Below are 230,686 nucleotides of genomic sequence, written 5' to 3'. Positions count from 1 at the left end.
CTACTTATCAAAAACGGTACTATTTATGACGGTAACGGTGGTGAAGCCTATAAAGCAGATATTGCCGTTAAAGACGGTATTATTGCCGAAATTGGTGATGTTTCCGGGAATGCAGCGAAAGAGATTGATGCTTCTGGCCATATTGTAACACCTGGGTTCATTGATATTCACACCCACTATGATGGGCAGGTTTCCTGGGACGCGAACTTTGAGCCCAGCGTGAACCACGGTGTGACGACTGCAGTGATGGGGAGTTGCGGCGTTGGTTTCGCCCCAGTTCTGGAAACGGATCATGAAAAGCTGGTACGTTTGATGGAGGGGGTGGAAGATATTCCTGGTACAGCGCTTTTTGAAGGGCTCACTTGGGAATGGGAGAGCTTCCCTGAATATATGAATGCGATTGATTTCCCGCATACCATCGATTTTGCTGCCCAAGTGGTGCATGACCCGCTCCGTGTTTACGTAATGGGCGACCGCGCTGTGTTTGATCAAAACGCAACAGATGAAGATATCTCTCGGATGCGTGATTTAACTCGTGAAGCGCTTGAAGCAGGCGCAGTTGGTTTTTCAACAGGGCGTTCAGATGTACACCGCAGTGCAGATGGGCAGTGGACACCAGCATCAGAGGCCAGTGCAAAAGAGCTTATGGGTATTGCTTCAGCCTTTGATGGCCTTGATCACGGTGTGCTACAGGCGGTGAATGACTTTGATCTGGAACGTGAAGATGCGGGCGCGTTTGACCGGGAATTCGATTTGTTGGAAGAATTCGTAGACGCCTCTGGTGGCCGGCCATTTTCAATTTCATTAATGCAGCGGGATTTCGCACCACAACAGTGGCACCAAATCATCGACCGCGTGGAAAAAGCCAATGATAAAGGCATGAATATGCGCATGCAGGTGGCACCGCGCGGTATTGGCGTAATCCTTGGTTTGCAGTGTACTTTCCACCCTTTTATTGGGTTTCCAAGCTACAAGAAAATCAGTCATCTCTCCCTAGAGGAACGTGTGACGATTATGCGCGACCCCGAGTTTAAAGCGCAACTCCTTACCGAAAAATCAGAAAAGATGGCAGGTGACGGCACTCCAATTCCGCCACTTACTGATACACTCCTCGCGCAGATTGAACTCATTGCCTGTAAGATGTTTCTTCTTGGTGAAAACCCCGATTATGAGCAGTCTATTGAAAATTCTATCTACAAGATGGCTCATAATGATGGCGTGCCAGTTCTCAGCAAAATCTATGACTTGCTGCTGCAGAATGACGGCAGGGAATTCATCTATTTCCCTATCTATAACTATACGGATTTGAACTATAAGGCGGTTCACCAGATGATGAGCCACCCAAAGGCATTGCTTGGCCTTACTGATGGTGGAGCACATGTGGGTACCGTATGTGATGCGAGCTTCCCAACTTATCTCCTGTGTCACTGGACGCGTGACCGCCAGCAAGGGCCTCAGATCGAGCTGCCACGTGCCATACAAATGCTTACAGCAGATGTGGCGGACTACGCAGGGTTTAATGACAGGGGCCGTTTAGAGGTAGGCAGGAAAGCAAATATCAATGTGATTGATCATGCAAATATTCGTCTATATCCGCCCAAAATGGTGCAGGACCTTCCTGCTGGCGGTCAACGCCTTTTGCAAGATGCGGAGGGTTATAAAGCTACCATTGTTGCAGGTGAAGTTGTGGTAGAGAATGACCAATTGACAGGAGCGTTGCCGGGGCGTTTAGTACGGCTTGGTAATAAAGGAAAACAGGCTGCATAATTTTATGCTTGATGTATTTTCAGAGCTTGGCTGGCTTCAGATTTTAGGGATGGCAGGCGCAATATTTGCGGCTGCCGTTTTGCGTGCGTTCACAGGGTTCGGATTTGCACTCGCGGCTCTTCCTGTGCTCAGTTTATTTTTAGCGCCGGGAACAGCTGCTAGCATCGTTGTGCTGTTAACACTGGGCGTTTCGCTTCAGACTTTTCGGTCTTACGCCAAGGATGTTGAAGTAAAGCCAATGGCTTTGGTTGTTATGCTTTCTGCAATTGGGACCATACTCGGGACACAGATACTGCTATTCATTGATCCTGAAATGTTCACCATCACTATCGGTGTGACAGTAATGGTTGCGTGCTTCTTGCTAACGCGCTTTAAACCTGAGCATACAGAAATAGGTGGTGTGAAAGCCTGGGTTGCTGGGGTGACTTCGGGGCTGATGAATGGTGCCGTAGCAATCCCTGGGCCGCCGATTATCGTTTATGCAATGGCAGTATTTGCGGAAGCGAAAGATAGCAGGGCATTCTTGATGATGTTTTTCCTGTTTTCGGCTGTTTTTGCAGCAATTACATATAGCTTGAATGGTATTATGACCCTGAAGGAGCTTGTTTTGTTTGCTACTGCATACCCCGCAATGATGATTGGTGACAGAGTGGGGTTTTGGTTATTTGAAAATTACGGCACGGCGGCATACCGTAATATCGCAATTGGGGCGCTTTTTGTTGTGGGGGCAGGAATAACTTTAGATGCTATTCTTTAAACGGCTCTGCGTTTGATACCCAACCGAGAATTTGTCCTTCGCTGATAAGGCCAACACGGGCTGAATCTAAACTCCCGGGATGGCCCAGAACTAGATACCCTTTTAGCGGGCCTTCAGTTTCCATTTTTTTTAAGCGAGTTTTGTAGGCGCCAAGAAGCTTGTATGTGCGTTTGAAGGGGGTAACAGCTTTTTCGCCGTTCACGGAAAAACTGCCATCTTTATGCACAGTTACTTTGTCGCCAGGGAAACCCCATAATTGTTTAATGATGGCGTTTGGGGTTTCTTCATGCGTAAAAACCAGGTGGTCATAGCGCTTAAAGCCTTCACAACCCATACTTCTGATGCTGATGGCTTGCTTATCCCATAGGATGCCCTGCATGGAATTTCCGGTAACGGATGACGTTGTGATTTCACAAGACGTGTCGCTTAGAAGGAGTGCGGCAGAAAAGAGAACAGCAATCATGTAATACCTGATCTTTATACGTCGTTAGTTTTCAAAATTGAACTCTGCGGAGTTTATGGTAAAAAATACACCATTCAAGCATTGATTAGGATGGGGAAACTTTATGCGGTTTTTAGTAGTAGGGCTACTGTTGGGGATGTCGGTAGCGGCGAGTGCGCAAGATAGAGCAGCACCAAGCCCTTTTGATGATAGGGGCGGGTTGCCTGTGCCTGAAACGGTGGAGGATTTGAAAAATCTTACTCTGGATTTTTGGCTGAAGTTTAGAAGAACCAATCAGGCGGCTTATAATTATATTAATGAAGCTGCGGACTTTCGGGCATATCAATATGTGTGCAAACGTCATCAGTTGAATATTGATATTGAGCCTTTAACCCTGCTTTCTAAACAATATGTAAAACAGGTTATTCCTGCACATTTTACTGAACCTGAAATTGATATCGTTAACAGCCTGCAAGGTGATGCTCAGGCGGCATTTCTAGAGGATATGGCAGGTGATATTATGTCTTTTGAATACGGTAACCGTATCGCTCAGCAAGATACAAAAATCCGTGATAGTGGTGAGAGTAAGATGACATTCTGCCAAGATGTTGAGACAACTTATAAAGAAAAATATGTCGCACTTCTTGCAACGGCGCAGCGCAGGTTAAAGTAATTATTAGGAAATAGCCTCCATATTGCCGTAGTTTTTGTGCAAAGCTGCGGCAATGTTATTTTGGGTATATATTGAAGGCTGATTTTCTTATGCGTAAGTTTGTTTTTATAGCGTTACTGTTTTTTGTTTCCTTCCAGCAAGCTTACGCCGCAGGTACTGTTCAGTGGCCTCATACAACCAGTAACCTGAAACCAGATCCGAAAATCAAATACGGTCAACTTGCAAACGGCATGCGTTATGCCGTGATGGCAAATGAAGGTCCAGCTGAACAGGCGGCTATCAGATTTTTGATAGGTGTTGGTTCGCGCTATGAATATGATAATGAACGCGGTATCGCACATTTTGTTGAACACATGGCTTTCAATGGTTCAAAGAATGTTCCTGAAGGTGAAATGGTAAAAATCCTTCAGCGTCACGGTCTGGCGTTTGGTGCTGATGTGAATGCATCTACTTCTTACGATCAAACGATTTACCAGCTTGATCTGCCCAATGTAAAACAGGAGACGCTGGATGCATCTTTTATGCTCATGCGTGAGGTGGCAGGAAATATAACCTTTGATGCTGATGCAATTGAACGTGAACGTGGTGTTGTGCTTGCCGAGAAGCGCGGTATTAACCCACATGCTCTTGCAACATATGAAGCGCGTATTGATTTCCTTTTAGCTGACTCTCGTCTTATGAAGCGCCGCCCGATTGGTACTGAAGAGGTAATCTCAACTGTGCCAAGAGAAACTATGGTGGATTTCTATAATGCTTTTTACCGCCCGGATAACGCGTTTTTCGTGATCGTTGGCGATATTGATGAAGCGGCTATAGAGGAAAAAATCAATGCAGTGTTCGGTGATTGGCAGCCAGTAGGTGATGCGCGCAATCTCGAGTATGCAAAGGATACTGCGAACCTAAAGAATGATGCCCCAAAGGCTAAATTTCATTACGGTGAAAAAGATACGCCAAGTATCAGTATGTCTCTTTATTCCCCTTATGAAAAAACGGAAGATACTGTCGAAACTCGGGTCGAGAACCTCGTGAAGCGCGCAGCACACTCGATTGTTGCAAACCGGATGACAGATTTAGTGCGAGAAGGAAAGGCTACCTTCCTGGGGGCTGGTGCAAACTTTGGCAGTGTTTATGAAGTTGCACAGAGCGCTACATTGTCGGCCTCTTCTGAACCTGAAAAATGGGAACAATCTTTTGTTGAAGCCATCGTGGAGCTTCGCCGTGCACTGGAATTTGGTTTTACGCAGGCTGAAATTAAAGAGCTGCATGCCAACTGGCGTACAAGTTATGAATACGGTGTAAATGCAGCAGACAAGCGCCCTAATGGTGGTTTGGCGAATTACATTCTCGGTAGTTTTCACAGTAATAGCGTTGCCACTGCGCCGGATACAAACATGGAAGTGTTCGAACGGTATCTGCAACAGGTTACGGCAGATGCAATGCTGAATGCGATGCGTGAGATTTGGTCAAAAGCCCATCCAAAATTCTTCTTTGTAAGCAATGAACAGGTGGAAAACGCAGAAGCCAGAATAATGGCTGCGGTAGCAGCGGCCGGGCAGGTTGCAGTGACACCGCATGAGGATGGTGAGGTTAAAGCTTTCGCTTATACGGAGTTTGGCCCAGCAGGAAAAATTGTTTCTCGTACGCCTATTGCAGGTACTGACGGTGAAGCAGTTCTTTTTGAAAATAATGTCATGCTGAATATTATGAAAACCGATTATCAGGATGATACGGTTCAAATGCGAGCAAGGTTTGGTGGAGGTGTTATTGCCACACCGCAAGATAAGCCAGGCATTAATATCCTGATGGGAACAGTATTCACGGGTGGTGGCCTTGGCGCACATAGTGCGACAGATCTGAGAAAGGTCCTGGCAGGCAGAACGGCTTCCGCGAATATTGCGGCCGGGCTTGATAACTACAGCTTCCGTTCGGCAGTTACACCAAAAGACGTGCTTCTACAGTTGCAGCTTTGGGGCGCATACTTGCTTGATCCTGCCTACCGTAAAGAACCCTTAGTGCAGTTCCGGAAGTCTGTAGAAACAATATATCAATCCCTTGATAGCTCGCCGGGAGCTGTAGCGGGTAATCAGGTCGGCCGTTTGATTTATAGTGGCGACAACCGCTTCTTCCTGCCTGAGAAAAATGAACTGCTGGCGATTGATGAACAAAATGTTCGCACCCTTTTGAAGGAACCTCTTACTGCCAGTGCTTTGGAGGTAACAATCGTGGGTGATATTGATGTGGAAGAAACTATAGACGCTTTCGCACAAACACTTGGTGCTTTACCGCTCCGTGAAGCGATGCCTCGCCCCTATGACACGGGACGCGAAGTTCATTTCCCATCGGCAGGCACGGAAGTACTTACTCACCAAGGTGGTAAAGAGCAGGCCATTCTTCAGATGTACTGGCCAACTGTAGATTATTCCGACATTACGCGCAGTGCGAAACTGGATATTCTGACGTCCGCTTTAAACCAGAAGGTGCGTGACGCGGTACGTGAACGTGTTGGTGCTGCTTATGCACCGAGCGTGAGTAACCTTGAATCAAATGTATTCCCTGATTTCGGCTATATTGCTGTTGGAGCAGATCTTGATCCAAAAGATATCAGCCAGATTATTGATGTGGTGAATGCTGAAATTTCTGAGGCGGTAGCAAATGGCTTCACGGACGATGAGATTGAGCGTGCACGCAAGCCGCTTCTGGAAGGTGTTCAAGCCAGTATGAAATCTAACAATCATTGGCTTAGCCGCATCAGTCGGGCGCAAAGCGAACCTGAGAGCGTTCAGCGTATCAAGATTGTGGAAGCGGGTTGGAAGGAAACTACCAGCGAGGATATGCAGGAATTGGCCGCTAAATATCTTCAACCAGAGAAAGCCTTTATCATTAAGATTGTGCCAACGGAATAGGGTAGGGCTTGTTTGCCATAATTTAATCCTTATTTCATGGCTGATAGAGGCACAGAGGTTTAGTGCGTCAATTTTGACCACGGTCAAACCCAAAGCTTTTGATGTAAGCTAGTGAAAACTATGATATCAGAGCGCCCAACCTCGATGGTGAGGTGCACATTAGTTGAGTTCGGAGAAAGAAATGTCTACGGATGTAACTCAGATGGAATTTCCTCTGAGAGAAGCACGAAAAATTGTTAAAGAGCTGCAAACGCCTAATCCTACAATCTACTGGGTAGATTTTATGGTGAGCAATATTATTGGCTGGGCGGCCATCTGGATGGCCACGATCAGTCCATTTATGTCAGGTATGCAGGTTGCCGGCGTACTTGTTGCTGCTGTTGCGCTTTACCGTGCCGTTATTTTCATTCACGAGCTTTCTCACCTGAAACGCAATACCTTTAAGCTTTTCCGTTTTGTGTGGAATGCTACATGTGGCGTGCCGCTTATGGTGCCTTCTTTCACCTATGCTGGTGTGCACATTGATCATCATAAGCCGCAGATTTACGGCACCAAAGAAGATGGTGAATATCTGCCAATTGGTATTGAGACGCCTTGGAAACTGCCGCTTTATATTATTGTGGCGGGTGTGGTACCTATTGTATTTGCGTTCCGCTTTATCGTACTTACGCCGATTTCATATTTGCATCCGAAATTCCGTGAACTTCTATGGCGTCATGTATCTTCGCTTACCGTTGATCTGATGTACGAGCGTCCTGAAAGCACTAAGCAGAATGACCGTACATGGGCACTACAGGAATGGGGTGCGTGTTTGTTCGGGCTTGCAGCAATCGCTGGATTTTATACAGGTGTATTACCACTTGAACTTTTAGGTGTTTGGTATGCGGTGGAAGTGGTGATTTTCATCCTGAATACTGTTCGCACGTTTGTTGCTCACGCATATAAAAACCCAGGTGATGAACGTATGTCTCGTACAGAAGAGTTTTACGATTCTATCGATGTGCCTGGTAACCCGCTTATTACCCCGCTTTGGGCGCCTGTTGGGCTGCGGTTCCACGCTACACACCATTTGTTCCCAAGTATGCCTTACCACCATCTTGGTGAAGCACGTAGGCGTTTGATTGCGGAACTTGAGGATAATCGTCCGTATCTGTATGCGACCCGTAAGAACCTGTTCGTTGCTCTTGCCCGATTATGGAAAGAAGCTAAAGAAGCGCAGCGTGAAGTGAAGGTAAAGCCTGCGGAATAGGCTATCTTATATAAAGTTTTGAGGCTCGCATTATTGCGGGCCTTTTTTATGCCTCACAGGAAGGTGTTTGCTCCTCTTGTTGACTGAGTTGAATATTTTTGTTCAGCTTTGCTCGGAAAAGGGGAGAGTTTCATGAAAAAATTGATACTTGCTTGCGCGCTTGCCACCAGCATGCTTACAGGCGATTTGTTAGCTGGCGATAAAAAAGCGCTGGTTGGCGGGCGGCTTATTGATGGTTTTGGTCACAGACCAATCGCCAATAGTGTTATTTTAATTGATGGCGACCGTATCGAGAAGGTCGGTACAGTTAAGACACTCCAGGTGCCTGATGGTTATGAAGTGATTTCAACGGAAGGCATGGATGTGTTGCCGGGGCTTTGGGAAAGCCATGCCCATCTTATGCTCAGCGGGCACAGTGATTATCCTTATTGGGATAAAGCATATATCCATAAATTATCTAGTGAGATTATGCCGGCTACCGCTCAGCATCTGTTGCTTGCGGGTGTTACCTCTACGCGCGATCTTGGTGCACCGCTTGAAGATACAGTATCTCTGAAAAAGCGACTGGATGATGGCACAATTTCGGGGCCGCGTGTTTTTGCGTCTGGCCCTTTCCTTCAATATGAGGTACCCGCTGGCACCGAGGCTTTCCGTTGGTCTGTTAAAACAGTGAAGGAAGCAAAATCTCGCGTTAATCAGCTGGCTGATAGCGGGATGGAGATCATCAAGCTGATTGATCAGGATAAGATGGACCTGAAGGTAGCGCAGACCATTGTTGATGAAGCGCATAAGCGCGGTATGAAGGTTGTTGCTCATTCCCACAGACCAGATGAAATCAGACGCGGTTTGGAGATCGGTGTAGATAATTTTGAACACACAGGGTTAACCACAGCGCCTGAGTATCCCGCCGATATTATGGAAAAGCTCAAGGAACGCACCGCAAAAGGCCGAGTTGCTGGTGGCCCGCTTTACTGGACACCAACCGTTGAGGGACTTTTTAACTATGACCTGACAGTTGATAACCCAGAGAAACTGGATAGTACATGTTGGCACCGTGGGTTAGAGCCAGAAACGATTGCAGATATCAAAGCATCAATTTCAAACCCGGGGCAGCTTGGGTATTCCGCTCTAACGCCGCTTAGAAAACCAACGCTGAAGAAAAAAATAAGCCAACTAAGAGAAGCAGGCCTTGTGTTTCTTGTGGGAACAGACAGCGGTATTCCAATGAAATTCCACTGCCAAAGCACATGGAATGAAATGGCGGCATGGGTTTATGAATTTGATATCCCGGTGATGGATACCATCCGTTCCGCTACATATTGGCCGGCGGTGATGATGGGTGTTGATAAAGACCTTGGTACTATATCAGCTGGTAAGTACGCTGATATTATCGCTGTTGAAGGTGATGTGCTCCGTTATATCAACCTGCTTTCAAAGGTGGATTTTGTTATGAAGGGCGGTACCGTTTATAAGACGAACGGCCAGCCTGTTGAAGATAACCTGAAGTAAGAAAAAAGCCCCGTGATAAGCGGGGCTTTTCATTTAAGGGCTATGCAACACCGTCGAGCTTAGGCCCCAAGGCTTGTGCAAGTGCCATCAGGCCGTTCATTGGGCGGATGAGAACTTCAATCTCAGCGAGCTGACCATCATCATTGAGCGTAATACGGTCGATACCCTTTAAGTTTTTACCCTCAACTTCAGTATTGAATTCAAGGATAACTTCGTTCCCGCTGATCCATTCTTTTGTATAGGTCAGTCCCTCAAAGGTTTCGGTTACCGCTTTGAGTACAGCGACCACCTTTGCTTTACCTTCTCTGGGCCGCCAGAAGGCTGGAGATAGTAGGGAGGCATCATCTGCGATGATAGAGGATAGTAACTCAAGGTCTTGATCATGAACGGCCTTGTGCCATTTTTCTAAAAATACAGCTGTGTCTGCCATAAAAAAACTCCCTCAATAATCATCTTGAAGATGATGTAGGCCGAGCTGCTTTATTGGCAATCATTCTGGCACGATGGCGGCGAAAGTACCTGTGTAATCCAGCGCTAGTTCATCATCCTGATAGATGTGGGCTGTAAGCTGAATACGGGCCTTACCTCGGCGTTCAAATGTGCGAATAAACTGCTGCCAGCGGCGCTCGTCTGGCAAACTGGCATAGGCTGTGAAATCTGCGGTTACGGGTTTAATGTAATCAATATTACTGTTGGTGATAACGATCTCACCAGTATTGGTCATCCCTCGCAGGTTTATGTGCAGTAAGCTCCAGCATGATAGGGTGGCGATGGCTTGCAGGCTGCCGCCAAAGGCCGTGCTTTTGTGATTGATGTTAATGTTAAGGGGGGCTTTTACAGCTACCGTTTCATTTGATGCCTCTATAACTTCAGCGCCCATTGCTTTTGAAATTGGGATATGGCTGAAAAGATAATCCTGAAGTTCTTTTTGCATAATGAAATCCGCTTAATCAGTAATTAGTCAGGGAAGCGAAATTATTAGCAGTTTCCGTAGCGTCATCAATGGTAAATATGAAAAAGGCAGAGACAAAGCTCTGCCTTTTGTTTTGGCTTGTACGCTTAACTAGTTAGCTCCTCGGAAGGCAACAATCACTGGCAAGCGAGCAGCTCTCGCAGCTGGGAAAATGCCGCCAATGAGACCAATACCTAAAGCAAGGAAAGCACCGTTGATAAATAGGTCTGTAGTTAGTTCAAACTTAAACACCACTTGCGTAAAGCTTGCGCCAAGAGTGGACGCAGATAAACCGTCCATAAACAGGTAGGATGCCATTGCGCCAACAAAGCCGCCTATTACCGACAGCACTATAGATTCTGCCAGCGTGCCAAAGAAAGCAGAGGTGTTACTAAAACCAATGGCTCTTAGTGTGGCAATCTCTCCTGCACGGTTGGCAACGGATGTGTACATGGTATTAAGAGCGCCGGCGAGAGCGCCAACAGACATGAAAATACTAATTATCCAACCAAAGATAACAATGCCGTTCAGTGCCTCTCCTTGCTGCGCAAAATAATCGGCCTCTGTTACTACATCAAGGAAGAGGCGAGGGTCATTTTCAACCATCTCAGCCATGCCGGAGACGTCGTCTGGTGTCTCAAGTAGTACCCGTATGGTTTGGAAGGAACTGCCTCTTTGGAATTGGCTTTGAAGTGTTGGTGCATCAGCCCAAAGTTCACTTTCGAACGCGTTACCTCCTGTTGAGAAGGTTCCAACTACTTCCCATTCGGTTTTACCAAAACGTACAGTGGTGCCAAGTTCAAATCCGGCGAACTCACGGAGTACACCTTCACCAACAATAATCTCATTTTTACCGGTTTCAAACATGCGACCAGAGGTAATAGAAACCTGATCCCTTAATTCAAAACCAACTGATGAAATACCGCGCATTGGCAGGTTAACTTCAGTACCGCTTGTTTTTTTGATCCCGTCCACGATTACATAAAGTTCCGGAGAATATATCGGGTCACCGTTTGCATCTTTTGCAATGCCGGGAGCGGTTGTTACGATATTGATCGTTTCGCGGCTTAATACGCTGTTTAGCTCAGACTGAGAACCACTGCGGGTTACAATAGCCACAGTGTTTGAGCCTGAACCTTCAAGTGTTTTTGAAAAGCCTTCTGTCATCGCAAGGAAGGACAGTAGTACAGCAACCACAACAGCTACAGCAAAGATAGCTGCGAGTGACATCCAGATACGCTGGCCGATACTGGTGATATTCATCACGATAACGACCCAGATTTGTGAAAGGATTTTCGTCATGTCTCGTTCCTTTCTAGTTACGGCTGAGCGCAGTGATAATGTTGAGACGGAGGGCATTCACCGCGGGAATAATGCCTGTGATGAAGCCGAGTAGCGCCATGTAAGTAAATGCTTCAATAGCCAGGTCAGGTGTCATGATAAGCGTTGGTAGTTGGATTGGTGCATTGTTTACCACGCCTATCATTCCCATGGCTGCAAGCATACCCAGGCTGCCACTCATGATAGACAGCAGGAAGCTTTCTCCTAGAACCATTCGGAAGATCCGGGGGGATGTAAAGCCCAGTGTTTTAAGCACGCCGATCTCGCTGGTGCGTTCTCGTACAGCCAGTACCATTGAGTTCCCAACGATAACTAGAATGATGAAGAATGCCGCCAAGACAACTGAAGAAAGGATCAGACGGATATTGCCAATTTGCTCAATGAAACCTTTATTGAATACCTTTTCAGGTACCGTTTCAGTTTCAAATGGTGAATTGGCGAACAAGTCATCCACCTGTTTGATAACGGCTTCATTTAGATCTGGGTCTTCGGTTTTAATCGCCATGAAGCCAATGAAATTACCGCCAAACGACTGTGTTTCATTAAAATACTTATAGTGGAAGTATATTGAATTTGTATCAATCTGGGGATCAGACCCGGTATAAATACCGACGATGTCAAAGTCCCAGTCAGAAGAACCATCCTGCTGTGAGAATATGTTTGAATTTAAAGGAATACGCTGTCCTACTTCCCAGCCGTTTAGGCGAGCTATAGATTCTCCAACGATTAGTCCTTGGCGATTGCCAAGCCATGCGGCTTTTGCTTCCTCACTCATGACAAGGTCTTCACCGTAGACATCGAAAAAGCTGCCTTCATCAACAGCAAATGTAACGATGACATTCTGCGGGTCTTGATAGTAACCGCCAAACCAATTGAGATGGGTAACGCTGGCTACACCTTCCATTGGGCGTACGCGGTTTACGTAGCTGATTGGTAGAGGCTGCGTGAAGTTGATCTTGTTCACGGACACCAGACGATCATCAGCAGATAGTTCAACACCAGCATCAAATGCGTTCTGGAAGGCTGTAAGCGTACCGTAAATGGTAAAGGCTACAAAAATAGCCAGCATAGTAAGGGATAACCTTAGCGGTTTTCTTGTCAGGTTTTTATAGACGACATAAAAGCCTGTAGACATTGCAATGGCTTCAATAACAGCATTTAAACCTGTTACTTCCCCAAGTTTCCAAAGTATCCAAAAAGGTACCCAGACGGGTGCCGTTATTATCCTGAATACCCATTTTAGTAATGTAAGGACGCCGTTCATGCCACCAAGTCCTTCTCGACGAATTCACCTTTATCCAGGTGAAGGGTACGTTTGGCATATTTGGCGGCGGCTGGATCGTGCGTTACCATAACAATGGTTTTGCCAAACTCCCGGTTCAGAAGTTGAAGCATTTCAAGAATTTCATCTGCGGTTGCGCGGTCCAGATCACCTGTTGGTTCGTCACAGAGAAGTAGTTTCGGATCAGAAACAATAGCCCGGGCAATAGCGACACGTTGTTGCTGCCCCCCAGACATTTCATTGGTCATATGTTTAGCGCGGTCAGACAGGCCAACAAGTTCCAAAGCAGCTTCAACGCTTTTTTTGCGCTGTTTACTATTTAGGTTTGTAAGTAAGAGAGGGAGTTCAACATTCTTGGCTGCATTAAGCATTGGCATCAAGTTATAGAACTGGAAAATGAAACCGATATTATTAGCGCGCCATTTGGCAAGATTGCCCTCAGAAAGTTTATCAACGCGGCTACCATCAAACCAAACTTCACCACCTGTTGGCTGATCAACGCCTCCAAGCATATTGAGAAGTGTGGTTTTACCAGAGCCTGAAGGGCCCATGATAGCAAGAAAATCGCCTTTTTCTATGCTCATATCCAGGCCATCAAAGATGGTGATTTTTTCTTTACCTTTAACAAAGCCCTTTGACACTTTTTGAAGGCTGTAAAGTGTTTCGTCTGTCATGTTGGTCCCCTCTGATCAACGTCAGTTATGCTTTTAGAAAGGCTACTTTCACGCCCATATCTGGCAGGATGCGCGGATCACTTGATTCTAGCCTTATGCGTACGCGTACTGTGGCTTTTGCCCTGTCAGCTGTTGGAATAATGGCAATTACGGAAGCTGGAATTGTCCAATCAGGATAGGCATCAAGTTTTGCTTCTACTCGTTGGTTTGGCTTTACCCGACCAATGAAAGATTCTTGCACATCTACTTCAATTTCAAGCGAAGCCATATCAACGATGGTGCAGATACCTGTTCGAGTGAAACCTCCGCCAGCAGAACTCGGTGCAACGATCTCGCCGGTTTGTGCGTTCTTCACAGTTACTACACCAGCAAATGGCGCGCGGATTGTGTGATCATCAAGCAGTTCTTGTTGGCGCTGTGCTTCAACACGTGAAACTTCAATATCAGCTATGGCGGTGGCAAGATTTGCTTCCAGGCTGGCAACGCTCGCTTGCGCGCTGGTTACTTGAGCGACACTGGAGAATTCATTTTTTACCAGGTCTTCTCTACGTGCGAGAACACGTTTTGCTTCCTCAAGGTTAGCTCGAATACTGGCGACGCGTGTTTCTGAAGCCCTGACTTGCGCTTGAGCAAACCTGAGGTTGGCTTGCGGGATCGCACTATCCAGTTCTGCCAGAACTTGACCCTTTTCTACCATCATACCTTCTTCAACATATACTTCGGTGATAAGGCCAAGTGTTTGGGCAGAAACAGTTGCAATACGGCGGGCTGTAATATAGCCAGCGGCATCCAATACTTTATTATTTCTTGCTGTTACAGAAGGTGCTGGCTTGTTTGGAGCAGCTTCAGTAATCTTACCACTGTCTTCGGTTGTTTGTGCTTCAGTATGTAATAAAGTTTGTGGTGGGGCTGCTGCTTCTGTGTTGATTGTTTGATTGCCCAATAGAGCATAGGCACCAAGCCCACCTCCGCCGAGCGATAGAAGCGCAACGATAATAACGGTTACAATTGATACGCCGCCGGAGGGTGTTTCCTCTTCCCGTTCAATCTTGAGCTGGTTTAACAGCTCGCTTTTGTCTGACATTGTTAACTCCCCAAACAAAGTGCCTCACTGCTGGCCCATGTGAATATGGTATCATATTAGATCAGCAGAGGATAACTATATAAATATGTATATAGTAACTCAAAACTCAGGTGCAACATCCATACTGTTTCAGATGTCTTTTTAAGAGTCACTCTTAATTTTAAAAAAAGTGGTCATGAGTTTTACGGGAGTTAGTTTTATTGGATCGGTATGTCAGTAAATGGCAGTAGGGGTAGGATTTTCACCCACCCCTTTAGGATTGGCGTGTTATGTGAGCGTGTGTTTACCAGCTTTTGAAACTAGCTTTTTGCCGGTTTCAACAGAGCATTCTTTTTCGAGAACCGAGGAAACATAGAACCACTCAGCAGAGATTTCCTCTGGCCTAATAGTAAGTTCTAGCCAGCCACGGTCTTTACCGTTCATGTGCACCAGTTCCGGGCTGGCATCCATGAGTGCCTTTTCAACAATATTGGTTGGGGCAGGGAGATAAGATTCTAAGCCGGGTGAGCTGACACTTGGTGTGCCGAGCTCAACTGCAACATTATCTCCCGCTTGATCCGTGAGGTTGAAGGCCCAAGCATTGTGAGTATCGCCCGCGAGGAATACAGCATTGTTCGCATGTTCTTTAATGGCTTTAAAGGCGCGTTCTCTGGCAGCTGGATAACCGTCCCATGCATCAAGATTGAGGGGCATACCCATTTGGCCCAACATACGCATAAACGCGATGACCTCTTTGGAAACATATTTGGATTTACCAATATCAATATGCTCATCGGCGATAGATGGCATCCCCAGCTTACCAGCGAGAACCTGTTGTCCAAGGATTTGCCATGGTTTGCCAGCAGCTTTTGATTTTTGAAGCTCTTCCGATAACCAATTTTCTTGAGTGCTGCCTAAAAGTGTGCGTTCTTCGTAGCGCAGCATTTCTTTGTTGAATTTTTCCACATCTGGCAGGTAACTGAAACCCTTTGGAAGTTTCTTAGGGTCCAGCTTTTGAATTTCCGCAAGGTTTGTCATTGGAACAGGTTGTTTTCCGCGAAGATCAAAAGGTACTGGAATAAATTTAATCGCAGCTGCAGGAATATTCTTCAGTGCTGCAGGGTCTAGTACCGCTACTGGGTTTGCCTGATCTGAGAAATTAAACGGAATAGAGCGGTAAGGTAGGTCTTTCTGATAGTCGTAACCCCGGTCACGCCCGATATTTCTTGTATCCAGCATGATGAGTGATGCGAGATCACCGAATTCAAAAGTACGGTATATGGCATCACCGTTCATTGCGGTTGTTTCGCGAATTGGCATCCATTCATAGTAGGCTTTCATGGCGGCTTTTCGGCGTGCGGCAAACGGGCCTTCCCCTTCATTGTGGTTTTGTGCACCATCTTTCCAGGTATCATTTGCTACTTCATGATCATCCCAAACACAGATGAAAGGATGAGCAGCATGAACTGCCTGCAGATCATCATCGCTGCGGTAAAGGGCGTAACGTGTACGGTAATCATCCAGCGAGATGATTTCAGTTTTAGGCTTTACTGTGCGCCCTTTTTCCTTAGCTTCCGGGTTATCATATGTGCCGTCACCATATTCGTAGATGTAGTCGCCGAGGTGAAGTACAGCATCAAAAGGTCGGGCAGCTACCTTACGGTAAACATTGAAATACCCTTGTGGGTAATTAGAGCATGATACCACTGCCAATTTTGCTTCCTTTGCGTCGGCCGGCAATGTTTTGGTAGAACCTGTTGGGCTAACAGCATTCCCAACTGAGAAGCGGTAATAATATTGGGTACCAGATTTTAGGCCTTTAACATCTACCTTGACGGTGAAATCTCTGGATGGTCCCGTTTTGAAACTACCTTCTTTAATTACACTCTCAAACGAAGGGGTTTCAGATATTTGCCATGTGCCAGAAATATTTTTGTTAGCAATATCTTCGCTGTAATAGCGGGTCCAGATGATAACAGCATCCTGAAGAGGGTCGCCGCTCGCAACCCCATGATGAAAGCCCGCTTTTGTAGCAGCTCTTGCTGCGGTGCCTGCTGTTGCCAACAGAGCTGTGGTTGCACCGATACCTGTAAGAATATGCCGCCTGTTCGGCCCTGAAACTGGCTTGTTAAACATAAATATATCTCTCTTAATGACAGTGATTAGAGGAGACAATGGCGTGCCCAAAACTGGAAATCAACACTTATGATTTTACATTTTGGTTAACGTTACACACTAGAGTTTAGTTATTCGTGCTCTCGTTTTGACTGTTTGGTTAGGAAGTTTACCTTTTCCTAACTGAATCTGTGCCAAATAGGTTTAGGAGACATGATGAATATGGGCATTAGAGTTCATTTGTTTTTTTGTGGGGGTATTCTTTTCGGTGGCTAATATTGCAGGCAAAGTCCCAGGAAGGTTTTTGGGCTACGCGTTTTGCGTAGGCGATTTGCTGTTGGAACTGGATAAAGATTATAAGGTTCTGAATGCAGATGGGGCTGTGAAAAGCACATTGGGTATCACGCCCGACCAGTCTTTTTGTTTTCTTGATCTACTTACGGAAAAAGGCGCGGGGATTATTACCTCTGCCGCTAAAACCTTAACGGGTGCCAACCGGCTTGGTCCTTTTATGGTTTCAGTTGGCGGTGAAGGAACGGTTCGAGAACGCTATTCCATTTTCATGTCTAAACTGCCACATACGCCGGATGAACTCTATATTGTATTATCCAAGCCTTATCGCTTGGGCCAAAAAGAAAGTAGCAATGTTTCATCCACGGTTTCTCCAGCTCAACTAGAAGAGAATAAAGCTGAGTTCTTTGAACGACTGGAAGATTTGTTTGAAGGCAATCCCGAAGCTGAAGACAATATGCAGGTAACTGTTATTGAAGCTGGGGATGGCGAAAGGCTGGATACTGGCCAGCAGCGTGACCTGGAAAATTATCTGAAAAGCTTTTCTGTGGGCGGCAGCCATGCAGCCATGCTGGCTAACGACAAGTTTGCTTTTGTTCATGAACGTAAAGAGGGCAGTGAAAAGGTTGATTATGTTGAGACCATCAAGAAAGCAACGGGTGTTGCTCTTGAAGCTGCAACAATTAACGCTGCTGATGCGAACTTAAGCGAAAAAGATAGCATGCGGGCGCTTGCTTTCAGTTTGCAGCAGTTTGCAGATGGTTCGGATGGTTTTGATGTTTCGGAAATTGCGGCGAAAAGCGATGAATTAATTGGTGGCACTGCTGAACGTGTGAAGGCTTTTCGTAAGGTTCTTGATGAAGGTGCTTTTTCGCTTGTATATCAGCCAATTGTGAATTTGAAATCTAACGATGTTCATCACTATGAAGCGCTCGCTCGTTTTGACTTGCCAGAGATGATCGGTAGTCAATGGGAAATGATCCGCTTCGCTGAAGACGTTGGATTGATCCTCGAGTTTGATAAAGCAGTTCTTTACCGTACCATCCGGAAAATTAGAGAGCTTGGTAATGTTGGTGAAACGCCTTCAATCGCCGTCAATATCTCTGGACGGTCTTTATCTGATACAGAATTTAAGCTGGATTTAGTCGCTACTCTTAAAGGTAATAAAGACCTGAAGCGTTATCTATCAATTGAGATCACAGAGTCTGCAAAAATTTCAGATTTGGATTCTCTTGGTGAGGTTCTAAGTGAAATTCGCAATGAAGGCTTCCGGGTATACTTGGATGATTTTGGCGCAGGAGCTTCAGGTTTTCAGTATCTCAAGAAACTACAGATTGATGCGCTGAAAATTGATGGAGATTATGTGCGAAATGCCACGGAAAGTAAGGAAGACAGAGCTTTCTTAAGATCAATGGTTACTTTATGCCGAGATTTAGGAATTGTAACTGTAGGTGAGTGGGTTGAGACAAAAGAGCATGCTGAGTTGTTGCGCAGCATGGGTGTGGATTTTGGCCAAGGATACTATTTTGGTAAACCTAATGCCGGGCTGGTAATGCCAAAGGCAAAAGCAAGTTAAAGAAAAAGGGGCTTGTAGCCCCTTATTTTATAAATCCTTTATAGAGCAACCTTTTAAGTCTTTTAACAGTTCCACTCCAAAAGCTCTGGATGGTGTTTGAAAGCCCGGTTTTTCGTTGGTTGCGAGTATCTTTTCTGCACAAGTTACGGCTGAGTCTGCGGTGAGTGAATATCCGTTAGGGCAGCTAAGCATGGAACGGTAAATGGTGCCATCTTTATCAGTTACTTCCGCTAGAATTTGTGTACCAGCTTGGGCGCGCTGCTCCGCTGTTGGGCCAGCTGGCATTTCATCAATTTTCTTTTTGAGGAAGTTTTGCACAAACTTGCGCCGCATTAACCAACCGAAGTTCTTACTCATCTTTGCCATGCTCTTAATAGGGCCGGCATTTGGGAAATATACGTCGATATTATCAATACCTGTGCTGTGGTATGCCGTTGATACATCCCCCCATGATACGCCGATGAATTCATGGTTCTCGCCGTCAAATTCAAAACTACGGAACATTGGTTTTGATGTTTTACTGATTTGGCCGCCTCGGCGAATACTTGTGCCAGTGCCAAGCGATTCCACACCCGTTTTTGCGGTGCCGCGAGAAGCGCCACCCAGACCAAAGATCGCAAGAGTAAGGTCTGTAGGGTTAGCGGCTCTCTTTGCTGTATGAGCTGCAATACAGTCACTGGGAACCACATCAAAACCTACACCAGGAAGAAGGGTGACACCTGCTTTCTCTGCTTTGTCAGACTTACTTGCAGCAAGTTCAAAAACAGCGATTTCTCCAGTTACATCAAGGTAATGCGTGCCTGTTGCAATGCAGGCATCTGTCATCTGATCTGCTGTTGCAGAGAAGGGGCCTGCCACGGAAAGCACCAGTGCTTTATCCTGTAACGCGGCCTCAACTGCATGCTTGTCGCCCACAGAGAAAGCTGCCCACGGTAGACCAAATTCTTCAGCAATAGCTTTCACCTTCTCAGCATTTCTACCGGCCAATGTGGGTTTTAAGCCTCTGGCTTTGGCTTCTTCTGCGATAAGACGGCCTGTGTAGCCTGTAGCTCCATAGATCATCCAGTTATCTGACATGGGTAGTTCCTCTTCAGTGGACTTTAACGATATTGCCTAGAGACCTTCGGCAGGATCTAGTTCAATCTTCTTCATTTCTGCAAAGTATGTGGCAGCCCGCATGTGAAGCCCTGCAAAGCTTTCTTTCTGGCCAACACGGCGCATGAAGGCAGCAAGGTTAGGCCAGCGTTCAGCGGATGGTGCGTATCCAGTGAATGCAAGGTTGCCGTACTGAACAGCAACTGAAATATCAGCGATGGAGAACATGTCTCCAGCTAACCACTCTTTGCCTTCAAGTTCGCCCTCAATATAATCATGGATGGTGGGTAGAGTGTTACGGATTACTTCGATAGCGCCTTCAAGGTCAGGTGCTTGTTTAGCCATTTGAGGAAAAACAACTTTGCGGAATACACCAAGGCCTATTTTACTGGCCATTTCGCTATCAGCATATTCTTCGAACCACATGGCACGGCCGTATTCAACTGGATCAGATGGCATCAAAGAGTTTTTAGAGTATTTGCGTTCGATGTAATGAACGATAGCGCTGGAATCAGGCAGTACAAAATCATCGCCGACATCAGAATCCTTCAAAACCGGAATTCTGCGGGCAGGGTTCATTTTTGTGAATTCATCCCCAGCACCAAACGGGCTTAGATTTTCAATATCGTAAGCAACGCCTTTTTCATTAAGTACCGTGCAGACTTTTCTAAAGAATGGTGATCCTGCCAGACCACATACTGTCAACCCCATGTGAACTCCCCTTGAGCTGAATTTTGATAGTAGTTTCAAAGTAAGCTAGCGCGAAAAGTCTACCTGACTAATCACGCTTCTGTAATTTCGTGGGAGGCTTCTATCAGCCTTCAACCACAGCAATGGTACTGTTGATGACAAACTCAATCATATCTTCAAGTGACCGTTTGTTTTCATCGTCTGAAAGGCACCAGCGGGTGAGGGACAATATTGTAAGGTCATAACCTACAGCTTGGCGTAGCTTGCGTTCCTCATTGCTTAGGTGTGCGAGTTTTTTATCATAAAACTGATACGCTAGATCGAGGCCCTTAATATCATATTCTTTGATGATGGCACGCAAGTCCCAGCTTGGTTGAGTGATAGCTTGCGCGAGAAAGATAAGATAGTTCTTACCGGCTGCATCATTTTCAATAAGCTCACAAAGCGGCAGAACCATTACTTCCAGGATTTCACGCATGCTGGGGTCATCGCTCAGTTTTTCAATCATTTCCTGACGGCGTTTATCCATCTGGCCAGTACGTTCATTGATGGTAGCGCTGATCAATCCTTCCTTTGAACCAAAATGATATTGAAGAGCGGATTGATTTCTTTGCCCTGCTTCTTGTAGGATTTCGCGCGTTGAAACATCAGCGAGACCATTTTGAGCAATCAATCTTTCTGCGGCTTCAATAAGAGCGGTTCGTGTAGCGTCTGCGCGTCTGGTCTTGCCATCAGATTGATTGGTCACGTGTGTCCCCTTATGGATTGTTTTTGTGCGTGGCTGACTATTTTAATGGTGACCATTAATGAACGCAAGCGTGTATTTAAAAAGGTGATAACAGAATGAAAAACAAAGAAGTTTTACTGTTTTTGGGGGCAGTGGCTGGTATTGCCTTGGCCGCAGTAGGGTCCGTTAATAGCGAAAATGATGTGTTCCCGCAAGATACGCTTGCTGTTGTGAATGGTGTTGGGATTTCTGAAAATCAATTGAAGGCTAAGATTGATCAAATCGAAAAAGCGCGTGAAGCGGCGCTAAGTGAAAACGAAAAATCTGCACTTCTTACTAGTTTAGTGAATGAGCAATTGCTTTTGGAGCGTGCGGCAGAACTTGGTTTAGCTGAAAGCGACGCTACGGTGAAGGCCACCATCATTGATGCCTTTAAAGAATTTATTATCAGTGAAAAAGAAGGCGCAGAAGTTGGAGAAGGTGAATTACGCGCTTTCTATGATGAGAATATCGGGCGGTATACACCTTCGCCCAAATATCTGATTTCGGCCTATCTGGCGAAGGCTGACTTTGGGGGTGACGTTACTGTTGATACTTTAAAAGCGAATGCTGAGGCGATTGAAATGCCTGACCGCCCTTTGCCTGCTGGTTTACTGAGGCGCTATCTGGGGAAAGATGCTTCTGCTCAAATAACACAAGTACAGGTTGGTGAGGTATCGGGCCCGTATAAGCGGTTAGGTGATTATCTTTATATGATTGTTGATGAGATTGAACAGCAATCGCCACGTAGTTTTGATGATGTGAAAGCGCTGGTTCAGGCGGATTATACTCGCATTGAAGGTGAAAAACTGTTCGCAGAGTATGTCGAGAAGCTCAGAGCGGAAGCTGATATCCAATTGAATGAGGCGCTGAGATAATGCGTCATATATTTTTATTATGTTTGATGCTGTTTGCCAGCGTTGCGGTAAAGGCTCATTCAATTGGTCGGTCCTCATCTTATTGGCATGTATCTGATGGCGGTGTGAAGGTTGATTGGAACTTGTCTGGAGCTGAGGCGGAAGCCTTAGTTGCGGATAAACTTGCAGATGGCATGAGCTTAAATGCTGCACTTTCTCAGTATGCCTCCAAGGTGATGAATATCACCGGTGAGAGGCAGTGTTCGGTGGAAGTGGAACAAGTGCGCGTAAAAGCTAATGGCGATTATGTTGTTTCACTGGTTGCTCATAACTGTACTGCTAGTTCTGCTTCACTTTCGCATTTGTTTGAAAGTGCGCCAAGCCACGTGCATTTGGCTCATATGGAAAATGGTGAGAACTTACTTTCTGTTGGAAAGCCAGTTCTTGAATTCGGTGAAGGTACTATAAGCGCCTCTCCTGTTGAATATGGAGGTTTAGGTGTTTTCCATATCCTTGAAGGTTTTGATCACTTAGCATTTCTTTTGGCGCTTCTTATTGCCGTTCGTACGGTGAAGGCACTGTTTTGGTGTGTGACAGGTTTTACACTTGGGCACAGCCTTACTCTTATCCTTGGGTCCCTGGGGGTACTTGACCCGATCCCTGAAGTGGTGGAACCGCTTATTGCCTTCACCATTGCTTTCACAGTGATTGAGCGAGCACTTCATGTAGCGGAGAAGCCGGGTAAAGTGTTTGTTGGGGCGCTTATGTTTGTTGGCGCTCTTGCTGTCGCTGATTATCTGCTCCTTCAAACTTTGCCGTTGCTCGTATGGGCTGGGATTGGGCTTTTGTCATACTGTGTTTGGGGTGCCGCAATGGAAGCCGAAGAAAAACAGCCGCGCTATATGCTTCCTATCGTAACCCTCGGTTTTGGCCTGCTGCATGGTTTTGGTTTCTATGGAGTGCTTTCTGAAATTGGTTTGCCGCAAACAGATACCATTTGGGCGCTTCTAGGGTTTAATGTGGGTGTTGAAATCGGGCAGCTGATCTTCCTTAGTGCTGCGCTCACGGTGGTGTGGATGCTGGACAAACTGGTTAAAGAAGCAAGACCTGTTTTGGAATTAGCGACAAGCGTGGGCCTTGTGATGGTTGGAATGTTCTGGTTCGCAGAACGTGTTTATCTGGGATGATGCCGCGTTGAAACTCATTACTCCAAGGCACGGAATGGCGCAGATGATTTCTGATTATTATCAGAATAACGAAGCACATCTTGCGCCTTGGGAACCGCTTAGGCCTGAAGGCTTTCATTCCGTGGATGCATGGGAAATACGTATTCAGAATAAGCTTGATGATATCGCTGAAGGTAAAGGTGTTTTCTTCTGCGTCATGGATGATGCGGAAGAAGAAATGCTTGGTATGTGTGAGCTTTCGAACATTGTGTTGGGGCCTTTCAATGCGTGTAATCTTGGCTTTTCCATCGCTCAGGCACATGAAGGTAATGGCATTATGTTCAATGCGGTGAGTGAAGTCGTAACGTTCGCCTTTGAAAAGCTTCATTTGCACCGGGTAATGGCAAACCATATGCCCGCAAACAGGCGCTCGGCAGCACTGCTCGAAAAGCTTGGGTTTGAAGAAGAAGGTCTAGCGAAAGCCTATCTGAAAATTGCGGGTAAGTGGGAAGATCATGTCCTGAGGGCAAAGATCAACCCGAGCACTTCAGAATAAGAAAGATGTATTAAGTTATGAATAGTGAAATCAGATATCAGACGTTTACGGAACTGACGAACGAGGAGCTTTACCGTATACTCCAGCTAAGGTCTGAAGTCTTTGTGGTTGAGCAGGACTGCGCTTATCAGGATATTGATGGCCTTGATCAAATATCAGTTCACTGTTCGATTGTTGAAGGTGAGGATTTAGCCGCTTATCTCCGGTATTTTATGAGCCCTGATGATAGTTCTGTAATGAAGCTTGGTCGTGTGATTGTGGCTGAGCAATATCGCGGTAAGAAACTGGGCGCCGTTTTAATCGCTGATGCAATTGATGTGATCAGGCAAACTGATGCCTCAGAGATATTCATCGCTGCACAAGCACACCTTCAGAAGTTTTACGGTGATCTTGGTTTTGTAACTTGTTCAGAGGTTTATGATCTCGATAACATTGACCATGTGGACATGGTGTTGAAGTTCTAAAAAAAGGGCGCTGTGGGCGCCCTTTTAGTTTTATTGGGTTTTGCCCCAAACCTCTTTGAAGGTATCGCGCTCAATTCTGCGTTTCGTTTTTAGATCAAGTATTTCCTCAAGACCAGTTTCTGATAGGTAGGAGCGAACTTCTTCAGCATCAGTGCTCGAAAGCGTAGCAAATGCATCTTGCACACGTTGTAGCATCCAAATGCTGTAATGGCGCGCCACAAGACTGAATTCCGTATCTCTGATGGTTGCTTTAAAGAAACCAAGCGAACGAGCATTGGCATCTTTGATAATAGCATCGCCTTCGTCAATTTCTGGATTATCAATAAGGTGCTGGTTGATAAAACCAACAAGCCCCTTCAGTTCAGGCAGATAATCCTTCGCGATTACTTTCAGGATAGGGGCAATTGTCTCCGGGATTTGATCATCATCATAGAATGCTGGTGCGAGATTAGGGAATTCGGGCATATCGGCATCAGATGCTGTCATGCGTTCCACCCAGCGCCAAACTCTGTTGGCTTTTTTCTTCATGATCATGCTAGGGGCAGGGTCTCTGCCCAGGTGCGCATAAAGTGGTGCATAAAGACCAAAGTCACCGATGGATGGAGTGCCGCCAAACAGATAAGGGTGTTTCAAGAAATGGGCGTTCAGTGCGTCGAGTAGATCATGATAACTGGCTTCAATAGCCCCTTTGGTTTCGTCAGTAATGCCAAGGGCCGGTAACAGGCCGCTCATTTTGGCTTTTGGCATGGCGGCTAACTGCTTTGCATCACCGTCTTCCGCCACCGGGTTCATGAAACGCCCGAACTCTAGCGAAATGAAATCATCATTGTCGTCATCAAAGTTCCAGCGGTAATGCATGGCAGGTTTGAGAAGGCCTTCATCACCGAATAGTTCAAAAATAAGGGACAGGATTTTCTGTCTGGGACCAGTGGGATAGGCGCTACCGCTATCGTGCTTGCTTTCAAGATAATCAATGATTTCTGTGGTGTCCTGAACCGTATCCCCGTTTTCTGCTTCAATAACCGGGATAACAATGCGGCCAACCTTCGGAACGATTTTTCCAAAATAGTCAGGATGGCTCTGGAGCCGTTCTGTATAGGATATGCCTTTCTTGCGCATATAGCTGCGGGCTTTGCCGGTATAAAGCGAAACAGGGCAGCCATACATAATGTAGGCAGATGAATTGGTCATATGTAGCTCCGGTCATTGACTATGTAATGATTGTCATTAATATGGCTCGCTGTGAAGGTGTCAAGGCACCTGAAGAAGTTGTGATTTGGAAGGGGAGCCATATGTCACTTCGTGCATGGTTAGTAAGACGCCAGATTAGGAAGGCTTTCAGGCCGAAGGAGCATAAAGATGCTTCACCTGAGATGCTTGGTAATCATTTTATTGAAGTTCTTGGCGGGATGGAAAAGCTCCTGCCACCGCCGCCTAAAGATGTTAAAATCGAAAAGGTGGATGAAAATGGTGTTAAAGGTGAATGGCTAAGCGCACCCGGTGCTCGAGAGGATCGCATCTTCTTTTATAATCATGGTGGTGGTTATGCGTGGGGTAGCCCCAAGGCATACCGTGAGTTGGCTTACCGTTTTTCGGCTGCTTCTAAATCAGTCGTATTCCTTCTTGATTATGGCCTTTCGCCTGAAGCGAAGTGCCCACAACAGTTAGAAGAAGGCCTTGCGGCATATGATTATGTTGTAGCGAAAAAGCCTGAGGCTTCTATCACCATGGGCGGCGATTCTGCGGGAGGCGGATTAACGCTTTCCATGGCGCACGCCATTAGGGATAGCGAACGCAAGCAGCTTGTAGCTCTTGCAATGATTGCACCTTGGACAGACCTGACAGGTTCCGGGAAAAGCACAACAGAGAATGCTGAAAAAGACAGCATGCTTGATCCGCGTGGGATCAGTTTTGCGGCAGACCAGTTCCGTGGCGACTGTGCCGTCGATGACCCGCGCTGTTCGCCGCATTTTGGTAGTCAGGCTGGGTTGCCGCCTATGATCCTTCAGGTGGGGCAAGATGAAATCCTCAGGGATGATGCCGTGCGGCTTGCTGAAATGGTGGAAAAGGAAGGTGGCACGGTACAACTGGACGTGTGGCCGAAGGTGCATCATGTCTGGCATTTCAGCGCGAGGATTATTCCGGAAGGCAAGCGCGCTATTAAAGATATTGGCAATTTTTTTGAACCATATTGGGGTTAATTAAGGGGGATTTATGAAAAACGCTTTCATTACAGGCGCAGGTTCAGGGATTGGGCGTGCACTCGCACATGCTTTGGCGGATCGGGGTTACGGTGTTTTCATCACTGATATCAATGAAGATAACCTCAAGAAGGTTGAGGAAGAGCTGAAACAGAAACAAGTGAACGTGCAGGCTCGCAAGCTTGATGTGGCCGATAAAGATGCTGTTTTTGCCGCGGCTGATGAAGCCGAGAAAACCCTAGGCCCTATTGATGCTACTTTCAATAATGCAGGTGTTTCGCTCTCAGATACAGTTGAGAAAATGAGCTATGATGATTTTGAATGGCTGATGGATATTGTGTTCTGGGGCGTTGTGCACGGAACCAAGGCTTTTTTGCCGAAAATGCTGGAGCGTAATAGCGGGCATATTGTGAACGTATCCAGTATCTTCGGGCATGTCGGTATCCCAAGCCAGTCTGCATATTGTGCGGCAAAGCACGCGGTGAAGGGTTTTAACGAGTCCCTCATGTACGAGCTGAAGGATACAAATGTGCAGGTACATTCTGTGCACCCGGGTGGTGTTGATACGGGGATCGTCTCCGGCGGCAGGCACCGCCACAATGTAGACGGTGAAGTGGATGCGGATGCTCTTCAAAAGAATTTTAAAACACTGGCGATTACCACACCTGATCAAGCCGCGGAGATTATCCTGAAAGGTATGGACCGAGGTGATTACCGTATTCTGGTGGGTAAAGATGCGCGCTTTATTGACCGTTTCCAGCGCTGGTTCCCGAACTTGTGGATTAACCGTTTCAAAAAGGAAATGGATAAAAAGAGCACAGCTTTTTAAAGCCCTTGCCTCTGGGGCGTGTTTGCCCCACTTAAAGGAAAAGGTTTTGTTTCAAGGAGAGAGCAATGCGGCAGCTGCATAAGCATTATATCGGTGGTGAATGGGTATCAGTTGATGGCGCGAATATGCGTGATATCATTAACCCGGCGACCGAAAAAAAATCAGGCGAGATGATTTTGGGTACCTCCGTTGAGGTAGATATGGCAGTGGCTGCTGCCCAAAAAGCTTTTGAAACATTTGCTTTCTCTACCCGCGAAGAACGCCTCGAGTTGCTTGGTAATATCATTGCTGAGTATAAAAAGCGCCTACCGGAAATGGCAGCTGTTATTACTGAGGAAATGGGTGCGCCTGTGAAGCTTGCAAACACAGCGCAGGCACCGTCCGGCCTTGGGCATTTGATGACGGCTGTTGAAGTGCTGAAAAACTTTTCTTTCCATGAAGATCGCGGCCCAACACGTATTCTTAAGGAACCAATCGGTGTGGTGGGAATGATTACACCGTGGAACTGGCCGATTAATCAAATCACCTGTAAAGTTGCGCCAGCGATTGCGACAGGCTGCACGATGGTATTGAAGCCTAGTGAAGTAGCGCCATACAGCTGCGAACTGTTCAATGAAATTATGCATGCGGCTGGTGTGCCAGCTGGTGTTTATAATGTGGTGTACGGTGAAGGCCCAACCGTAGGTGAAGCTATCTCGGGTCATCCTGATATTGATATGGTTTCGGTGACTGGTTCAACCCGTATGGGCGCGGCCGTACAGGCAAATGCAGCAAAAACTATTAAGCGTGTAACGCAGGAATTGGGCGGTAAATCAGCTAACATTCTGCTTGATGACGCAGATTTTGAAGCTGCCATTACTCGTGAAACCTTGGCCGCAATGCGTAACACGGGGCAAACCTGTACGCTTTTGAGCCGTATGCTTGTGCCTGCTGACCGCATGGATGAAGCAGCAGAAATCGCAAAGAAAGCAGCTGAAACAGTGACAGTTGGTGATCCGAACGATGAGGGTACCTATATGGGCCCGATCGCTCACGGCGATCAATTCCGCAAGGTTGGTGAACTGATGGATGTGGCGGCTAAAGAAGGTGCGCGTGTTGTAACAGGTGGTAGCGGCCGCCCGGAAGGTTTGTCTGAAGGGTACTTCGTGAAACCGACAGTATTTGCGGATGTAACACCGGATATGACAATCGCCCGTGAAGAAGTGTTTGGCCCGGTTCTGTCTATCATTGGGTATGATAGTGAAGAAGAAGCCATTCGTATCGCGAACGATAGCCCATACGGCCTGTCAGGTGCTGTGCAGTCCGCTGATGCTGACCGTGCCCGCCGTGTTGCCAGTAAATTGCGCACGGGTATGGTTTATATCAATGGTGCGCCGGGGGATATCTCAGCGCCGTTTGGTGGGTATAAACAATCAGGCAATGGCCGTGAATGGGGAGATCATGCATTCCATGATTTCCTGGAGGTGAAATCAGTGCTTGGCTATAATGCCTAACCAAATTTAACAGATTGAGCGAAACCCGTTTCTAGATTAGAAGCGGGTTTTCTTATGGGGACAGTGCAAAGGGTATATTATGGCCAGTAGCAAACATGTTTTAATCAGTAAAATCCACAAATGGGTTGGCCTGCTTATTGTGATACAGATGTTGTTCTGGACAGTTGGTGGTGTGGTAATGAGCTGGATTCCCATCGAAACTGTGCGCGGCGAACATAATCGCTGGTCCCATTCTTCCCAGTATTTAATTACAGAAAAAGCTGTTGAATTACTTAATAGGTATCCTGGCTTGGAACTCGCATCGCTTAGAACCCGTACCGTTGCTGATAAACCCGTTGTGGACGTGAAATTTAAAGGGAAACCCACCGAGGTTTTATGGTTGAGTGATTTCTCGTCGGTCTCTGTGGATGAGAAGATGGCGGTGGAAATTGCTAAGGCAGATTTTACTGCTGAAACAGGTAATATAGTCGCCGCTTTGCTAACAGTAGAGCCGGGAGATTACCGCAGAGGGCTTCCGGTTTGGCAAGTCATGATGGATGATGCGGACGATACCCGTATCTATGTTAATCCAAAAAGTGGGCGTGTAATGTCACACAGGAACGCTTATTGGCGTTTCTATGATTTCTTCTGGATGTTGCATATTATGGATTATGATGAGCGGGACGATTTTAATAACCCACTTTTGATGGTTTTTGCGTTAACTGCTGCGCTTTTCAGTGTGACCGGTTTGTTTATGATCTATTACCGTTTTCACAGGCGTGATTTTGGCCTGAAACGCAAGAAAGTAAACTAGGTGAAAGCGGGGTATTAAACCCCGCTTGCTTTCAGCTTTTCATTGAAGTGTTTGCGACACAAAGCGATGTAACGGTCATTTCCGCCAATTTCGATAGAGTCGCCTTCATTCACCGCGTTGCCTTTGGCATCAATCCGAAGGTTCATAGTAGCTTTAGCGCCGCAAGTGCAGATGGTTTTTAACTCATTAAGTTCATCAGCAAGTGCGAGAAGCCATTTACTGCCCTCGAATAAATTGGCCTGAAAGTCTGTTCTTAGGCCATAACAAAGCACAGGAATTTTTAAGGAATCTGCCACAGCGCCCAATTGCTCTACATGTTCTCTGGTAAGGAACTGTGCCTCATCAATCAGAATACAGTGAACAGGCCTGTTCTTCAGTTCGTCAGCAATCTTGACAAATAGGTCAAGATCAGCGTCAAATATGTGCGCATCAGCTTTCAAGCCAATTCTGGATGAAATTACTGCCTTCTCATAGCGGTCATCAATTGCAGCAGTGAACAACATTGTGTTCATCCCGCGTTCTTGATAGTTGAAACTTGATTGAAGAAGGGTTGTGGTTTTACCCGCGTTCATCGCGGAATAATAAAAGTAAAGTTTAGCCATATACCCCAAGCCTTATACTTGTCGCTGATTATCAGCCTGTTATTGTGGTGTGGGCAGAGATTAGGCGCTTGTCGCTGTTGGGGCAAGCTTTGGAGGAAGAAAACATGCGTAATCTAAAATCGCTTACACTGGCAGCCTTTATGTTGGCGCCGTTTAGCGCCGCTGAAGCGCAGGATAATAACCTGAAAGCGCGGATGGCAGGGGAGGCTCTCGCATGGTCTGACAGCCACGGTAGGTTACGTCAGTTTATGGAGGCTTTTCCAAAGGGCGCTGATCTTCATAGCCATCTTCGCGGCGCGGTTTATGCCGAATCGTGGATTGATTGGGCAGCGGAAGATGGGCTTTGTGCCGATATGAGTGACGAATTTTATGGTCCATCACTAAAGTTTAAAGAAAAAGAAACATGTGAAGCCAGTGGTTGGATTACCGCTGAAGCAGCACGCGGTAATGAAAAAAGCCGCCGTGAACTTATTAATGCTATGAGCACGCGCAGCTATGTGCCGACGCATAATTGGTCTGGCCATAATGATTTCTTCCAAACTTTCGCCAATATAGCCGCAGCACCGCACAGGCTTGGCGACCAAATCGCTGAAGTGGCCGAACGGGCGGGCAGCCAGAATATTCTCTATCTGGAGCTTATGGAAACAATCGTATTTCCTGAATTGTTCCCACTCGTTGCCGGGCTTGAGCTTTCTGGTGATGTTGAACAGGATTATAAAACCTTGATGGACAGCCCGTTTGGGGCAAAAATTCCTGAGCTGGTTCAATCTGTTCAAACTCAGCTTGATGAGGCTTATGCTAGGAAAGACAAATTGCTTGGTTGCGGTGAAAACCCTGAGAGCGTTGGCTGTGATGTTGAGGTCCAGTTTATTCACCAGGTAATCCGCGAGTTTGAGCCCAGCATGGTGTTCGCGCAGATTATTCTGGGTTGGGAAGTCATGAAGGCTGTTCCTCAGGTTGTGGGTATCAATCTTGTTGCACCGGAAGATGGTTATCTGGCCCTTCGCGACTATAGCTATCATATGAAAATGATTGATCACCAATACCGTACTAAAGGCGCGCAGAATGTAACACTGCATGCAGGGGAGCTCACGCTCGGGCTTGTACGTCCACATCAGCTTAAATTCCATATTCGTGAGGCAATCGAAATTGGCCATGCCAAGCGAATTGGCCACGGTATTGATATTGCGTTTGAAGATGGCAGCGATGAACTGCTTAAACGCATGAAAGATGAAGGCATCATGGTTGAGATTAACCTCACCAGTAATGATGTAATCCTTGGTGTAAAAGGAAATGACCATCCGATTGTGCTGTACCGCGACCTTGAAGTACCATATGCGCTAAGTACCGATGATGAAGGCGTATCCCGTATCGATCTGACACACGAGTATATGCGCTATTTCAGGGATTATGATGTGCCGTATTTTGAACTGCGTCATGCATCCAGAAATTCACTAACATACAGCTTCCTGCCTGGCGAAAGCTTGTGGGAAAATGAGGCGTGTCGTGAAAATGTGCTTTCAGGAAGTGCCCTCAATGATGTATGTGCAGCATTCATAGAAAAAAATAAGAAAGCAAAACTGCAGTGGGAGCTGGAGATGCGGTTTAGAGAGTATGAAAAAACTCTTCGCATTCCAAAACGCAGAAAAACGAGCTTTCAATAAAAATTATAATATCCCCCGAATGGGTGAGACATAGGATTTAGTATGGCTGAAGAAAATACGAATGTGCTCGGGGGAAGTGCAGCATCTACCTCGCAGTTTGCATGTGATATGAATGCCGGTGTTGCATTCTTTCTAGATGTATCTGTGAATATTTTTGTGCTCGCGGGTGTGTTGATGGGGGTCTTTGGTTTTCCTGCTGAACATATGTTTGGTAAAATTATCCCGGGCACGATCACAGGTATTTTGCTTGGTAATCTGGCGTTTATCTGGCTTGCAAAGAAAACAACCAAAGAAACCGGCAATGAAAAGCTGACCAGTATTCCGCTTGGTATGGATCTGCCGACCGTATTTGGTATGTGCTTCTTCATTGTAGGGCCAACATATGCTGGAAGCGTAGAAGCGCTTGGTGTGGATGCGGCAGCCGATAAAGCCTGGGTCGTTGGTATGGCCAGCACAATCTGGATGGCTGTTATCAAGTTTGTCCTTTCTTTCTTCAGTCGTGCAATGCAAACGCAGATGCCGCAAATGGCGCTTATTGGTGCGATGGCTGGTATTGCAACAGTGTGGCTAGGTGCAGAAGCTATCTACGGTATCTTCGAGTTGCCGGAAGTTGGCATTGTTGCCTTTTCCATCATGATTTTCTCACTTATCGCGGGGCACCGTATGCCGTTCGGTATGCCGGGGGCTATTCTGGCGATTGTTGCTGGTACCTTCCTTTATTATGTTCTGGCGGTTGTGGGTGCTGGGGACGATTACGTTATCAAGCAAGCACCTGATCTCGCTGTAACGCTGCCTTCAATTACATTCGCAGGTTTTGGCGGTGTGTTTGGTGATGTTACCAATTATATTGGTATCATCTTCCCGTTTGCTCTTTTGATCGCAGCGAGCTCTGTGAATGTTGTAACAGGTGCGAAGGTGGTCGGCGATGATTATGATCCGGCTAAAGTTATCCGTATGGATAGTGCCGCGACAGCGATTTCTGCGTTGTTTGGAGGCATAGTGCAAACAACACCGTATTTCGGGCACACTACATACAAACGTATGGGCGCACGCACCAATTATGCGCTGGGTGCTTCAATTGCTCTTACTGTTATCGGCTTTGTTGGCTTGATTGCACTGGCTTCACAGATGATCCCATCTGCGGTTTTGAAGCCAATTCTTGTAGTTGTTGCCAGTGATATTTTGCGCCTTGCCTTCGCAGGTGGTTCAGTAGCTCATGCGCCGGGGCTATTGTTTGCGATTGTTCCGGCAATCCTGAACTATGCGCATACGAAGGTTAATGATTTATACGGACGTATTGGGGAAGCAGCCCAACAAGCTTTGATGACCGATTGGTATCCTGGCTTTGTGCTGCTTGGCGTGATGGCACGTGGGTATATTCTCACGAGCTTGATTTGGGGGGCATTACTGGTTTGGGTCGTTGACCGTAAACTGGTACGTGCTGCAGGTGCTGCATTTGCTGCGGCTCTGTTTACTGAATTTGGAATCATCCACTCGGTTTTACCATCCGCGGGCATGTATTTGCCTTGGGCTATCCCAGAAATGGGTGGTTTTGAGGTTTTGCCGCATAGGCTAGCGACAGGGTATCTTATTGCTGGTATTATGCTTTTACTGTTTAGCCGAGTGAAAAGTAACGACGATAAAGCAAACATTTCTTGACCAACGGGTCAAGATTTGGCTTTTTACGCGCAATCCGTTTTGCGCGGATGTATAAATTTGGCCACCAAACATGGGACGTAACATGTCATCTGAGAGCCTTGTAAATAGAGGAACAGCCTTCCACGCTGAGTGGCTGGAAGGTATCCGTGTGAACAAAAGCGCTGTTGAGCGCCGCACGAGCACAATCGGTACCCGCCGGTCTGTGAAGAAAGATTCTCAAATTGCATATATGCTGAAAGCAATCAGCTGTATTGATTTGACCACACTAGCCGGTGATGACACACCGGGCCGTGTGAAACGTTTGGCACAAAAGGCAGCAAGCCCAGTGCGCCATGATATTATGGAAGCACTTGGTGTTGGCGATATGCGTATCACAACTGGCGCTGTGTGTGTGTACCATGAAATGGTGCCAGAAGCCGTTGCAGGCCTTAAAGGTTCCGGTGTTCCGGTGGCTGCTGTATCTACAGGCTTTCCGGCTGGTCTTGCGCCAATGGAAACAAGGCTAGAGGAAATCCGCCGTTCTGTTGAAGCAGGTGCTGGCGAGATTGATATCGTAGTAACACGTGCACACGTTCTTACAGGGAACTGGCAGGCTCTTTATGATGAAGTGAAAGCGTTTAAAGAAGCATGTGGCCCGGCGCTGATGAAAACTATTCTGGCGACAGGCGAGCACGGCAACCTTACACAGGTTGGTAAAGCTTCTATGGTTGCGATGATGGCTGGTTCTGATTTCATCAAAACATCCACTGGTATGGAAGGTGTGAATGCAACGCTTCCGGTATCCCTCGTGATGATCCGCCAGATCCGTGATTTTTATGAGCGTACAGGCCAGAAAGTTGGCTACAAGCCAGCGGGTGGTATCAAAACAGCGAAAGATGCTGTGACATACCTTACACTGATTAAAGAAGAACTTGGCCGTGACTGGCTGGAGCCAGAATTGTTCCGCTTTGGTGCATCAAGCCTTCTTGGTGATCTTGAACGTCAATTAGAGTATCATGCAACAGGTGGTTACTCTGCTTCTTATCGTCACCCAATGGGTTAAGGGAAAGTCATCATGAACGTTAAAGAAAAGTTTGAAAGCATGGATTACGCTCCAGCACTTGAAAGCCGTTCTGCCGCGGATAGCTGGCTTGCGGAAAATGAGAAATCCTTTGGCATGTTTATTGGTGGCGAATGGGTGAAGCCTGAGGGCGCTAAAACATTTGCGACATACGCACCATCCACTGGTGAAAAGCTTGCTGATATTACAGCGGCTCGCCAGGAAGATGTTGATGCAGCGGTTCTTGCAGCCCGTACAGCACAAGGCAAGTGGGCAGCACTTGGGGGCCACGGCCGTGCGCGCTATATGTATGCCCTTGCACGCCTTGTTCAGAAACACTCCCGTGTTTTAGCGGTCCTTGAGAGCCTTGATAACGGTAAGCCAATCCGTGAAAGCCGTGACATTGATGTGCCGCTTGTTGCGCGCCATTTCTATCACCATGCTGGCTGGGCTCAGCTTATGGATGAAGAGTTTCCAGAATATGAAGCTGTTGGTGTTGCAGGGCAGGTTATTCCGTGGAACTTCCCGTTCCTGATGCTGGCATGGAAGGTAGCTCCAGCGCTTGCAGCTGGTAACACAGTTGTTCTGAAGCCTGCTGAGTTTACATCTCTTACGGCACTTAAGTTTGCTGAACTTTGTGAAGAAGCTGGTCTTCCAAAAGGTGTTGTAAACATCGTAACCGGTGAAGGTGATGTTGGCGCTATGATTGTGGACGCTGACGTTGACAAAGTGGCGTTCACTGGTTCGACAGATGTTGGTAAGATTATTCGCCGTGCAATTGCTGGGACTGGCAAGAAACTAACACTTGAGCTTGGTGGTAAATCCCCATTCATCGTGTTTGAAGATGCTGATATCGACGGCGCTGTCGAAGGTGTTGTTGATGCCATCTGGTTCAATCAGGGGCAGGTATGTTGTGCTGGTTCTCGCCTTCTTGTGCAAGAAGGTATTGCAGACCGATTCTTTGCAAAGCTGAAAACACGTATGGGCAACCTTCGTGTTGGTAACAGCCTTGATAAATGTATCGATATGGGTGCTGTTGTTGATAGCGTTCAGAAAGACCGTATCGAAGCGCTCATTAAAAAAGGTGAAGAAGAAGGTGCAGAAGTTTATCAGGCACCGTGTGTTATGCCAACTGAAGGTGTGTTCTTCCCACCAACACTCGTAACAGGCGTTGGTACAGATAACACGCTTTACCGCGAAGAAGTATTTGGACCGGTTCTAACAGCCGTGACTTTCCGTACGCAATCAGAAGCTGTTGGCCTTGCTAACAACTCACGATACGGGCTTGCAGCGACAGTTTGGTCTGAAAGCATTAGCCGTGCTCTTGAGGTGGCTCCAGTGCTGAAATCAGGTATCGTATGGATTAACGGCACGAACATGATGGACGCAGCTGTTGGCTTTGGTGGTTACCGCGAAAGTGGCTTCGGACGTGAAGGTGGCCGCGAAGGTATGCTCGCATATATGAAGCACCGCTTTGAGAAAAACCTCAAAGAGTGGAAGCCGATTGCGAAGCCAGAAACTGTTGCGAAGCCGAAAGCTGGTTCTGGGCTGAGCGGTATCGACCAAACAGCGAAAATGTATATTGGCGGTAAACAAGCGCGTCCTGATGGCGGTGACAGTGTTGCTGTTGCGACGTCCAAAGGTGCTTATGCTGGCCTTGTAAGTGCGGGTAACTACAAAGATATCCGTAATGCTGTTGAAGCGGCAACTAAAGCTTCCGGTTGGGCTGGTAAGACAAGCCACCTGCGTGCGCAGATACTTTTCTATATCGCTGAGAACCTAAGCTCTCGTGCCACTGAGTTTGAAGAGCGCCTCGTGTCTCTAACAGGTGTTACACAGAAAGCTGCTGAGAAAGAGGTTGAGCTATCAATCCAGCGTCTTTTCACTGCTGCTGCTTATGCTGATAAGCACGAAGGTCGTGTACATGAGCCTCCAATGCGCGGTGTTGCACTAGCAATGAACGAAGCAGTTGGTACACTTGGTATTGTATGCCCAGACGAAAGTCCGCTTCTAGCATTTGTAACGCTGATGGCATTTGCAATGGCAACAGGCAATACAAGCGTGATTATTCCGTCTGAGCGCTATCCGCTCCTTGCGACTGATTTCTACCAAATTCTGGAAACATCAGATGTTCCAGCTGGCGTTGTGAACATTGTAACAGGCCCGCGTGATGCGATGGCTGCGCCGCTTGCCAAGCACTTTGGTATCGACGGTATTTGGTACTTTGGTAGCCGTGAAGGTTGTGCAGATGTTGAGGCGCTTGCAGCCGACAACATGAAGCGCACATGGCTTAATTACGGTAAAGCGTATGACTGGACAAACACCGATCATATGAACCCGAAAGCGTTGATGGAACGTGGTACTGAAGTGAAGAATATTTGGGTGCCTTACGGTGATGCTAACGAAGGCGGTAAATCTTACTAAGATTTATCTGAATTAATTTTAGGAAGGGCTGAGTTTTCTCAGCCTTTTTTTTGGAAAATTGCCTCAGGTAGACAGATCTGTTTCACATGTGCGTGAACGTGTACCGATCAGTAAGGTTTTTACTTTGAAATCCTGAAATCTCGCTTATATGGTAGGTGTCTAACCAAGGAACATTCCCGCTTCTGATCTCTTGGTTAGACAGCCGTGTGTGCCTCTTCAATCGCACTCTACCCGTAAGAGGTGCACACGGTAGCTCTACTATCTCTATAAACCTCTATAAAGCCAAGGCTTCAGTAGTTTGCTCAGATAGGGCATCACTGGCCATGTTAAAATGCTCGAGAGGATAATAACTCCGATAAGCATAGCAATTGGCTTTGGTAGGCTGGTGATTTCCGGTGGTAGCAGTGTTTGAATAAGGTAGAGTAGCGGGAAAACTGCGGATACACTGAGTATTAGACGTTTCCAGTACGGAGGAACACGGTTGCCAACAGTATTGGCACTATCAAACCATTGCTCAAGGCCTATTGCTTCTTTTCTAAGTGATTTGCGAATAACAAGCGGTTTAAGTACTTCCAATTGCTGCTCAAGCGCTGGTGAGGTATTCCAGGCTTCCAGAGCTTCAGCTGTACGGAATTTTATCAGTGATATATATTCGGGCTTTTCCTGCTGTAGGTGCCTGATGATATCGACGGATATAAAATCAGGTTGACCGCGCATCAATTGATGTAACTCTTTAAGCCATTGCTCAAAGGCTGGAATTTTATCCGGCTGTACGAGATTGCTTACCATAAGTGTCGCAGGTTCTGTGGTCATCTAACCCTCCATCGACTGATTTATTTTAGTATACAGAGTGATAGATTTTTTTAAATAAAGAAAAAACTTGAAAAAATAACAATCAAAGAACACATTGTGAGAAAGATAGTTTGGTAGTGGGGAAGAGCCATGGATAGGCGTAGTAGAATAGTAGTGTTTTTTGTGTATTTCCTCGCATTCTTGGGAATTGCACTGCCGTATCCTGTTTTTACTCCTTTATTTTTGGATGGTCATATTGAAAGTGGGCTTTCTCCTGAGGTTGCACTCGGAATTGCTCTTGCCGTATACCCATTGGGGCTTTTCTTTGGTGGCGGTACACTCGGTTCACTCTCGGATAAATATGGTCGGCGTCCGGTTTTACTTGGGTCACTCTTTTTAACCACGCTTGGAACTGTTTGGTCCGGCTTCGCTATTATTCAGGAAGATTTCTGGCAGTTAGTGATAAGCCGCATGGTAACAGGATACTTTGAAGCCAACAGTAGTATTGCTCGTGCCATGCTTATTGATCGAGAAAAAGATGGTGCTAAAGCCTCATCTTTCGCCTTTTTGAGTATCGGTGGCTATGGCGGTTATTTGTTTGGTCCCGTGCTAGGCGGATTGCTTGCTACATACTCAAACGATATGCCATTTCTTGTGGCTGGTATCGCCAGTGGTATTGCCTTTGTTATGGCTGTTCTGTGGTTGCCTGAAACTAATGAGCAGGTATTGCAGTTTGGCGTAAATAAAACAGCTAAACGCCCCGGTGTGATCAAAATGCTGGCCTCTCATGCAATGTTCAGGCAGTTACTGTTTGCACAGTTCATGCTTACTATGTGTATCAATACTTTTTACCAGTTCTATCCACTGCTTCTGAACACCCGCTGGGGTGCAGGGCCTGAAGAAATTGCGTTTATCAATGCCTTCTTCACTGGAACGATGATTTTATTTGCGTTCGTGGGCGTGCCGAAGATTGAGAAAATGATGACCCTTGGTCATAACCTCATCATTGCTGGCACTGTATTGGCGATCTTTATGATGGTGATCTTGTTGTCGGAGAACTATGTGATGGCAATTGTAATCGCCACGGTAATTGGTGTGGCTGTAAGCATCTTGAATGCAGCTATTCCTGCTTTTATGAGCCGGGAGACGCAAGACCTGGAGCAGGGGGCTGTGATGGGTAGCCTGACATCCAGTTTCTGTATGTCTCAGGCTGTAATCAGTGTACTGGGTGGGTATGTCGCAACATATAGCCTGAGTATCACATACGGCTTGGGCGCAATTGCTGCCATCATAGGTGTTGTGCAAGTACAGCGGATTAGAAGAATAGGGCGCAAGGTAGCTGTTTAACTATTTCTCGGCTCTGGCTTTTAGTCTCTCTAGAGATGTTTCGCACCATTCAATGTACGCTTTGTTTACCCTTAGTCCAGCATCGAGGGTGAGCTGGGTGAAGAAGTCATCATCATTTAGTTGATTGGGATAACCACCGTCCTCGTCTTTCCATCCATCTTCAATAGCTTGAAGTGTTTGGCAGGTTCCTTTAATGCGAGTAAGCAAATCTTCCATGAACTTGATAGCTTGTTCATGGCTTTGATGTTCATTCAGAAAAAAGACCTGAGCAAGATATGGGTGGCGTAGAGGAGCTGTACCAGGGCCAGTTGATAACCACTTCAAAAGCTCTTCCCGGCCTGCTGCGGTTCGGAGATAAAGCTTTTTGTCCGGCCCTTTCTCAGAAGGCATTGTTTCTACTTCCGCCAAGCCTTCTTTTACGAGTTTTTTTAGCGCAGGATATAGTTGCGAAAGCTCCGCAAACCAGAAGTGCCTAAGGGTGGTGTCGAATTTTTGTTTTAGTTCGTAGCCACTGGTTGGTGTTGCGGTTAGTCCAAGTAAAATATGCGGCAGGCTCATAAAGTTGCTTCAGTTTTAGGCTTCCTTGGGGGAAGTGGGTCGTTAAATTTCTTTCGGTAGTGTCGCTCCCAGATAGCGATCGCTGGAACGCCGATGAAGGTTGGAGCAAGCCAAGGCACAATAGCAAGCATGCCAGATAAACCCAAATCAATAAATCGAGCTGACCCGAAAACCAGAAAGGCTGTATGGAAAGCAATGCCTGCGATAAGCATGGCTGATAGATGTTCATACCACCACTGTTGTTTGGACCTTTTTTTTCCTGAGATATAAGCGTTGATTTGCAGATAGGTTGCAATGCCAACTGGTGACATTGCATAAAGTAGAATGGAGCTATCAGGTTGGGCAGCTAACCCAAACAGTACCAACACTGCGCTTGCTATCAGACAACCATAGCTGAATATATAATTGAGAAGAGTACCGTGTATCGTTTGTTCTTTTTTATGTGATAGCACAAGCATGCCGTGCCTGAGGATGGCTGCGGTGGTTAGGCATAGATAGCCAAGAAACATAACAAGGGCGATTGAGTTTTTGTTTTCCTGAAAACTGTTGCCGTTTCCGTAAAGTGCGGTGAGTTTAAGAAGCAGAACCAGCGATCCCGCGATCACCACCACATATCCTGCATTTACGAATATCTTACCTATCTTTTTATGGTTGATAGAACCCTTCTTTAGGAAGACTGGTATCCAGAATGCGATAAGCCCGACACCACCAGCAAGGATATGTATCCACCTTAAGCTTTCAATCATTAGTGGTGTCATTTTTTTGCTCCCATTAAATATCTATATAAATATTTATATAGTAAAAAATATAGAAATTCAATGGCGATGAATTTCATTGAAGTTTTAGGTGGTTTAATCGGCAGAACGCCATGGTTTTACCAATGAAAACAAATGGTTGATATCTTCATTGGATAAGGCGGAAGCATGAAAGTGTTCAATATATATGTGATGTGGCTAATCACAACTTAAAGAAATCAAGGTTTTCTTCTTGAAATATGGCGAAATGATCGCTTAGTCTCCGCGGTGAAAAATATAGTAATGCACAGTATAAATGTGACAAAAATGGTAATAAATAAAATAAAAACCCGCTCGAATAGTGAATATTTCAGGTTTTAGATAAATTCTATATATAAGGTTTAAGTAAAACCCTGAACTTACACCATAATGATACCTGTCATCATTTGTATGCATTACTCTCTTTATGGGGATAATGGGGCAAAGAGATGCGTTTTGAAACCAAGCGGGATGGAGACGTCGTGAATATGATCGTTTCCGGTTCACTTTCCTTTGAAGATTGCAGGGAGTGGCGCAAGTTAGTGGAAGCAGTACTCAAGATTGATGTCGCGGGGTATGTTTTAGACCTTACGGCTCTGGAATCTATAGATTCTGCAGGTCTTGGCATGATGTTGAATATGCGGGACTGGGCAGAGGGGAAGCAGAAAACAGTAGGTATTAAACTGGCGGATGAAAGTGTGTCTGGGAATATGATACGCTTGGCAAAGTTTGAAGATTGGATCATTGCGTAGCCGTTATGAAGTGGTATTTTTATATCTTAGATGGCCTTTCTGTCAGTAAAAAGAGTTCGTAAATTATATATCTTTAACATTTCGAAACCATTTTAGATTTTAATCGTATCTAGACCGAGACTTGGTGATTTTCTTTCGCTATTAGGTGGGTGCATTTTGAAATCTATACTAGATATTTCTCTATATGTAGGATTCGTTTTTCTTACTTTGATCGCCATTCTAATGGTGCCAGGGTCATCTGATAAATTGATGATTATTACGCCGTCAAAATCCACAGGCACAAATATTTATGGGATTTTAGATGGCACAGATGCCCGCCTTATCTCCAAGGTCTCTGATCATAGATATATTATCGAAAATACAGGCAACAGATTGGTTAGCAAGCTATACCAGAATGGCGCGTTTCTGGTGTTAAATGCTGCTCCCATTTATGGGTGCGGAGCAAAGGAGCAACCACGTTCCAAAGCTGATATGGCATTTGCGGCAACGCTTTCCAAAAAATAGGGGAAATTCATGAACCATCTCGAAAATATTCAGCTATCTGTTACCAGATATCTCTCTATGGCTTTGTGGGTGCATATCCCTGTAGTGCTGATTGCAGTACTGATGATTGGGCAGGAAAGCCTTGTTACCACAACTATCTTAACTGTGGTTGTTGCAGCCGTTCCTACGGTAGCAATGCGCATGGGAGTGGCGGTAGAAATGCAACGATCGCTTGTTGCTGTCTCTCTTGTTTTGATGGCGGCTATTCTCGTCTTTGTCTTCAGGGGGCACCCTTGGCAAATTGATATTCACATGTACTTTTTTGCAGTACTAGCGATGTTGGCTGCGCTTTGTGATGCAAGGGCTATCCTCGTTTCGGCCGCTGTCATTGCGGTACATCATTTGCTCTTTAACACGGTTATCCCAAGCTGGGTTTTCCCAGAAGGTGGTGATTTCGGGCGAGTAGTTCTCCATGCTGTTATTGTGGTCTTTGAAACTGCTGTTTTAACATGGCTTGCAGTTCAGATCGCTGCAGCTTTCGAGGGGGCTGAACAAGCTGAAAAAAGAGCTTCTGAGGAAGCGGAGGTTGCGAAAGAAAAGGCTGTAGCAGCTGAGGAAGCAACTGAAACAGCTGAGGCGAATATGGCTGTCGCGAAAGAAGCGCAGGCAGAGATTGAAAAGATGGCAGAAGAAAATGCTCATCAACGTGAGCAAATGGAAAGGCAGGCTGCCGAAGCGCGAATACAACTGGCGGAAGAATTTGATCAAAGCCTTTCTGGTATGCTGCAAGAATTGTCTGTGGTTATGACCCAACTTGAAAGTGAGGCTGAAAGCCTTAACCAAATATCATCTGAAACAGGCGAGTCGATGAGTGCAGCATCGCGTGCCACAGAAAATGTTTCAGGTAATGTGAACTCAGTAGCATCCAGTTCGGAAGAAATGTCAGCATCTGTGAATGAAATTGCCCGTCAGGTTAGTGGTAGTTCAACAGTGGCTGATCAGGCCCTTACCTACGCTAACCAGAGTGAGAAAACCATCTCTACACTTTCTGAGCGAGCAAACCGTATCAACGAAGCATTGAAGATGATCGGCGATATCGCGGAGCAAACCAACTTGCTGGCTCTGAACGCTACGATTGAGGCGGCGCGTGCTGGTGATGCGGGTAAGGGTTTTGCTGTTGTGGCAAGTGAAGTGAAATCACTTGCAAATCAATCAGCTAATGCCACAGAGGAAATTGGAAATCTACTTGCTGGTATTCGTGATGCCACTGAGGAAGCGGTATCGGTAAATCAGAAAATCGTATCTGTTGTTGGTGAGATAAGCGAAAACTCTGCAGGTATCGCAGCTGCTGTCGAAGAACAATCAGCCGCGACGGAAGAAATCGCTCGTGCAGCTCAAGCGGCGGCAGGTGAAACAAGTGAGGCTAACCATAGCGTGAAACGCCTTAGTGAGGTTGGTGGACGGATTTCTGTGGTAGCTGAAACCACGGTGAATGCTGTTCATACTCTTTCTGAAAAAACCGAACAATTATCGCAAAAAGCGGATGAATTTATCGCCACCATTCGTGCGTAGAATTTGTCCTTAGAGTATTCGAAAGAAGGAGATGCCTTGTGGTATCTCCTTCTTTTTTTGATTCGATTGACCTTCACCAAACTCGAAGTTTACCTGGCCGTCGAATAATGCAGTGTTATGCGAGTATATATAATACCCGCGTGAGCGCGCGCATGCCTGCATGTGCACCCGTTCAATATTATGCTTGAAATAAAAGTTTTCTTTGTAACTAAAAAACTTTATGAAAGTTTCATGAAGGGTGTTGACAGCTGGATCAGCTTCAGCCTATACAGCAATCATTCGGCAAAGGAACTCGCATGGTGCGGGCTAAAGATGCCGTAAACGGATTTGAATTAATGACCCATACTTGGACATATAAACCACAACTGACAAAGTGCGCGCAGGCCTTTATGCGCTCAGCACTAGTCATTACGTGTGTCCGAGGAGGGAACAGCTAAAACTTGGTGAAAAGTTAAAATAGCTGAAATGAATTGAAACCCTCTCGGACCAGATAAGTCCCAGAGGGTTTTTTGTTACCTGAGCCCAGAAATTAACCTCTAACGCAACCAGAATTAATGACCGCAGGAATAGGAACCCTGCAAAAGAAGCGAGAAGCAAAATGAACGCGCAAGTTTTTGAAAATCAGTTTTCCCCTAGGCACCCATTTTTTGGCGAGAATGGTGTGCGCTCCCCCAAGCTGGCTGCAGATTTTGGCGGTATGGTCGCTGATATCTCAGCCCGCTACCGGGCGGCCATGGGAACTGGTGGCCTGATGGCCGGGCTTGCGGCGCTCTCTGAAAAACAGCAGCCCGAGTATACAAGAGGATAGGCGGAGCTACAGGCTCCAGTGTGGTGAGCAGAATGATATTGACGTCGGAATCATGCTCAATCTGCTCACCACTTTAACCGCCCTAAAAGGGGCACATACTGAACAAAATTTTACCATGCCTACGGGCGATATAAAATGTGAATACAAAATTATGTTCACGATCATTGCAAAGCAGAGTTTCTCATTTGCCGAAGGAATAGGAGGAAAAAATGGCAATCTTTTTCAATACGCGTTTAGACAGTTACGAAGGTTTTAGAACAACTTCAGAGCATGCTGTTGAATTGGATGGTACACATTGGCGCAGCGTTGAACATTATGTTCAGGCACAGCGATTTAAATGTGAAACAACGCGTGAAAAAATCAGAACAGCTGACTATGCGTTCGAAGCAAAATCCCTAGCGCGTACACGCCCTGACGCCTTAAGGCATGATTGGGAAGATGTGCGCGATGAGATCATGGAGATCGCAAATCGTGCAAAGTTTTCAAAGCACAAGCAGTTGGCTGAAAAGCTGAAAGAAACCGAAGATGAGGAACTGATCGAAGCCTCCCCTATGAGCCGTTATTGGGGTGCTGGTGCCGATGGTTTGGGCCGTAATAGGCTTGGTGAAATATTGATGAAAATCCGTGATGAGCTTAGGGAACCGTTACCCTCGCTCGGTGGATAGTCGAAGAGATTTAGTGTAGGATATAGCCATGAGTGCGATCCATTACTTACCTACTCCAGCCCGAGCGCTGGACCGTTATGAGGCCTTTAAAGCTGTACTGCCGCAAAAGGTAGCACAAGCTCGCAGAGGCGTTGGTGGTTTTATTACTCTTGATCTTGGAAACGTTCGAGGTAAGGACGCGATTACTGAGCAAGCCCAATTCGATTGGCACTTCTGGATATATATGTGTGATTGGGACTTGCACAAAAATGGATCACGTATTCTGTGGCGCCGGGAAAGTGATAACGCATTGGCCGGCGCAGTTCTCAGCCAGCTTGAAGGTGAGTATTTAACGGCCTTTGAGTATGATGAACACGATGACTGTTTTGAACTGCACTTCACAAGTGGTTTTCACCTAAATATTGATCCAGATTTCTATGGTTTTGAACCGACTGATGATCTGTTCATGCTGTTTGAGTTTGGTAAAAATGACTGCTTGTCCTATAGCCCTGAAAGGCGATTTTATCAGGCGGCTTGATAATAAGCGGCTTTGGCCGCTTATTCCTTCCCGAGTTTAAACACCATTAAATCTTCCCCCCATGTCAGGTCACCACCATAGGTTTGCCGTATCTGATTTATCACAGCATCTTTGCTGCCACTCCAAACCAACTGGTGATGAAGCACTAAATGCTTAACGTTGGCGTTGCTCGCGAGTTTTCCCACGTCTGGGCCAGAGGTATGAGCGGCTTTGTGGTATGCTTGCCAATCCTCGGTGCGTTTGGCGAGCGCCTCAGCATCATATACTTCATGAATCAACAGGTCTGCATCTTTTGCTGCTTCTTCAAGAGCAGGGCAATAAGTAGTGTCGCCAGAAATAACGACTGATTTTCCTTCATGAGTAAATTTGAAGCCGTACGCTTCCTTCCAATCACCGTGGCAAACAGGGATAGCCTCTATCGTAAGAGCATCGTCTTTATATATAATACCAAGTGTGGCATCTGAAGCATCTACTTGCCACCCAGTCGTGTTTGCTGGTTCAGTTCCCTCAATACGAATGTTAACATCTTCACTGTATGCCTTTTGGATAAAATCTACCATTTGGACTGTGCCCTTGGGGCCATAAATTTTAAGCGGTTCTGTACGCTCTAACGTCCATGGTGAATAGATAAGATCGGGCAAACCGAGTGTATGATCAGAGTGCAAGTGAGTGAGCAGGGCTCGGGATAAATTCGGCTGCGCCAGCGCTTTTATACCGTTTCGCTCTGCGGCGGATATGCGCCTTACAACACCAGGCCCTGCATCAATGATCCAGGGTTTTCCGCCAACAATCACAGCGGTTGCAGCACCAGCGCGTTCAGGAACAGGGTTTGGGGTGCCAGTGCCTAGTAAAACAACTGTCATATCTGCATGTGCCGATGCAGATAGCGCAGTACTCAATAAAAACATTGAGCTAATTGCGATTGATTTCATAAAGCCCTCCCAAACCAGTCTGAGGCATAGTTATGGAACAAGGCATAAAAAAAGGGAAGCCCGATTGAGCTTCCCTTCTAAAACAGTTTGAATACGATGTTACGCTACTTTTTCAGCAAATGCCTTCAGTAGTTTGCCTAAGTTTACAGCAGCAATTGCGCCGAATTCCATTGTTTCATCGTGTGTCAGTTCATTACCTGTCATGCCAGCAGCATAGTTGGTGATAGAGCTTACACCGCACACACGCATACCACAGTGGCGTGCAACGAGACATTCAGGAACAGTAGACATGCCAACAGCATTTGCACCCCAAACACGGAAGGCCTTGATTTCTGCCGGTGTTTCAAAGTTAGGGCCTTTTGCCATCAGGTATGTACCTTCATGAAGCTTTATGCTCAGTTGTTCTGCACATTTGCGCAGATCATCTGTAAGTTCCTTGTCCCATGCAGCAGTCATGTCGCTGAAACGAGGGCCGAAGCGTTCATCATTGATACCAACAAGTGGGTTAACGCCTGAGAAGTTGATGTGATCAGTAATCGCCATCAAGCTACCTGGGCCTGCTTCTTCATCTAGGCTACCAGCAGCGTTTGTAAGAACAAGGATTTCCACTCCAAGCGCCCATAGAACACGCGTTGAAAACGCAAGCTTATAATTATCGTGGCCTTCGTAGGCATGAGCACGCCCCTGCATGCAGATCACACCTTTTCCGCCTAGCTTGCCAATAAGCATGCGACCAGCGTGGCCTTCCACTGTTGGCTTCGGGAAACCGGGAAGGTCTGCATACGAAAGGATAGTTGGGTTTTCGATGCTGTCTGCCAGATCATTTAGGCCGCTACCTAGAACCATGGCAACTGTTGGCACAGCGCCATCCAGTTTTTCACGGATAAAGGAAGCACAGGTTTGTACGTCTTCGTAGCTCATGGGGGATTCTCGCTATATCTCAGACACAAATGGTCAATGGGTTAAACGTCAATCTCAGGAAGATCGATGCCTTTATGTTCACGGATTTCGTCTTTTGACATGTCAGACAGTTCGTGTGGGAACACGAGCCAATCATCTGTTTCATGGCAGTAGAAATCAGGTGTCAGCTCAGTCACATTACGTGCTGGCTTATAGAACACAGTGGCAATCTTGATTGTCTCTGGTGTGTTGCGGCGACATTTTTCGTGCAGGTGCTTGATAATAGCATCAATAGAGCGACCACTATCAAATACATCGTCAACGATTAGAAGGCTGTCATCATGATTGATGTTGGCAATGATATATTCAAGGCCGTGTACCTTTACTTCTTTTTGTTGCTGCATGCCAATGTAGCTGGAAGTACGGATGGCGATATGATCTGTATCCACACCGTAGTAATCTAGGATCTCTTGAACAGCGATCCCTGTTGGGGTTCCGCCACGCCAAACACCAACGATAAATTTTGGACGGAAATCACTCTTCAGAATTTGCAGACCTAGCTGGAACGAATCGTCCAACAGTTCCTGCGCAGTTACATATTTTTTTACAACACTCATTTGGCTTAGGCCCCTTTAGTTCCAAATAGTCTGTCGCCAGCGTCGCCAAGACCCGGCACAATGTACGCATTTTCGTCCAGACGCTCATCAATGCTTGCAGTAATTACAGGCACGTCAGGATGCGCTTCAACAAAAGTTTTAATGCCTTCTGGAGCAGCCAGCAAGCAAACAAAACGAATGTCTTTCGCGCCAATGTCTTTCATCTCTTGCACGGCACGCACTGCTGAGTGGCCAGTCGCAAGCATTGGATCAAGCACCACATTTACGCGAGAGCTTGTGTCCTTTGGGACTTTGAAGAAATATTTGGTTGGCTGAAGAGTTTCTTCATCACGGGCCAAGCCAATTTGGCCAACACGCGCAGAAGGAACTAGGTCCAGCATAGGGCCAAGCAGGCCATCACCGGCGCGAAGCACAGAGATGAAGGTAAGTTTCTTACCTGCAAGAACTGGTGCTTCTGTTGGGCAAACTGGCGTTTCAATCTGGATTTTACCAAGTGGCAGGTCGCGCAGGGCTTCATAGCCAAGGAACAGGCCAATCTCACGCAGGAGTTTGCGGAATTCGGATGTGCTGGCCTCTTTACGGCGCAACAATGTTAGCTTGTGCTGAACAAGCGGATGGTCAACTACTGTTACTTGTTCGGTCATAGTGTGAACCTCGTTGGAACTGAAATTGCACCGTTCATAAGACTTTCGCCTCCAATTGTCGACTGAATCTTGACAGTTGTGTCAAAAATGGTTGACCAAGCGGTCTTGCTCTGGTTCCCTTGCGCCTTCGATCGATTTCGGGGCATATATAACCATATACAATATTGTGCCTCCGCGGAGTTAAAAGTCATGAAAAAAATTTTGAAGCAGATGGGTGTTGCCCTCGCCCTTACTGTAACAGCGACGGCTGTAGCTGCAGCACAGGATTTTAAGCCAGTTCTTCTTTACGATATTGGCGGTAAATTCGATAAGTCATTCAATGAAGCTGCGCATAACGGCGCTGAGCAATTCAAAAACGAATTTGGCGATGCGTACCGCGACTTTGAGCCAAATAGCGAAACCCAGTATGAGCAAGCGTTGAAGCGTTTTGCGCGCCGTAAAGCGGACGTAATCGTAGCGGTAGGCGTTGGCTATTCTGTAGCTGTGAAAAATGTAGCTAAAAGATATCCGAATGTGAAGTTCACGGTGATTGATGCCATCATTGATTTGCCGAATGTTCAGTCGATTACATTCAAGGAAAACGAAGGTTCGTTTCTGGTAGGCATGATTGCCGCAATGAAGACCGAATCAAAGAATATTGGTTTCATTGGCGGTATGGATATTCCACTGATTCGTCGTTTCGAACAGGGATATGTAGAAGGCGCGAAATATATTCGCGATGATTTGAACTTCGTTGAAAACTATGTGGGTACAACACCAGCTGCATGGAATGACCCAATTAAAGCCTCTGAAATGGCGCGCTCGCAATATTCACGTGGTGTAGATGTTATCTTCTCAGCTGCTGGCCCATCAGGCCTTGGTGTTATTCAGGCCGCGAAAGATAACGGTAAGCTGGCGATTGGTGTGGACAGTAATCAGAACCATGTTGCTCCGGGCAGTGTACTTACAAGCATGATGAAACGCGTTGATTTAGCCGTTTATCAAGCGATGAAAGAAGCAAAAGAAGGTAACTGGAAATCTGGGCACCGTGTAATGGGGCTTAAAGAAGGCGGCGTTGATTTTGCTCTTGATGAGCATAATGACGGCCTTATTACGGCTGACATGAAAACGAAGCTTGAAGACGCTAAAAGCAAAATCATCAGCGGTGAAATCGTTGTAGGTGATGTTGCTGGCAGCAACTCTGGTCACTAAGAAGAAGTGAAAGCGGGATACTGAAAACAGTATGTCTGAAGTTTTAGCAATTGAAACGCGCGAGCTTTCCAAGCGTTTTGGAGCAGTTCGCGCGAATGATGGTATTAGCTTGCAGGTTGGTAAAGGCACTGTCCACGGTATTGTGGGGGAAAACGGCGCTGGTAAATCGACACTGCTTAAAATGCTGTTTGGATTTTACACACCAGACTCTGGTGATGTTTTGGTGCAAGGGGAGCACGTAAGTTTCGTAAACCCGGCTGATGCCATGGCACGGGGCGTAGGTATGGTACATCAGCATTTTATGTTGGTTGAACCATTTACGGTGCTAGAGAATATTATTCTGGGTGCTGAGACTTCCAGCAAGCTTGATGAAGCGAAGGAAGATGCCCGTAAAGCTCTTATAGAACTGGAAGAAAAATTCGGCTTTGACCTGCCGCTGGATGAACCTGTTGAGAATTTGGCTGTGGGTGTGCGCCAGCGCGCTGAGATTTTGAAGGCTCTTTATAAAGGCGCGGAAATCCTCATTCTAGATGAGCCAACAGCAGTACTTACTCCTCAAGAATGTGAGCAATTGTTTGAGCTTGTGAAACTTCTCAGAGAGCAGGGTAAAACCGTTCTTTTCGTAACTCATAAGCTACACGAAATTATGGCAACAACTGATGATGTAACCGTTATTCGGGCCGGTAAGGTTGTCGCGCGTCGTAAAACATCAGAAACATCCTGTGAAGAACTGGCGGAATTGATGGTTGGCGCGAAAGTGGTGCGGGAAGTGGCTCGAGAAAGCCACGGCGCAACTGCTGCTCGCCTTTCGCTCCATCAGGTTAATGCTTGTAATGACCAAGGGCATGCCGCGCTAAAGAATGTTTCTCTTGATGTACATGATGGTGAAGTACTGGGAATTGCTGGTGTAGCAGGAAACGGCCAGACTGAGCTTCTTGAAGTGGTAACCGGGCTTCGCGGTATCGCCTCAGGTAGCATTAGTTTTTCCGGTGATGTTGTAGCGACGGACAGTATCACTACTGATCCAATCACACTGCGCCGCATGGGTATGGCACATGTAGCTGAAGACCGCCTGAAAACAGGTGTAGTTGAAAGCATGTCAGCCAAGGAAAACATTATCCTTGGTTATCAGCGTGAACCTGATTTTGTTTCTCGTGGTGTTTTAAAGCTAAAGCATATTGCACAAAAAGCAGCTGACTATTTTGAAAGTCAGGATGTGCGCCCGCGTAATCCTAACTTGGAAATTGGTTCCTTCTCTGGTGGTAACCAGCAGAAAGTCGTGATCGCGCGTGAAATTGCACGTGATCCGCAGTTGATGGTTATTGGCCAGCCTACACGTGGTGTTGATATCGGTGCCGTAACGAAGATTCATGATCAGATCACCGAGCTTAGAAATGCTGGAAAAGCGATGCTTGTAGTGTCTGCTGATCTCGATGAACTTCTAGCGATTTCTGACCGTATTGCAGTGATGTGCGAAGGTGAAATTACGGGTGTGCTTCCGGTGGAAGACGCTGACGAGAAAACTCTCGGCCTCCTGATGGCGGGTGGTTCTCTGGATAATGTGACTGCAAAGGAAGAAGAATAATGGCTGCAGGCGCAAAGAAATTACCATTTTGGGCAGATGCTATTTTGCTTCCGGCACTGAATCTGCTGGCGGCGTTTTTGGTTTCTGGAATTGTTATTTGGGCGCTGGGTGAAGATCCCTTCCTTGCGCTATCGCTGTTGATTGATGGTGCTTTTGGCTTTGAAGAAGCCATTAGTTATACCTTCTATTATGCAACCAACTTTATCTTCACGGGTCTTGCCGTATCGATTGCGTTCCACGCTGGCCATTTTAATATTGGCGGTGAAGGGCAGGCAATGCTTGGCGGGCTTGGGCTTACGCTTGCGGTGTTCCTGTTCTCTGGTTTGTCACCGTTCCTTGCTGTGATTATGGCAATTATAGGTGCAGCACTGTTTGGTGCCGCATGGGCTTATGTCCCTGCTTATCTTCAAGCGAAGCGTGGTAGCCACATTGTGATTACGACGATCATGTTCAATTTTATCGCATCTTCGCTGCTAGCATATCTGCTTGTTGGGCCGCTTCAGCGCCCAGGTGGCCAGATGCCAGAAAGTGCGGATTTTCCTGAAGGTGCGAGCTTAATGCCGCTTCACGAAATCTTCGGCATGTTTGGTAAGACATTTGAAGATGGACCAATGAACGTATCGCTTATCATCGCACTTCTATGTGCTGTTGGAGTTTGGTTCCTTCTGTGGCGTACGCGCTTTGGCTATGAACTTCGAGTGGTTGGCCAAAACCCAAACGCGGCAGCGTTTGCGGGTGTTTCAGTGTCGAAGATGACAATCATTGCCATGATGATTTCAGGCGCGCTTGCTGGCATGATGGGGCTTAATGAACTTCTAGGTCAGCAGCACCGTCTTCTTGGTGGCTTCACGCTTGGGTACGGCTTTGTTGGTATTGCCGTCGCCTTTATGGGGCGGAACCATCCTGTAGGTATTATCCTTGCGGCGCTTCTATTTGGTGCTCTTTATCAAGGTGGTGCAGAACTGGCGTTTGAGATGCCAACGATTACACGTGACCTTATCATCATGATCCAGGGCTTGGTAATTTTGTTCGCTGGCGCGCTCGAGCATCTGTTCCGTGATCCGGTGACCAAGATTTTCACTAAAATTCAAACTACAAAAGAGGGAGCAGCCTAATGGAATTTTTCGCTGATTTAGTGCTGCTCACGGATTCTACGTTCCGTATTGCAACCCCTCTTGTTTTGACAGCTCTTGCTGGCCTTGTTTGTGAACGCGGTGGTGTGGTTGATATTGGTCTTGAAGGCAAGATGCTTGCATCTGCATTCGCGGCGGCAGCTTCCGCGGCAGTAACTGGGTCACCTTGGGCTGGTATGGCTGCGGGCATTGGTGCTTCCATTCTTCTCGCACTGCTCCACGGTTATGTTTCCATCAGCCAGCGCGGTAATCAGATTGTATCTGGTATGGCGATAAATATTGCTGTGGCTGGTCTTGCGCCAACTCTTGCAAATTTCTGGTTTCAAAAAGGTGGGCAGACGCCACTTTTAGGAGATGAAGCGCGTTTCAGTACTATTACTTTCCCATTTGCTGAAAGTTTGGCTGATGTGCCTGTAATTGGTGCGCTCTATAGCGAGATTCTCTCTGGTCACAATATCATTACATATATGACGATAGTGATCGTGCCGCTCGTGGCGTGGATGCTTTATAAAACGCGCTTTGGCCTTCGTCTTCGTGCGGTGGGTGAAAACCCAGAGGCAGTTGATACGGCTGGTATATCAGTAACTCTTCTTCGCTATCAGGCGATGGTGATTGCTGGTGTATTATGTGGCCTTGCTGGTACGGTGCTTTCAACGGGACTTGGTGCTGGTTTTATTCGTGATATGTCAGCGGGTAAGGGCTATTTAGCACTCGCGGCAATGATCTTCGGAAAATGGAAACCTGTTCCAACACTTCTTGCCTGCTTACTCTTTGGTTTTGTTGATGCCCTTCAGGGCCGCCTACAGGGTGTTGCTTTACCGCTCATTGGTGAGATCCCTGTTCAATTTACAATTATGCTACCTTATGTGCTGACTGTTATTATCCTTGCGGGTTTTGTAGGGAAAATTCAGGCGCCAAGAGCAAGCGGTATTCCTTATGAGAAGGATCACTAGGATGTCTGACGTAAAAGCAGACCTTATTGAAGCAGCCGTTGGTGCGCTTCAAAAAGCTTATGCTCCATATTCAAACCATCCGGTAGGAGCTGCGCTTCTAACTGGTGATGGTAAAATTTATGCGGGCTGTAATGTTGAAAATGCAGCATACCCATTAGGACAATGTGCTGAAGCAACAGCAATTGGCAACATGGTACTTGGGGGTGGTAGCAATACCATCAAACATGTTGTGGTGGTTGGCCCGGGCGTGCACGAGTGCACGCCGTGTGGTGGGTGCCGCCAGAAAATTCGTGAGTTTGCAGGCCAAACGGGGGCGCCTGTAACCATATGCGATAATCGGGGGAACATCTTGTTGGAAACACACAGTGCGGATTTGTTGCCGCATTCGTTTGGTCCAGAAAATATTGATAAAGTAAAAGGCTAACAGATGACTGAAAGCGTGTTCCTGCCCCAGGAAGCAATCCGCGTTAAGCGTGATGGTGGTGAAATTTCTGAAAATGATATCAAAGCATTTGTAGCTGGTATTACAAGTGGTGCTGTAACAGAGGGCCAGATCGCAGCACTTGGCATGGCTGTTTTCTTTAACGGTATGACACCAAAAGAAGGTGCAGCTCTTACTCTTGCTATGCGTGATAGCGGTGATGTGATTGATTGGCAGAAGTTCGGTTTTGATGCGGATGCTCCAATCACTGATAAGCACTCTACGGGCGGTGTTGGCGATAAGGTAAGTTTGATGCTTGCGCCAATAGTGGCTGCGTGTGGTGGTTTGGTGCCGATGATTTCCGGCCGTGGTCTTGGCCACACCGGCGGTACGCTTGATAAGTTTGAAGCTATCCCGGGTTATGATCCGTACCCAAGTATTGACCGTTTTGCTGAGATTGTGAAAACAGTTGGTTGTTCCATCATTGGTCAAACGGGTGATTTAGCGCCTGCTGATAAACGTTTTTACGGTATCCGGGATGTAACATCGACTGTTGAATCTGTACCGCTCATCACCGCGTCTATTTTATCGAAGAAATTATCAGCTGGCCTTGGTTCGCTCGTGATGGATGTGAAGTTTGGTTCTGGCGCTTTCATGGATAGCTTTGATAAAGCGAAAGTTCTGGCTGAGAACATCGTGCGCGTAGCGGGAGCGGCTGATACACCAACAACAGCGCTGCTTACAGATATGAACCAGGTTCTTGGCCGCACAGCTGGTAATGCAGTTGAGGTGTTGGAAACAATCGAGTTTTTGACAGATCCTGCGAATGCAGACCAGCGCCTTCTTGATGTGACACTTGATTTGGCAGCTCATATGCTTGCGATTTCAGGTGCGCAACCAGATGTAGCGACAGCACGTACGAAATCTGAAGAAGCGCTGAATAACGGCAAAGCAGCTGAGATATTTGGTAAAATGGCAGCTGCACATGGCGGCCCGGCTGATATCGTGGAAAACCACGGAAAATATCTTTCATATGCACCAGTTGTAAAACCTGTGCCGACAACAGCATCTGGTTTTGTATCTAAAATGGATGCTCGTGAAGTTGGTATGGCTGTTGTTGCCCTTGGTGGGGGACGTACAGACCCTGCCGCAAAGGTAGATCATTCAGTCGGCCTCACTGAAATTTGTCAACTTGGCGACCGTATTGAGAAAGACCAACCGCTTGCGATGGTGTATGCTCAAACAGAAGCAGCGGCAGATGCTGCAATTGCACAGGTTCAGGCTTCTATTGAAATTGCAGATAATGCGCCTGCAATCACACCTGTGACAGCTGAAATCATTCAGGGGTAGAGACATGGCACGTGCGTTTATTCTTGTTCTAGATAGTTTTGGTATTGGCGCTGCACCAGATGCTGATAAATTTGGGGATGTAGGCTCAGACACTCTGGGCCATATCGCTGATTGGTGTGCGGCTGGTAATACATCTGATGACCGCCCGGCTGCGGGTAAACTGAATCTTCCAAATATGGCGCAGCTTGGCCTTGGCAAAGCTGCGGAATTGGCTACAGGTAAAGAACCAGCCGGGCTAGAATTTAGCGGTGATATCACTGGCATGTATGCCGCGTGTGAAGAACTTTCATTTGGTAAAGATACGCCGTCGGGCCACTGGGAAATGGCTGGTGTACCGGTGATGTTTGATTGGGGGTATTTTCCACAAGAATTCCCAAGCTTCCCGGAAGAGCTAATTAATGAGCTTTGTGAGCGCTGTAATCTTCCAGGTGTGCTGGGTAATAAAGCGGCATCTGGCACTGTAGTGCTTGATGAACTTGGGAAAGAGCACATGCAGAGCGGTAAGCCGATTGTTTACACATCAGCTGACAGCGTGTTCCAGGTGGCTGCTCATGAAGAGACTTTCGGTCTCGAGCGTCTTTACGAGGTGTGTGAAGTGGCCCGTGAGCTTGTGGATAAATATGAAATTGGCCGGGTAATTGCGCGTCCATTTCTTGGTGATGAGGGTAGCTTTGAGCGTACAGGGAACCGACGCGATTATGCAACGCCACCACACAAGCCTACACTTCTTGAAAAACTGGAAGCAGAAGGCCGCGAAGTGATTAGTGTTGGCAAAATCGCTGATATCTTTGCTCATAAAGGATTGACTAAAAAGGTGAAAGCAAACGGCCTTGAAGGCTTGTTTGACCTTTCCATGAAGATGCAAGATGAAGCCGAAGACGGTTCGCTCACATTTGTGAACTTTGTGGACTTTGACCAGACATACGGGCACCGCCGTAATGTGGGTGGTTATGCGGCCGCGCTTGAGTATTTCGACCAACGCTTGCCAGAGTTCACTGGCCGCATGCAAGAGGATGATATTGTTATCCTGACAGCGGACCACGGCTGTGACCCAACATGGCCGGGGACAGATCATACACGTGAGCATGTGCCGTTTGTCGCTTATGGGCCGAAGTTAAAAGCTGGTAGTGCAGGAGTGCGCCGTTCATTTGCCGATATCGGGCAAACGATTGCAACACACCTTGGCATAGCGGCACTTGAGGATGGTGAAAGCGCGATTTAGTTCGCGCTTTTTTACTAAGGTAATCAGAGAGGGGATTATGCGTCTATTTACCGGAATTTTCGCAGCGCTAATGTTGATAACATCTGCGGCGACTGCCTATGGCCCAACAGGGCACAGAGTGATTGCTGAACTTGCATTTCGCCATTTGTCACCTGAAGCAAGAGCTGCAGTTGAAGCTATTCTTGGTGATGAATTGATGGCAGAGGCGTCAACATGGCCAGATGAAATGCGTTCAAGCCCGGAGGAGTTTTTCCGCCGTACCGCAAATGTATATCACTATATCAATTTGCCTGATGGCGTGACTTACGAAGAAAGCGAAAAGAATCCAGGCGGTGATGCCCTTACAGCTCTTGAAAATTTTACCAAGGTAGTGAAAGACGAGAATGCTTCGAAGGAAGATAAAGCGCTCGCTCTTAGGTTCATTATCCACATCGTTGGTGATCTACATCAGCCGCTGCATGCTGGACGTTCAGAAGACCGTGGCGGAAACCGTATTGATGTAGCTTGGTTTGGTGAGATGTCTAATCTTCACAAAGTATGGGATGAGGATTTGATCGATCACAAAGATTTATCGTTCACTGAATGGACGAATTTCCTGGATCCTAAAATTAAAGCTAACCACATCGCAGAATGGCAACAGTCTCAACCGATTGACTGGGTGCGTGAGCTGATCTCTTATCGTAGCGATATTTATAAAAGTGCCGAAAATGGTATTCTTTCTTGGGACTATGTTTACAAATATACACCGCTTGTAAAAAGCCAACTTTCCAAGGGGGGGATTCGTTTGGCTGGTTATTTGAACGAAATGTTCAAAAAATAGTCGTTAAGACAGCTTTTAGAGGAGGGATTCGTTCGAAAGAGCGAATCCCTTTTTTCTTATTTCCTAACTGTGTGTTTTTTGTAACACGGCAGTTTTCAGCCCTTTGTGAAGAGGGCGTGTTGCTCTTTTTGAGAGCTGTAAGGCTTGTAAATCAACGGCTTTAGGCTGTTTTCAGGACTTGTGTTGTAAAAGAGGCACTATCGGAAAAATAAGTTATCCACTGATATTTTATCTTCTAATCATGATTGTTGACACTTTCGTCAAAAAACTGAAAGAAACGGCGCATAAAAGAGCCTCACGCATGAGGTAGGTGTTTCTTTTACCAATTTGACTAAATGGTCAATTTTTGGTTTTCTTACGCCTAGTTTTGTGTGGGAAACTTTTTGTACGAATGGACGGAAGTCCAAGAGGACACCCTTGGGTATTGTAAAATGGGTGTTCGTACTTAATGGAGCTTAGGGAATGAATCGCCTATTTAAGACTGCTCTTTGTAGCAGCGTTGCACTTGCCGCATTGGCCGCAAGTGTTCCTGCGGTATCGCAGGAAATTACTGCGGGTATCCGCGGTACTGTTTACTCACCAGCTGGTGACACACTATCTGGTATTACTGTTACCATTACTGACACACGTACGGGCAATGTAAGCACGACTACTACCAATGCAAGCGGTGCGTTCAACGTTCGCTCACTGCAAATTGGTGGACCTTACACCATTCGTGTTTCAGGTGGTCAGTATCAAGATGCGGTTATCACAGATGTGATCACGAAGCTTGGTACTTCATCTAACTTCCCCATCCAGCTTCAAGAAGACCAAGCTGGTGTTGAAGAAATCGTAATTACAGCTTCAGCAATTGTAAGCTCTGCAGTAGCAGTTGGCCCAAGCTCTTCTTTCACACTGACTGATATTGAAACAGCACCTTCAATCAGCCGTCAGGTTCGTGACATCATCCGTGTTGACCCACGTGTAAACATTGGTCGTTCAAACAACGGTGGTGGTTTTGGTATTTCTTGTAACGGTGGTTCTCCACGTGTGAACTCCTTTACAATTGACGGTGTACGCGCAGCTGATGCATTTGGCCTGAACTCTTCAGGTAACCTTGCTCGTAGCACGTTCCCAATTCCATTCGATACAATTGCAGCTGCTTCTGTAGAATTCTCTCCGGTAGACGTTGAATATGGTCAGTTCACTGGCTGTAACATTAACGTTGTTACAAAATCTGGTTCTAACGAATTCCACGGCTCTGCATTCTTCCTATATAACGGTGATTCAATCACTGGTTCAAACATCGACGGCGAAAACGCCGACGGTAATGCTCAGTTTGACCGTTACAACTGGGGTGCTGAACTAGGTGGCCCAATCATCGAAGATAAGCTTTTCTTCTACGGCTCTTATGAAGAAACAGACGAAGGCGATATCCCTAACTACGGTGGTGTTAGCGGTCAGTTCATCGACGGCGACACAATCAACGATCTGAACACAGCAAGCATTGACCGTGTTCGTGGTATCCTTGAAGGTCAGTACGGCCGCACACTAGGTGACGTTGTTTCAACACTACCAAATACAAGCCGTCGTTTCTTCGGTCGTATTGACTGGAACATCAATGATGATCACCGTCTAGAAGCTACATACGGTCGTCTGGAAGAAAACCGTCTTTCTGGTGATGACTTCGGTTCAGGCCGTGGTGAGTTCACTTTCCAGGATAACTTCCATAACCGTGGTTCCAAGTCTGATACATACGCTCTACGCGTATTCTCTGACTGGTCCGATAACCTATCTACTGAATTCCGTATGTCTCGTAACGAGATCAACGATATTCAGGATCCAGTATTCGGTGGTGAAGCACAAGCTGAAAATACTCCACGTATTGCAATTGGTGGCTTCGGTAACGAATTCTTCGGTCAAGACTTTGCTTCTGGCCCTGGCGTATTCCGTTCAGCTAACCAGCTTGACGTACGTATTGATCAGATCAAATTTAAAGCTGACTATGTAGCTGGTGATCACCTGATTACCGCTGGGTACGAGCTTGATAATCTAGACATTTTTAACCTCTTCATTATCAATGCGACTGGTACAGTATTCTTTGAAGATATCGATGCGCTAGAAGCTGGTCAGGCTCGCCTGATCCGTTCGGCTTCTTCATTCACTGGTAACCCAACAGATGCGGCCGCTGAATTTACACGTAATATTCACACTTTCTATCTTCAAGATAAGTGGCAGGTAAACAGCAACTTTGAACTTGTAGCGGGTCTACGTTACGACTTCTACAAATCAGATGACGCGCCTAACCTGAACCCTGAATTCCAAGACCGTTTCGGTTTTGCAAATACCCAGGCGTTTGGTGGTCTTGATGTACTACAGCCACGTATTGGCTTCACATGGACACCTGAGGGCTTTGGCAACACAACAATTACTGGTGGCTTTGCTAAATTCTCTGGTGGTGATCCAACCGTATGGTTTGCTAACTCATTCCAGAACTTTGGTGGTGCAATCGGTATTGGTGAAGCAGAGCTTGATGATCTAGGAAGCTGTACAGCTGCTGATCTGAACGTTCTTTCTGGTGGTTCTTTCTCAGGTATTCCACAGTGTGTGCTTAATGATGCGCAGGCTCAAGCACAGCAGAACCTAGGTGCTGTTGCAGCAGTGGACCCAGACTTCAAACTACCTACTCAGAACCGTTTTAGTGTTGGTGTTACTCACGTTACAGAAAACACTGGTTCAGATTTCTTTGATGACTGGACAATCCAACTTGATGCGATCTACAGCGATATCGTAAACGGTGTTGACTTCGTTGACCTATCTCTTGTGGAAACAGGTACAGCTCCAGACGGTCGTCCGATCTTCTCTCAGCTTGATCTAAGCGGCGCTGGTCTACCTGATGGCTGTAACGCGACATTCGCTGGTATCCGCGAAGGTTTCACAAACACTAGCGATGCATGTTTCGTTGGTCGTCCTTCAAGTGACTTCCAGAACATTCTTCTGACAAATGCAGTGAACGGTGGCGGTCATAGCTTCTCTATCTCTGCTCAGTTCGGTAAGACATTCGACCTTACAGACCGTTCTACTCTAGATTTCCGCTTTGGTTACGCATACAACGACTCTGTTGTTGGTAACGCTGGTGGTTCATCTACTGCAGGTTCAAACTTTGAGGAAGTTGCTACTTCTAACTTCAACAACGTTGGCCTGGGTACATCTGTGAACAACAACAAGCATAACTTCGTGATCCGCGCGACATACGCAAACGAGTTCTTCGAAGATCTGCAGACTAAAGTTGGCGCATTCTTCCGCGTACGTTCTGGTCGTCCACTATCTTACGTGTTCGATGCAAATACTTCTCGCGGTACATTCGGTGACTCTGATGCTGAAGCACGTAGCCTGCTTTACATCCCAACTGGCGCTGATGATCCACTAGTAACATTCGCTGATACAGCTACACAAACTGCATTCTTGAACTTCATCGAAGCTGAAGGTCTTACAGAGTTTGGTGGTTCAATCATCGATCGTAGTGCGTTCTCACAGCCGTGGGCTGCAGACCTTGATCTACGTATCTCTCAGGAACTTCCAGGTTTCTTCGGTTCAGACAAGTTTGAACTGTTTGCTAACTTCGAAAACTTCCTGAACTTCATTGGTAGCGGTACTGGCGTTCAGCGCTTCGTACGCACAGGTGACGTTGGTGAGGCAACACCACTTGTTGCTGCTGAAATCAATGATCAGGGCCAGTATGTATACAGTGACTTCACAGCTCCAGGCGAGTTTGCTGATGTGAACGATACACTATGGCGCATCCAGCTAGGCATTAAATACAAGTTCTAAGTTGAACTTGTAGCCAGTAAAAAAAACGTGCGCCCGAGATTACGGTCTCGGGCGCGCTTGTTTTGGGGAAACATCAGTTACCGAATGCCGAAGGGATACGGCGAGAGGACGATATGAGTGTTAAAAAAGGCCAAGGGACAGGCCATAAAGCGAATATTCGCAGAGAAAACGAAGCAAAAATTTTAGCCGCTGCAGAAACGGTGTTTGCTGAAAAGGGATTTAAGGGTGCAAGTGTTGGCTTGATTGCGGAGCGGGCCGGGGTACCAAAACCAAACATCTACTACTATTTTGGCGCAAAAGAAGATCTTTACCGGCGGGTTATTGAAGAAGTGTGCTCTATATGGCTTCATGCTGCTGATTTATTTGATGAAGAAGTAGAACCTTTGGTAGCTTTTGAAAAATATATTTCATCTAAAATGGATCTGGCCAGAAAACGACCTCATGGGTCTCGGTTGTTTGCTATTGAAATGGCAAGTGGAGCGCCTTTCTTGCAGGATTATTTGACCAATACGGTGAAACCTTGGTTGGATAGCCGGGAAAGCATTATCCAAAACTGGATAGCAGAAGGTAAAATGGCGTCCATTAATGCAAGATATTTATTCTTTATGATTTGGGGAAGTACCCAGCATTATGCAGATTTCGAAGCGCAAATTAATGCAATGAATGATGGAGAGCCTCTTGCAGATGATATGTTCGAAGACGCTAAAAAAACAGTTATCTCTATTGTGGCCAACAGCTTAAAAGTTGTTAGCTAGCTTTTTGAGTTTTTAATTATTCCAAGCAACAGATTGGCATCTTCAATCTGTTGCTTTTTTGTTGTTTCAGTGTTTCTTTCCTGCATCGGGCTAAGGTACCCGTGGTCATACAGGAAATCATTGCGGCTATTTTTACGTAATACCGCGAAAGCGCTTGGGAAATCATAATCACAGTTGGTGAGTATGATTGGGCTGTTGTTCACTGTGGCGCCTCTACCTTCCATGAAAGCTAAAATAATAGAGGGAAGGTCAATGTGACTCCTGATATTTTGAAAGTAGATTTGAGGTAAGCCAAAGAGCCAAAATGGTACATAAACCTGTTCGTCCGACAGACGTCCGGAATGCCCCATAATACCACCTTCCTGTAACTCTTCCCCATGGTCAGAAGTAACAATAACTATAGTGTCATCTGCGAGCCCGCTGGTGTTTATATATGAGAGTATCTCAGCTATCTGAGTATCAAATGTCCGGATGCTGGCGAGGTAACGTTCCTTGAGCGTTAAATCTGTAGTGTCTGTTTCACTAAGATAAGGAAAATGATTGCCGTAGTAATAGGCGAGATGAAAGAAGGGTGTATTGTCTTTCGCATATTCCTTCAGCGTTTTTATCGTGTTCTTGGTAACCTGAGTGTCGTTACGTAGATGATCAGTATCTTCACCCCAAGTTACCCTGCTGGTATTCTTCGCGAATATAATGGAAGAAACATCATACCAATCAAGCGAAGTGGCTTCACTAGATGAGGTTTTATAACCGTTGTTTGCGAAAGTTTTGATGAGGCTGTTTGATCCACCACTCCGTCTGGCGTTGCCAAAGCTGGTAGCAAGTTTCCCAGATAGCATACTGTAGAAACTGAAATGGGTGCAGTTTGCAGTTGCTAGATGGTCATAGGAAGTGAAGCCATTTTCAAAGAAGTGGTTAAGGTTTGGTGTTAGGGTCGGGTCTTGCTTAATGTCTTTAGCACGAAGGCTATCAGTCACTATTAAGAGGATGTTCTTATGGCGTTTGAATGTGACTGATGTGTTAGTCGAATTATCTTGTCTCGCGAAATTCTGCGGCTTGTAACCGAACGGGGTTTCGGGTGTTTGTGCCCAAAACAAACTAAAGAATTTCTTAGTGTAATAAGAAGGGCTGACCGCGAAAAAAGGGAGTTCCCGTTTAACCTCCATAGCGTCGGATTGTCCATGGAAAAACAAAATGCCAAAAGTAAACTGAGCGGACGTCAGAGAAATTACAGCAGATATTGCTAGTAATCGGCCTTTCAGAATAAATGCTGGTGTAAGTAGTTTTCGACTGAGCCAAAGGCATATCAGGAAAACGACGGAAATTCCTAAAAAGAGTAAGTTTCCTGAAATGCCGGTTTGATTGCTGGCATCGGGTTGAAACAAGAGTGACAGAACAAACCTGTTTAGATGCAAACCTGTGAACTGATAGATTGATATCTCAGTGATGAGAAGCAATACAGAGACAGCAAAAATACTTGAGCCTATAACGGGATGAAGACGGCCTAATACAAGCCGCACGAGCAGGTAGCTTGATAATAAAAACACGGCGTGGAGAATAGGTATTATTCCCGCAAGTGACCATTCAAAGGCTTGCATTGAGGCAATGAAAATCAACAAGCTAATGATGATAAATTCAAAGTAGCTGTGTTGTCTTTTCTCACGCGGCATAATAATCCTAAACCAGAGGCTAACTGCTAATTTATTGTTCTATAAAAGCTTTGCCCCTAGTTGAAGAATACGTCAACCTGTATTTCCGAAGCTATCTTTAAGTTCCACCTTCTATGCGTTGTAGGTCATGTTTGAGATTTCTGCCGGCAATCCAGAATAATAATCCTTTGATGAGAGCGATGCAGGCACCGATGGTCATTGCCCAGTGAAGGCTTTCATAACCGTTAATCTTCGTAAGAAAATCAGACATCATACCGATGAACAGCGGCCCAAGGCCTAAGCCGATAAGATTTAGAATGAAGAAGAGTATAGCAGAACTTAGGGCGCGCATTCTTGGTGTAACCAACCGGTGGGTAACAGCAATAGCAGGTGGTAGGTAGAGAGTACCCAGAACGTTTACAATGAAGATTAGGATTAGAACGAGTTCTACACTGCTTGTGTGAAATGCATAGATGGCAAATGGGATAGCGCATACAGCCGTTAATCCTGGAAGCCACATATACCAGCGTGCATCATTTTGCCCGATTTTATCGGTGAGGTATCCACCAAGGAAAGTACCAATAATGCCAGCGCCACCACCCACGAGGCCAAGGGTAATACCTATCATGGAATAGGCTACCTCGTACTCTGAGCTACCACTGAAACCAAGGGAAGAACCCATAGCAGCTAGGTCGGATAGGTGGTAACGGAATAAAAAGCTTGGCATAAAGTTGCTTACACCGTAGCTGACAAAAGCAGATAGCGCGCTTCCTACTGCTAAATATGGAAAAGCTTTTAGTTTCAATACAAAACGGAGAGTATTGATAAAGGAAGGCGGGGCTTCTGCGCCTATTTTGTCATATTGTCCTCTAGGAGGTTCTTTAACTGTTATCCAAAGAATAAGTGCCAAGAGAATACCAGGCAGGCCAACAATCATGAAAGTTGTGCGCCAGCCGTACGTTACACCTAAAACACCTCCGAACGAGTAACCAATTACTACGCCGAGGTAGAGCCCCGCAGAATATATTGCGAGCGCTGTTGCGCGCTTCTTGGGGCTGAACATATCGCTGATCATGGAATGTGCTGGTGGGCTGCCACCTGCTTCACCAATACCAACGCCAAGGCGCGCTAGCAGAAGCTGCATATAATTCTGTGCAAGACCCGAAATAGCGGTCATCCCGCTCCAGATAGTTAAGGAAATCGCGATGATATTTCGGCGGTTTTTCTTGTCGGCCAGTCGAGCAATAGGGATGCCCATAAATGTGTAAAAAGCGGCAAATGCGATGCCTGAAAGAAGACCAAGTTGTGTATCGGACAGATCAAGATCTGCTTTAATAAGAGGTTGTAAGATGACGAGAATTTGTCGGTCAATAAAGTTGAAAGCATAGACAATCGTAAGAATGGCCAGTGTATAATATTTCATCCGGCTCGACAGCATCTTCGGCTGTGAGCTTGCAGTCGTGTCCGACATAAATCCTCCCATCATAGCTGCACAAATGCAGTTCTATGCCTCCCCAGGCTTTAAGTGACGATAGGGCCTTTCTTCATGCAGGCAAGAAATAAGCAGCCGTAGCGGCAATAAAAAAGGCGCCAGCATGAGCGGACGCCTTTGTTGTTACCTTGATTGATACCTATTTGGCATCCAGTTGCTTCAACATAACTTCTACAGCTTTTTCAATCTGCAGGTCTTTACCGTTTGCTGAAGAAACGGGGTCATTCTTCACTTTATGATCAGGCTCAAGCTGCTGGTTCTCAAGGTAATTACCGTTGAGGTCAAGCTGACCAACCTGAGGGATACCAAAGGTGATATCGCCAGAATGCAGTGTTTCCCACCATACCGCTGTCATGGTGCCTGGTACTGGCATACCAACAGTTTCACCAATATCCAGAGCTTTGTATGTATATGGGAATGCGTGAGCATCAGAATAGTTACCTTCGCCCATAACAACAATGGATGGCTTGAACCACTGATCAAGTGGGTCACCTTCCCAAACTTTGTTGCCGCGTGGTTTCATCTTCAGATACTGCTTGCCAGACAGGAATTTAGCCAGATCATTATGGAGCCAGCCGCCACCATTCCAGCGGGTATCAACGATGATTGCTTCTTTGTCGAAATTTTTGCCAAGTACATTGGAATATACTTCACGGAAGCTAGGATCATTCATGCCACGGACATGCACGTAGCCAAGACGGCCGCCGGATAATTCTTCAACAAGAGCAGCGCGCTTTTTAGTCCAGCGTTGATACATCAGTTCGTTTTCTTGCCAGCGTTGAATTGGTTTAACGACCTCATCAAAGCTTGAACCGTCAGCCTTGGTAAATGTTAGGCGTACGCGCTCACCAGATTTATGGTTGAGTAGTTCATGAAGGTTTTCACCATTACCTAGGGCTACACCATTAATCGCAGAAAGGCTCATGCCTGTTTCTACATCGCTCGATGCTTTTGCAAATGGACCTTTTTCAAGCACTTCAGTGATCTTCAATGCACCAGATGTATCTGTCATATCAAAGAGTAGACCGAGTGTAGCTGAATTATCTGCATTGTCGGTACGACCACGATAATAAGCACCTGTGTGAGAAGCGTTTAGCTCACCGAGCAATTCTTCCATCATGCGAGCGAAGTCTTTGTTGTTGCCAATGCTCGATAGCTTGGCAGCATACTCTTCCTTCATTGTATCCCAATCAACGCCGTGCATGTTCGGGTTATAGAATTTACCCTTAACCTGACGCCAGATATGCTCGAAGAAATATTCGCGCTCTTTATCGCCTTTCAGTTCCATGGTTGCGTTCAGGCTGATGCCTTTGCGTTTTGTGCCGCCACCATTCAGGCTGAACTTAGCGAGGCTACCATTTGCTAGAACGAAGAGAGATTTTTCATCTTTCGATAGCTCAATAGAAGCGTTCCCCGCACCAAGTTTGGTTATTAGCTTTGTTGAACGTTCACGGAAATCATGAAGCCAAAGATCAAAGCCTTTTTCAAAGCGAGAGAGATAATAAAGCTTGCTGCCGTCTTTTGTAAGAACAGCATCTGCCAGATCGCTTGAATGTACTGTCAGGCGTAGTGTGCGATCTTCGATGCCATCCCAATCGATTTCAATTGGTTTAACATCGTCTTTTTTATCTTTTTTCTTCTCGTCTTTTTTATCTGCAGCTTTGGCTTTATCGCCATCTTTCGCTTCAGATTTAGCTTTTTCTTTTTCCTCTTTCTTCTTTTTATCTTCTTTTTTCTTCTTATCCTTATCGAGCTCTTTCATTAGCTCATATTCTTCTTTGGACATGGTGAATTTGTCGTAAGCATCCTGGTTCAGGAAAGCTGCCATAATGTCAAATTCACGGCCCCAGCTACCATGGTCGCGCTGACCGTAGCGTGCTGAATACCAAAGAACAGCATTACCGCCTGAGTGCCAGCTAGGGCTGCCGTCTTGATAACCTGAAAGACTGATATCACGCGGTGCTGCAGAGCCATCGGCTGGAACCACGGCGATGTTGGTTACGAAGATGCGGTTGCGGGCTGCGAAATCAACTGTTAGCCATTTACTGTCTGGTGACCATGCGAATGTGATATCACCGTCAGCGTAGCTATAGTTATGCTCTGCGCTAAGCACAGTAACAGCTTCACCAGATTCTATATCCAGCACTTTCACAGCATCACGGTCTGAAATGAAAGCAACCTTTTTACCATCAGGTGAATACTGCGGTTGGAAGGCTTCATTATCGCTATCGAATAATACTTTTTCGTCAATAGTTGTGCTGGCGAAGAAGTATTTCTCATCTTCAGAAGCAATTGAAGCTTCAACAAGTTTCCACTTGCCGTCACGCTCAGCCGCATACACAAGCTTCTTGCCATCCGGGTGGAAATCAACCGAACGTTCTTGCGCCGGTGTGTTGGTAATGCGTTTGGTGGTGCGGAAGTCTGTCGATGTTACAAAGACTTCGCCGCGAGCAACAAACGCTACTTCTTTACTGTTCGGTGATGGAGAAAAGCCGTTGATACGATTTGAAACTGTGATTGTTTCTGTATCTCGGCCATGGCCATCAGTTGCGATATTAATTTTTACTCGCTTAGGGCTTTTGCCATCTTTTACTGTGTACACAGAACCATGGTGCACAAAGGCCATTGTACCATCTTTAGCGATGCTTAGGCTGCGAACGGGGTGCTGTTTGAAATTTGTAACAGCTTTTTTGTTAGAGCCATCTTCATTCATGCTCCAGATATTGAAAGTGCTGTCATTAGCTTCAGAGGTGAAATAAACCTTACCACCTTTACCCCAAACTGGGTTGTGATCACCGCCAACGAAATCAGTCAGCTGCGTATGCGCGCCAGATTTGGCGTCGTACACCCAAATATCACGTGCGAATGCAGATACATCATGTTTACGAAGATCGCTCTCAAGTGATTTTTCTTCACGGTACAAGAGTTTAGAACCGTCTTTGTTCCACTGCGCTTCAGAAGCAGGAGTTGTCAGTACCATCTCAGGTGTGCCACCATTTACTGAAACAGTATAAACTTCACTGAGTGAACCGCGCGGGAACAAGCTGCTGCTTGCAGCATCTGTACGTGTTGAGCGGAATGTGATGGATTCATCATCAGGTGCAAAATCCATTGGTACATCACCTGAACTATGGAACGTCAGGCGCTTTGCTGTACCGCCAGAAGCTGGCATTGTATAAATATCATAGCCGCCATTGCGGGTAGAAGCGAAAGCAATTGTTTTGCCGTCGTTTGACCAGATTGGATAGCCTTCCCAAGCTTCGTTCACCGTAAGAGGAACGGCAGTGCCGCCTTTTACCGATGTTTTGTAGATATCCCCCTGATACGTAAACAGAATGGTTTTTCCGTCTGGCGAAATTGACGCTTGCGGAAACCAATCGTTATTTGGTGCCGCTGTCGCGCTGAGGCTTGTACATCCAAGAAGCCCGGCAACTAGCAGTGCCTTTGAAATATGCGTTTTCATAGCATCCCCTTACCTTATTTTAGGGGAGTACCTTATCAATTCTATGGTGAGATGCTAGATACTATGTACCTAAACTATGGCTTAGTAATTTAGAAGCTGCCAGGCGCTACTTGAAAGCAAGGTAGGCCTTCCTCGCGCCACATACTTACCACTTTATTGCGATCGTCAAAAATAGCGGCTGGCTTTTCATGTTCTGCTAAAAGCCAGTTTCGCTTGAGAATATCATCTGGGGTGTAATCTTTATCCTCGCGCATGTGTTTGAGGAAGGACGCTTTGATGCCGTGTTTCTCCAACCATGCTTCAGTTTCGGTGCGGACTATATCCGATCTACCGGACCATATTTCTACGCGGTGGCCAGCAGTAACCAAGGCTTTAAAGGTAGCAATAACCGGATCGTTGGGCGCATCGTGGATGCAGGCGCGAAAGAAGGCGGGCCAGTTTTTCTTTTTACCTTCTACATAATGCCTGCGGTGTTCAATAAGGGCGAGGGTGCCATCTAAGTCAAAGATAAAAAACAATTACTCGCCCTTACTTAATATGTTTTAGTTAGCTGCAGCGTATGCTTCTACAGTGCGCCAAACACGAAGAAGGTTACCAGACAGGATTTTCTTGATGTTTTCTTCTGTGTAGCCGCGCTTTAGTAGGCCTTCGACCAAGTTTGGATAGGTAGAAACATCTTTGAGACCTTCTGGCAGGCTATCACCTACACCGTCATAATCAGAGCCAATACCTACATAATCAATGCCTGCGATTTCAACTACATGATCGATATGATCAAGTACATCATCAAGTGTGGCGAACGGATACGGATTGTCCTCGGCATACTTTTTATTGAATTCGGCCTGAAGGTCAGATGAAGCAGTCATACCGTTCTCTGATAGATATTTTGTGTATGCCTCAGTGCGCTTAGGGCCGTATTGATTGGCTTCCTCGGTGATGAAGGCGGATCCATAATTGATCATGATAACACTGCCGTTTGTAGTTAGCGCTTTGATCATCTCATCGTTCATGTTGCGCTCGAAGCCAGGCGTGAATTTCCGTGCTGAAGAATGTGAAGCAATTACAGGAGTTTTCGTAATCTCCATTACATCCCAAAATGCTTTGTCAGATACATGACTTATATCCACCATAATACCTAATTCATTCATGCGGTTTACTGCATCTTTACCAAAATCTGAAAGACCATCGTTTGGGCGGTTTACGTCATAAGAGCTATCCGAGATATGATTAGCTTTCGAATGAGCCAGTGTGATGTAACGAATGCCAAGTTCATAGAAATAATCTAGGTTATTCAGGTCTCCTGACACTGGAGAGCCGTTTTCCATACCGAGTGGCAGAGCAATTTTACCATCTTTGAAGGCCTGCTCTACATCGGCAACGGTTTTGGCAACAATATATTTTTCAGGGGCTTCTGACACCATGCGGTTCACGATTGCGATCATCTCAAGAGCATGTTCTTTGGCTTTTGGAGTACCGTCATGGGCTGCGGGTGTATAGATTGACATGAAAGGTGCGTTTAAGCCGCCTTCTACCGCCCGATTGTAGTCGAAATCTCCACCATGGGTGCTATAGGATACGTCTTCCCATTTTCTATCAAGGCGATAGGGCACATCAATATGTGTATCAATAACGATAGTTTCCAATGCGATCCGTTTGGCTTCTGTTTTTTGATTTTGTCCTGATGTCTCGCTTCCGCCACATGCGGCAAGTGCAAGCATTGAAACGCCTGCTACTAAGGCTTTCATAGTAAGCTCCCCCTAGAACTGAATTTGATTGCCTTTATCGCTACCTGATAAATGTGGCGCTCGCAAGACTTAGCAAAGAAAAAGCCGCCTTGGGGAGAGGCGGCTTAGGGCTAGGGAGTTAGGGAGGGGAATTAGTTTAGGCGACCATTGCGTTCAGCATCCACTGAGCTTTTTCATGTACTGTCAGGCGGTCTGTTAAGAGGCCAGCAGATACTTCATCACCAGCTTCAGCAGCTTGACCAATGATTGGGCGAATACGTTCTGCAAGTTGGTGGTGCGCCGCTGAAAGTGTTTTTACCATTGCTTCCGCTGCGGCATTTTCGTCGCCATCCGCGATATCACCAAGGCTTTGGAAAGCAGCAAGGCCCGCTGGTGCTTTTGAGCCAAGAGTTCTGATACGTTCTGCGATTTCATCAATGGCTGGCGCTAACTCAAGATACTGTTCTTCTGTTAGGGCATGAACCGGTTGGAATAGTGGGCCTACAACGTTCCAGTGCACATTCTGGGTTAAAACATAAAGCTGTACAGATTCTGCGAGAACTGGCTTTAGTGCATCTGCGATAATGTTGGTAGCGTTTGTCATATCAATTTCCTCGGCGTTGTTTCCTTGAAAATAAATATAGCCACTACCAACATATCTGTAAAATTACATATTTTTGTGAAATTAATCGTCTTACTCGATTAATTCATTTTGCTCTTGTTTCCAGATGTACCAGCTATAACCAAGTGGGAAGAAGGCCGCTGGCATGAGTACGGCGATAAGTACATAACTTAGATCCTTGGCAGATACTAAGAAGGATAGAGCGATAATGATAAGCCCGATAACTACATAGAGCTTACCTGCAAGGCGGTGGGTTTTCTTCCACACCGTTTCACTGGACAGGGTCCAAGGTGTTCTGATCCCGACAAAGAAGGTTGATTTCAATTTGCCCAGATAATTGCCCATTACAGCAAACATCAGGCCGATACCGCCTACCAGTGTATTGATGGTGATCGTCGCGTATCCAAAGGCTGCACTGATAATCATACCTTGAGCAATAAGAATAACGATTGAAACGCCAATAGTAATGGCCTGAAAGGCTTTGCCAGATTGTTCCAGATGCTCTCTTCTGGGCTCAAGCTGTTTCAGGAAGGAAAGAATTAGCAAAACAATGATGAAGGTGCCCGGTACACCGAGAAGAGCGCCAAGGGGGCTTGCTGTACGGTCAACTTCTCCATTGATGTTCCAGTGGACCGGAATTTCAATTGATGGATCTAGTTGGAAATAGCTATAGAGGCCTACAGCCAGTGTGATGATAGCAATTGCCCATGGCCATTTAAGTAATTTAAGCATTTTCTTTCCCCTCTTTGTTCTTTGAAAGCAGGCCAACGATAGATGTGAGTAAATCCTCCACCACGCTTGTGTTGAGGCTGTAGGTGATGGTGGTCCCGCTACGAGATGTGGAAACCAAGTCTGCGGCTTTCAGCACATTGAAATGGCCGGATAAGGTTGATTTTCCAACATCCAATTGGTCTGCAATTTCGCCCGCTGTCATGTCTTGGGCCTTTAGCATTTCCAGTATTTCCCTGCGAACAGGAGAGGAAAGTGCATTGAATACGTCTGACATATTGTATGCCTATAATTTGTTATTTCGCTAATAAACGAAATAATGAGCGTGGATCAAAATGTCAAGGATACGCTATTAATTAATTTTCAGAATGATGGCACCAAAGGCAATAATTATTGCAGCGAGGGTACGTCTTTTTGAAAAGGATTCTTTAAGGACAATCAATCCGATCAGGGTCGCAAATATGATGCTTGTTTCTCTAAGGGCGGCAACTTCGGCAATAGAGCCATGTCTATATGCAAGAAGGGCTAGTGCATAACCTGTATAAGCGATAATCATGACAGGCACCCCTATATGCCAGTTGGTAAGTGTGTCTTGGAATATTCTTATGCCTCTCGATTTAAGACCTGCGGCAATGAAGACAGGGGCAAAAATAACATTCGACCAAATAATGAAACTAAATGGGTTGTCGGCAGTTTTAACACCTATTGCATCAATTACTGAATAGCCTGCGATAAAAATTCCGGTGATTAGTGCAAGCATGGTGGCTTTGCGAGTTTCCGGGGTAAAGCGAAAACTGCCGGTTAGAAATATTCCTCCAACAATGATGGTGATGGCTAAATATTCTGGCAGCGTCAGTTTTTCGGCAAGCAGGAAGAAACTTATAAAAGCTACAAAAAGTGGTCCCGTACCGCGGGCAATTGGGTAAACATGCGTTAGGTCCCCTGCCTCAAGCGTTTTAAGGAGTGCTGCTTGATATCCTCCATGAAGGATGAGCGAGATGATTAACCAAAACCACAGTTCAGAAGTTGGGAAAGGTACAAAAAACGTTAGTGGGAGGCAGAGAATACCGCCTCCGGCGCACATCATAAAGGTGATGGAGAATTTGTCGGGTGTTGATTTAACCGCAGCACTCCACCCTGCATGAAACAGGGCAGAGATCAGGATTAATATAGTTGAAAAATGATCAGCCCAGAAATCTGAAGCCGCCATTTAATTTGAGACCGAACAGGTTGTTTGTACAAGAGTATCGGGAATGTTCTCCCAATTTTCTATCTGTTTAGCCTCTTCATGATATTTACTTAAAAAATCACAAGGGCCGGAAGTTATTAGTGAGCGTAGAACCTCTACGCCCAGTTTCTGTTTTAGGCGGTAGGTAATTACGGCGCCGGTAACTGCTCCCCATTTATCCCAAAAACGCCCTCCGGCTGTAGATGTCCACAGAAGCTCATCTTTCGTTTCTGTATCTTCGGCGTTTACCAGTTGATCGAATTTGTCGTGAAACTTAGTGAATAAAGCTTTTGTGCGTTCAGGCCAGTTATCATAAACGATTTTGGGCTCCAACCTGCGGCGTAGGGAGTAATAATGCCCAACCCCCTCATTAAGCATAATATAGCTTAGGTTTTTAAGGGAACTGGACGAACCTTCATAAACTTTTGCTGTTTCTTCATTTTGATTACGGTATCCCACATGCCAGAGTTCGTGGCGTAATAGATGCGGAAAGAAGTCAGCGGAAATCACGGGAAGGTTCATAAACAAATATTGTTTACCGTCGCTCGCAAAGCCAAACCCATCATAACGTGCGCCGCATACAATGCGGATGCTGAAATTTTCTGGTATGGCGTTAGGGCCTAGAAATTCAGTTGCTTCGGCAGATAGTGTTGCCAACTGCTTTTTCAGAGCGGGCAGTATATCAGAATAGTTCTGCAAGCGTTCGCGCTGTTGGCTGATTTGTTCATATGATATTTGGAAACGATCAGGCAGGCCTTCTTTCATCAGCACGTTGTTTGGATGTACCTCAAACTTTTCTCGAAGTTCTGCATTCGTTGGGTCATTTGCGAGCGCCAGACACTGCGAAAGCATTGAGGCGTCAAAATCGACGCCTCTTGCATTACCGGTTACTGCGATAATTGAGAACAATACCCCCAAAATATGTCTCATTATTTTTCCTTTAATTTAACTTTGAACAGGCAGTTTGAATTCGTGTGCATGCCTCAATAAGGGCTTCATTGGATGTTGCGTATGAAACTCGGAAGTGTGGGCTCAGGCCGAAGGCTTCACCGTGTACGGCAGCTACGCCGTAATCTTCGAGAATATAGGTTACGAAATCTTCGTCGGTTTCAATGGTCTTGCCGGATGGAGTTTTTTTGCCAATACAGCCAGCGATGGATGGATATACGTAGAAGGCACCTTCTGGTGTTGGGCATTCAATACCTTCCGCCTCATTGAGCATTTTAACAACCAGATCTCGACGTTCCTGGAAAACAGCAGCTCTATCTTTCAGGTAATCTTGTGGGCCCATAAGGGCTTCAACTGTTGCAGCCTGGCTGATTGAGCATGGGTTTGAAGTACTTTGTGATTGAACTTTTGCCATAGCCTTGATGAGAGCAGGGTCGCCAGCTGCGTATCCGATACGCCAGCCTGTCATCGCATATGCTTTTGCAACACCGTTCATTGTTAGTGTGCGGTGGGCCACTTCTGGTACAGCTGCAGCAAAGGTTGTGAACTCAAAGCCTTCATAAACAATATGTTCGTAGATATCATCGGCGAATACCCAAACATGTTCGTGGCGTTTAATAACTTCCCCAAGGGCTTTAATCTCTTCGGCTGTGTAAGCAGCGCCAGATGGGTTGGATGGTGAGTTAAAGATTAACCATTTGGTTTTTGGTGTAATGGCAGCTTCAAGGGCTTCTGGCGTCATCTTGAAGTTTGTATCAATCGATGTTTCCACAAACACCGGAGTGCCGCCTGCAAGAAGCGTCATGTCCGGGTAGCTTACCCAGTATGGTGTTGGAATAACAACTTCATCACCTGGGTTCAATGTTGCCATAAGGGTATTGTAAATTGTGTGTTTACCGCCGCTATTTACAGTGATCTGATTTGGTTCGAATGAAAGGCCATTTTCGCGCTTGAACTTCTCAATAATCGCAGCCTTAACAGCTGGTGTGCCGTCTACCTTCGTGTATTTCGTATCACCGGCCTTGATCGCCTCGATTGCAGCATCTTTGATGTTGTCTGGCGTATCGAAATCAGGTTCACCAGCGCCAAGGCCAATAACATCCTTGCCTGCAGCACGAAGTTCTGCAGCTTTCGCTGTTACAGCCATGGTTGGTGAAGGTTTAATGCGGTCTAGAGATTTAGACAAAAAAGACATTTTCAAGCGTCCCAAAAAAAGAATGGATATTGTGCCGCCACCATAGGCCCGTTGGTTCCTTCAGGCAATGCTTAGTTGGTAAGAAAAATGTATTTTATCTTGTGGGTTTGAAATATTATTTCGTTCGTTTAGGTGGGATTGGCACTCCGGTTGCTGTGGCCAGTGCAACCGGAATACCTGGAAGGAAGGTGGATAGGCTTCGGGAGGGTGAAGTCTACCCTTTGTATATCAGCAAAACCGGGGAGGGTTGGTTGCTGATATGATATTACCCAGGAAGGTAAAACCTGAATTTATCAGGTAGCCACTAAGAGTTTATGTGCCCATATATTCTCCTTAAAATGATGCTGACAGGCTCGCGATCACTCCCGCATCGCCCAAGTTCGAGCCCGAATTTGCTGTGTCGATATAACTTACGGATAGTGAGTATTTGCTGAAACTGTAAGAAAGGCCTAAAGACCAATCCCATTTTTCGTTACCAAATGCCCCATCTTCAAAGCCAAGGCTGGCTGAAGCGGAGAGTGAATTGGTGAGCGGGTAACTGGCATTGCCGTATATGTAGATATTATCGGTGCCGCCAATATTATCCTGATCAAACGCGTAAGCGGTCCCTAATGTCCAGCTGAGCTTGTCAGCGGACCCGCTTATGGAAGCGTATGTTTCGTAGTAATCAGTACCACCGGACGAGCCGGGATAGAGATAGGCGATGAAGCCAACGTTGTAGGATAAATTGCTGTTAATGTTACCCGCATACCCGCCATACAGGTCTAGCTCAAGTTCAGAACCATTGAAGCTTTCAATTGAGGAACCCCATGTACTCAAATAAAAGCCGCTTTCGTGGTTGAGGTTAAAGCCACCTTGAATGGCGAAATCTTTGTCGGAAAGGGAAAGGCCTCGGAAACGGTAATCACTTGTCAAAGTAGCGCTGCCTGAAAAGCTAAAAGGGGAAGAGGTATCTTGTGCGCCGGCTTCTACTGAGAATAGTGCGGTAGTAATAAATAAACTGGCGCTAAAAAAAGCGGCGCCTTTAAGTGAACGTTTCCTGATGGACATTTAGTTTCTCCGTTATTATTGCCTCTTTCTTTGCATGGGGTGTGCCAGTTTTTTTAAACAAATAAGCAATTGATATTAAAAGATAATTTTTAAATAGAGTAATTTCAGTGATTTAAAAGTGCATAAATAATAATCATTGATTAAATTACGAGCATTTAAGGTAATAAAGTTTTAAATGACACTTTCTGTCAGTAAGTGTGTCTGATATGCAGGCGCCTTTCTTGAAAACAAAAAGCGAACAAGGCACATTGTGGAAACGATTCTCTCTGTACCTGTTTGGAAAGCTTTATGTCGCAGCCTGTGAACCAGAATATTTTTGTTCCGCACCGTCCTGAACGCCCCGAAAAAACCGAAGGTGGCAGGCGGTTTGAGGTGGTTTCTGAGTTCACGCCTGCGGGTGATCAGCCCACAGCAATCGGTGAATTGGTAGATGGTATTAAAGAAGGGGAGCAGGATCAGGTGCTGCTTGGTGTAACTGGGTCAGGTAAAACCTTTACAGTTGCAAAGATTATTGAAGAAACTCAGCGCCCAGCACTTATTTTGGCCCCCAATAAAACACTGGCTGCACAGCTTTATGGGGAGTTTAAAAGCTTCTTCCCAAACAATGCTGTGGAATATTTCGTTTCTTACTATGATTATTATCAGCCAGAGGCCTATGTGCCGCGCACCGATACATTCGTAGAAAAAGAAGCTACGATTAATGAGCAGATTGACCGGATGCGCCACTCAGCGACGCGGGCAATCCTCGAGCGAGATGACGTGATCATCGTGGCATCAGTTTCCTGCATTTACGGTATTGGTTCGGTTGAAACCTATACCGCGATGACCTTTGGTATCAAAGCTGGTGATGAGATTGATAACCGTGATTTGCTGCGCCGTCTTGTAGCCATGCAGTATACCCGCAATGATGCGGCGTTCCAGCGGGGTACGTTCCGTGTACGTGGCGACACTATAGATATCTTCCCAAGTCACTATGAAGACAGAGCATGGCGCCTCATGATGTTTGGAGATGAGGTGGAGGAGATTGTTGAGTTTGACCCGCTCACTGGCGAGAAGATGCAGTCGCTAGAAGCAATTAAGATATACGCGAACAGCCACTATGTAACCCCGCGCCCAACCCTTGATCAGGCTATTAAGGGAATTAAGTCAGAGCTTAAAGAGCGATTGAAATATTATCAGGACCACGACCGTTTCCTTGAGGCCCAGCGGATTGATCAGCGAACCACCTTTGATCTGGAGATGATGGAAGCAACAGGCGCCTGTGCGGGTATTGAGAACTATAGCCGTTATTTAACAGGTCGTAATCCAGGTGATCCGCCACCAACGCTGTTTGAATATATCCCTGAAAATGCACTGCTGTTTGTGGATGAAAGCCATGTAGCTGTAGGACAGATCAATGGTATGAGCCGCGGAGATGCTAAACGAAAAGGCACACTTGCAGAATTTGGTTTCCGCTTACCGAGCTGTGTGGATAACCGACCGCTTAAGTTTGATGAGTGGGACGCGATGCGCCCGCAAACGGTTTATGTATCTGCGACACCGGGTGATTGGGAGCTTGAACGCACAGATGGCGTGTTCGCGGAGCAAGTTATTCGGCCTACTGGTCTGACCGACCCTGAAATTGACGTGCGTCCGGTGGAAAGTCAGGTGGATGACCTGATGCATGAAGCCCGCAAGATGGCGGAGAAAGGCCTGCGGGTACTGGCAACGACACTAACCAAACGCATGGCGGAAGATCTTACGGAATATCTCCATGAAAACGGTATCAAGGTGCGTTATATGCACTCTGATATTGATACGCTTGAGCGGATTGAAATTATTCGTGATCTTCGCCTTGGTGCTTTTGATGTACTCGTGGGGATTAATCTTCTGCGTGAGGGGCTGGATATTCCAGAATGTGGGCTTGTGGCTATCTTAGATGCAGACAAAGAAGGGTTCCTCCGTTCTGAACGATCGCTTGTTCAAACCATTGGTCGCGCGGCGCGGAACGCAGAGGGCCGTGTTATTCTGTATGCTGATAAGATCACAGGCTCGCTTGAAAAGGCGATTGCAGAGACCGAACGCAGGCGTAAGAAACAAACTGAATATAATATTGAGCACGGCATTACACCAACCACGGTGAAGAAGAATGTAGGCGATATTCTCGAACATGTTTCATCGGGCGATTACGTGACCGTGGATATTGGCGATGATGCCGAGCATTTGGTTGGCTCTAACCTTAAGAAGCATATCGAAACGCTTATGGCGAAAATGAAAGAGGCTGCTGAGAACCTTGAGTTTGAAGAAGCTGCACGTCTGCGGGATGAAGTGAAAAAACTTGAGGCTGGCGAGCTGGGCATTGGAACGTCTCACGGTAAGCCAAAAGGGCGCTCCTTGGGCGGCAAACCGGGAACACGTACCAAGAAAGCTAAAAGCCACCGGAAAATGTATTAGGGGGAATGCATGACACGCGATGAATTCGATGTTTTTTGCGCATCACTGAAAGCAACCACTAATGTAATCCAGTGGGGCGATAGTTCTGTCTGGAAAGTGGGCGGCAAGATATTTGCCATTGCTGGTATTTGGGGCGAGGGTGCGCATACCAAGGTAAGCTTCAAATGTAGTGAGCTCAGTTACCAGATACTCTGTGAATTGGAGGGCGTTGTACCAGCGCCGTATCTGGCCCGCGCTAAATGGGTGCAGGTGCAAGAAGAGGGCGCTCTGTCTGATGATGATATAAAAAGTTACATCGAAGATGCCCATGAGATTATTGCGGGTAAGCTTACTAAAAAGTTGCGGACAGAATTAGGGTTTTAGACATCCCTTTTGTTTCGGGTATCTGTGCGCCTTAAGAAGCGTCTTAAAAAAGCGGGAAGATGAGGTTCTGCTTTACGTAGTTTTTCATTGGTTTCGGGAAAGTTTTTACGTTTGCGTTTTACCCAGCGCAAAACAAGCGGATTTATACAGGCGATCGCAATGCCTACCACCATTAAGATCAGCCCCGTTGGTAGTGGTAGTGGGAATGTAATTGCGCCGACGATAAAAACCAAGCCACCCACGGGCAACGCAGCCCACCGAAGTAATTTCTTTATTGGTTGCCGTGTCACAAAAAGATCTTAGCCTTATATTCTTGAGTTAAGCACATACATATAAAAACCAATTGCCACAATTTTGTGAAACTATTGGGGCATTCTTATGCTTATATGGTTAGTATAGCCTGAGACTTCTTATCAATTTGCTGTTAATGAAAGTGAACGTTTAGATGGCCGATTTTTTTGATCATATTCTCGATAAACATGCGGATTTCATCGCACAGCAACCGATGTTTTTTACTGCTACTGCCTGTTCAGAGGGGCGCATTAATCTGAGCCCTAAGGGTATGGATAGTTTCCGTGTACTTACCCCTAATCTGGTGGGGTATCTGGATGTAACTGGTAGCGGTAATGAAACCAGTACCCATCTAAAACATGATGGGCGTATCACAATTATGTTCAATAGCTTTACTCGTAATCCCTTGATCTACCGCATATATGGGCGAGGTCGGGTCGCGCGGGTTGGTAGTGCTGAATATCAGACATACGCTTCCGAATTCCCGGAAATCCCTGGTGTACGGCAGATTGTTTTAATTGAAGTAGAAAGCGTTCAAACCAGTTGCGGTTACGGTGTGCCTGAAATGGAAGTGAAGGCTGAACGTCCGACAATGGTTCGGTGGGCTGAAAGCAAGGGTGAAGAAGGTGTCCTCGCCTATCAGCAGGAAAAGAATGTTGTATCCATAGATGGTTTGGATACTGGACTGAATGATTAGAATGAAGGTTTATTGTGCAGCAGCAGAGCAACATTGACCAGTTGGTAATGCTTAGATCAGGCCTTGATCCTAGTGATGCAGATTTACTGAAATCTGTGTTGGAAGGTGAGAGTATCCAGGCTTTTGTATCAGATAATGGTATGCGTGCAGCGGGGTACCGCTCGGTCGTAGATGTGATGGTTAAATCGACTGATCATGCTGAAGCTTCTAAGCTTCTTGAAAAGATCGTCACTATGCCCCGTTGTGCTATTCCTATAAGGCGTGATGATGACGGCGAAGAATATGCATGTAAACACTGTGGTTCTGTGCGCGTTCACCCTTTTGAAGGGGAAGTGCCAACCTTTATTCCCGGAATTAGGATAGCAGCAAAAAAAACGGACAAATGGTTTCACTGCTTACAGTGTGATAGCCATTACAGGGAAGAGCGTTCTCGTTTTTCTGGTATGCCGATTGCGTTTGCATGGGGTGGTGCACTCGGTGGCTTTTCCATTGCGCTCTATATGGTTATTGATTGGCTACGGTGGCTTTAGCTTATTCTTTAAGTAGCTTTACAAACACCTGTAGGTCATCCGGGATGTTGGTGATGTGTAATTCGCTTCCAACCTTGCGGGCTTGATCTTGCGCAAGTTTGAGCATGCCGACACCTGTTGAGTCCATCGACTGTAAATCTTTCAGAGAGATTGTGGTGTGGGGTGTATTGGGAGTAATGGCTTCCAGAACTTTTCGAAAACCAAGATGGTAATCGAATGTAAGGTCCCCCTCCAGATGGATGTGGGTTTCCTTGTCGATAGTCTCGACTTTAAAATCCATGATATTCCCCCGCTTCATGCTCAAATAGCGCTACTATTTGCGCGAAGAGTTGAACAGAAGCGGGGATAAGAATCAATCTTTAGGTTTGTAAATAATCGTAAAAGATTAATAACTCAATTCTGTGAAGAGCTTAGCCGTGTTGCCCTGCCAATCACCTTCCAACATATCTTTGATGTTGTCGGCAGGTGTTTTGCCAGAATCGGCGCTATCCCAGAGTGATTTGAGGAAACCTTGCTCGGTTTCACCGCTGGTGGAGAAGCGAGCACGGTTCTTAAGACCAAGGTCTGAAATTTTCAAAACTTCCTTAGCTAGATCTTGGAACGTGCGTCCATTTACTTCAGTTTGCAGGCCATGCTGTGGTGCATTATCGCGCATAGCCGCCATTTCTTCGATAGACCAATTTTTAACAAGATCCCATGCAGCCGATTGTGCTTCTCTATCATACAGAAGGCCAACCCAGAATGCAGGGAGAGCACACAGGCGAGACCATGGACCGCCATCAGCGCCGCGCATCTCAAGGAATGTCTTAAGGCGTACTTCTGGGAACAGGGTAGTCATGTGATCTTCAAAATCTTCCATAGTTGGAAGCTCACCGGGCAGAGCAGGAAGCTCACCTTTCATGAAATCACGGAAAGATTGGCCTGCTGCATTAATATATTTATCGCCGCGGCGTACGAAATACATAGGCGTATCAAGTAGGTGATCTGCCCAGCGCTCAAAGCCCATGCCGTCTTCAAAAACAAATGGCAGCATGCCGCAGCGGTCAGGGTCGGTGTCTGTCCACACGTGGCTGCGAAGGCTCTTGAAGCCGTTCAGTTTGCCTTCTTTCATAGGGGAGTTGGCAAACAGCGCTGTTGCAAGCGGCTGTAAAGCCAGGCTGATACGGAACTTTTCGATCATGTCTGCTTCGCTAGCGAAATCAAGGTTCACCTGTACCGTGCATGTGCGTAGCATCATATCCAAGCCCATGGTACCAACCGTTGGCATATAAGCACGCATAATGTCATACCGTGCTTTTGGCATTACCGGGATTTCTTCACGCTTCAGGGTGGGGTGAAAACCCAGTCCGAGGAAGCCAATGTTTAGTTTTTCGCCAATCTCTTGTGTGCACTTCAAATGAGAAGATGTTTCGTTGCAGGTTTGGTGAATAGTTTCAAGCGGAGCGCCTGACAGCTCAAATTGTCCGCCGGGTTCCAATGTGATTGATGCGCCATCTTTCTTGGCAGCAATTAGGTAACCATTTTCTTCGTAGGGTGCCCAGCCATGGTCAATAAAGGCCTGAATAACATCTTTGATGCCCGGTTTATCGCCTTGTGCTTCATAAGCAAGGGGGCTGTTATCCGGGCGATAAAAGATAAACTTCTCATGTTCTGAACCAATCCGCCATGTGGACCGATCAGGCTTTGAACCTGTTTCCAGATACTCAACAAGATCAGCTTTCGCCGTGATAACTTTCTGTGAAGAAGACATAAATAAATGGTTCCCTAAAACCTTAAGCAAGTCCAGAATTTAGGTGCTGGATAGCGTTGTTTCAAGAAAAGTAAATTAGCTTCACGCGTAAGTGAGCATTTTTCCTACTAAAGTTGGCAGAATTACCAAACCTTAACTGTGGTTTTATGGGTATGGGAAATCACACCATATACAAAATACAATTTGTGAAAAACTATGAATTTAGATAGTACTACTTATGGTAAATATGCTCCAATGATTGGGCGGCAAGTGATCAGCATGTTAGGAATTAATCATGATGGAATATCTCGAAAGCGTCGATGTTAATGCTCTGATAAGTAGCAGCATAGCGTGGGGGACAAATATTTTACTCGCCATCCTTATATTGATCATTGGATATTGGTTTGCAGGTAGAATATCTTCTTTCATTGGTGGGCTTGGTGAGAAGCATGAAAAATTAGATATCTCACTATTTCGATTTTTTGGAAGCATAGCAAAGTATGTAATACTTGCGATGGTTTTTATTGCAGTATTGAACCAATTCGGCATTGAAACTGCCTCTGTTGTTGCCTTGTTAGGTGCGGCTGGATTGGCTGTTGGTTTAGCGCTTCAGGGGGCTTTGTCTAATCTTTCGGCAGGCGTTTTGTTGATGATTTTCCGCCCATACAAGGTCGGGGACTTTATCGATGCAGCGGGGAAGTTTGGTAACGTAACTGAGATTGATCTATTCACAACCATCCTGCAAACCTTTGATAATCAACAGATTATTATCCCAAATAGTCAGATTTGGGGGCAGCAGATCATTAATCATAGCCACTATGAGGTGCGTGGTGTGGATATGAATTTTGGTATTGCTTATGATGAGGATATCGACAAAGCGCGCGGTGTTATTGAAAAAGTGCTTGAGGAGCACCCGCACGTGTTGAAAGACCCTGCATGGTTTCTTGAGGTGGAGACGCTTAATGATTCCTCAGTCGATTTTATTGTGAGGCCGTTTTGTAAAGGTGAGCATTATTTTGATGTGCGCTATTCCGTGCCTGAACAAGTAAAAAAGGCCCTTGATGCAGCTGAAATTGAGATTCCGTTCCCGCACCGTAAAGTGATATTATTTAAAGGCGACGAATAGAATATCGGGCCCCATACACAAAGATGTTTGGGGCTCTACCTTGCCTACCAATCGCCAAGTGCAGATTGCCAAAGTGTCAGGGCAGCCATTGCAGCTGTATCTGCTCTAAGCACTCGGGGGCCGAGAGAGACGACTGTTGTTTGGGGCATTGATTTGATGCGGTTACGCTCGTTTTCATCGAAGCCACCTTCTGGCCCAATAATAATTGCCCATGGTTCATTTGTAGTATTGCTTTGTGCTGCGAGAGCTTGGTGTGCTGATCTGCCGCTCAAGTCTTCATCACAGAACATGATGCGGCGGTCTTCCGGCCAATTATCGAGTAGTTTGTCCAGTTTTTCCGGTTCAGCAACCGTTGGTACAGTTAGGCGTTCACACTGTTCTGCTGCTTCCACGGCATTAGCGTGCAGGCGTTCAGTTTTTACACGGTCTACAATCGTGCGGCGTGTATAGACTGGATGTAGATGTCCTGCACCTAGTTCGGTTGCTTTTTGGGCGATAAAATCGATACGCGCTTTTTTAATAGGTGCGAATACCAGCCATACATCAGGCTCTTCTATTTGTTCTTTCACCCTCTCAGTAATGCGGACAGTAACGGCACGTTTTTTAACGTCGGATATTTCTGCAGCCCATTCACCGTCTTTCCCGTTGAATAGCGCGAGACCCGCACCTGCCTTTAAGCGCATAACATTAGCAAGATAATGGCTTTGATCTTGCTCAAGCGTGATAAAACCATCACCAGGAAGGCTTGTTTCAATAAACAATCTGATATCAATTTTGTTGCGCATTCTGCATCTCCGATTGTGGTGAAAATCGCGACAAGTAGAACTTCTGTCAAGCATTCCTTGACACTATGGCAGGACCATCGTAGCGACAGGACATGACACAGAAACCAAATACACCAGATGTTGTTGTAACCGCAGATGCCATAGAAGGTAGTTGGGTTTACAGAAACGCACCAAATTGGATGCGGCCATACCTTAAGCTTGCTCGTATGGATCGGCCTGTTGGTACATGGCTTCTATTATGGCCTTGCTGGTGGTCAGTGGCTTTAGCACTTGGTGGTGAACTGCGTGTAAAACCTTTTTATTATATGGTGCTTTTTGCTATCGGTGCGCTCGCTATGCGTGGGGCTGGGTGTACATATAATGATATGGTGGATCGTGATTTTGATGCTCAGGTCGACCGAACTAAAAGCCGTCCAATTCCAGCGGGTGAAGTAAGTATGAAGCAGGCGGCGGCCTTTCTGGGGTTCCAGTGCGTACTTGGTTTGCTTGTACTGCTGCAGTTAAACAGCTTCGCAATTGTTGTTGGTGTTTCATCTCTTCTTCTTGTGGCAGGGTATCCATTCATGAAACGGATTACCTATTGGCCGCAAGCTTGGCTCGGGCTCACTTTTAATTGGGGAGCGCTTGTTGGTTGGGCCGCTATGCAGGGAAACCTGACCGCCGCACCAATAGTTATGTATGCAGGTACCATTTTCTGGACACTGGGTTACGATACCATTTATGCGCATCAGGACAGGGAGGATGATGCTCTTGTAGGTGTGAAATCTACAGCTCTGGCGCTTGGCGAGAAAACTGGCTCTGCCCTTAAGGTTTTTTACAGTATTTTTATTTTTGCGTTAATAGCTGCGGGATACCTTGCAAACCTTGGAGAATTCTATTACATCGGCATCACCTTTGCTGCTGTGCAGCTTTGGAGGCAGATTGTTCGCGTGGATATAAATGCCCCGGATGTTTGTCTTGAAGTTTTTCGTTCGAATATTTCTTTTGGCTGGATCGTGTTTGTCAGCCTGCTTGCGGGACAGTTTCTACCGCGCTTTCAGGAAATTCTCGGGTGATTGGTGTAATTAATTTTTCTTAGGATTTTCCTTATGGATATCAGCAAGATTTCTATTGGCGAAAACGCTCCGTGGGACGTTAACGTAATTATCGAAGTACCTGCTGGCACAGAGCCAGTGAAATATGAGCTGGATAAAGATTCCGGTGCGCTGTTTGTAGACCGTATTATGCACACATCCATGCGTTACCCGTGTAACTATGGCTTTATTCCTCACACACTTGCTGATGATGGTGACCCTGCAGATGTAATCCTTGCGAACCACACACCAATTATGCCTGGCGCTGTTGTACGTTGTCGCCCACTTGGCGTGCTGATTATGGAAGATGAAGCTGGTATGGATGAAAAGCTTCTTATGGTTCCTGTTGATAAGCTGCACCCATTCCACAGCGATGTTCAAAGCTATGAAGAACTTCCAAAGATCTTCCTGGACCAGATTGGCCACTTCTTTGAGCACTATAAAGACCTTGAAAAAGGCAAATGGGTAAAGATTGTTGGTTGGGATGGCCCGGAAAAAGCGGCTGAGCTAATCACAAAATCTATTGAAGCTGCGAAGAAGTAAGTTTCTTTCGCCATTAAGAATACGGAAAGGGCCTCAGATCGAGGCCCTTTTTTGTTTAGTGGTATTTGCCGGGGTACCAGTGCTCGTTGCACCGCTTTACATATTCCAGAAGTGATGGATATTCCTTGATCGTATCGGCTAACTTGGCTGGCAGTGCTGTGGTTTGAGCTAAATTTACCAGTACACCATAGGCAGAAGCGTCAGCTGTTGAAGGTTTATCCCCAAACAAGAAAGGTTTGTCACCAAGCTGTGCTGCTATCGCATCAAGATCGGATTTTGCGAGTGCATGAATTTCGTCATGGGTATGGCGGCCAATCCCATGGCCGTTTAAGTTCTGCTTTACGGATTTAAGGGCAACGCCTGGTACAATATGTTTAAGTGGGAACGGCATGCTTCCGAACCAGAATTCTTTGGTGTGGGGCCAATTATTTTCATCGATCCAGCGATCATATACCAGCGCCCAGTAAAGTCGTTCATCAATTAGCTTGGTGAAGGCATGGCACTGAGCCTTTTCTTCGGCGCTTAGGTGCGCGTCAAAAGTAAAGCCTTTAGCTGTTTCTATATGACCTTTAATGAATTCGGAATCAGCAATCAGTTCGTTTCCATCTCGTACCACAGGAGCTTTGCCTTTTGGCATGCCGCGCGGATCATCAATATCTTCAATATTGTATGATATTCCTGCCATTTTTAGCAGTACTTCCGCTTTTACGCAGAATGGACTGAAGTTTGGTACCTCTTCGGTGGTTCGAAATTGCAGTAATGTTAGTTTGTCAGTCATTGTCGTCTCCTCGCCTTGATGCACTATGTCATAAAACGTGAAGATGACAAAAAATGTCAGTATAGGCATGGTTTATGCCCTTAAACGATAGGTATATATTGCGGTGAAACGTGCGTTTATTCATTTTGCCGCAGATTAATTGCGGTACTCAGGAGGATATCATAGGTTCCTTCCCATTCTTTAGGGGGAGAAACCGATGAAATTCTGTCTTAAAAGCGCAGTGTGTGCGGTGGCGTTCATGACGTGTGGAGCACAAGCGCAGGAGACTGCTGGTGTAACAGCACAGGATATTGTGATTGGGCAGCAATATATGTTTCAGTCACCGCATCTTGAAAAAGAGCAGGCTTTGCAAATTGCCCTACCAGCTAGTTATAAGCAGGAAGAAGAAAGAAGCTATCCTGTACTCTATGTGCTTGATGGGCAGTGGCAGTTCCAGCACGCCGTAAGTTTTGTAAACAGGCTTTCTTCAAAGGGGTTTATTCCTGAGCTTATTATTGTAGGTGTGCCGCATTCAGATCAGCAAAACAGCCGTTATTATGCAGGCTCAGAAACTTCAGAAAACGTTCTGGCTTTTTTGAAAGAAACGGCGGTTCCCTATGTGGAAAGTAATTACCGAACACGAGGCGGTAACACGCTCGCAGGATGGGCTTATACAGGTGGCTTTGCCATTCATGCCCTCCTTAAGGCACCTGATACCTTTGAGGCAGCGATTACCTCAAGCCCGTTCCCTGTGGCAAATTACGAATCTTATACAGGTAAAACTTCGGCTCAATTACTTGCTGAACTTGAAGCATTTGAGCAAAAGAAATTCCTTTCGTTTGGTGCGGATACGACTGAAAGCCCTGTGATTGAAGGCACTCAAGCTCTTGCTGGAGTTTTGGAAGAGAGTGCACCTTCAAATCTTGAATGGCACTTTACCGAAACGACAGGAGAAGAGCACATCACAACGCCGCATGTGCTTTTATATTCTGGCCTTAGAAAGCGCTTTGCTGATTATGGCGACCCTATTTTTAAAACCATGGAAGAGTTTAAGGCATTCGGTGGCCTTGAGGGAGTGAAACGTTTCTACCGAGCTCGTGGCGACAAATACGGCGTTTCAAAAGACGTGTCAGAGGATGGAATTTTCTGGATGGCACGTATTGCTATGCAGAATGATGATGTAGCTTTGATGGACCGCCTGCGTGCGAACTTTGATCGGTATTTTGCGCGCCAACGAGCGTATTGGATCAATGCCTATGCACAATTTTATCTGAAACACGGCAAAGCTAGAGCTGCTGTGAAAATGTATGAAAGGCTTGTTGCACGCTTCCCATCTTCAGTTGGCGCTTATGCTGGTTTAGGGGAGGCCTATGCCGCAGCTGAGCGCACAGGACAGGCAAAGAAAATGTATGAGCGTGCAGTTGATCTGGCTAAAGATAAAAAAGACGAACGTTTAAACGAACTGCAAGAAAAGCTGGCAGCTCTTAAGTAAATTCTGGTAGTCCGGAATTGGGCTACCAATCGTAGCTATTGATTTCTGTTTGGCGAAGAACCCGGCGATACGGCATAGGCGCTCGATTAGTGATCGCAGTCATCGCGCGGTCAAAGATGCCCACTTTTGTGCGTGCCCAGCGAACACCGCGTGCAGCAGAGGGGGTGCTCGGGATCAGGAACATCAGACCGATAACAAATAAAATCAAACCAAACGGGATTGGTGTTAACATACCAATCACACCGAAAAAGCAGAGCGCTCCACCGATTATTCGGCATATAATGCGCATCATGAGGTTTCTCCTGTCGCAGTCATTTTATTATAGATATCTTCTATATATAGTATGCACATATTGTGGCTTCAACAGGGCAACATAAAAGGTAATCTATATCGAACACAGAAATATTAGTTGCATATGTAACTATTAATCGATATTTCAACCTTCAGCGCGTGTGAGCGTGTGTTTTCGGCTCATTTGATTGGGAGACACCAATGCGGAAGATTTACGATAGTGCAGAAAGTGCACTTGAAGGTCTGCTTTTTGATGACATGACTATAATGGCAGGTGGTTTTGGCCTGTGCGGTATTCCGGAAAACCTGATAACGGCAATTCATAATGATGGTGCCAAAGATCTTACAGTTATTTCAAACAACTGTGGTGTGGATGGTTTTGGTCTTGGCGTGTTGCTTGATGCCAAGCAGATCAAAAAAATGATCAGTTCGTATGTGGGCGAAAACAAAGAGTTTGAACGCCAGTATCTGGAAGGTGAACTTGAGCTTGAGTTTAACCCGCAAGGTACGCTTGCAGAACGTATTCGTGCTGGCGGTGCAGGCATCCCTGGTTTTTATACAAAAACGGGTGTCGGTACTGTGATTGCTGAAGGCAAAGATCACCGGGATTTTGATGGCGAAACATTCATCATGGAAACAGGCCTTGTTGCCGATGTTTCTATTGTGAAGGCCTGGAAAGCAGATACTGAAGGTAACCTTGTTTACCGTAAAACGGCGCGTAACTTTAACCCGATGATGGCAACAGCTGGTAAAATCACGGTGGTGGAAGTGGAAGAGATTGTGGAAGCTGGTGAACTTGACCCGGATCATATCCACACGCCGGGTATTTACGTGCAGCGTCTTATCAAGGGGAACCACGAAAAGCGTATTGAACAGCGTACCGTTCGCGAGAGGGAGACAGCATAATGGCTTGGGATCGTAACCAAATGGCTGCTCGGGCTGCACTGGAACTGCAGGACGGCTATTATGTGAACCTCGGTATTGGTATTCCAACGCTCGTAGCGAACTATATTCCCGAAGGTGTGAATGTAACGCTTCAGTCGGAAAACGGTATGCTGGGTATGGGGCCATTCCCATATGAAGATGAAGTGGATGCCGACCTGATTAACGCAGGGAAGCAAACAATTACCGAGCTTGATACGTCCAGTTATTTTTCATCTGCGGATAGTTTTGCAATGATCCGCGGTGGCCATATCGACCTTTCTATCCTTGGTGCGATGGAAGTTGCTGAAAATGGCGATCTCGCAAATTGGATGATCCCTGGCAAAATGGTGAAGGGCATGGGTGGTGCCATGGATCTTGTTGCCGGTGTGAAGCGTGTTGTTGTGATTATGGATCACACCAACAAAAAAGGTGAAACCAAACTGCTGAAGGCATGTTCACTGCCGCTCACAGGTACAGGTGTTGTAGACCGTATTATTACAAACTTTGGTGTCTTTGATGTGGTTGAAGGTGGCCTTAAAGTTGTTGAGCTTGCTCCAGAAGTAACGCTGGATGAAGTTAAAGCCGCGACCGAAGCGACTATCATTTAACTTTGTAATATGTTTCTGAATGAAGAAAGCAGCCTTCGGGCTGCTTTTTTATTAACAAAGTTTGCAAAATTCCTTTGATGCCTTACTTAGCTTTTTGTACGGTTTAAGACGTTGCGTCAGGGGGAGTGCAGGCAATGGGGTTTCAGGCAGACCTACCAGCATTTGCAGATAGAGATGAAATCAGAGAATTGCTCGCTATTTGGTATAAGTGGGCAGACGGAAAAACTGTTCCCAACCGGGAGCAGATGAACCTCAGGGATATTAGTAAGTATCTTGATTGTGTCATGTTGTTTGACGTGATTTCCCATGCCGAGATTAATATTCGGTATTTTGCCAGCTTATATATGGATTATTTCGGTGCCGATTATACGGGCAGAAATTATCTGGAAGTAACCGAACCAGCTCTAAGGGAAATGCGTGCAGCGCGTATGATGAATGTTGTGTCACACCCATGTGCTGCTGTGTGGACTACTCTTGGTAAGCACGAAGGAAAGATGCAGGAATATACGGTAGGCCTATCGGTTCCAATCATTGCTTGTGAAAAGGGATTGAAGCCTATGCAAATGTTGCAGGTTTGCTTTCCTCTTGCTGGTCGTGAACGACCATCTTTTTCTGATCAGCCGATTGCAAATGTTACGGTAGCAAATAATCATATGTATGTAGATATTGGCGCTGGTGTGCCCCAGACAGTATCTTGAGTGATGAAAGATAAGGCACGCTTAAAAGAGATTTGATTTTTACACTTTAAAGACAAAAGCGGTGAGCGTATTGCAATGGAACTTCAGATAGGATTACCTGCGTTCGCAGAAAGTACAGAACTTCGCTATATCTTGTCTACTTGGAGAAAGTGGGCAGGTAATGAGTTGCTGCCGCTGAGAAAAAACGTGAACTTAAGAGATATCAGCCGGTATCTTGATTGTCTTCTATTGCTTGATGTTATTTCTTATGAAGAAGTTCGTATTAGATATTTCCCCAGTTTATACATGGATTTTCTTGGCGCTGATTATACAGGGCAAAATTACCTTGATGTAACAGAAGGCAAGCTAAGAGAATTGCGTGCTAAACGTTTCATGAATATCGCTAATAAGCCTTGTGCTGCAGTTTGGACTACTCAAGATGTGCAGCTGTGGACTAACCGCAAGCAAAATACAGTTCAGGACTATGCTATTGGTATCTCACTTCCCATCATGGCAAGTGAAGACGGATCGAAGCCAATGCAGGTGATGACAATATGCGTTACCCCCGCTATGGGGCAGAGGCCTGCCTTTTTCGAACAGCCCAAGCACACCGTTGCGCTTGCGAACTTACATGAATATGTGGATATCGGTGCAGGGGTGCCGCAACCGGATTGAAATAGTTGGCGGGAGGGGCCTGATGTACGGGAGAAGCACATCAGGCTTAGTTTTTGTTAACCTGCAGTGCCGCCTACAGTCAGGCCGTCAATTTTCAGTGTAGGTTGCCCCACACCAGCCGGAACTGTTTGTCCGCCCTTGCCGCAAGTACCAACGCCATTATCCAGTTTCAGGTCATTACCGATCATGGAAACATGTTTTAGTACCTCAGGGCCACTGCCAATAAGCGTGGCACCTTTTACAGGTTCGGCAATTTTGCCGCCGCGTACGCGGTATGCTTCTGTACAACTGAATACAAACTTACCTGATGTGATATCAACTTGGCCGCCACCAAAATTCACGGCGTAAAGACCGTCATCCACACTAGCCAAAATTTCAGCTGGGTCTTTATCGCCTGCCATCATGAAGGTGTTCGTCATACGAGGCATTGGCGCATGGGCGAAACTCTGCCTGCGACCATTACCAGTTGGCGTCATACCCATAAGGCGTGCATTCAGGCGGTCTTGCATGTAGCCTTTTAGAATGCCGTCTTCGATTAGAACAGTACGTTCCGTTGGTGTGCCTTCATCGTCAACTGACAGTGAACCTCTGCGGCTATCAATAGTACCGTCATCCACAACTGTGATGCCGGGGGCTGCAACACGTTCACCCATAAGCCCAGCGAATGCGGATGTCTTCTTTCTATTGAAATCACCTTCAAGACCGTGGCCTACAGCTTCATGAAGAAGCACGCCGGGCCAACCTGGGCCAAGAACAACGGTCATTTCGCCCGCAGGTGCATCAACGCTTTCAAGGTTTACATTAGCTTGGCGAATAGCTTCATTCACTTGTGCCTGCCAGTGTGCTTCATCAAAAAGGAAATCGTAGGATTGCCTGCCGCCAGCACCTTCATTGCCCGCTTCTTGCCTATCGCCTTCACCAAGCACTACAGAAACGTTCAGCCGTACCAGTGGACGGATGTCTCTGACGCGATGACCATCAGCGCGGATGATTTCTACAGCTTGCCAGCTACCAAGAATAGAGGCGCTTACTTGTCTGATCCGGTCATCTTGCGCGCGAGCATATTCATCAATTTCTTCAAGAAGTTTTACTTTACGGTCAAACGAAATGCCGCCAAGCGGGTTTTCGTCCGTGTAAAGTTGTTTGTTGGTTCGTGCTGGCGCGAGGCTCATGCTACCGTCATGGCCACTTTTTACTGCACGAACAGTATCTGCCGCACGTTTGATGGCAGCTTCAGAAAGTTCATTTGAATGCGCATAGCCAGTTGATTCGTCTGCTACAGCCCTAAGCCCAAATCCTTGACTCGAATCAAAAGAAGCTGCCTTCAGGCGCCCATCATCGTATGAAAATGATTCTGATTGAGTGGATTCGAGATAAATTTCCCCGTCATCCATACCGGATAAAGCTTCAGAAACCAGAGATTCTGTACGTTTTTCATCAAGTTCTGATTGCTCAAAAAAGAAATTAAGCGATGCAGGGGCATCGGTCATGGCTGTACTCCGTGATCTTTTTACAAGCCTTTGTGCGACAAAAAGACGCAAACCAAGCTGTTATCTATACGTAAGCATGGTACTCTTGCGCATACAAAACAAGCGTTTGAATAGAAATTTTAACATTTTTGGCAGAAAAATGTCCGTAACAGTGCTCTCAGGCTTGAGCCTGCGACAACGTGTCGTTATAACGACGGTTCATTATGCCAGCTGTTAGGACCTTTAGGGGTTTTGTCAGAGCGGCTGGTCCCCGGTAGACTTCAGGGTAGGTTGTCTGCAGGGTGCCCGTGTTAGGGGTAGGAAATAAAAGGAAAGCAGAACTATGAGCGTTAAAAGGCTTACCGCCGGTTTGATGGCTGCATTCACAGCTATGATCGGTTTTACGGTTAGCGCCTTGGCTGAGGGGCCACTTGGTCAACCTCACGAGAAGGGGCTGTGGCTTCAGGAAGCTGCAAACGAGCAGGCCGCTAAGGTTGGTGCGTTTAACATGGAACTTCTTTGGATCATCACTGTAATCACAATCTTTGTGTTTGCGCTGATGTTCTATGTAATGTTCCGTTACCGCGCGAAAGCGAACCCAAATCCATCTAAAGTAAGTCACAACACAGTGATTGAAATTATTTGGACTGGTGTTCCAATCATTATCCTTGCGGTGATCGGTGCAACTTCACTACCGCTTCTTTATTATCAGGACGTTGTTCCTGAGACAGAGTTTGCGATCAAGGTGACAGGTAACCAGTGGAACTGGACTTATTCTTACCCGGATCATGGCGATATTGAGTTCACATCTCTGCTTGTGCCTGACAGTGCATTTAAAAATGCTGATGAGCGCGCAACATACGAAAGAGATCTTTCTGCATTCCTAGGTCGTCCAGCAAAACTGAACGCGCGTCTTCTTGATACAGATAACCGTTTGGTTGTTCCTGTTAATACGAAGATCAAAGTTCAGCTTACTGGTTCTGATGTGATCCACGCTTGGACTGTTCCAGCGTTTGGTGTGAAGCTTGATGCTGTACCAGGCCGTTTGAATGAAACTTGGTTCGAAGTAGACCATGTTGGTACATACTACGGTCAGTGTTCAGAGCTATGTGGTAAAGACCACGCTTATATGCCGATCGCAGTAGAAGTTGTTTCAAAAGAAGATTTTGCCAAGTGGGTAGAGCTAGCGAAGCTAAATTATGCTGACGCTGCTACTACACAGCTTGGTCGCTAAGGAGAGAAAGTAATGGCACACGCAGACCCAACTGGGTGGAAGCGGTGGGTACTTTCCACCAACCACAAAGACATCGGTGTGATGTATCTATGGTTCGCATTTTTTGCGGGCGTGATCGGCTTTGCTATGTCCGGTCTGATGCGTATGGAGCTTATGGAGCCGGGCGTTCAATTCCTTCCTAGCGTTCTAGGCATCTCCGAAGAAGAAGCGCGTCACATGTTTAACGTGCTGACAACTGGTCACGGCCTTATCATGGTGTTCTTCATGGTTATGCCTGCTCTGATCGGTGGCTTTGGTAACTACTTCGTACCGCTAATGATTGGTGCGCCAGATATGGCGTTCCCTCGCATGAATAACATTTCTTTCTGGCTAATGCCTCCAGCGTTTATTCTGCTGCTTCTTTCTACTGTTGTAGAAGGTGCGCCGGGTGCTGCTGGTTTCGGTGGCGGCTGGACAGCATATGCACCACTATCAACAACTGGTCACCCTGGTCCTTCAATGGACCTGGCGATCTTCTCGCTTCACGTGGCTGGTGCTTCTTCGATTATGGGTGCGATTAACTACATCACAACTATTTTCAACATGCGTGCTCCGGGCATGACAATTCACAAGATGCCACTGTTTGCTTGGTCAGTACTGATCACTGCATTCCTGCTTCTTCTGTCTCTGCCTGTACTAGCTGGCGCGATCACAATGCTGCTGACTGACCGTAACTTCGGCACAACATTCTTTGATCCTGCTGGTGGTGGTGATCCAATTCTGTTCCAGCACCTGTTCTGGTTCTTTGGTCACCCTGAAGTATACATCATGATCCTGCCTGCATTTGGTATCGTAAGCCACATCATCTCTACATTCTCTCGCAAGCCGATTTTCGGTTACCTAGGAATGGCGTATGCGATGGCAGCGATCGGTTTCATCGGCTTCGTAGTGTGGGCGCACCACATGTACACAGTTGGCCTTGATGTAGATACAAAAGCTTACTTCGTAGCTGCGACAATGGTTATTGCGGTTCCAACAGGTGTGAAAATCTTCTCTTGGATTGCAACAATGTGGGGTGGCTCTATCACCTTTGAAGTACCAATGATGTACGCTATCGCCTTCATCCTTCTGTTTACAGTTGGTGGTGTAACAGGCGTTGTACTTTCAAACGCTGGTGCTGATATTGTTCTTCACGATACTTACTATGTGGTTGCTCACTTCCACTATGTACTATCACTTGGAGCAGTGTTTGCGATCTTCGCTGGCCTCTATTACTGGGTTGGTAAAATGTCCGGTCGTGAATACCCGAACTTCCTTGCGAAGCTTCAGTTCTGGGTAACATTCGTGGGTGTGAACCTGATCTTCTTCCCGCAGCACTTCCTAGGCTTGCAGGGTATGCCACGCCGTTATGTTGATTACCCAGATGCGTATGCATACTGGAACGCATGGTCGTCATGGGGTTACCTGGTAACGCTTGTTGGCGTTGTATTGTTCATGGTTGTTATGGGTATCACACTGTCTCGTAAGAAGACTGTGGCGGATAACCAGTGGGGCGAAGGTGCTACTACTCTTGAGTGGACACTATCTTCACCTCCTCCATTCCACCAGTTCAACGAACTACCAAAAATCAAGTAAGTTGAGTAGGAATTGGAACGTTGGCTGATAGTCTGACATCCACGATTAAAAGTGATCTTCCTGCCTCAGGGCAGGAAGCGGAAGCAGGGGACTTCATCGCACTGTTGAAGCCTCGTGTTATGTCACTTGTGATCTTCACTGCATTTGTAGGATTGATTGCGGCTCCAGGTTCTATGAACCCGGTTATCGCAATCGCTGCTATTGTGCTGATTGCCATTGGTGCGGGAGCCTCTGGCGCCCTTAATATGTGGTATGATGCCGATATCGATGCGGTAATGGATAGGACAGCTAAGCGTCCGATCCCTGCTGGAAGAGTAACCCCAGGCGATGCCCTTGGGTTTGGTCTTACGCTTTCGGTGGCTTCAGTAATTCTTCTGGGGCTGCTTGTTAATGTAACATCTGCTATTCTTCTTGCTCTTACGATTTTCTTTTATGCTGTTATTTACACAATGTGGCTGAAGCGCCGTACCCCACAGAATATTGTGATTGGTGGTGCTGCAGGTGCATTCCCTCCGATGATTGGTTGGGCTGCTGTAACTGATAGTGTAACAATCGAAAGTATTGTGCTTTTCGGTATTATTTTCCTCTGGACACCGCCTCACTTCTGGGCGCTCTCTCTCTTTATCCATAAGGATTATGAGAAGGTGGGTGTACCTATGTTGCCGGTTGTGGCTGGAGAAAAGGAAACCAGAAAGCAAATTCTTCTATACAGTCTTTTGATGGTGCCTTGTGCTATCGCGCCTTACTTTATGGGCTTTGCTGGCCCTGTATACGGTGTGGTTACATCGGCACTTAGCGCTTGGTTCCTTGTGCTCGCCTTCTATGTATGGCGCGGCAATGAAAAAGCGTACAAAAAGCTGTTCCTGTTTTCGATTTTATATTTGTTTACTGCTTTTGCAGTACTTGCTGCAGAACGTGTTGTTATGGGGCTGATCTAATGTCAGGCGATGATAAATATTCAGAACTTCACACCAAGATGAAAAAGCGTAACCGCGTTCTCGGTGCAAGCCTGTTTATCTTTGTTATCTCTTTGGCTGTGATCAGCTATTTCCGTATTAAGGGCCTGACACCATAATGAGCGCTGAGAGCAAAAATAAAAAAGTAGCTCTGATGGCTGGTGGTGTTGTGGTTGCAATGCTGGGTATGGCTTATGCCGCTGTGCCGCTTTATGATCTGTTCTGTAAAGTAACAGGTTATGGCGGTACGACGCAAAGGTCTGAAGAACTGGCATCTGTAAATACCATTAATCGGGATATGCGTGTTCGTTTTATCGCAAACACTCACAGAGATATGCCTTGGGATTTTGCCCCAATGCAGATTTCGCAAACACTGAAGGTAGGCGAGCAGGGGCTTGCTTATTATGAAGCTTATAACCCAACTGATAAAACACTAGTTGGGCGTGCTACATATAATGTGGCACCACATAAAGCTGGCAGTTATTTTGCGAAAGTAGATTGTTTCTGCTTTACCGAGCAGATTTTGAAACCAGGCGAACGGGTACAGATGCCTGTAGTCTATTATATTGATCCTTCGATTGATGAGGATCTGAATTTGGATGAAGTTACCGAAGTAACACTTTCATATACATTCTTCGTACTGGATGACGAAGAAATGGCGGAAGTGCTTGCTGGTCGCTGATTGATTTAGGGAACTAGGAATGCCGGATTTTCCGGTATTTTGTCAGGAGAAATTTTATGGCGGGCGAAGTTAAACACGACTACCATCTGGTAAACCCAAGCCCATGGCCTGCATTTGTATCATTCTTTGTATTGATCATGATGGTGGGTGCTGTGTTCGCAATGAAGCCAGAAGCTGAGCTTTTTGGTGCAAGCGGTTGGGGTAGTTATGCTCTAATTATCGGCTTTCTAGGTACGGTTTACGGTTCTATCGCTTGGTGGAAAGACGTAATTCACGAAGGTGAAACAGGTGATCATACACCTGTAGTTCAAATTGGTCTGCGCTACGGCATGATCCTCTTCATTGCTTCTGAGGTAATGTTCTTCGTTGCATGGTTTTGGGCGTTCTTTAATGCGTCTCTATACCCGGCACTGCCTGTTGATCCGGCTGATCTATTCTCATCCCTTGGTCAGGAAGCTGTATGGCCTCCAAAAGGTATTGAGACATTTGATCCATTCCACCTGCCTTTGATCAACACACTCATTCTTCTATTATCTGGTACAACAGTAACATGGGCGCACCATGCTATTGTTGAAGGTAACCGTGAAGCGGCGAAACAAGCGCTTTGGCTGACAGTTGCTCTTGGCCTGATCTTCTCTGTAGTTCAGGGTTATGAATATAGCCACGCTGCGTTTGGTTTCTCTGGCAACATTTACGGCGCTACATTCTATATGGCGACAGGTTTCCACGGCTTCCACGTATTCGTTGGTACAATCTTCCTAGCAGTATGCTTGGGCCGTCTATACAAAGGTCACTTCAAGACTGATCACCACTTCGGTTTTGAAGCAGCTGCTTGGTACTGGCACTTTGTAGACGTTGTATGGCTGTTCCTGTTCATCTGCGTATACATCTGGGGCGGCCAATAATCCGTGGCTGACCAACAATCAGATCAAGTTGAAGAAACCGATCGAGAGCAATCTCGGTCGGTTTCTCCGTATAAGGCCGGACTTTCCTGCAAATGCCCGAACTGTGGTGACGCACCTATCTATAACGGCCTGTTGGAACTTCGAGGTGTCTGCGAGAATTGCGGATTTGATCTAAGTAAAGCAGATGCGGGTGATGGGGCCCAGATATTCGTGATCATGATCCTTGGGGCGCTCTGTGCTATTATCGGTGCATATCTCTATGCAGCAATCGGGTTACCCATGTGGGCTATTATGATCTTTCTGATTGCTATGATCATTGGTGGTACCATCTGGCTTCTTCGAGTTATCAAAGCAACTTTAGTAGCGCTGCAATTCCATCATGATGCTCATGAAGGCCAGTTAACAGACGAAGGTTAAGAGTTATGGCAGAGAAGAAACGTTTTCAGCCGGGTACAGGTCTTACTATTGCAACCGTTATCTCGCTTGTTATCCTAAGCAGTCTTGGTACATGGCAGGCGCGTAAAGTTGGCCCGAAAACAGCTATGCTTGCACAGATTGAAGAAGGGTTAACTGCTGAACCAATCAAGCTGCCCGTGCATGTGGATGACCCAGCCCAACTAAATTACCGCAAAGTTTACTTCTCTGGTACACATGGTACCTCAGAACCGCTTAAGCTATTCGGCACCAATGTTGATGGAAAGCCGGGTTACTACCTATATAGCCCGGTCAAAACTACGTTCGGAATGGCAGTGCTGGTTAACTGGGGGTGGATACCCATGACCGAAGATACGCTACCAGAGTTGCCTGCAGGAGATGTGAGTATCACAGGTGTGCTGCGGACAAGTGCCGAAGCTTCAAGTTTTACTCCTGCAAATGATCCAACTGGTAATACATGGTATGTAGCCAACGTACACGAAATGGCAGAGGCTTTTGGTTTGCGTACCAAAGAGTATTATCACTTCCGGGTGTTTTCAGATCAGGTAGGTGGTAAGGGAAGCCTGCCTCTTGGCGGACAGGTGCGTGTAGATATCCCTAACAATCATCTTCAATATACGATCACCTGGTTTGGTCTAGCTGCTACACTTCTTGCTATTTACATACTTTTTGGCCTGAAAAGAGGTCGCGAGAATAGTTGAGGCTTGCGCTTTGACGCATCACAAATTATGACTAGCTCTGCGCAATAATTGTAAAGCTGAGAGTATTGATCGTGAAATATATTTCCACGCGTGGCAAGGCCGATGTTTTAGATTTTGAAGGTGTAACACTCACAGGTCTTGCCCGTGATGGCGGTCTCTATGTGCCTGAGGAAATTCCCAGCTTTACCGCAGAAGATATTCGATCGATGCGAGGCCTTTCTTATGCTGATGTCGCTTTCAAGGTAATTCAGCCGTTTGTTGCGGGTTCCGTTTCTGATGTTGACCTGAAAAAAATGCTTGATGCAACATACGGCGATGCATTTCAGCATAATGCTGTTGCCCCGATGGTGCAGCTTTCCCCCAATGATTGGCTTTTAGAGCTGTTCCATGGGCCGACGTTGGCGTTCAAGGATTTCGCGCTACAGCTTCTAGGGCGTTTTTTCGACCACTTTACGGAAAAGCGTAAAGAGAAGCTCACAATTCTCGGTGCAACATCTGGGGATACGGGCTCTGCAGCGATTGAAGGCTGTCGTGGGCGTGACAACGTGCGCATATATATGCTTCATCCCAAAGATCGCGTTTCTGATGTGCAGCGCAAGCAAATGACAACAGTGCTTGAACCGAATGTGGTGAATATTGCTGTTGAGGGTACCTTTGATGACTGTCAGGCACTTGTGAAAGCGTGTTTTAATGATCTTGCATTCCGTGATAAGGTTGGCCTGACGGCAGTGAATTCGATTAACTGGGCCCGGGTGATGGCCCAGATCGTATATTATTTTACATCCGCTGTGGCGTTAGGTGCGCCAGATAGAAAAGTTTCTTACAGTGTTCCTACCGGGAACTTTGGGGATATTTTCGCGGGTTACATAGCAAAGAGCATGGGCCTGCCGATTGAAACATTGGCGATTGCTACAAACAGCAATGATATTCTCGCTCGTACGCTTAATACCGGTACATATGCTTCTGGTGAAACGCACGCTACGCTTTCTCCGAGCATGGATATTCAGGTTTCAAGCAACTTTGAACGCCTGATTTTTGATCTTACCGGACGTGATGGCGATATGGTGCAGAGTTATATGGATAGCTTTGCGACGGATAAATTCTTCAGTTTGTCACCTGACCATCATGCGATTCTTAAAGATAACTTTGTTGCAGACCGGGTAGACGACGCTACGACAAAAGCGGTTATGAAGCGTATTTTTGAAGAAAATGGTTATATTTCAGACCCTCACACCGCTGTAGGCATTGAAGTGGCGCGTACAAGCCTTGATTCTTCTGCAGTTCCGAATATAACACTCTCCACTGCGCACCCTGTTAAGTTCGGTGCTGCGGTAGAGGAGGCGTGTGGAGTAATTCCAAATCTTCCTCAGCATATGGCCGATCTTTATGAGCGTGAAGAACGCTTCGAAGTGCTGCCAAATGATAAAAAGATGTTGCAGCGAAGAATCTTGGAAGGAAACGGCTCTTGACCGTTCAGGTTACCACCTTATCAAACGGCCTTCGGGTTATTACAGAACACCGTGCAAGTTTGGAAACCGTATCTATTGGTATCTGGACAGATGTTGGAGCAAGGCATGAGCCTGAGGCTCTGAATGGTATTACGCATTGTCTCGAACATATGCTGTTTAAAGGCACGAAGACCCGGTCTGCTAAAGATATTGTATTGGGGATCGAAAGTTTGGGTGGTCATATTAATGCATATACCACTCGCGATAATACCACCTACTACGCCCGTGTTTTGAAAGACGACCTTTCTATGGCACTTGATGTGCTATCCGACATTGTTATGAACAGTGTGTGTGACCAGAAAGAGCTGGATAGAGAAAAAGAAGTAATCTTGCAGGAAGTAGGGCAATCCCTTGATACTCCAGATGATGTAATCTTTGATCATCTCCAAGGTATTTCATACGGTAATCAGGCAATCGGGCGTCCGATACTGGGCACAGAACAAACAATTCGCTCTTTCACGCAAAATGATTTGTTAAGCTATCTTTCAACAAATTATGTTGGCGCCAACACTGTTGTTTCAGCTGTTGGATATTTGGACCATGATGCGGTTGTTAAAGCAGTTGAAGAGAAAATGGGCCGTATGCCATCTGGCGTAAAGCAACGCGCAGAGCAGGCGGTTTATACTGGTGGTCGGAAAATAGAAAAACGTGACCTTGAACAAGTTCACATTGCTGCCGCTTGGCCTGGTACCTCGTTCCATGACGAAAATTATTATGCTGCACAGGTTTATTCCACAATCCTAGGTGGGGGCATGTCCTCTCGTTTGTTCCAGGAAGTGCGAGAGCGAAGAGGCCTGGCCTATTCAGTTTACAGTTTTACAAGCAGTCATCAGGATACAGGGTTGTTTGGCCTTTATGCAGGTACAGGCCCTGATATGGTTGATGAAATGATCCCTGTAATTCAGGCTGAAATGGCGGCGCTAGCTGATGGGCCTGAAGAGCAGGAATTTAATGTCGCAATCGCGCAATTGAAGGCAAGTTTGATGATGGCGCTCGAATCGACAACATCAAGAATGGAACAACTTGGGCGGCAATTACTTGTTTTTGATCGCGTAATCCCTGTTGAAGAAATGATTGCAAACGTAGAATCTGTGTCTGTAGAGCAAGTAAGAAATATTGGCACAACAATCATTGATCAGAACCAAACTTCTATTGCAGTGGTAGGTAACGGAAACTTTGATACAATTAGTTTTTAATTGTTTCTTTTACATTTGCTTTTTCTGAACATTTAATCAGTTGAATTAATAACTGTACGAGGTTTCCCTGATTGCTCAGGGTTGGCGCAAGTGGTAGTATCCCCACAACGTTTGGGGAGAAAATTAATTGTTGTGTCCTGAGATATGCCTGTTTTTAGGCTATTGGTATTCCTTGTGTAAAGGTAACAGCGTTCCGCAAAGAGGACAATTAGACCTGCGGGAACTTACAAGTATCTTACCTTGGATGTTTATTTTAGAAATGGCACCAGATGGTGCACTTAGATACCGCCTTGCAGGTTCGGCTCTGGAAAGTGCTATGGGGCGCGGTATGGCGGGTAGAACCTACAGTAGTGTTTTCTCTGAAACAGAACAGGGTTCTGTTATGGAAGAGATGTACGCAACAGCGCTTGTCCAAGGGTGCGGTATTCTCAGAACTGGTACCTTCCAAATTGAAGCTGACTCCAATTTTGATTTGGAAGTTCTATCACTCCCTTTTATTGAAGAACGAGCGATGGGCGGTGTTATTATGGTTGGTGTAGTTCGCCCATTTGAGGTGAATAATCAGGGCTTTATTGATAAATGGGGCGGGTTCGAACAGAGCTTGCAACAGCTACTTGTGGTGCCGTCACCTAGAGCGCTTATGGAAGAGCATTTATCTAAACGTGTAAAAGATTTGCTGGATAGCCTGAAGGTAACTTTAAGGGCAATAGATTTGCCTAAAGTGATTGAGATTGACCGTAAAGGCCAGCATCAGCTTTACACTGCAATCCCATCACTAAGTTTAGCTAATATTGATACAAGTTTTCAGCATCATTAATCAGGCATGTCCTGCATCTGTGGAAAGCATAGATATATTCACGCCTAATTTTGCCATGGCCCGAGGCCATTTTTGTTCAAAGTCGGTATTGAAAATAATCTCTTCATCAGCTTCTGCCGTAAGCCAGCTGTTAGCAATGATTTCGTCTTCCAACTGGCCGGGTCCCCAACCTGCATAGCCAAGAGCTAACAGATTATGTATTGGTCCCTTGCCTTCGGCCATAGCACTCAAGATATCGACGGTTGCAGTAAGCGCCAATGTTTCACTAACAACAAGCGTGCTGTCCTGTACGAAATCTGCGGAATGTAGAACAAACCCTCTACCTGGTTCCACAGGGCCCCCACGATGAACTGGAATGTCCGGTGTATTAGGGTGGGTTTCAATGTTTAACTGTGTGAGTAGTTCTTCGAAGTTAAGGTTTTCTGCCTGCTGGTTAATAACCAGTCCCATAGCGCCAGATTCGTCATGAGTGCATAAATAAATGACTGTTCTGTCGAACCTTTCATCGGTCATGCTTGGCATTGCAAGAAGAAGTTTACTGTCTAAAAAATTCGCTGACGTCAAGGTCGTGTCCTTTTGTTATTTATGTATAGTTTACTCTCTCAAGGTAGGTGAAGCAATGAAGCAAATGAGGTGTTTATTCTGTTTAGTTCCTGCAATCTGACGAGTTTGTGATAAAAGGCGATTGGAGAATGTAAGGGTGCTCGCTTATATAAAAGGAAAATTTGCCGGAGAATAAATGTGCGATTGTTTGTAGTATTATTGGTAAGTGCAATTCTATCAGTGAAGAGTTATGCCTCGGAAACCAAATGGCATGATCATGACGGAATGCTTCAAACACGCGTCGTGGTGACAAGTATGTCTGATGATGCGGGTAAGAAGTTGCTGGCATGGGAAGCGAAGTTAGCCCCGGGCTGGAAAACTTATTGGCGTTCTCCGGGTGAAGCAGGCTTACCTGTGAAGATATCTTCGGGTGGTGAACAGATTGAAGTATTATATCCATTCCCAGAACGCTTCGAACTTTTTGGACTTGAGACATATGGATACGGCAAACAAGTTATTATGCCGTTCTATGTTGATGCACAATCTGCTGAGGTACCTGTGAAGGTAGACTTTATGGTCTGCAAGGATATCTGTGTGCCGTTTAATATAGACTATATGGTTGATACATCCGGTGCGGACGACTCTATTCATGATATTCGTGTATCCAGTTGGATGGATAAAGTACCAGCGCGCGCAGGTGATGATGGTGCAGGCCTAGAAGTTTTATCTGCTAAATTGGTCGGTAAAATGGGGCATCAAAAAGTTATCGTCGATGCGACAGGTTCCGGTAACCTAACAAACGCAGATGTGCTTGCGGAAATAGGCACAGTTGCTCACTTTGGGAAGCCGAAGAAACGTATGCTGCCTGATGGAAAGACGGTTCGTTTTGTTCTCTCAGCTCAAACGGGAAATAAGAAGATTGATCTCAAAGGTAAGCAAGTTCGTTTGAGTTTTACTAACGGTCGTGGTGCATCCATCGAACGGTTTATTGATCTGTAACATCTTAATTATGTTCATCAGGGGAATAATCTTTTACTCTGTCCCCTGAAATTTTAATCCTGAAACGGTAAGGGGTGATTATGACTATTCAAGTTGGCGATAAAATTCCTGCAGCAATGCTAACAACAATGACAGCAGATGGACCAGCGCCAATCGCGACAGAAGAATATTTTGCAGGCAAGAAGGTTGTGATCTTTTCTGTGCCGGGCGCGTTTACACCAACATGTTCTGCTAAGCACCTACCCGGTTTTATTGAACAAGCAGATGCGATCAAGGCAAAAGGTGTTGATGAAATTGCCTGTTATGCTGTGAATGACGTATTTGTAATGCATGCATGGGGCGAAAACACAGGCGCTGGTGATAAAGTGACAATGCTCGCAGACGGGAATGGCGATTTTACTAAAGCTATCGGTCTTGAGATGGATGCTTCTGGTTTCGGTATGGGACTTCGGTCGGTTCGTTTCTCCATGATTGTTGAAAACGGTACCGTGACGGAGTTGAATGTGGAAGAACCTGGCGCATTCCAAGTATCTAGTGCGGAGCATGCGCTTGGGCAGCTGTAAGTTGTTATAAAATAATTGTTTTTTAAGGGGTGGCTTTGGCTGCCCCTTTTTATTTGCCTTGAAAATACATATATAGGTTTTAGGGATAACCTTCCAATTAGGGGGAATTATATGTTTGAGATGTCGGAAATCGTTGTCGGGCTAGTAGGTTTGCTGGCGGTTATTTTTGTCTTTTCCGCGGTTGTGACAGTGGGGCAGGGCTTTGAATATACTGTTGAAAGACTAGGGAAATACACCAAAACCTTAAGGCCGGGCCTTCATATCATTGTACCGTTTATTGAACGTATCGGTAGCAAGATGAATATGATGGAACAGGTGCTTGATATTCCTACACAGGAAGTGATTACCAAAGATAATGCGATGGTAGCTGCTGATGGCGTAGTGTTCTTTCAAGTTCTGGACGCTGCACGCTCAAGCTATGAAGTAAACAATCTGACACTAGCCATTTTGAACCTTACGATGACCAATCTTCGTACAGTGATGGGGTCGATGGATCTTGATGAATTGCTTTCCAAGCGTGATGATATTAATGCACGCCTGATGAATGTGGTGGATGAAGCAACGCAGCCTTGGGGCGTGAAAATCACACGTATCGAAATCAAGGATATCGCACCACCAAGAGATATTGTTGATGCGATGGCGCGCCAGATGAAGGCAGAGCGTGATAAACGTGCGTCTATTCTTGAAGCTCAGGGCTTAAGAGAGGCAGAAATCCTTCGCGCAGAAGGTGAAAAGAAAGCTGCCGTGCTAGAGGCAGAAGGGCGTAAAGAAGCAGCCTTTAGAGACGCTGAAGCCCGTGAGCGTGAAGCGGAAGCTGAGGCGAAAGCTACGGAAATGGTATCTAATGCGATTGCGGCTGGTGATAAACAGGCGATCAACTATTTTGTGGCGCAAAAATATGTTGAAGCGCTTGGTAGTTTTGCAAATTCACCAAATGAAAAGCTAGTCTTTATGCCAATGGAAGCTTCAAGTGTGATTGGCTCAATCGGTGGTATTTCTGAACTTTTCAGTGAAGTGAAGAAAACCAAACCAACGAGCGCGAGCGGTATCCCTAACGTGGAGTAAGCTATGTTTGATTTTGCATGGATGAATGAAAATGCCTATTGGCTGTGGTTATCTGCGGGGGTACTACTGCTGGTAGGCGAGATGTTAATCCCAGGTGTTTATTTGCTCTGGATAGGTCTTGCAGGATTGGCTACTGGCATGGTTGCATGGCTGATGCCTGATTTAGGTTTTGAAGGACATGGACTGTTCTTTGCAGCTGTTGGTGCCATTTCTATATATGTTGGGAATAAGTATTTTTATTCCGCAGGTGAACAGCAGCCTGATCAGGAAGTAAATACGGCAGGTAAAGACCATGTTGGTAATATTTACACTGTCGCTAAGGCGATTGAGAACGGCCGTGGCCAGGTTTCTGTTCGGGATAGCTTATGGCTTGCGGAAGGATCAGATGCGGCAATTGGTGATAAAGTTCGTGTAATTTCTGTGGAAGGAACGGTTTTAATGGTTGAACCTGCTGCCGAATAGCAGCAAAGATAGCCATATGAACTTTAAAGCGATATTGAGATCACGTGTTGCTGCGTGGTTAACAAGTGAAGCCAGATTAAATGGAAAAAGACGTCGTGCAGAGTTTGCGCGGCGTTTGGTTCGACGACCTCATGAAATTCTATACTTCCACCGGGCAGATGATCCATATTGTCAGTTGATGGTTCAGGTTTTGCCTGAAATTGCATATCGGTTTGATGTGCAAATCACACCGCTCGTTGTGGAAAAGCTTCCAGCTAATATGTACCCAGATCCAGCACGCTTTGAAGGGTATAGCATTATTGATGCTGCTCGTCTCGCCAAGCTATACGGGTTGGGGTTTCCAGCATCCGCTAGTGTGCCGGATCGCCTTAGCGTGGGGATGGCTAACCGTTATCTTGCCAGCATACAGGATGACCCAAAGTTTTTCTCAATCGCACAGGAAGTTGGCGCTGCTTTATGGCGGGAAGATCTCCTAACAGTCAGGAAGCTCTGTGTCGTTGCTGACATTGATGAGCAGATGCTGGCCAATAATGAAACGCGGCTACGTGAACTCGGTCAATATTCCAGTGCATCCCTATATTATGAGGGGGAGTTTTATGTGGGTGTGGACCGTATAGATCACCTTGAACGTCGCTTGAACAGGCTGGGGTTAGGTGATGGTGAATGCCATTTCGATCTGACGCGTATCTGGCGGCACAGATTGGAAACGTTGGACAAGTCCGTTGCAGGAAGAACAGTAGAGTTTTTCTTTTCTGTTCGAAGCCCATACAGCCATTTGTCTTTGCAACAAGTTGGTGAATTTGCCGAGCTTTCGGGTGTTAAGCTGAAACTCAAGCCTGTCATGCCTATGTTGATGCGCGGAATGAAGGTACCTCCCATCAAGGGGCGTTACATTCTTGCTGATGCTGCAAGAGAAGCTCGGCTTGAAGATATTCCGTTTGGTAAGATTGTTGACCCACTTGGTCTTGCAGTGAAGCGAGCAATGGCTATTGGCTTTTCATTGCCTGATGACGAAAGCATGTTGAGATTTTTCAGCGCTTTCACCCGTGGTGTATGGGCAGAAGGTATTGATGGGGCTACAGACGAAGGCCTGTTGAAAATCATTGCAAACGCGGGGCTACCTGCCGATACATTAGGGCAAGCCTTGCCCGAAGAAGAATGGTTTGAAAAGGCAGAAAAAAATATGAACGAGATGTTGGTTTATGGCAGTTGGGGTGTGCCAACATTCAGGGTGGCAAATGAAACCCTGTGGGGACAAGATCGTTTGTGGGCTATCGCAGAAATCCTAAAAAATGAATGATAGTTTGGCGGTCTTAAGCTTTTGAACTGATCTATATCTTTGGTTTATCTTAGCTTTACGAAAGATGTAAAGTTGGCTAGATCACTGAGTGTGCACTGTAACAAAGATAAACATAACCTGAGGACATCATGGGGAAAACATCTGTAATTTCTACCAAGTTTATGAAGCTTGGTATTTCAGCTGCAGCGATGCTGGCTGTTTCTGCATGTGCGACCGTTTCAACAAACGACCGTGCTGGTTCAACAAATAAGGCTCCTGAATTTAGTGCTGAGCGCATCAAGGCGGATATTGCTTTTCTGTCGGATGACCTTTTAAAGGGTCGCGATACAGGTAGTGAAGGGCACCGTGTCGCTGCGAAATATGTAGCTGCGGAGTTTGCTCGCCTGGGTGTGAAACCAATGGGGGATAACGGAACTTACTTCCAGGAAGTTCCTTTCCAGAACGCTCGCATCAATAAAGATGTGTCAAAGGTTGCTGTTACAGTTAATGGCGAAACCAAAGAATTGGCGTTCGGTGATGAATATTTGATGTCTGGTAGTGTGCGTGACAGTAAAGGCAATGCTGCTGGCGATCTTGTTTTTGTGGGTTATGGTATCCACGCCCCAGAAGCTGGTCATGACGACTATGCTGGTCTTGATGTGAAGGGTAAAGTCGTTGTTCTTGTAAGCGGTGCTCCTTCAGATATGAATACAGAAGTGCGAGCGCATTACCGTTCAACTGCAACTAAATCACGTGCCGCCGCGGAGCTTGGTGCTACTGGTGTGATTAGCGTATTTGCAAGTGAAGAACAGCGTCCATTTACTTTCTATAAGCGCTTTATTGACCGTGATCGTATGGATTGGCAAACCCCCGACGGTAAAGAAGTGGGCGGTAAAACCGTAGGAGCGAGTGCTGCTGTCAGTCACGCTGTTGCTAAGGAACTTTTTGCAGGCGCGGCTACTTCTTTTGAAGATGCTCTAAAAGCAACACTTGAAGGTAATGCAAAGCCTGTGGAGTTGAAAGCTTCTGCATCTCTTGTGAAAGATAGTGTTCTTTCCGGCGAATTCACAAGCCCTAACGTTGTTGGTGTTATCGAAGGGTCTGACCCGAAACTAAAGAACGAATATGTAGTGATTTCTGCACACCTTGATCATATTGGGGTTTCTGAAAATGCTGAAGGCGAAGATAAGATCAATAACGGTGCGCTAGATAATGCTGCAGGTGTTTCCACTATGCTTGAAGTAGCTCGTGCCTATGCGAATGGTGAAAAGCCACGTCGTTCTATTCTGTTCACAGCTGTAACGGCGGAAGAAAAAGGCCTACTTGGAGCGGGCTATTTTGCAAACTTTCCAACAGTGGATAAGCCAACAATGGTTGCGAATGTAAACCTTGATATGCCGCTTATTCTTTATGATTTTCAAGATGTGATTGCGTTTGGTGCAGAACGTTCAACACTTGGTCCAATTACTGAAAAAGCTGTAGCTGAAATTGGCCTGAAATTAAGTCCTGACCCGATGCCTGAACAAGGTCTGTTTACGCGTAGTGACCACTACCGTTTTGTTCAGCAAGGTATTCCTTCTGTATTTCTTGTGACAGGTTTTGAAACGGATCCATCTGGTAAAGTTGGTGGTGAGATCTTCAGGAATTTCTTAGGTCATGAGTATCATTCTCCAGCAGATCAGATCACGCTTGATATCGATTATGATGCAGGTGCTAAGTTTGCACATGTAAATTATCTAATCATTAAAGCGATTGCGAATGAAAATGAGCGCCCTAAATGGAATGAAGGCGACTTCTTCGGTGAAACATTCGGTAAGTAATATCTAGACTATAAAGTAATAAAGGGATGCAGTTTTGCATCCCTTTTTTTATGTTCAAAGATATCTGAAATATAAAATCAAAGATTGCTTTGATAAGTAATTGTTTTAATATAATCCACGTTCCTTTTGTGTGGTTGAAGAGTACATGATTTTGAAATTTAAACATTCTGTTTGTTTCTTTTTGTTGTGTGTTCTTTTTTTGTCGAACGCTATCAGCGGATTGGAAACAGAAAAGAGTCTCACGGTCTCTTACGCAACCAACAAACCTCTTATTTATCCAGAAAACCAGCGAGCCCAAGGGGTTTATGCAGAGGTTTTGCGTGCAGTGTTTGAGGACGAGCTGGGAATACAGCTTAAGTTTGAAAACCGCCCGTGGAAGCGAGCCCAAATCGATGTAAAAATGGGTAGGGCCGATATCATTGTGACTGTACCAACAACTGAACGGCTACGTTATGTCGTGCCTAGTGTTTTGCCAGTTTATCAGTTACAACGACGTCTATATACTTATCCTGGTCATCCTCGCCTTGATGAAATACTCACAATGAGAAGTGTTCAGGATGTTATAGATGCGCGCCTGAAAATGGCAGCAGTCATTGGTGATGGATGGTTCAAAGAGAAACTACTCTCTAGAGGGGTCGACGCAAATCTGGTACCTGATCCTCGGAATTCTTTCAGGTTATTATCAGACCGCAGGACCGACTTGGTGATTACTGCACCGTCAGTTTATAAAAATGTTATGGATACGGAAGCTATTGAAAAAGATATTTTCGATACGGGCGTCAACCTCGAAAGTATTAGCGCCCATATTTTAATGGGAAAAAGGTCTCCATATATTTCCTTAATGCCCGAAGTTGATCGCATTATCTCTGAAATGAGAAGAAGTGGTCAACTAGAGGCTATTTATAAGAAATATAATTAATCACCTTTATAAAGAGCCATTCCTTGATTAGCTAAGGCATCTGCCCGTTCGTTTTCTGGATGACCTGCATGACCTTTAACCCATTTCCAAACAATATCATGCTGATTACTGGTTTCATCCAAGGCACGCCATAGGTCTTCATTCTTTACAGGTTTTTTTGCAGCCGTTTTCCAACCCTTGGCCTTCCAGCCGTCAATCCATTTGGTAATGCCGTCGCGCACGTAAGTACTATCAGTGTAGAGTTCTACCTTGCAGCGACGTTTCAGTAACCTCAGGGCCTCAATCGCGGCCGTTAGCTCCATGCGGTTGTTAGTTGTATTGAATTCACCACCGGTGATTTCTTTTTCATTTTCGCCGTAGATTAACAGTGCGCCCCAACCACCTGGACCAGGATTCCCTGAACAAGCACCATCAGTATAAATTAAAACAATTTGATCGTTAGACGACATAGGAAGCGGTATCTTTCACTGAACGATGGAATTCGATGCGTTTTTTATAATCGAGCGGGTTTTTGGGATTCACAACAGCCCCTTCAACCGGGTTTAGCCAGTCATAGAGGCGCGTGAGTAGAAACCTTAGTGCGGCGCCTCGGCATAGAATTGGGAATACTTCAAGCTCAGTTGGGCTGAGACTACGGTGTGTATCGTACATCTCTATAAGACGCTTCGCTCGGCTTGGCACAAATTCATGGTTTCCATCAAAACACCAAGCGTTGATGCATATAGCCAGATCGTATGCGAGTGCATCAGTGCAGCCAAAATAAAAGTCAATAATCCCGGTTACTTTGTGTCCGGTAAAAAGAACATTGTCCGGGAACAGGTCGGCATGAATAGTGCCGCTTGGTAGATTTGTTGGCCAATGGGCTTTGAGAAATTCAAACTCTTCTGTGATGAAAGAAGATAATCCGCTGCTTATGCTATCTGCGTTATCTGCGTTATCTGCTGTATCAGCGATTAGTTTTTCCCAGCCATCAAGAGACAAGTCGTTAGGCCGATTTTCTTTGAAGTCTGCCAAAGCATTATGCATCAACGCAAGAGCTTCTCCAACAGCAGCACAGTGAGCATCACTTGTTTCATCAACGCTTACCCCTGAAAGGAAGCTGATAAGGCAGGCTGGCTTTCCTGAAAGGGTTTGAAGCGCCTTACCTTCATTATCCCTGATTGGCCTAGGGGAAGGAAGGCCGTTATCAGCAATATGTTCCATCATATTCAGGAAGTACGGCAGGTCTTCCGGGTTTGCGCGTTTTTCATAAAGTGTAAGAATATATTGGGCTTTGGTTGTCGAAAGCAGGTAGTTGGAATTTTCCACACCTTCAGCAATGCCTTTGAAACTTGTCGCTTTCCCGGCATCATACCTATCCAGAAACTGATTTAGTGTCTGGTCATCAACCTTAGTGTAGACAGCCATTAAGCAATATCTTTCAGGATAGGAGGAACTTTGAAGGTTACATCTTCTTCTGCCGTGGTGAAAATTTCGAGATAACCTTCATACCGTGCAAAGATAGCGCTGATAACCTCTTCCACCAAAATTTCTGGAGCACTGGCGCCTGCTGAAATACCAATGGTTTTTGCGCCTTTCAGCCATTCAAAATCTAGATCAGTGGCCCGCTGTACCAGAACGGCCGGGCAACCAGATTTTTCGCTTACTTCAACAAGTCTTCGGCTATTGGAAGAATTGGGGGCGCCAATCACAACAACGCGGTCACTTTCCTTTGCAATTGCTTTAACAGCAATTTGTCTGTTGGTCGTCGCGTAGCAGATATCTTCTTTCTTTGGGCTTTTAAGTTCTGGGAAGCGCTCTTCCAGACGTTCCACAATGTCTGAGGTGTCATCTACTGAAAGAGTGGTTTGTGTAACGTAGGAAAGCTTAGCCGGATTTTCAGGGGATAGATTATCCACGTCCTCAACAGTTTCGATCAACGTCATGGAGCCTTCATTGACTTGGCCCATCGTGCCAATCACCTCGGGGTGGCCTTCATGTCCAATCATAAGAATGTGATTGCCGCGATCCTTATGGCGTTCCACCTGCCGGTGAACTTTGGATACAAGTGGACATGTAGCATCTACATAGATCATTTCCCGGCGTTCCGCCTCAGCAGGTACGGATTTAGGTACACCGTGTGCAGAAAATACGACAGGCACGCCTTCAGGAACTTCATCAAGTTCGTCTACAAATACAGCGCCTTTGGCTTCCAGTCCTTCAACAACATAGCGGTTGTGAACGATCTCATGGCGTACATATACTGGCGCGCCAAATTTTTTGATCGCAAGTTCAACAATCTTGATAGCTCTATCAACGCCTGCGCAGAAACCTCGAGGGTTCGCGAGTAAGATACGTAATTGAGGTGTATCAGAAGATGCCATGGGGGTGCCTCCAAAGAATATATAAGCCCTTTGCTACCCCTAGACTGGCGGCGGGTCAAGGCGAACAAGAAAGGTGCCATACTTTTGTCATGGTCCACTAATAAAGCCTAATGAAAATATTGCTGCAACTTGGGTTGCGCTTTTATGGTGTTCTTTTTATGATCGCCGCCAAATCAGCGTTGCTGATATGTTGAATGGTGAAAGGGTACTTATGTCCGTCCGTCTTGTGTTAGCTTCGGCTTTGATGCTTTTTGTAGCAGCCTGTAATAGAAACCCGCTTGAGGTAACTATTTCCCGCTGTTTGGCTGTTGCTGTAGTTGGCGATGTTGGAACGCTGACAAAGTTTAGCGGTTCTGGGCGCACAACAGATGATGTGGAATTTACCGCTTCTATCCGCGACGTTCAGTCTAGCTGTGAAGAAGGGAACAGCGTAGAATCAGAAGTGACGTTCACTATTGGTGCTCAAGGCGGGCCGGCGTTGGCTGATTCTGTTGTTACAGTACCGTACTTTGCAGCCGTGCTGAAAGATAACAGTCAGATTGTAACTAAGCGAATTTATGACGTAACTCTTCGTTTCGATTCTGAAGGGAATGCAGTATCGAATGAAGTTCTTACTCAGCTTGTTCCTACAATTGAGCAGGCGCGCCGTTATAACTATGAACTTCTGCTTGGCTTCCAGCTAGACCCAAAAGACGCTGTATTCAATATAGTGCGTTAAACGTTGCGCTAACTTAGGTACCATTTTGAGTGTATTTAAATCGCTCTTTCCTGTTCAGGGAAGGGCGATTTTTGATTCTCGACTTGCAAAGGTTTCATATAACGCATATCTATTATTTTGGTATTTTCCGAAATAACGAAATAATAGATATGGATAGTGATGATGCGACTGAATACTTTTTTTAAAGTGGGGATGTTGGGAATAGGCCTGATGCTGACAAATGGTTTAATAGCTGCAGATGATAAAGTGTTTGTATCCCAAGAGGTTGAATTCGATAGTGTAAGCCCGGGAGTGAAGCTTGCAGCTACACTGCTGAAGCCGGTGAATGTTACTAAGCCACCACTCTATGTACTGGTTACAGGTTCTGGGCCACAAGATCGGGATGAGCAGCTTCTCGGTAAAAAACCCTTCAAAGCCTTAGCGGAATATCTGGGAAGGCGCGGCATTGCCACACTGAGGTATGATGATCGTGGTGTCGCTTCCTCTACAGGTGATTTTTCTGCTGCCTCCACATTTGATTTCTCCAAGGATGCATTGGGAGCTGTGAAATATGCACGTACGCTAAACGGGTTTTCGTCTGTTGGAATGATTGGCCATAGTGAAGGCGGGATTGTAACGTCTATTGTCGCTAATGAGTGTCAATGTATTGATCACGCTATTCTGCTGGGTAGCCCGGCGATAAGGTATGGTGAGCTGGTTCTGGACCAAATTACTTCCATCATGCAGGCACAAGGAGCTGCGCCTGCACAAATTGAAACTGCTCTTACCATCCAAAAACAGCTTGTTGCCAAAGCGGTAGAGCACGATGACCCTTTAGTAGCTCAAAAGGAGGCAGCTAAAATCCTGGAAGGTGTGGGAATACCAGCATCAGCGGCGATGGCAAAGGCGGGAGAGTTGACATCAAATTGGATGCATACTTTTCTTCGAATTGATCCTGCTGAATATCTGAAGAATATAAACATCCCTTTTTTGATGCTTTATGGAGAGTTAGATATGCAGGTTTCCGATGAGCTAAACTTCGATGTGGCTCAGAAAGTTACAGATGCTGTAAATAATGATCAAGTTGCCGTTAGGGTGTTACCTAAAATGAATCATCTATTTCAGACAGCTGTTACTGGCCAAATATCCGAATATGCTACGTTGCCTGAGGATATGTCTGAGGATGCAATGGCCGTGATGGCTGAATGGATAATAAAGCAAAAACAATAAAATACGTGTAATAATCTTGTTTTTGAAATTTACTGGGCGGGCTATGAATATCTCGCCCATACAAGTTCTCAGAAAATAAGCAAAAATTCGATATATTTTGCGCAATAATATTACCTGCTTGGAAACGTGTTTCTTTAATTGACTCTTAGGCGTTTCTGCCTATGATCCTGCCCACGATCACGTCAGGTAAAAGGTAACTTTTACAATGTTCGTGCGGGAGAGCTCAGCCAACATGCTGACGCCGAAGGAGCAACCGCCTCGGAAACTCTCAGGCAAAAGGACCGCGCGAATAGTGACACTCTGGAAAGCAGGAGCATTTGTTCCTCACCGACGGGGTAAGCCTTGATATCGAGGTCAAATCTCTCAGGTTCCGTGACAGAGGAGGCATTCATCCGGTTATACCGGGAAATTGCTTTGCGCGCGGAGAGTGTCAGATGGCCGACGAAAATCTTCTAAAAACCCCTTTGTATGACTTGCACGTTGAAGCGGGCGGTAAAATGGTACCGTTTGCTGGGTATTCCATGCCTGTTCAGTATCCACTGGGTATTATGAAGGAACACCTTCATACTCGTGATAAAGCTGGTCTGTTTGATGTGTCGCACATGGGGCAGGCTTATGTGCGTTCTGTGGATGGTAGTGACCCAGCGAAAGTACTTGAAGAAATTATGCCTTCTGCACTGGCTGTGTTGAAGCCGGGCAAGATGCGTTACACACTTCTTCTAAATGATAACGGCGGTATTGAAGATGACCTTATGGTTACTCGCACGTTTGACCCGGAAGGATCACTTTACATTGTTGTAAACGCTGCATGTAAAGAAAAAGACTACGGCATTTTGGAAGAACGCTTCGCAGGTCGCCTAGCGCTAGAGCCGCTTGAAGATCACGCACTACTTGCCCTTCAAGGACCAAAGGCTGAAGATGTTCTTGCGGAACTTGATCCTAGAGTACGCGATATGGTGTTCATGGAAGGCACAATGGTAACGCTTGAAGGCGTTGTGTGCTGGGTAGCCCGCTGTGGCTACACAGGTGAAGATGGTTTTGAAATTTCTGTTCCGAAAGAGGAAGCGCCAGCGTTGGCAGCACGCCTGTTGAAGAGCGATGATGTGGAATGGATTGGCCTTGGTGCACGTGATAGCCTGCGTCTTGAAAGTGGTCTCTGCCTTTCAGGTCATGATTTTAATGATGAAACTAGCCCGGTTGAAGCGAGCCTTAATTTCGCACTGGGTAAAAAACGCCGTGAAGAAGGTGATTTCATTGGCGGCGAACGCATTCTTAAAGAACTTGCTGAAGGTACGTCGAAGCGCTTGGTAGGTATTTTGCCATCAGGCCGTGCACCAGCGCGTGAGGGCGTGGAAATCGCTGATATGGACGGTAACGTAATTGGTCAAGTTACCTCTGGCGGTTTTGGCCCAACAGTGGGTGGCCCGGTTGCGATGGGCTACGTTCCTGCTGAACTTGCCGAGGCAGGTACAGATATTCAGTTAATCGTTCGCGGCAAGATGCTTGCGGCGAAAGTTGCACAAACACCATTTATCGAACAGCGCTATAAGCGCAAAAAAGTTTCCTAAGTCAGGTAGGGGAGAAATCAGATGCTTAAATTTACTGAAGACCACGAATGGATGCTCGTTGAGGGCGATACAGTAACTGTTGGTATTACAGACCACGCTCAGGAAGCGCTTGGCGATATCGTATTTGTTGAGCTGCCAGAAGTAGGCGCAACCTTTGAAAAAGGCGATGATGCGGCTGTTGTTGAATCTGTGAAAGCAGCGAGTGAAGTATATGCGCCAATCGCTGGCGAGATCGTTGCAGTGAACGAAGATCTAGAAGGCGAGCCGGGCACAGTGAACAGCGCACCAATGGATGGTGGCTGGTTCTTCAAAATGAAACCTGCTGATATGTCTGAAGTTGAAGCTGCAATGGATGAAGCGGCTTACAAAGAATTTCTTGCTGGCCTAGAATAAAACGATTGAGCGCTGGCCTTTGGCTGGCGCTTTTCATTTAGGCCTGAGTTTTAAGCTTTTGCTTTTTGTTGAGGAGTAAGCGCATGCGCTACTTGCCATTAACCAGTGATGATCGCCAAGCAATGCTTGGGAAAATTGGTGTTCGTCATGTTGATGATCTTTTCAAAGATATTCCTGGTGAATTTCTAAACCCTGAAATCGACCTGCCGCGCCATAAAACAGAGCTTGAGGTGGAACGCCATCTCTCTCGTATGGCATCAAAAAACACGGCTGCCGGTAGTGTTCCATTTTTCGTTGGCGCAGGTGCTTATAAACACCATGTACCAGCTACAGTGGATCATATTATCCAGCGCGGTGAATTCTTAACGGCTTATACACCGTATCAGCCGGAAATCGCGCAAGGCACGCTTCAGTATATCTTTGAGTTTCAGACACAGATTGCCCAGTTGACTGGCATGGATGTGGCAAACGCCAGCATGTATGATGGTTCAACGGCAACAGCGGAAGCTGTGATGATGGCACGCCGTGTAACACGTAAGAAACGCGCTGTTATCGCTGGCTGTGTGCACCCACATTATCGTGCGGTGGTAGAAACAACCACACAGTATACGGATGATGAGGTTGTGGCTCTGGATGCTCAACCAGCTGATGCACAGGCAGAACTGCAGGCAGCTATTGATGCGATTGACGAAACAACAAGTTGTGTTGTTTTCCAAAACCCAGGTGTTTGCGGCAACGTGCTTGACTTGACGCCGCTTGCTGAAAAGGCACATGCGAATAAAGCGCTTCTCATTGTTGTTGTAACTGAGGTTATGTCACTTGGTCTTATCACAAGTCCTGGTGAAATGGGCGCTGATATCGTTGTTGGTGAAGCGCAGTCTATTGGTAATGGTCTGAATTTTGGTGGCCCATACCTTGGTATGTTTGCAACCAATCAGAAGTATGTTCGCCAGATGCCGGGCCGTTTGTGTGGGGAAACGGTTGATAGTGATGGTACTCGTGGTTTTGTGCTTACGCTTTCTACACGTGAACAGCATATCCGCCGCGAAAAAGCGACATCGAACATTTGTACCAACTCTGGCCTTTGCTCACTTGCGTTTACAATTCACATGTCATTGCTTGGTGAAAAAGGCCTTCGTAAGCTTTCGAAGCTTAATCACAAGAAAGCAGTGGATGTGAAAAATGCAGTTGCTGCGGTTGATGGCGTGGAAGTGCTTAGCTCGTCTTTCTTTAACGAGTTTGCCGTGAAGCTTCCGAAGAATGCTGCCGACGTTGTTGAAAAGCTTGCGTCTGATGGTGTTCTAGCAGGCGTTCCTTTCAGTCGTCTTGATCCAAATGCTGGGCATGATGATGTGCTGCTTATTGCAGCCACTGAAACAGTGACTGATGGTGATATCGAAGAACTGGTTTCTGCACTTAAAGGAGCAGTAGCATGAGCATGAATAACCAAGGACGTCCAACTGCTGCAACTGACGTGAAAACGCCAGTAGAAATGTTTGAAAGCTTCTCAGGCCATAAGGGTCTTCGTCTTGCTGAGCCTTTGATTTATGAGTTAGGCAATACTCAGACGACAGGAGTTGATATTGAAGATTTCGATGATTTCGATATGGAAATCGCAGGGCTTGAACGCACTGCGGAAATCGGTTGTGCAGGTCTGGCAGAGCCAGATGTTGTTCGTCACTATACACGCCTTAGCCGCTTGAATTACGGTATCGATATGGGTGTGTTCCCGCTTGGTTCATGCACAATGAAGCATAACCCGCGTCTGAATGAAAAAATGGCACGTTTGCCGGGTATTGGTGATATTCATCCACTTCAGCCTCAATCCACAGTGCAAGGTGCGTTAGAGTTGATGGAAGAGCTATCACATTGGCTTATGACTATCACAAACATGCCTGCGGTGGCGCTTTCTCCGAAGGCTGGTGCGCATGGTGAGCTTTGTGGTGTGATGGCTATTCGCGCGGCACTTGAAGCACGCGGCGATGCACGTGAGGTCATTCTGTGCCCTGAAAGTGCGCACGGTACAAACCCTGCAACCGCTGCTTTCTGTGGTTACAAAGTGAAATCCATCCCGGGTAAAAATAATGGCCGAGTTGATGTTGAGGCGCTTAAGGAAGCGCTAGACGATACAGTTGCTGCTGTAATGATCACAAACCCGAACACATGTGGTCTGTTCGAGCAGGAAGTGCGTGAAATTGCTGATGCCGTTCATGCAGCTGGTGCTTTCTTCTACTGTGATGGTGCGAACTTCAACGCCATTATGGGTAAAGCGTGTCCTGGTGATCTTGGTGTAGATGCTATGCACTTTAACCTGCATAAAACATTCTCCACGCCACACGGCGGTGGTGGCCCAGGTTCTGGCCCTGTTGTTCTTTCCGATGCACTTAAAGATTTCGCCCCACTTCCATATGTCGTGAAAGAAGCTGATGGCAACTTGAAACTGCACGAATGGAAAGATGGTGAAGGTGATAAGTCTCTTGGTCGTCTAACTGCTTTCCATGGTCAGATGGGCATGTATGTACGGGCGCTATCTTATATGCTCAGCCACGGCGGTGATGGTCTTAAACAGGCGTCAGAAGATGCAGTGCTGAATGCGAACTATATTCTGGCATCGCTTGAGGATGTAATGAGTGCTTCTTATGAAGGACCATGCATGCATGAAGCGCTGTTTGATGACCGTTTCCTTAAGGATACAGGTGTAACCACCCTTGATTTTGCAAAAGCAATGATCGATGAGGGCTATCATCCAATGACGATGTATTTCCCGCTGGTAGTGCACGGCGCGATGCTTGTTGAACCAACAGAAACTGAATCCAAGTTCAATCTTGATCAGTTCATTCGCTCTATGCGCGGCCTTGCAGAAGCAGCGAAAGCAGGTGAAACGAAACGCTTTGAAGGTGCACCTTATTATGCACCACGTAAACGCTTGGATGAAACGCAGGCAGCGCGTAAGCCTGTACTTCGTTACACCCCACCTTCCGCTTAAGGAAGTAACAAAAATTATACAGGCGTAAAGAGGACTTTAACCTTTACGCCTGTAGTGCTAGTTTGGCCAGACCAAGCTAGAGGAGGGGTTGTGAGCAAACGTATATTGGTCGTTGATGATTCTGCTACAATGCGGGACATGCTTTCCCAATATTTGCAGGCGGGTGACTATCTGGTCGCCTGTGCAACAAGCGGCGCACAAGCTCTTGATATCCTTAAAACTGAACGATTTGATGTGATCGTAACCGATCTTGAAATGCCGGAACTTGATGGTTTTGCACTTATTCGCTCAATTTCGGAACTAGATTGGGACCCTGCGGTTATTCTCTTTACACAGCATGATCAGCGAACGCTTCATAGTGCGCGTGAACTTGCAATGGCTTATAGCGTGAACCTTCTGGGTACGCTCACGAAACCAATTGATAAAGAGCAGCTCCTTCTTACCTTAAATGATGTAGCAAAGACTCGTTCCTCCGCGCGGCAGGGAACAGAGACAGTACTTGCTGAAACAGAGTTTATGCGCGGTTTGATGACTGATGGTCTTGCACCTGTTTTCCAGCCGAAAGTTAATCTTGCCACTGGTGAGGTTGAAGGTGCTGAAGTGTTTGCTCGCTGGCGTGCCCCAGGCGGAGGTCTGTTAGGAGCGAATGCTGTTGTACGTGTTGCTCGTGAAAAGGGGTATATGGATGTGCTTACATACCGTATGCTAGAGCTTGCAATGGAGCAGCAAGGCAAGTGGGCCAGAGAGGGGCAGGACATCCAATTGTCCATCAATGTTTCCAGTGAAAACCTCCGTAAAGAGGATTTTGCTGATGTAGTTTCAGGCCTTGCGGACCAGTTTGGCGTTGATCCTAAGAAGGTACGCCTTGAACTTGCTGAGTCAGAGTTTCAGGTAGATGAACGTGTGCCGCTTGAAGTGCTTTCTCGGCTTCACCTTAGAGGTTTTGGCCTAACACTTGATGATTTCGGTACAGGCTTTGCCTCTCTTATCAGGCTACACTCAATCCCCTTTGATGAACTTGTTGTGGACCGGGAGTTCATTGGCCGTGCCGCTGAAGATAAAATCGCTCGCACCATTCTCGAATCTGCGATTGACCTCTCTCATAAGCTGGAACTTCGTTGTTCTTGCGAAGGTATTGAAGACTTGGCCCAGCTTGAGATGGTGAAAAGTCTTAAGGCTGATGTGGGGCAGGGATACCATATTGCCAAGCCGATGGCTCCAGATGAATTCCTTATCTGGATTGAAGATTATAAAGATGGTGTCGAGAAGATTGAAGGCCTGAATTAAGGAGCTAGTCGGCTCCAGACCGCTTTTGCAATTGCGATATCCTGGGCAGCGATTCCTGTTAAATCCGCAATAGTTATGTCACTTTTTTTCCTGGTGAAAATATCCGGTTCTTTGAAAACTGTTCCTAGTTCGGCAGAGTTTCGTTTCTTAAACTCTACCGGGCTGTGAGATGCTTCTCCATGATGTAAGCATTGTTCTTTTGAATCAAAAGCAACAAAGGTAGCCTTCTGAAACAAATTAGCTTCCAGTTCTTGTTTACCCGGAGCATCTGCCCCCACAGCTGTGATATGTGTGCCTGCCTTAATCCACTCAGCTTTGATGATAGGTGAGGTGCTGGGAGTTGTTGAAATGATGATGTTTGCACTTCGACATAAATCTTCCGGTGAAGACATTATTTCAACATACAATCCGGCTTTTGCCATATCAGCGATATAAGTAGCTGTTTTATCTTTATCTCTGCCCCAAACACTGTAAGTGGCTTCGGGCAGCAGTTTGGAAAGATACTGAACTTGCAGGCGCGCCTGAATACCTGTGCCGATGACACCAACTCTTGGGGAGGAGTTAGGTTTTAGTAAATCTGAGGCAAGGGCACCAGCGACCGCAGTACGAATATCTGTAAGCATGCCGCCGTCTTCTAAGAGCGCGAGTGGTTCTCCTGTGATTGCCGATAGGATCATCATCAAACCGTTACTGCTAGGTAGACCTTTCGAGAGGTTGTCGTAGAAACCTGTGGACAGTTTTATAACAAATACTTCGTCCCCTTTGGTATGACCGAACTTGATGTGCAAATCGCCATTTGCTTCCGGGAAGGATAGGTACCCTACAGGTGGTGTAGTAACGTCTCCGACTGAAAACTGAATGAAGGCGTTTTTGATTGCACTAAACACATCTGCTGATTTCAGGGCTTCTTCGATTTCGGCTTTTTTAACAATACGCATTACTCACCACGTTGTTGTTTGAGGTAGTTATAAAGAGTAGCGCGGGCAACACCTAGAATGCGGCATACATAGGCCGCCGCCTGCTTGCCTTCAAAGCCGCCGCTTTCTGCTAGGTCGAAGATTAGTGCTTTTTTTTGCTTCTGGGAAAGTTGAGCAACTGGGGTGCCGTGCTTGTTGGTCCAGTCAGTCACAAACTGATTGATCTTCTCGTGCCAATCCTCTTTGAACAGTGCCTCAGGCTTTTCCGTTTCTTGCGGTATAGAGAGCAGGGCGGATAAAGCCTGTTGCGCCATATGGAAGTGGGACATGTCGGCGTTAATACACAGAATTCCAATGGCTTTTTCACTATCATCGCGGATCACGCTGCTGATGGATTTTATGCGCTTACCATCCCAGTTTGTTTTTTCGTAGGGGCCGATGAGGCGGTCACTGGGTTTGAAATCAATCTCATGCAAAAGCGAAGGCTCGCCTATTTCTCGTTGTGAGAAGTTATTAGCAATGTAGGCAACCTGCTCCGTTGCCAGATCATGGATAACAACTTCTACATACGGATGAAACAGGAGGGCGATACCATCTGCAATGTCATGATATTTGTTCAGCATAAACTCGTTACCTAGAAATTGGTTCGTGCGTAATCAGCCAGGTGTTTGAGGCCTTCTTCTATATGGTGTTTTGGTGCTCCAATCCCTAAGCGGATATATTGGTCCATGCCGTACACATCGCCAGGTAGAAGCATAATGCTGCGTTCTTCTCGGAGCTTATGAACAAGTTTAGTGGAGTTTATATCCATATTATAGCGCACAAATGCCATGCCGCCTGCTTGCGGTAGAATACTTGAGAAAATATTGGCATTGTTATCAAGCCAGCCTGAGAGAAGCGCTACGTTTTCACGGAGAATGCGGCGACTTCGTTCAAGGATTTCAGCGCGCTTGGTTGGCTGAACCACGATGTCGGCGACATATTCGCTCACAGCACTTGTGGTGATGGATGTATAATCTTTGCGCTGCCAAGCTTTGTAAATATCTGCTTCCGGTCCAATGAGCCAACCGATACGGAGGCCTGGAAGCGCCATTGCTTTCGAGAGACCAGATGTGATGATTGCCTTTTCGTATAGATCGGCGAAGCTTGGGCTTTCTTCGCCGTTAAGCTCTGATCCTTTGTAAACCTCATCAGCATGCAGATATAAGCCGCGTTCACGTGCGAATTCTACAAGCTGGTTCATACTATCGAGCGGAAGTGTGCTGCCTGTCGGGTTATTCGGGTGGCAGATAGTGATCATCTTGGTCTTGTCAGATACTAGTGATTTAAGATCATCCAGATCAGGCTGCCAGCCTAACTCTTCCTTAAGAGCGACTTCTTTTACCTTGATGCCAAGTGCGCGTGCCCATCCCCAGATTTGCAGATAGTTGGGTACAAAGACAATCAGCTCATCACCGGGATTAAGCAATGACATCACCATCAGGAAATTTGCTTCCGCTGAGCCATTAGTGATGATCACTTCGTCCGGTGTACGGTTTTTGTAAAGGTTTGCTACAGATTGCCTGAGTTCGGTAGCGCCGTTAGTCCAGCCGTAGCCGATTTCCAGTTCAAGTAGCTTGGCGTTTTGCTCAGGTGTAAGGAGTTCTTTTAGGGTGTATGGATGTACACCACTGTCAGACAGATTAAAGTCTACTGTGTTTTCATAAAGAGACTGAATACGTTCCAGTGTGAATTCTTCGATTTGCATCTGCCTACTCCTTATACAAAGAATCTATATGTGGATTATTAGTCTAATTTTGGAATTTTGTCTAATATTTCTTTTGTTCACTATTTGTTCTATTTTTGTTATGATAGATCTATGAATGAGCATGGAGTGAAATCAGCGACCTTGAAAGGTGCATTAAATGTCCGCGGTCGCGCGGCTACTTCAAACGGTTCGGGCCGCTTTGAACAGTATGGCTATGAACGCCATGATGACGGCTGGGATATTGCTGAGGATGAAACACCACTGAAAACAGAGGTGTTTGAGGAAAATGCCCGTCATATCATCACGAAAAATACTTCGCCCGATGTACCTTTCGACCGGTCAATTAATGCTTACAGGGGGTGCGAGCACGGCTGCATTTACTGTTTTGCGCGGCCAACTCATACTTATATGGGGTTATCAGCCGGGTTAGATTTTGAAAGTAAGCTATTTGCGAAACCAAATGCTGCCGAATTATTGGAAAAAGAGATTGCTCGGGAAGGTTATGAACCGAAACCCATAGCCATGGGCACGAATACTGATCCGTACCAACCAATTGAGCGCGAGAGAGAAATTACCCGAAGCATTCTTGAGGTGCTCAACAAATATAACCATCCATGTACCATCCTTACTAAATCGAGACTTATTGTGAGGGATTTGGATATTCTCGCTCCTATGGCAGAAAAAGGCCTTGTGAAGGCTGGCTTATCGGTCACCACGCTCGACCGGAAACTCTCTCGCACAATGGAACCACGTGCTTCGATGCCGCAGCGCCGGCTTGATGCGATAAGGCTACTTTCAGATGCGGGTGTGCCAACTATTGCTATGTTTGCGCCTGTTATCCCGGCCCTTAATGATCATGAGATGGAACAAGTGATTGCGGCTGTCGCGCATGCAGGAACTAAGGATGTGGGTTATATATTAATGCGGCTACCACTTGAATTAACTAGCTTGTTTGAAGAATGGCTGGACGCCAATTTTCCGAACAGGAAAGAACGGGTAATGAACCGTTTGAAAGCAATGCGGGGTGGTAAAACCAATGATCCACGTTTTAAACACCGTATGACGGGGAAGGGAGCGGAAGCTGATCTGATGCGTGTGAGATTTGCGGCTCTTTGCAGAAAGCATAAACTCAATAAGCGAGAAGATACTTTCAGGTTGGTAACAGAAGCTTTCCAGCGGCCTATTCTCAAAGGAAGCCAGTATAGCTTACTGGATGCGCTCAAATAAAAATGGCGACCGTATGGGCCGCCATTTCTTTGTCTTGTAAACCACCTGTTAGCTGCGGTCGTTGTTCATCACTTTCACCCATGCTTTGATGAAATCGTTGACAAACTTTTCTTTGTTTTCATCAAACGCATATACTTCAGCGATAGCACGTAGTTCAGAATTGGAACCGAAGATCAGGTCAACTGGTGTAGCTGTCCATTTCATCTGGCCGCTGGCACGGTCATAACCATTGAAAATGCCGTCTTTGCCTTTGGCTTTTTTCCACTCTGTATCCATGCTGAGAAGATTTACGAAGAAATCATTATTCAGCGTACCTGGCTGATCTGTAAACACACCGTGCTTAGCACCGTTTGTGTTTGCATCAAGAGCACGCATACCGCCCACAAGAACTGTCATCTCTGGAACAGAGAGGTTCAGTACCGCTGATTTTTCTACAAGCATTTCTGCAGGTGAACGTTTGTTGCCTTCTGCGAAGTAGTTGCGGAAACCGTCTGCTTTAGGCTTAAGGAAACTGAAAGAGTGAACATCAGTTTTTGCCTGTGTTGCATCAGCACGGCCCGGTGTGAACGGTACAGAAACTTCAACACCAGCATCTGCCGCAGCTTTCTCTAGCGCCGCCGCACCGCCAAGTACCACAAGGTCAGCAAGAGAAACTTGCTTTTTGCGGTTCTTGGAGTTGAATGATGTTTGAATGGCTTCAAGCTTGGTGATCACCTTATCAAGTTCAACAGGTGTGTTTGCTGCCCAGTCTTTTTGCGGGGCAAGACGAATACGTGCACCATTTGCACCACCACGCATATCCGTGTTGCGGAATGATGAAGCTGATGACCATGCAGTACGCACAAGTTCGGAAACAGAAAGACCAGAATCTAGAATCTGCTTCTTCAGTTTCGCGGCGTCTCTTGCACTGATCATATCGTAATCAACCGCAGGAATTGGGTCCTGCCAGATCATTTCATCTTTCGGGGCAAAGGCGCCAAGGTAACGAGAACGCGGACCAAGATCGCGGTGAGTTAGCTTAAACCAGGCGCGAGCGAATGCTTGCTCGAACTCTTCTGGATTTTCAAGCCAGCGTGTTGTGATCTTTTGGTATTCAGGGTCAAAACGAAGTGCCAAATCAGTTGTGAACATGATTGGTGCGTGGAATTTTCCTTCGATGTGAGCATCAGGAACTGTTTCAGAAGCGCTTTCGTCTGTTGGTGTCCACTGTGTGGCACCTGCAGGACTTTTAGTTTTTTTCCAATCATACTGATACAGGTTTTGAAGGAAAAGGGTTGTCCACTGGGTTGGAGCGGCGGTCCAGGCGCCTTCAAGGCCACTTGTGATCGTATCCGCGCCTTTACCTGTACCGCATTTGTTTTTCCAGCCAAGGCCTTGGTTTTCAATTGGGGCGGCTTCAGCGTCCGGGCCTACGCATTTTTCAGGACTGCGAGCACCGTGTGCTTTACCAAATGTGTGACCACCAGCAATAAGAGCTGCTGTTTCTTCATCATTCATTGCCATGCGTGCAAAAGTTTCACGGATTTCTTTTGCGGCAAGAAGTGGCTCCGGAACACCGTTCGGACCTTCAGGGTTTACGTAGATAAGTCCCATACGAACCGCTGCAAGTGGGTTTTCAAGACCATTTGGTGTGTCGCGGTCACGACCAAGCCATTCACCTTCAGAGCCCCAGTAAACTTCTTCTGGTTGCCAACCATCGATACGACCACCGGCAAAACCAAGAGTTTTAAAGCCCATGTCTTCCATGGCGATTGTACCAGCGAATACCATGAGATCGCCCCATGAGATTTTTTTACCGTACTTTTGTTTGATTGGCCAAAGAAGACGGCGTGCTTTATCGAGGTTTACGTTATCAGGCCAGCTGTTTAGTGGTGCGAAACGCTGCATGCCGCCATCAGAACCACCGCGGCCATCCGTTGTGCGGTATGTACCAGCGCTGTGCCATGCCATACGGATGAAAAATGGACCATAGTGCCCGTAATCTGCTGGCCACCAGTCTTGGGACGTTGTCATGGCTTCAACAACATCTTTTCTAAGTTCTTCAAGGTCCAGTTTGGCGAATTCGGCAGCATAGTTGAAACCCGCGTCCATTGGGTCTGATTTAGCTGCGTTAAGGCGGAGGGCAGATAGATCAAGGCGGTTTGGCCACCAATAATCATTGTTGATCTCTACCTTTTGCTCTTTGTTATATTTTGCGTGTGGTTTGCCGTGGCCCTCTGCAAATGCAGTGGTATTTGGGACAAGGCTTAAAACAGCGGCGAGGGCTACTGCAGAAACTGTATTACGAAACATACCCTATTCTCCTAAGTGTTGATCAGACAGCAATCAAAACGTTACTGAGAAAATGATATGGCAGAGTTGTAATCGATCTAAATTGATAATAGCTTATTTAGTAATCGATTTAATAGATTATTATTCAGGTACGTATAAAAAAGGCCGGGAATAAATCCCAGCCTTCTGAGTTTCTATCGGATAAGTTTCTAAGCGCCTTCATCCATGCTGAAAAGCTCAGCATTACCGCCGACAGCAGCGGTATTAATTGTAAGCGTACGCTCAGCTGCAAAACGGATCAGATAGTTCGGGCCGCCTGCTTTAGGGCCGGTACCTGATAGACCTTCGCCACCAAATGGCTGCACGCCAACAACAGCACCAGTCATGTTGCGGTTGATGTAGGTGTTGCCAACACGAGTTTTGGCGAACAGTTCCTGCCAGCGGCCTTCAAGGCGTGAATGTACACCGAATGTAAGGCCATATCCTGTATCAAGAATTTGTTTCAGCACATCCTCCATCTCTGATGACTTGAAACGAATGATATGCAGAACTGGGCCAAACACTTCACGCTCCAGCTGGTCAAGGCCAGAAAGCTCGAAGATATGCGGCGCGAAGAATGTGCCACCCTTAGTGCCATCTGCCATCTCTGCTTTCGCAACAAGTGTGGCTTCTTTTTCCATCTTGGCGCAATGTTTAGCGAGATTAGCTCGGGCTTCTTCATCAATGATTGGGCCGATATCAGTATCCAGATTAGCAGGATTACCAATCACGCGCTCTTTGAGCGCGCCTTTGATCATATCAATCACCTTGTCCGCGACACTATCCTGAACAAAGAGAACACGAAGAGCTGAGCAGCGCTGGCCTGCAGAACCAAATGCGGAGAGGATTACATCATCCGCAACCTGTTCAGGCAGGGCTGTCGAATCAACAATCATTGCGTTCTGGCCGCCAGTTTCTGCGATCAGCGGTACAATGGCGCCGTCACGGTCAGCTAGTGTGCGGTTGATGATTTTCGCAGTTTCAGTGGAGCCCGTGAAGGCAACACCAGCGATGCGTTCATCAGCAACAAGTTTCGCACCAACGGTTGCGCCATCACCCAGAAGAAGGTGCAGCACATCAGCAGGCACACCAGCTTTGTGCATCAGTTTCACAGCATGCCACGCAATAATTGGTGTTTGCTCAGCTGGTTTAGCGATAACAGAGTTACCAGCCGCAAGAGCAGCTGCAATCTGGCCAACGAAAATTGCAAGTGGGAAGTTCCACGGAGCAATACACAGGAATGTACCGCGGCCACCCATGTGAAGTTCATTTTGCTCACCGGTTGGACCAGGTAGTCGAATAGGTTCACCAAACTGTTTTTCGGCTTGCACAGCATAATAGCGGAAGAAATCAACAGCTTCACGCACTTCAGCGATGATATCCCCCAGTGTTTTGCCAGCTTCACGGACAAGCATATCTGCAACGATATCACGATCTTCTTCAAGAAGATCAGCAGCTTTGCGGAGGATATCTGCGCGAGCCTTGCCGCCAAGTGCGTCCCAATCATGCTGAGCTTCTGCTGCGCGGTGAGCAGCTGTTTCGATATCTTCAATACGTGCTTCTGCGAACGTTCCAACAATTTCATTAGTGTTTACAGGGCTTCGTACGTCAGTTGTTTTGCCGCCAACTTCCATACCGCCAACGATATTCATCGCGGCGTATGTGTGGCTTTTGCGCTCATCCAGTGCTTTGAGAAGCGGTTCAAAATGATTGCGGTCCATAAGGTTACATCCTTTGGAATTTAAACGCTCTTCGCCGTAAATGCCGAGCGGTGTAGGAATAAGTGTATGGCGAAGTGCAGGTGCTTCCTTCAGTGATTCAATTGGGTCACCAGCAACTTCTTCAACTGGTACTTCAGCATCCATGAAACGATTTACGAAGCTTGAGTTGGCGCCATTTTCAAGAAGGCGACGTACCAGATAGGGCAACAGGTCTTCATGAAGGCCTACTGGCGCGTATGTGCGTGTACGGATGGTGCGGCCAACTACCTTGCCTGCTGCTGTATAGAGGAGTTCACCCATGCCGTGGAGGCGCTGGAACTCATAATATTTGCTTTCAGCCATCGCTGCAATCGCTGCAATAGTGTGCGCGTTATGCGTTGCAAACTGCGGATAAATAGCATCCTGCGCATCAAGCATACGTGCAGCTGTATAGAGATAGCAGCAATCTGTTGAAGGCTTACGCGTGAATACAGGATAATCATCAAGCCCAAGTTCCTGCGCGTGTTTGATTTCCGTATCCCAGTATGCGCCCTTAACAAGGCGTACGGCAAACTTACGGCCATTCTCGCGGGCAAGGTGGATTAACCAGTCAATCACATATGGCGCGCGCTTCTGGTAAGCTTGAACGGCAAGACCAAGGCCTTCCCAACCGGCGAGGTCAGGGTCTTGGGCAAGTTTTTCGAACAGGCGCAAGGAGATATCCAGACGATCTGCTTCTTCGGCATCAATTGTCATCTGAATGTCGTAGGATTTTGCTTTTACTGCCAGGTCTTTCACCATTGGCAGCATTTCAGCCATTACACGACCTTCGTTAGCTTCGTTATAACAAGGATGAAGTGCTGAAAGCTTGATGGAAACGCTAGAGCGGTCATGCGGATTGTTGCCATCAGCTTTTGTTGCTGAACCAACAGCATCAATTGATGCTTTATATAGTTCATAATAACGTTGGGCTGTTTCCATGGTACGGGCACCTTCACCCAGCATGTCAAAGCTCATCATTTTATGTTCGGGCGCTTGTTTGCCCTGACGTGTCAGGCCTTCGCCGATGGTGCGGCCAAACACAAACTGTTTGCCCATGATTTTCATGGCTTGGTTAACAGCGGCGCGGATTACCGGCTCACCTGTACGGCCGATAAGGGATTTTACCCATGAACCCGGGTTCTTCGTGATGGATTTATCAAGATCAATCACACCGCCTGTCAGCATAAGCGCCCAGGTGGAGGCATTCACAAAGGTGCTGTCAGATTGCCCTTTGTGGGAAGACCAGTCACCAGATTGGATCTTTTCCGCAATCAATTTATCTTGTGTTGCAGTGTCTGGCACACGGAGGAGGGCCTCCGCCAAACACATCAGCGCTACACCTTCCTGATTTGAAAGGCCGAATTCAGCAAGGAAAGCATCTAAGCTGCCTTGTTGTTCTTTCATAGCGCGTGACTGTGCGACAATTGCAGCAGCACTTACGGCAATATCTTTACGGCTTGAATCATCAAGCGGGAAATTTTCCAAAATGCGCTGAACGGCTTTTGTTTCGTCCAACTCATATGCTTCGCGCATGGCAGCTAAAGCCGAGGCTTTATTCGGGGCAGCTGCTGGCGAAATCCGAAGGTTTGTCATTATTGTCCCTTCCCCTTCAGGTTACCCATTTCCCTGCGTTATTTTATGCAGAGTTAAATCCCCCTTAAACTTAATTATAGCGGCTGAAAAGACAGATTCGTATTTCGGATGAATAAGTTTGGCTTACTTTGAAATTAAAAGCTTTTTTACAGCAGTTTTTCACAAGATTATGCCAAATACCGTTAGGGGAACGGTAGATTTGAGGTGGGATTTTTTGTGAGTCGGGAACTAGAGAGAATGGGGTGACATAACGCCACCCCTTTTGAAATTGCTTATGCCAGTTTCATCAGCATCTCTTTTGTGTATGGGGACAAATCCCCCATAGCGTCACTGCGTACTTTTTCCACCCAATCTGGATTGGCGATAAGAGCCCGGCCAACTGCCGCCAGATCAAACTCATCGCGTTCCATACGTTCAGTGAGTTTATCAAGGTTTACAATGTTACCTTCTGAGAATGTTTTCTGACCTTCTTCGGTGAAGGCGCTATCAAGGCCAACGCTGCCAACGGTGATTGTTGGCTTGCCCGTGATTTTACGAGTCCAACCAGCTAGATTGAGGTCACTTCCTTCAAACTCTGGTTCCCAGAAACGACGGGTAGAACAGTGGAAGATATCCACACCAGCATCAGTAAGTGGCGCGAGGAACTGCTCCATCTCAGACGAGTTATCTACCAATTTTACGCTGTAATCTTGCTGCTTCCACTGTGACCAGCGAAGGATCACTGGGTAATCTGGGCCAACTTCAGCGCGGATAGCTTTGATAATCTCGGCAGCAAAACGTGTGCGTTTTACAAGATCACCGCCCCACTGGTCATCACGAACATTTACGCCGCCCCAGAAGAATTGGTCAACGAGATAACCATGAGCACCGTGGACTTCTACGCCATCGAAGCCGATTGCTTTTGCATCTGCTGCTGCTTTAGCAAAGGCAGTGATCACATCTGCGATGTCTTCTTCTGTCATTACATGGCATTTTTGTTTGCCTGGCATCACCATGCCTGAAGGGCCGTAGCCTGGCACAGTTTCATCTGGCTCCGTGCCCGGACGGCGTACAGAGCCAACATGCCAAAGCTGAGGCATGATTTTGCCGCCTTCAGCGTGCACCGCATCAACCACTTTTTTCCAGCCTGCAAGCGCTTCGTCGCCGTGAATGAAAGGAATGTTCGGATAGCCGTTCGCGGCTTTATGTCCAACACATGTACCTTCTGTGATAATCAAGCCAACACCGCCCGCTGCGCGTTTGCGGTAATATTCCACGTTCAGATCATTTGGCACATTGCCCGGGGAGAAGGACCGTGTCATAGGCGCCATTACGATACGGTTATCGAGAGAAAGATTTTCACTTTCAAAAGGTTTGAACAAAATGCTGTTGCTCATCATGTATCCTTACTTTTGCGCCGAAACTGCGCCTTTTATCATCCAAATGATTGGTTAGTGAGTAGAAGTAGTGCAGGCGTAACGGAAATCAAGCTGCTTGGTAATTATCAAGTTTTTGTAAGGCGGGTTGCTAGACCGATAAGGCGAGCGTAGTTTGTGATCACTGAATTAAGGAGCTTGGGCATGTTTCAGAAATTTTTTGCAGTAGCATTGTTGTTTATCTCTGCTGGTGCGTTTGCGGGTGAAAAAGAATCCCTGCATGATTTTACAGTGAAATCTATCGATTATACGGAAATGCCGCTTAGCCAATATAAAGGTAAGGCGGTTCTTCTGGTAAACACAGCATCTTTCTGCGGCTACACACCACAATATGAAGGCCTGCAGAAGTTGTGGTCAGACTATAAAGATAAAGGCCTTGTTGTTCTTGGTGTTCCGGCCAATGATTTTGGTGATCAGGAGCCTGGCGACGAAGGCAATATTAAGAAATTCTGTCAGGTGAATTTCCAGGTTGATTTCCCGATGACCAAAAAAATGGTTGTTAAAGGTGGGGAAAAGAATTCTGAACTATACAACTGGCTTGCGGCAAAAATGGGTGATGAAAGCCGCCCGAAATGGAATTTCCATAAGTATTTGATTTCACCAGAAGGTCAGCCGGTTGCTTACTTTAAAAGTGACGTAACACCAGACTCTGACACGCTTATCGATGCGGTTGAGAAAACACTGTCTGAGTAAATCTAAGATAGTTTACAGGAAAAGGCGGTGCCATTTGCGCCGCCTTTTTTATTCATATGTTACGCGAGCAGTTCTGCGGCGATCTCTTTAAAAGGTTTGCTGTCATCTTCCAGCACTGCACGGTCTACTGAGATGCCAGCAGGTATCAGTTTTTTTGATTGCATGAACTCAGCGATACGCCCAACACAATCTACCGCGATGATTTTACCTTCTTTCATGTAGAAGAAAGCCGCTGAGCGCTCGGAAGGGGCACCGCGAACTACAAGTTTATCATACCCTTCAGAGAGCCCTGCGATCTGTAGTTTTAGGCCATATTGATCCGACCAGAACCAAGGTAGTTCCGCATATGGTTTTTCTTCGCCGAGGATATGAAGGATAGCAGTTTTCGCCTGATCAACTGCGTTTTGAACTGATTCAATCCTCATATTACGCTGATATAAGGAGTGTTCAAACCAGGCTACATCGCCGACCGCATAAATATCCTCATCAGATGTTTGGCAGAATTCATTAATGCAGATGCCTGCTGGATGTGTTTCAAGTCCTGCCTCCTCCGCAATTTCGGAATTTGCGATGAGGCCGATGCCCGCGATAATCAGGTCACACTCAAAACGGCTACCATCTTTTGTATGGACCGCAGAAACGCGATCTGTACCTTCAATAGAAGTAACCATTTGGTTAGTTAGAATTTGCGCGCCTTCTTCTGTGTGTATCTGGGTATAGAAAGCTGAAACTTCAGGAGCAACCACGCGCTGAAGAATACGGTCTTCAGCTTCCAGCACTGTTACTGTCTTGCCAAATTTACGGGCAACTGCAGCTGCTTCAAGGCCGATATATCCGCCCCCGATCACTAGTATGTTCTGGGCTGCTTCAAATTCAGGTTTGAGTTTATCTGTATCCGCAATGGTGCGTACATAATGAATGCCGGCTAGATCAGAGCCCTCGCATGTCAGCTTTCGTGCACGCCCGCCAGTTGCCAAAACCAATTTGTCATAAGGCACTGTTTCCCCGTTATTGAGGGAAACAGTTTTAGCTTTTTTGTCCACTTGTGTTGCTCTTGTATTGAGCTTCACATCAACACCCATGCCTTCATATGCGCTATCCCGGAGAATAGGCAGGCGGTCAGCTGTTATCTCACCAGATAGATACATTTTTGAGAGCGGTGGGCGCTGATAAGGGATCATACCCTCATCCGTTATCAAGGTGACCTCGCCGTCAAACTTCTTCTGCCTAAGCGAGGTAACGGCTTGTGCAGCCGCATGGCCGCCACCAATGATAACGATACGGGTCATATTAAAATCCTTTAAGTGGTAGGTGGTCTGGACGTCTGAGCCAGTTATCCGCCGGATAGTGTGCAGCACCGTCAATTACATGTAGTGTGAAGGCGTGTCGGGATTTGTTCGAACGGTTGGCGCATGACATATGCGGGAACAAACCACCGAACACCAACACAGTGCCTTTAGGTGCTGCAAGCGGTACCTTTTTCTCTTCTTCGAATGGTGTGTCATCGAGTGTCTCTGTTACCGTGCCGTCACCATCAAGGTCGCGGCGCATCACCATTTTTAGACCACTTGTTTTATGACCGCCTGGAATGCCGAACAGACAGCCATTTTCTTCTGTTGCATCTTCAAGCGCAACCCAAATGCCCATACAGGTTTCTGGTTCGGTGCGCAGGTATGTTGCATCCTGGTGGCAGATAACTTCGCCACCAATATGGGGTTGCTTGAAGATATACATAGTCTGCAGGAGGAGTGGGTTTTTATGCCCTAGACCTTTGGTGATTTGCTCAAAAGCTTTTCTTCTGGAGAACGTATCAAACGTATCATCCAGATCATGCATTGCATGCCCAACCTTATTAATAGCGAGAGGTAATGGTTTTGTTAGCTTACCACCTTCACTGAATGCTTCTTCTTCAAAAAAGAAACGCGTTTCATGGCCAGATTCGATAAAATAATCATCTTGGTCATGGGTTTTATTTTTAGAAGAAAAAACAGATGTATGGGCTTCAACATCGAAGCCATCGATCATTTCTTCCATACGCTTTTTAAGAAGGTCGCAGTCTTCACTGCTGATAAGGTTATCAAGTACCAGAACGCCGTCGCGTTCATAAGCTTCCTGCATTTGTGGTGTAATACCGGAAAACTCACGTGCCTCAAAGCGAGGTATCATTTTAAGCTCCTATGTGGCTTTGGCCCGCCGATTAGACACCTGTCTCACGGAGGTTAATTTAGGCCATCACCGCAGGCGAGAGACAATCATATGCAACTATATGCCGTCAAGCCTTGCGTGGGTGTTTTTCCTCCTGTAGGGCTAATGGTGAACTTGCTCTCGGAGGAAAAGCCTGTGGACCTTATTGGTTTGATTGCCCTTGGCGGCATAGCACTTCTTATTTTGCTGGTCATATTTCTTTTCAAACAGATTGGTGATTTGAAAAGCCAAGTAGCCGCTGATGATGAACAAGCGCTACTGCACCAGATTGGCGCGCGGGTGACAGATGTGGCCCAGCAGGCGTTGCAGCGCGAGACTGCAATGCGGGATGAGTTCAGAGCAAACCGGGAAGAAACAGCAAAATCTGTGGGTGCACTAGGGGAAACAGTGCGTAAGATTGGAGTTGATCAAACCGCCGAGCAGAACAAGTTTAGAGATGAAATTGGTGAAGCGCTCAAATACCTGAATGAAACAGTACGCAAGCTTGGAGCCGACCAATCTAATCAACAGCAGCAGTTCCGCGATAAGCTTGATGAAAAAATGAAAGAGCTTCGGGACGAAAACAGCCAAAAACTGGACGAAATGCGGAAGACCGTGGATGAAAAACTACAGTCCACATTGGAAAAGCGTTTGTCTGAAAGTTTTAAAACTGTGTCTGAGCGTTTGGAGGCTGTGCAAAAGGGCCTTGGTGAAATGCAAAACCTTGCATCTGGAGTAGGGGACCTGAAGCGGGTTCTTACTAACGTGAAATCTCGCGGTACCTTTGGTGAAGTGCAGCTTGAGCTGTTGATCGATGATTTTCTTACAGCTGATCAGTATATAGCAAACTATGATTGTGGGCATAAGGCAGGCACGAAACGTGTGGAGTTTGGTATCCGTATGCCGGGTGGTGAAGAACGCTATTTGCCAGTTGATGCAAAGTTCCCGACAGAAGATTATGAACGCCTTCTGCTTGCGGTAGAGGCTGGCGATAAAGAAGCGATGAGTACAGCGAGCGATGCACTTGTGCGCCGGATCAAAAGTTTTGCCAAAGATATCTCACAGAAATATATCAATCCGCCTCATACAACATCAGAGGCGCTTCTTTTTGTGCCAACAGAGGGGCTTTATGCCGAGGTGCTACGTACGCCAGGGCTGATTGAAAGTTTGCAGCGCGATTTTTCAGTTACAGTAACTGGGCCTACGAATTTTCAAGTTCTCCTGAGTACTTTCCGTATGGGATACCAGCAGGCGGTAATGCAAGAGCAGGCCGCGGAGGTTTGGAAAGTGCTTGGTGCAGTGAAGAAAGAATTTACCCGTTATGGTGAACAGATCACTGCAATGAGCAAGAATGTTGGCGCTATGGAAAAGCATATCGAAAAGCTTGAGACACGTAAGAACATGATGATGCGTGCACTTAAAACTGTGGAAGAGATTGATGAAGAAGCAGCGGATAAATTGATAGAAGGCTAGGGGTAAGCCCCTAAAGTAGTTTGATCAATGTCAATGCGGGCATTCTTCAGGAGGGTATGTTTATAGATGCACGAATTGGAGGTAGTTATGAGTCATATACCATCGGATCTTGTAGAAGAGTGTTTTGGAGCACAGCATAAGCTGGAGGAGCTTGCTTCTACGAACCATGAAATTACACGTTTGCTTAAAGCATATGAAACTATCGGCGAAACGCTGGAGCATCCTGAATGTTTGTTTTCTAGTATCGATCTGAAACGGGAACGCGTTTGGTTACGTAATCGAATTTGTCAGATAGTAGAAGTTGCATAGTAGTGAGGGAAGTTTAGGCTTCCCTTTTTTGTATAGAACATACAATTTTTTGATGATTATCAATTGCTGCCTCTGTTTGCTGTGAAAAGCTGATTTCAGCAAGCAAGGAGAGCAGTATATGAGCCATACACCACACGAGTTGAGAGAAGAGTTCCCGGAGTTTGTTGATCGTATTCATGAGCTGAAAGTGTCGGATGCACATTTTCACCGTATCTCAGAGGAATATCACACCATTAACCGCCAAATCCACCGAGCCGAGATTGGGGAGGACCATCTTTCAAGCCTTGATGAGGAGGATTTAAGAAAACGCAGGATGTTGCTCAAGGATGAGATATACGGTCTGCTTAAAGACGATTGAAGATTGGGGCTCACAGCGATGTGGGTCCTTTCTTTTTCAGAATTATTTCATCGTTTGCGGTAAAGCGTGCAGAAAATGAGATGGGTGCTATTGAACCTTTTGACAAACTTACCTAAATTAAGGGTGTAGCGAGAACGATAGTTCACTGAAAAAAATAGAACTACGCAAGCTACATGACAGCAAAGCAATAAAGTTAAGAATGCCCATAAGGGCGCTAACGAGGATAGAAAAATGTTTACAAGCATCTTGCAAAAAACTGGCCAGCGCCAGGCTCCCCTAAATAGCGATGTTTTCAGGCCAATTGCATCTACACGTGTAGGCCGCCGTATGCGTCGCGCTCAGCGTGCTAACGGGGGTAATCTCCTGGCGGCATAAAGAATTTGGCCGTTGGATTACTTGCTCCTTTGTTCCCTGAAAGAACTTAATCCTTCGGCAAGGCCGGCCCGGTGATGTTTAAATAATACCCCTGAACATTAGCCCTAAGACAGCACGCGGTCCGGCCAAATACTCTTTTAGTATAGAGTTGTAGAGCTTTTCCCAGAAGCTCTGTTTTTCCCAAACTAACTACCCTAACCCTGGCGTCTCGTTCTCCCAAGCGAGGCGCTTTTTTATTGCGCTGACCGCTCTTCCAGCTAAGAAGGATGGGGTAAAAAGAGGTTGGTATGGATATTTTTAAGGTGGCAGGCGTTGATTTGAAAAAAGGCCCTGATTGGTCTTCGGAAGAAACCATGCTGAAAGAACATTCCGGGTATGTGTGCGGTGTTGACGAGGTAGGGCGAGGCCCACTCGCGGGCCCGGTTGTTGCTGCGGCGGTGATACTGGATGCCGAAAATATCCCTGAGGGTTTGAATGATAGTAAAAAACTTTCAGAGAAAAAAAGAGAAGCGCTGTTTGATTCGATCTACGAGCGGGCTATCGCCGTGTCTGTTGCGGAAGCCACAGTAGAAGAAGTAGACGAGATTAACATCCTTCAGGCCAGCCTTCTTGCGATGCGTAGAGCGGTAGAAGGGCTTGAAGTTAGTGCAGGGTCAGCTCTGGTCGACGGCAATAAAGATCCGGGGCTTCACATGCCGACCAATACACTCGTTAAAGGAGATGGTCGCTCACTGTCGATTGCAGCAGCTAGTATTATCGCGAAAGTTTTTCGTGATCGTATGATGAAAAAACTGGCGGAAAAATATCCTGACTATGGTTGGGAGCAAAACGCAGGATATGGTGTGCCCAAACATATGGCGGCACTAAAGCTTGTGGGTGTTACACCATTTCACCGTAAATCTTTTGCACCGATTCGAGCGATCCTGGAACAAAAAAACTCTCCAAATCATTGAATCCATTAAAAGAATCGCTTGACCTTGAGTCGTTTTCGACTCATGATTACCGTCACATTTGTCGGAATTTTCGGATAATTGACCCAAAAAATTGGGCGCCATTTCCGACGGAATGGGACGGAGAAAAAGAAATGGTTAAAGAAAAGAACGCCACACGTGTGTGTGGTGGCCTTGATACCTTGCCGCTTAACAAAATCGTGCAAGGTGATTGTATCGACGCAATGAATGCGTTGCCTGAAAAATCTGTAGACGTAATTTTTGCAGATCCCCCATACAATATGCAGCTTAAAGACACGCTATCTCGCCCTGATAACAGCAAGGTAGATGGTGTTCATGATGCTTGGGATAAGTTCTCAAGTTTTCAGGCATATGATGATTTTACAAATCGCTGGATGAAAGCGGCGCGCCGTGTGCTTAAAGATACGGGTACGATCTGGGTGATCGGCAGTTATCATAATATCTTCCGCGTAGGTAGCGCACTCCAGAATCTTGATTTCTGGGTACTTAACGATGTGATTTGGCGTAAATCTAACCCTATGCCAAACTTCCGTGGTACACGCTTCACTAATGCGCATGAAACGCTTATCTGGGCTGCAAAGTCAGCGGATAAAGGTGGTTATACATTTAACTATAACGCCATGAAAGCTATGAACGACGATACGCAAATGCGGTCTGATTGGACTATTCCGATTTGTTCAGGCAAAGAGCGTTTGAAATCAGGCGACAAGAAAGCTCATGCGACCCAGAAGCCGGAAGCACTGCTTTACCGTGTTCTTATGTCATCTACCAAGAAAGGCGACGTGGTTCTTGATCCATTCTTTGGTACAGGAACAACGGGCGCTGTAGCGAAAAAGCTTGGCCGTAACTTTATTGGTATCGAGCGCGAAACTGATTATATCAAAGTTGCTCAGAAGCGTATCAATGCTGTGGCAGAACTTGATGATGAAAGCCTTGGTTACACTGAAAGCAAGCGCGCCGCGCCGCGCGTTGCATTTGGCTCTATTGTTGAACGCGGCCTTATTGAACCAGGTACTGTTCTTTATGATAGTAAGCGTAAATTCAAAGCAAAGGTGCGTACAGACGGCACGTTGGTTTCTGATGCGGACAAGGGATCTATCCATCAGATTGGCGCTCGAGTGCAAGGCGCACCAGCTTGTAACGGCTGGACATTCTGGCATGTGGAAAATAAGGGGGAGCTAACATCCATTGATGTGTTCCGCCAGCAGGTTCGTGCTGAAATGCATTAGAATTTCAATACATTGAATACCTTAAGCGCTCCTTGTAGGGGCGCTTTTTTTATGCCTGAGATATACCCGTGATGGGCATCACAAATAAACTATAGGAATAGTGATATATTACCTATGCGATAATATTGTCGTATTAGGAAAAGGGGTTGATATCATGGCGAAATTTCTGTCGAGCGTTCTGAGCGCAGGCGCCATAAGCGCGCTGTTGATAGCGTGTGTGCCAACGGATGATGGTGTGCAAGCTGTTGAAGGGGAAACATATTTCCCACAAAATGTGGATAAATCACAATGTTCTGTAGATCAGCAGACATTTAATGGTTGGTTTGGCGGGAAACAGCCTACAACGCCTGGTGCGCCTGCGAACGCGGCGGATAGCGTGGATTTTCCGATAGATAATAGTATCTGTGATTTTTATAAATGGTCTGCACAGATGTTCCTTTGGCTCACCTCCCCAGAGGGAGAAAACTATGTTTTCGATTCTATTGAGTTCTTTGATGTGTCGCCCGAGATGCAACAGGGTGGTCAAACCGTTCGTAAACTTATTCCAAATACGCCAGGTACTGAAGGTGGCGCCTATGCCGTTCGTTCTACAAAAATGGATGAAGTGATTGGCGAAACTGGCCAAGCTGGTGGCGGCGGTGTGCTAATTTCGCAGAACGGGTCCATCGTATATTATGGTATTCATGTGAATGATGTTTATGCCTATTATTTAACGGGCGTTAAATCGGGCAGTATTACATTCCATGATTTCCCGAATACGCCTGATCAGCTGAAAGCGGTGGTAGATTTTGCGAAAAGTCAGGGTACAACTCTTTCTGATGCTGATGCGCTTACGATGGAATTGAAAACATCGTGGGTTGACGTCACTACCGTCTCTAATCCTAAGGATTATCTTGTAATCAATGCTGAGGTACCAAGATATGAGCGCCGAGGTAATAAGGTTTGGCCTGTGACGGGAACAGAGCCAAAGCAGCTTGCCCTTGTCGGCATGCATATTGTTGGTACGGTACAAGATCACCCTGAAATGGTTTGGGCTACTTACGAACATATCAGCAATGCCCCTGATGCGGCGTTTTCCTATAACAATAACACTGGGGGAACGACTAATCTGCCGACACAGAACTCTACTGGTTGGGAATTTTCTGGCAAAACAGATAGAGGCATTCAGTGGAATGCTGAAACTGCGAGAGTGTATTCAGGACCAAGTGATAAATTACCAGTATGTAAACAGCAAACTTGTAATCCAGGTGATATAGTTGCCTACATGGATGGTGTTATTTCCCCGAGCCTTACGGTGCGTATGAACCCTTGGGGAAGTGCAACAAGTGATGCTGGTAAAAAGTATATTCAGGATCCAGACAATAATGCACAGATCATTTCGGTAAATAACGATGTGATGAGCATGTTGCCTTCAGGTGATACCCGGAAAAATTATTTCCTCGTTGGCGCCGTTTGGACACAGCACGGTAATATTCCTACATACGATTCTGGGGATAATGGTAAATTTACACAGAAGGGTTCGCTCGGTTTGGCGAATGCGACAATGGAAACTTATCATCAGGTATTTGCATCAAGCCCACAACAGGCCGATGCGGGATGTTTTATGTGTCATAGTATCAGTGTGAAACAGGCTGCTGCAAAGCAGGGAGTTGAGGTTAGTCATATCTTTGATGATATATTGCCTCTGCCAGTTAAGTAGCTGCTAAGTCTGCTATTTTTTTAAAAACGGTTGGCAGGCCTATGTCTGCCAACTGGTCTATCGGATGCCAAAATCCATCTTCCATGTTATATTTTTCATGGGCTTTGGCCTTTAGCAGCTTTGTTTCCAAGTGGAAGTGCGTAAACGTGTGTTTGGCAATCTCTTCAAAGGGCTTCCAGTAATCTTCGGACGGCCTGTGCTGTAGCCATTCTTCTTTCCTTGGGAAGTCTGAGCGTTCTTCCCATGTTGTAGAATAAAAACCAGGCATGCCGCCTAAAAGGCCACTGTCCGGCCTGCGCTGCAATAGTACGTGGCCATCATGCTCCAGCCAAAAAGAATAGGCTCGTCTCGTTGGTTTTACCTTCTTTGGTGCCTTGCGTGGATACGTTTCCATGTCACCGTGTTTTTGAGCTGCACATAGCGATGAGATAGGACAAAGAAGGCAGCTTGGTTTTTTTGGGCTACAGTGGCTAGCCCCCAAATCCATCATCGCCTGAGCAAAATCACCCGGGCGTTTTGCGGGAGTTACTTCTGCTACATGTTCTTTGATTATCTTCCGTGCTTTAGGGATTTGTCCCTGAATACGGAATACGCGAGTGATGATACGCTCTATGTTACCGTCAACTACGGCCGCGGGTTCACCAAATGCGATAGAGGCTACTGCAGCGGCAGTGTAATCGCCCACACCTGGAAGTGCTCTGAGGGCGGCTTCTGTTTTGGGGAAAATACCACCAAACTCTTTTGTAACCACAGTTGCACATTTATGGAGATTACGTGCTCGTGCATAATAGCCAAGGCCGGCCCATTCTTTCAGAATTTCTTCTTGTGGGGCCGCGGCCATATCTTGCACGGTAGGCCACCGATCGAGAAATTTTTCAAAATATGCCTTTACCGTTGCAACGGTTGTTTGTTGCAACATAATTTCAGACATCCAGACATGATATGGGGTTGGCGTAATACCTGGTGCTGCTCTCCAAGGGAGGTCGCGGCGGTTACGGTCATACCATTCGAGCATGTTATCGGAAAAACTGGTCATCACATCGCTTTGAAATAGAGCTAATAATACTTGTGCCTATACGGTGCATCAGGTAGCACAGACCATAGTGAGAATGCCGCAAGGGGCAAGTTAAATGGCAATGCCGCCACATAAAAAAACTGCGAAATCAGTAGAAGCTAAGAAAAAGCCATTCAGGCGCTTTAAGGCCTCAAAGGCTTCAAGCTTGGCTTCAGCGTTGGTTACGCCTGCTATTCGCCGTAAGGGTTTTGCTCAGGCGGAGGTGATAACCAAGTGGTCGCAGATTGTTGGCCATGAGCTTGCAGTGGCTACTGTACCGGTAAAGCTTATGTTCCCGCGCGGTGAAAAAATGGGGGCAAAGCTTATCATTCGGTGCGAATCTGCCTTTGCGCCACTGGTGGTTCATAAAAGCGAGCGTATTATCCAGATGGTGAATAGCTTCTTTGGGTATGGTGCGGTGGCTAAGGTGGAGGTGAAACAAGGTCCTTTGCCTAAAGTAAAGCGCACAATTCCGCTTGATAAAAAGCCGCTCACTGCTAAACAGAAAGAAAAGCTGGATAACCTTGTTGGCAAAAAAGAACTATCACCGCTTCAGGAAGCTATCAAAAGCCTTGGCGAAACAGTTCTTTCAAACAAGAAGTAAGATTGGGAAACGGTATGGTTAGAAATTTTATTGTTGGTACATCTATAGCGATTGCTGCAGTGGCATCAGCGGGAGTATTTGCGCAGGATAAATCAACACCCATTCCGGTAGCTGAAAATCGTATCGCTGGCGATATCGTTTACGGAAATGCTGATGCCCCAATTGAAGTGATAGAATATGGATCTTTCACTTGCCCGCATTGTGCATCCTTTGAAGCAGAAGTATTGCCATTTCTGAGGGAAGAGTTGATTTCCACAGGGAAAGTAAAGTTTGTTTTCCGCAACTTTGTTCGGGATAGGCTGGATATGGCAGTCGCTCTCGCCACGCGCTGTACGAGTGATTTAGAGCAAGCTAAGCGCCTCAAAACAGCTTTTTTTACGCGTCAACGTGAATGGGTGACAGCTCAAAACCCTCCGATTGCTATTACATCAATCGCGTTAACTGGCGGTGTGCCAACAAGTGAATTAAATGAATGTCAGGCCGATAAAGTAATGATGCAACGCATTATTGATGACATGAAGGCCGGGCACGAAAAGTATGAAATTAAATCTATTCCTACAATCGTAGTGAATGGGGCAAAAGTTCAATATGCTAACTATGAAGAGCTAAAAGATAAGCTCAAGCTTATGGCAGCTGCTCAATAAGCGTTTTAGCGACTAGGGAAAAATGACTCGTATTTCTGCGAGATTCAGGTTACACACAACATGTAGTGGGTGAGGACGTTATGAATAACAAAACATTGCAATCTTGGTTTCGTTCAGCAAGTGTCGCTGTAGGTGTATTAGCTCTAGCTGCGTGCGGCGATGGTGGCGATACAACGTCAGCAAACTCTTCGGCTTCGAGCGCAGAAATCGAAGTTGTAAATTATGGTGAGGGACAAGAAGGTACATGGGGCGATATTGTCTATGGTAACCCCGATGCTCCAATCACCGTTGTGGAATATGCCTCACTTGTATGTGGTTACTGTGCAAATTATGCAAATAACGTGTTTCCTGAGTTCTCTAAAGAATATATTGAAACAGGTCAGATCAAGTTCGTATTTCGTAACTATTTGCTTGGCCGTCTTGACATGGTTGCTTCGGCGATTGCCCGTTGTGGTACTGAAGATGAAGCTAAAAAATTAACTAAACTGTTTTTTAACCGTCAAGGGGAATGGCTCCGCTCAGAAAGCCCGGAAAGCGCTTTGGCATCTCTGGCTCGCCGCGCTGTCAATATGAGCCGAGTGAAATTTGACAAGTGTCTTGCTAATTCTGATATGCAGAAAAATTTGGTGCAGATGACTAAAATTGGCAATGAATCTTATGACGTCACGGGTACGCCAAGCTTTATTGTTAACGGTAAAAAGCTAGATTTCAGAACGTTTGAAGAGCTTGATGCGGCTATGGAAGAAGCTATTAAATCTGCTTCTTAATCAGTCGATTAGTTGGTTCCGAGTTTTATAAGTTTTATCAAAGCGGTTGGCGCGTAGGGGCGCTTTACCGCTTTGTCCAATAGAGGGGGAAATGCGCAGGTATGCGTTTTTCACGGTTACGACTATCTGGTTTTAAATCCTTTGTTGATCCAACAGAGCTGCATATCGAACGTGGCCTCACTGGTGTTGTTGGGCCTAACGGATGTGGTAAATCCAATTTACTTGAAGCTATCCGTTGGGTAATGGGTGAAAACCGGGCGAAATCACTTCGTGGTTCAGGTATGGACGATGTGATTTTTGCGGGTACTGACCGCAGGCCGGCACGTAACATGGCCGAAGTGACACTGGTCATTGATAACATCGACCGTAACGCCCCAGCAGAATATAACGATGAAGATACCATTGAGGTAACACGGCGTATTGAGCGTGACAGTGGTTCTGCCTACCGTATTAACGGCAAGGACGTTCGGCAAAAGGACGTACAGCTTCTTTTTGCTGATGCAGCAACCGGTGCGCACTCTCCGGCACTTGTAAGTCAGGGCCGTATCGGCGCAATGATTAACGCTAAACCGCAGGACCGCAGACAGATACTTGAAGAAGCTGCTGGTATCTCTGGCCTTCATACTCGTAGGAAAGAAGCTGAAAGCCGTCTTCGTAGTGCGGAAAGTAACCTCGTTCGTGTGCAAGACGTAGTGCAGGCGATGGAAGGCCAGATCGGTAGCTTAAAACGGCAGGCAAAACAGGCTGTTAGATATCGCTCTGTTTCTGGTGAAATTCGGCAAGCGGAAGCAAGTCTTCTGTTCATAAAGTGGAAGACGGCAGCCGAGGAAGTGATTGAACTCGAGCGGAAGCAGCGGGAGATCGAGCGCGAGGTTACCGAAATAACGGCAAAAGCAACCAAGTTCGCTGGAGAGCAAACCGAGACAGAAGAGTTATTACCACCACTTCGAGAAAGGGATGCCGAGGCCGCAGCGAAATTACAGCGTCTAACCATTGAAAAAGAAAATCTGGAAGCGGAAACAGAGCGCCGTAAGCAGACTGCACTTTCGCTACGTGCTCAGCTAGAGCAGATAGCGTCTGATAGAGAGCGTGAAGCAGAAATTGCTAAAGATGCCAAGTCTGCTCTGGATCGATTGCTTACTGAAAAAGAACGTCTTGTGACGGCTCAGCAAAAAGAAAAGTCTGCTGAAGTGGAAGCTCGTGAAACGCTGGATGCCGCAGCAAAAGCTGCAACGGTTGCGGAAACGGAGTTTGATAAACTAAGTGAGACAGCGGCACAGGCTCGTGCTCAGCGTTCGAGTTTAGAGAGCGATAAGCTTGCTATCAATCGCAGGAAAGATCAGCTTGGGATTGAGGAAAACAGAATTTCTCAGGAAATTACATCAGTAACTGCGAAAGATGAGATTGCGAAGGCACTGAAAGAAGCTGAGCGAGCAATCAAGGAAGCTGAAGAAAGCCTATCAGGCTCAACAAAGGCTCTGCAAGAAGCAGAAGCGGCAACGGTTGCTGCACGAACTGTACGCAATGAGGCTGACACTGCTAAATCTGAATGGCAAGGGCAGGCAAAAGCTTTATCTGGTGAAATTTCCAGCCTTGAGCGTTTGTTGAATGCTGACGATAATCAGAATAATCCTGTTGCAGATCAACTTAGTGCTCAAAAAGGATATGAAGTTGCGGTGGGGGCAGCTCTCGGTGACGCTGTTGAAGCTGGAGTTAGTGAGGATGCCAGCCGATATTGGCAAGAACTTCCTGCAAGTGAGGCCCCGGGGTGGCCTAAAGGTGTTGAAGGACTGAACAATTACGTTACGGTGCCGAAAGTACTTCAAAAGCGACTTGCTTATACAGGGCTTGTATCTAGCGGAGTTGATATCAATACGGTTATTGCTGATCTAAAGCCCGGGCAAATTGTTGTGGACCAAACTGGTAACTTCTGGAGATGGGATGGTTTTGTCCAAAAAGCAGGAGCCCCAACACGGGCTGCTATTAGGCTCGAACAAAAGAACAGACTGGCTGATTTGGGAAGTAGGCTATTGGAAGTTTCTGTAAACGCTGAAAAAGCTGAAGCAGCAGCTACTGCTGCGTTTGAAAGTCACCAAAAAGCTAGAGAGACCGAGCAGGCCAAACGTAATGAACGTCAGCAAGCGGAACGAGCTGTTGCCGATGCTCGCCGTGTACATATGGCCGCAGAACAGGAAGCTAATAAGCGTGCAAGCCGAGTTCGTGTTCTTGAAGATACTCTTGAACGTGTGAAGCGTGAATTTGGTGAAGTAGTAGAGCGCATCAAAGATATTGAAGCGCGTATCAGAGAACTTCCAGAAAATCAGAAACTAGAAGCCGAGCTCTCGGAAAAGCGGGTTCAGGTAGAGCAGGTGCGTACAGCACTAAGCGCTGCCAGAGCAACGCACGACAGTTTGCGCCGTGAAGCTCAGACACGTCAGGACCGACTGAATGCTATTGAAACCGAATCGAGCGCATGGCAACTGCGTGTATCTAGTGCTGATAAACAGGTTCAATCTCTGAATGAAAGAGAAACATCCGCTAAAGCTCAGTTGGAAGCTGCAGAAGCGAGCCCTGAAGATTTGGAAAATAGGAAGTTGGCACTTCTGGCTAAGCTTGAAGAGGCTGGAGAAGAGCGAAAGAAAACAAGCGACACATTGGCTGTTGCTGAAGCCAAGCTTGCTGAGAAAGTAAAGGCTCTTAAAGAGGTTGAAGGTGATCTGAACCAGCGTAGAGAAAAGCTTATTCGAGCGGAGGCCGCCGTTGAAAACGCTGCTGACCGCCGGAAGGCAATTGCTACTCAAATTGGTGAACGTTTCGAATGTGCTCCTACACATCTTCTTGAAAAAGTAGAAGTCGAATCTAGTGAAAACCTACCAGAAGCAATGGTTCTGGAGAGCAAGCTAGAGCAGTTAAAACGTGAACGAGACCGTCTAGGGGCAGTCAATCTACGGGCGGATGAAGAACTCAACGATATAGTCGAACAGATGGACCATCTGGTAAAAGAGCGTAGTGACCTTGAAGAAGCTATCTCAAGATTAAGGCATGCAATCGCCAATCTGAACCGGGAGGGACGCGAGCGCCTACTGGCTGCTTTTGATGTTGTGAATAACCATTTTGGTGAATTGTTTAAAACACTATTCGGTGGTGGTGAAGCGCATTTGGAACTTACTGAATCCGATGATCCGCTTAATGCCGGGCTTGAGATTTACGCCAGCCCACCGGGTAAGAAGCTACAGGCACTTTCTTTACTGTCAGGTGGTGAACAGGCTCTTACAGCCCTCTCGCTAATCTTTGCCGTATTCATTACCAACCCAGCGCCTATTTGTGTGCTTGATGAGGTGGATGCGCCTCTTGATGATGCGAATGTCGAGCGCTTCTGTAATCTTCTGGATAGCATGATCAAACGTACGGATACTCGCTTCTTGATCGTAACTCACAACGCAGTGTCTATGTCACGTATGAACAGGCTCTTTGGTGTAACGATGGCGGAAAGAGGAATCTCTACTCTCGTTTCCGTAGACCTTGAAGATGCAGAACAGCTTAAGGAAGCTGTTTAGTTTAAAGTATTTTTGAAAATCGTTATTTTTCAATGACTTATCTGGTATTTATTGGACCTTGACATAGGTGGGGCTAATCCCTATGTTGCAACCGCCTTTGGCATAGCTCTGATTCAGTTTAGAGCAACCCTGGTGTAGACGCACAAAAAGAGGTGATTTGTGGTGGGTAGTGACCAAAAAAACCCAAAGCAAAAATCCTTTGAAGAGCGTTTGAACCAAGCCCAAATGAAGGTGAAGGAAGATGAAGGGCCTGATCGCCCCGAAGTTTCTCCTCTAGGAAAAGCCTTTCAGATGGGTACAGAACTGGTTGTTGCGGTCGCTGTTGGTGGCTTTATGGGATACTGGTTCGATAAATGGTTTGGTACTGCACCGCTGTTTTTTATTGGGTTGCTAATCTTGGGCTTTGTAACCGGTATTCGGAATGTGATCCGTACCGCGATGCAGATGCAGCAGGAAGCTGAAGAAGAGGAAGGCCAAGGCCGCTAAAAAGCGATATGGAATTTGATCGCTGCGTTTGATTACGCGGCATAAAAAAGAGATTATTGACGTGGCCCATAGTCCTATTGAGCAATTTGACGTTAAACCCATCGCTCATTTCGAGATCGCAGGAATCGATGTTTCCTTTACAAACAGTTCTTTGTGGATGGTGCTGGTAGTAGCTTTCATGAGCTTCTTCCTGATCTGGGGCACACGCAAAAACGCTACCGTACCTGGCCGCATGCAGGTGATGGTAGAACTAATGTACAGCTTCATCGCAGGCATGATTAAGGATAACGTTGGTAAAGAAGGGAAACAGTATTTCCCATTCATCTTTACACTATTCGTATTCATCCTTGGTCTGAACCTTGCTGGTATGTTGCCATACAGCTTCACAGTTACAAGCCACATCGCAGTAAACTTCGCGATGGCTATCTTCATTTTCCTTGGTGTAACCCTGATTGGTTTCATTAAAAACGGCGCTGGTTACCTTAAGCTTTTTGCACCATCTGGTGTTCCAGGCTGGCTGTTGCCGCTTATCGTTGCGATTGAGGTAATCTCATACTGCACACGCCCAATCAGTCTTTCAGTACGTTTGTTCGCAAACATGCTGGCAGGTCACATCATGATGAAAGTATTCGCGGGCTTCATCGTATCAATGGCTGCAGCGGGTGCTGCGGGCATGCTGGGTGCGATTGCTCCTTTCGCGATTAATGTGTTGCTGACAGGCCTCGAAATTCTCGTAGCTTGCTTGCAGGCATACGTATTCACTATTTTGACTTGCATCTACCTGAATGATGCGATGCATCCTTCACACTAAGAACAAGTCAGCCCTGAATTAAAACTTATTTACCTTATACATGAGAAAAGGAAATTAACATGGAACTCGAAGCTGCAAAAATGATTGGCGCTGGTATCGCTACTCTTGCTCTTGCTGGTATCGGTATTGGTCTGGGTAACATCTTCGGTAGCTACCTTTCAGGTGCTCTTCGCAACCCATCTGCTGCTCCTAAGCAGTTCACAAACCTACTTATCGGCTTCGCTCTTACAGAGGCGACTGGTCTGTTCGCACTTGTGATCGCATTCCTGATCCTCTTCACTTAAGAAGATCTTGACTGCTAAAGCATAGCGCGGCCGTTCTTATTGGTCGCGTTCTATGCTGTTTAACTGCTATATGACTAGCAGTGGAGCCATGCTCCAAAGTTCGAACATTCAGCCATAGAGGCATGTGATGGCCAACGCCAATACAGAAGTAGCTCAGGACCAAGGTGGTTTGCCGCAGCTTAACGTGATTGCGGATGGTACTTATACCAACCAGATCGCTTGGTTGCTTCTTACTTTCCTCTTCTTGTTCTTTGTTGTTTCACGCATCGTTCTTCCGCGTGTAACCAAAGTTCTCGGAGAGCGTGAAGAAAACGTAGCAAACAATCTTGATACTGCTGAGCGTCTTAAAAATGAAGCGGAAGAAGTAAAAGCAGCTTATGAAGCAGCTGTTGCTGATGCCCGTAAAAAAGCTCAGGAAATTGTTCTGGGTGCAAAAGACACAATTCAAGCTGATATTGCGAAAGCACAGTCAGAGTTGGATGCAACTCTTGGCGCTAAAGCAGAAGAAGCTGAAGCACGCATTATGAAAGCACGTGATGAAGCACTTGCAGGCATCGATACTGTTGCCGCTGAAGTAGCTTCTGAAATGGTTGCTAAGCTTGCTGGTGTTGAAGCAAAAGAGAAAACTGTTGCTGATGCGGTGAAAGCTGCACTCGATACAGCGAAGGGGGCGTAACATGGACTTTTCAGATCCAACCTTCTGGGTAGCAGGCTCCTTCCTCGTATTCGTTGGCATTTTGCTTTGGAAAGGTGTTCCTAAACTCCTTGGCGAAATGCTGGATGCGCGTGCAGAGGAAATCCGTTCGCAAATCGAAGAAGCAAAGAACCTTCGTGATGAAGCAGAGCAAATGCTTCATGACTATCAGCGCAAACAGCGTGATGCAGAAAAAGAAGCTGCTGAAATCCTGGCCCGCGCTGAAGAAGATGCGAAGATCATGACTGAAGCTGCTAAAGGCGATATCGCTAACATGGTTGAGCGCCGCACTAAAGCTGCTGAAGAGAAGATCGCGCAGGCTGAAGCTTCTGCTGTTAAGGAAGTACAGGCTACAGCTGTAGATGTAGCGGTAAATGCTGCAACAGCTGTTCTTGCTGATACGCTTAAAGGCAAAGCTGGCAAAGAGCTTGCTAACGCTGCAATCGAAGATGTGGAAACAAAACTCCACTAAACTTCTATAGGCATCGTGTAATGATTTAAAAACGCTCTACCAAAATGGTAGGGCGTTTTTTATTATGTAGAAAAGGATGCAGTATATGGACAGAGAGAATACAGGCCAGCTAATGCGCTATGCCACATGGGCCGCTGTATCAGTTGCTTTGGTGCTGGTAATTACCAAAGCAATCGCATGGTGGATGTCAGGCTCTGTCGCAATGCTTGGGTCATTGTCTGACTCTTTTCTAGATATGGCATCTTCAGTTGTTACGCTCTTTGCTGTGAAAGCAGCTCTTATCCCCGCCGACGATGATCACCGTTTTGGCCACGGCAAAGCAGAGGCTCTAGCGGGGCTATTTCAGGCGGCGGTGATGGTGGTTCTATCAGTTTTATTGGCGGTAGAGGCAGTCGAGCATTTCCTGAATCCCAAAGCATATCAAGCACCTGATTATGTTATTGGCGTTTCGTTATTGGCGGTAGTGCTATCATTTGGCTTGGTAATATTTCAATCCTATGTAGTGAAGAAATCGGGTTCCATCGCTATTGCTGGTGACCAACTTCATTATACGGGTGATCTTCTACTCAATATTGGTGTTATCGCTTCTGCTATCGCGGCTGGATACGGTTATATATATGCGGATGCCATCTTTGCCGCTTTGATTACTTTTTATATTCTTCATGGTGCATGGGATGTAGCAATTCCAGCCATCGATATGTTGATGGATAAAGAGATGGGAATGGCGGATGAAGAACGTATCATTGCTATTGTTGCAGCGGTGCCGAATGTCTTAGGTATGCATCATCTTAAAACGCGTGCATCTGGCCGAGATCTATTTATTCAAATGCATATAGAGGTTGATGGTAATATTACGGTGAGGGAAGGGCACTCTATAGCTGAGCAGGTTGAACTCGCATTAAGTTCTCAATATCCTCAGGCTGAAATTCTTATTCATATTGACCCGCCTTCAAGCGCGGAAAATTAAGGGGTATTTATGCTTACTATTTATGGCATTAAAAACTGCGACACAGTTAAGAAAGCACTTAAGTGGCTTAAAGAAGAAGGTGTGGAACATACGTTTCACGATTTCCGCAAAGATGGTTTAACTGCGGATATGGTAGAGAACTTTGAGGCTAGCCTTGGTTGGGAAGCGCTCCTTAACACCCGTGGCACGACATGGCGGAAACTGAATGACGCAGATAAAGCTGATGTGGATGCCGATACAGCAAAAGCGCTCATGGTTGCCCATGATGCTATTATCAAACGCCCAGTATGGGAAAAAGCTGGTGAATATCAGCTTGGCTTCGCTCCGAAAGATCAAGATATGATCAAGGCCTGGGCTAAGGCTTAAAAAAAATCGAAGATATTTTCGAACCTTTTCTTTTGTGCGTGCGTCTTTAAGGTAAAGCAAGAGGAGCTTACCTGTGACAGGTACACGCACAAAAGAAGAATTATTGGTATTGAAGGCGCAAGCCGGATCAAAGGAAGCATTCGAGCTTCTTTATAAATTATACCAACCTTCTCTCCTCAGATTTGCTTTTAAGATACTCGGTGATGCTGATCTTGCACAGGATGCTATGCAGGATGCATGGATAATGTTGGCAAGGACTTTGTCTGAACTAAAGCATACTTCCATGTTTCGTGCCCGCGCTTTTCGTGCAGTTCGCTGGCGGGCTTTTGATTTGCTCAGGAAGCGAGATAATTCTCATGAGGAGCTTTCTGATGAAGCAGCAGTTGATAATGAAAATGAAAGCAAAGCTGCCACATCTGGGCAGATTAATGCACTGATCAGTGGATTACCACCCGTGGAAAAGCACACCGTGTATCTCTTCTATCTTGAAGAACTCAGTATCGCTGAAATTGCGGTAGTGATGGAAACAAAACCGGGAACTGTAAAATCCCGCTTGCACGCGGCTCGCGCCCGATTACGACAGCAAACAGAAGGAGAAGAATAATGACCAGTATTGATGACCGTATTAAAACGGCACTTGAACAGGATACAAAGGAAATAGATGCCTTGCTTGCCAGTGAAGGCGGGTTGCCTGATATGATCTCAGCCTCTTTTAAAGGGGGCTTGCGTCGCTGGATGTTCCTTGTGTGGCCGCTTACACTTATCGTTACCGGTTTTATGGTCTGGAGTATCTATAATTTTTTTACGGCTGGAGAATCTTATATTTATTGGGGTTTCTGTTCAGTGGGGCTGATGATGATGCAAATCGCCCTCAAGCAGTGGTCTTGGATGGAAATGAACCGGGCTTTTACCGCGCGGGAAATTAAGCGTCTGGAGCTTGTCATTGCCGGTTTAAGCGCTAAGTTGGATAAAAACAGCTAAACCGCTTTGGGAGCAGAGACCATGACAAGTGTTCATGATTTTAAAATGGATCGCCTTACAGGCAAGGAACAAGACCTGTCTGAATTTAAAGGCAAAGTAATGTTGATTGTGAACACAGCTTCAAAATGTGGCCTTACACCGCAGTTTGAAGGTCTTGAGAAACTGTACAAAGACCTGAAAGACAAAGGGCTGGTTATACTGGGGTTCCCGTGTAACCAGTTCGCTAATCAGGACCCAGGTTCCGCTGATGAAATTGGTGAGTTTTGCCAGATCAATTATGGTGTAAGTTTCCCGATGTTTGCTAAAATTGATGTGAATGGCCCTGATGCTGCGCCGCTTTATGAGCACTTGAAGGCTGAGAAAAAAGGCTTCCTAGGTACGCAGAAAATCAAATGGAATTTCACGAAGTTTCTTGTGAACAAGGATGGCGAAGTGGTGAAGCGTTTTGCGCCAACCGCAAAACCAGAAGCCATTCGCGGAGCTATTGAAGCACTGCTTTAACTTAAAGCTCGACCCTAAAAAAAGAGGCTGAAACTAGCCTCTTTTTTTTATGCTTAATTGTTAGCCGCTTCTGCTGTGATGGCTTCAATGGCCTTTGTCATGCCACCAATTTGTGGTGGTGTGGGATCAAGTTCCCATGCTTCGCTGACAAATGACGGCTCTCGGTATGTAAGCACGGTTTCGCCATCAGCGTTTTCCCACACAACAACACGGAGCGGTAGATCCAGCCCAACACGTTGGTCCTGCTGCATAAGTGGGGTACCAGCTTTGGGATGACCAAATAGAACAAGCACAGTAGGACGAAGTTCAAGGCCTGCAGCTGCGGCACCTTTGCTGTGTTCAACCTTAGCTATGATCTTCAGATCGCGAGAGGTAATTGCATTCTCCAGCCTTTCAACAGTATCGCTGAAGGAGTGTGAGCTTTTGATATCCATAATATTATCCTGTGCAGAAGAAGCGTTTAGTGCGCTTCCAAAAAACATTCCTACACAGATAGATAGAGTGAGTATTAAAATTCTTGTCATGACATTCACTAACTTCTTTGTGACAGGTTATTGGAGAGCCTGATTTTCTTCGTTTTCTTTTGCGGCTTTTACCATATCTCGTACTTCTTTCCGAAGCTGCTTGGAGTCATAGATAATGCCGTCTTTAATGGTCCAGCGAACACCGCCTACTTGTTCCACTTTGCCAGTATTATCATTCAGGCGCATATGGCCCGTGCCGTATAGCACCTTAAAGTTTTGGATAGGGTTTTCCTCGACAATCACAAGGTCTGCCAGTTTGCTCACTTCGATACTGCCGATGTCCTTCTCGCGTCCAATAAGTTCAGCACCGTTTAGGGTCGCAGACTTAATAACTTCCAGTGGATGAAAACCCGCTTCCTGCAGTAGTTCAAATTCACGGATATAATCAAAGCCAAAAAGCTTATATATAAAACCGCTATCTGAGCCCGTGGTTACGCGGCCCCCACGATTTTTATAGTCGTTCACAAACTGCATCCACAGGCGGAAATTTTCTTTCCAGTTAATCTCATCTTGTGTGGTCCAGTCAAAATGATAGCTGCCGTGCAGTATACGGTTTGGTGTGAAAAAGCGCGTGACTGAGGGAAGGGTATAATCAGGGTGCCAATCAGCATTTTTGGCACGCATCACATCCCTGTTGGCTTCATAGATAGTGAAGGTAGGGCTGAGAGTAAAATCGAGCTCTAAAAGCTCTTCCATCACTTCATTCCATTTCTTGCTACCCGGTTTTGCCGCTTGCTGCCATAACTTTCCGGCTTCTCCAAAACGGTGTTGTTCGTTCTGGTAGTTATAATCAAGCGGGTAATCCTGCACCACACGGTCAGTAAACAAGGCCTCTGGAAGGCCATACCAGTGTTCCATGCTATCAAGACCCCAACGGGCGCTATCAAGTACATTCACGCGTGTTACAGAAACCTGTGCGTGGTGGAAAGCTGTGCCAAGGTTTTGTTTCTTCGCTTCTTTGATCGCTGTTTCAAGAACAGCAGGGTTACCACCAAAGAATTTAATGCCGTCACCGCCGCGCTTTTTAAAACCTTTCACCCAGTCAATCGCCTGCTTCGGCTGTGAGAACTGGGTTGGGAATGAACAGTATGCAAGCAAACGCGGTGCAACAATTTCATTCGCATCTGACCATTTTTTATGACGAAGTGTATAATCAGCACCTAGGCCACAGGCGACTGTTCGGCTTGTTGTAATACCGTGGGCCATCCATAGTTTGAATACATAATCCATTGAAGGCATGGGGCCGGTTAGCCCCCAAAGTGCATTCCCCACATGGCTGTGGCTATCTACAAAACCGGGCAACACATAAGCACCGTGGGCATCAATTTCGTAATCCCCTTTTTCCGGGCGGTATGCTTCATTGATAGGAACGCCGGGGTTGCCGACAGTGTGTACACCAGTGATGCGGTTGTCTTCGATTACAATATCCACAGGACCAATCGGTGGTGCGCCAGTGCCGTCCACCATGGTTGCCCCCCGAATAACTAATCGTTTGTAGGGGCCGTGGCTGTTTTCTTTTGTGCGGGCGGTAGCTTCAAGTGGAAACTCAAGCCCCGCTTTTTTAACACGTAGCTCGTTCTCATCACCTGGTAATGTTTTATCTTGTGCCTGAAGCGTTATGGCACCAAATGCAAATGCACTGATAGTTGCTAACAATTTGAGTTTGTTAAGTTTCATGACGGGCCTCCCCTAGGCATCGTGAACACAAGGTGGTTGTGCTCCCTATTTTCCCCAACTATGGTTTCTTCCAAAGCTTTTACACAGCATGAAAAAATAAAGTATTGGGCGCAAGTAAAAGCATTGTGTGGGATTAAGGGGAGGCATGTATGAGCAAGCGGGAGCATCCGTCTTTCTCAAGCAGAATTGGTTTTATTCTGGTTACAGCTGGTGCGGCTGTTGGGCTTGGGAACGTTTGGAGTTTTACCTATGTTGCCGGAAAAAATGGCGGCGGCGGATTTGTTCTTATCTACCTGCTTACTCTTGCTTTTATTGCTACCCCGGTTTTCATGGCGGAAATGCTTCTTGGGCGACTAGGTAAAGCAAGTACCCCAACATCTCTAAAAAAACTTCAAACTAGTGCAGGCTCAAAACTGCCTTGGGCGCTGCCCGCGTGGATAGGGCTTGTAGCAACTATATTGGTGCTTAGTTTCTATGCGGTGATATCAGGGCAGGTGATGGCTTATGGCTGGGAAGCACTGCAGGGTGGCTTTGCAGGCTGGGAAAAAGACCAAATCATCGCGCTTGATAAAGCTTTCAAGGCGGACCCAAGTGTACCGATTTTCTGGTCCATCCTGTTTCTGGTAGCAACGGCGGCTATTGTATCTCTTGATATCCGTAAAGGCCTTGAACGTGCCAGCAGGCTGATGATGCCAGTTTTGTTTGTAATGCTTATCGGTTTGGTGATCTTCGCTGTATTGCGGGCTGGTTTTGGCGCGGCATTTAATTTCCTGTTTGGCTTTAACGAGATGCAGCTATCACCGAAAATCCTGATGGAAGCAGTTGGACAAGCGTTCTTCACCCTCTCCGTCGGAGTAGGCGGTATTATGCTGTACGGTTCATATATGGGAGATGATGTAAACCTACCGAAAGCATCGCTCTGGATTGTGTTGATGGACCTCTCGGTTGCGCTGCTGGCGGGTCTGGCAATTTTTCCAATTCTTTTCTCTGCGAATATTGACCCTGCGGCGGGGCCGGGGCTTGTGTTTATCACGCTGCCACTTGCTTTCTCCGGTATCCCGGGCGGTGCGATACTAGCATTTGTGTTTTTTCTGTTGCTGACATTTGCAGCTATTACATCCGCAATTAGCCTATTATCGCCACCTACTGCGCGCCTAGAAGAAGCTGGTTGGAGTAGAGCTAAATCGGCCTGGGTGATGGGGGCATGCGCTTTTGTTCTGAGCCTTGCAACAACACTATCCTTTAGTTCGTGGGCAGAATTTCATCCCCTCGCATTCCTGGGGTTTGAGGGTATGACACCGTTTGACCTGATCCGTGAAGGTGTAAACAATGTAGTGTTGCCGCTGGGCGGCCTCGCATTTGCTCTTATGGTGGGATGGGGCTTGAAGCGCGAAGATGTGCGTGTTGCCTTGCCCATGGAAAATGGCGCGCTATTTAGCATTTGGTATGGGGCGCTCAAATATCTGGTGCCGATTGCGATCATTGCCTTGTTCCTGACAGCGATCTTTGGAGGCGGGCACTAAGAAAAGGAAGCTAACGTGGTTGATTTCACTAATCCGGAGTTTGTGGAAACAAATGGTGTAACACTGCCAGTGTACCGCGCTGGCCCTGATTTTAGTGAAACTGATAAACCAGCTATCGTGTTTCTCCACGGTTTTCCAGAAATCGCATATAGTTGGCGAGCACAGTTAGAGTATTTTTCTGAAGTTGGATATCCTGTTATCGCGCCTGATCAGCGTGGTTACGGAAGGTCATCAAAGCCGCAGGGCAAAGAAAACTACACCATGAAACACTTGAGTGGTGATCTGGCTGGTTTACTGGATCACTATGGTATTGAAAAAGCTATCTTTGTTGGCCACGACTGGGGTGCCATAGTTTTATGGCAATTGCCGTTTTATATCGGCGAGCGTGTTATGGGGTGTGCAGGGTTAAATGTGCCTCTTATGCGCCATTTCCCTATCGATCCGATCACTATTTTCAGAGAACGTCTTGGCGAGCAAATGTATATTGTTCGGTTCCAGGAAGAGGGGGCTTGTGAGCCGATCCTCGAAAAAGACCTTCGTGAAACGTTCAAGTTTTTCCTTCGTAAGCCAGGGGGCGGCAATGGCGGCGGCAAAACAAGTTTTGCTTTTGAGGTGGAAAGTCTTGATCTCATTAGTCTCCTACAAGCGGGTGAAGATGCTTGGGGCGGTGAGCTTTTGATGCCTGAGAAAGAGCTTGAGTATTATATAGAGGCATACACAGAAAGTGGCTTCACTGGGCCTCTCCATTGGTACCGTAATATGGCTGAGAATTGGGAAGCGCAGAAACAGTTCCTTGTGGGCAGACAGCTTCCAAAGGTGGAAAAGCCATGCCTGATGATCACGGCAGAGATGGACCGCGCGTGCCCGCCTAATTTGGCGGATGGTATGGAAGACCTCTGTGAGCCCTATACCAGACATGATCTGAAGGGATGTGGGCACTGGAGCCAACAGGAACGTTCAGAAGAGGTAAATGAAGCTATTCATAGCTGGATACGTGAATATTTCTAAGCCAAGCTACAGCGTTATGTTTTGAATATACAAAAGCCTCATCAAATGAATGAGGCTTTGCTGTGTTTGTTGCTTGCAGGTTCGTTAAATACTTTTGCCCAGCATCCGTTTCAAAGTGCCGTCTTTATCCATCACGTGGTGTTTAAGGGCCCCTGCAACATGAAGCAGGATCGCAATGATCATGACATCACCAAGTATGCCGTGAACCTCTTTGCCAAGGCTTGCTATGGTTTTGTTGTGAGCAAGGAATTCCTCAGCATTATTTGGGTCTAGATTTTCTGCTACAAGCTGAAGGCCAAATACATCAATGCCGTAACCACCGAAACCGGAATAGATCATCCCGGAAATAGGGAAAAGCAGGGTGCCAATTATGAGCACATAATGGATCACTTTTGCTGATAGATGTTCGATTTTACTGTAGTCACCAGTTGGTGTTGGCCAACCGTTTTTAATACGCCAGAAAACCCTGTAGAGAATGAAGGCAAAGATCGATACCCCAAATGCTTTGTGGATATCATAAAGTGCATAAACTTCATTTTCTTCCATATAGATACCAACAGCAATTAGCCCAATAATAGATAAACCGACAAGCCAGTGTAGCACCACGGTTATGCTACTAAATTTCTCAAAAGTATCTTTCATATTCTCTCTCCTGTTGGCTATTTTTCCTATTAACGTTCCTAAGGGCTATAGACCTCCAATCACTTGAGTACGAACCCGACTATAGCAGAAAATATGCGATTAAGTTTTTCAGTAAGGTACTTAAGTTCTTTTCATCTTTGCATCAGGAGCTTGATCTATTGAATGTGAACACAGTGTGATAATGCAGAAGAAAGTTCTGAAATAAGGATACTGCGGTGATGACAATGCCGATATTTATAGAAGGCTTTATGATTTCATTTGGGTTGATTGTCGCTATCGGCCCGCAGAATGCCTATTTGCTTAGGCAAGGTTTGAGGCAGCGCCATGTACTACCAGTGGCAACCGTATGCTTTTTGTCTGATATCTTATTAATTGGTCTGGGTGTTTTCGGGACGGGAAAAATCATCGCAGAAAATGAAACACTTTCCACTTGGATAGGGTGGGGAGGAGCTGTTTTCCTGCTTTGGTTTGCTTTAAAAAGCGCTAAGTCTGCCTTAAAGCCAGAAGCTATTACTCAGGATGATATTGATGCATCTGCTGGTGATGCGGCCGGACAGGGTGTGAAAATCGCTATCCTGCACACACTTGCTTTCACATTTTTGAATCCATGGGTTTACGTGGATACAATGGTGTTGATTGGTGGCGTAAGCATTAAATATGAAACTGATGCGCTTCGGAATGCCTTTATGATTGGTGCCTGGACGGCGTCGGCCATCTGGTTTTATGGTTTGGCATACGGTGCAAAGAAGGCTGCCCCTTTGTTCCGAAAGAAAATAACGTGGCGTATTCTAGATTCCCTTATTGCCATTATCATGTTGGCAGTGTGCGCTACCCTTATTCAGCATCAGCTTTCCTGATCGTTTTATTATGCTGTTGAAATAGTTTTGCCTTTTCCCCATATTTTCTATCAAGATATGGGGATTATTATGACGTGTGAACCACTCTATACTGGTAAATGTCTTTGCGGGGCTGTGCATGTTGAGGTGTACGGTAAGGAACGCTGGGTGGGGCATTGCCATTGCCCGAGTTGCCAAAAAGCGACGAGCGCCGGCTTTGCAACATATGCGGGGTTTGCGGCAGAGCATGTGCGTTTCAGCGGAGACACTCCAAAAATCTTTAAATCCAGTGCGAGTGTGAAGCGAAGTTTCTGTGGTACTTGCGGCAGTAGTATTGCTTTTGAAGGTGAAGCTTGGCCGGATGAAATTCATCTGCATGTAGCACTTTTTGAAAACGCTTCGGAATTCAAACCTGAAGGGCACGCTTATGTACGTACTCGTATGCCGTGGGTGCATCTGGATGATGGCTTGATCACGTTTGAGACTTTCCCTCGGAATGCACGTTAAAGCGTGCGTTCGCGCTTGTTCTTTGGCGCTAACTAAGGTAACAGCAAGCTAATTTAATTTTTCAGATATCAAGGACCAGAAAAGAATGGCTTCTTATCAATATGTGTATCAGATGCACCGCCTGTCGAAAACATATCCGGGTGGTAAGCAGGTTCTGAACAATATCTCTCTTAACTTCCTGCCTGATGCAAAGATTTCCATCATTGGTCAGAACGGCGCCGGTAAATCCACGCTCATGAAAATCATGGCTGGTATGGATACGGAATTCCAAGGGGAAGCTTGGGCGGCTGACGGTATCAAGGTTGGTTACCTTCCGCAGGAACCACAGCTTGATGAAAACCTTGATGTTCTTGGTAATGTGATGCTTGGCCTAGCTGAAACTCAGGCACTTGTTGATGAGTTTAATCAGGTGGCTGGTGATTACGGTATGGATCCTGAGAATATGGATCTTCTGAACCGTATGGGTGAACTTCAGGAGCAAATTGATGCGGCTGATGCGTGGGACCTACAGTCTCAGGCGGAAGTGGCGATGGATGCACTTTGCTGCCCACCAAATGATTGGTCTGTTGATAAACTTTCTGGTGGTGAGAAACGCCGTGTAGCTCTTTGTAAGTTGCTTCTTGAAAAGCCAAATATCCTGCTTCTCGATGAGCCGACAAACCACCTTGACGCTGAATCTGTAGCGTGGCTTGAGCAGTATCTACAGCAGTATAAAGGCTGTGTAATTCTCGTGACGCACGACCGTTACTTCCTTGATAATGTTGTTGAGTGGGTTCTTGAGCTTGACCGTGGGCGCGGTATCCCGTTCGAAGGTAACTACAGCGCTTGGCTTGAAATGAAGACCAAGCGTATGGCGCAGGAAGAACGTGCAGACAAATCACGCGAAAAAGCAATGAATGCTGAGCTTGAGTGGATCAGACAGAGCCCGAAAGCACGTCAGGCGAAATCAAAAGCCCGTATTAAAGCTTATGATGAAATGCTCCAGCAGCAGCAAGAGCGTGTATCGGGCCCTGCTCAGATTAAAATTCAGCCACCCGCACGCCTTGGTGGCAAGGTAATTGAAGCTGAAGGTCTTACAAAGGCATTTGGTGATAAGCTTCTGTTTGAAAACCTATCATTCAGCCTGCCACCGGGTGGTATCGTTGGTGTAATTGGTGCAAACGGTGCTGGTAAATCAACACTTTTCAAACTTATCACTGGTCAGGAACAGCCAGATGCCGGCTCAATTGAGGTTGGTGATACTGTTGAACTTGGTTATGTGGATCAGAGCCGAGATTCGCTAGATGACAATAAGAACGTTTGGGAAGAAATTTCTGACGGTCATGACATCTTCTACTTTGGTAAAACAGAGATCAGCACACGTGCTTACTGTGGCGCCTTTAACTTCAAAGGTGGTGATCAGCAGAAGAAACTAGGTCTGCTTTCTGGTGGTGAGCGTAACCGTGTTCACATGGCAAAAATGCTGAAAGAAGGCGGCAACGTACTGCTGTTCGATGAACCGACAAACGACCTTGATACAGAAACACTAGCAGCGCTTGAGGAAGCGATTGAAAACTTCGCTGGTTGTGCTGTGGTTATCAGCCACGACCGTTTCTTCCTTGACCGTATCGCAACACACATTCTTGCTTTTGAAGGTAACAGCCATGTTGAATGGTTTGAAGGTAACTTCGAAGCGTATGAAGAAGATAAGAAGCGCCGCTTGGGTGCAGAGGCTACACAGCCTCACCGTATTAAATACCGGAAGTTTGAACGGTAATTGTTTCAGAAGATTTAAGAGAAGGCGGGGGCTATCCTCGCCTTTTCTTGTATATAGTTAACCAGCACGTCAGAAGCGATATGCGAAACCAGCTGTCGTTTGGAATTCATCAAATTCATATGTTGTGGCTTTAAGACGAATGCTGAAACCATTGTCTAAAGCATATTCATAACCCAAATCACTTTTAAAAGCGCCGTTGTAGCCGAAATCTGTTTTTGTTAAAGCGTAACCAGCTCCAAGATAAAATAGTTGATTCTTCTTAGAACCGAAGGCCTGTCCAATGGTAAGAGTTGTTGAAGCTAAGAAATCTATGCCGTTAACATCTGTCCCAGAAAATGTGCCTTCTACACCGAAAACAATATCGGTTTCAGATTGGTTTCTATAACCTATATTTCCTCCATAGATGAAAACATCGGATGATCCCGAGAAAACATAACCAGTTTCAACCCCCGTAAAAAAGCCATCAAATTTTTTACTGTCATCGGCTATAGCGGCTGTTGAGACAAGTGCTGTAGTGGCTAATGTTAGAATAACGTTTTTCATCTTTTATACCCCATATTTATGTGATGATATAACATCTATATAATGTTCATTTAATAAGCAAGAGGCTGAAGGTAACGTTTTTGTAAGGTGAGCATTCGCAGGCCTGTTTCAGGTGTAGGCACGTGGATTTGCTCTCGTTAGAGCGTAAAAAAAGGCGGCTATATAGCCGCCTTTTCGTAAGTAATTTGATATGCCAATTAGAAACGGTAAGAAATACCAGCAGTCGTTTGGAAGTCGTCGAAATCGTATGTAGTTGCTTTAACGCGAACGCTAAAACCGTTTTCTAACGCGTATTCATAACCGAGATCTGTTTTGAATGCTTCGCTTGAACCAAAATCTGTGTTGATTTGAGCAAGGCCAGCACCAAGGAAAAGAAGATGGTCATTGTTTGTGCCAAATGTGCGACCAGCTGTCAGTGTTGTTGACCAAAGGAAGTCAACGCCATTTAAATCAACACCAGTAAATGTACCTTCAACACCAACTACAACGTTGTTGTTGAACTGTTTGCGGTAACCGGCTTCTGCACCGTAGATAAATGCGTCTGCAGCACCAAAATCTGCATAACCAGCTTCGACACCAGCGAACGCACCATCAAACTTCTTGGCATCATCAGCAGTAGCTATTGAAGAAAGAAGGGCCGCGGAAGCGATAGCAATAATTGTATTTTTCATAATTTAACTCCCAACAAAAAGTTTTTAATAGGAGCCAGTATGTATGTATTGACGTGGTAAATCACAAGAACTGTGCTGAGCGTATTTTAGAGTGGTGAAGCAACGAAAATATAAATGTTGTATATTTGCAACATTTAGAATGTGGCTTAATTGTGACTATTCAGAAAAGGTAAAAAACTTGGTTTATGAAACACGATGTAAAGAGAAAAGTATTTCATGAAGTTCTGAAATATGGATAGCCTGGAACTATTAATAAACTATAGTTCCAGGCACAGTCTTTTTACCTATTGATGTGCAGATGCGAACACGCGCACACTGGATGTAGACCGAGCAATTGCACGATCCTGAATTTGGAATACTACAGGTACGATCACGGACATTTCTTTGTGATTGTCAGGAAGAGAAGGAAGAGATTTTACTGCAATCACGGACTGAAGTGCTTCTTTATCAAGTACTTTATGACCTGAAGATTGAAAAACTTCGGCTCCTTTTACTGAACCATCTTTGTCAAACTTAACTCGGATTTTAACAGTGCCTTCAATATTGCGGTTTAACGCATTGTTTGGATATTGATTGGCATTGGCAAGTTTGCTGCGAAACGCATCTTGCCAATTCTTTGTTGTTTCAGATGAGATTGCAGGAAGAGCAGCAGACATTGTAACTACTGCGGCGATTACAGTGTTTTTAATAATAGACATTGTGGGCTCCAGACTGTCCTGTGGGGTTGTTGTCTGGAAACTTTTATAAGGTGTGATCGTTGCGAAATGATCACACCTTTATGAAACAAAAATGGATGGCGTTAAGCTGGGTTGCAGTTAGCGCATAGCATGCTGTTTTAATGTACTTACATCCAAGAGGAGTTATTGCTTTCCACTTCGTACAAAATGCGATCTCGCCATGACTTGGCATCCAGCAGCGGCATGAAAGGTATTTGAAGTGATGTACCAGCCATTTTAATGACCAGATTAGCCAACCCTTTTTTCCGCTGTGCAGGGGACTGAGTAAGCTGTACCGTTTGTACCTTGAAGAAAGGGAATACCGTCAGTTTTTGACCAAGGAAGCCGGAGCGTATAATGCCATGGGTGCCGTCCGAGGCGTAACCAAACTTGGAACGCCGCAGCATAACGAGGGGCATCACCAATAGGGGAAACAGCAGGATAAGCATAAACCATGGGCTAAAGACTATAGAAAGGCTTGTAGCAGGTAGAATTGCTATAGGAGCAAAAACCCACGCCAGCATCTTTCTGGTATACATTCGGTCAATCGGTTTCAGCGTAGCCTTTTCCCAGTGGAAGTCGGGATAAAGAAGCTTGGAAAAATCTACCGCAAAGCTATTCGTAACACTAGGAATCAGAAAACGCGGGGCTCCCGTCATGTCATTCTCGCCGCCTTCCTGACCTAGTTTGGCGAAGCCAACCTGTTTAGGGTAAAGGTGAAAGCGAGATAAAAGCCGAGCTGCCCATGGTTGATCAATCTGCAGGCATTGAATTTTGCTCTCCAACAGGCTTTTCTCTTGTCGTTCGAATAAACCTTTCGTGCGGTGAAAACGCCCATGATGGCGAGTAAGGTGATAGTTATAGTTTGAAACCACGGCGCCAATTGCTGAGAGCATCAATAAGATAAAAACAATGAAAAATAGAACGCTGATGAAAAAAGCGGTGAGAGCAGCGCCGCTCGTGCCGATAAGAGAGACGATTAAATTTTCTGTTTCTTGTGCGAAAGTGTATTCGTCCCAATCTACCTGCGCCAATGAACCACCAATGATACCCGCGAATACCCAAATATTATTGTTAGAAAGACCATAACGCACCAGCTCTGAAGCTGGTTGTTTAATAATGGTCTGTGCATCATCAGAGTCTGGTGCCGCGGTTAAAGTATCTTCAGCTACGGTACCCGTTTCTGAATTAACTTTGCTTTTTACCTTTAAAACGTTTTTGCGTATTTCCTCGGCCAATGAACGAGGGATGCCGCCTAATCCTACCTCTTCGGAAGATGATCCTGCGCTTTCAATGGAAAGCACCACTAAACCAAAAGGTCTAAAATAGATGGGTTCTTTGAACGCCACATTTTGAATACGATCAAATGTGAGGGTTAGTCGTTTACGTTTAAACACTCCCCGCTGAATAAGGAAGGTGTCATTTGCAATACGAAAACGGAACTTCAAATAGCTGAGTACGGCGCCTGCTAACAGAAAGACAACGGCGCCTGCAGCGATAAAACCAATAATTAGCCAGCGATTTTCACCAGCGGTAAAAATAACGGCAGCTAAAGGCGCTAAACTCTGCACCCCTTGCTTCACAAAAGCAGAAATGAATTTTACAATATAATAAATAACGGCGTAAGGCGACAGACGCTGCCATTTGCCGGCATCAAGTTTTGTGGTTACCACAGTATCAGTTGGCATCTTTAGCCTCTGCCTCACTTACACCAGCTTTTTCCATTACAAAGGCACGTAGCTTACTCGACCGTTCAAATTCAAGTGCAGGGATTTTCATGTCGGACATGGCGCCGCCTGCCGTGAAAAACTTCAGTGTGGTTAATTTGAATATACGTTCGAGCGGACCACTTTCAATTTCCACATGTTGGATGCGGTTATAGGGGAGAGATACAGTTTTTTTCCAGATTAAACCGGAACGATAATGGATATCTTTTTCCCGCATGCTGAAGCCCCGAGATTTAGCCACCATTGGTGCCCAAATAAAAGGGGATAGTGCCAGCAATAACCAGAGCACATAGAACCACCACTGAGTTAGCAACCAGCCATCGGCGACGAACCAATTTATCACTGCTGGTATAATCGCCAGAATGGTGAAGAAGATAGAAGATTCGATAATTAACGTGCGGGCATAGGTTGATGCCAGTGGTGCAAAATTAAGTTCTTCTACGGGCGGTACGGAGTTTTCAAGTACCACATTATTTTCAAAAACAGTATCTGACATATGTATTCCCCCTACATATGGTTGGCTAGAAGGCGCCTGTTGGCTGCGCGGTTAATTTTCTAACCATATTTTCCTCGCTTGTCTCAAGTAATGTTAAATGGGTATAAGGCTCGGGTTATACAAGTATGTGAAGGAAGTATGCCTCATGGCACCACCGATTTTGAGTTTGCGTAATATTGATCTCCATTGGGGGGCTGATCCTGTGCTGGATAAGCTAGAAATGCATATCGGTGAAACTGACAGGCTGTGCCTTGTTGGTCGAAATGGTGCAGGTAAATCAACGCTGATGAAGTTGATCGCAGGTATTATTCAGGCGGACGATGGTGAACGTTGGGTGCAGCCAGGCAGCCGTATCGCTTATCTGCCGCAGGAACCTGATGCCAGTGGTTATGATAGCCTTTATGCTTATATCGCTGGTGGGCTTGATCCTGAGCAGGATCACGAAACATACCGGGTGGATGTTTTGGTGGAGGATCTGAATATCAAAGCCGATGCAAGCCCATCAAGCGCTTCTGGTGGTGAACTGCGCCGTGCAGCACTTGCCCGTACACTAGTAAGTGAACCTGATCTTCTATTGCTTGATGAGCCCACCAACCATATGGATGTGGGCACGATTGAGTGGCTTGAAGGATACCTTAAGGCATGGCGTGGGGCGATTATGCTTATTAGCCACGACCGAGCATTCCTGAATAACCTGACGAGCGCAACTCTATGGCTTGATCGCGGTAAAATCCGCCGTATGGATGATAAGTTTGAAAAGTTTGAAGGGTGGCAAGAAAAGGTTTTCGAGGAAGAGGCAGAGAACCTTAAAAAACTGAGCAAGCTTATTAAAGAGGAAACCCGCTGGTCTGTAGAAGGCATCAGCGCACGCCGGACTCGCAATCAGGGGCGCCTAAGGCGGCTTTATGATCTCCGTGATCAGCGCAAGAATATGATTAAGGCCGAAGGCAGTGTTACCATCACCATGGCTGGTGGCGAGCAGTCTGGCAAGCGTGTGATCGAAGCCAAAGGCATCTCCAAAAAGTTTGGTGACCGTTCCCTGTTTGAAGACTTTACTGTGCGTATAAACCGTGGTGACCGGGTGGGAATTATTGGGCCGAACGGTGCGGGTAAATCTACACTCCTGAAAATACTTATGGGTGAAGTGGCGCCCGATACGGGAACGGTTAAACTGGGGACTAATCTGGAAACTCGAATTATCGACCAGAGACGTGCTGATCTTGAAGAAGATATGACCATTATGGATGTGCTCACAGGTGGCCGTGGTGAGTGGATCAAAATTGGCGAGGAAGATCGCCATGTGATGACCTATCTGAAAGAGTTTTTGTTTGATCCGAGTGTTGCCAAAATGCCGGTATCTGCTCTTTCTGGCGGAGAACGAAACCGACTGTTAATTGCGCTTAATTTCGCGAAGCAATCAAACCTGTTGGTGCTTGATGAGCCGACCAATGACTTGGATATGGATACGCTTGATCTGCTGCAGGAAGTGCTGGCAGACTACAAAGGGACCATCATCTTAGTATCTCACGATCGGGATTTCTTGGACCGTGTGGTAACCAGCTCCATTGTGCTGGAGGGTGACGGCAGTATTACAGAGTATGCGGGTGGGTATACAGACTATAAATCCCAGAAGGCGCTAAATGAAAAGCCAAGGGAAGAACCTCAAAAACCGAAGTCCAATGTGGTTTCTATTAAGGCAGCCCCAAAGAAAAAAGCCACCAAACTGTCTTATAAAGATCAAAGAGAGCTTGATAATCTGCCTGCAGAGGTTGAAAGCATGTCCTTCCAAATTGCTGAAATGGAAGCACAGCTCGCAGATCCTAACTTATATGCGAAAGACCCAGCTAAATTCAGCCAGATCAGCAAGGAGCTAGAAGCGAAACGAGAACTGCTTGATGAAAAAGAAATGCGCTGGCTTGAACTTGAGGAATTGAAGGATAGCCTGAATAGCTAAAGACAGGATTATATGGCAAAACTGTTTGTTGATTTATGGTGGTTTGGTCTCAAGCAGGCATGGGCATGTATGTTTGGTGGGCTCTTGCTGCTTGGTATATTACTAAGTCATTTCTTTTGGCTAGATGATGCTTTGCTTCCACGCTATGATTTTCTCTTTATTTATGCAGTCGTTATTCAGGCCAGTTTCCTGTTCTTGAAGCTGGAAACATGGGAAGAGGCCAAGGTTATCCTTATTTTCCACATCGTTGGTACGGTGATGGAACTGTTCAAAACTCATGTTGGTTCATGGAGCTATCCGGAAGAAAATTATATCCGGCTCTATGGCGTGCCGCTTTTTTCAGGCTTTATGTATTCAGCGGTAGGAAGTTTTTTGGCCCGCGTCTGGCGCGAGTTTGATTTTCGCTATAAGAATTACCCTCCTTTCTGGCAGACGCTGGCGGTAGGCATGGGGGTATATGTCAATTTTTTCAGTCATCATTATGTCTGGGATTTTAGGTATATATTGATGCTGTCAGTAGTGCTGATGTTTCGCAGTACGTGGATTTATTTTTCTGTACGGGCAACACGGTATCGGATGCCAGTACTACTCGCTATTTTCCTTGGGGCATTTTTTATCTGGTTTGCTGAAAATATTGCGACCTATAGCAATATATGGCTTTACCCAAACCAGATAGATGGGTGGCAAATGGTGCCAGTTAGTAAATTTGGTTCCTGGTTTTTATTGATGATTATCAGTGGCGTCTTGCTAACTACTATTCAAAAGCCTATGGAAGAAAATTGTAAAGGTTAGTTTTGAGTATGTTTAATTCGGTCTTAAGGGGGAATTATGACTGAAAAATATACGTTTGAGCAAAATGTTATTGTCGAATTATTTTCGAGTTTTGGAATTATGGTTCTCGCGCTGGCAGCCTTGATTGGTGCTTCGATCATGCTTGATTTTGGCGTTCTGCTATACGTGTTAATCCCTGTGAGTGTTATCGCATTTCTGATGTGCCTGGTTTTTCCAATGTATCATGCTGTGAATCTTACGGGCAGCCTTCCCGGTGTTGATAAACACAGCAAAAAAGATGAGCTGATAAAGCGACATAAAATTCGCCATCCAAAGCTGCACCTTGTTGTATTCGCGAATATGGCAGCTCTTGCAGTTGGTGGATATTTTCTCGTTCAGGGGTATTCCATCTATTATGTATCAACCATGTTTGTGCCTCTAGTTGCAGCTTACTGGTTGGCTAACAGTACGGTAGCGCTTGATGTGCCTCATGAACTGATAGAAATTATTCAAAAAGCGGAAGCTGCTGGCGATTAATTTGGTGCCAGCTTTCTGACTGGCTGGCCTTTTGGATGCACTCGAAAAACAATAAGTTCAGCGGCCTCTTGTTTAGTTACCGCCGTGTGAACCGATTTGGCAGGTATGCGGGCATGCATGCCAGCTTTCAGTAATACATCTTCTTCACCATCAATTCTAAGAATGGTGCTGCCGGAAAGTACGTATAGATATTCTTCTGTAGGATGATAATGACGTGCCGCTTCTGAGTTTGCAGCAACTGTTACTCTCGCCATTAAAACTTCATGGCTGTCAATACCTGTAATCGCTGACTTTAAGAGAGGTTCGGCAGAAATTGCTGGCTTTTTTTCCTCTGCGAAAGAGTGAATACTTGCGCAGAGCGCGAGTGAGGAGAGTAAAATTTTTCTCATAACAGTGTTCCGCTCGAATAATTTACTTGCTGAAGTGAAACCATAACACCCTATCGCAAGTTTAACCTAAAATATTGTTTTTAGACGTGCTTATTTGTTTTTGGCCTCTCTGTTGCTTGATGTTTGATGCCGGGCAATTGATTGGGGACGAATATGCCTATTGAACAGATATCATCTACTTCATCCTATTTGTTGGCAAATGGCGAGAGGAAGGAAACTTCAGGTAAAGAAGGGTTTCTTTCCATGTTACGCCAGTTTAATGCCGAAAATGCCCAAGGCTATGCGGAAGGAAAAGGTAGAACCTCAGGTTCGCCAAATCTCTCGGTTAATTGGTGGCCAGAAAGATTTGAAACGGGAACTGAGTATTCAGCAAAAAAACTTGGATTAAGTGTGGACGATATGAAGGCGAAATTCGCCAATATCATTGAACGTGCGGAAGCAGAAGGAGGGTTCTCTGACCCTAAAACATTCCTGAAGTCACTCTCATCTGAAGACAGAGATTTCCTGCGTATCGTTCAAGGGCACGCTGATCCTGTAAGTGATAAAGCCCTTGAGGCGTTTACAGAAGAAGCTGCCTTAAATTTCATACTTCCTCCAGGAGCTCAAGGAGATTGGGATGGTGATGGTCTATATCAAATTGGTCGGGCTGATACTTTTAGGTTTCCCAGTAACCACACGCCTCAGCATGTAAAGGATGCTTGGGAAGATTTGACAAAAGATATGTCAAATGGCGAAAAGATGCTCGCTGAAGGGCGTTTTCTCATCAGTGTTCTTTCTGTGAATATTGATAGCGGGAAAACTCAGGTTAATTGGCCAGGTGATGAAGGGTGGAGTAATCCGTATAGTAACCCAGCTTACGATTACCGAGAGCATGCGCTTGGTCGGCTTGAATGGAACGAGCATATTAAGGGGCAGTTACCAGAGGGCCAATATCAGCGAGATAAAGAGTTCTGGACGAATTTTATAGAAGCCCTTGACCGGCATCAGCCATCAGAACAGCTCGCTTAGTTATTCTTTTCTGGAAAGATCAAAACTTTGAAATTAAGGTTACTTTCCAAAAGGTGACCTTAATTTTTGGAAGGATAGTTCCCATTATTGATCTAGATATCCGTGCAGTAAATAGCCCTGAGCCATACTGGGATTTGCTTCTGCTCGCCGATCCATCACGTTCTATGATTGAAGAGTATTTAGCAGACGGGAAACTCTTCGCTGCTGCTTGGGAAGAAACCGTTGTAGGTGTCTTTGTTATTGTACCGCTCGGTGAGAATGACTGGGAACTTAAAAACATTGCTGTTTCGGAAGAATGGCAGGGTAAAGGTGTAGGGAAAGCATTGGTTGAAGGTGCAATTGATGCTGTGCAATCAGAAGGCGGTACATATCTTGAGGTGGGAACAGGGAACTCAAGCATTGATCAGATCGCTTTTTATCAGAAAGCTGGTTTTCGTATGCAGCGCATAGCCAAAAATTTCTTCACACTGAATTACTCAGGCATCATTATCGAAAACGGGATTGAGTGCAGAGACATGATCGTATTTGGTATGGATTTATAGGAGAGCAGTAATGCTTGCATTGATGACAGGAATGGCGATGTTAACTGTTGCCGAAGTAGATCAGGCAGAGCAAAAGTGTTTACCGCCGATGCCAGTGCCACATGCGAATAATGCGATTGCAGGCGGCGTTATGCACGACAAAATGCATCTGTTTTCTTTCGCTGGCCTCAAAGCAGGTAAAACTTGGCAGGATACATCCAAAGAAGCTTATATGTTTGTAGAAGGCCGTGAAGGTTGGGAGCGACTGCCTGATTTACCTGTTGAAGAGGGGCGTCTCGCTGCTACTGCTGAGCTTGTGAATGAGCGTATCTACTATTTTGGCGGTTATACGGTCGCTGAAGATGGCAGCGAAAAGTCCACGCCTGAGAATTTTGAATATAATCCCTATGACCGTACATATGTCCGCATTCCAGATATGCCGGTGCCAACAGATGATGCGGTAAGCTTTGTTTATCAGAACCGTTATATATACTTAGTTTCTGGTTGGCACGACGTAGGCAATATTCGTGATGTGCAAGTGTATGACATAAAGGATAAGCGCTGGTTCAAAGCGACAGATTATCCAGGTACGCCAGTGTTCGGGCATGCGGGCGGTATTGTTGGAAACCGGTTTGTGATTGCGGACGGTGTCGCTGTTGTTGGCAGGGATGAAAAGGGTCGCCGCAAATTTGATACTGTGAATGAAGGTTGGATGGGAACCATTGATCCTGCTAATCCAACAAAAATTACATATAGACGCCTACCGCAACTTCCAGGCCGAGGGCATTACCGCATGGCGGGAGAGGGTGATAGAGAAGGCAACCGCATCTTGTTCGCGGGGGGCACTCCTACGGCCTATAATTATTCAGGCATCGGATATGACGGTACGCCAGCTACACCGAAAGCACATGTGTTTGCATGGGACTTTAACCGAGATAATTGGGTAGCTCTTGAAGATAAAGTTACACCCACTATGGATCACCGTGGTCTACTTCGCTGGCAAGATGACTGGCTTACCATTGGCGGCCTTTATAAGGATCAGCGTGTTTCTGGTGCTGTTAATTTTATGACAGGTGTTTGCGAATAATGCTTAAGCGATATTTTGAACGGAGAGCGGCTAAAAAGGTAGCTTCTCTATACAAAAAACTAACCCAAGCTGGAGATGTCGGTCCGACCTATAGTTTGTGTGTTGTAGATGATGTATTGAAGAAAATTAAGTTGTCATCAAAGTATCACTACCTAGCTTATGCGCGTTATTTAAACGAGGACGACTTTAATAGGCTTAACTCAGAGCAACGAAATGATTTATCTTACAAGGGCGCTCGTGGGGCGTTGTTAAATTTGCTGTTTGAGCGAATAAATGGGAATACTTCGAACAAAGGCGAAGTTAAGAAGTCCGAGTTTTATGAATCAGGTGCCGGATTTGATGGCGTATTCGTTGACTAATGAGTACTTGAGAAGATTTAGCGTGTTTCTGGTGCTGTTTCCATGATGTCAGGCTGTAAGTAATCTTCCTGATTTTTCTCGAATACCTGAGGCGAAATACCTTTAAGGAAGCCGATAAGTCTTGTTCGGTCTTCTTCTTTGGTTAAAGCCCTGAAGGCGGCATGGCTGCCTTGGCGCAGCCCTTTAAACTCTACGAAGAAAGCGTTGAGAGTGTCGTCATTCCATACACCTTCCCATGCGAGAAGCTGTTCGCTGTATTGGAAGTTCGGGAAGGAGGCGATTTTCCTTCCGTATATGCCATATAGATTGGGGGCAATCTTGGCGGGTGCGTTGGGTTGATAGCTATGGCAAACTTTACACGGCCTGAAGAGTTCTGCTTCAGATAAAGTTTCTGAGTTTTCCAGATCAGAAATCTCTTCTCCTGCGAGCCATGCGATAAGAACCTCTCGGTCACGAGGGTTTCTGAAACCACGAAAATGCATTTTCGTACCAGGCTGTGCTTTACCAGGGCGAGTGAGGAATGTATTCAGTTTCTCCGCTGTCCATACACCTTCTTCGGATAACAGGCGCTTGCTATAGTCAAACCCCTTAATACTTGCGATATCTCGGCCGATTATACCTTCCAGAGAGGGGGCAGTTGCGTATTGTCGAGGGTCATTTGATTTATGACAGTTCAGGCACTGTCTGTATAGTTTTTCAGCTTTATCGGAACTATTCACCGCGCCTGATAACAGGCTAAGTGCAATTAGAAACACTACCCAACGTGATTTCACCGGCATACCTCACTATGCTAGCTCGACCCCTCATGACTTTATAAGAAGATATTTACAGTGTTTCTTTGACTTATCTCAATTTTAGATAGGATTAAAGACCGACATCCCAGCAATCTTTTACAGTCACATTCTGTATCCAGCGGCCTTCCCAGCGGGCTTTCTTTTCTTCTGGTGGCAGGTTCTTGGGGCTAACAGGTTCTGTGGCGGGAAATTTCTTTAAATCGAGCATGGCGCGTTTATTTAGTGCACCAATTCTGTGATCACCCATGTCGCAGGTAACAGCGGGCACAACCCCGCATCGCTGACATAGCCAGAAGCGTGCGTTTTCACTTCCTTGGGAGAACAGGTTAATAGCAGCTTCGTTTTGTACTTCAATTTCAAGGTTAGCTTCTGGTGTTGAAATCCACTCAGCACCGTGGATCGTGCAAAAATCACAATCACACGCCCGTGGGGTCATTTCAGATGCCGGTGTTTCTGTTTCCAGCTTTACGGTAATGTTACCGCAGTAACAGCCACCAATCATCGTTGCCATAAGCTACTTCCTAACCTGTTTTTTGTGGAAATAAGCTTAATCAGGCTTTCATGAATGCTCAAGGCTAATATTTGCCCTGTTCAAGCGCGGAAAAAATGGTAATAAAGGGCCAACTGCCGCCGCCTTCTGCTGTGCGGCGCAAGAAATTCTACAGAATTTAGGTACAGAGGATAACCATGGCTGGCCATTCCAAATTTAAAAACATCATGCACCGCAAGGGCGCTCAGGATAAAAAGCGTTCAAAAGTTTTCTCCAAGCTGAGCCGTGAAATCACCGTTGCTGCCAAAATGGGCGGTCCTGAAATGGATAGTAACCCACGCCTTCGTCTTGCTGTTGCAACAGCACGCGGACAGTCTATGCCAAAAGATAACATCGAGCGTGCTATTCAAAAAGCTGCTGGTGGTGATGCCGAGAACTACGAGGAAATGCGCTATGAAGGCTACGGCCCGGGCGGTGTTGGTGTTATCGTTGAAACACTAACAGATAACCGTAACCGTACAGCGTCAGATGTTCGTACAATTTTTGGTAAAGCTGGTGGTAATCTTGGTGAAAGTGGCTCTGTTGGTTTTATGTTCGACCGTGTTGGGGAAATTAACTTCCCGGCAGATGCCGCTGAAGCGGATGACATGTTTGAAGCGGCACTTGAAGCAGGTGCAGACGAAGTTGAATCTGATGATGATGGTCACGCGATCTACACAGAAGCATCAGATCTTCATGCCGTTGTAGCTGCACTTACCGAAGCTCTTGGCAAGGAGCCAGAAGGTGCGAAGCTTATCTGGAAGCCAAAAGAGCCAATGACACTGGATAAAGATGGTGCTGAGAAACTGATGCGCCTAATCGATAACCTCGAAGATAACGATGATGTTCAGGTTGTGTTCGGTAACTATGATATTCCGGCTGAGGTTCTTGAAGAACTCGCTGGTTAATCACTTGAAATAAGCTCTGGGGAGGAGCGCTAAATTCATGCGTCTTTTAGGGCTTGATCCAGGCTTGCAAAAAACAGGGTGGGGTATTGTGGAAAGCCGCGGTACCCGCCTCACGCACATCGCTAACGGTGTGGTGAAATCTTCTCCGAAAAAATCCCTCGCAGAACGACTTGTGGAACTTCATGACGGCATAACTGAAGTGATTGCCGAATGGCAACCAGCAAGCTGCGCGGTGGAAGAAACCTTTGTTAATAAAAATCCGACCAGTACGCTGAAGCTGGGCCAAGCTCGTGGTATAGCGCTCCTTGTGCCTTCCATGGCTGGTATTAGCGTGGCCGAATATACACCAAACCACGTAAAAAAGTCTGTTGTGGGTGTTGGGCATGCCGCTAAAGAGCAGGTGGATGCCATGGTACAGGTTCTTTTGCCCGGGATAACCATTAATGGCCCTGATGCGGCCGATGCTTTGGCAGTTGCAATCTGTCATGCGCATCATATGGTAAGTATGCAGAATATGGGAGTATTGGGTCGGTGATCGCGAAATTAAAAGGCTTTGTTGATAGCGCTGGTGAAGATTGGGCCATCATTGATGTGAATGGTGTTGGTTATTTGGTGCATGCAAGTATGCGAACACTGAACGAAATGCCGCGCGCTGGTGAAGCTTGTGGCTTGCATATTGAAACAGTGGTGAGGGAAGATGCCATTACGCTCTTTGGTTTCGTTGATGTTGCCGAGCGTGATATGTTCCGACTTCTCACAAGTGTGCAAGGTGTAGGTGCTAAGGTAGGGCTAGCTATACTTTCTGCACTTCAACCAAATGAACTTCAGAATGCGATTGCCGCACAGGATAAAACTGCTGTTGCACGTGCGAAGGGTGTCGGCCCCAAGGTGGCAACACGTATTGTAACCGAGCTGAAAGATAAAGTTACCGGCCTTGTGTTCCAGAAGCCCGGTGTGCAAATGCCTGCGGGCGGTGCGCCAGCAGCACCAGCAAATGCTGGTGCCCTTGAAGATGCTGTATCAGCGCTTGTTAATCTTGGCTACAAACCAACGGATGCACACGGTGCCGTTGCGCGTGTGATAAATGAACTTGGGGAAGATGCTGATGTTGGAACGCTTGTACCTGCGGCCCTTAAAGAATTGAGTAGCATTCTATGACCGACGAGCAGGACAGAATTGTAAGCGGCACTGAAAGCGGTGGAGACGTTATTGATGCTGGTCTTCGCCCACAAGCGCTTGATGATTTTATTGGTCAGAAAGAAGCGCGAGAAAATCTTTCTGTATTTATTGAGGCAGCCCGTGCACGTGGTGAAGCCATGGATCATGTGCTGTTCTTTGGCCCTCCTGGTCTTGGTAAAACCACCTTGGCGCAGATTGTTGCTCGTGAACTCGGTGTAAATTTCCGTGCCACGTCAGGGCCAGTGATTTCAAAAGCAGGTGACTTGGCGGCGCTTCTTACCAATATGCAGGAGCGTGATGTTCTATTTATTGATGAGATCCACCGATTAAACCCGGCTGTTGAAGAAGTGCTCTATCCCGCGATGGAGGATTTCCAACTTGATCTGATTATTGGTGAAGGTCCGGCTGCTCGTTCTGTGAAGATTGACCTGCCGCGTTTCACTCTTGTGGGTGCTACAACGCGTTCCGGCCTTATAACCAAACCACTCCGGGACCGTTTCGGTATCCCAACAAGGCTTGAATTCTATAAAGTTGAAGAGCTGACTGAAGTGGTAACACGTGGTGCGAGGCTGCTTGATTTAAAGATGACAGAAGATGGTGCACGTGAGGTAGCTGCACGCTCCCGTGGTACGCCGCGTATTGCAGGTCGTTTGTTGCGCCGAGTGCGCGATTTCGCTCTTGTTGCCGAAAGAGAAGAAGTGGATGCAGTAGCAGCAGATGCGGCACTTACCCGTCTTCAAGTGGATAATATCGGCCTTGATACCATGGACCGAAGATATCTTTCCTGCATCGGTGAGACATATATGGGCGGACCGGTTGGTGTTGAAACTCTGGCAGCAGCGCTCTCGGAACCTCGAGATGCGATTGAAGATATTATTGAACCTTATTTGATGCAGATTGGCCTCGTGCAGCGTACGCCGCGTGGTCGTATGCTCTCGCCTGATGGCTGGCGTCATATGGGGTTAACACCGCCTCCGACAAAAGAAGGCGGCAGCCAGTTTGATCTGCTTGGAGGAAAGTGATGAGTGATGCGGTAGTGCCAGCAGAAGGCATGTGGAAAGAAGGTATTTTTCACTTTCCAATCAGAGTTTATTATGAAGATACTGATGTTGGCGGCATGGCTTATCACGGTCGTTACGTGAGTTTTTTTGAGCGGGTTCGTTCAGAAAGTATTCGCGGTACGAAGGCTGATGTTGATTTCCTTTTTGATATTCCTGATGAAGAAGGTGGTCCGCTTACATATGTGGTAAGCAACCTCAATATTAGCTACAAATCTCAATCAAAATTAAATGATCTGCTTATTGGTCATAGTATGGTCACAAAAGTACGCGCTGCTGCTATTGAAGTGAAGCAGTGGATCAAACGCGGTGACGAAGTGATTGCGGAAGCAGAAGTACTTGTTGCTGTTATTGGAGAAGATGGGCGTCCCAAACGCTGGCACCCAGAAGCACGTGCTTGCTGGAAAGATTGGTATGATGCAGCAAAAGCTGCTGGACATGTTTAAAGAGATTAGTTTGCACCAACCTGGTGTAGGGAGAGTATGATGCAGAATGAAGCCGTCGAAGCGGTTCAACTGGGTGGTAATGCACCAGATTTTTCCATTATCGGTATGTTTCTTCAAGCCGATTTTATCGTTCAGACTGTTATGATCCTGCTTGTTACATCAAGTATTTGGGGATGGTCGATCATTTTCAATACTTGGAAGCGTGTAAAAGAAGCTCGTGCGAAAGCAGATAGTTTTGAAGAAACTTTCTGGTCGGGCAGTAGTCTTGATGAGCTCTATGCCCGTATGAAGGCGGCGCCAACACATCCGCTTGCAGCTGTGTTTGTAGCAGCTATGCGCGAATGGCAGCGCAGCTTAAGTGCGCCTCATAGTGGTGTGGATAAAATTACGGTACAGGATCGAATTTCAAAGGTTATGCACGTTACCACTGGCCGCGAGATGGACCGCCTTGAAGGTCAGGTTGGCTATCTGGCAACCATTGGCTCTGCGGCGCCGTTCGTAGGCCTTTTCGGTACGGTTTGGGGTATTATGAACAGCTTTACAGCGATTGCGCAGGCTTCTGATACCTCGCTCGCAACGGTGGCCCCAGGTATTGCGGAAGCGCTTCTTGCAACGGCTCTTGGTCTTGTGGCAGCTATTCCGTCCGTAATTGCATATAACAAGCTTTCCACAGACCTTGGCCGTTATGCAAGCCGTGTTGAGGGTTTCTCGGATGAGTTTGCTGCAATCCTTTCACGCCAGCTAGACGAAAGAGGGCACTAGAATGGGCGCGACTGTTACAGGTGGTGGTGGCCGCAATGGTGGTAGGAGAGGGCGTTACCGTCCTCTTGCTGAGATTAACGTAACCCCGTTTGTGGATGTTATGCTTGTTCTGCTGATTGTTTTCATGGTGGCGGCACCGCTCCTTACAGCAGGTGTTCAAGTTGATCTACCGAAGGCACAAGCCAAGCCATTGCCGCAAGATAATAAACCTCTTGAAATTACCATCAATCATGAAGGTGCCATATTTCTTGTTGAGACTGAAATCGGCCTGAATGAGCTGGTTCCTCGCCTTACTGCGATTGCTGGTAATAATAAGGAAACGCGCATTTATGTGCGTGGTGATACCAAGCTTGATTATGGGCAGGTAATGCAGGTTATTGGTGCTATTAATGCTGGTGGGTTTACCCGAGTGGCATTGGTGGCAGAACAGAACTAGGGTTTCGAGGCAGAAAGCGTGAAATCAAACACTTCAACAGGATTGGCTTTTGGCTGGGTTATCTCGGTTCTGCTGCATGTAGGTGTTGTGGCTTTTGCCTTTGTGGGTTTGCCGTATCTTACCCGGCCTACACCTGCGCCCCCCCCGCCTGTTGCAATCGAATTTGTGAAAATTGCTGCCAAAACACAGCAGGTGATCCCTGAACAGGAAAAGCAGCAGGAACAAGAACAAGAGCAGGAACGTAGCAAGTTTGCGGCGTCCGCAGTGCAAGAAGCTGAGGCGGCAGATGCTGTTCCACTGCCAGAAAAGCTGCCCCCTAAAGTTGCTCCAAAACCCAAGCCAAAACCAAAGCCACAGCTTTCTGAGGCAAGAAAGCTTGCTAGTGCTATTCGTCCTCGGTCTAAGCCTAAACCACCTTCAAGGCTTAAGGTTTCTAAGATTCAGCGCGCACTTCTTGATAAAGCTGCCAAGGAACAGAATGAAGTAACGAAAAAAGCTGATAAGCCGAAGGAAGAAAAAAAGAAAGCGGACGAGCCGAAGAAAAAGCCTAGCGCTCTTGTGGGGCTTGCAGGGCGTTTGGCGACCGCTTCTATTCGTGATGCGCTTAGCCAAAAGCTTGCAGGTTGTTGGAATTTCCCGACAGGTGCTAAAAATGCCGAAACGTTCCAAGTAAAAGTTCGGATTTCACTTCGCGAAGATGGAAGTCTGCGTCGTCAACCCGAGATTGTTCAATCGGGCGATATGAACCAAGGTTTTTACCGAGTGTTTGTTGAAAGCGCACGTCGTGCTGTGCTTAACTGTGCACCATATTCGGATGTTGCCAAGTCACTGTTCGATTTGGGCGAAAACACAATTGATTTTAATTTTGATGGCGCTGAGTTCGCCGGGGGATAACAAGTATCATGTCACTTGCTGCCGTTCGTAAGATTATCGGTTTATTCGTGATTGCCGTGCTCGGTACTGTCGCGGCACATGCCCAGTTGCAAGTTGATGTAACCGGCGCCACTCGCGATCCTGTGCCGATTGCAGTACCCGACTTCGCTCCGGTAACTGATGTTGAAACGCCAGCTGGTCGTTTATCAGAAATTGGTGCAAGTATTAGCGAGGTTATTACGAACAATCTTGTATCTACTGGCCTATTCAGGGCTGTACCTGAAAGTGCTTTCATTGAAAGAATTACTGCGGCGCGAGAGCTTCCCAGTTTTGCATCTTGGCGCCCGCTTGCAGTTCAAGGTTTGGTAACTGGGCGTATCGAAATTCTTCCAAATGGTAATCTTCGTGTCGAATTCCGTCTTTGGGATGTTGTAGCCGAGCTTCAAATGGAGGGTGTTGGTTATAATACACCTGTCTCTAATTGGCGCCGGATTGCACATGTGATTTCTGACCGTATATATACGCGCCTTACTGGTGAAGATGGTTATTTTGATACGCGCATTGTTTATATCGCGGAACAGGGTGGTGCTACTGAGCGTAAAAAGCGTTTGGCTATCATGGACCAAGATGGTGCAAACCAACAGCTTCTTACTGATGGTAGTTATCTGGTTCTTACACCGCGTTTCAGCCCGAACCGCCAGGAAATTACGTTCCTGAGTTACTATAATGATAACCCACGGGTTTATCTGTTTAATATTCTATCGAACCGTTTTGAAGTGCTGGGTGATTTCCCTGGAATGACATTTGCTCCTCGCTTTTCACCGGATGGCAATAAGGTGATTATGACCCTTGCGCGGAACGGTAATTCAGACATTTATGTGATGGATTTACGTACTCGCAAAGTAACGCGTCTTACAGATAACCCTGGTATTGATACATCGCCTTCGTATTCGCCGGATGGCCGCAAAATCGTGTTTAACTCTGACCGTGGCGGTAGCCAGCAGCTTTATGTAATGGACGCAGATGGTTCTAATGTTCACCGTATCTCGTTCGGTAACGGTCGTTATTCTACACCTGTGTGGTCCCCGCGTGGTGATTTGATCGCGTTCACAAAAATTGGCCAGCGTAAGTTTCGTATTGGCGTGATGCGCCCGGACGGTAATGCCGAACGGTTGTTGACAGATGCATACCAGGATGAAGGGCCGACTTGGTCGCCAAATGGCCGTGTGTTGATGTTCTTCCGTACAACACCGTTTGACGGTACTCCAGAAGGCGGTAAGCCGAGCTTGTGGTCAGTAGACCTTACCGGGCATAATGAGCGCAGGGTAAACACACCTTACGATTCCAGTGATCCTGCTTGGTCTCCGCCACTGCCAGTAACACAGCGTGGTAGATAAAAGAAACGGCGCCTTGTGCGCCGTTTTTTATTGCAGATGTTTTTGAAGAATATTGAAGCGCTCTGTTGCTATCTTGGTGTTTTCATCATTTAACCGTTTGATGATTGTTTTATCTGTTCCTTTGGCACACGCAAGAGCCAGATGTGATTTACGCCAAAGGTAGCTTAATTGAGGCTCTTCATAGCCCAGAGACTTAGTGGTGGGTTTGATTTCGATAACACCCGTTAATAGGAAATCGGCTCTGCCGTGGTAAAGCATGGCAATAGCGCCTTCATCTGAATTTGAGGTGATGATCTTAGCATCACTATTGTTACGGAGCATTTCTATACTGGCTGTGCCGTCTGTCCCTGTTACTGTATAATTCTTTAAATCTTGAAGCGACTTAATGTTGTATGTGCTTCCGGGTTTTGAAAAGAACCCCCAGCCACCTTCAACGAGCGGGCCTACCCATTCAAAGCGGTTTAATCGGGCTGGTGTTTTATTTACCGAAAACATGCAAACATTCGGGTTTTCTTCCGCAAGTCTTAAGGCGCGTTTTCTTGGAAGAACCATAAGGCTGTAACTAACATCTGCATTTTTCATGAGAAGCTGAATCATTTCGACAGATGCGCCAATTAACTCGCCGGTTTCTTTATCTGTATAACTATATGGATGATTTTCTTCTGTTACTAACTGAAGAGTAGGATGAGTGTTGTCGGTTAATAACATCAGTCCAGCTGAGATTAAGGAAACAAAAGACATACTCACCCCTATATAATAAGCCTTTGGTAAAGAGTGACGTTAGATGTGTACTTGGTCAACAGGAAACTAGTCTCTAGGCTGATAATCTATTCTTTGAGAGTTGAGTGTATTCAGCCGTTCAATGGTTGTGGGATCAGTTTCTCTTCCGCAGCCCATGCTCAATATAGCTTTACGCCAGTAGTAGATCATTTTCGGCTCAGGGAGTTCCTGTTTTCTCACTGTACTGGTTACATCAATCACACCGCCAGACATAATATCAACGCGTCCCTTAACAAGCATGTTCAGCGCTACATCGTCTGTAGGTGTAAGTACCATATCGAAACCGCCTAACTTCTTTAGTGTAGATGTGTTGGCGGTACCATCTGTAGCAGCGATTTTATATTGTCGAAGGTCGTCAAGAGACTTTGCCGTGATCAAATTTTCTGATCTGGTGTAAAAAGCCCAGCCGCCAATAAGAATTGGGCCAACCCAAGTGTAATGCGGTAACCGTTCTGAGGTTTCGTTAAAAGCAAAGATGCAGTGGTTTTTCTTTAAGGCCTCTCTTTTACCTCGTTTATGAGGCATCACCGCGAGGGTGTATTGGATATCAGCCTTCTTCATAAGAGAGAAAATGATTTCAGACACAGTACCGGTTACTTTGCCTGTTGTTTGATCCGTATATGTGAAGGGATAATTTTCTTCAGTAATTAAATGAAGTTGCTCATCCATCGATATAGGTGTTGCCTGCAAAAGAGCAGCACCGGCGAATGATAACAGGAAACTCATCTTCGAACCCAAACGTGAAAATATTCATAAATATTATTCTACAGAATGGTTAACAAAGTTTCCTGTTTCTTTTAGCTATCGTTATTTGAGTTTGGGAACTGGAAATTTAATATCGCCACGACACAAAAACCAAGGATTAAGGAAGGTTTTGAGGTCTTTCGCGTACGTAAGGGGTGACCCGTCTGAAATTTCAACGTGTCCGCCTGCTGCCAATAGTACGGCATGAGCCGCTGCCGTATCCCATTCGCATGTTGGCCCAAGGCGCGGATATAAATCGGCTTCACCTGTCGCCAGGAGGCATAATTTCAAGCTCGACCCAATAGAAACGTTTTCTGCACCGGGGAAATGTTCCAGATATGCTTCTAATTCTGGAGACCTATGGGATTTACTGGCAACAATAACGAGGTTGTCTTTATCTGCGGTGCGGGTCGAAATTGCTTGTTTATTAACAAGTTTGCCATCTAAGGCATCTGCGATCCATGCACCTTCACCTACAAGGCCCCAGTAACATTTGTTCATAGCAGGCGCCAATACAAAGCCCATGATGGGGGTGCCGTCTTTAATTAATCCGATATTAACAGTAAAATCTGATCCCTTTTTAATGAACTCTTTTGTACCGTCCAAAGGGTCTACCAACCAGAAGGTGCCGTTTGAAATGTCAGGGCATTGCCCTTCAGATTTTGCTTCTTCACCAACAATAGGGATATCAGGAGCTATCGTCTGCAGAGCCGTGGTTATTATTTCCTCACCTTTGCGGTCCGCCTCAGTAACGGGAGATTGATCGGCCTTGCCGTAAACCTCGAAGTCCGAGTGATATACATCCATCACCACATCGCCAGCTTGAAGAATAGTGGTTAGAATAGGTTCAATTAAGGCGTTCATTTCCATGTAGGATGACCTTCAAATATTTCTTATGTGACATATTCCCTTGGCCCTGTAATAATCCTTCTATAGAGTTATTAGATAAGGCCATTTGTGGATTTAGTGGCACAATTTTTAAAACGCTACAAGTAATGCATACTATTCGACTGCAGGAGATAATTTATGCCTAAAATGGATTTCGCAGCCTTGTTATGCTCGCGGCTTTGCCATGATCTGGTAAGTCCAGTGGGGGCAATTAATAATGGGCTTGAAATTCTTGAGGAAGAGCAGGATGCAAGTATGCGGGATGCTGTTCTTGATTTGATTTCCAAATCCACTCAACAAACAGCAAATAAGCTGCAGTTTTTTAGGCTCGCTTTTGGGGCCGCGGGCGGTTTTTCTGAGCACTTGGATGTATCTGAGGCTGAAAAAGCTATGCGTGCATTGCTCAGCGGTAGCCGTGTCGAATTGGAATGGCATTCTTCTGTGCGTAGCTTGTCGAAAAACGTCGTAAAGTTGCTGTTAAATTTAGGCCTTACTACGTTTGAAACATTAATCCGCGGCGGAAGCTTGCGTGTTGAAGTGTCCGAGGATAGTAATCAATACACGCTGAAGATGACGGGGGTGGGGAACCGGATCATTCTACAGGAAGGTGTTAAGGCAGCTTTATTAGGGGAAGTTTCTGAAGAAGAAGTAGAACCTAGAACAGCTCCGGCTTTTCTGGCGGCAACAATAATAGGGGAATGTGATGGGCAAATTACAATCAATGATATTGATGGTGAGACGTTAGAAGTGAAAGCCGTAATAATTTCAGATAATTAATTCTGAAATAATGTGTAATATTTTACACGTTCTTAACCTTTTTCGTCAAATTTGGGGCAATGGTGAATTGTTTGGTAACCAGCCTCATAATTCCTGACTTTAGTATTTTTCCATGCAGGGGCGACCGAGATGGATGATCTGTTAAATGAATTCCTAACCGAAACAGCGGAAAGCATTGATGTTGTTGATATTGAGCTCGTGAAGCTCGAACAAGATCCTAACAACAAGGAAGTATTGGATAATATCTTCCGCCTAGTGCACACAATTAAAGGTACATGTGGCTTCCTTGGGCTACCAAGGCTTGAATCAGTGGCGCATGCATCTGAAAACGTACTAGGCAAATTCCGAGATGGTGAACTTGAAGTTTCCGAGCATTCGGTAACGGTGATTCTCGAGAGTTTGGACCGTATTAAAGAAATTCTAGCTGGCCTTGAGGCAACGGAAGAAGAGCCTGATGGTGATGATAGTGATCTGATCAACCGTCTGGACGCAATTGCTGAAGGTGCAGATGCAGAGCCTGTAGAAGATGAACCGGACACCGTTGATGGCGAGATTGTTGATACAACACTTGGGCGTGCACTGAAGCCTGGTGAAGTATCTCTAGAAGAGCTTGAAGCTGCATTTGCAAATGCACCGGGCCCTGAAGATACGGCGGATGACACGGCGCCAGAACCTGAAGCAGCAGCCCCGGCTTCATCTGGTGGTTCTCTTTACGATCGTGTTGGTGGTGAAGATAGTGTGGCGGTGGCCGCGCATTTGGTTGCGACACGTATCGCAAATGATGATCAGCTTAAGAAGTTTTTTGAAGCTGTCGCGATTGATCTTCGTAAATCGAAGTTCCTTGGCCTGATGATGGCTCTCTTTAAGGATGATATTGATGCGGCGGACACCATTGGGCGTCAACTGGTAACGGTTACAGGCTTTGGTGATGGTCACTTTGATAAGATGCTTAAACTTGTCAAAGAAGCTCTCGTTGAATGTCAGGTATCAAGTGATGATGCCGATGAAGCGGTGATGACGTTTGAGCTTATTCGTGAAGCTGTTGTGAATGCTTCGAAGGAAGTTGCAAAATCCACCCCAAATAAAGCAGGTACCGAGCAGAAAACAGGCCCGGCCGCTGGTGCTGCAGGCCCTGCAAAAGAGACGAAGAAGGTATCGCAGTCTATTCGTGTGAATGTGGAACTGCTTGAAGATTTGATGAATATGGTTTCAGAACTTGTTCTGACCCGTAACCAGCTTCTGCAGATTACACGTAATTTGGATAATACAGAGCTTGCAGTACCGCTTCAGCGCCTCAGCCAGTGTACGACTGAGCTGCAGGAAAACGTGATGAAAACGCGTATGCAGCCAATCGGTAACGCTTGGGCAAAATTGCCGCGTATTGTACGTGACCTGACAGTTGAACTTGATAAGAAAATTGAACTTGAGATGATCGGTGCTGATACAGAACTGGATCGTCAGGTTCTAGAACTTATCAAAGACCCGCTTACTCACATGGTTCGTAACTCTGCCGATCACGGTATTGAGACACCTGCAGTACGGATGGCAAATGGTAAGCCTGAGCAAGGTACGATTACCTTGAACGCGTTCCATGAAGGCGGTCACATCATCATTGAAATTAAAGATGATGGTGCAGGTATTCCGGTTGCTAAGCTTGCGAAGAAAATTCTGGAAAAAGGTCTGGCGACGGAAGCAGAACTTGCTGAAATGTCAGATAATCAGATCCAGAAATTCATTTTCCACCCAGGTTTCTCTACAGCGGAGCAGGTAACAAGTGTTTCCGGCCGTGGTGTAGGGATGGATGTGGTACGCTCTAATATTGAGAAAATCGGTGGTACCATCGATATGACCTCGGTTGAGGGTAAAGGTACAACGTTTGATATCAAAATCCCACTGACCCTAGCAATTGTTGCTGGCCTTATCGTTAAGGCGCAGGAAGAGCGTTATGCAATTCCTCAAATCAGTGTACTTGAGCTTGTGCGTGCTTCGGCGAATTCAAGCAATAATTCAGAACATAAGATCGAGACCATTAACAACGCACCTGTTCTTCGTTTGAGAAACCGTTTGTTGCCGCTTGTGTATCTGAATGAAGTTCTTGGCTTTATGACACGGGAAGAAATTGATGCACGTGAAGAAGCTGATGATTTCATTGTTGTAACACAGGTGGGCCCATTCACTTTTGGTATCGTTGTGGATCAGGTGTTTGATACCGAAGAGATTGTTGTGAAACCTGTTGCGCCTATCCTGAAGGATTTGGATATTTACTCAGGAAATACCATTCTCGGTGATGGTAGTGTGATTATGATCCTTGATCCGAACGGTGTTGCATCTCTTGCGAATAATGGTGTTCAAGATCAGCAGCAAGATGCTGATGGTGAGCAAGAAGCCGTACAACGAGCTAAATACGACGAAACAGAGAGCATGCTTGTGTTCACTGCTGGTGGCGGTAACCCTAAAGCTGTGCCGTTAGCTCTTATTGCTCGACTAGAGGAAATCGATACTGCTGATGTTGAGATTTCAGACGGTCGCCATATGGTTCAGTATCGCGGCAACCTTATGCCTCTTATTAAAGCAAATCCAGATATGGAGTTGCTTGAAGAAGGCAGACAGCCAGTTCTTGTGTTCACTGACCGTGAATACACAATGGGCCTCGCGGTTGATGAGATTAAAGATATTGTAGAAGAGAAGCTTGATGTAAAACTGGCTTCTAATCAGGCTGGTGTTGTTGGTTCTGCAGTAATTGCAGGAAAAGCTTCTGAAGTTATTGATGTATCTTATTATTTGAACTTAGCATTCTCGGACTGGATGCGTTCTGGCGAGATGGTTGAAGAAGGTTTGGATAATCGTGGCCTGCAACTGCTTCTTGTCGATGATAGTGATTTCTTCCGTAATATGGTGAAACCTGTTCTTACAGTAGCGGGTTATAGTGTTGCTACTGTTTCGAGCGCTGCTGGTGCACTTCAAATGATGGAAGATGGTCAGATGTTTGATTTGATTATCTCTGATATCGAAATGCCGGATATGAATGGATATGAATTCGTTGCGGCAGCTAAGGCTGATGATCGCTGGGCGAATACTCCAATCGTTGCTTTGTCGTCTCTTGCGAAAGAGAAAGATATCAACAGGGGCTATGAAGCCGGTTTTGATGATTATGTAGCGAAATTCGACAAGGATACGCTGCTGAGAAGTTTAGCACAGCAACTTAAAATCAAAGGAGATGCAGCATGAATGATCTCGTAGTGCGTGATGATTTAAGTGTTGTAGCTGTTGGCACTGGTAGTCAGGATTTTGTAACTATCAAACTTGCTGGCCAGACATTGGGTATCCCGGTTCTTGCTGTGCATGATGTGCTAAATGCCCAGAAAATTACCAAGATCCCACTGGCCCCTAAATGGGTTTCTGGTGTGTTGAACCTGCGTGGTAGAATTGTAACCGCCATTGACTTGCGTAACCGCTTGGGGCTTGATCCGCTTGAAGGCGATAAGCAAAGCATGTCAGTTGTGGTAGAGCATAACGAAGAACCATATAGTTTGCAGATTGATTCTGTGGGAGAAGTATTATCTCTCGATGATCAACTTTTCGAACGTAATCCGGTGACGCTTGACCCTCGTTGGAGAGAAGTGAGCCGCGGTATTTACCGTTTGGAGGGGGAATTGTTGCCGATTCTGGATGTAGACAAACTTCTTGCCTTTGAAACTCAAGGAAAAGCTGCTTAAACTAAGGTGAAGCGGTTTCCCCTTTTCAAAGGATATTTTGGGAGATACTGAATATGAAACTCTGTCTTGTTGTCGATGATTCCAGAGTGATTAGAAAAGTCGCAAGGCGCATTCTGGAAGAACTGAACTTCGAGATTGAAGAAGCTGTTGATGGACAGGACGCGCTTGATGCGTGTGATCGTAACCTGCCTGATGTGGTTCTTCTTGATTGGAATATGCCGGTTATGGACGGTTTGCAGTTTTTAAAAACGCTGCGTGCCAAAGATGGTATTGAACAGCCAGTTGTTGTTTTCTGTACAACAGAGAACGATATGTCACACATTCGCACAGCAATTGAGGCGGGTGCCAACGAGTATATTATGAAGCCGTTTGATCGTGAAATCATCGAGGCTAAATTCTCGCAAGTTGGTTTGATTTAATCAGGATAATTGAGTGCACTCTATTGTGAGCAAGGCATCTGAAAGCTTAAAAGAGCCGGGTCCATACCGTGTTATGGTGGTGGACGATAGTGCCATTATTCGTGGATTTCTTTGTAGGTATTTATCAGAAGACCCAGATATCGAAGTGGTAACAACAGCTAATAATGGCGCTGTTGCACTACGGCAGATTGAAAAGCACGATCTCGAAGCGGTTGTGCTTGATATTGAAATGCCTGAGATGGATGGGATGACGGCGCTTCCAAAATTAATTGAGAAGGTGCCGGATATTAAAGTTGTTATGGCATCTACGCTTACGCGTAAGAATGCCGAGATTAGTTTGCGTGCTCTACAGATGGGCGCGGTGGATTATGTTCCGAAGCCGGAAACAGCACGTTCAGTGAATGCTAATATCGATTTCCGCCGTGAGTTAGTGGATAAAGTTAAAGCATGGGCGGGGCGTAGACGTTCCAAGCGTGGTGAGGCATTGCCTGTATCTGCAAAAGCAGCGACAGGGCCTGCAACAGCTCGTGAAAACGTAGCTTTCGCGAAACCTGAAGTAAAAGCAAAACCTACAGGCTTTGTAGCAGCGCCAACTAGACCAAAGCCTACTCCTGTGGTGACACGCGCTGTAAAGCCTGAAGCAGCCGCTGCGCCGCAAACTGGTGGCACAGCGTTTACACTGCGTAAGCAGATGGGTATTCCGAAGAAACCACAAGCTCTTCTTGTTGGATCTTCAACGGGTGGACCACAGGCGCTGATGAAGTTTTTTGGGCAATTTAAGGATAAGCAACCAAATGTACCTATCCTGATTACCCAGCATATGCCGGCAACTTTTACGGCTATTCTTGCAGATCACCTCGGGCAGACAACTGGATGGCCTTCGCAGGAAGCAGTTGATGGTTTAGAGTTGATAGGCGGTAATATTTATGTCGCTCCCGGCGGTAAGCACATGGAAGTGGCAGAAGAAAATGGTAAAAAAATTGTTCGGTTAACGGATGATCCACCAGAAAATTTCTGCAAGCCAGCGGTTGATCCGCTCTTTAGAAGTGCGAGTAAACTATATGGTGGTGCTACACTTGCCGTTATTTTAACCGGCATGGGGCACGATGGTCTAAAAGGGGCCAGAGATTTGGTGAGAGCGGGGGGTACGCTCTTGGCACAAGATGAAGCGTCCAGCGTGGTGTGGGGTATGCCAGGCGCCGTAGCGACAGCAGGGCTTTGTACTGAGGTGCTGTCTATTGATGATTTGGGCGACGCGACTGTGAAGCGGTTGCAAGGAGGACACTAGTGAATACAGCTGATTTTGACTTTCTCGCAGGGACTCTGAAAGAGCGGTCAGGCCTGATGCTGACACCGGATAAGGTGTATCTCCTTGAAAGTAGGCTTACACCGCTTGCGCGGAAACGAGGCCTAGATACACTTGATGCACTGGTGCAGAAATTACGGATGAAGACAGATCAGACGCTGTTGAAAGATGTGACGGAAGCGATGACCACAAATGAATCGTTCTTCTTCCGTGACAACACACCGTTTGATCTTTTCAAAAACCATGTGTTGCCAGCAATGGAAAAGGCACGTGGTACACAGAAACGTTTACGCATTTGGTGTGCTGCTGCTTCAACAGGGCAGGAGCCGTATTCGCTTGCGATCTTGTTAAAAGAGGCAGGTATTAAGTATAGCAATTGGAATATCGAAATTGTTGGTACAGATATTTGTACGCAGGTTCTTGAAAAGGCTAAGGCCGGCAAATATAGCCAATTTGAAGTTCAGCGTGGTTTACCAATTCAGCTGCTTATCAAATATTTCACGCAGGAAGGCGATGTTTGGCAACTGAGCGATGATATTCGCAATATGGTGAAATTCCGCCCATTTAACTTGCTTGATAACTTTGCAGCACTGGGTACGTTTGATGTGATTTATTGTCGTAACGTATTGATTTACTTTGATCAGAAAACCAAAGGCCAAGTGCTTGACCGTATGCGTAAAGTTTTGGCGAGCGATGGAACCTTGTTCCTTGGTGCTGCAGAAACCGTTCTGGGTATTACAGACTCTTTCAAACCTGTTAAAGGCCAGCGAGGAATGTATGTTCCGTCAGATGGTACAGCAGAACAGCTGATGGGATTGGGTTAGAAAATCCAACCTTTTCAGGAATAGATACAAAAAAAGCGGCTTAAATGCCGCTTTTCTTTTACCTGTATGTGCCAGCCTTATCCTGCGGCTGCATCTACTTCATTTTCAGGGTTACGAAGAACATATCCACGTCCCCAAACAGTTTCGATATAGTTGTCGCCTTCAGAAGCTGCTGCTAGCTTTTTACGGAGCTTACAGATGAATACATCAATAATTTTCAGCTCAGGCTCGTCAATGCCGCCGTAAAGATGGTTTAAGAACATCTCTTTGGTTAACGTACTGCCCTTTCTCAAGGAGAGAAGCTCAAGCATCGCGTATTCTTTACCAGTAAGATGGACGCGCTGAGAGCCGATTTCCACTGTCTTGGTATCAAGGTTAACAGCTAGCTTACCTGTCTTGATAATAGACTGTGAATGACCTTTAGAGCGGCGTACAATCGCATGGATACGTGCAACTAATTCCTCTTTATGGAAAGGCTTAGTCATATAGTCATCGGCACCAAAGCCAAGACCTTTCACCTTATTTTCCATTTCTGTCAGGCCTGACAAAATGAGAATAGGAGTATTCACCTTCGCTGTGCGAAGTTTTTTAAGAACATCATACCCGTGCATATCTGGAAGGTTTAAATCCAGTAAAATAATATCGTAATCGTATAACTTGCCCAGATCGAGGCCTTCTTCCCCGAGATCAGTGCTGTATACGTTAAAACCTTCTGAGTTCAGCATCAATTCAATGCTGCGGGTCATCGTAGGATCGTCTTCAATCAATAGAACACGCATATTATTTCCCCTAAAGGTTTGCGACAAAGATAGACAAAACGTTCCTCAAGCTGTCTATTCTTTATCTTCCCTATGCTTTTATTTGGCCAGCAGTAACGCGTGCTTGCTTTATTATTGTTAACGAAGGTTAACGATATGTCCAATAAAAATTAAATTGCTGAGATTGATTTGATTATTAACCTTACTGTTTTTACTATTATTTAAACCGTTTGTAAGATTATATGAGCTCTGGGTATCAATAATTTTACGTTGTCTTGCGTTTTTTGGGGTGTGGTAATTGCACAGTCTTATTCAGGAAGTTGAGCGAATAAGAACTGAACGTCGCTACGGTCGTGTAGCTGGTGTTCGTGGTTTGCTTGTTGAAGTGTCTGGCATTGGCCAGCATGTTTCTATTGGGTCTCGTCTCGAGGTGGAAACACGTGATTTTCGCCGTGTACCTATTGAGATTATTGGCTTTCGCCATGATACCGCTCTCGCAATGCCTTATGATCAGCTTGAAGGTGTTGGGGTTGGCTGTAAGGCCGTTCTTACTCAATCAGACCCTGTTGTCTTTCCTTCAAACGGTTGGCTTGGACGGGTGGTTAATGCCTTTGGCGAACCTGTGGATGGTAAAGGACCGATAGTGCACGGTACGAAGCCTCGCCTTTTGCGTGCGGGACCGCCACCAGCTCATAACCGCCAGAGAGTAGGACAAAAAATTGATCTCGGTGTTCGGGCACTTAACACATTTGTGAGCTGCTGCCAGGGACAGCGGATGGGTATTTTTGCTGGATCAGGTGTTGGTAAGTCAGTTCTCCTTTCCATGATTGCACGTCATTCTGATGCCAATATCAGTGTTATTGGTCTCATCGGTGAGCGGGGCAGAGAGGTTCAGGAGTTTATTGAAGACGATCTCGGACCTGATGGGCTTGCTAAATCTGTCGTAGTTGTTGCGACTTCTGATGAAAGCGCTCTGATGCGCCGACAAGCAGCATATATGACCCTTACGCTTGCAGAACATTTCCGCGACGAAGGTGCTGATGTTATGTGTTTGATGGATAGCGTAACACGTTTTGCTATGGCACAGCGCGAAATCGGGCTTGCAGGCGGTGAACCACCAACCAGCAAAGGCTATACGCCGACTGTATTTACTGAGTTACCAAGGTTGCTGGAGCGTGCTGGGCCTGGGCCACGTGGTGCTGGTAACATAACGGGCCTTTTCACCGTTCTTGTGGAGGGTGATGACCATAACGAGCCCGTTGCGGATGCCGTACGCGGTATTCTAGATGGCCACATTGTGATGGAACGCGCTATTGCCGAGCGTGGCAGATACCCTGCCATTAACGTGCTAAAATCAGTATCTAGAACCATGCCGCGCTGTAATACGGATGATGAAAATATTCTGGTGCGGGAGGCTAAGCGTTATATGTCCACCTACACAGATATGGAGGAGATGATAAGGCTTGGTGCTTATCGGCAGGGCAGCAACCCCGATGTAGATGCGGCTATTGGATATAATCCTCATATTGAAGAGTTCCTTGGCCAGTGGAAAGATGATCAAACATCGCTGTTGGATGGATATGCGAGATTACGTCAGATTATGGAAATGGGCCCTGCTGCTGCAGTGCTTACCGGGCAACAATAGGGTATATTTTCTGAGATGATTGAAAGCCTTCAAAATCTTATACGTTTAAGGAAGTGGGAGCTTGATGAAGCCAGACGTGTTCTTGCTGAAATGCTTGAAGAACGCGATGAGATGGTGCGCCGTATTGAAGCGATTGATGCCGAGATGGCAGACCAATCTAAAAACTCTGCATTGGAAGTATTTGCGACATCCCTAGGGGCATATATGGAAGGTTCTCGGAAGCAGCAAAAACTCATCTATGATCAGATCGTACAGAAAGATGCTGTTATAGAAGAACAGCAGGATAAAGTTGCTGAAAGCTTTCGAGAATTAAAAACATATGAAATTGCGCTTGAACAGCAGCAAAAGAAGAAAGCACAAAAACTTGCTAAGTTTGAGCAGGATATGCTCGATGAGCAAGGGCTGCAGCGATATTTCCAGAAAGATGATATGTTTGATAGCGCTCAGTAAGGCGTTTGACAGAAGTTAATTCACCTCTCTCTTAGTTTCTGCTACAGAAAGAGTATACAGGGCAGGGAGTTAGCTGAATGAGCATTGATACAAAAGCTGGTGCGACCAGAGAAACACTTCAGGAATATGATCGGGCGCACCATATGCATCCTTTCACCGCGCCCGCATCTTTAAAACAAGCACCACCGTTTCTAATTGAAAATGCTAAAGGTTGCCTGATTGGTGGTCAGGGAATTCAGCTTTTAGATATGATGGCTGGTCTGGGCGGGGTAAATGTGGGGTACGGCCGCAAGGAGCTCTCTGAAACATGTGCTAAAGCCATGGATCAACTTAGCTACTATCATAGCTTTTCAGCGGTCTCTAATCCAACTGCAGCTGCTCTGGCAGGTAGAATTGCAGAGATCACACCAGCAGGTATGAACAAGGTTTTCTTCGCGAACTCTGGTTCGGAAGCGAATGAGACTATTCTTAAGATTATTGCCATGTATTGGCGTAAGAAAAACCAGCCACAGAAGAAGATTATCATTACTCGTGATTATGCCTATCACGGTAGCACAATGGCGACAACGGCCCTCAATGGTAATGAAGCCATGCATGAAGTGTTTGGGCTGGAGCCGGGTGAAAATGTCTGTAAGGTGCCAGCGCCATATTGGTACCGTACAGGTGGTGATAAAACACCAGAAGAACATGGTCAGGAAATGATCGAAGCTCTTGAAGCTGCCATTCAGGAAAAAGGCGCCGAAAATATAGCCGCCATGTTTGTTGAACCAATTCAGGGAACTATGGGCGCTGTCGTGCCGCCGGAAGGATACCTGCCAGCAGTAGAAGCTGTATGCCGGAAAAATGATATCCTTCTGGTAGCTGATGAAGTTGTTACTGGCTTTGGCCGTACCGGTAATTGGTTCGCACAGGAAACCTTTGGCTTCAAAGCAGATATCATGACACTTGCGAAAGGTATGGCTTCTTCTTACGTACCAATTTCTGCTGCTGTTATTCATGACAGCATTTCTGAAGTTCTTGAAAGCGGTGATGATATCTTCCAGCACGGTTTTACAACATCTTCGCACCCGGTGATGTGTGCAGTTGCTCTTCGTAATATTGATATTCTAAAAGAAGAAGGCTTGATTGAAAGAACCCATAGCGATACCGGCCCTTATTTCGCCAAACGCTTGAAAGAACTTGAAGCTCATCCACTTGTAGGGGAGGTGCGTTGTAGCGGCTTGATGGCAGGTATTGAGCTTACCAAGAATAAAGAAACAAGAGAACAATACCCACTTGAAGGAAATGTATGTGATGCGGTTTCTCAGGCATGTTTGATGCGCGGGGTCGTGCTCCGGCCAACAGGTAATGTGTTGGTGATGTGTCCGCCACTTGTCATTAACCATCAGGAAATTGATTTTGCTATAGCAATTCTTCAGGAAGCTCTTACTGAAATTTATGGCAAGCTACAGGCAATGTAATAGACCGTAATAAAACTAATATTCGAAGCGCCAGCAAACTATTCAGGTTTTGCTGGCGTTTTACTTTTGATCATAAGGATATTGCCGAGGACAACCAGAGAAAGCCCCGCTGCCGCATATAAGGTCCATGTAAAGCCTTCAAGGAAGGTGGAAATAAAGAGTGCAACAAGCGGCATCATCACCGACATATAGGCTGCCTTTGCCACGCCAATTTCATCAATAAGCCAGAGGTATAGAGAGAAGGCAACCACGGTTCCCATCACGGAGAGATAAAGTAGAGCGCCATAATATTCAGGCCTTGGGTCAAGAGTAGGAGCGCCAGCAGTAATGAGTGCAGCTAGCAGATTAAAGGCAGTGCCATATGCCATGCCCCAGGCATTGAAGGGGAGAAGTGGTATGGATTTTACCTTTTTTGTACCAACAATGGTGTTGCCGAATGAAGCTAGTAGCGTTCCAAAAACGCAGGCCGCAAGTCCGTAGGTGGTCATATCCCCTAGGTCAAAGCTCTGTATTTCTGGTTTAAAGATTAAAACCAACCCAAAAACACCCAGCATTGCGGCTGCAAAAGTTGAAAATTGCACATCAGTTTTAAGGAATAGCTTCCCATTCACGATATTCAAAAAGGATAGCAGTGAGAAAGCAACGGCTACCAGTCCTGACGTAAGATGAATAGTACCAAGGTACATCATGTTATAGTTAGCGGAGAACAAGAAAAAACCCGTTCCCAGCATATAAAGATGCGCTGATTTTGAGAAAGAAAGCGGTAGTTTCTTATAGTAGCACCAAGCAAATAATAATGCTGAAGCCAAACCAAAGCGGTAGGTAAGCGACCATTCTTTGGCCACATAACCGAGTTGCCACTCGATACCATACCAGGTGGAGCCCCAAATAAGAACACAGGCTGCAAAAGCTAGAACAACACGCATACACTTCTTCCCTTCTAAGAAGAGAGGGGTATCACGCTATGAAGAACTGTCAAGAAAAGAGGATTTAGCTTTCGGACAAGGCAATCTTTATGATTTATTTGCCAGCAGTGCAGCCGCACTAACGGGAAATTCTTCACCCGCAATGAAGCTCAGACTACCGCTGAAGTTATTGGCAAGCAAAGCATCAGAAAAGATTGTTCGGGTATCATGTTCAAGCGTCAGAGGTAACGCCCTTTCTGTACGGACAGTGAGGTCAAATTTCCGTTCGCGGATATAGCCATCAAGCTGGACAGTACCCAATACCGAAAACAGTACCTCCAGAATGAAGCGTTCTGCGTTGTTACCGTCGTGCTCGTCTGGTCCTGAATTACGTCGATGGTCGTCGGGATTAACATGAACTGGTTGTCCAAATAACAGTGCGATAAGTGGCATGTCTCCCCGCGGATCGGTAGGGATTACAAATGTTCGCCAATCACCGATAGTTTCACCGGCGCTGTTGAGTAGGCGAACTACATCCGATTTTAGTGCTTCAAGTAGGTTTGTGTTTGCTTGATGTAGAGCACTTTCCACTTTGTTACCAAGCCATGTATCTGGCCCTCCACCCTTTAATGCTGACATGAGGAAAAGCAGGCTATTGGTTACCTTGCCGCCTGTTGATGCTGTCTTTGCAGCGAGCGTATTTGCCGCATCAGGATTAGACTGGGCGAGTACGGAAAAAGCTTCTTGTAAACTAGGCCATGTGCCTGTCGTGCTGGCAACAAGCGGCGCAAGTTGCTGCGTTACCTCGGCTGGTATGGTTGCCGTTGCTGGCTGCTGTGGAATAATTGTTATGGGATCGCCTGCATTTGGTCTGATAGTATTATCCAGCGTGATTTTTACATCGCCTAGAGGAGTTTCTAACCTAATGTCGCTTCTGGGGCCTGAGGGGGCAAGAAAAGCCCGTAATGTGTGCACGGCCTGTACCTCAGTAGTTAACTGAGAAACATTGTTGGATCCTGCTTCCGGGAACTGCACGGTAACTGTTCGTGTATGGGCATTTTCAGGTGCTGTTAGTTTTGCTTCATAGGTTGGAAGGTTGTTTTGGGGCGTTTGAGCTTGCAGAGTTTGTGCAGCTTCAGAAACTCTGACGAGCTCGCCTTTGAAGTTTGCTGTTTCTTTCGCAGGGACAATAAAATCACCTTTATCGGTTTCCAGTTTCACAAGTTCGCTTGTTGCGGACGCGGTTAACAGTGAAACTGGCAGAGACTTTACATCATTTGCGGTAACGGGAGTTTGGGACAATACCTGTGCTACTTCCCTTGGTGATACTTCGCTAATGGCAGGGTCAAGTATCTGCAGATTTACAGAAGCTCCTGAGAACGTTGTTGCTGTAATAATAGGCCCTAAACCATCTGGTGACGCAGAAACAGGCGATGTAGCCTTCTGGGTTTGTGCTGCTATTTGGTCAGATAATTTCTGCGTGTCTGCTATGGTTTTTTCCTGCTGGGCAGAGAGGAGCGTCGCTAAATCTTGGCTGCTTGCTCTGATAATAGCTTGATCCGGATTATCAGCAGGTGGTTTGAAGGATGTATGGTCGGTTATCTCTGGTCGAATTTGGTTTTGGGATTGTCCCTGAGTAAGCAGGCTCGTGGTATCAGGTAAGGGAGCGTTTTTGACAACAGCTGTAGGTCTGTAAGGAACGCTATTAACTCTCACATCAACAGGTGGTTGTTGAGTTTGGTGCTGTTGTGTTTCAACTGCTTCAGTGCCTCCCGTATTATGCACGGAAATTACAATAAGCTGCACATTAATGGGTGGATTAACTGGGATGTTGTTACGGGTTAATAGGTCCGCTGTAACTTGCTTTCCAGTTTCGGTGATTTTTAGAACTGCGTCGTCCCCTGGTTTCAAACCAGCACTTGGTTTGAGAGCAAAGGTGGCTGTAGGCGTTTCGATGATAGGGCGACCTTCAGGGTCCTGTTGAAGTACAGGGGCTTTTAGTTCATCACCCACTCTGATGTGGGCTGCCGTAGCCGCGATAGAAACGGCTGGATCGCGGGCCTCTAAGGCATGACGGTTATCTTGATGGGCACGCTGTTCGCCTTTTTCATCTGCTGTTGGGTTGCCAGTGTGTTTAGGGTCTTTAGAAGTAGCGGCAGCCTTCTCGGCTCCGTGAGTAACGGATTGAATAGGCTTTGGGGCCGGAGGGCCGCTGATGTCGCTCATAAACGTCCCCCACGCTTAAGATTGCACCGTGTAGTATCAGCCTCTGGTAAGAGCTACAGCAAGGGCCTTTACATCAGATGCCGCGTCTGATTGCGGGTGTCTGACAAGGATAGGAACCTGCGAGCGAATAGCATCCACTACTTTATCGTCTTTTCTGATAATACCGATAAGTGGGGGAGAAATCTTCAAAAATCCTTCACAGGCTTTTTTGATGGCTCCAAAGGCTCGTTCGCCTTCTTTCTTTGATCCTACGTTGTTTACAACAACAGCGATATCGGCTTTCGGGTTGCGCATTGCTGTAACCTTAATAAAAGCATATGCATCCGTGAGCGACGTAGGATCGGCGGTCATCACAACAATAATCTTGCCCGCATGATTTGAAAGAGTCGTTACAGAAGGATCGATACCAGCGGCTAGATCTAGCAAGATATGATCATAATTAACTGTAAGTTTTGTCAAGCCCATCCGGATGTTAGTCAGCGCTTGCTGAGAAAGAGAGCCGAGTGACCCTGAACCAGACTTTCCTGGCAGAACGTCAAAACTGCTGCCATCTTTATCACGGTAAGGCTGAGCAATACCTGCAAAATTGGACTGGCCTGAAATAACATGGCCTAAATCCATCTCTGGTACGATGCCGAGTTGAATATCTACATTTGCCAGCCCAAGATCTCCATCAAAAAGAGCGACCTTTTTGTTGAGATGCGAAAGGGCATGGGCAAGGGTAACTGATAGCCATGTTTTACCAACGCCACCTTTACCAGATGCAACGGTAATAAAGCGTTTCTCGAGTGCTTTGATATCTGGGGTTTGTGTTTCGTTGGTCATGTTACTGATCCGTACTGAAAGAATTATTATTGGCTTTTGGTAGTGCAGATAAAACGCGTGCAAACTCACGAGGGTTTGCAGTTTCCAAACCATCTGCAACAAAAGGACTTCTACTGATTGCTGCAAGAGATAGGTATCCTGGGCGAGCTGCCATCACGACACTTGCATACCTTCGTGCAGCATCCAGTCTCGTCGCAATGAAACGCTGGCACCCCATTCGAGCGAATACACCTGCAATCTCTTGCGCATCCAGTGGGTCAAGTCCTGCAGGCATTACCAGTACTGGTTCCGCGTCTACTGCTTTGATGAATTTAAGAAGGGCTTCTAGTTCCTGCATATCAAAAGCGTTGGTGCCGGGCGTGTCAATGAGCGTTAGCCCGTTGAAATTTGGTTTTTGTTTGATAACGGCAGCTAGCTCATCTGGCGTATCTGCTGTGGAAACAGTTTGTTTCATAAGCTGAGCAAAATGATCAAGCTGCTGAATGCCCGCTGCTTTCACCGTATCTGTAGAAATAAGGTGAACCGCACGTTCATGTAATAAAGCATCCGCGAGCAACTTGGCTGTGCAGATGGTTTTACCAGCCCCGGGCGGGCCCACAAGCATGATCGGGCGTGCGTGCGAATCTGTGAGGGGGCTGAAACGGATTGTTGCTTCAAGTGCGTTACCAATTGCTTCAGATAAAGAAATCGCATTGAAGGAAAGCGCTGCTTGATTAATGTTTTCAGCTGTTTCAAACGGTAGACCGTGATGATTAAGGACAGCACGAATATCGGCTTGATCAAATTCCGGTTCTGATGGAAACGGATGAGATGCTTCAAAGGCAAGCGGTGTTTGAACCGGCTCAGGTGCTTCCTGCGGTGCAGGAGGTGTCATACCCGCTTCAACGGCTGCAGTGATACGAACACCGGAAGCGGATTCTTCTGTTTGGATGATGATCGCATCAGCGCCCAAGCTATTGCGCACTTGCTCCATCGCTTCAAACATGGATTTTGCGTGAAAGGTTTTTAAACGCATCGGTTAGTCTATTCCCCAATCAGGCCTTAACAGCCCGGTGCCCCTTATTAAATCTGCCCGAGTGTACGGATTTTTGCCTGTGGATGTATTTCATTCTGGCTCATTACCACAGTCGCCGGACGGAACCGTTCGATAATGGAGCGTACATACGGTCTAACGAGCGGACTCGTCAATAGTACAGGTTGCTCGCCCCGATCTGCCTGCTGGTCATATACCATTCGAACAGCGTTGATAAACTCTTGTAGACGGGTAGGGGCCATCGCTAGCTGTTTTTCTTCGCCTTGGCCTACCAAGCTTTCCGCAAATGCTTGTTCCCACTCCGGCGAGAGCGTAATCAGTGGCACAAGGCCATCCGGTGTTGCGTAGGCGGCGCAAAGTTGCCTGCCAAGGCGTGTACGAACGTGTTCGGTGATTGATACGATATTCTGAGTAAAACCTGTTGCCTCAGCGATACCTTCCAAAATAGTCGATAGATCCCGAATAGAGACACGCTCGATAAGCAGAGTTTGCAATACGCGCTGAATACCAGAGTTGGTGATTTGGTTTGGAACAATGTCAGTAACCAATTTCTGATGTTCCGTCGAGAGGTCTTCCATCAGTTTCTGTGTTTCAGCATAAGAAAGAAGATCAGCCATGTTATCTTTAATCACCTCGGTAAGGTGCGTAGTAATAACGGTGGCCGCATCAACAACGGTGTAGCCACGGAAGTTTGCTTCTTCTCGCGCTGACATATCTACCCATGTTGCAGGCAAGCCAAACGCAGGTTCAGTTGTAGCTTCACCCGGTATTTGAACAGGCTGGCCTTCAGGGTCCATCACGAGAAGCATACCCGGTCGAATGTCGCCTCTGCCGACTTCAGTTTCTTTAACACGCAGTACATAACTGTTAGCAGGTAACTGCATGTTATCAAGAATACGTACAGAAGGCATTACAAAGCCCATTTCGCTCGCGATTTGGCGGCGCAGAGCTTTGATCTGATCCGTTAGGCGGAAGCCACTATCATCATTGATAAGTGCTAGAAGACCATAACCAAGCTCAAGACGCAGTTGATCAATAGCGAGTGCCGACGAAATAGGTTCTTCGGCAGGTGGTGCAGCCTGTTCTTCTTGAATAGCCGCAGCTTCCTCTTCAGCTACTCTTTCATTTCGCTGCCCAAGGGCATACGCCAAATAGGCTAAAGTACCACCAAACAGAGCAAATGGAAGGAATGGGATGCCAGGCATGATGCCCATGCCGAAAAGCAGGGTACTTGCAACACCAAGAGCACGAGGGCGCGCAGCCATCTGACCAAAGAGGGCTTTATCCGTTTGCCCTTGCATACCGGCTTTGGATACAAGCATACCGGCGGCCGTTGATACGATTAAAGCCGGAATCTGGGAAACCAGACCATCACCGATTGTCAAAATAGTATAGCGGCTGCTGGCATCAGCAAAACTGAGGTCATTGATAACTACACCAATGATAATCCCGCCTACGATATTGATCACCGTGATCAACAGGCCTGCAATAGCATCGCCTCGTACGAATTTCGCAGCACCATCCATCGAGCCAAAAAAGGTGCTCTCCATTTCCAGTTCTTTACGGCGGGTTATGGCTTCTTTTTCGTCAATTAGACCAGAGGATAGATCGGCATCAATGGCCATCTGTTTACCGGGCATCGCATCCAAACTGAAGCGGGCTGCAACTTCGGCAATACGGCCAGAACCTTTGGTAATTACGATAAAGTTTACAATGACCAAAATGGCAAAAACGATGATGCCGATGACCACCTGACCGCCCATAAGGAACTCACCAAAGGCTTCAATAACACTACCAGCGGCGTCGGTCCCGGTGTGACCTTCAGACAAAATAAGCCTAGTTGAAGCCAGATTGAGCGATAGCCGGAGCATGGTCGCTACCAGTAGTACAGTTGGAAAACTGTTAAACTGGAGCGGTTTTTCAAGGAACAATACTGTCATAAGCACCATGACGGAAAAAGTCATGGAAGCTGCAAGCGCAATATCAAGAAGCCAACTTGGCATTGGCATAATGAGCATGAGCAGAATAGCAACCACACCGCCTGCGAAAGCGATATCGGAACTTTTCATCCCATTCAGTAGACTGCCCAGAAGCGGGTTGCCGCCACTTGGTTCCGGGCTATTACTTGGTGCTGCATCACTCATTTAAATCTACCAACTTTTCATCTACTCAACGCTGTTGCTTAAACTGGCGACCGGGCACCAGAATCTCCAGGTTGAGGAACTGAAACGCCTTCTGAATTATACTGGTTAAGCTTGTTTCTGAGTGTCCGAATAGAAATCCCCAGAATATTAGCTGCGTGTGTGCGGTTCCCTAAGCAGTGCTTAAGGGTGTCAATAATTAGATCACGCTCCACCTCTGCAACGGTACGTCCTACAAGGCCTGCAACCATTGCATTTTCATCGGCAGTATCTGTTTGGCCAATTGGTGTTGATGAAGCAGCGGCAGGTGCCGATGCAACAGCACCGTCTGTTGCGTTGCCTCCTAACGTTAGGTTACCGCTTGCATCTGGTAGCATAATAGCTTCTGGACCGATCTCCGTGCCTGTAGCAAGAAGTATCGCACGGTGCATGGTGTTTTCCAGTTCACGTACGTTTCCTGGCCAGTTGTGCGCTGTTAGAACTTTAATCGCAGAATCAGATAGCTCCCTATCTTCAACGTGGTTTACTTCGGCATATTTATGCGCAAAATGCTTCGCGAGTACCTGAATATCCGCAGGGCGTTCACGCAGTGGTGGCACGCGAAGGTTCACAACATTCAGGCGGAAGAATAAATCCTCACGGAAGTTTCCTTCTTTTACTTCATCCTGAAGGTTGCGGTTGGATGTTGCGATAATACGGATATCCACATTCACTGGTTTTGCACCACCAACGCGGTCGATTTGACGTTCCTGAATAGCACGTAAGAGTTTGGCTTGCAGACGTACGTCCATCTCCGAAATCTCGTCCAGAAGCAAAGTGCCGCCATCAGCCTCTTCAAACTTACCAATCCTGCGGGCAACAGCGCCTGTGAAAGCCCCTTTTTCGTGCCCGAACAATTCTGACTCAAGGAGGTTTTCAGGGATAGCAGCACAGTTTACAGCAACGAATGGTTTATTAGCACGACGGCTTTTTTCGTGTACGAAACGCGCCATTACTTCTTTACCAGTACCGCTTTCGCCAGTTACCATAATACTGGCTTCCGACGGCGCTACTTGTTCCGCGAGATTTGCAACGTTTTTCATAACCGGATCGCGGTAAATAAAAGATTGGCTATCTTCAGACACAGCTTGCAGGACAGCAGCGATAAGCTCAGCGTCTGGAGGTAGCGGGATATATTCTTTTGCTCCACCACGAATAGCCGCAGCCGCTACTTTCGGATCTGTTCCGATCCCGCAAGCAATTACTGGTATTGAAAAATGCTCAGCTCTTAACTGAGGAATTAACCCGGGGATATCGTGGCTTACTTCTACCATGAGAAGATCAGCACCTTTACTACGCAACAAAGCCATAGCTGTTTCAATATCAGGCGCGTGTGTTACGTGTGCACCTCGGTCCATTGCAATTTTGCTGGCAGCTCCTAGCTGGCCTTCCAATGTCCCAATAATCAGCAATCGCATTTTTAGTCTCCGTTTTACCTCTCCGCGCTCCTGCGGATTGGTTTCTAATTCTGTGCCTTGTTACTTGTAATAAGTGATGCGTTGTGCCGGCGGTAAAATGGTATTAAGCAGCATTTCCAACCGTCGAGGGTTTTCGTTCCGCCGGATAGACGTTGCTCCCATCGCATACAAATTATTTACAAGGGCTTCTTCTTCTGTGCAGTGTTCTGTTTTGGCAGCAAGTGGGATAAAAATCAGATGCGCCATAACAGCACCATAAAACGTTGTGAGTAGTGCTACGGCCATTGCTGGGCCTAGCGATGATGGATCTTCCAGATTACCAAGCATACGAACGAGACCAATCAGTGTGCCGATAAGGCCCATTGCAGGGGCAACGTCACCGGCACGCCTTAGAAAATCTACCGAGCGCATATGCCTAGCAGATGCAGTACTGGCTTCACGTCTCATCATTTGTTCAATTTCATCTGGTTGTGAGCCATCCACAACCAACTGAATTGCTTGTGCAAGGAATGGTGTGTCTTTGAGGCGAGGGATTAACCGTTCAAGCATAAGAACATCATGATGTTTTCTTGCTTCAACAGCGATTTTCATAATTTTGATTGCTTCCTCGCTAGGCTCCCGTTGGCTATGCCTCAGCAAAACCCAGATATTTCTTGGCAACGCCATCATTTCATTCAGGCGAAAGCTGATGGCGGTCACCGCAAAAGTTCCAATCACAACAATCAGGATACCCTGAAGGTTGATAAAGGCATTCGCAGAACCACCTAGCAATATGGCACCAATGACCAGCAAGAATGCCGTTAACATTCCAAAAAGGGTGCTCATAAATGTTTATCTCCCCGCCTGTGCGTTTCCTTAAGCTGTGGCGTTGCCATCCAGCTTAATGATCTCAGTCATTGTGACACCCAGATGATCTTCAACCAGTACAACTTCACCACGGGCTACAAGTCTGTTATTCACGTAAATATCAATGGCTTCACCAACTTTACGGTCCAGCTCTATGACTGCACCAGGGCCAAGCTTTAACAGCTGATTTACTTCAAGTGATGATCGACCAAGTACAGCTTGCACCTGCACAGGAACATCAAACACAGGTTCAAGTTCCTGTGCAGAACGAACCTGCCCATCTTCTTTTTGTGCTAGATCAGGGGCTTTACCTTCACCAGAAGATAGCTCCTGAAGGCCAACATTATTTTCGTCTTCTCCGGCCATGTGACTCCCTTAATCCTATATCGGTTGCGCTGGAGGCGCAGTTTGTTCTTCGGTATTTGTTGCAACAGCTTCAGCTATATTGGAATCTGACATTACGAAGCGTTGAACTGCATCTTCAATTTCTCTTTGAATATCAACGAACCTACGTTCGGTACCACCGTCAGGCCATTCTACTCGGCAATCTTGCGGGCCAAATGACTGCTCTCCAATTAAAACAATATCGCCTGGGAAATTGGTTTTGGTTTTCATATCTTCTAAACGCTCACCAATTGCCTCCGATAGTGTTTCAGAAACTCTTACAATCAGCCTTGGCTCCTTATTCGCGGTGGCCAAACAGTCCTCAATCAGCGCTTCAATTTCTGCAAGCGGTTGGTTGCGGATGAGAGCAGGTGAGAGCTTTGATGCTATAGCATAAGCAAGTTGTACCATTTGTTGCTTCAGGCTCGCTTCTAGTTGAACCTGTTGAGAAAATAAAGCGTGCGCTGCTTGAGCAACTTGTGACATTGCTTCCTGTGTAGCTGCTTCAATCTCTGTAAGTGCTTGTTGACGACCTTGCTCCTGACCTTGGGTGAGAGCTGCTGCCTGTGCTGCCTGATTTTCGTTCTCTAGCCGTTCAATCTCGATATCATAGCGGCTTTTTGCGCCGCCATCGAATGCTTGATCAAAGGTGAATTTAATAGGGTCTGCCATGATTGTATATCGCCGGATCTAATAGATCAGCTCATCCTCACCTTTATTATCAGACAGAAGAATTTCACCAGCTTCGGCAAGTTCTTTTGCTTTATTTACCATTTCCATCTGCGCTTCATCTACATCCCTGAGACGTACAGGTCCCATCGCCTCCATATCTTCTCGCAGAATTTTCGCTGCCCGCTCAGACATGTTAGAGAAGAAGAGATCCCGCAGCGTGTCAGATGCACCTTTCATCGCAAGCGCAAGTTTGTCTTTGTCTACATTTCTCAGCAGAGTCTGAACACCGCTTGGATCGAGATTTGAAAGATCTTCAAATGTGAACATCAAAGCTCTAATGCGCTCTGCGCTATCACGGTTTCTATCTTCAAGGGAAGCAAGGAAACGCGCCTCGGCACTACGATCTAGATAGTTGAAAATCTCAGCGATAGTCTCATGACTATCTTTGCGGCTTGTGCGCGCAAGGTTATTCATGAACTCAACACGAAGTGTTTGTTCCACCTTATCTAGAATATCTTTTTGTACTGACTCCATACGGAGCATTCGCATGATAACTTCCATAGAAAAATCTTCAGGAAGCACAGCAAGCACGCGAGCGGCATGCTCGGCCTTAATCTTCTGTAGTACTACCGCTACTGTTTGTGGGTATTCATTTTTCAGATAACTGGCGAGAACCATTTCGTTCACGTTGCCAAGTTTATCCCACATAGTACGTCCCGCAGGGCCGCGGATTTCATCCATAATCTGCTGAACACGGTCAGATGGCAGCATTTTACCGAGAAGACGTTCGGTACTATCAAAGGAACCATTCAAACTGCCAACCGTTGATACCTTTGAAGCAAACTCGACAAACAGCGCTTCAACGGCAGATGCCTCAACCTGTCCAAGCAAAGACATATGTTGAGAAAGTTCTTTCACTTCATCTTCTGAAAGGTTGTTCCAGATGTCCTTGCCGTGCTCCTCCCCAATAGCCAGCATAAAGGCAGCTGCTTTCTGGGACCCGGTCATCTTTTCAAGCGCAATAGCGTTTTCGTCCATAAGACTAACTCATCCTACTCTGCATATAGCCAGCCACGGATAATCGCGACTGACTCTGCTGGATTTGCTTTAATGATATCGGAAACCTTTTGAATAGCTGTTTCCTGAATACGGTTTTCAATTTGAGCCATGTCAATTTGGCTATCTGTACGCATTTCATCCAGTGCTAGCTGGCCTGTCTGTCGGGCTGCCATGACTGCAGCGGCGGCATTTTCATCACCAGCAGCAGCTGCTGCTACTAAATCAGCTGAAATTGGGCCAGAGACACCACCTGGACCTGCAATTGCAGGTGTTTCTGAGGCCATATCTTCCAACTGTTGCTGCTGAGCTAGTTCTTCTGGTGAGGGTGGATCAGGGATGGAATCCGCTATTTTCAATACTAGTGGGCGTACGATGAGAAGTAGGAATACCAAGGCAACCAAGACAATCCCACCGTATGTTAGCAGTTCAAATAGATCTGCTTTATTGAGGCCCAGAATATTAAGCGGTTGTTCGGTTGCTTCAAATGGTTCTGGGTCTACAAAACGCATCGCTGCAACGGTTACATTATCATCATGCGGAATAATGTCACCGGTATCTGAATCGCGAATGGCAGGGATGGCTGTAAGAACAAGATTTCTAATTTGATCAATTTCAGTTTGATCACGTGGTGTTGGGTCACCAACTGTATTCCCTAGCTCATCTAATTGGCGATTATAATCAACAAGTACAGATACTTGAATGCCAGTTATTTCGCCGGGTTCTCTAACGGTTACCGTTTCCGTTTTAGAATTTTCAAAGTTAGTAGCTTCTTCGGTTTTGTTGGTATCAGCGCTATTGTTGTTCTGGGAACCGTTGGCAGCGTTGGGCTGGTTGTTGCCTACTGTAACCTGACCACCAGGCAGTGGTTCTGAAGAACTTTCTTCTCTCACGTTAGAAGAGATTACAACCTGACCTTCTGGATCAAATGATGTTTCGCTGGTTGTTGTACGGCTCATATTCATCTGAATAGCCACTTCCGCTCTCACGCGGCCTACACCAACAACGCTGCCAATCAGTTCTTCAATTTTGCTACGATATTCTCTTTCTTTTGCTCTACGGCTTTCATCCAGATTGGAAAAGCTTGCGAGATCATCAGAACCACCGCCATCAACAAGAAGACGGCCACTTGTGTCGGTAATCGTTACGTAGTCAGGTGAAAGGCTTGGAACCGCAGAAGCGACAAGTGCTTGTATTGCTTGCGCCTGAGATTGGCTAACCGAACCGGCGGTTTTGAGCATAATAGATGCTGATGGTTGGCTCTCTTCACGCTGGAAAGGGCGTCTTTCAGGAATAACAACATGGACACGCGCTTCACGGACGGACGGGAAATATTTTATGGTTCTAGCAAGTTCGCCTTCGATTGCGCGAACATAATTAACGTTGAGTTCAAAACTGGTGCGACCAAAACCGCTGTCAGCATCGAAAATTTCTTTTCCAACAACGCCGCCAGTCAAGCCTTCCCCTGCGAATCTCAGACGTAGTCTATCAACATGGGCTCTTGGTACTTTGATAGTCCGGCCAGTAGGGTCAGAAGAGATAGGAATGTTTTCGGCTTCAAGCTGTGCGGCGATAGAAGATGCTGAAGCTGGGTCAAGATCAGCGTATAAAATGACCATTGGTGAACTGGATACACCACTCATAACTGCCCAAAAAAAGGCGACTGTTAAAGTGCCTGCTACACCGATCATGGCCAATCTGGTCATGCCCATGTTTTTGAGTGTTTGAATTAAACCGTCCACGCCTACCTCGACTATCGGCTGCTATTGCTGCCTTACCCATACCTCTTAGCAGAGGATATACTTATAAAAATTTACCCCAAATTACGATCTGATAGTAAACAGATAGTTAAATCTAGGCAATTTTTGCCTATAAATGTAAAGCAAAATCTTCGTTAACTGGAAAAAAAAGTTTTTGAAGCTACAAAATGTCAATCTTTGCAAGGGTTTAGCGATTATCAACTTCTTGGCCGCGGTATTTTTGAATACGGGTAGTTCTCAGGCCTGGGAGGCCATTTTGATTGATTGCCTGTTGCCAGGATAAGAATTCTTCGACAGACAATGAATAACGTTTACAAGCGTCTTCGAGCGTGAGCAAACCACCTTGGACAGCAGCAACTACTTCTGCTTTGCGTCTGATAACCCATCTTTTGGTGTTGGTGTTTGGCAAATCATCTAGGGTTAACGGGCGCCCTAGTGGTCCAATAACCTGATTTTGCTTTTGCTGATTATCAGATTGCATTGCCGAAAACCTCGTTGCCACTCGCAAGAAGAAATCTAACAATCTGATTTTAATAAAGACCTAACAGGTAAGGTTAATAGGACATTAACTATTTGATCTAAATTTAAATGCTTGTAGCCGGGTAACCGTATGGCTACCCGGCATAAGCAAAAGAGAGAAGTCAGAACCGACGTTAGATTCGTGTCAATTCTTCAAGAATTTCATCAGATGTCGTAATAATCCGAGTGGAAGCAGAGAATGCTCGTTGAACTTTAATCAGCTCAGAGAATTCATTGGCCAGGTCAACGGTAGACTGTTCAAGAGAGTTGGGGGCAATCTTACCTGCGCCACCTTGGCCAGCCTGCTGGAATGTTGCGATACCTGATAGATCGGAAAGGCCAAACGCATTACCTTGGCGGCGTGTAAGACCATCTGCGTTAGAGAATGTTGCAACAGGTAGCTGGAAGATTGTCAGTTCAAGTCCGTTATCAAATAGGGCTGTTACAGTACCGTCCTGACCAATTGATACACCGTTCACGTTCTGGAAGTTCGCGCCGTCTACTGCAGAACTAATAAGCGTAGATTCGTTATCAAAGTGCGAGAAACCATCGGTGCTGCCGTCGGAACCAAAATCAAAGTTAATAGTACCTTGTTGTACGATTACGTTATCGGTACCACCAGCTGGATCATAGTCAAATGTGAGGGATTCTCCAGCAGCTAGATCGACTGCAGTACCAGATGCATCAATTTGAGTGGAACTGGCAAGATCAATGGAACCATTATCGTTGAATACCAACTGGCCAGTTGCAATCAAACCATCGGTATGAGTGGCCGGATCCAAAAGGTTCTCATCATCAAAATAGATCTCATAGTTCCACTGGTTCGGAGTAGTGTCATCCTTCACAGCGGCTACGATAACTGTATGTTCACGGCCTAAGCTATCAAAAATTTGAATGTTAGTTTCAAACGAGGCTTCAATTGCACCACTTGCAAGATCGCCTTCATTTGTACCAACTGCATAAGCAGGTGTGGATGGTGTTGTATTTTGCAGGTTCGCACGGAAAGAAACATTCTGCGTTGGAGAACCAAAGCTGTTTAGCGCGCTCAGGTTAATTGGCTGAAGTTCGGCTGGATCCTGCTGGTTGTTTGTAATGCCGCCTTGGGTATCTACTGGCCAACCGAGAAGATAAAGGCCAGCAGTGTTTTGTAGGAAGCCCTCAGAATCCTGTGTGAATGCACCAGCACGTGTAAAGAGAACTTCACCGTCTGTATCCTGTGCGCCTGTACCATCACGAACCACGAAGAACCCTGCGCCGTCAACTGACAAATCAGTTGCAGATGCGGAAGGCTGTAAAAGGCCCTGACGAGAAACAAGTGTTTCTGAGAATGCACGTACACCACCTGGTGAATATGAGGATAGTGATGCTGTTTCAGTTACAAGTGTAGAAAAACGTGAACGTGTTTCTTTATAACCAATTGTATTAACGTTTGTGATGTTATCCGCGATAACACCAACACCTTCGGTGAAGGCTTGCAGGCCAGAAACGCCTGCGGCCAAAGCTGTGAATGCCATTGTTACTTCTCCTAAACTCTTTTGCTTTTCACTTTGCTTGGGCTTTCTGCTCAAAACGCTTTTGTTACCAAAAGCTTAGCCTGATTTTTATCAAGCTAGATAACTTTCCGAAACTTATGTTCCGAAAAGCCTTAGAATTTGTGTTTGTGGTACAAAGTTTGGACCAACCTGGAAGACAGGCTCTAGGCCTGTAGTATCAACGCCTGTGATTTGATCTCTCACAGCGATACCAACTACAGTTTCGTTACCATCATCATTTGCAGCTGTAACCCGAAGACCATAATTGCCAGGTTCCACGAGGTTACCTTCGTTGTCTCTTCCATCCCAACGGAAGTCATGAACACCTTGGCCTGTTTCTGCAGGAGCCTCGAAAATGACATTACCATCTTCATCTTCGACAGTAAGATTGGCTGTCTCCACTTCAACCCGGTGACTGTACTGCCACTGGATGCCATCAGTGCTGTGGTCACCAAATGGTGCTTCAATGAGGGCTTCATTATTCAAATAAGAAGCAACGCTACCGATGTTACCTAAGAGCGTAACCTGAGTGAGGTTTTCTACATTCTGGTTCAAACGGATTTGCTGTTCTACGCCAGTGAACTGCACCAACTGATTGGTAAATTCTGAACTATCCAATGGATCGGTAGGATCCTGATTCTGCAACTGAGTTGTTAGCAGAGAAAGGAAATCATCAAAATCACCTGCCAGAGTAGCACTATCACGTGACGCAGTTCCTAGTTGAGAAGCAACCGTCTGTGTTACACCTGCCGTGTTAGATAGAAATGCCATAATATTATCCTTCTCTCTGGCTCTTAAATTCTGACATCAAGGCCAGTTTCAGGGGTTACTCGGGATAAAATTTCTTCGAGGGCGACCAGGTCAGTTTCCAGAAGATGATCATCATCTTCTTGAGAGCTAGCTTCTGTTGCGCTTCCACTGCTCTTGATTTGATCGTCTAGGCGTTCTTTTTGAACTGCCTCAGCAAACGATTTGCCAGCACTTTGCCCATCGCCTGTATCAAGGTTGAAGCTAATGCCATCAGTTGAGGCTTTATGCCCCCCTGTTTCCATTGCTCGTTCAAGTCCGCGGACTTCACGTTGCATTAACTCAAGCGTTTCAGGCCGTTCGGCGATAATTTTTGTAGTAACTTTACCATCAGCAAAGCTCATCTTTACCTGTACACGTCCAAGTTCCGCTGGGTCGAGGCGGACGGTAAATTCATTCTGTCCAGACCGGACAGCTCTGGACACCTGAAGGTTTACTTGTTTCGCGACATGGGCTCCCAGTGCAGGGGAGGGTTTGCCGCCTAAAATGCTGAACGTTGACGCGAAGCTACCTTCACCCTTTAAACCGCTAAGGCCAGCCGCGAACGATTCTGCGGCTGTTCCGCCATTAAAGCCTGCAATCCGCTCTGGCGTAAGAGGTGGCTGGTTAGGTTGAGTGTTTGTTGGCTGGGCTTGTGCAACAGGTGCTGTTCTAGCGGTTGGAGTTTCAGTCTGTTTCTGGGGAACTGTATCGCCAGCATCGGATGTTGCTTTGTTTTGAGCTGTTTCACCTGTTAGTGACGGCTTGTTTTGAATGCCACTATTAGCTTTACCATTGGTATTAGCTTGTTTGTTAGTTGTAGCTTGAGCAGCTGCACCTGCAGTTTGTTGCGCTTGCTGGGATTGTATGCTGTGTCCTTCAGCCGCTTTTTCATCTGCTCTTACTTGTGTAGATTCCGCTTTAATCGTTTTTTGCGCCGCATCTTTTGCTGCCGCGATAATAGCTGCATCTTCTATAGTTTCACCATCGTTACCAGCTTGATTAATGGGAGTTGAAGGAGCCGGCGCAGCGTTGGTTTTTTGTTTGATAGCAGCTGCTACTTCTTCAGTGTCAGCATCAGTTTGTGTGCTACCGTCTATTACACTTTGTTGAATTACAGCGGCAGTTTCTTCTGCTACGGTTTCTGCAGTCGTACTTGTTTGGCTGCCTGAGATTTCTTCTGGTGCGTTCTCTACTGGTGCTGGGCTTGATAGTAAGCTTTCAAGTTCCGAAAGTGATAGAAAATGGAAAGGCGTTTCTTCTATGCCATTTTGTGTGCCAGTGAATACAAATAGCCCTGCTTCATTATCAGCCGTGTCAACTGGCCCCTCTAGAGCCTGATTAGTTTCTATAATTTTTGTAAGTTGATCTGTTGAGAGCTTTGTTAGCTGGAGACCAGGAATGCCTTCCAAAAACTCTTTTGATCGACCTTCTGCAACGATAAGGGCAGGTTTGTTACCTGCGGTTGGTTGAGAAGGATCAAGACTATCCACTGTGGAGATATCTGCTTGATACTGGGCAATAATCTCTTCAACAGAGCTTACCCCGTCAGTGGCCGTAACAGAGTAGATAGTACTGTTTTCAGTAGCTGTATCAGAAACCTGTGCGGTAAAGTTACTTGGTTTGATTGCTTGCAGAGCTGCTGCAAATTCGCCAGTACTTTCAGTGCCTTCTGCAGGATTAGTACCTAACAATGAGCCAAGCGCCTGAGCAGGCGATGAGCCGAAAGATTGTAGTAACTGGTCAATAGCAGTCATATCGTTTGCCAAAGTTTTGCACCGATAACAAAGGCGGTGCTGGTTAATGTTCGCTCAGATATAAGCAAGGGACGGGCCAGTTTTTACGGCTATGTGAAAAAGGGTGGTTTTGCAGTGAGTCGCAAATTGTATCTAGTTGTATTGAGGAAAGCTGAGCGCTCTATTTCCCTTTTTTGCCCGGCAAAATTGGATGAAAGCTCAAAAAAGCTCGGAATCCCTTGCCTCTTTCCGCTATAATTCCTATATGCAGCGCCTAACTTGAATGCTGACCAAACTGGTATTGATAAAGAGTAACACGATGACGAGCGCACAGATTAATAGTATGGGCTTTGAAAAAGCTCCGGCAGACACTCGGGTAGTAGTGGCAATGTCAGGCGGCGTGGATAGCAGTGTAACAGCGGCGCTTCTTAAAGAAGAAGGCTATGATGTGGTTGGTATAACACTGCAGCTCTATGATCACGGTGTAGCGGTTCAGAAAAAAGGAAGTTGTTGCGCCGGTCAGGATATCCATGATGCCCGGAGAGTTTCTGAAATGCTGGGTATCCCGCATTATGTATTAGATTATGAAAGCCGCTTTAAAGAACAGGTGATGGAAGATTTCGCCGATAGCTATATTAAAGGTGAAACGCCAATCCCGTGTGTGAAGTGTAATCAGACCGTAAAGTTCAAGGATTTGTTGGATACTGCCCGTGATCTCGGAGCAGACTGTATGGCAACTGGCCATTATGTTCAGCGCTTACTGGGTGAAGACGGAAAAGCACAGCTTGTGCGCGGTGTAGATAGCGGCAAAGATCAAAGTTACTTCTTGTTTGCAACGACGCAAGAGCAGATTGATTTCCTTCGTTTCCCTCTCGGGCATATGGACAAGGATGAAACACGAAAACAGGCCGAACGTTTTGGACTTATTGTTGCGGATAAACCGGATAGCCAAGATATCTGCTTCGTACCTGAAGGGAAATACGTGAGTGTTATTGAGCGTTTGCGTCCGGGCGCTATGGAACCAGGTGATATTGTAGATCTGGATGGGAACGTGCTTGGCCAGCATGATGGTATTGTTAAATATACCATTGGACAGCGTCGAGGTATTGGTATTGGTGGAGTAAGTGAGCCGCTCTATGTAGTGAAACTTAATCCGTTAGATAAACAAGTAATCGTTGGCCCCAAAGAAGCTCTTCTTACCAGGGAAATTGGTGTTAAAGAAGTCAGCTGGATTGGGGAAAGCGTTCCGGATGAGGGCTTGGAAGTCATCGCTAAGATCAGATCTACTCGGCCTGGTGTTCCTGCGCGGTTGTTCCTTGAACAAGATGGTAAAGCCCGTATTCAACTCAATGAAACAGAGGCAGGGGTTTCGCCAGGGCAGGCCGCTGTATTCTACCATGGTGACCGTGTGTTAGGTGGTGGTTGGATAGAAAAAACTGTAAGCGCTGATCCTCGTTTGGCGGCATAGTTTAGTTCTCAGGCCTGTCATGTGTGACAGGCCCAAAAATGCATCATCCCAGAAAAACAATCAGGGTTTTGTTTTTCAAATTCTTCCCAATTGTTGAGGTTTTTCATTGCCGTGTCATCTGGGTACTGCGCAAGATATTGGTTGCTGACACCAGATTTCTCACCGTCAATGCCGAGAAGCTTTAGATTTGCTGCATCTAGGAAAGACTTTAGTTCAAGTGGGGTATAGGTAACTTCATGTACGTTAAAAATATAATCATGAAGCCCGCTAACGGAATAAAACTCCCTTGTTTCCTGAAGTGATTTAAGTTTGTGATCTTCAGGTAAGTTTTTAATCATTTCCCGAATGGCACGAATGCCAGCATGATTCCCGGGAATATTATGTTCGTTAATATACTCTCGGATTTCTTTCACATTCTCACGAGCTCTGGTGCTGTATAGGGCTAGATGAAAGACGGAATGTGGTTTGCTGGCGGATTTAAGTGCTTCAAGGCCAGCAAGTGGGTCTTTCATATGATGAAGCACACCAGTGCAGACGATTAAATCAAAGGAAACATCCCAAGAACGGGTGTTTAAAATATCTCCACATGCGAAATGTACATTCGTTAGCTTATGATCGCCTATTACACGTTGAGCGTACGCTAGGCTTGCCTTGCTCAGGTCTACGGCTAACGCTTTTTCAGAAGTTATCATGCTCTCGGTTTTAAGTACCTGTTCACCTGTGCCGCAGCCTGCATAAAGGGTACTTAGGTCTGCAGCAGGAAAATCTGAAGGCACCTCTTTACCGTAGAGTTCTGTCATCAAAGCTTTAAGGCTTACCGGTGTTACGGTTTTTGTTGTTTGCCAGCGCGGGTATGGGAAGCTGTTATATTGATCAGAAATTTCAATGGAATGTTTATCAGTTACTTCATCGAGCACAGGTATCGATTGGATGGAAACCTGTTCTTTTACAGGTTCGGAATATATAGTTTGCCAGAGTAGTAAGGTCCAATTGGAAATAGATTTAGCTTCCGCTATTAATTTTTCAATATGGGAACTATTCCAGGATAAAAGAGTACTGAGAACTGGGGAATAGCACGCAAGAAGAATAATCTCTATGTTTCCAGCTTGTTCATGGAGGGTGGTGCAATCTTCAAGAAGCCTTGAGATTAAAGCGAGTTCAGTGTCCCCGAATGAAAATACATATTCAGTATTGAAGCATTGGCATGCCACGATAGAAAGATGGCCCTGCAATCTTTCCAGAATGCTCTGCTTTTGCGAGTTTTCACTATAATATAAGGCAAGTGCATGTTTTCTTAGACCAGTAATCAGGTCTTCGAGCGTTTCTGATATACATGTTGTTTTTGCGGTTACTAACTGCAGCAGATAATCAGAGAAAACTTCGTCTACCAGGTTTAAATTTTCCTCAGTGAAAAAGTCGGCAGATGGCGTTGCAGCTAACCGTGAAGCAAGTTCTTTAGCATTATGATCCTGTGCAAGTTGATTGCGGAGAACCATGGCCAGAGCCTGAATATTCTGTTTGTTCTGGAGAGCAATGTAGGCGAGTTTGTCAGTTGTAGATTTGGGTAAAACATAACCTTGGGTACAGGAAAGTAGATCAAACAAAACTGTCTGTACAACTTCATCGTCTGGTTTTACCTCAAAGGCCGTTAACAGGCTAGCAAGGCCTCTTTGTAAATCCCCTGTAGCCAGCGCCGTGCGACTTTCCTTGATAAGATCTAGTACCTGCTGTTTTTGTTCCTGCTTGCTGGTGCCTGTCCCTGTAAGCATACAATCTCCCACCCCTTAGGCTTTATCTTGTTAAGCTACTATAAGGGAATAGGATGGGATGGAAACAGCTAAAGCACTTAAGATTGGAGTACTTTAGCGTTGTTTGATTTTATTCAGCAGCTTGGAGAGGGCTTTCCGGGTTATGATATTTGGAAAATATCTTCTCCCGCTTTGACGGTTTAATATAGGCCTTGGTCATGTCACCTTCCATTTGTTTGGCCACCAGAGGGTCCATGATTTTGAACCAGATTGGTGGGTTCCAAGCAGCCATAAACATAGTAAAGTATCCTGCTGGTAGTTGAGGGGATGTATCAAAGTGCCTTAAACACTGATACGGGCGTTCCGCATGAGCATGATGATCAGAATGCCGTTGTAGATGGAACATCATGATGTTTGATACAATGTGGTTGGCGTTCCAACTATGATGGGGTTGTACACGCTCATAACGACCATCTTCGCGTTTTGAACGCATTAAGCCATAATGTTCTACATAGTTGGCGCTAGATAGCATCAGGTTGGAAAGTAGTGCTCCACCAAGTAGATAGGGGAGAATAACCCATCCAAAGTAAGCTGTGAGTGCTGTATAGAAAAAGATAGTGATAAGGGTATTCTGAAGAACTTCGTTTTCTACCGAAAATGCCGCTTTTCCTTTTTTGGCGAGGCGTTTCTTTTCAATACCCCATGCACGTTTGTAACCGCCTGGTAGTTCATGCAGAACAAATGCATAGAATGTTTCTCCCATCATGGCTGTAGCGCTATCCTCAGGTGTTGCAACCTGCACATGGTGGCCAAGATTATGTTCAATCCTGAAGTGCCCCATACCACACAGGCAAAGAAGATAACGTGCAACAAAAAGGGACATTTTATCCCGGCGGTGGCCAACTTCATGTGCTGTATTGAGCGCACCAGCGCCCATCAGACCATTGGCAACAAGGATGGCAATATAACCGTTAAGACTAAGGTCCTGTGTAGCGATAAACCACGCTCCAACAATCCAGTTAAGATAGGAGACAGGAAGGGCTGAAAAAGCCGCCCACCGGTAAAATGGATCATCCCTTAGGGCAGGAATAGCTTCTCGCGGAGGATTGTTTTCATCTTCACCAAAGAAGGTCTCAATAATTGGTACCAGAACATAGAAGAAAACAGGAGATGACCAGAGCCAAGCCTCGCTCCCTGTTTGCAAATAAACCCACATGGAGGCCACGGGCAAAAAACCAAGAATGGTAGCGAGTGGCCAAAACCATTTTTTGCCGTCCACATAATCTGTCGCCGCAGTATCTGCCATGTTCCTCTCCCCAAAGGTATTGATTAAGGCGTTCTGTGATTATTAATGATAATTTTATCAATAACAAGAAAAACTATATATTCCGTAGAGTAGAGGCGGGAATAACTTGAGTTAAGAGGTGGAATAGGGCTAAAAAATAGCTGTGAAGCCAATAGGATAGAATGTGTCTCAATCAACTACTCGTAAGCGCCTAAGCCCTGAAAAAAGAAAACAGCAGCTTCTTGAAGCAGCCATTGATTTGTTTGCGGAAAAGGGAATCGGAGAGGCAAAGCATGCTGACATTGCCCGACGTGTGGGAATTTCGACAGCCGCGACCTTTGTATATTTCCCAACTCGTGAAGCGCTTTTAGAAGAGGTAGTGGATGAAGTAGGCCGGTATTTTCTTACCTTGTTTAATGATTTAGAGCCACACACCGTGGGTGCACCTGCCATACTAAAGGCCTTGTCTGCTCGTGCGTTACTCGTTTTGGATGAACGACCCAGTTATATGAAAGTGTGGTTGGGGTGGAGCACACGGTTTGATCTGGAGCTCAGATCCCGGTTTATGGTGGTGCAGGAACAAATACTCAGTAAGGTAAGCGAAATTCTGTGGGCATGCGAAGATAGCATCAGCAAAGAAAACCGGGATGATGCGCGTATTTTGCTTTCAGCAAGCCATACACTTGCTTTGATGAAGTTGGACGGTGAACCGGAAGAGAAAATTGAACGCTTCACCGATCATACTATTCAAGTGGTTTTAGCGTACGGACGTTCTTAATCACCAAGGCAATCAAATGTCGCGTTATGGTGCACTGGAAAATTCAGTGAGTTAGCGATAAAGCATTTTTTATTAGCTTCGATATGCGCATCGTGTGCTTTATGGAGGTCAGCTTTATGGGTAATTGTTGCATGTGGATGCAGGGTGATGCTGGTAAATTGACCCGCTCCATCTTCCCCTTCGTGCATCGTGCCTTCCGCATGGTCGTTATAAGCACTCACCAAAATACGGTTCGTAGAACAGATATGAAGAAACCAAAGCATATGACAGGCTGATACGGATGCTAGAAACATATCTTCCGGGTTGTGCACATCTGGATTTCCCCTGAACATGGGGTCAGAAGAGCCTTTTATAGAGGGTTTTCCCTCTATATGAATTTCATAATCGCGCTCATAACTTAGGTAACTTTTTGTGCCTTGTGTGCCGGCACCAGTCCATATGATACTGGATTTATAATTATGTTCGCGCCATTCGGTCATGTCTATTCCCCAATTGTGTTTCTACAATATAGGTCGGAAATCGGGTTTAAACAAATTGCTTTATATGCCGAATAAGCGAGAAAAACAGAACTTCTGTTTGCGGGTGGAAATTTTTACGAGTTTATGAAAAAATCTGGTTGACGAGGGCGAAACAGAGGGATATACCAGCGCAGCTTTCAGCGGCCGTATGCTCTTGGGTGTAAACGCGTTGAAGCACTATAATATGGCCGAGTAGCTCAGTTGGTTAGAGCAGCGGAATCATAATCCGCGTGTCGGGGGTTCGAGTCCCTCCTCGGCTACCAAATTCCAAAGGCTTAGCTCCTGAGAGCTAGGCCTTTATTATTTTCTGCTTACAGCGTTATTTGTAAAGCTGGCTCGCGATTTCCATGCCGATCCCAACAAGACCTCTGTAACCATTGCCACTATTGTTCAGGATGATAACGGTACGGTGTTCATTAGGGAAGCGGAGCATCAGCGAAGTATAGCCGTTTATACCGCCATTATAACTAATCACTTTTGTAGGGGTAGTACCTTCTTTGAAGGGGACTTGATGAATGTTCCAGCCGAACGGGATTTTACCGCCAAGAATTGTGTCTTTAGCACTGTCAGACAAGAAATCAGTGCCATAGAAAGCTTGGTCAAATTTTAACAAGTCTTCGGCGGTCGTGTGAATTGCGGCACCACCTCGGAACAGGTTCATATTCGTGTAACCGCTAGCGCAGTAGTCATCTACTTTATAGGAGCAATAAGAGCCTTCACCAGTGGATTCGTATGGTAGGGCCAGTCGAGGTATTACTCTACCTTGGGTGTGCACACCGCTGTTTACCATGCCCAGTGGTTCAAAGACACGTTCTTGCATAACCGACGAGAAAGGTTTGCCTGTAACCTTTTCAATGATAGAGCCAAGAATATAATAGTTGGAATTGGAATAGTGTTTATCGGTACCACTTGAAAACTTCAGTGGGTAAGAGGCAATAGTTTTATGGAATTCTTCTTTGCTTATAGCACCTCTGAATTTGCCTGTAAACCAACCCTCGAATTCGATATAATTCGGTATGCCTGATGTATGCGTTAATAGGTACTGCAACGTTACATCTTTCGCATAATCAGCTGGGAAACCGGGCAAATGATCTGCGATAGTATCATCGAGTTTTAGCTCTCCTGCCTCTGCCATCTTTACAATTAGGGCTGCGACAATACTTTTGGAAAGGGATGCAATATAGAAATTGCTGTCACTAGAATTAGGGATTTCCCATTCCATGTTTGCAAAGCCGTAACCAGCCTTATGGGTAATTTTTCCGTTGTCTGCGACTAGGATTGTGCCGTGAAAGTTATTGTCATCCGTGATGGTTTGAATGATTTGGTTGAGCGGGGGATTAGTTGTTTGAATAGCTGTTTCTTCTTCGGCTGAGTATGCCTTAGCTGTCACGGGAGATAAAGTTAATGCAAGGCTACTTGCTGCTAGCAAAGCCAACTTTCCAATTCTTCCCATAAGATATCCTCTCTGTCGTTTATTATATGTAGATAGTTTATTGTTGCGAGTTACTTACGTATGAAGCGGTGTTTATGTTTCAAGAGGTATTTGTTGTGAAGCTCTGAAGCTTTACAATGAGGCAAGCCCTTATTATGGTTTTTGTTACCATAAACTGGGGCAAGGTATGACTAAGACCACCATTGTTCGCTATATTGATGCGCCAATAGAAACTGTATTTTCCTGCATTTCAGATATCAGGAATTTTTCGCAGGCAATTCCGCATATCAAAAACGTTGAATTTCTGACTGAACAGAAAATCGGAGCTGGCACACGTTTTATCGAAACTCGCGATATGAACGGCAAGGAAGCTTCCACTGAGATTGAAGTTCGTGAATATTCGGAAAATGATCATTTTCGTGCAGTCGCCGATAGTCATGGTACAATCTGGGATACTATCTTTACTGTTGAAACGGTGGAAGGGGAAGGGGGCAACCAAACCAAGCTTGTTATGGTTATGGAAGCCCGTGCATATCGGTTAATTCCGAAAATCCTCAATCCTTTGATGAAAGGGATGGTTCGGAAAGCTGTGTGTGCAGATATGGACGCCGTTAAACAGTATTGCGAGACGCAGTCCAATTAAGCGGCAACTTCAATTTCTTTAGCGGCTTTTCTGTGGGCTCCTGGGCCTTTGCCTGTATGTCGTTTGAAAACTCTGCTAAATGCGGCAACAGATTCATAACCAACCTTTGCTGCCACCCATTCTACGGAAACGTTGTTTTCTGTCAGTAGTCTTTGTGCTTTCAGTACACGCCACTGTGTTAAATATTGCATGGGCGTAAGGCCCATGATTTCGGAAAACCGGCATGAAAATACGGTGCGGGACATCCCGGCCTGATGGGCCATGCTCTCAACCGTCCATTTTCGCTCAGGTTTATTGTGCATAGCGCTTAAACTACGTCCAATCTGTGGATTAAGAACGGCAGCAGCAAATCCCTTCGGGCCACCTGAGGTTTCAATCCAAACTCTGATAGCGTGAAGAAACAGGATCTCGGAAAGCCGTTTTTCAATAGCGTCATGGCCGGGGCGTTTGGTATTTGTCTCAAGCGTCATCATTTTCAGTGCCTGATCAAACCAGGAAAAGTTTTTGGCTTCTTTACCTTTTATAAGAATGAAAGGTGGTAGCTGCGCAAACAGGGGATGGTCATATCCATCATCAAATTCAAGATGACCACAAATTAATCGAGTGGCAGGTTGAGGTGTTTTGAGGCTTGAGGCGTTGCTATAGGTTAGTCTGCCTGTTTCGTCAAAACTACCGTCTTCAAGGACCTCTGTGAGAGGGTAAACCTTTGAAGAAGGATGATTCCTCAGGAGGTGCATGCTGCCATTTGGAATGATAATAAAATCGCCAGGAAGTAATTGTACTGGATCTGCTCCGTCCACGCTCACCCAGCACTCGCCTTCTTCAATATAGTGAAATCGAGCGACCTTCTTAAAAGCTGGTACTTCAACACCCCAAGTATTGGTGAAACAGGTAGTGAAATAGAGACAACCTTGAAATTTTACTAAATCTAAAATGTCGCTAAAAACATCCATCACACAATCCTTAGGGGTTCAATCTATTATCTACTTAATCAGGGCTTTTTGTTGATATCAAGATAAGTAGAACGAATGAGCATATATACCGTACGACAGAGCATTGATTGTATGGAAGGAAATCGTACCTTTTCTTCAGATTAAAACGGAGAAATACGATGGAAACAGCATATTATTATCTAGGTCTGAGTGGCGTACTAACAGTACTTCTTTGGGCACCTTATATCGTCGCAAGAATGGTTGGTTGGGGTATTCCTACATTCTTGAACAACTATCCTGAAAACTTTCCTGCGGTAACACCAGAACAGCCTTTATGGGCGGCCCGGGCACAGCGCGCGCATCTTAATATGGTAGAGACAATGCCTGCCTTTATTGCAGTAGTCTTGGCTGCTGGGTTTCTTTTAGACACTGCTGCAGGTGCCGCGGTTGCAATGTGGGCTGAAGTATTCTTTTTTGCACGAGTTATCCACGCCGTGGTTTACATCCTGGGCGTACCGTTCCTGCGCACACCAGTTTATCTGGTTTCATGGTTTTCAATTCTGGCGATTGGCTCTCTATTCCTTGCCTAAAGGCCAGTCTCAGATGCTCCACCGTTTGTTCCTGCACAGACGGTGGGGTTTTCATATGTGTTAAGCTTCTACCTTAAGCCATACGAGTGGTTTATTGCCTTTTTCCAGTACAGCTTCTTCAGTAAGAGTAAAACCCGCATCCCAGAGCAGAACCTTCATTTCTTCAGCTGTTCTCAGGCGGTAAACTTCGTCAGGCAGTGTATTTGGCCTATGTTGTCTTCGGCGTTGAAAGCAGACAACAAAAACACCATTTTTTTTCAGAACACGTTTCATCTCAGCAAAATATTCTTCGAGCGGGTGAAGAAAGTAGCAACTGTGCACCATTAGGGCTTTGTCGAAATATCCATCGGAGAACTTAAGCAAGGCACCATGGGATTGGTATATTTCCATAGTGTCATTTTCGATATAGGTTTTGTTTCGCCGGATAGCTTCTTTAATCATAATGGGACTGTTATCCAGCCCTACCGTAAGCCCGTTTGGCGTTCTGTTATGGATAAGACCAAGAGTACGACCGTGTCCGGTCCCAAAATCAAGCACTTTTTCACCATTCTGGATGTCTAGCAGTGAAACGGCTTTTTCATTTGCTCCAGCTGTTGCAAACGCCATCCATTTAGCAATCATGCTTCCTATAAAACCGCGTGCATGACAGCTATGTTCCGCGATGAAAAGCGGCGTTTGCATTTCTATTCTCCATACCCAACTGATTCAGTGAGCGTATTGTTAGAGGCAATAGGTACACTGGTCTTACTGATTTTGAAATTTATTCAATTTTTCGGGAATCGGCGATATTTTTAAATAATCATTCGGTGCATAGCTGGCGTGACAGATTGTCTGTTGAAAGCTGAAGCGTCATCCATTACATACGCCGCTTGTTTAGAGTATTGAGTAAAAGGTTTTGTTTGTGACAGGTAAATCCGTTTATATGTTCGCGGCATTGTTTGCCGGAGCAGTTTTGCCACTTCAGGCGTTGATTAATGCCCGTTTGGGAACTGCAGTTGGTGGAGCTAGTTCAGCATCTGCGATTTCGTTCGCTGTAGGTACTCTTGGCCTGATGATTTTTCTAGCCGTTACCAAAATGCCAAACTTCAATACAGCTCAACTAGCTTCTTTACCTTGGTGGGCTTGGATTGGCGGCTTGCTTGGCGCTTATTTTGTTGCGACCGCTACAATGACAGCTCCGGTATTAGGGGCCGCGAGTATGGTTGCCCTAGTTATTGGTGGGCAGGTCGTTGCTTCACTTTTCCTTGATCATTATGGAATTATGAATGAAGCTCAGCCTATTAATTGGCAAAAAGCCAGTGGTGCGCTACTCTTGATCATAGGCGTCTATATGATTACGCGCCCAACGCCAACGGATATCCCGGGGGCATAACCAAGGGAAGCATAAAATGGCAACTGCAGAAAAGAGCATCCGCCCCTATAGCGTTATGGAAGAAATCGTCCACGCTGGTACTCACGGGGTAGGAATTGTTCTGGCGGCAATTGCTATGGTGTTTTTACTTCTTAAAGCCAGTGACCAAGGCATTTTATCCATCACTGCTGTTTCTATTTACGCAGGCTGTATGATTTTAATGTATGGCTGTTCCACGCTTTACCACAGCATGTTTAAAAGCAAATTGCAGCCATTTTTTAAGATGCTGGATCACTCAGCTATCTATTTTAAAATTGCTGGCAGTTACACGCCATTTGCTCTGATTACACTTCCTGCTTCAACTGGTATTTGGGTTATGGTTGGTGTTTGGGGGGCAGCGCTTTCAGGTACGCTATTCAAGCTGATCGCTTTTCTCCGCAAAAGCGGTAAGAAGATGAATTATATTTCGCTTGCTATTTATCTGGCCATGGGCTGGGCAGGGGTGTTGATGGTAGGACCCCTCGCTGAAAGTTTGCCTAAAGAGGCGCTTTACTGGTTATTCGCGGGTGGGGCTTTTTTCACTATAGGTGCGATTTTCTATGCGATTAAATCTGTCGCTTATTTTCATGCGGTTTGGCATGTGTTTGTGCTTTTGGGCAGTGCTAGTCATTTCTTTGCGATCTACCTTTATGTGATTTAATTGACCTGCGATTAGCGCTTGGGTTATAGCCTCTGCCATGCAGCAGAAATCCAGAACAATTGAAAGTAACCAAACGGGCCCGCATGAACGGCTTGAAGCGACTGTGCTTAAGCATTTGAAGGCTGATTTTAAAAAGCCGATTGCGGATCATACCCAGCGTGTTTTTGACGAAGTGAATAAGCTTGTGAGTAAACATGCGGGTTCGGTAGTTTTCGATAGTTGCTGCGGTGTTGGGGATAGCACGCGATTGATCGCGAGAGATCATCCTGATCATTTGGTGATTGGTATTGATAAATCAGCAAGCCGGGTAACCCGCGAAAGATTGCAGGTCGACCCTGAAAACATGATCCTTCGGCGGGCAGATTTAAATGATTTTTACCGGTTGATGGTGACAGCAGGTTGGCAGGTGGAAAAGCATTTTGTGCTTTATCCTAATCCTTGGCCGAAATCGGCCCATTTAGGGCGTCGTTGGCACGGAGCACCTGTATTTCCCTATATGTTGAAACTTGGTGGCCAGTTTGAAATGAGGTCAAACTGGAAGCTGTATCTGGAAGAGTTTCAGATTGCTTTGAAACTAGCTGGGCATATTTCAGAGTTAGAGGCATTTGAACCAGAAGAATATCTCACACCTTTTGAGAAAAAATACTATGAGAGCGGCCAGCAGGTTTACCGGCTAATTACTGACATCAAACCCAGTTAACGCCTTCAGGTAATTGAAAACTGGAAAACTCCAGATGAATAATTCGACGCCTTGATGGCTTTGTGCCTTTTTTTGAAGAATGTATAATATGAGGTTTCATGATAAGTGCCGAGCCAGCGTTAGCCACGCACTCAGTGTGGCCTGATTGAGCTGTGATGCCTGTGATAGTTTTATGTGGTATACGACCTAAGGCGTGACTGGAAGGCACTATATTCAGACATCCATTTCTTTGATCTGTATCATCTAAATGAATGCGTACAGTGATCATATTCTCCAACACCGTGAGCGGTGCTTGGACATGCCAGATACCCTCTTTTTGAGTCCAATTTTCCCAGCCCTCACATTCAAAAAAACGATCAACCGCAATAGTTAAATCCTGATGCCAAGGAACTAACCAATTTTGATCTGTAGTTTTATCAAAATAGATAGCTCTTACTAGGGATAGAGGAGGTGCCAAATAAGCCTCAAGGCGTTCTTGAATCGCTTCAATTTCAATTGTTTTGCTAATTAATGGGATTTTGGTTTCCGCATTCCTTAAGCCGCCTTTAATAGTGGTGAGCGTTAATGTGTCGGTAGCCGTTTGTAGAGATTTGAGCGAAGCTGGAGACAGAAAATCATCAATGAGTTCTGCTCCGTGCTCCGTAAATGTTAAGCCCGATACTGGAAACATAAAAAACGCCTTATTATTCGGTGCCGGTGAGCCAACCCTTGGCGAGTTGTTCTTTTGCTTCTTCTTCACCTTGTTTGATAAGGCGCTTTATATCATCAGATGTGAAATCTGTTGAATCAATGGCGAGGCGTTCCTGTGGTCGGACCTCAACAAATTCAATAATGCGTTTCCCTGCAGTATGAACTTGCCCGCCCGCGTCCAATTCCTTTTGGCAGGCTGCGTTGATATCGCGCACTTTTTCCAGATCATTATTCATAATCTCGTTGGTGAGAGTCCCAAGTGTACGTTTGAGAAGCTTCAGCATATTGCCGAATTCCTTCTTAGATTCCACTACAGACATATGATCAGGTTTCATGGCGATGATTGCCATTTTTTCTGCACCGCGCTTGATAGCGGGAGCAAGAGGGGCAATGTTCCTGACACCACCATCCACAAGAGGCTGATCTTTTACCCACATGATAGGCATGTTCACGGGTTCACGGGTAGAGGCTACGACATAATCCAGAATATCTTCCCCAAAGGTGCCAACATCAGCATCAAAATAATCACCGGTACGCATATTGGTTACGCCGCAAGCATAATAGGTTTTGCTGGCCTTCAGGTTTTCATAACGAATGTTGGCACGCGCCAGTTCAGCCGCTCCATCCATTTTCGTAAGGCCATTGAATTTGCCGCCAATTATTTTCAGGGCGAGAGAAAAGGCGCTGCGTTTTTTGCCGATAGAGGCAAAACTGGTGATGTTGTTTCGCCAAAAGGCTTCAAGTTCATTGCCGATTTCAGGCCAATCTGGTTCCTGGCCTTTAAGGGCTGCTTGACCAGCGCGGTCAGCAATAAAACCACCGTTCATGGCCCCAACGGAAACGCCGTATATAGCGCCTGGTTTAAATTTGCTGCCATCAGGGAAGGTGTGATTGAAAAGCGCTTTGAGGGCTCCCGCTTGATAAGAGCCTTTTACATTGCCGCCAGAAAGAACAAGTGAATTACGCGTATCAAACATAATATATCTCCCCAAAAAGAGGATAGTATACACGTAAAAGTAAAAGAAAGCACGCATCGGGTAGGATGCGTGCCAAGGTACTGTAATGATTGAAATATCAAAGATAGGCGCCTCCGGCAAAGATTTGGCGATGCCGTGAATCAGATGACAAGGGAAGCAGAGTGCATCTGAAAGGCTGCTGTGAGGTGTTGCCGCCTCTGCGCCGGAAGCAAGATCAAATTACCATGTATGCAGGATAAGGATTTGACGATAGTCAAACCCACGAAGTTTTTTACATTTTGTTAGCTATATTTTGAAGTTCACAGACATCGCCTGCCATAATTGCTCTGATGTTCTTGGTGATTTTCTCCATTGGCCAGCCCCACCAGGCGATATCCAGTAATTTTTCAATAGTTGCGTCATTGAAACGTTTCTTGATGACCTTCGCAGGATTGCCGCCGACGATAGCAAAATCAGGCACATCCTCCGTGACAACTGAACCAGATGCGATGATAGCACCGTGACCTATTTTAACGCCGGGCATAATCAGGCTGTTGTAACCAAACCAAACATCATGGCCTACTGTAGTATCTCCTTTTGAAGGTAAGCCACCTAGCAGATCCATATGGTCTGTCCAGCTGCCGCCAAAAATAGGGAACGGAAACGTGGAAGGCCCATCCATACGGTGATTGGCGCCGTTCATAATGAATTTGGTGCCGGTGCCCAGTGCGCAGAATTTACCAATAGTAAGTTTGTCCCCCACAAAATCATAATGATAGAGCACATTCTCTTCCTGAAAGTTTTCAGGACTATTGGGGCTGTCGTAATAGGTGTAATCACCAACAGCGATGTTTTCTCCCTGCACAACATTTTTGAGAAAGATAACACGGTCTGTGTGTTCAAGCGGGTGAACAGTATCCGGATTTGGGATTTGAATAGAATCTTGCATAACAAAGCTCGCTTTATAAAAAGTACCAGAATAAGGAACAGCAGCTTTGGGGCGTACTGTTTTGGTTACAGAGCTTTGATCATTGGCAAGGTTCCTTCCACCAGTTGGGCGTAAACGGCTCAAACATCGTGTTGAGCTGCACGCATTCTTCATCAAGCTTCATAACTTTGCAATATGAATTTCGCGTGCTAGATATTTCACATAAATAATAGAGAACTTTATGGTTTCAATTAGAAAACGTGCGATCAGCCCTGAGCAAAAAGCTCTCAGGCGTCAGCAGATATTGGATGCTGCTGGGGAAATGTTTGCGCGTGAGCAATATGAAGATGTGAAGCTCTCTGTGCTTGCCAGACACGTTGGTATCACTAAGCCAGCTCTATATCGTTACTTCCGAGGTAAGGAAGTGTTGTTTCTTGCGCTTTATGAACAGGAAATAGCTCGGATTATTGAAGATTTCAGGAATAGAGCAAAACCTGAAGAACTTAGCAGGGCCATGGCTGAGGTGTATGCAGAACGTCCACTGTTTTGTCGCTTGTCAGCTATTCTGCATTCAGTACTTGAACGTGACCTTACATATGATGAAGCACTTGAATTTAAACTGAAGATGAAGGATATCGCTGCGGATTTCTTAGAGGTTTTCTCGGTCTGGTTTGAAGAAACTGATCCAGAAGTTCTTTATCCCATGCTTATTCATGCGCAGCAGGCTGTGATTGGTGCGTGGTTAATGGCGCACCCGCGAGGAACCATGGCAGATGTACTTGCCAGAGATGATATGGCCGTGTTCCGTGTAGATTTCCAAACCTCATTAGAGCAGCATTTGCACCGTATCTTCGGTCGCTGAAAAATTAATTAGTTGACCAATCGCTTTTTCGAATTACTTCGTATGCGAAGTATTAATTTGAGATCGTGACTTGTTCATATGAGACTGTTCCATTTACTGCATAAAAGCCACCGGGCGATTTTCAGGCTGGCCGATAAGATGCTTGAAGAAAAATATGGTATTTCTTCAACGCAGCATGTTGTGCTGTTAGCGCTTGATGAACGGGATGGTTTACCTATTGGTGAGCTTGCAACGGTGATCGGCCTTAAGGCAGCTGCTACGTCAGGTCTGGTCGACCGCATGGAACAGAAAGATCTTCTTGAACGAAAACGAGCAGATGGGGACAGACGTTCTTTCATTGTTTGCTTGAAAGCGGCAGGCAAATCTATCGTGCAAGAAAGCAAAAGCATGATTGCCGAAGCCAATCGTCAACTCCTTGATGGCTATAGTGAAGAAGAGCAGGCGTTGATCTCTAAATTTCTTGAAACAACAATTGAACGAGCGAACAACGCATACCTACATGCAAAGGGGAAAACCGCATGACTGATCATGTGCTAACGGAAATTAAAGACCGTATTCTAACTATTACCTTCAACCGACCAGACAAAAAGAATGCACTGACGCATGCGATGTATGCGAAAATTGCAGATGCGCTTGAAGATGCTGAAACAAATGATGACGTTCGCGCTGTGCTCTTTAAATCCAGCGCTGAAGCTTTTACGGCAGGGAATGATCTCGTTGATTTCCAGCAAGCAGGTTCTCATGATGGCTCAGAGGTTTCAGAGCTTCCAGTAGCGCGAGTGTTGCGTGCGTTTGTAAATGCTGAAAAGCCGTATGTAGCTGCTGTGAATGGTGTTGCCGTTGGTATCGGCCTTACGATGCTTCTTCATTGTGATATTGTTTATGTTGCTGACGAAGCCACTATTCAAGCGCCGTTTGTTGACCTTGCATTAGTGCCCGAAGCGGCGTCTTCCATGCTGTTACCACGCCTTGCAGGTCACGTAAAAGCGGCAGAAATTTTCATGCTTGGTAAAAAGGTTGGTGCAGACGAAGCGGTGTCTATCGGTTTGGCTAATGGTAAATGTTCTCAAGAAGACTTGTTGCCAACAGCTGAAAAAGCCGCCGCTGCCCTGGCTTCAAAAGCGCCACAGGCAATCCGCATGACCAAGCGTTTAATGAGGGGTGATAAAGAAGTGCTCGGTGCGAAGATGCAGGAAGAGAATATCTATTTTGGCCAGCAGCTTAAATCACCTGAGGTAATGGAGGCCATCATGGCGTTTATGCAAAAGCGTGCGCCTAATTTTGGCTAAATAATCATATTGCTATTACCACAATCCTGTGCCACCCAAAGATAAACAAGTTTGGAGGTATATGGGCTGTGGATACTCGGTTAGAGCAACAAGAAGCATTTGTGAAAAAGAATGGATGGGAAGAGGCAGACCTGTTCCCATTAAAAGCAGATGCTTCAAACCGCACCTATACACGTCTGATCGATGGTTCCCGTAAATGTCTGCTAATGGACGCACCTCCGGAAACTGAAAACTTAAAAGCTTATCTGGATACAAACCGTTATCTGGCTTCAGTCGGTTTGCGCGTACCTGAAATTTACGCGGAAGATCTTGAGCTTGGCATGGCGCTTATTGAAGATTTTGGGGCCGATACTTTTACTAAATTGTTGGCTGATGGTTTGCCTGAGGCTGAGCTTTATGATCTGGCCACGGATGTTCTTATCCATACTAAACAGCAAGGAAAGCCGGAAGGTATCCAGCTTCAACCATATGATATGGCGGCATTGATGCGTGAGGTTAACCTGTTCACTGAGTGGTTTGTACCTCATGTGCGCGGTGAAAGTATCACTGAAGCAGAGCGGGATGTCTGGAATTCAGTATGGCAAAAGGCATTGGCAAATATTGCTAGAGATCAGGCGGTATTTGTGTACCGAGACTTCCATGTGGATAACGCGATGCGACTTGAAGGCGAGGGGGTTACTGCTTGCGGCCTCCTTGATTTTCAGGATGCGCTTTTAGGTAGCCCCGTTTATGATTTGGTTTCATTGATTGAAGATGCGCGTAGAGAGGTATCTGCTGAAACACGTCGTGCTGTACTTGCGAAATATTTCGCAGCTTTCCCTGAACTGGACCGAATTCAATTCCTCAATGATATCGCAACGCTTGGTGCACAGCGCCATGCAAAAGTTTCTGGTATCTTTATTCGCCTTTCAGAGCGAGACGATAAACATGTGTATTTGAAACATATCCCTCATGTTCTTAGGTTGCTGGACCGTAGTTTAAGTCAGCCACATCTGGGCGAAATACGTGATTTGGTGCATAAGATGGTGCCAGGCTTTTTGGAAAGGGAATTCCCTGAACCGCAAACTAGTCTTGTGCCAGCTTTCCATGATGAGTGAACAGGTCGTCGTAGGTATCAATCATTGTTTTAAGTGAGAATTGTTCTTTTGCCTTGGCTTGGTTAGCAGCACCAATTCGAATTGATACTTCATGGCTGCCGAGCATTTGGATAAGGTTATCGGCAAGCGATTCAGCGTTATTTCCGCTAATATAAGGAGCGTTCTGCCCTGAAACCATGTGGGAAATATCTCCCACATCAGTGCTGACTATTGGAAGGGCGCAGGCCATGGCTTCGATAACTGAAAGAGGCATCTGTTCTGTATCAGACGAGAGGGCGAATACGTCAAAGGAAGGCAGCAGCTTTTCGGGATTTGCCATATTGCCAGCAAAGATAACGCGGCCCGGTTTACACACCCGTTCAGCTAGCATTTTCATGGCTGAAGTACCAATACCACTTCCCACAATAACTAGCTGAGCGCCATCTATCTCATCTTCTACCTTACTAAAAGCTTCAATCAAACGGCCAACGTTTTTCTCAGGCCTGAGGGCCGCAACAATGCCTATCACGGGTTTATCAGGATCAATCCCAATTGACCGGGCAAAACCGATATCTTCAGGGCATATAAAACGATCTATATCAATACCGTTTGGAATATAACGCACTTTGCCCTCGGGTAAAAACCAGTTGCGGCGCGCGATACGTTCCAATGTTTTTGAAGGCACAACGACAGTATTACATTGGCGGTAAGCAAACATTCGCATCAATCTGCGGGTAAGCTTCTCGGTATTTTG

General features: G+C 46.1%; 229 protein-coding genes, 1 tRNA gene and 1 riboswitch (2 of these 231 running past the window's edge). Of the genes, 138 read left to right on the top strand and 92 right to left on the bottom strand.

The window, feature by feature from the left end:
- A protein-coding gene (locus MF542_RS05635; protein ID WP_247016840.1) for an N-acyl-D-amino-acid deacylase family protein crosses the window boundary here: on the top strand, positions 1-1,767 show its 3' portion. Its footprint begins 12 nt before the window's first position; only the last 1,767 of its 1,779 coding nucleotides appear in the window; the start codon falls outside the window, past its left edge; the stop codon is at positions 1,765-1,767.
- 4 nt (positions 1,768-1,771) lie between these two features.
- Positions 1,772-2,524, top strand: a complete 753-nt coding sequence (locus tag MF542_RS05630; protein WP_247016839.1) for a sulfite exporter TauE/SafE family protein — start codon at positions 1,772-1,774, stop codon at positions 2,522-2,524.
- Here MF542_RS05630 and lepB read toward each other — a convergent pair.
- Positions 2,514-2,987 (bottom strand): signal peptidase I, encoded by a 474-nt coding sequence (gene lepB / locus MF542_RS05625; RefSeq protein WP_247016837.1) that lies wholly within the window; start codon positions 2,985-2,987, stop codon positions 2,514-2,516. The two genes, MF542_RS05630 and lepB, sit on opposite strands and share 11 nt — an antisense overlap.
- A 103-nt stretch (positions 2,988-3,090) precedes the next feature.
- On the opposite strand from lepB, the gene MF542_RS05620 reads away from it, so the two are divergent.
- The 4 genes from MF542_RS05620 (at position 3,091) to MF542_RS05605 (ending at position 9,300) form a co-directional block, all read left to right on the top strand.
- Complete coding sequence (locus tag MF542_RS05620; protein ID WP_247016835.1) at positions 3,091-3,639, top strand: hypothetical protein; 549 nt, start codon at positions 3,091-3,093, stop codon at positions 3,637-3,639.
- 89 nt (positions 3,640-3,728) lie between these two features.
- Positions 3,729-6,542: a M16 family metallopeptidase gene (locus tag MF542_RS05615; protein WP_247016833.1), complete on the top strand. Its 2,814-nt coding sequence runs from the start codon at positions 3,729-3,731 to the stop codon at positions 6,540-6,542.
- 181 nt (positions 6,543-6,723) lie between these two features.
- On the top strand, positions 6,724-7,791 hold the full coding sequence (locus MF542_RS05610) for a fatty acid desaturase family protein (protein WP_247016831.1): 1,068 nt from the start codon (positions 6,724-6,726) through the stop codon (positions 7,789-7,791).
- Positions 7,792-7,923: 132 nt separating this feature from the next.
- Entirely contained in the window at positions 7,924-9,300 is a 1,377-nt protein-coding gene (locus MF542_RS05605; RefSeq protein ID WP_247016829.1) for an amidohydrolase family protein, read from the top strand.
- Positions 9,301-9,340: 40 nt separating this feature from the next.
- On the opposite strand, the gene MF542_RS05600 is transcribed toward MF542_RS05605, so the two are convergent.
- From MF542_RS05600 to MF542_RS05570, 7 genes are all read right to left on the bottom strand, one after another.
- A complete protein-coding gene (locus MF542_RS05600) occupies positions 9,341-9,730 on the bottom strand; it encodes a nuclear transport factor 2 family protein (RefSeq protein ID WP_247016827.1) in 390 nt (129 codons plus the stop codon).
- 60 nt (positions 9,731-9,790) lie between these two features.
- Entirely contained in the window at positions 9,791-10,234 is a 444-nt protein-coding gene (locus tag MF542_RS05595) for a YiiD C-terminal domain-containing protein (protein WP_247016825.1), read from the bottom strand.
- 129 nt (positions 10,235-10,363) lie between these two features.
- Complete coding sequence (locus MF542_RS05590; protein WP_247016823.1) at positions 10,364-11,554, bottom strand: ABC transporter permease; 1,191 nt, start codon at positions 11,552-11,554, stop codon at positions 10,364-10,366.
- A 13-nt stretch (positions 11,555-11,567) separates the two neighbouring features.
- The gene (locus MF542_RS05585) at positions 11,568-12,857 is read right to left on the bottom strand and encodes an ABC transporter permease (protein WP_247016821.1); all 1,290 of its coding nucleotides are present in this window, start codon (positions 12,855-12,857) and stop codon (positions 11,568-11,570) included.
- Complete coding sequence (locus MF542_RS05580; protein WP_247016819.1) at positions 12,854-13,549, bottom strand: ABC transporter ATP-binding protein; 696 nt, start codon at positions 13,547-13,549, stop codon at positions 12,854-12,856. The genes MF542_RS05585 and MF542_RS05580 overlap by 4 nt, the downstream gene beginning before the upstream one ends.
- A 25-nt stretch (positions 13,550-13,574) precedes the next feature.
- Positions 13,575-14,633 (bottom strand): efflux RND transporter periplasmic adaptor subunit, encoded by a 1,059-nt coding sequence (locus tag MF542_RS05575; RefSeq protein ID WP_247016817.1) that lies wholly within the window; start codon positions 14,631-14,633, stop codon positions 13,575-13,577.
- Between the two features lie 267 nt (positions 14,634-14,900).
- The gene (locus MF542_RS05570; protein ID WP_247016815.1) at positions 14,901-16,748 is read right to left on the bottom strand and encodes an alkaline phosphatase D family protein; all 1,848 of its coding nucleotides are present in this window, start codon (positions 16,746-16,748) and stop codon (positions 14,901-14,903) included.
- A gap of 283 nt (positions 16,749-17,031) precedes the next feature.
- On the opposite strand from MF542_RS05570, the gene MF542_RS05565 reads away from it, so the two are divergent.
- Positions 17,032-18,594, top strand: coding sequence for an EAL domain-containing protein (locus tag MF542_RS05565; RefSeq protein WP_247016813.1), 1,563 nt, complete (start codon positions 17,032-17,034; stop codon positions 18,592-18,594).
- 27 nt (positions 18,595-18,621) lie between these two features.
- Here the strand turns inward: MF542_RS05565 and MF542_RS05560 are convergent, their stop codons facing one another.
- From MF542_RS05560 to MF542_RS05550, 3 genes are all read right to left on the bottom strand, one after another.
- Positions 18,622-19,671: a saccharopine dehydrogenase family protein gene (locus tag MF542_RS05560; RefSeq protein WP_247016811.1), complete on the bottom strand. Its 1,050-nt coding sequence runs from the start codon at positions 19,669-19,671 to the stop codon at positions 18,622-18,624.
- Positions 19,672-19,707: 36 nt separating this feature from the next.
- On the bottom strand, positions 19,708-20,400 hold the full coding sequence (locus MF542_RS05555) for a glutathione S-transferase family protein (protein WP_247016809.1): 693 nt from the start codon (positions 20,398-20,400) through the stop codon (positions 19,708-19,710).
- Positions 20,401-20,503: 103 nt separating this feature from the next.
- Entirely contained in the window at positions 20,504-21,127 is a 624-nt protein-coding gene (locus MF542_RS05550) for a TetR/AcrR family transcriptional regulator (protein WP_247016806.1), read from the bottom strand.
- Positions 21,128-21,222: 95 nt separating this feature from the next.
- Here MF542_RS05550 and MF542_RS05545 point away from each other — a divergent pair, with 95 nt between their 5' ends.
- Genes MF542_RS05545 through MF542_RS05530 form a run of 4 tightly spaced genes read left to right on the top strand, consistent with a single transcriptional unit; the run spans position 21,223 to position 24,188 of the window.
- Positions 21,223-22,023 (top strand): peptidylprolyl isomerase, encoded by an 801-nt coding sequence (locus tag MF542_RS05545; protein WP_247016804.1) that lies wholly within the window; start codon positions 21,223-21,225, stop codon positions 22,021-22,023.
- Positions 22,023-23,189 carry a HupE/UreJ family protein gene (locus tag MF542_RS05540; RefSeq protein WP_247016803.1) on the top strand — a complete coding sequence of 389 codons (1,167 nt, stop codon included), beginning with the start codon at positions 22,023-22,025 and terminating at the stop codon, positions 23,187-23,189. Before MF542_RS05545 ends, MF542_RS05540 begins: the two co-directional genes overlap by 1 nt.
- Positions 23,190-23,196: 7 nt before the next feature.
- Complete coding sequence (locus tag MF542_RS05535; RefSeq protein ID WP_247016801.1) at positions 23,197-23,724, top strand: GNAT family N-acetyltransferase; 528 nt, start codon at positions 23,197-23,199, stop codon at positions 23,722-23,724.
- 17 nt (positions 23,725-23,741) lie between these two features.
- Positions 23,742-24,188 (top strand): GNAT family N-acetyltransferase, encoded by a 447-nt coding sequence (locus MF542_RS05530; protein ID WP_247016799.1) that lies wholly within the window; start codon positions 23,742-23,744, stop codon positions 24,186-24,188.
- 30 nt (positions 24,189-24,218) lie between these two features.
- Here MF542_RS05530 and MF542_RS05525 read toward each other — a convergent pair whose 3' ends face one another.
- Positions 24,219-25,379 (bottom strand): glutathione S-transferase family protein, encoded by a 1,161-nt coding sequence (locus MF542_RS05525; protein ID WP_247016797.1) that lies wholly within the window; start codon positions 25,377-25,379, stop codon positions 24,219-24,221.
- Positions 25,380-25,480: 101 nt separating this feature from the next.
- On the opposite strand from MF542_RS05525, the gene MF542_RS05520 reads away from it, so the two are divergent.
- The 4 genes from MF542_RS05520 to MF542_RS05505 all read left to right on the top strand — a co-directional run bounded on the left by MF542_RS05520 (position 25,481) and on the right by MF542_RS05505 (position 29,504).
- A complete protein-coding gene (locus tag MF542_RS05520) occupies positions 25,481-26,389 on the top strand; it encodes an alpha/beta hydrolase (RefSeq protein ID WP_247016796.1) in 909 nt (302 codons plus the stop codon).
- 13 nt (positions 26,390-26,402) lie between these two features.
- Positions 26,403-27,218 (top strand): SDR family NAD(P)-dependent oxidoreductase, encoded by an 816-nt coding sequence (locus MF542_RS05515; RefSeq protein ID WP_247016794.1) that lies wholly within the window; start codon positions 26,403-26,405, stop codon positions 27,216-27,218.
- A 65-nt stretch (positions 27,219-27,283) separates the two neighbouring features.
- On the top strand, positions 27,284-28,711 hold the full coding sequence (locus MF542_RS05510; protein WP_247016791.1) for an aldehyde dehydrogenase family protein: 1,428 nt from the start codon (positions 27,284-27,286) through the stop codon (positions 28,709-28,711).
- A gap of 79 nt (positions 28,712-28,790) precedes the next feature.
- Positions 28,791-29,504 carry a PepSY domain-containing protein gene (locus MF542_RS05505; protein ID WP_247016789.1) on the top strand — a complete coding sequence of 238 codons (714 nt, stop codon included), beginning with the start codon at positions 28,791-28,793 and terminating at the stop codon, positions 29,502-29,504.
- Between the two features lie 14 nt (positions 29,505-29,518).
- Here the strand turns inward: MF542_RS05505 and MF542_RS05500 are convergent, their stop codons facing one another.
- On the bottom strand, positions 29,519-30,106 hold the full coding sequence (locus MF542_RS05500; RefSeq protein WP_247016787.1) for a thymidine kinase: 588 nt from the start codon (positions 30,104-30,106) through the stop codon (positions 29,519-29,521).
- Between the two features lie 104 nt (positions 30,107-30,210).
- On the opposite strand from MF542_RS05500, the gene MF542_RS05495 reads away from it, so the two are divergent.
- From MF542_RS05495 to MF542_RS05480, 4 genes are all read left to right on the top strand, one after another.
- Positions 30,211-31,770 (top strand): adenosine deaminase family protein, encoded by a 1,560-nt coding sequence (locus tag MF542_RS05495; RefSeq protein WP_247016785.1) that lies wholly within the window; start codon positions 30,211-30,213, stop codon positions 31,768-31,770.
- A 42-nt stretch (positions 31,771-31,812) separates the two neighbouring features.
- A complete protein-coding gene (locus MF542_RS05490; RefSeq protein WP_247016783.1) occupies positions 31,813-33,429 on the top strand; it encodes a SulP family inorganic anion transporter in 1,617 nt (538 codons plus the stop codon).
- 82 nt (positions 33,430-33,511) lie between these two features.
- Positions 33,512-34,471, top strand: coding sequence for a deoxyribose-phosphate aldolase (gene deoC / locus MF542_RS05485; protein ID WP_247016781.1), 960 nt, complete (start codon positions 33,512-33,514; stop codon positions 34,469-34,471).
- Between the two features lie 12 nt (positions 34,472-34,483).
- Positions 34,484-36,892 (top strand): aldehyde dehydrogenase family protein, encoded by a 2,409-nt coding sequence (locus MF542_RS05480; RefSeq protein ID WP_247016779.1) that lies wholly within the window; start codon positions 34,484-34,486, stop codon positions 36,890-36,892.
- A 264-nt stretch (positions 36,893-37,156) separates the two neighbouring features.
- Here MF542_RS05480 and MF542_RS05475 read toward each other — a convergent pair whose 3' ends face one another.
- Positions 37,157-37,705: an antibiotic biosynthesis monooxygenase gene (locus MF542_RS05475; protein WP_247016777.1), complete on the bottom strand. Its 549-nt coding sequence runs from the start codon at positions 37,703-37,705 to the stop codon at positions 37,157-37,159.
- Positions 37,706-37,834: 129 nt separating this feature from the next.
- Here MF542_RS05475 and MF542_RS05470 point away from each other — a divergent pair, with 129 nt between their 5' ends.
- Positions 37,835-39,031 (top strand): MFS transporter, encoded by a 1,197-nt coding sequence (locus MF542_RS05470; RefSeq protein ID WP_247016775.1) that lies wholly within the window; start codon positions 37,835-37,837, stop codon positions 39,029-39,031.
- Here MF542_RS05470 and MF542_RS05465 read toward each other — a convergent pair whose 3' ends face one another.
- Both MF542_RS05465 and MF542_RS05460 read right to left on the bottom strand, forming a co-directional pair.
- Complete coding sequence (locus tag MF542_RS05465; protein WP_247016773.1) at positions 39,032-39,589, bottom strand: PadR family transcriptional regulator; 558 nt, start codon at positions 39,587-39,589, stop codon at positions 39,032-39,034.
- Positions 39,586-40,347, bottom strand: coding sequence for a hypothetical protein (locus MF542_RS05460; protein ID WP_247016771.1), 762 nt, complete (start codon positions 40,345-40,347; stop codon positions 39,586-39,588). Before MF542_RS05460 ends, MF542_RS05465 begins: the two co-directional genes overlap by 4 nt.
- Before the next feature lie 464 nt (positions 40,348-40,811).
- On the opposite strand from MF542_RS05460, the gene MF542_RS05455 reads away from it, so the two are divergent.
- The 6 genes from MF542_RS05455 to MF542_RS05430 all read left to right on the top strand — a co-directional run bounded on the left by MF542_RS05455 (position 40,812) and on the right by MF542_RS05430 (position 45,159).
- Positions 40,812-41,114: an STAS domain-containing protein gene (locus MF542_RS05455; RefSeq protein WP_247016769.1), complete on the top strand. Its 303-nt coding sequence runs from the start codon at positions 40,812-40,814 to the stop codon at positions 41,112-41,114.
- Between the two features lie 156 nt (positions 41,115-41,270).
- A complete protein-coding gene (locus MF542_RS05450; RefSeq protein ID WP_247016767.1) occupies positions 41,271-41,618 on the top strand; it encodes a hypothetical protein in 348 nt (115 codons plus the stop codon).
- Positions 41,619-41,627: 9 nt separating this feature from the next.
- Positions 41,628-43,169 carry a methyl-accepting chemotaxis protein gene (locus MF542_RS05445; RefSeq protein ID WP_247016765.1) on the top strand — a complete coding sequence of 514 codons (1,542 nt, stop codon included), beginning with the start codon at positions 41,628-41,630 and terminating at the stop codon, positions 43,167-43,169.
- A 598-nt stretch (positions 43,170-43,767) separates the two neighbouring features.
- Positions 43,768-43,977 carry a hypothetical protein gene (locus MF542_RS05440; protein ID WP_247016763.1) on the top strand — a complete coding sequence of 70 codons (210 nt, stop codon included), beginning with the start codon at positions 43,768-43,770 and terminating at the stop codon, positions 43,975-43,977.
- Between the two features lie 209 nt (positions 43,978-44,186).
- Positions 44,187-44,642, top strand: a complete 456-nt coding sequence (gene ybiA / locus MF542_RS05435) for a riboflavin biosynthesis intermediates N-glycosidase (protein WP_247016760.1) — start codon at positions 44,187-44,189, stop codon at positions 44,640-44,642.
- A gap of 28 nt (positions 44,643-44,670) precedes the next feature.
- Positions 44,671-45,159, top strand: coding sequence for a hypothetical protein (locus MF542_RS05430; RefSeq protein WP_247016758.1), 489 nt, complete (start codon positions 44,671-44,673; stop codon positions 45,157-45,159).
- A 20-nt stretch (positions 45,160-45,179) separates the two neighbouring features.
- Here MF542_RS05430 and MF542_RS05425 read toward each other — a convergent pair whose 3' ends face one another.
- From MF542_RS05425 to upp, 4 genes are all read right to left on the bottom strand, one after another.
- A complete protein-coding gene (locus tag MF542_RS05425) occupies positions 45,180-46,091 on the bottom strand; it encodes an MBL fold metallo-hydrolase (protein ID WP_247016755.1) in 912 nt (303 codons plus the stop codon).
- A gap of 99 nt (positions 46,092-46,190) precedes the next feature.
- Positions 46,191-47,012: a purine-nucleoside phosphorylase gene (locus tag MF542_RS05420; RefSeq protein WP_247016753.1), complete on the bottom strand. Its 822-nt coding sequence runs from the start codon at positions 47,010-47,012 to the stop codon at positions 46,191-46,193.
- 41 nt (positions 47,013-47,053) lie between these two features.
- Positions 47,054-47,608, bottom strand: a complete 555-nt coding sequence (locus MF542_RS05415; protein WP_247016752.1) for a phosphoribosyltransferase — start codon at positions 47,606-47,608, stop codon at positions 47,054-47,056.
- Positions 47,609-47,613: 5 nt separating this feature from the next.
- Complete coding sequence (upp, locus tag MF542_RS05410; protein WP_247016743.1) at positions 47,614-48,252, bottom strand: uracil phosphoribosyltransferase; 639 nt, start codon at positions 48,250-48,252, stop codon at positions 47,614-47,616.
- A gap of 189 nt (positions 48,253-48,441) precedes the next feature.
- Between upp and MF542_RS05405 the strand changes: the two genes are divergently transcribed.
- The 10 genes from MF542_RS05405 (at position 48,442) to MF542_RS05360 (ending at position 61,492) form a co-directional block, all read left to right on the top strand.
- Entirely contained in the window at positions 48,442-49,443 is a 1,002-nt protein-coding gene (locus tag MF542_RS05405; protein WP_247016741.1) for a BMP family lipoprotein, read from the top strand.
- Between the two features lie 31 nt (positions 49,444-49,474).
- Positions 49,475-51,028 carry an ABC transporter ATP-binding protein gene (locus MF542_RS05400; RefSeq protein WP_247016739.1) on the top strand — a complete coding sequence of 518 codons (1,554 nt, stop codon included), beginning with the start codon at positions 49,475-49,477 and terminating at the stop codon, positions 51,026-51,028.
- Positions 51,028-52,143 (top strand): ABC transporter permease, encoded by a 1,116-nt coding sequence (locus tag MF542_RS05395; protein WP_247016737.1) that lies wholly within the window; start codon positions 51,028-51,030, stop codon positions 52,141-52,143. Before MF542_RS05400 ends, MF542_RS05395 begins: the two co-directional genes overlap by 1 nt.
- Positions 52,143-53,114 carry an ABC transporter permease gene (locus tag MF542_RS05390; protein ID WP_247016735.1) on the top strand — a complete coding sequence of 324 codons (972 nt, stop codon included), beginning with the start codon at positions 52,143-52,145 and terminating at the stop codon, positions 53,112-53,114. The genes MF542_RS05395 and MF542_RS05390 overlap by 1 nt, the downstream gene beginning before the upstream one ends.
- Before the next feature lies 1 nt (position 53,115).
- Complete coding sequence (locus MF542_RS05385; RefSeq protein WP_247016733.1) at positions 53,116-53,538, top strand: cytidine deaminase; 423 nt, start codon at positions 53,116-53,118, stop codon at positions 53,536-53,538.
- A gap of 15 nt (positions 53,539-53,553) precedes the next feature.
- Positions 53,554-54,885: a thymidine phosphorylase gene (gene deoA / locus MF542_RS05380; protein ID WP_343264856.1), complete on the top strand. Its 1,332-nt coding sequence runs from the start codon at positions 53,554-53,556 to the stop codon at positions 54,883-54,885.
- 4 nt (positions 54,886-54,889) lie between these two features.
- Positions 54,890-56,107, top strand: coding sequence for a phosphopentomutase (locus MF542_RS05375; protein WP_247016729.1), 1,218 nt, complete (start codon positions 54,890-54,892; stop codon positions 56,105-56,107).
- 37 nt (positions 56,108-56,144) lie between these two features.
- Entirely contained in the window at positions 56,145-56,927 is a 783-nt protein-coding gene (locus MF542_RS05370; protein WP_247016727.1) for a S1/P1 nuclease, read from the top strand.
- A 462-nt stretch (positions 56,928-57,389) separates the two neighbouring features.
- Positions 57,390-60,737, top strand: coding sequence for a TonB-dependent receptor (locus MF542_RS05365; protein WP_247016725.1), 3,348 nt, complete (start codon positions 57,390-57,392; stop codon positions 60,735-60,737).
- Positions 60,738-60,850: 113 nt separating this feature from the next.
- The gene (locus MF542_RS05360) at positions 60,851-61,492 is read left to right on the top strand and encodes a TetR family transcriptional regulator C-terminal domain-containing protein (protein WP_247016723.1); all 642 of its coding nucleotides are present in this window, start codon (positions 60,851-60,853) and stop codon (positions 61,490-61,492) included.
- Here the strand turns inward: MF542_RS05360 and MF542_RS05355 are convergent.
- The 12 genes from MF542_RS05355 to MF542_RS05300 form a co-directional block, all read right to left on the bottom strand.
- Positions 61,489-62,658 (bottom strand): sulfatase-like hydrolase/transferase, encoded by a 1,170-nt coding sequence (locus tag MF542_RS05355; protein WP_281501570.1) that lies wholly within the window; start codon positions 62,656-62,658, stop codon positions 61,489-61,491. The two genes, MF542_RS05360 and MF542_RS05355, sit on opposite strands and share 4 nt — an antisense overlap.
- Positions 62,659-63,259: 601 nt before the next feature.
- Positions 63,260-64,612, bottom strand: coding sequence for a spinster family MFS transporter (locus MF542_RS05350; protein ID WP_247016719.1), 1,353 nt, complete (start codon positions 64,610-64,612; stop codon positions 63,260-63,262).
- 160 nt (positions 64,613-64,772) lie between these two features.
- Complete coding sequence (locus tag MF542_RS05345) at positions 64,773-68,096, bottom strand: S41 family peptidase (protein ID WP_247016717.1); 3,324 nt, start codon at positions 68,094-68,096, stop codon at positions 64,773-64,775.
- 89 nt (positions 68,097-68,185) lie between these two features.
- Positions 68,186-68,614 carry a phosphatase domain-containing protein gene (locus tag MF542_RS05340; protein ID WP_247016715.1) on the bottom strand — a complete coding sequence of 143 codons (429 nt, stop codon included), beginning with the start codon at positions 68,612-68,614 and terminating at the stop codon, positions 68,186-68,188.
- A gap of 24 nt (positions 68,615-68,638) precedes the next feature.
- Positions 68,639-69,841, bottom strand: a complete 1,203-nt coding sequence (locus MF542_RS05335) for a dipeptidase (protein WP_247016713.1) — start codon at positions 69,839-69,841, stop codon at positions 68,639-68,641.
- 136 nt (positions 69,842-69,977) lie between these two features.
- Positions 69,978-70,424 (bottom strand): Dps family protein, encoded by a 447-nt coding sequence (locus MF542_RS05330; RefSeq protein ID WP_247016711.1) that lies wholly within the window; start codon positions 70,422-70,424, stop codon positions 69,978-69,980.
- 90 nt (positions 70,425-70,514) lie between these two features.
- A complete protein-coding gene (locus MF542_RS05325) occupies positions 70,515-71,174 on the bottom strand; it encodes an SdpI family protein (RefSeq protein ID WP_247016709.1) in 660 nt (219 codons plus the stop codon).
- Positions 71,167-71,448, bottom strand: a complete 282-nt coding sequence (locus tag MF542_RS05320) for an autorepressor SdpR family transcription factor (protein ID WP_247016707.1) — start codon at positions 71,446-71,448, stop codon at positions 71,167-71,169. Before MF542_RS05320 ends, MF542_RS05325 begins: the two co-directional genes overlap by 8 nt.
- A gap of 75 nt (positions 71,449-71,523) precedes the next feature.
- Positions 71,524-72,381, bottom strand: a complete 858-nt coding sequence (locus MF542_RS05315) for a DMT family transporter (RefSeq protein ID WP_247016706.1) — start codon at positions 72,379-72,381, stop codon at positions 71,524-71,526.
- Positions 72,382-73,329 (bottom strand): DUF5700 domain-containing putative Zn-dependent protease, encoded by a 948-nt coding sequence (locus MF542_RS05310; protein ID WP_247016704.1) that lies wholly within the window; start codon positions 73,327-73,329, stop codon positions 72,382-72,384. It abuts the gene before it with no gap.
- 10 nt (positions 73,330-73,339) lie between these two features.
- The gene (locus MF542_RS05305) at positions 73,340-74,542 is read right to left on the bottom strand and encodes a pyridoxal phosphate-dependent aminotransferase (RefSeq protein WP_247016702.1); all 1,203 of its coding nucleotides are present in this window, start codon (positions 74,540-74,542) and stop codon (positions 73,340-73,342) included.
- A 333-nt stretch (positions 74,543-74,875) separates the two neighbouring features.
- Entirely contained in the window at positions 74,876-75,592 is a 717-nt protein-coding gene (locus tag MF542_RS05300) for a TorF family putative porin (RefSeq protein WP_247016700.1), read from the bottom strand.
- Positions 75,593-75,880: 288 nt separating this feature from the next.
- Here MF542_RS05300 and uvrB point away from each other — a divergent pair, with 288 nt between their 5' ends.
- Both uvrB and MF542_RS05290 read left to right on the top strand, forming a co-directional pair.
- A complete protein-coding gene (uvrB, locus tag MF542_RS05295; RefSeq protein WP_247016698.1) occupies positions 75,881-78,025 on the top strand; it encodes an excinuclease ABC subunit UvrB in 2,145 nt (714 codons plus the stop codon).
- 9 nt (positions 78,026-78,034) lie between these two features.
- Positions 78,035-78,388: an MmcQ/YjbR family DNA-binding protein gene (locus MF542_RS05290; RefSeq protein ID WP_247016696.1), complete on the top strand. Its 354-nt coding sequence runs from the start codon at positions 78,035-78,037 to the stop codon at positions 78,386-78,388.
- On the opposite strand, the gene MF542_RS05285 is transcribed toward MF542_RS05290, so the two are convergent.
- A complete protein-coding gene (locus MF542_RS05285; protein WP_247016694.1) occupies positions 78,385-78,678 on the bottom strand; it encodes a hypothetical protein in 294 nt (97 codons plus the stop codon). The two genes, MF542_RS05290 and MF542_RS05285, sit on opposite strands and share 4 nt — an antisense overlap.
- A 155-nt stretch (positions 78,679-78,833) precedes the next feature.
- On the opposite strand from MF542_RS05285, the gene MF542_RS05280 reads away from it, so the two are divergent.
- Positions 78,834-79,376, top strand: a complete 543-nt coding sequence (locus MF542_RS05280; RefSeq protein ID WP_247016692.1) for a pyridoxamine 5'-phosphate oxidase family protein — start codon at positions 78,834-78,836, stop codon at positions 79,374-79,376.
- Between the two features lie 14 nt (positions 79,377-79,390).
- Positions 79,391-79,906 carry a putative signal transducing protein gene (locus MF542_RS05275; RefSeq protein ID WP_247016690.1) on the top strand — a complete coding sequence of 172 codons (516 nt, stop codon included), beginning with the start codon at positions 79,391-79,393 and terminating at the stop codon, positions 79,904-79,906.
- A 1-nt stretch (position 79,907) separates the two neighbouring features.
- On the opposite strand, the gene MF542_RS05270 is transcribed toward MF542_RS05275, so the two are convergent.
- Both MF542_RS05270 and MF542_RS05265 read right to left on the bottom strand, forming a co-directional pair.
- On the bottom strand, positions 79,908-80,186 hold the full coding sequence (locus MF542_RS05270) for an STAS domain-containing protein (protein WP_247016689.1): 279 nt from the start codon (positions 80,184-80,186) through the stop codon (positions 79,908-79,910).
- 105 nt (positions 80,187-80,291) lie between these two features.
- Entirely contained in the window at positions 80,292-81,656 is a 1,365-nt protein-coding gene (locus tag MF542_RS05265; protein ID WP_247016687.1) for a glutamate--cysteine ligase, read from the bottom strand.
- A 274-nt stretch (positions 81,657-81,930) separates the two neighbouring features.
- Between MF542_RS05265 and MF542_RS05260 the strand changes: the two genes are divergently transcribed.
- Entirely contained in the window at positions 81,931-82,761 is an 831-nt protein-coding gene (locus MF542_RS05260) for a mechanosensitive ion channel family protein (protein ID WP_343264848.1), read from the top strand.
- A 44-nt stretch (positions 82,762-82,805) separates the two neighbouring features.
- Here MF542_RS05260 and MF542_RS05255 read toward each other — a convergent pair whose 3' ends face one another.
- Positions 82,806-83,546: a 16S rRNA (uracil(1498)-N(3))-methyltransferase gene (locus tag MF542_RS05255; protein WP_247016682.1), complete on the bottom strand. Its 741-nt coding sequence runs from the start codon at positions 83,544-83,546 to the stop codon at positions 82,806-82,808.
- Between the two features lie 92 nt (positions 83,547-83,638).
- Between MF542_RS05255 and ubiA the strand changes: the two genes are divergently transcribed.
- Entirely contained in the window at positions 83,639-84,601 is a 963-nt protein-coding gene (ubiA, locus tag MF542_RS05250; RefSeq protein WP_247016680.1) for a 4-hydroxybenzoate octaprenyltransferase, read from the top strand.
- Positions 84,602-84,634: 33 nt separating this feature from the next.
- The gene (gene ppa / locus MF542_RS05245; protein WP_247016678.1) at positions 84,635-85,162 is read left to right on the top strand and encodes an inorganic diphosphatase; all 528 of its coding nucleotides are present in this window, start codon (positions 84,635-84,637) and stop codon (positions 85,160-85,162) included.
- A 55-nt stretch (positions 85,163-85,217) separates the two neighbouring features.
- Here ppa and MF542_RS05240 read toward each other — a convergent pair whose 3' ends face one another.
- Complete coding sequence (locus MF542_RS05240; protein ID WP_247016676.1) at positions 85,218-85,940, bottom strand: glutathione S-transferase family protein; 723 nt, start codon at positions 85,938-85,940, stop codon at positions 85,218-85,220.
- 196 nt (positions 85,941-86,136) lie between these two features.
- Here MF542_RS05240 and MF542_RS05235 point away from each other — a divergent pair, with 196 nt between their 5' ends.
- Positions 86,137-87,411: an alpha/beta hydrolase-fold protein gene (locus MF542_RS05235; RefSeq protein WP_247016674.1), complete on the top strand. Its 1,275-nt coding sequence runs from the start codon at positions 86,137-86,139 to the stop codon at positions 87,409-87,411.
- Between the two features lie 22 nt (positions 87,412-87,433).
- Here the strand turns inward: MF542_RS05235 and MF542_RS05230 are convergent, their stop codons facing one another.
- Positions 87,434-87,703: a hypothetical protein gene (locus MF542_RS05230; RefSeq protein WP_247016671.1), complete on the bottom strand. Its 270-nt coding sequence runs from the start codon at positions 87,701-87,703 to the stop codon at positions 87,434-87,436.
- Between the two features lie 200 nt (positions 87,704-87,903).
- Between MF542_RS05230 and MF542_RS05225 the strand changes: the two genes are divergently transcribed.
- The 4 genes from MF542_RS05225 to MF542_RS05210 all read left to right on the top strand — a co-directional run bounded on the left by MF542_RS05225 (position 87,904) and on the right by MF542_RS05210 (position 90,586).
- Positions 87,904-88,608 carry a CoA transferase subunit A gene (locus tag MF542_RS05225; RefSeq protein ID WP_247016669.1) on the top strand — a complete coding sequence of 235 codons (705 nt, stop codon included), beginning with the start codon at positions 87,904-87,906 and terminating at the stop codon, positions 88,606-88,608.
- The gene (locus MF542_RS05220) at positions 88,608-89,234 is read left to right on the top strand and encodes a CoA transferase subunit B (RefSeq protein ID WP_247016667.1); all 627 of its coding nucleotides are present in this window, start codon (positions 88,608-88,610) and stop codon (positions 89,232-89,234) included. Before MF542_RS05225 ends, MF542_RS05220 begins: the two co-directional genes overlap by 1 nt.
- A 134-nt stretch (positions 89,235-89,368) precedes the next feature.
- Positions 89,369-89,932 (top strand): PAS domain-containing protein, encoded by a 564-nt coding sequence (locus tag MF542_RS05215; RefSeq protein WP_247016664.1) that lies wholly within the window; start codon positions 89,369-89,371, stop codon positions 89,930-89,932.
- Between the two features lie 75 nt (positions 89,933-90,007).
- Positions 90,008-90,586, top strand: coding sequence for a PAS domain-containing protein (locus MF542_RS05210; protein ID WP_247016662.1), 579 nt, complete (start codon positions 90,008-90,010; stop codon positions 90,584-90,586).
- A gap of 56 nt (positions 90,587-90,642) precedes the next feature.
- Here MF542_RS05210 and tldD read toward each other — a convergent pair whose 3' ends face one another.
- Positions 90,643-92,076, bottom strand: coding sequence for a metalloprotease TldD (tldD, locus tag MF542_RS05205; RefSeq protein ID WP_247016660.1), 1,434 nt, complete (start codon positions 92,074-92,076; stop codon positions 90,643-90,645).
- 322 nt (positions 92,077-92,398) lie between these two features.
- Here tldD and coxB point away from each other — a divergent pair, with 322 nt between their 5' ends.
- The 11 genes from coxB (at position 92,399) to MF542_RS05150 (ending at position 102,103) form a co-directional block, all read left to right on the top strand.
- A complete protein-coding gene (gene coxB, locus MF542_RS05200; RefSeq protein WP_247016658.1) occupies positions 92,399-93,289 on the top strand; it encodes a cytochrome c oxidase subunit II in 891 nt (296 codons plus the stop codon).
- Between the two features lie 12 nt (positions 93,290-93,301).
- Positions 93,302-94,903 (top strand): cytochrome c oxidase subunit I, encoded by a 1,602-nt coding sequence (ctaD, locus tag MF542_RS05195; protein WP_247016656.1) that lies wholly within the window; start codon positions 93,302-93,304, stop codon positions 94,901-94,903.
- Between the two features lie 20 nt (positions 94,904-94,923).
- Positions 94,924-95,841, top strand: a complete 918-nt coding sequence (locus tag MF542_RS05190) for a heme o synthase (RefSeq protein ID WP_247016654.1) — start codon at positions 94,924-94,926, stop codon at positions 95,839-95,841.
- A complete protein-coding gene (locus MF542_RS05185; RefSeq protein WP_247016652.1) occupies positions 95,841-95,978 on the top strand; it encodes a hypothetical protein in 138 nt (45 codons plus the stop codon). The genes MF542_RS05190 and MF542_RS05185 overlap by 1 nt, the downstream gene beginning before the upstream one ends.
- Positions 95,978-96,541 (top strand): cytochrome c oxidase assembly protein, encoded by a 564-nt coding sequence (locus MF542_RS05180; protein WP_247016650.1) that lies wholly within the window; start codon positions 95,978-95,980, stop codon positions 96,539-96,541. The genes MF542_RS05185 and MF542_RS05180 overlap by 1 nt, the downstream gene beginning before the upstream one ends.
- 56 nt (positions 96,542-96,597) lie before the next feature.
- On the top strand, positions 96,598-97,446 hold the full coding sequence (locus MF542_RS05175) for a cytochrome c oxidase subunit 3 (RefSeq protein WP_247016648.1): 849 nt from the start codon (positions 96,598-96,600) through the stop codon (positions 97,444-97,446).
- A 3-nt stretch (positions 97,447-97,449) separates the two neighbouring features.
- Positions 97,450-97,863 (top strand): DUF983 domain-containing protein, encoded by a 414-nt coding sequence (locus MF542_RS05170; RefSeq protein ID WP_247016646.1) that lies wholly within the window; start codon positions 97,450-97,452, stop codon positions 97,861-97,863.
- 5 nt (positions 97,864-97,868) lie between these two features.
- Positions 97,869-98,582 (top strand): SURF1 family protein, encoded by a 714-nt coding sequence (locus tag MF542_RS05165; RefSeq protein ID WP_247016644.1) that lies wholly within the window; start codon positions 97,869-97,871, stop codon positions 98,580-98,582.
- Between the two features lie 71 nt (positions 98,583-98,653).
- On the top strand, positions 98,654-100,051 hold the full coding sequence (gene thrC, locus MF542_RS05160) for a threonine synthase (protein ID WP_247016642.1): 1,398 nt from the start codon (positions 98,654-98,656) through the stop codon (positions 100,049-100,051).
- Entirely contained in the window at positions 100,048-101,286 is a 1,239-nt protein-coding gene (locus MF542_RS05155) for a M16 family metallopeptidase (protein ID WP_247016640.1), read from the top strand. Before thrC ends, MF542_RS05155 begins: the two co-directional genes overlap by 4 nt.
- A 127-nt stretch (positions 101,287-101,413) precedes the next feature.
- A complete protein-coding gene (locus MF542_RS05150) occupies positions 101,414-102,103 on the top strand; it encodes a PAS domain-containing protein (RefSeq protein ID WP_343264847.1) in 690 nt (229 codons plus the stop codon).
- On the opposite strand, the gene MF542_RS05145 is transcribed toward MF542_RS05150, so the two are convergent.
- Positions 102,104-102,667, bottom strand: coding sequence for a YqgE/AlgH family protein (locus MF542_RS05145; RefSeq protein WP_247016636.1), 564 nt, complete (start codon positions 102,665-102,667; stop codon positions 102,104-102,106).
- A 177-nt stretch (positions 102,668-102,844) separates the two neighbouring features.
- Between MF542_RS05145 and MF542_RS05140 the strand changes: the two genes are divergently transcribed.
- The 7 genes from MF542_RS05140 to MF542_RS05110 all read left to right on the top strand — a co-directional run bounded on the left by MF542_RS05140 (position 102,845) and on the right by MF542_RS05110 (position 109,753).
- Positions 102,845-103,645, top strand: coding sequence for a protein-disulfide reductase DsbD domain-containing protein (locus tag MF542_RS05140; RefSeq protein ID WP_247016634.1), 801 nt, complete (start codon positions 102,845-102,847; stop codon positions 103,643-103,645).
- 80 nt (positions 103,646-103,725) lie between these two features.
- Complete coding sequence (locus tag MF542_RS05135; RefSeq protein ID WP_247016632.1) at positions 103,726-104,208, top strand: peroxiredoxin; 483 nt, start codon at positions 103,726-103,728, stop codon at positions 104,206-104,208.
- A 111-nt stretch (positions 104,209-104,319) separates the two neighbouring features.
- Positions 104,320-105,273: an SPFH domain-containing protein gene (locus tag MF542_RS05130; RefSeq protein ID WP_247016630.1), complete on the top strand. Its 954-nt coding sequence runs from the start codon at positions 104,320-104,322 to the stop codon at positions 105,271-105,273.
- Between the two features lie 3 nt (positions 105,274-105,276).
- Complete coding sequence (locus MF542_RS05125) at positions 105,277-105,735, top strand: NfeD family protein (protein ID WP_247016628.1); 459 nt, start codon at positions 105,277-105,279, stop codon at positions 105,733-105,735.
- A gap of 16 nt (positions 105,736-105,751) precedes the next feature.
- Positions 105,752-107,035 (top strand): DsbA family protein, encoded by a 1,284-nt coding sequence (locus MF542_RS05120; protein WP_247016626.1) that lies wholly within the window; start codon positions 105,752-105,754, stop codon positions 107,033-107,035.
- 128 nt (positions 107,036-107,163) lie between these two features.
- A complete protein-coding gene (locus tag MF542_RS05115) occupies positions 107,164-108,834 on the top strand; it encodes a M28 family metallopeptidase (RefSeq protein WP_247016624.1) in 1,671 nt (556 codons plus the stop codon).
- Between the two features lie 145 nt (positions 108,835-108,979).
- The gene (locus MF542_RS05110; RefSeq protein WP_247016622.1) at positions 108,980-109,753 is read left to right on the top strand and encodes a substrate-binding periplasmic protein; all 774 of its coding nucleotides are present in this window, start codon (positions 108,980-108,982) and stop codon (positions 109,751-109,753) included.
- Here the strand turns inward: MF542_RS05110 and rnhA are convergent.
- The 3 genes from rnhA to ispH are packed head-to-tail and all read right to left on the bottom strand — an operon-like array spanning position 109,750 to position 112,116.
- The gene (rnhA, locus tag MF542_RS05105) at positions 109,750-110,202 is read right to left on the bottom strand and encodes a ribonuclease HI (RefSeq protein ID WP_247016620.1); all 453 of its coding nucleotides are present in this window, start codon (positions 110,200-110,202) and stop codon (positions 109,750-109,752) included. The genes MF542_RS05110 and rnhA overlap by 4 nt on opposite strands.
- Complete coding sequence (gene thrB, locus MF542_RS05100; RefSeq protein WP_247016618.1) at positions 110,192-111,160, bottom strand: homoserine kinase; 969 nt, start codon at positions 111,158-111,160, stop codon at positions 110,192-110,194. The genes rnhA and thrB overlap by 11 nt, the downstream gene beginning before the upstream one ends.
- Complete coding sequence (gene ispH / locus MF542_RS05095) at positions 111,160-112,116, bottom strand: 4-hydroxy-3-methylbut-2-enyl diphosphate reductase (protein WP_247016616.1); 957 nt, start codon at positions 112,114-112,116, stop codon at positions 111,160-111,162. The genes thrB and ispH overlap by 1 nt, the downstream gene beginning before the upstream one ends.
- A 211-nt stretch (positions 112,117-112,327) precedes the next feature.
- Between ispH and MF542_RS05090 the strand changes: the two genes are divergently transcribed.
- The 7 genes from MF542_RS05090 (at position 112,328) to MF542_RS05060 (ending at position 120,277) form a co-directional block, all read left to right on the top strand.
- Entirely contained in the window at positions 112,328-112,834 is a 507-nt protein-coding gene (locus tag MF542_RS05090; RefSeq protein WP_247016614.1) for a hypothetical protein, read from the top strand.
- Positions 112,835-113,044: 210 nt separating this feature from the next.
- Entirely contained in the window at positions 113,045-114,043 is a 999-nt protein-coding gene (locus tag MF542_RS05085) for an alpha/beta hydrolase (protein WP_247016612.1), read from the top strand.
- A gap of 204 nt (positions 114,044-114,247) precedes the next feature.
- A riboswitch (glycine riboswitch) is annotated at positions 114,248-114,337 on the top strand.
- Positions 114,338-114,477: 140 nt separating this feature from the next.
- Complete coding sequence (gene gcvT, locus MF542_RS05080) at positions 114,478-115,611, top strand: glycine cleavage system aminomethyltransferase GcvT (RefSeq protein WP_247016610.1); 1,134 nt, start codon at positions 114,478-114,480, stop codon at positions 115,609-115,611.
- A gap of 21 nt (positions 115,612-115,632) precedes the next feature.
- Entirely contained in the window at positions 115,633-116,004 is a 372-nt protein-coding gene (gene gcvH, locus MF542_RS05075; protein ID WP_247016607.1) for a glycine cleavage system protein GcvH, read from the top strand.
- An 83-nt stretch (positions 116,005-116,087) separates the two neighbouring features.
- The gene (gcvPA, locus tag MF542_RS05070; protein WP_247016605.1) at positions 116,088-117,440 is read left to right on the top strand and encodes an aminomethyl-transferring glycine dehydrogenase subunit GcvPA; all 1,353 of its coding nucleotides are present in this window, start codon (positions 116,088-116,090) and stop codon (positions 117,438-117,440) included.
- Positions 117,437-118,990: an aminomethyl-transferring glycine dehydrogenase subunit GcvPB gene (gcvPB, locus tag MF542_RS05065; protein ID WP_247016603.1), complete on the top strand. Its 1,554-nt coding sequence runs from the start codon at positions 117,437-117,439 to the stop codon at positions 118,988-118,990. Before gcvPA ends, gcvPB begins: the two co-directional genes overlap by 4 nt.
- A gap of 90 nt (positions 118,991-119,080) precedes the next feature.
- The gene (locus tag MF542_RS05060) at positions 119,081-120,277 is read left to right on the top strand and encodes an EAL domain-containing response regulator (RefSeq protein ID WP_247016601.1); all 1,197 of its coding nucleotides are present in this window, start codon (positions 119,081-119,083) and stop codon (positions 120,275-120,277) included.
- Here the strand turns inward: MF542_RS05060 and MF542_RS05055 are convergent.
- From MF542_RS05055 to MF542_RS05045, 3 genes are read right to left on the bottom strand one after another with little or no spacing between them, the layout of a single operon-like run.
- Positions 120,274-121,215: a Rossmann-fold NAD(P)-binding domain-containing protein gene (locus MF542_RS05055; protein WP_247016599.1), complete on the bottom strand. Its 942-nt coding sequence runs from the start codon at positions 121,213-121,215 to the stop codon at positions 120,274-120,276. The genes MF542_RS05060 and MF542_RS05055 overlap by 4 nt on opposite strands.
- Entirely contained in the window at positions 121,215-121,817 is a 603-nt protein-coding gene (locus MF542_RS05050; protein ID WP_247016598.1) for a helix-turn-helix transcriptional regulator, read from the bottom strand. The genes MF542_RS05055 and MF542_RS05050 overlap by 1 nt, the downstream gene beginning before the upstream one ends.
- An 11-nt stretch (positions 121,818-121,828) precedes the next feature.
- A complete protein-coding gene (locus MF542_RS05045; RefSeq protein WP_247016596.1) occupies positions 121,829-122,941 on the bottom strand; it encodes an aminotransferase class I/II-fold pyridoxal phosphate-dependent enzyme in 1,113 nt (370 codons plus the stop codon).
- A 111-nt stretch (positions 122,942-123,052) separates the two neighbouring features.
- Between MF542_RS05045 and MF542_RS05040 the strand changes: the two genes are divergently transcribed.
- Positions 123,053-124,168, top strand: coding sequence for a PA0069 family radical SAM protein (locus MF542_RS05040; RefSeq protein WP_247016594.1), 1,116 nt, complete (start codon positions 123,053-123,055; stop codon positions 124,166-124,168).
- A 48-nt stretch (positions 124,169-124,216) separates the two neighbouring features.
- Here MF542_RS05040 and katG read toward each other — a convergent pair whose 3' ends face one another.
- The 3 genes from katG to MF542_RS05025 all read right to left on the bottom strand — a co-directional run bounded on the left by katG (position 124,217) and on the right by MF542_RS05025 (position 131,189).
- On the bottom strand, positions 124,217-126,460 hold the full coding sequence (gene katG / locus MF542_RS05035; RefSeq protein ID WP_281501532.1) for a catalase/peroxidase HPI: 2,244 nt from the start codon (positions 126,458-126,460) through the stop codon (positions 124,217-124,219).
- A gap of 188 nt (positions 126,461-126,648) precedes the next feature.
- Positions 126,649-129,813: a bifunctional proline dehydrogenase/L-glutamate gamma-semialdehyde dehydrogenase PutA gene (gene putA / locus MF542_RS05030; protein WP_247016592.1), complete on the bottom strand. Its 3,165-nt coding sequence runs from the start codon at positions 129,811-129,813 to the stop codon at positions 126,649-126,651.
- A 272-nt stretch (positions 129,814-130,085) separates the two neighbouring features.
- Positions 130,086-131,189: an NADH:flavin oxidoreductase gene (locus MF542_RS05025; protein ID WP_247016590.1), complete on the bottom strand. Its 1,104-nt coding sequence runs from the start codon at positions 131,187-131,189 to the stop codon at positions 130,086-130,088.
- Between the two features lie 183 nt (positions 131,190-131,372).
- On the opposite strand from MF542_RS05025, the gene MF542_RS05020 reads away from it, so the two are divergent.
- The gene (locus MF542_RS05020; RefSeq protein WP_247016588.1) at positions 131,373-131,921 is read left to right on the top strand and encodes a glutathione peroxidase; all 549 of its coding nucleotides are present in this window, start codon (positions 131,373-131,375) and stop codon (positions 131,919-131,921) included.
- Between the two features lie 59 nt (positions 131,922-131,980).
- Here MF542_RS05020 and MF542_RS05015 read toward each other — a convergent pair whose 3' ends face one another.
- Together MF542_RS05015 and MF542_RS05010 are read right to left on the bottom strand one after the other, a co-directional pair.
- Entirely contained in the window at positions 131,981-133,210 is a 1,230-nt protein-coding gene (locus MF542_RS05015; protein WP_247016586.1) for an NAD(P)/FAD-dependent oxidoreductase, read from the bottom strand.
- A 1-nt stretch (position 133,211) separates the two neighbouring features.
- Positions 133,212-134,087, bottom strand: coding sequence for a phytanoyl-CoA dioxygenase family protein (locus MF542_RS05010; RefSeq protein WP_247016584.1), 876 nt, complete (start codon positions 134,085-134,087; stop codon positions 133,212-133,214).
- A gap of 90 nt (positions 134,088-134,177) precedes the next feature.
- Between MF542_RS05010 and MF542_RS05005 the strand changes: the two genes are divergently transcribed.
- The 7 genes from MF542_RS05005 (at position 134,178) to MF542_RS04975 (ending at position 140,519) form a co-directional block, all read left to right on the top strand.
- Positions 134,178-135,578, top strand: coding sequence for a DNA recombination protein RmuC (locus MF542_RS05005; protein ID WP_247016583.1), 1,401 nt, complete (start codon positions 134,178-134,180; stop codon positions 135,576-135,578).
- Positions 135,579-135,665: 87 nt separating this feature from the next.
- Entirely contained in the window at positions 135,666-135,887 is a 222-nt protein-coding gene (locus tag MF542_RS05000; RefSeq protein ID WP_247016580.1) for a hypothetical protein, read from the top strand.
- Positions 135,888-136,005: 118 nt separating this feature from the next.
- Positions 136,006-136,245: an HP1242/YdcH family protein gene (locus tag MF542_RS04995; RefSeq protein WP_247016578.1), complete on the top strand. Its 240-nt coding sequence runs from the start codon at positions 136,006-136,008 to the stop codon at positions 136,243-136,245.
- Between the two features lie 231 nt (positions 136,246-136,476).
- Positions 136,477-136,620: a hypothetical protein gene (locus MF542_RS04990; protein ID WP_247016576.1), complete on the top strand. Its 144-nt coding sequence runs from the start codon at positions 136,477-136,479 to the stop codon at positions 136,618-136,620.
- Between the two features lie 287 nt (positions 136,621-136,907).
- A complete protein-coding gene (locus MF542_RS04985) occupies positions 136,908-137,573 on the top strand; it encodes a ribonuclease HII (protein WP_247016574.1) in 666 nt (221 codons plus the stop codon).
- A 131-nt stretch (positions 137,574-137,704) separates the two neighbouring features.
- Positions 137,705-138,820: a site-specific DNA-methyltransferase gene (locus MF542_RS04980; RefSeq protein ID WP_281501531.1), complete on the top strand. Its 1,116-nt coding sequence runs from the start codon at positions 137,705-137,707 to the stop codon at positions 138,818-138,820.
- Between the two features lie 154 nt (positions 138,821-138,974).
- Entirely contained in the window at positions 138,975-140,519 is a 1,545-nt protein-coding gene (locus MF542_RS04975; RefSeq protein ID WP_247016572.1) for a hypothetical protein, read from the top strand.
- On the opposite strand, the gene mutY is transcribed toward MF542_RS04975, so the two are convergent.
- Complete coding sequence (mutY, locus tag MF542_RS04970) at positions 140,512-141,555, bottom strand: A/G-specific adenine glycosylase (protein WP_247016570.1); 1,044 nt, start codon at positions 141,553-141,555, stop codon at positions 140,512-140,514. The genes MF542_RS04975 and mutY overlap by 8 nt on opposite strands.
- A gap of 94 nt (positions 141,556-141,649) precedes the next feature.
- Here mutY and MF542_RS04965 point away from each other — a divergent pair, with 94 nt between their 5' ends.
- The 14 genes from MF542_RS04965 (at position 141,650) to MF542_RS04900 (ending at position 152,707) form a co-directional block, all read left to right on the top strand.
- Entirely contained in the window at positions 141,650-142,177 is a 528-nt protein-coding gene (locus tag MF542_RS04965) for a DUF721 domain-containing protein (RefSeq protein ID WP_247016568.1), read from the top strand.
- Between the two features lie 14 nt (positions 142,178-142,191).
- Complete coding sequence (locus MF542_RS04960; protein ID WP_247016566.1) at positions 142,192-142,821, top strand: DsbA family protein; 630 nt, start codon at positions 142,192-142,194, stop codon at positions 142,819-142,821.
- 80 nt (positions 142,822-142,901) lie between these two features.
- Positions 142,902-143,588: a thioredoxin domain-containing protein gene (locus MF542_RS04955; protein ID WP_247016564.1), complete on the top strand. Its 687-nt coding sequence runs from the start codon at positions 142,902-142,904 to the stop codon at positions 143,586-143,588.
- Between the two features lie 101 nt (positions 143,589-143,689).
- The gene (smc, locus tag MF542_RS04950) at positions 143,690-147,145 is read left to right on the top strand and encodes a chromosome segregation protein SMC (protein ID WP_247016561.1); all 3,456 of its coding nucleotides are present in this window, start codon (positions 143,690-143,692) and stop codon (positions 147,143-147,145) included.
- A gap of 162 nt (positions 147,146-147,307) precedes the next feature.
- The gene (locus tag MF542_RS04945) at positions 147,308-147,631 is read left to right on the top strand and encodes an AtpZ/AtpI family protein (RefSeq protein WP_247016560.1); all 324 of its coding nucleotides are present in this window, start codon (positions 147,308-147,310) and stop codon (positions 147,629-147,631) included.
- A 61-nt stretch (positions 147,632-147,692) separates the two neighbouring features.
- Positions 147,693-148,442, top strand: a complete 750-nt coding sequence (locus MF542_RS04940; RefSeq protein WP_247016558.1) for a F0F1 ATP synthase subunit A — start codon at positions 147,693-147,695, stop codon at positions 148,440-148,442.
- 59 nt (positions 148,443-148,501) lie between these two features.
- Positions 148,502-148,726, top strand: coding sequence for a F0F1 ATP synthase subunit C (locus tag MF542_RS04935; protein WP_247016556.1), 225 nt, complete (start codon positions 148,502-148,504; stop codon positions 148,724-148,726).
- A 127-nt stretch (positions 148,727-148,853) separates the two neighbouring features.
- Positions 148,854-149,402 carry a F0F1 ATP synthase subunit B family protein gene (locus MF542_RS04930; protein WP_247016554.1) on the top strand — a complete coding sequence of 183 codons (549 nt, stop codon included), beginning with the start codon at positions 148,854-148,856 and terminating at the stop codon, positions 149,400-149,402.
- Between the two features lies 1 nt (position 149,403).
- Positions 149,404-149,892 (top strand): F0F1 ATP synthase subunit B family protein, encoded by a 489-nt coding sequence (locus tag MF542_RS04925; RefSeq protein ID WP_247016552.1) that lies wholly within the window; start codon positions 149,404-149,406, stop codon positions 149,890-149,892.
- 85 nt (positions 149,893-149,977) lie between these two features.
- A complete protein-coding gene (locus MF542_RS04920; protein WP_247016550.1) occupies positions 149,978-150,859 on the top strand; it encodes a cation diffusion facilitator family transporter in 882 nt (293 codons plus the stop codon).
- A 9-nt stretch (positions 150,860-150,868) separates the two neighbouring features.
- Complete coding sequence (locus MF542_RS04915) at positions 150,869-151,225, top strand: ArsC family reductase (protein ID WP_247016548.1); 357 nt, start codon at positions 150,869-150,871, stop codon at positions 151,223-151,225.
- Between the two features lie 73 nt (positions 151,226-151,298).
- Positions 151,299-151,829, top strand: coding sequence for an RNA polymerase sigma factor (locus MF542_RS04910; protein WP_247016546.1), 531 nt, complete (start codon positions 151,299-151,301; stop codon positions 151,827-151,829).
- Positions 151,829-152,206 (top strand): DUF6768 family protein, encoded by a 378-nt coding sequence (locus tag MF542_RS04905; protein ID WP_247016544.1) that lies wholly within the window; start codon positions 151,829-151,831, stop codon positions 152,204-152,206. The genes MF542_RS04910 and MF542_RS04905 overlap by 1 nt, the downstream gene beginning before the upstream one ends.
- Positions 152,207-152,227: 21 nt before the next feature.
- Positions 152,228-152,707 (top strand): glutathione peroxidase, encoded by a 480-nt coding sequence (locus MF542_RS04900; RefSeq protein ID WP_247016542.1) that lies wholly within the window; start codon positions 152,228-152,230, stop codon positions 152,705-152,707.
- A 53-nt stretch (positions 152,708-152,760) separates the two neighbouring features.
- Here the strand turns inward: MF542_RS04900 and MF542_RS04895 are convergent, their stop codons facing one another.
- Positions 152,761-153,141: a DUF302 domain-containing protein gene (locus MF542_RS04895; protein ID WP_247016540.1), complete on the bottom strand. Its 381-nt coding sequence runs from the start codon at positions 153,139-153,141 to the stop codon at positions 152,761-152,763.
- 117 nt (positions 153,142-153,258) lie between these two features.
- Positions 153,259-154,908 (bottom strand): amidohydrolase family protein, encoded by a 1,650-nt coding sequence (locus MF542_RS04890; protein ID WP_247016538.1) that lies wholly within the window; start codon positions 154,906-154,908, stop codon positions 153,259-153,261.
- 149 nt (positions 154,909-155,057) lie between these two features.
- Here MF542_RS04890 and MF542_RS04885 point away from each other — a divergent pair, with 149 nt between their 5' ends.
- Positions 155,058-156,431: a sodium-dependent transporter gene (locus tag MF542_RS04885; protein WP_247016536.1), complete on the top strand. Its 1,374-nt coding sequence runs from the start codon at positions 155,058-155,060 to the stop codon at positions 156,429-156,431.
- Positions 156,432-156,446: 15 nt separating this feature from the next.
- Complete coding sequence (locus MF542_RS04880; protein ID WP_247016534.1) at positions 156,447-157,439, top strand: alpha/beta fold hydrolase; 993 nt, start codon at positions 156,447-156,449, stop codon at positions 157,437-157,439.
- A gap of 84 nt (positions 157,440-157,523) precedes the next feature.
- On the opposite strand, the gene MF542_RS04875 is transcribed toward MF542_RS04880, so the two are convergent.
- Positions 157,524-158,081: a cytochrome b gene (locus tag MF542_RS04875; protein WP_247016532.1), complete on the bottom strand. Its 558-nt coding sequence runs from the start codon at positions 158,079-158,081 to the stop codon at positions 157,524-157,526.
- A gap of 218 nt (positions 158,082-158,299) precedes the next feature.
- Between MF542_RS04875 and MF542_RS04870 the strand changes: the two genes are divergently transcribed.
- From MF542_RS04870 to ettA, 3 genes are all read left to right on the top strand, one after another.
- Positions 158,300-158,938 carry a LysE/ArgO family amino acid transporter gene (locus tag MF542_RS04870; RefSeq protein ID WP_247016530.1) on the top strand — a complete coding sequence of 213 codons (639 nt, stop codon included), beginning with the start codon at positions 158,300-158,302 and terminating at the stop codon, positions 158,936-158,938.
- 69 nt (positions 158,939-159,007) lie between these two features.
- Complete coding sequence (locus tag MF542_RS04865; protein ID WP_247016528.1) at positions 159,008-159,424, top strand: GFA family protein; 417 nt, start codon at positions 159,008-159,010, stop codon at positions 159,422-159,424.
- 85 nt (positions 159,425-159,509) lie between these two features.
- Positions 159,510-161,180 (top strand): energy-dependent translational throttle protein EttA, encoded by a 1,671-nt coding sequence (gene ettA / locus MF542_RS04860; protein ID WP_247016526.1) that lies wholly within the window; start codon positions 159,510-159,512, stop codon positions 161,178-161,180.
- Positions 161,181-161,249: 69 nt separating this feature from the next.
- Here the strand turns inward: ettA and MF542_RS04855 are convergent, their stop codons facing one another.
- The 5 genes from MF542_RS04855 to MF542_RS04835 form a co-directional block, all read right to left on the bottom strand.
- Entirely contained in the window at positions 161,250-161,723 is a 474-nt protein-coding gene (locus MF542_RS04855) for a hypothetical protein (RefSeq protein ID WP_247016524.1), read from the bottom strand.
- Positions 161,724-161,920: 197 nt separating this feature from the next.
- A complete protein-coding gene (locus tag MF542_RS04850; RefSeq protein WP_247016522.1) occupies positions 161,921-162,394 on the bottom strand; it encodes an outer membrane protein in 474 nt (157 codons plus the stop codon).
- A 284-nt stretch (positions 162,395-162,678) separates the two neighbouring features.
- Positions 162,679-163,092 (bottom strand): energy transducer TonB, encoded by a 414-nt coding sequence (locus MF542_RS04845; protein WP_247016520.1) that lies wholly within the window; start codon positions 163,090-163,092, stop codon positions 162,679-162,681.
- Between the two features lie 146 nt (positions 163,093-163,238).
- On the bottom strand, positions 163,239-164,798 hold the full coding sequence (locus tag MF542_RS04840; RefSeq protein ID WP_247016518.1) for a PH domain-containing protein: 1,560 nt from the start codon (positions 164,796-164,798) through the stop codon (positions 163,239-163,241).
- Positions 164,788-165,333, bottom strand: a complete 546-nt coding sequence (locus MF542_RS04835; protein ID WP_247016516.1) for a PH domain-containing protein — start codon at positions 165,331-165,333, stop codon at positions 164,788-164,790. Before MF542_RS04835 ends, MF542_RS04840 begins: the two co-directional genes overlap by 11 nt.
- 145 nt (positions 165,334-165,478) lie before the next feature.
- On the opposite strand from MF542_RS04835, the gene MF542_RS04830 reads away from it, so the two are divergent.
- The 3 genes from MF542_RS04830 to MF542_RS04820 are packed head-to-tail and all read left to right on the top strand — an operon-like array spanning position 165,479 to position 168,595.
- Entirely contained in the window at positions 165,479-167,287 is a 1,809-nt protein-coding gene (locus MF542_RS04830; protein ID WP_247016514.1) for an ATP-binding cassette domain-containing protein, read from the top strand.
- Positions 167,288-167,299: 12 nt separating this feature from the next.
- On the top strand, positions 167,300-168,079 hold the full coding sequence (locus tag MF542_RS04825; RefSeq protein ID WP_247016512.1) for a DUF817 domain-containing protein: 780 nt from the start codon (positions 167,300-167,302) through the stop codon (positions 168,077-168,079).
- 36 nt (positions 168,080-168,115) lie between these two features.
- Positions 168,116-168,595 (top strand): hypothetical protein, encoded by a 480-nt coding sequence (locus MF542_RS04820; protein WP_247016510.1) that lies wholly within the window; start codon positions 168,116-168,118, stop codon positions 168,593-168,595.
- Here the strand turns inward: MF542_RS04820 and MF542_RS04815 are convergent.
- The gene (locus MF542_RS04815; RefSeq protein WP_247016508.1) at positions 168,592-168,984 is read right to left on the bottom strand and encodes a cupin domain-containing protein; all 393 of its coding nucleotides are present in this window, start codon (positions 168,982-168,984) and stop codon (positions 168,592-168,594) included. The two genes, MF542_RS04820 and MF542_RS04815, sit on opposite strands and share 4 nt — an antisense overlap.
- Before the next feature lie 153 nt (positions 168,985-169,137).
- Between MF542_RS04815 and MF542_RS04810 the strand changes: the two genes are divergently transcribed.
- Genes MF542_RS04810 through MF542_RS04795 form a run of 4 tightly spaced genes read left to right on the top strand, consistent with a single transcriptional unit; the run spans position 169,138 to position 171,959 of the window.
- Positions 169,138-169,992, top strand: a complete 855-nt coding sequence (locus MF542_RS04810) for a hypothetical protein (protein WP_247016506.1) — start codon at positions 169,138-169,140, stop codon at positions 169,990-169,992.
- A gap of 53 nt (positions 169,993-170,045) precedes the next feature.
- A complete protein-coding gene (locus MF542_RS04805) occupies positions 170,046-170,534 on the top strand; it encodes a GNAT family N-acetyltransferase (protein ID WP_247016504.1) in 489 nt (162 codons plus the stop codon).
- A 10-nt stretch (positions 170,535-170,544) separates the two neighbouring features.
- Positions 170,545-171,600: a Kelch repeat-containing protein gene (locus MF542_RS04800; protein ID WP_247016502.1), complete on the top strand. Its 1,056-nt coding sequence runs from the start codon at positions 170,545-170,547 to the stop codon at positions 171,598-171,600.
- Complete coding sequence (locus MF542_RS04795; RefSeq protein WP_247016500.1) at positions 171,600-171,959, top strand: hypothetical protein; 360 nt, start codon at positions 171,600-171,602, stop codon at positions 171,957-171,959. The genes MF542_RS04800 and MF542_RS04795 overlap by 1 nt, the downstream gene beginning before the upstream one ends.
- 17 nt (positions 171,960-171,976) lie before the next feature.
- Here the strand turns inward: MF542_RS04795 and MF542_RS04790 are convergent, their stop codons facing one another.
- Both MF542_RS04790 and MF542_RS04785 read right to left on the bottom strand, forming a co-directional pair.
- A complete protein-coding gene (locus MF542_RS04790) occupies positions 171,977-172,732 on the bottom strand; it encodes a c-type cytochrome (RefSeq protein WP_247016498.1) in 756 nt (251 codons plus the stop codon).
- 91 nt (positions 172,733-172,823) lie between these two features.
- Positions 172,824-173,264 (bottom strand): GFA family protein, encoded by a 441-nt coding sequence (locus MF542_RS04785; protein ID WP_247016496.1) that lies wholly within the window; start codon positions 173,262-173,264, stop codon positions 172,824-172,826.
- Between the two features lie 176 nt (positions 173,265-173,440).
- On the opposite strand from MF542_RS04785, the gene MF542_RS04780 reads away from it, so the two are divergent.
- The 9 genes from MF542_RS04780 to tolB are packed head-to-tail and all read left to right on the top strand — an operon-like array spanning position 173,441 to position 180,341.
- On the top strand, positions 173,441-174,190 hold the full coding sequence (locus MF542_RS04780) for a YebC/PmpR family DNA-binding transcriptional regulator (protein ID WP_247016494.1): 750 nt from the start codon (positions 173,441-173,443) through the stop codon (positions 174,188-174,190).
- A 37-nt stretch (positions 174,191-174,227) separates the two neighbouring features.
- Positions 174,228-174,725 (top strand): crossover junction endodeoxyribonuclease RuvC, encoded by a 498-nt coding sequence (gene ruvC, locus MF542_RS04775; RefSeq protein ID WP_247016492.1) that lies wholly within the window; start codon positions 174,228-174,230, stop codon positions 174,723-174,725.
- The gene (gene ruvA / locus MF542_RS04770) at positions 174,722-175,348 is read left to right on the top strand and encodes a Holliday junction branch migration protein RuvA (RefSeq protein WP_247016490.1); all 627 of its coding nucleotides are present in this window, start codon (positions 174,722-174,724) and stop codon (positions 175,346-175,348) included. Before ruvC ends, ruvA begins: the two co-directional genes overlap by 4 nt.
- A complete protein-coding gene (gene ruvB, locus MF542_RS04765) occupies positions 175,345-176,391 on the top strand; it encodes a Holliday junction branch migration DNA helicase RuvB (RefSeq protein ID WP_247016488.1) in 1,047 nt (348 codons plus the stop codon). Before ruvA ends, ruvB begins: the two co-directional genes overlap by 4 nt.
- Positions 176,391-176,873, top strand: a complete 483-nt coding sequence (locus MF542_RS04755; protein ID WP_343264846.1) for a hotdog domain-containing protein — start codon at positions 176,391-176,393, stop codon at positions 176,871-176,873. Before ruvB ends, MF542_RS04755 begins: the two co-directional genes overlap by 1 nt.
- A 39-nt stretch (positions 176,874-176,912) precedes the next feature.
- On the top strand, positions 176,913-177,635 hold the full coding sequence (gene tolQ / locus MF542_RS04750; protein ID WP_247016486.1) for a protein TolQ: 723 nt from the start codon (positions 176,913-176,915) through the stop codon (positions 177,633-177,635).
- Position 177,636: 1 nt separating this feature from the next.
- Entirely contained in the window at positions 177,637-178,071 is a 435-nt protein-coding gene (gene tolR / locus MF542_RS04745; protein WP_247016484.1) for a protein TolR, read from the top strand.
- 18 nt (positions 178,072-178,089) lie between these two features.
- Complete coding sequence (locus MF542_RS04740; RefSeq protein WP_247016482.1) at positions 178,090-178,965, top strand: hypothetical protein; 876 nt, start codon at positions 178,090-178,092, stop codon at positions 178,963-178,965.
- Between the two features lie 8 nt (positions 178,966-178,973).
- Positions 178,974-180,341: a Tol-Pal system beta propeller repeat protein TolB gene (gene tolB, locus MF542_RS04735; RefSeq protein ID WP_247016480.1), complete on the top strand. Its 1,368-nt coding sequence runs from the start codon at positions 178,974-178,976 to the stop codon at positions 180,339-180,341.
- Between the two features lie 27 nt (positions 180,342-180,368).
- On the opposite strand, the gene MF542_RS04730 is transcribed toward tolB, so the two are convergent.
- The 3 genes from MF542_RS04730 to cysQ all read right to left on the bottom strand — a co-directional run bounded on the left by MF542_RS04730 (position 180,369) and on the right by cysQ (position 182,735).
- Entirely contained in the window at positions 180,369-181,082 is a 714-nt protein-coding gene (locus tag MF542_RS04730) for a substrate-binding periplasmic protein (protein WP_247016478.1), read from the bottom strand.
- A 66-nt stretch (positions 181,083-181,148) separates the two neighbouring features.
- Positions 181,149-181,847, bottom strand: coding sequence for a substrate-binding periplasmic protein (locus MF542_RS04725; protein WP_247016476.1), 699 nt, complete (start codon positions 181,845-181,847; stop codon positions 181,149-181,151).
- Between the two features lie 81 nt (positions 181,848-181,928).
- The gene (cysQ, locus tag MF542_RS04720) at positions 181,929-182,735 is read right to left on the bottom strand and encodes a 3'(2'),5'-bisphosphate nucleotidase CysQ (RefSeq protein WP_247016474.1); all 807 of its coding nucleotides are present in this window, start codon (positions 182,733-182,735) and stop codon (positions 181,929-181,931) included.
- Positions 182,736-182,891: 156 nt separating this feature from the next.
- Here cysQ and MF542_RS04715 point away from each other — a divergent pair, with 156 nt between their 5' ends.
- The 6 genes from MF542_RS04715 to MF542_RS04690 all read left to right on the top strand — a co-directional run bounded on the left by MF542_RS04715 (position 182,892) and on the right by MF542_RS04690 (position 189,795).
- Positions 182,892-183,530: a histidine phosphotransferase family protein gene (locus MF542_RS04715; protein WP_247016472.1), complete on the top strand. Its 639-nt coding sequence runs from the start codon at positions 182,892-182,894 to the stop codon at positions 183,528-183,530.
- 129 nt (positions 183,531-183,659) lie between these two features.
- Positions 183,660-186,758, top strand: coding sequence for a hybrid sensor histidine kinase/response regulator (locus tag MF542_RS04710; protein WP_247016470.1), 3,099 nt, complete (start codon positions 183,660-183,662; stop codon positions 186,756-186,758).
- The gene (locus MF542_RS04705; RefSeq protein ID WP_247016468.1) at positions 186,755-187,246 is read left to right on the top strand and encodes a chemotaxis protein CheW; all 492 of its coding nucleotides are present in this window, start codon (positions 186,755-186,757) and stop codon (positions 187,244-187,246) included. Before MF542_RS04710 ends, MF542_RS04705 begins: the two co-directional genes overlap by 4 nt.
- Before the next feature lie 53 nt (positions 187,247-187,299).
- Positions 187,300-187,665 carry a response regulator gene (locus MF542_RS04700; protein ID WP_247016466.1) on the top strand — a complete coding sequence of 122 codons (366 nt, stop codon included), beginning with the start codon at positions 187,300-187,302 and terminating at the stop codon, positions 187,663-187,665.
- A 73-nt stretch (positions 187,666-187,738) separates the two neighbouring features.
- Positions 187,739-188,953: a protein-glutamate methylesterase/protein-glutamine glutaminase gene (locus MF542_RS04695; protein ID WP_281501559.1), complete on the top strand. Its 1,215-nt coding sequence runs from the start codon at positions 187,739-187,741 to the stop codon at positions 188,951-188,953.
- The gene (locus MF542_RS04690; protein ID WP_247016463.1) at positions 188,953-189,795 is read left to right on the top strand and encodes a CheR family methyltransferase; all 843 of its coding nucleotides are present in this window, start codon (positions 188,953-188,955) and stop codon (positions 189,793-189,795) included. The genes MF542_RS04695 and MF542_RS04690 overlap by 1 nt, the downstream gene beginning before the upstream one ends.
- Before the next feature lie 77 nt (positions 189,796-189,872).
- Here MF542_RS04690 and ctrA read toward each other — a convergent pair whose 3' ends face one another.
- Positions 189,873-190,574, bottom strand: coding sequence for a response regulator transcription factor CtrA (ctrA, locus tag MF542_RS04685; RefSeq protein WP_247016461.1), 702 nt, complete (start codon positions 190,572-190,574; stop codon positions 189,873-189,875).
- A gap of 277 nt (positions 190,575-190,851) precedes the next feature.
- Between ctrA and fliI the strand changes: the two genes are divergently transcribed.
- The 3 genes from fliI to MF542_RS04670 all read left to right on the top strand — a co-directional run bounded on the left by fliI (position 190,852) and on the right by MF542_RS04670 (position 194,108).
- Positions 190,852-192,198, top strand: a complete 1,347-nt coding sequence (fliI, locus tag MF542_RS04680; protein WP_247016460.1) for a flagellar protein export ATPase FliI — start codon at positions 190,852-190,854, stop codon at positions 192,196-192,198.
- A 15-nt stretch (positions 192,199-192,213) separates the two neighbouring features.
- Complete coding sequence (locus MF542_RS04675; RefSeq protein ID WP_247016458.1) at positions 192,214-192,648, top strand: hypothetical protein; 435 nt, start codon at positions 192,214-192,216, stop codon at positions 192,646-192,648.
- A gap of 77 nt (positions 192,649-192,725) precedes the next feature.
- Complete coding sequence (locus tag MF542_RS04670) at positions 192,726-194,108, top strand: aminotransferase (RefSeq protein WP_247016456.1); 1,383 nt, start codon at positions 192,726-192,728, stop codon at positions 194,106-194,108.
- Positions 194,109-194,146: 38 nt separating this feature from the next.
- Here MF542_RS04670 and MF542_RS04665 read toward each other — a convergent pair whose 3' ends face one another.
- From MF542_RS04665 to MF542_RS04595, 15 genes are all read right to left on the bottom strand, one after another.
- A complete protein-coding gene (locus MF542_RS04665; RefSeq protein WP_247016454.1) occupies positions 194,147-195,034 on the bottom strand; it encodes a DMT family transporter in 888 nt (295 codons plus the stop codon).
- Positions 195,035-195,121: 87 nt separating this feature from the next.
- Complete coding sequence (locus MF542_RS04660) at positions 195,122-197,239, bottom strand: hypothetical protein (protein ID WP_247016452.1); 2,118 nt, start codon at positions 197,237-197,239, stop codon at positions 195,122-195,124.
- A 36-nt stretch (positions 197,240-197,275) separates the two neighbouring features.
- Positions 197,276-198,064: a nucleotide-binding protein gene (locus MF542_RS04655; protein WP_281501529.1), complete on the bottom strand. Its 789-nt coding sequence runs from the start codon at positions 198,062-198,064 to the stop codon at positions 197,276-197,278.
- Between the two features lies 1 nt (position 198,065).
- Positions 198,066-199,079: a flagellar biosynthesis protein FlhF gene (locus MF542_RS04650; RefSeq protein WP_247016450.1), complete on the bottom strand. Its 1,014-nt coding sequence runs from the start codon at positions 199,077-199,079 to the stop codon at positions 198,066-198,068.
- A 47-nt stretch (positions 199,080-199,126) separates the two neighbouring features.
- A complete protein-coding gene (flhA, locus tag MF542_RS04645) occupies positions 199,127-201,241 on the bottom strand; it encodes a flagellar biosynthesis protein FlhA (protein WP_247016448.1) in 2,115 nt (704 codons plus the stop codon).
- Positions 201,242-201,279: 38 nt separating this feature from the next.
- The gene (gene flbD, locus MF542_RS04640) at positions 201,280-202,695 is read right to left on the bottom strand and encodes a sigma-54-dependent transcriptional regulator FlbD (RefSeq protein ID WP_247016446.1); all 1,416 of its coding nucleotides are present in this window, start codon (positions 202,693-202,695) and stop codon (positions 201,280-201,282) included.
- Between the two features lie 60 nt (positions 202,696-202,755).
- Positions 202,756-203,520: a motility protein A gene (locus MF542_RS04635; RefSeq protein ID WP_247016444.1), complete on the bottom strand. Its 765-nt coding sequence runs from the start codon at positions 203,518-203,520 to the stop codon at positions 202,756-202,758.
- A 30-nt stretch (positions 203,521-203,550) separates the two neighbouring features.
- Complete coding sequence (gene fliN / locus MF542_RS04630; RefSeq protein ID WP_247016442.1) at positions 203,551-203,907, bottom strand: flagellar motor switch protein FliN; 357 nt, start codon at positions 203,905-203,907, stop codon at positions 203,551-203,553.
- A 15-nt stretch (positions 203,908-203,922) separates the two neighbouring features.
- Positions 203,923-204,597, bottom strand: coding sequence for a FliH/SctL family protein (locus tag MF542_RS04625; protein ID WP_247016440.1), 675 nt, complete (start codon positions 204,595-204,597; stop codon positions 203,923-203,925).
- Positions 204,598-204,615: 18 nt separating this feature from the next.
- Positions 204,616-205,635: a flagellar motor switch protein FliG gene (gene fliG / locus MF542_RS04620; protein ID WP_247016438.1), complete on the bottom strand. Its 1,020-nt coding sequence runs from the start codon at positions 205,633-205,635 to the stop codon at positions 204,616-204,618.
- Positions 205,636-205,649: 14 nt separating this feature from the next.
- Positions 205,650-207,395: a flagellar basal-body MS-ring/collar protein FliF gene (gene fliF, locus MF542_RS04615; RefSeq protein WP_247016436.1), complete on the bottom strand. Its 1,746-nt coding sequence runs from the start codon at positions 207,393-207,395 to the stop codon at positions 205,650-205,652.
- Positions 207,396-207,600: 205 nt separating this feature from the next.
- Entirely contained in the window at positions 207,601-207,894 is a 294-nt protein-coding gene (gene sciP / locus MF542_RS04610) for a CtrA inhibitor SciP (RefSeq protein WP_247016434.1), read from the bottom strand.
- A 172-nt stretch (positions 207,895-208,066) separates the two neighbouring features.
- Positions 208,067-209,446 carry a flagellar hook protein FlgE gene (locus MF542_RS04605; protein ID WP_247016432.1) on the bottom strand — a complete coding sequence of 460 codons (1,380 nt, stop codon included), beginning with the start codon at positions 209,444-209,446 and terminating at the stop codon, positions 208,067-208,069.
- Positions 209,447-209,560: 114 nt separating this feature from the next.
- Positions 209,561-210,235, bottom strand: a complete 675-nt coding sequence (locus MF542_RS04600) for a flagellar hook assembly protein FlgD (RefSeq protein WP_247016430.1) — start codon at positions 210,233-210,235, stop codon at positions 209,561-209,563.
- Positions 210,236-210,258: 23 nt separating this feature from the next.
- Positions 210,259-212,007: a flagellar hook-length control protein FliK gene (locus tag MF542_RS04595; RefSeq protein WP_247016428.1), complete on the bottom strand. Its 1,749-nt coding sequence runs from the start codon at positions 212,005-212,007 to the stop codon at positions 210,259-210,261.
- 298 nt (positions 212,008-212,305) lie between these two features.
- Here MF542_RS04595 and mnmA point away from each other — a divergent pair, with 298 nt between their 5' ends.
- On the top strand, positions 212,306-213,454 hold the full coding sequence (gene mnmA / locus MF542_RS04590; RefSeq protein ID WP_247016426.1) for a tRNA 2-thiouridine(34) synthase MnmA: 1,149 nt from the start codon (positions 212,306-212,308) through the stop codon (positions 213,452-213,454).
- 17 nt (positions 213,455-213,471) lie between these two features.
- Here mnmA and MF542_RS04585 read toward each other — a convergent pair whose 3' ends face one another.
- Positions 213,472-215,223 carry a class I SAM-dependent methyltransferase gene (locus tag MF542_RS04585; RefSeq protein WP_247016424.1) on the bottom strand — a complete coding sequence of 584 codons (1,752 nt, stop codon included), beginning with the start codon at positions 215,221-215,223 and terminating at the stop codon, positions 213,472-213,474.
- Positions 215,224-215,332: 109 nt separating this feature from the next.
- Positions 215,333-216,508, bottom strand: a complete 1,176-nt coding sequence (locus tag MF542_RS04580) for an alkane 1-monooxygenase (RefSeq protein WP_247016422.1) — start codon at positions 216,506-216,508, stop codon at positions 215,333-215,335.
- A 163-nt stretch (positions 216,509-216,671) separates the two neighbouring features.
- Between MF542_RS04580 and MF542_RS04575 the strand changes: the two genes are divergently transcribed.
- Complete coding sequence (locus tag MF542_RS04575) at positions 216,672-217,265, top strand: TetR/AcrR family transcriptional regulator (protein WP_247016420.1); 594 nt, start codon at positions 216,672-216,674, stop codon at positions 217,263-217,265.
- Here MF542_RS04575 and MF542_RS04570 read toward each other — a convergent pair.
- Positions 217,262-217,744 carry an OsmC family protein gene (locus MF542_RS04570; protein WP_247016418.1) on the bottom strand — a complete coding sequence of 161 codons (483 nt, stop codon included), beginning with the start codon at positions 217,742-217,744 and terminating at the stop codon, positions 217,262-217,264. The genes MF542_RS04575 and MF542_RS04570 overlap by 4 nt on opposite strands.
- Before the next feature lie 225 nt (positions 217,745-217,969).
- On the opposite strand from MF542_RS04570, the gene MF542_RS04565 reads away from it, so the two are divergent.
- Positions 217,970-218,046: transfer RNA gene (locus tag MF542_RS04565), tRNA-Met, on the top strand.
- A 56-nt stretch (positions 218,047-218,102) separates the two neighbouring features.
- On the opposite strand, the gene MF542_RS04560 is transcribed toward MF542_RS04565, so the two are convergent.
- Positions 218,103-219,236, bottom strand: a complete 1,134-nt coding sequence (locus MF542_RS04560) for a serine hydrolase domain-containing protein (RefSeq protein WP_247016416.1) — start codon at positions 219,234-219,236, stop codon at positions 218,103-218,105.
- Between the two features lie 166 nt (positions 219,237-219,402).
- Here MF542_RS04560 and MF542_RS04555 point away from each other — a divergent pair, with 166 nt between their 5' ends.
- On the top strand, positions 219,403-219,858 hold the full coding sequence (locus MF542_RS04555; protein WP_247016414.1) for an SRPBCC family protein: 456 nt from the start codon (positions 219,403-219,405) through the stop codon (positions 219,856-219,858).
- Here the strand turns inward: MF542_RS04555 and MF542_RS04550 are convergent.
- Positions 219,855-220,811, bottom strand: coding sequence for an AraC family transcriptional regulator (locus MF542_RS04550; protein WP_247016412.1), 957 nt, complete (start codon positions 220,809-220,811; stop codon positions 219,855-219,857). The two genes, MF542_RS04555 and MF542_RS04550, sit on opposite strands and share 4 nt — an antisense overlap.
- Before the next feature lie 158 nt (positions 220,812-220,969).
- On the opposite strand from MF542_RS04550, the gene MF542_RS04545 reads away from it, so the two are divergent.
- A complete protein-coding gene (locus tag MF542_RS04545) occupies positions 220,970-221,380 on the top strand; it encodes an MAPEG family protein (protein WP_247016410.1) in 411 nt (136 codons plus the stop codon).
- A 60-nt stretch (positions 221,381-221,440) separates the two neighbouring features.
- Here MF542_RS04545 and MF542_RS04540 read toward each other — a convergent pair whose 3' ends face one another.
- Entirely contained in the window at positions 221,441-222,061 is a 621-nt protein-coding gene (locus MF542_RS04540; protein ID WP_247016408.1) for a class I SAM-dependent methyltransferase, read from the bottom strand.
- A gap of 220 nt (positions 222,062-222,281) precedes the next feature.
- Here MF542_RS04540 and MF542_RS04535 point away from each other — a divergent pair, with 220 nt between their 5' ends.
- Genes MF542_RS04535 through trmB form a run of 3 tightly spaced genes read left to right on the top strand, consistent with a single transcriptional unit; the run spans position 222,282 to position 224,131 of the window.
- On the top strand, positions 222,282-222,752 hold the full coding sequence (locus MF542_RS04535; protein ID WP_247016406.1) for a DMT family transporter: 471 nt from the start codon (positions 222,282-222,284) through the stop codon (positions 222,750-222,752).
- A gap of 16 nt (positions 222,753-222,768) precedes the next feature.
- Positions 222,769-223,431 (top strand): PAQR family membrane homeostasis protein TrhA, encoded by a 663-nt coding sequence (gene trhA / locus MF542_RS04530; RefSeq protein ID WP_247016404.1) that lies wholly within the window; start codon positions 222,769-222,771, stop codon positions 223,429-223,431.
- Between the two features lie 37 nt (positions 223,432-223,468).
- Positions 223,469-224,131 carry a tRNA (guanine(46)-N(7))-methyltransferase TrmB gene (trmB, locus tag MF542_RS04525; protein WP_247016402.1) on the top strand — a complete coding sequence of 221 codons (663 nt, stop codon included), beginning with the start codon at positions 223,469-223,471 and terminating at the stop codon, positions 224,129-224,131.
- On the opposite strand, the gene MF542_RS04520 is transcribed toward trmB, so the two are convergent.
- From MF542_RS04520 to MF542_RS17590, 3 genes are all read right to left on the bottom strand, one after another.
- Positions 224,118-224,801 carry a phytanoyl-CoA dioxygenase family protein gene (locus MF542_RS04520; RefSeq protein ID WP_247016400.1) on the bottom strand — a complete coding sequence of 228 codons (684 nt, stop codon included), beginning with the start codon at positions 224,799-224,801 and terminating at the stop codon, positions 224,118-224,120. The genes trmB and MF542_RS04520 overlap by 14 nt on opposite strands.
- A 13-nt stretch (positions 224,802-224,814) precedes the next feature.
- On the bottom strand, positions 224,815-225,798 hold the full coding sequence (locus MF542_RS04515) for a patatin-like phospholipase family protein (RefSeq protein ID WP_247016398.1): 984 nt from the start codon (positions 225,796-225,798) through the stop codon (positions 224,815-224,817).
- Positions 225,799-226,069: 271 nt separating this feature from the next.
- Positions 226,070-226,726: a CatB-related O-acetyltransferase gene (locus tag MF542_RS17590; protein ID WP_343264854.1), complete on the bottom strand. Its 657-nt coding sequence runs from the start codon at positions 226,724-226,726 to the stop codon at positions 226,070-226,072.
- 220 nt (positions 226,727-226,946) lie between these two features.
- Here MF542_RS17590 and MF542_RS04505 point away from each other — a divergent pair, with 220 nt between their 5' ends.
- From MF542_RS04505 to MF542_RS04490, 4 genes are all read left to right on the top strand, one after another.
- A complete protein-coding gene (locus MF542_RS04505; RefSeq protein ID WP_247016396.1) occupies positions 226,947-227,567 on the top strand; it encodes a TetR/AcrR family transcriptional regulator in 621 nt (206 codons plus the stop codon).
- Between the two features lie 78 nt (positions 227,568-227,645).
- Positions 227,646-228,089 carry a MarR family winged helix-turn-helix transcriptional regulator gene (locus MF542_RS04500; protein ID WP_247016394.1) on the top strand — a complete coding sequence of 148 codons (444 nt, stop codon included), beginning with the start codon at positions 227,646-227,648 and terminating at the stop codon, positions 228,087-228,089.
- Positions 228,086-228,856, top strand: a complete 771-nt coding sequence (locus MF542_RS04495) for an enoyl-CoA hydratase (RefSeq protein WP_247016393.1) — start codon at positions 228,086-228,088, stop codon at positions 228,854-228,856. Before MF542_RS04500 ends, MF542_RS04495 begins: the two co-directional genes overlap by 4 nt.
- A gap of 68 nt (positions 228,857-228,924) precedes the next feature.
- Positions 228,925-229,953, top strand: coding sequence for an aminoglycoside phosphotransferase family protein (locus MF542_RS04490; RefSeq protein WP_247016392.1), 1,029 nt, complete (start codon positions 228,925-228,927; stop codon positions 229,951-229,953).
- Here MF542_RS04490 and MF542_RS04485 read toward each other — a convergent pair.
- A protein-coding gene (locus tag MF542_RS04485; protein ID WP_247016391.1) for a glycosyltransferase family 4 protein crosses the window boundary here: on the bottom strand, positions 229,922-230,686 show its 3' portion. Its footprint extends 363 nt past the window's final position; only the last 765 of its 1,128 coding nucleotides appear in the window; its start codon lies off the right edge, out of view; it ends in the stop codon at positions 229,922-229,924. The genes MF542_RS04490 and MF542_RS04485 overlap by 32 nt on opposite strands.

The sequence above is a fragment of the Kordiimonas laminariae genome (assembly GCF_023008165.1).
Lineage (GTDB): Bacteria > Pseudomonadota > Alphaproteobacteria > Sphingomonadales > Kordiimonadaceae > Kordiimonas > Kordiimonas laminariae.
This window is presented reverse-complemented; position numbering and strand designations above follow the sequence as displayed.

Bases quoted from the DNA above. Each gene is read 5' to 3' on its own strand.
- MF542_RS05630 (WP_247016839.1), top strand. From the start codon at position 1,772: ATGCTTGATGTATTTTCAGAGCTTGGCTGGCTTCAGATTTTAGGGATG.
- lepB (WP_247016837.1), bottom strand. From the start codon at position 2,987: ATGATTGCTGTTCTCTTTTCTGCCGCACTCCTTCTAAGCGACACGTCT.
- MF542_RS05620 (WP_247016835.1), top strand. From the start codon at position 3,091: ATGCGGTTTTTAGTAGTAGGGCTACTGTTGGGGATGTCGGTAGCGGCG.
- MF542_RS05615 (WP_247016833.1), top strand. From the start codon at position 3,729: ATGCGTAAGTTTGTTTTTATAGCGTTACTGTTTTTTGTTTCCTTCCAG.
- MF542_RS05610 (WP_247016831.1), top strand. From the start codon at position 6,724: ATGTCTACGGATGTAACTCAGATGGAATTTCCTCTGAGAGAAGCACGA.
- MF542_RS05605 (WP_247016829.1), top strand. From the start codon at position 7,924: ATGAAAAAATTGATACTTGCTTGCGCGCTTGCCACCAGCATGCTTACA.
- MF542_RS05600 (WP_247016827.1), bottom strand. From the start codon at position 9,730: ATGGCAGACACAGCTGTATTTTTAGAAAAATGGCACAAGGCCGTTCAT.
- MF542_RS05595 (WP_247016825.1), bottom strand. From the start codon at position 10,234: ATGCAAAAAGAACTTCAGGATTATCTTTTCAGCCATATCCCAATTTCA.
- MF542_RS05590 (WP_247016823.1), bottom strand. From the start codon at position 11,554: ATGACGAAAATCCTTTCACAAATCTGGGTCGTTATCGTGATGAATATC.
- MF542_RS05585 (WP_247016821.1), bottom strand. From the start codon at position 12,857: ATGAACGGCGTCCTTACATTACTAAAATGGGTATTCAGGATAATAACG.
- MF542_RS05580 (WP_247016819.1), bottom strand. From the start codon at position 13,549: ATGACAGACGAAACACTTTACAGCCTTCAAAAAGTGTCAAAGGGCTTT.
- MF542_RS05575 (WP_247016817.1), bottom strand. From the start codon at position 14,633: ATGTCAGACAAAAGCGAGCTGTTAAACCAGCTCAAGATTGAACGGGAA.
- MF542_RS05570 (WP_247016815.1), bottom strand. From the start codon at position 16,748: ATGTTTAACAAGCCAGTTTCAGGGCCGAACAGGCGGCATATTCTTACA.
- MF542_RS05560 (WP_247016811.1), bottom strand. From the start codon at position 19,671: ATGTCAGATAACTGGATGATCTATGGAGCTACAGGCTACACAGGCCGT.
- MF542_RS05555 (WP_247016809.1), bottom strand. From the start codon at position 20,400: ATGGGGTTGACAGTATGTGGTCTGGCAGGATCACCATTCTTTAGAAAA.
- MF542_RS05545 (WP_247016804.1), top strand. From the start codon at position 21,223: ATGAAAAACAAAGAAGTTTTACTGTTTTTGGGGGCAGTGGCTGGTATT.
- MF542_RS05540 (WP_247016803.1), top strand. From the start codon at position 22,023: ATGCGTCATATATTTTTATTATGTTTGATGCTGTTTGCCAGCGTTGCG.
- MF542_RS05530 (WP_247016799.1), top strand. From the start codon at position 23,742: ATGAATAGTGAAATCAGATATCAGACGTTTACGGAACTGACGAACGAG.
- MF542_RS05525 (WP_247016797.1), bottom strand. From the start codon at position 25,379: ATGACCAATTCATCTGCCTACATTATGTATGGCTGCCCTGTTTCGCTT.
- MF542_RS05520 (WP_247016796.1), top strand. From the start codon at position 25,481: ATGTCACTTCGTGCATGGTTAGTAAGACGCCAGATTAGGAAGGCTTTC.
- MF542_RS05515 (WP_247016794.1), top strand. From the start codon at position 26,403: ATGAAAAACGCTTTCATTACAGGCGCAGGTTCAGGGATTGGGCGTGCA.
- MF542_RS05510 (WP_247016791.1), top strand. From the start codon at position 27,284: ATGCGGCAGCTGCATAAGCATTATATCGGTGGTGAATGGGTATCAGTT.
- MF542_RS05505 (WP_247016789.1), top strand. From the start codon at position 28,791: ATGGCCAGTAGCAAACATGTTTTAATCAGTAAAATCCACAAATGGGTT.
- MF542_RS05500 (WP_247016787.1), bottom strand. From the start codon at position 30,106: ATGGCTAAACTTTACTTTTATTATTCCGCGATGAACGCGGGTAAAACC.
- MF542_RS05495 (WP_247016785.1), top strand. From the start codon at position 30,211: ATGCGTAATCTAAAATCGCTTACACTGGCAGCCTTTATGTTGGCGCCG.
- MF542_RS05490 (WP_247016783.1), top strand. From the start codon at position 31,813: ATGGCTGAAGAAAATACGAATGTGCTCGGGGGAAGTGCAGCATCTACC.
- deoC (WP_247016781.1), top strand. From the start codon at position 33,512: ATGTCATCTGAGAGCCTTGTAAATAGAGGAACAGCCTTCCACGCTGAG.
- MF542_RS05480 (WP_247016779.1), top strand. From the start codon at position 34,484: ATGAACGTTAAAGAAAAGTTTGAAAGCATGGATTACGCTCCAGCACTT.
- MF542_RS05475 (WP_247016777.1), bottom strand. From the start codon at position 37,705: ATGACCACAGAACCTGCGACACTTATGGTAAGCAATCTCGTACAGCCG.
- MF542_RS05470 (WP_247016775.1), top strand. From the start codon at position 37,835: ATGGATAGGCGTAGTAGAATAGTAGTGTTTTTTGTGTATTTCCTCGCA.
- MF542_RS05465 (WP_247016773.1), bottom strand. From the start codon at position 39,589: ATGAGCCTGCCGCATATTTTACTTGGACTAACCGCAACACCAACCAGT.
- MF542_RS05460 (WP_247016771.1), bottom strand. From the start codon at position 40,347: ATGACACCACTAATGATTGAAAGCTTAAGGTGGATACATATCCTTGCT.
- MF542_RS05455 (WP_247016769.1), top strand. From the start codon at position 40,812: ATGCGTTTTGAAACCAAGCGGGATGGAGACGTCGTGAATATGATCGTT.
- MF542_RS05445 (WP_247016765.1), top strand. From the start codon at position 41,628: ATGAACCATCTCGAAAATATTCAGCTATCTGTTACCAGATATCTCTCT.
- MF542_RS05440 (WP_247016763.1), top strand. From the start codon at position 43,768: ATGAACGCGCAAGTTTTTGAAAATCAGTTTTCCCCTAGGCACCCATTT.
- ybiA (WP_247016760.1), top strand. From the start codon at position 44,187: ATGGCAATCTTTTTCAATACGCGTTTAGACAGTTACGAAGGTTTTAGA.
- MF542_RS05430 (WP_247016758.1), top strand. From the start codon at position 44,671: ATGAGTGCGATCCATTACTTACCTACTCCAGCCCGAGCGCTGGACCGT.
- MF542_RS05425 (WP_247016755.1), bottom strand. From the start codon at position 46,091: ATGAAATCAATCGCAATTAGCTCAATGTTTTTATTGAGTACTGCGCTA.
- MF542_RS05420 (WP_247016753.1), bottom strand. From the start codon at position 47,012: ATGAGCTACGAAGACGTACAAACCTGTGCTTCCTTTATCCGTGAAAAA.
- MF542_RS05415 (WP_247016752.1), bottom strand. From the start codon at position 47,608: ATGAGTGTTGTAAAAAAATATGTAACTGCGCAGGAACTGTTGGACGAT.
- upp (WP_247016743.1), bottom strand. From the start codon at position 48,252: ATGACCGAACAAGTAACAGTAGTTGACCATCCGCTTGTTCAGCACAAG.
- MF542_RS05405 (WP_247016741.1), top strand. From the start codon at position 48,442: ATGAAAAAAATTTTGAAGCAGATGGGTGTTGCCCTCGCCCTTACTGTA.
- MF542_RS05400 (WP_247016739.1), top strand. From the start codon at position 49,475: ATGTCTGAAGTTTTAGCAATTGAAACGCGCGAGCTTTCCAAGCGTTTT.
- MF542_RS05395 (WP_247016737.1), top strand. From the start codon at position 51,028: ATGGCTGCAGGCGCAAAGAAATTACCATTTTGGGCAGATGCTATTTTG.
- MF542_RS05390 (WP_247016735.1), top strand. From the start codon at position 52,143: ATGGAATTTTTCGCTGATTTAGTGCTGCTCACGGATTCTACGTTCCGT.
- MF542_RS05385 (WP_247016733.1), top strand. From the start codon at position 53,116: ATGTCTGACGTAAAAGCAGACCTTATTGAAGCAGCCGTTGGTGCGCTT.
- MF542_RS05375 (WP_247016729.1), top strand. From the start codon at position 54,890: ATGGCACGTGCGTTTATTCTTGTTCTAGATAGTTTTGGTATTGGCGCT.
- MF542_RS05370 (WP_247016727.1), top strand. From the start codon at position 56,145: ATGCGTCTATTTACCGGAATTTTCGCAGCGCTAATGTTGATAACATCT.
- MF542_RS05365 (WP_247016725.1), top strand. From the start codon at position 57,390: ATGAATCGCCTATTTAAGACTGCTCTTTGTAGCAGCGTTGCACTTGCC.
- MF542_RS05360 (WP_247016723.1), top strand. From the start codon at position 60,851: ATGAGTGTTAAAAAAGGCCAAGGGACAGGCCATAAAGCGAATATTCGC.
- MF542_RS05355 (WP_281501570.1), bottom strand. From the start codon at position 62,658: ATGGAGGTTAAACGGGAACTCCCTTTTTTCGCGGTCAGCCCTTCTTAT.
- MF542_RS05350 (WP_247016719.1), bottom strand. From the start codon at position 64,612: ATGTCGGACACGACTGCAAGCTCACAGCCGAAGATGCTGTCGAGCCGG.
- MF542_RS05345 (WP_247016717.1), bottom strand. From the start codon at position 68,096: ATGAAAACGCATATTTCAAAGGCACTGCTAGTTGCCGGGCTTCTTGGA.
- MF542_RS05335 (WP_247016713.1), bottom strand. From the start codon at position 69,841: ATGAAAGCCTTAGTAGCAGGCGTTTCAATGCTTGCACTTGCCGCATGT.
- MF542_RS05330 (WP_247016711.1), bottom strand. From the start codon at position 70,424: ATGACAAACGCTACCAACATTATCGCAGATGCACTAAAGCCAGTTCTC.
- MF542_RS05325 (WP_247016709.1), bottom strand. From the start codon at position 71,174: ATGCTTAAATTACTTAAATGGCCATGGGCAATTGCTATCATCACACTG.
- MF542_RS05320 (WP_247016707.1), bottom strand. From the start codon at position 71,448: ATGTCAGACGTATTCAATGCACTTTCCTCTCCTGTTCGCAGGGAAATA.
- MF542_RS05315 (WP_247016706.1), bottom strand. From the start codon at position 72,381: ATGGCGGCTTCAGATTTCTGGGCTGATCATTTTTCAACTATATTAATC.
- MF542_RS05310 (WP_247016704.1), bottom strand. From the start codon at position 73,329: ATGAGACATATTTTGGGGGTATTGTTCTCAATTATCGCAGTAACCGGT.
- MF542_RS05305 (WP_247016702.1), bottom strand. From the start codon at position 74,542: ATGTCTTTTTTGTCTAAATCTCTAGACCGCATTAAACCTTCACCAACC.
- MF542_RS05300 (WP_247016700.1), bottom strand. From the start codon at position 75,592: ATGTCCATCAGGAAACGTTCACTTAAAGGCGCCGCTTTTTTTAGCGCC.
- uvrB (WP_247016698.1), top strand. From the start codon at position 75,881: ATGTCGCAGCCTGTGAACCAGAATATTTTTGTTCCGCACCGTCCTGAA.
- MF542_RS05290 (WP_247016696.1), top strand. From the start codon at position 78,035: ATGACACGCGATGAATTCGATGTTTTTTGCGCATCACTGAAAGCAACC.
- MF542_RS05280 (WP_247016692.1), top strand. From the start codon at position 78,834: ATGGCCGATTTTTTTGATCATATTCTCGATAAACATGCGGATTTCATC.
- MF542_RS05270 (WP_247016689.1), bottom strand. From the start codon at position 80,186: ATGGATTTTAAAGTCGAGACTATCGACAAGGAAACCCACATCCATCTG.
- MF542_RS05265 (WP_247016687.1), bottom strand. From the start codon at position 81,656: ATGTCTTCTTCACAGAAAGTTATCACGGCGAAAGCTGATCTTGTTGAG.
- MF542_RS05260 (WP_343264848.1), top strand. From the start codon at position 81,931: ATGATGGAATATCTCGAAAGCGTCGATGTTAATGCTCTGATAAGTAGC.
- MF542_RS05255 (WP_247016682.1), bottom strand. From the start codon at position 83,546: ATGCGCAACAAAATTGATATCAGATTGTTTATTGAAACAAGCCTTCCT.
- ubiA (WP_247016680.1), top strand. From the start codon at position 83,639: ATGACACAGAAACCAAATACACCAGATGTTGTTGTAACCGCAGATGCC.
- ppa (WP_247016678.1), top strand. From the start codon at position 84,635: ATGGATATCAGCAAGATTTCTATTGGCGAAAACGCTCCGTGGGACGTT.
- MF542_RS05240 (WP_247016676.1), bottom strand. From the start codon at position 85,940: ATGACTGACAAACTAACATTACTGCAATTTCGAACCACCGAAGAGGTA.
- MF542_RS05235 (WP_247016674.1), top strand. From the start codon at position 86,137: ATGAAATTCTGTCTTAAAAGCGCAGTGTGTGCGGTGGCGTTCATGACG.
- MF542_RS05230 (WP_247016671.1), bottom strand. From the start codon at position 87,703: ATGATGCGCATTATATGCCGAATAATCGGTGGAGCGCTCTGCTTTTTC.
- MF542_RS05225 (WP_247016669.1), top strand. From the start codon at position 87,904: ATGCGGAAGATTTACGATAGTGCAGAAAGTGCACTTGAAGGTCTGCTT.
- MF542_RS05220 (WP_247016667.1), top strand. From the start codon at position 88,608: ATGGCTTGGGATCGTAACCAAATGGCTGCTCGGGCTGCACTGGAACTG.
- MF542_RS05215 (WP_247016664.1), top strand. From the start codon at position 89,369: ATGGGGTTTCAGGCAGACCTACCAGCATTTGCAGATAGAGATGAAATC.
- MF542_RS05210 (WP_247016662.1), top strand. From the start codon at position 90,008: ATGGAACTTCAGATAGGATTACCTGCGTTCGCAGAAAGTACAGAACTT.
- tldD (WP_247016660.1), bottom strand. From the start codon at position 92,076: ATGACCGATGCCCCTGCATCGCTTAATTTCTTTTTTGAGCAATCAGAA.
- coxB (WP_247016658.1), top strand. From the start codon at position 92,399: ATGAGCGTTAAAAGGCTTACCGCCGGTTTGATGGCTGCATTCACAGCT.
- ctaD (WP_247016656.1), top strand. From the start codon at position 93,302: ATGGCACACGCAGACCCAACTGGGTGGAAGCGGTGGGTACTTTCCACC.
- MF542_RS05185 (WP_247016652.1), top strand. From the start codon at position 95,841: ATGTCAGGCGATGATAAATATTCAGAACTTCACACCAAGATGAAAAAG.
- MF542_RS05180 (WP_247016650.1), top strand. From the start codon at position 95,978: ATGAGCGCTGAGAGCAAAAATAAAAAAGTAGCTCTGATGGCTGGTGGT.
- MF542_RS05175 (WP_247016648.1), top strand. From the start codon at position 96,598: ATGGCGGGCGAAGTTAAACACGACTACCATCTGGTAAACCCAAGCCCA.
- MF542_RS05165 (WP_247016644.1), top strand. From the start codon at position 97,869: ATGGCAGAGAAGAAACGTTTTCAGCCGGGTACAGGTCTTACTATTGCA.
- MF542_RS05135 (WP_247016632.1), top strand. From the start codon at position 103,726: ATGACTATTCAAGTTGGCGATAAAATTCCTGCAGCAATGCTAACAACA.
- MF542_RS05130 (WP_247016630.1), top strand. From the start codon at position 104,320: ATGTTTGAGATGTCGGAAATCGTTGTCGGGCTAGTAGGTTTGCTGGCG.
- MF542_RS05125 (WP_247016628.1), top strand. From the start codon at position 105,277: ATGTTTGATTTTGCATGGATGAATGAAAATGCCTATTGGCTGTGGTTA.
- MF542_RS05120 (WP_247016626.1), top strand. From the start codon at position 105,752: ATGAACTTTAAAGCGATATTGAGATCACGTGTTGCTGCGTGGTTAACA.
- MF542_RS05115 (WP_247016624.1), top strand. From the start codon at position 107,164: ATGGGGAAAACATCTGTAATTTCTACCAAGTTTATGAAGCTTGGTATT.
- MF542_RS05110 (WP_247016622.1), top strand. From the start codon at position 108,980: ATGATTTTGAAATTTAAACATTCTGTTTGTTTCTTTTTGTTGTGTGTT.
- rnhA (WP_247016620.1), bottom strand. From the start codon at position 110,202: ATGTCGTCTAACGATCAAATTGTTTTAATTTATACTGATGGTGCTTGT.
- thrB (WP_247016618.1), bottom strand. From the start codon at position 111,160: ATGGCTGTCTACACTAAGGTTGATGACCAGACACTAAATCAGTTTCTG.
- ispH (WP_247016616.1), bottom strand. From the start codon at position 112,116: ATGGCATCTTCTGATACACCTCAATTACGTATCTTACTCGCGAACCCT.
- MF542_RS05090 (WP_247016614.1), top strand. From the start codon at position 112,328: ATGTCCGTCCGTCTTGTGTTAGCTTCGGCTTTGATGCTTTTTGTAGCA.
- MF542_RS05085 (WP_247016612.1), top strand. From the start codon at position 113,045: ATGCTGACAAATGGTTTAATAGCTGCAGATGATAAAGTGTTTGTATCC.
- gcvT (WP_247016610.1), top strand. From the start codon at position 114,478: ATGGCCGACGAAAATCTTCTAAAAACCCCTTTGTATGACTTGCACGTT.
- gcvH (WP_247016607.1), top strand. From the start codon at position 115,633: ATGCTTAAATTTACTGAAGACCACGAATGGATGCTCGTTGAGGGCGAT.
- gcvPA (WP_247016605.1), top strand. From the start codon at position 116,088: ATGCGCTACTTGCCATTAACCAGTGATGATCGCCAAGCAATGCTTGGG.
- gcvPB (WP_247016603.1), top strand. From the start codon at position 117,437: ATGAGCATGAATAACCAAGGACGTCCAACTGCTGCAACTGACGTGAAA.
- MF542_RS05055 (WP_247016599.1), bottom strand. From the start codon at position 121,215: ATGCGTATTGTTAAAAAAGCCGAAATCGAAGAAGCCCTGAAATCAGCA.
- MF542_RS05050 (WP_247016598.1), bottom strand. From the start codon at position 121,817: ATGCTGAACAAATATCATGACATTGCAGATGGTATCGCCCTCCTGTTT.
- MF542_RS05045 (WP_247016596.1), bottom strand. From the start codon at position 122,941: ATGCAAATCGAAGAATTCACACTGGAACGTATTCAGTCTCTTTATGAA.
- MF542_RS05040 (WP_247016594.1), top strand. From the start codon at position 123,053: ATGAATGAGCATGGAGTGAAATCAGCGACCTTGAAAGGTGCATTAAAT.
- katG (WP_281501532.1), bottom strand. From the start codon at position 126,460: ATGTTTCGTAATACAGTTTCTGCAGTAGCCCTCGCCGCTGTTTTAAGC.
- putA (WP_247016592.1), bottom strand. From the start codon at position 129,813: ATGACAAACCTTCGGATTTCGCCAGCAGCTGCCCCGAATAAAGCCTCG.
- MF542_RS05025 (WP_247016590.1), bottom strand. From the start codon at position 131,189: ATGAGCAACAGCATTTTGTTCAAACCTTTTGAAAGTGAAAATCTTTCT.
- MF542_RS05020 (WP_247016588.1), top strand. From the start codon at position 131,373: ATGTTTCAGAAATTTTTTGCAGTAGCATTGTTGTTTATCTCTGCTGGT.
- MF542_RS05015 (WP_247016586.1), bottom strand. From the start codon at position 133,210: ATGACCCGTATCGTTATCATTGGTGGCGGCCATGCGGCTGCACAAGCC.
- MF542_RS05010 (WP_247016584.1), bottom strand. From the start codon at position 134,087: ATGATACCTCGCTTTGAGGCACGTGAGTTTTCCGGTATTACACCACAA.
- MF542_RS05005 (WP_247016583.1), top strand. From the start codon at position 134,178: ATGCAACTATATGCCGTCAAGCCTTGCGTGGGTGTTTTTCCTCCTGTA.
- MF542_RS05000 (WP_247016580.1), top strand. From the start codon at position 135,666: ATGAGTCATATACCATCGGATCTTGTAGAAGAGTGTTTTGGAGCACAG.
- MF542_RS04995 (WP_247016578.1), top strand. From the start codon at position 136,006: ATGAGCCATACACCACACGAGTTGAGAGAAGAGTTCCCGGAGTTTGTT.
- MF542_RS04990 (WP_247016576.1), top strand. From the start codon at position 136,477: ATGTTTACAAGCATCTTGCAAAAAACTGGCCAGCGCCAGGCTCCCCTA.
- MF542_RS04985 (WP_247016574.1), top strand. From the start codon at position 136,908: ATGGATATTTTTAAGGTGGCAGGCGTTGATTTGAAAAAAGGCCCTGAT.
- MF542_RS04980 (WP_281501531.1), top strand. From the start codon at position 137,705: ATGGTTAAAGAAAAGAACGCCACACGTGTGTGTGGTGGCCTTGATACC.
- MF542_RS04975 (WP_247016572.1), top strand. From the start codon at position 138,975: ATGGCGAAATTTCTGTCGAGCGTTCTGAGCGCAGGCGCCATAAGCGCG.
- mutY (WP_247016570.1), bottom strand. From the start codon at position 141,555: ATGACCAGTTTTTCCGATAACATGCTCGAATGGTATGACCGTAACCGC.
- MF542_RS04965 (WP_247016568.1), top strand. From the start codon at position 141,650: ATGGCAATGCCGCCACATAAAAAAACTGCGAAATCAGTAGAAGCTAAG.
- MF542_RS04960 (WP_247016566.1), top strand. From the start codon at position 142,192: ATGGTTAGAAATTTTATTGTTGGTACATCTATAGCGATTGCTGCAGTG.
- MF542_RS04955 (WP_247016564.1), top strand. From the start codon at position 142,902: ATGAATAACAAAACATTGCAATCTTGGTTTCGTTCAGCAAGTGTCGCT.
- smc (WP_247016561.1), top strand. From the start codon at position 143,690: ATGCGTTTTTCACGGTTACGACTATCTGGTTTTAAATCCTTTGTTGAT.
- MF542_RS04935 (WP_247016556.1), top strand. From the start codon at position 148,502: ATGGAACTCGAAGCTGCAAAAATGATTGGCGCTGGTATCGCTACTCTT.
- MF542_RS04930 (WP_247016554.1), top strand. From the start codon at position 148,854: ATGGCCAACGCCAATACAGAAGTAGCTCAGGACCAAGGTGGTTTGCCG.
- MF542_RS04925 (WP_247016552.1), top strand. From the start codon at position 149,404: ATGGACTTTTCAGATCCAACCTTCTGGGTAGCAGGCTCCTTCCTCGTA.
- MF542_RS04920 (WP_247016550.1), top strand. From the start codon at position 149,978: ATGGACAGAGAGAATACAGGCCAGCTAATGCGCTATGCCACATGGGCC.
- MF542_RS04915 (WP_247016548.1), top strand. From the start codon at position 150,869: ATGCTTACTATTTATGGCATTAAAAACTGCGACACAGTTAAGAAAGCA.
- MF542_RS04905 (WP_247016544.1), top strand. From the start codon at position 151,829: ATGACCAGTATTGATGACCGTATTAAAACGGCACTTGAACAGGATACA.
- MF542_RS04900 (WP_247016542.1), top strand. From the start codon at position 152,228: ATGACAAGTGTTCATGATTTTAAAATGGATCGCCTTACAGGCAAGGAA.
- MF542_RS04895 (WP_247016540.1), bottom strand. From the start codon at position 153,141: ATGGATATCAAAAGCTCACACTCCTTCAGCGATACTGTTGAAAGGCTG.
- MF542_RS04890 (WP_247016538.1), bottom strand. From the start codon at position 154,908: ATGAAACTTAACAAACTCAAATTGTTAGCAACTATCAGTGCATTTGCA.
- MF542_RS04885 (WP_247016536.1), top strand. From the start codon at position 155,058: ATGAGCAAGCGGGAGCATCCGTCTTTCTCAAGCAGAATTGGTTTTATT.
- MF542_RS04875 (WP_247016532.1), bottom strand. From the start codon at position 158,081: ATGAAAGATACTTTTGAGAAATTTAGTAGCATAACCGTGGTGCTACAC.
- MF542_RS04870 (WP_247016530.1), top strand. From the start codon at position 158,300: ATGACAATGCCGATATTTATAGAAGGCTTTATGATTTCATTTGGGTTG.
- MF542_RS04865 (WP_247016528.1), top strand. From the start codon at position 159,008: ATGACGTGTGAACCACTCTATACTGGTAAATGTCTTTGCGGGGCTGTG.
- ettA (WP_247016526.1), top strand. From the start codon at position 159,510: ATGGCTTCTTATCAATATGTGTATCAGATGCACCGCCTGTCGAAAACA.
- MF542_RS04855 (WP_247016524.1), bottom strand. From the start codon at position 161,723: ATGAAAAACGTTATTCTAACATTAGCCACTACAGCACTTGTCTCAACA.
- MF542_RS04850 (WP_247016522.1), bottom strand. From the start codon at position 162,394: ATGAAAAATACAATTATTGCTATCGCTTCCGCGGCCCTTCTTTCTTCA.
- MF542_RS04845 (WP_247016520.1), bottom strand. From the start codon at position 163,092: ATGTCTATTATTAAAAACACTGTAATCGCCGCAGTAGTTACAATGTCT.
- MF542_RS04840 (WP_247016518.1), bottom strand. From the start codon at position 164,798: ATGCCAACTGATACTGTGGTAACCACAAAACTTGATGCCGGCAAATGG.
- MF542_RS04835 (WP_247016516.1), bottom strand. From the start codon at position 165,333: ATGTCAGATACTGTTTTTGAAAATAATGTGGTACTTGAAAACTCCGTA.
- MF542_RS04830 (WP_247016514.1), top strand. From the start codon at position 165,479: ATGGCACCACCGATTTTGAGTTTGCGTAATATTGATCTCCATTGGGGG.
- MF542_RS04825 (WP_247016512.1), top strand. From the start codon at position 167,300: ATGGCAAAACTGTTTGTTGATTTATGGTGGTTTGGTCTCAAGCAGGCA.
- MF542_RS04820 (WP_247016510.1), top strand. From the start codon at position 168,116: ATGACTGAAAAATATACGTTTGAGCAAAATGTTATTGTCGAATTATTT.
- MF542_RS04815 (WP_247016508.1), bottom strand. From the start codon at position 168,984: ATGAGAAAAATTTTACTCTCCTCACTCGCGCTCTGCGCAAGTATTCAC.
- MF542_RS04810 (WP_247016506.1), top strand. From the start codon at position 169,138: ATGCCTATTGAACAGATATCATCTACTTCATCCTATTTGTTGGCAAAT.
- MF542_RS04800 (WP_247016502.1), top strand. From the start codon at position 170,545: ATGCTTGCATTGATGACAGGAATGGCGATGTTAACTGTTGCCGAAGTA.
- MF542_RS04795 (WP_247016500.1), top strand. From the start codon at position 171,600: ATGCTTAAGCGATATTTTGAACGGAGAGCGGCTAAAAAGGTAGCTTCT.
- MF542_RS04785 (WP_247016496.1), bottom strand. From the start codon at position 173,264: ATGGCAACGATGATTGGTGGCTGTTACTGCGGTAACATTACCGTAAAG.
- MF542_RS04780 (WP_247016494.1), top strand. From the start codon at position 173,441: ATGGCTGGCCATTCCAAATTTAAAAACATCATGCACCGCAAGGGCGCT.
- ruvC (WP_247016492.1), top strand. From the start codon at position 174,228: ATGCGTCTTTTAGGGCTTGATCCAGGCTTGCAAAAAACAGGGTGGGGT.
- ruvB (WP_247016488.1), top strand. From the start codon at position 175,345: ATGACCGACGAGCAGGACAGAATTGTAAGCGGCACTGAAAGCGGTGGA.
- MF542_RS04755 (WP_343264846.1), top strand. From the start codon at position 176,391: ATGAGTGATGCGGTAGTGCCAGCAGAAGGCATGTGGAAAGAAGGTATT.
- tolQ (WP_247016486.1), top strand. From the start codon at position 176,913: ATGCAGAATGAAGCCGTCGAAGCGGTTCAACTGGGTGGTAATGCACCA.
- tolR (WP_247016484.1), top strand. From the start codon at position 177,637: ATGGGCGCGACTGTTACAGGTGGTGGTGGCCGCAATGGTGGTAGGAGA.
- tolB (WP_247016480.1), top strand. From the start codon at position 178,974: ATGTCACTTGCTGCCGTTCGTAAGATTATCGGTTTATTCGTGATTGCC.
- MF542_RS04730 (WP_247016478.1), bottom strand. From the start codon at position 181,082: ATGTCTTTTGTTTCCTTAATCTCAGCTGGACTGATGTTATTAACCGAC.
- MF542_RS04725 (WP_247016476.1), bottom strand. From the start codon at position 181,847: ATGAGTTTCCTGTTATCATTCGCCGGTGCTGCTCTTTTGCAGGCAACA.
- cysQ (WP_247016474.1), bottom strand. From the start codon at position 182,735: ATGGAAATGAACGCCTTAATTGAACCTATTCTAACCACTATTCTTCAA.
- MF542_RS04715 (WP_247016472.1), top strand. From the start codon at position 182,892: ATGCCTAAAATGGATTTCGCAGCCTTGTTATGCTCGCGGCTTTGCCAT.
- MF542_RS04710 (WP_247016470.1), top strand. From the start codon at position 183,660: ATGGATGATCTGTTAAATGAATTCCTAACCGAAACAGCGGAAAGCATT.
- MF542_RS04705 (WP_247016468.1), top strand. From the start codon at position 186,755: ATGAATGATCTCGTAGTGCGTGATGATTTAAGTGTTGTAGCTGTTGGC.
- MF542_RS04700 (WP_247016466.1), top strand. From the start codon at position 187,300: ATGAAACTCTGTCTTGTTGTCGATGATTCCAGAGTGATTAGAAAAGTC.
- MF542_RS04695 (WP_281501559.1), top strand. From the start codon at position 187,739: ATGGTGGTGGACGATAGTGCCATTATTCGTGGATTTCTTTGTAGGTAT.
- ctrA (WP_247016461.1), bottom strand. From the start codon at position 190,574: ATGCGTGTTCTATTGATTGAAGACGATCCTACGATGACCCGCAGCATT.
- MF542_RS04675 (WP_247016458.1), top strand. From the start codon at position 192,214: ATGATTGAAAGCCTTCAAAATCTTATACGTTTAAGGAAGTGGGAGCTT.
- MF542_RS04670 (WP_247016456.1), top strand. From the start codon at position 192,726: ATGAGCATTGATACAAAAGCTGGTGCGACCAGAGAAACACTTCAGGAA.
- MF542_RS04665 (WP_247016454.1), bottom strand. From the start codon at position 195,034: ATGCGTGTTGTTCTAGCTTTTGCAGCCTGTGTTCTTATTTGGGGCTCC.
- MF542_RS04660 (WP_247016452.1), bottom strand. From the start codon at position 197,239: ATGAGCGACATCAGCGGCCCTCCGGCCCCAAAGCCTATTCAATCCGTT.
- MF542_RS04655 (WP_281501529.1), bottom strand. From the start codon at position 198,064: ATGACCAACGAAACACAAACCCCAGATATCAAAGCACTCGAGAAACGC.
- MF542_RS04650 (WP_247016450.1), bottom strand. From the start codon at position 199,079: ATGCGTTTAAAAACCTTTCACGCAAAATCCATGTTTGAAGCGATGGAG.
- flhA (WP_247016448.1), bottom strand. From the start codon at position 201,241: ATGAGTGATGCAGCACCAAGTAATAGCCCGGAACCAAGTGGCGGCAAC.
- flbD (WP_247016446.1), bottom strand. From the start codon at position 202,695: ATGCGATTGCTGATTATTGGGACATTGGAAGGCCAGCTAGGAGCTGCC.
- MF542_RS04635 (WP_247016444.1), bottom strand. From the start codon at position 203,520: ATGAGCACCCTTTTTGGAATGTTAACGGCATTCTTGCTGGTCATTGGT.
- fliN (WP_247016442.1), bottom strand. From the start codon at position 203,907: ATGGCCGGAGAAGACGAAAATAATGTTGGCCTTCAGGAGCTATCTTCT.
- MF542_RS04625 (WP_247016440.1), bottom strand. From the start codon at position 204,597: ATGGCAGACCCTATTAAATTCACCTTTGATCAAGCATTCGATGGCGGC.
- fliG (WP_247016438.1), bottom strand. From the start codon at position 205,635: ATGGACGAAAACGCTATTGCGCTTGAAAAGATGACCGGGTCCCAGAAA.
- sciP (WP_247016434.1), bottom strand. From the start codon at position 207,894: ATGCAATCTGATAATCAGCAAAAGCAAAATCAGGTTATTGGACCACTA.
- MF542_RS04605 (WP_247016432.1), bottom strand. From the start codon at position 209,446: ATGGCATTCACAGCTTTGGCCGCAGGCGTTTCTGGCCTGCAAGCCTTC.
- MF542_RS04600 (WP_247016430.1), bottom strand. From the start codon at position 210,235: ATGGCATTTCTATCTAACACGGCAGGTGTAACACAGACGGTTGCTTCT.
- MF542_RS04595 (WP_247016428.1), bottom strand. From the start codon at position 212,007: ATGACTGCTATTGACCAGTTACTACAATCTTTCGGCTCATCGCCTGCT.
- mnmA (WP_247016426.1), top strand. From the start codon at position 212,306: ATGACGAGCGCACAGATTAATAGTATGGGCTTTGAAAAAGCTCCGGCA.
- MF542_RS04585 (WP_247016424.1), bottom strand. From the start codon at position 215,223: ATGCTTACAGGGACAGGCACCAGCAAGCAGGAACAAAAACAGCAGGTA.
- MF542_RS04580 (WP_247016422.1), bottom strand. From the start codon at position 216,508: ATGGCAGATACTGCGGCGACAGATTATGTGGACGGCAAAAAATGGTTT.
- MF542_RS04570 (WP_247016418.1), bottom strand. From the start codon at position 217,744: ATGACCGAATGGCGCGAACATAATTATAAATCCAGTATCATATGGACT.
- MF542_RS04560 (WP_247016416.1), bottom strand. From the start codon at position 219,236: ATGGGAAGAATTGGAAAGTTGGCTTTGCTAGCAGCAAGTAGCCTTGCA.
- MF542_RS04555 (WP_247016414.1), top strand. From the start codon at position 219,403: ATGACTAAGACCACCATTGTTCGCTATATTGATGCGCCAATAGAAACT.
- MF542_RS04550 (WP_247016412.1), bottom strand. From the start codon at position 220,811: ATGGATGTTTTTAGCGACATTTTAGATTTAGTAAAATTTCAAGGTTGT.
- MF542_RS04545 (WP_247016410.1), top strand. From the start codon at position 220,970: ATGGAAACAGCATATTATTATCTAGGTCTGAGTGGCGTACTAACAGTA.
- MF542_RS04540 (WP_247016408.1), bottom strand. From the start codon at position 222,061: ATGCAAACGCCGCTTTTCATCGCGGAACATAGCTGTCATGCACGCGGT.
- trhA (WP_247016404.1), top strand. From the start codon at position 222,769: ATGGCAACTGCAGAAAAGAGCATCCGCCCCTATAGCGTTATGGAAGAA.
- trmB (WP_247016402.1), top strand. From the start codon at position 223,469: ATGCAGCAGAAATCCAGAACAATTGAAAGTAACCAAACGGGCCCGCAT.
- MF542_RS04520 (WP_247016400.1), bottom strand. From the start codon at position 224,801: ATGTTTCCAGTATCGGGCTTAACATTTACGGAGCACGGAGCAGAACTC.
- MF542_RS04515 (WP_247016398.1), bottom strand. From the start codon at position 225,798: ATGTTTGATACGCGTAATTCACTTGTTCTTTCTGGCGGCAATGTAAAA.
- MF542_RS17590 (WP_343264854.1), bottom strand. From the start codon at position 226,726: ATGCAAGATTCTATTCAAATCCCAAATCCGGATACTGTTCACCCGCTT.
- MF542_RS04505 (WP_247016396.1), top strand. From the start codon at position 226,947: ATGGTTTCAATTAGAAAACGTGCGATCAGCCCTGAGCAAAAAGCTCTC.
- MF542_RS04500 (WP_247016394.1), top strand. From the start codon at position 227,646: ATGAGACTGTTCCATTTACTGCATAAAAGCCACCGGGCGATTTTCAGG.
- MF542_RS04495 (WP_247016393.1), top strand. From the start codon at position 228,086: ATGACTGATCATGTGCTAACGGAAATTAAAGACCGTATTCTAACTATT.